Genomic DNA, 230,686 nt, shown 5'->3' with positions numbered 1-230,686 from the left:
GTTAGCTACCGTGATGGAAAAGCGAAACAAAATGCGTTTATTGATGACTATGCAAACTATTTATGGGCATTAAATGAATTATATTTAGCAACAGGAAATAAAGAATACATTGACCGTGCAGAACAATTAACAAATGAAATAGTCGATCAATTTCACGATACCGAAAATGGTGGTTTTTTCTTAACCAATCATACTGCAGAGACATTAATCGTTCGTGAAAAAACAGCACTAGACAATGCCTATCCAGCAGGTAACAGTACAGCTGCAATGCAACTTTGGAGACTTGGGAAATTAACTGAAAATGAAGATTATATAAAATTAGCTGATGAAATTCTTGGTGCTTTTTCAGCAGATATTAATCGCTATCCTTCTGCAACATTATGGCTATTACAACTGATGTTGGCTCATCAAACAGAGTCGAGCGAAATTCATCTGACAAACCCAACAGATGAAATTCGTAGTGCACTTTACTCACAATATCGTCCATTTGATGTTTGGCACATAGAAGAGCAGGGTACTTTTGAATTGCAACTATGTCAAAATTATAGCTGCCAATTGGGTATAACAAATCCAACTGAAGCACTCAAAACATTGCGAAAATAATAATGATTAAAAGCAATGTGAGAATCATTCTTCAAAGTAACGCGAACATTAAATGGACTATTGTTTTATGACATATCTATTAGACAGTGTCTATGAAGTGGAGGATGGCGAGTCCTCGAAAATGCATTCGTATTTCCTTCGTGCGATGTTAATTCAGAGAGGTCCATTCATAGTCTTGAGAGAAAGTGAGTAGCGCACTGAAAAGTGAAAAATATGTAAATTTATGGTGAAAATCCAGTATAGTTATTTTCATTGAAGTGGAATTAGCGGAGACTCCTGTGGGAAAACGAGCTAGACGAGACCCCGGAGCGAGATTTTCTCTGCGACGAAGCTAGCGAAGCTATGCAGGAGCACAAGCGAGGAGGCTCGTCAGTTCGCCCAGGGAAAGCGGAGCTAATTCCACTTCAAGATAGTGCTATGAGAATTAATAAAACAATATATTTTAATTGCCTTCGATTTTTCTTGAGGCAGTTTTTTTTTGTGAAAATCTAAGACATGTGTGAGAATAGAGAAGAGAATCCTATTTAAAGGGGAAGAAAAAATGAAATCGAACTTACATATGAGAGAAATCAAGCAAACTGAGATATCACAGTCAATTGAACTATTGAATTACGTGTTTCAAGTTAACTTATCCATTAACAAAGATCGTTTATTCGTGACCGCAAAATCCACACAATTTGATGAGGGAGTAGCACTCGGCTGGTTTGACGGAGATCAACTAGTAGCACAAATTTTGAATTTGCCTTTTGAAGTAAATATTCATAATCGAATTTATAAGATGGGTGGAATCACTGCTGTTGGTACCTATCCGGAATATTCAAAGCACGGTTTAATGCATAAATTGATCTATGCAAGTCTTGAGCAAATGAAAAAAGATGGCTATCATCTTTCTTATTTGTTTCCATATTCAATTCCTTATTATCGTAAAAAAGGGTTTGAAATTATGAGTGATATTGTGGAGTATCAAATTAGAGATACCCAGATCCCACATTATGATGATATTCCAGGACAAGTACGAAGATTATCGATTACTCATGATGACATAAAAGATGTATACCATCAATTTGCTATGCGTACTCATGGTGCAATGATTAGAAATGACATCTCTTGGAATGAAAAATATCAAGAAGATTATTGGGAAGAAAAGTTTATCGATAGTGATGCCAATTTACAGGCGGCAGTTTACTACGATGAAGATGGCAATGCACTCGGTTATATGTTTTACCGTATCATGGAAGAAAACTTCTATATTGATGAGTTGATCACTATAAAGGAAGTCGCACGTAAAGCACTTTGGAATTTTGTTTACGCACATCAATCAATGGTATATAAAGTATTTGGCAAGACAACTGGAAATGAAGCCGTTGCTTTTTTGATGCAGGATAGTGAAATTAAGCAAAGTCTGTCTCCTTATTTTATGGCTCGTATCGTCGATTTGAAGGGATTCGTAGAACAATTCCCATTCTTGAGAGAAGATTTTCATATGCACTGGGCCGTGAACGATTCGTTGGCAGAATGGAATAATGGCACTTTCGAAATCATTTCAAACAAAGGTGTCATTCAAGTTCAAAAAATAAGTGATAAATTTGAAGAAAATGCAGTGCAGATGACAGTACAAACGTTAATTACGATGTTGCTTGGGTACTTGAGACCAACATACCTTCATAATATCGAAAGACTAAAAGGAGATGCAACCTCCATTGCGTTATTAGAAAATATTATTCCAACAGGTGTACCAACTTTTGTAGATTATTTCTAATAAAGTGAAACTTCCATCTGTGGGGGCTTCATCCCCACTAAAAAAGAGCTCAGTTTAATTTCGCCACGTCCTGTGGCAACAACTGAGTGTCCAACATCTTGTTGGAACGAACCAATCGGTCTTTTGCAGTTATTCTCTACGATTCTTTTCGCTTCTCTCTCAATCTTAGGGGTCTTATTGCCTATTAATGCGGGATGGAAAAAGGGAAATATAAGAATGTCATCTATATCAATAAAATACCAAAATATTTTTGCCTAAAATTAAAAAAATTAACCAACTCCTCTTCTTTTTTCATGTATACTAATGATTAAGGAGTATAAAGGAGAATTAGCGCGAATGGAAAAAGACCTAACAACGATTGACGATTTAAAAGAAGAATTACCTATTCGTTGGGCACAAGAAGAACCTGCAGAATTTTTGCAAAAATTTGTTGCGAAGCTGCAGTATTTAAATCAATTGCTTTCACAAAACTCATATGTTAGAGGTACATCAAAAGTATTAAATTACATCATAAAGGATGCAACGAGTAACACAATGGTTTTACTTGCAGGAATGACTGGAACTGGTAAAACACATTTGATCAATGCATTACTAAGAAGACCTATTATGAGTCCTAAAATCGAAGTAACGACAGCTGTCAATTCCATTATTTGTTATGGTGAAAAAGAGGAAGTTCGTGCTCATTTTTTGGATGGTCAAATCGCATCATTTGATATCTATAAAGTAGAATTGTTTACATCTTTGAATACATCGAGTGCAAAAATTTTGCGTGAAGGTCTTGATTTTATAGAAATATTTGTTCGAAACGATCTCTTGAAAATGGTCACATTAATAGATACAACTCCTCTACAGCTTTCTGGAAATGAAACAGCTTATATAAAAGAGACCATTCTTAATCGAGCAGATGATGTATTTTGGATATTTAAATATGGGCAAGAAATAGTGCCAGAAGAGATAAAATTGATTGAAAAATTAAATGGTAAAAACGTCATTCCTCTTGGCGTATTAAATGGTATTGATTTAAGCGATGTTAATGAAAACAATCCGATAATTGAATATGAGGAGCAATTATCCAAGCATGTTCGAGAAATAATCGGGGTATCTGCAAAAGATGCACTTGAATCTTTACAAGATCATGATGATGAAAAATGGCAAAAGAGCCAAATGGATTTACTTTTAAAAGAATTGGAAAAAACGGCTAATAATCATGCGAAACGTTTAGCCTATATTACAGAACGGTTCATTCACTGGCTAAAAAGATTTCAAACAGAACTTGAAATTATACAAGAAAGAGAACCTTATTATACTTCTTATTTAAACCTAAAAGAATATGTAGAAAATTTAGATGGTATGGAGCTAAGAGAAGCAGCACAAAACAAACATCTTATTGAACTGACAACACTCTATAAAAGACAAAGTATCGTCTTTAAACAAGTTAGTACGTTATATCAGCTAATCCAAGTAATCGAAGCGAAGCCTTTTAGTGAGAACCAAGATATCGTTTCTTTTAAAAACCAAGCAAAACAATATCTTTCTTCAGTAAGAGAATATCGAAAACTGTATCAAGAATATAATAATCTATATCAATTAGTTGATAAAAAGCATCAAAAAATAAATGGCATGGTTTTATTAAAACATATCTTTGGGAAACATGATGGAAATGAATATTTTAAAGAACAAATAGAAAAGTTAAATGAACAGCAACAACATATAGAAAAAAAATATCATGTACTTAAATCAGAAGAACAAGAATTATTAAATTCTTTCAAGGACGTAAAAAAAAGATTAAACCAACTCGTCCTAAATCAATTAGCATCTATTTCAAAAGACTTCTCTACAATTGAATTTCAAAGACATTCACAGAATTCAAAGATTCAAAATGCAATTATAAAACTTGAAAGTTTTGATAACATTGTAGAGGCTCAAGCATTCATCATAAAATTTGTAAATGACTATGTTTTAAAAGAAGAGTTCATTTTGACAAAAGACGAAAAGAACCAATTAGAACATACATTGCAAGTAATCAAAAATGTGAATTTTGATTATCAAACATATATCAACCAATGCCAACAAGTGAAACCATTAAGTAATGGTGAAATTCAATCGATGGTTGAAGAAAAAAATCCATTCTGTCCACTTGAAATGACTGAAGATGACGTCCGAACACAGTTTGAAGAACCACCAAAGTTAGTGGAAGTTAACAATAAGTAAGAAGATATCCATTTAAAAGCTGAACTAATGCATAAATTAGTTCAGCTTTTCTTTATCATTTAAAATATGACAGAGTTGATTAAGTATGAAAAATCTCTTAGTTTGTTATTCAACTAACATATAATCTTCTAATTATACAGTTTTTATATGTTTGCATTGCCATATTGGTGTATTCTCACATGTATAATGTTATTGTTAGGTAAAAATAAAGTTCTTTGAATTACAATAAAATTGTTTAAAATATAATAAGTTATTAATAAACATTAGTCATGTTATTCCAGTGTAATGGATCATACTGAAATAAATCTAATTTATATGAAGGAGACTTATAGTTTTGAATGCAAAATGTATTAAATTCTACGAATTTGGTAGCCCTAAAGATGTGCTAAAAGTTGAATCGAAAAGCATTGAGCTACCAAAAGATAATGAGGTCCTTGTTCGAATGCTAGCTCGTCCTATTAATCCTTCTGACTTAATACCAATAAGAGGATCATATTCTCATCGGATTTCCTTACCGAATATTCCTGGTTATGAAGGAGTTGGTATAGTCGAAGATGTGGGTCCGCTAGTTTCTAAACATCTTATCGGTAAGTGTGTTTTACCTTTGCGCGGGGAAGGTACATGGCAAGAGTTTGTTAAGACATCAGCAGAATTTGCAGTTCCTATACCGGATTCTATTGATAATTTTACAGCAGCACAAATGTATATCAATCCAATTACAGCATGGGTGGTTTGTACGGAAGTTTTAAAATTAAAACCAAATGATGTTTTATTGGTTAATGCATGTGGTTCTTCTATTGGACGCATTTTTGCTCAATTATCGAAAGTTTTAGGGTTTCGATTGATTGCAGTTACAAGAAATAATAAGTATACCGAGGATTTACTTCGTCTGGGTGCTTCTTATGTGATTGATACATCTAAAAGTCGTCTAAATGAAACGGTTATGGAACTAACGAATGGAATAGGTGCTGATGCTGCTATTGACTCTGTTGGTGGTTCTGATGGTAATGAATTAGCTTTTTGTTTACATCCTAATGGCAATTTTCTAACGATTGGTCTTTTATCTGGGATACAAGTAAATTGGAAGGATATTGTAACTAACGCTAAAGTGAATGCTAATATGTTTCATTTACGGCATTGGAACAAAAATGTTTCAGCAGATAAATGGCAAGAGACTTTTAATTGTCTGACAAAGTTGATAAATGATAAAAAATTAAGTTTGATGACGGCAGATTTTCAATACGACTTATTAAATGTAAAAAAGGCTATTGATGTTATTGAATCATCTAAAATAACAGAAGGAAAAGTGTTTTTAACAAGCCATTAAGTGAATTCTTATTGAATTAAAAGATAGCATTAGTTTCACTTAGAATTAAACAACTTTATTATCAAAAGAGATACTACAATTTAATAGTGTCTCCTTTATTTATTATAAGTAATGTACATCTTTTTATTTGTAACATTATATCTCAAATGTTTTTTAATAAGACTTATGTACAATTTCTTGTACTTAATCTTACAGAGTAGGCATCTTTTTTAGATTAAAAAGTTACAGAAAAATTATAAATTTTTACCATAAATGCGATAAATATCTCTTATGTATTTAAATGGGCAATTTCTATATAATATGGATGTAATAATAATTTAATAGAATCAATATAATAATGCAAAATTCATATAAAATATACGAACATTTAATGATATCCAATTTTGTTCATTGCAATACTTTCGAAGGTAAGTCCTTGAAAATGCATTCGCATTTCTTTAGTGCGATGTTAATTCCGTGAAGTTTATTCAGAGTCCTACATGAAAAGCTTAGATGAAAGCCTTGCACGAAAATAGTGAAGGCAGAAAAATAGATGGAAATTTATAATGAAAATCTTATATAGCTTATTTATTGATGTGGAATTAGCGAAGACTCCTGCAGGAAAGCGAGACAGGTGAGACCCCGCAACGAACGAAGTGAGCGAGGAGGCTCATCGCTCGCCTGCGGAAAGCGAAGCTAATTCCACATCATGCAGAAATCAGATAAAAAACGAAAATGGATATATGAAATTGATTCAATAGTATTGAAATTCCCATGAAATAAGAGGGTGTAAGAATGGAACATCCAACATGTACATTACATAAAGTAAACTCAGCTAAGGTGGTTTTAGATCAAAAGATTATTGTTTTTTGTCCAGAATGTGCAAAAAATAATATGGACAAAATTGTAACTTTCGAAAATCAGCAATCATTTTCGAAAGAATTTACGAAGTTAGAATTGGAGAAAAAGGTAGCCTTTTCAGAGTTTTGGAAAGGAATAGTGGTAAGTTTCTATTTAATGATAATCCCACTTGTTATTGCGATGTTTTATCCGTTCTCTTACAGTAATCAGTATATTGATCGTGTAGCCTTCATATATCAAACATACTATTTACATCCTATTAGTTATTTAGTGATTGCTTTTTTCTTTATTCTTGGACTGTTTTATATCGTGAAAGCAATAAAAAATATTTCCTTGATCCAACAGAAAAAGCAGGATCTTATTGAATCTACTAAAGAATTAACATACATTCTCAATCAATTTTTGTCGCCTAAAAGAATTGAAATCTTAAATGATTTTATCCAAGGTCTACGAAATCGATTTGACCGTGCATACTTACAGCAAACGCCAATGTCTGAAATGTCGGTTCGTGAATTACAGGTTTTTGCTATAAAATCCTTAAAGAAATTAGGGTATAAAAACATTCAAATTAATAATCATTTCGATTCATTTGGCATCCACTTTTTTGCAGAGAATAACCAGGTGAAACATGCGATTAGTGTGGTAAAAGATGAATTAATGATTACGATGGATGATGTTCATAAAATTGCTATTGGTAGGGCGTATTTTGACTGTAGCCAATGTATACTTATCACTGCATCGAAATTGACAGAAGATGCAAAACAGTTAGCAGATGAACTATATGTTGATGTTTGGAATCAAGAGAAAATGGATGAACTATCAAATAATAACATCACAGCCGAGTGGAACGAATACTTGGGAAATTACTATGACTATACTGATAGCAATTTAAGTCACTACACAAAATATGAATTACAAAGATTAAGCAAATCTTCATAGGGGAATATTAGGGAAAGGAGACGCTGTTTGGGCGCTCCTTTTTAATTTTTTGAAAATCTTTTAAATAACTGTGGCATGAAATACGCAACAATAACAGAAAACATAGCAAGAATTAAGGTTGGAATAAAAGTAGAATTTCCAAAGCTGATTGCTTTTGGTAAATGTCCACTTGTCATCCATGCTTCAGAAAGATTTGGGGTGTATAGGGTGGTAAGAAGCATGCCAGATAAGAATTGGGTTACTGTAAACAATACGACAAAACTAATGATGAATACGATAAAATTTTTCATAATATCACCTCACTTGCTTGATTATATTTACGGTTGGTTTCTTATAAGGTTTCAGAAATTTCGGTATTTAATTGAATCAATTTTATATTTCAAAGAATTGATAATAAACACGAATATTAAATGGACCATTGTCAATCAAGCGGAAGATGGCGACTCCTGCGGGAAGCGAGACAGGTAAGACCCGCAGTGAAGCACGGTACGGGCTTCCGAGGAGGCTCAACGCTCGCCCGCCGGAAAGAGCCATCTGGAGCGGGCTACTAAGTAAATACTAGAAATGAAATATTAACCAAATTATTGAACTTACGTAATTCCATTTATTTCAATGGAATATCCAAATTAATTTTTCCATCTAAATAATTGGGATAGCTCCAAAATGAACTGACCCAATAAAGTTAGACAAATAGTTTAGGACAGTTGCCCTTACGGGACATACTCTGCGTAATGTGGTGTTCTTGTAGGGTCTTCTGATACTTCTTCATTTGGTAATGCCATCCTTGATCGGAATGTAGAATTACTTGATCTCCTGGTTGAAGACGATTAATAGCTTGATCTAACATCTCTCCAACAAGTCGATAAACAGGACGGCTCATCACTTTATACGCAATGATTTCACCATTACACAAATCTAACACAGGTGATAAATAACGTTTCTCTCCGAATAGATGAAATTCCGTAACGTCTGTTACCCATTTTTCATTCATTTTCTTTGCCTTAAAATCACGTTGTAATAGATTTGGTGCGATTCGACCAACGGTCCCTTTGTAAGAACGATATTTCTTTATACGTACAAGACATTTTAAGCCCATCTGATTCATTAGACTATTAATTGTTTTAGGATCGTGAGTATAACCATATTTCTTTAATTCTTTAGCTATACGACGGTAACCATAACGACCTTTATGTTCGTGGTAAATCATTTTAATTGCTTCTTTTACTTGTCCGTATTTATCAGTTTGATCTAATCGATTTTCCCAATAATAATACGTACTACGGGGAATGCCAGCGACTTTAACCAACTCCACAACGTCATATTTATGCTTTAGTTCAACTATTACTTGCGCTTTGATTTTGTTTGTAATTTTTCTTGCATTTGAACTAAAGTATTTAACTTTTTTAAGTAGGCGTTCTCCATTTCTAAACGCTTTATCTTTGCTTGTAAAGCCTCTAGCGAGCCTTCATCTGATACTACAACTTTTGATTGCATCTTATTCGATTCTTTTTTCATTGGAGGGCGCCCCTTTTTCTTTGGTTCTAGCGCATCCAGCCCCTGTGTTTTTAATAACCATTCCCATTTATAAACTGTACTTGGAGAAGAAATATTAAAATTACTCGCTGTTTCTCGAAGAGAAGCGCCTGTTTCGTTCATAAAATTAAGTACGTCTAGTTTAAACTGAACAGAGTAAGCTGTATAGTCTTTTTCAAAACCATTCATTCCTTGGGCCTCAAATAATTTTACCCAGTTGATAACTTGAGATTTGGTTGAACCAATACTTTCTGCAATCTTTTTATAACTTTCAGTTCCATTTAAATAACGTTTCACTGCGTTTAATTTTGTCTCCATTGTAAATTTAGTCATAAAAACACCCCGTAAATGTTAGTTAGTGTCTAACATTTACGGGGCAGTTCAAAAATAAATTTGAACCGGATTTTTCATTTTATTTGTATCAAATGTATAGGTAGTTTTTATATAATCTTCATTAGAAGAACTCGTACTACGTCCAATAGTAAATGTTTTATTGTTACGATCAACTGCATGAGAAAAGAATTCGTTTATGGCACTTGTATTTTTTGTTTGATAGTTTACAGCAATCGTATCTGGTGGATACAGTGTATAATCCAAATAATTGACCAAATTTGGTTTTTGGATAATTTCTTTTTTCTTGAAATCCACTACTATATATTCTTCGCCTTTTGGCAAGGCTTCAATTTTATCCATTATTAATGTTAATTTCTTTGGTCTTCTAAAATAGTTGCTTTGTATAAATAGGCTAGCATTGCCGTCAGAAAATGAACCAAATCCAGTAATACCATTCATTTTATTGCCCCATATTTCGTCATTTTCATCTATCAATTTAATAGAATTAATTCTTAAAATTTGCTGTGTATTGTTTTTATCGGAAGCTAATTGAATCTCTGCTCTTAGTGGTGAAATTTTCAACGTTTTTAAATGAATGATTTGACCATCAACGGTTACATTTTTATTTAAATTATATGTTTTAGTTGATTGAATTTTTTTCTTTAACGTAAATGGAATTGAAAACGTTGTTTGTTTTGCATCTTCAAATGAAATATGGAGTTCGAAGTTTGGGTGTTCATATGATAACGAATCCTTTGATACGATTTCTATTTTGTTTTTAATGATTTTTGTTTTAGGTCCATCTTGCCATCCGTATTCCATAGAGGCTTTTATAGGTTTCCCATTTTGTAATACTTTCACTTCTTTTGTTGTTAATTTTGAAATATCGTAGGGAGCTTCCACTTGATAGAAAAGAATCATTCCACTTTCATCCGCAACAGTACCTAGAAGCGTGAGGGTAATATTATTTTTTGTTTTGGTAATATTTAAAGTTTCAAAGTAATCTTCGCTAACTATATCTTTGACACCTTTATCATAACCAATCATTTCGACTATGGGTGCAAAGCCAGGGATCTTCTCAATTGCTTGAGCAAAAGTAGGGGATACACGAATACATGTAATAAAAAGCAACGTCAAGACGAAAACTACACTTGCTGCTGTAAAGTAATTCCGTTTTTTCCGTTTTACTAGTCGAAATTGTTGCGCTCCTTTTTTCCGAGCAACGTGTAATGCATCCCTTGGTACATCTATCTGATCGAGCTCTTGAATAAGTTTTTTCATTTGTTGGTCATTAAAATCCTTCATTTAGATTTCCTCCTTTCCAATAATCGTTCGCAATTTTTTTAAAGTCGAATGCAATCTGGATTTTACCGTACCTTCAGGAATATTCTGAAGGTGTGCGATTTCTTGATTCTTTAAGTCTTGAAAATATTTAAGATAAATTAATTCTTGCTGATCTTTTGGAAGCTGTTCGATTAAATTTGCGATTTCAAATTGCTTGTCGTCTGGTGCACTTGGTAATTCGATTGGGTCTTTGAATATAAGTTTTTCTTGTTTCTTTTTCATATCGAGACAAATATTGATAAGGATACGAACTAGCCAAGTATTGATGTAAGCAGGATTTTTTACTGTATGTATTTTTTTAAATGTACGATATGTCAATTCTTGAATGGCTTCAATTGCATCATGTTCATTTCGTAAATAAGCAAATGCCGTACGATAAAGTATTTCTTCATTTTCTTTTAATAATTCTAATATAGCTTCTTCATTGCCTGCGATTGCTCTTTTTGCAAGTTCAATTCTTATCACACTTCCACCTCCTTGTTACTTATTAGACAACTCAAATGCAGAAATCGTTCAAATTATTTTTATATTTTATATTCTATATGATTAATTTCCAAAATCTAGATGATAATGTGGGTTAAAAATAGACAAAGCAATAAACCGGATTCAAAAGGCAAATAACTACGCCATGACTTTAAATGAATGACTAAATATGAAAAAATAAGTTCTTTCTGTTTCTAGAGAATTTCCCGAGAAATAATTAACGGAATGTTCAGGTAATTAATAGGGGTTAAAAGAAAAAAGTTCTGAAGAAAATAAACTTTTCTTCAGAACTTTCAAAGTCTCTTATTAATAAAAAACTTTATCTGTATTGTACTTTGCGCGTAATGTGTTAATAGCGTATGTTTCGTAAATTTCACGTTCCATAGGATCTTCAACGATAAATGCTTCAATTTTATGAACTTCATCGCGGTGGTTTTTTAATGGAGAAACATTATCTTCGAAGTGCTTTTTTAAACGTGGGCGCATTTTACGTGCTTTACCAACGTATAGTAGTTCATTTTCTTTATTAAAGAAAAGAATAAGACCACCTTTATCACGTGGAACTTTATGGAAATCAATAAATCCGTAAATTGAAGGAATGATTGCTTCTCCTTCTTTTGGTTGTTGTTCGCGTTGGCGAATTACTACATCTGGTTTTGGCATTTCAATTTTAATCAAAAAAATTCACGTCCTCATATTCATATAGATTCCATGCTAACATAAATCTAGCAGAAAAGCCAGTATAGCTATATTATATGAAATAGAGCAGTTGTGCTAAAAGGGGAGGGTGCTTCAATGAACGAATGGCCAAAAGGTGTCGCTAAGCCAGGGATACGTGCTTTAAATTCTGCAGGATTATATTCGATTGCTGATTTATCCCGCATTAACGGGCAGTAAGACCCCCACCACAAGATTGAAAGAGAAGCGAAAAGAATGATGGGGGATAACTGCCCGTAAAAGCCCGATCAGTTCGGGCCAACAAGATGTTGGTCACTCAGGTGTTGCCACAGGACGTGGCGTTTTTAACCTGAGTTCCTATATTTCAGTGGAGATGAAGAAAACCCCACTGACGGAAGTTTCACTTTATCCAAAATCGAGGGAAAAGAATTAATGGCATTACACAGCATGGGGAAGAGGACATTAAAAGTATTGAAGAGAGTAATGGAAGAACAGGGGATTCAATTTAAATATAGCTAGAACGAAAAAAAGGAGCAGAGAATGCTCCTTTTGTTGGTTTGCATAGATCAAGAATTCGAAAGCTGCGTTTCAACTTGATGTCCAATTCACATTAAAATATTACTGTCTATAACGTAATTCTATTTTTTTAATTTCATTATAAAGTAATTTTATGGTGTCGCTTGGATCTTCAATTGTTTCTTCATCTAACTCAGCTTCTTTTAATAGCGTTACTTCGTTGTTTAACTTTTCCATTTTTTGATCCAGATGAGCAGCAACTTCTGCGGCTTCTTTTAGCTCATCCGTTAAGTGGCTAGGAACTTTTTTATTGTATTTATAGTAGATTTTATGCTCTAAACTAGCCCAGAAATCCATAGCAATTGTACGAATTTGCATTTCAACAAAGACGTATTCCTCACCGTAAGTCATAAATACAGGGATTTTAATAATGATATGAAGGCTTTGATACCCATTTGGTTTAGGATTTTCAATATAATCTTTTACTTCAATCACATCGATATCTTCTTGTGATTGAATCATATCTGCAATACGATAGATATCCGATACAAAAGAACAAATGATACGAATTCCAGAGATGTCATGAATATTTTCTTGAATGGATGGAATCGATAGGGGAAGCTTTTTCTTTTGAACTTTTTTTAGAATACTCTCTGGTGATTTCACACGTGTATTCACATGTTCGATTGGATTGTATTCATGAATAAGTTGAAATTCTTCCTGTAAAATATTAACCTTCGTTGTGATTTCAGCTAGCGCAAATTTATAAAGTAACATGCAACGAGTAACTTCTTTTCGGAACTTTTTCAATTGCACACTGTCTATCTTTTGATTGTTTTGCATCTATTTCACCCTGCCTTAATGTAATCGTTCTAAGTGCATTTTCTCAAATTTAAGAGGATATCGCATGTGAATTAATGAAAGAAATTAAAAGTATTATCTTGTACTGTTTTAATAATAGATGATCATTAAAAAATAATAAACGATAACTCGCTTCTTGACAACTTTCTCAAATCAGCTATGTTTTATATAGAAAGGAAGTTTTAAAGATGAATTTAAAAATATTTGTCCTAAGAATTATTGCCATTATTATTTTTATCATAGGAATTTATATGGTACAAGTGAAAAATGGTGCAAGTTACTATTATCTATTATCACTAGTAGCGTTTGCAGCTTTTTTCTACATCGACGATTACGCAAAAAAACAAAAGAAAAATCTTTAAAAAGCTATTCGATTGGATAGCTTTTTTTAATGAATATACGAAGAAAAAAGCTTGAGTGAACTAAAAATAACCAAGAATCAATCAGAAGTTGCCGATTATTAATTAATAATCTCCAGGACAATAAAAATACATATCGAATCATCTCAAAAAATTCAAACTAAAACCACATCTCTCTCTCCTAGAAATCGAAGCCAACAATATAATTTTTCGCCCATTACCTATTAATAACCATAAATATGGCTATTTTGTTTCAATTCAATATTTTTTTGATAATTTTAGAAAAAATAGCATTGAACGAAGGAAAGAAATACATATAATAGAGAAAGTGGAGGCGAAAAATATGGAATTGAAATTTTTGGTAGAAGATGGAGATATATTAAGATCCCCGTATTATAATGACTTTTTCTTTGAAAAAATAAAAATATTCGTAAAAACGGTGAAGTATGAAAAAAACGAGCTTTTCCATTCAGCAGTACATGGCAGCTTTTTATTGAATTTGGGCGATGCGATTATTGAACTGTTGAAAACTGGTAAAGAGCAAAGTATAAAATCTATTGGTGAACCCCATTTATATAAAATTTCCCTACAATCCGATGAAATTATTATAAAAAGTATAGAAAAACAAGAGGTCATACAGCAGTTTAATTTCTCAAGAGAAGATTTTTTAAATGCTTTAGCAATTGAAAGCAAACACTATTTGCAAAGTATAAAAAAGGTTAATCCTCGAATCGTTTTAGAAGATCAATATCAATTATTAGCAAGTTGTTATGTATATTTTGATAGTTCGCCAATAATTGAATTTAATAGTTAGATTCTTTGACCTTATCCCTATGAAATTATATAATGACAACATGAATCATAAGGAGTGGGTCTTTTGGAGAAAGAATGGACATTTATGATTGATGGAACTGAACATTTTCGTAAAACAATGGAAGAAACATGCACTCAACTACCAATTGAAAATAAAGACGGCGAAGAATACGTAACAATAAAATACAAAGATTTTAAAAAGCTTGTTGAATTTTACATGAAAGAACATTCTACAGATTTCCCATTTTAAAAGTAAACTTTGAAAAACTCATCAAACAGATGGGTTTTTAGTTTATTTACATGTCCCAATAGAAAGGAAGTTTTACTTGAAATACCAAATCCCCGATATTCTAGCAATGTCAAATGCTGAACGTAAACTATTAATAGAAGAGGATGCATCTCCTATTTTGCAAGAAATGCTAATACATATAGGACACACGGATGAAACAATTCGTGATCATCAAAATTTACGATTATTTTTGGAATTCATACAGTACGATTTATTGTCCTTATCAGATAAACAGTATTTAGTTTCGCAATTAACACAAACCTCATACTTTTACTTTAATATTGGAGAAAAGGACACAGATTCGATTTTCCAACGTGCTTTGACTGCTTTGTGGCTTACTTACTTAATCAGAAGTGATGCCGGACAAGCATTCTTAACGAAAAACCAATTTGATGAAATATTGGGGCTTTCCACTCGCTATTTATCAAAAGAGAAGGATACAAGAGGTTATATTGAAGGAAAAGGGTGGGCATATGGCATTGCTAATGGGGCAGATCTAGAACTTGCACTGATTCAAAATCCTAAATTTGATATACATGACGCTGCACCGATTTTGCAAAGCATTCGAGATTGTTTCTGGAAAGGAACAGTTTATGTTGATGATGAAGAAGAGCGATTTGTGGAGATCATTGAAGCACTTATTCGCAAAGGAATAGATGAAAAGCTACTTATTGAATGGGTGGAACAAGTCTTTGACTCCTTAGAATATAGTAAGCAAAGTAGCGGCTACAGTCCGTTATTTTTAAAAGCGAGAACCCAAACTCTTCATTTTATGAAAACCTTTTATTTCGCATTGAAATTCAGACAAATAATGCCAGAGTTACAAGGTGTTGTTTCACATTTCATCGGGCAATGGATGAAAATTAGATAATAAAAAAAGAAAGTTTTAAACAAAACTTTCTTTTTTTATGCAACAATTTAATAATTGGTTCGTCTACCTAATTATGGATGTGATAAGATGAAATTTGGAAAAATAGATGCAAATATTGTGGGTCTTATCCTTTTATTTGCAATTATTAGTTGTTTATTTATATACTCGAGCAGCTCTGTATTCAATCAATATTCTGGAGCATTTATATGGAAACAATTAATATTTTATTTAATAGGTATTGCATTGATGTATTTGATTTCGCGAATGGATCTCAGTCAACTAAAGAAGATTGCTTGGCCATTTTATTGGGTTGTCATTTTTTTATTAGTTGTCTTAATATTTGCTCCCGAAAGTATTGCGAGACCAATAAATGAAGCAAAGTGTTGGTATCAAATTCCGTTTATAGGAACATTTCAACCTTCCGAGTTTTTAAAATTCGCATTGATCCTAGTTGTCAGTTTGTCGATTACAGAGCATCATAGAAAATGGCAATCTCAAACTATTGGTTCAGATTTGTGGCTGTTATTGAAGATTGCAGGAATTACGTTACCTCCAATGCTTATTGTTTATAAACAACCCGATACAGGTATGATCATGTTGTATGCTGCATTACTGATTGCTATGATATTATTTTCCGGTATACATAAGAGCATTCTGTTCATTTTAACCATTATTCCTTCAGTAATGGTGACAGCATTAATTATTATCTACATTAATTACCAAAGATTTTTCAATAATCAAATATTAGGTAAACTATCATCGCATCAAATTTCTCGAATCAATGGGTGGTTAAAGCCTTTTGAATATGGTGATTCATCGTTTCAAACGAGAAAAGGCATATTAGCAATTGGATCAGGGTTAAAGACGGGAAAAGGTTATCTCGGTAATGATGTTTATATCCCAGAAAAACACACGGATTTTATCTTTGCTGCAATTGCTGAAGAAATGGGTTTTGTTGGAGGTGCAGCGATAGTAATACTTTTCTTTTTACTAATTTATCGTATTGTCATGATTACTATACATGCAGATCAACATCTAACAACATTAATGGGAGTAGGAATTATTGGTTTATTGGCATTCCAAATTTTCCAAAATATCGGTATGACAATGGGATTGTTACCAGTTACAGGCGTTACATTACCATTCTTAAGCTACGGGGGAAGCTCATTATTATCGAATTTTATGTTATTAGGAATCGTGTTAGTTATTAAAAACTCTTATGATGGATATATGTTCAAAACTAGATATGGAGAAGATAGCTATGAATTCAAAAATTAATAGTAGAATGCGTTTCTTATTTATTATTTTTACGATTTTGTTAGTTATTTTAATGGTAAGATTAGGCACACTCATGTTATAAAAAGAGTAGTTCATTTAAATTGATATTGATTTTATAATTCAGGTATTTAATAAAATACACAACATTAAATGGGATATTGTTTTATGCCATATCTATTAGAACTTTGTCTAAGAAGCGGAAGATGGCGAGTCCTCGAAAATGCATTCGCATTTCCTTCGTGCGATGTTAACTCAGGGAGGTACATTCAAAGTCCTGCGGGAAAGCGAGACAGGTGAGACCCCACAGTGAAGTACGGTACGTACTTCCGAGGAGGCTCAACGCTCGCCCACGGAAAGCGCCATCTGGAGCGGCTTACTAAGTATGTTCGTATTTTTTAGCTAGAAAAGCATTTATGAAATTGACTCATTTGATTAAATAAAGAAAGAAGTTGAAGATATGATTGAAAAGTTATTTAAAGAATCTATTTTGCAACGTTTTACTGAAGTAAAAAAACAAGGGGATGGTACAATTTCACAATTATCAATTGAAGAAATGCAATGGATTCCAAATTCAGAATCGAATAGTATTGCCATTCTAGTGAAACATATTTGTGGAAATATCAATTCAAGAAGTACAGATTTCCTTACAACTGATGGTGAGAAGATTTCAAGAAATAGAGATGATGAATTTGTAGATGACTCCGATTCAAAAGAAGACCTTATAGCGTCTTGGGAAAAATCATGGAATTTGTTATTTCAAACGATTGATCAGTTATCACCTGCAGATTTCGAAAAAAATGTGCGATTAAAAGGGAAAGAAATATCAGTTGTTGAGGCATTGCATAGACAATTAGCACATTATTCAACACATGTAGGGCAAGTGATGTATATTGGTAAACTGATTAAAAAAGAACAATGGAAAACCTTAAGTATACCGAAAAAGGCATAAAGAAAAGCTCGTTTCAAGTTATTGAAACGAGCTTTTACCTTTAGTGAGTTGCATGTGCTTGTTTGGCAGCATGTTGGTCTTTTTTGGTGATACATATTTTTAATAATGGTGGTGTTACAACCGTTGTAAAGACAACCGCGATGATCATTGGAGTGTAATATTCTTGAGAGAATAATCCATGAGTGAAACCAATAGAAGAAGTAATTAATGCAACTTCGCCTCGAGATACCATTGCTGTACCAATTAATGTGGAAGATAGCATATTAAATCCTGTAATTTTCGCACCAAATCCTGCGCCAATAACTTTCGTAAGAACAGACACTACACATAAAATGATAATCAGCCAAATATGATCTCCGATTCCATTAAATGTAACGGATAGACCAATACTTGTAAAGAATACTGGAATGAAGATTACACTAACTGAAGGTAATAGTTTGTCTTCGAATTGTTCGCGATGTTTGTCATTTGCAAGAGATAGACCCGCAAAGAATGCACCGATAATATTACTGATTCCCATAAACTCAGCAAAATAAGCATATGAAAAGCAAAGAACTACAGCAAATACCATTGAAAGATCAGGGATTTTAAATTTATCAATTGTTTTTGAAATAGCAGGGACAACCTTCCAGTTACAAATAACGATGGCTGCAAAGAAAGCCACTTGTTTCAACAACACTATTGGTATCGAAGTATCCCCACCTACAGTAATACTCATAACAATCGCAAGTAAGATTAAACCAATAATATCATCCGCAATTGCAGCTCCAAGGACAGTTGCGCTTTCCCGAGTATTCATCTGACCAAGTTCGCGGAATGTTTGAACAGAAATACTAACAGAAGTAGCTGTTAAAACGATCCCTAAAAACAATGAATGTGATGGATCCATTCCAAATCCAATCCCAACTAAATATCCTCCAATAAGAGGAAGAACCACACCAAATGAGGCAACAGTTAAGGCTGACTTTAAATTCAATGTTAAATCTTTAAGATTAGTTTCAAGACCTGCAAAGAACATAAGGAAGATTACCCCAAGTTCACTAAAGGTATGTATTAAATCATCTTTACCGTTACTCTCTACAAGCCCCAAAATAGCAGGACCGATTATAATCCCTACTATAATTTCACCTAGAACACTAGGTTGTCCAAATTTTGTAGCTATATATCCGGCAATTTTAGTTGCTAAGATGATAATAACTAGCTGAATAAGTAACTCCATAAGTACGCCCTCCAATAGCACAAAAGAAAAGAATTTTAAACATTCTAACAATTCAGAACCCTGCAATACCATTCATTATATATATAATTATGGACACTAACCCTTTTCTCTAAACAGTATGTCTCTATGATAACACATTTTTAAGTGATAGTTATATAAAACTACTAAATATTATAGTAATAGATGTTTTTTTACAAAAAATCTTTTAAATAATTCATATTAAATATACGAACAATTATGATATCCAATTTTTAAATTGTGGAGAGAAAGACGGAGAGTCCTCTACATGCATTCGCATTTCCTTCGTGCGATGTTAATTCAGTGAAGTTCATTCAATGTTCTGTGGAAAAACGAGCTAGACGAGACCCCGGAGCGAGATATTCTCTGCGACGAAGCTAGCGAAGCGATGCAGGAGCAAAATCTTTTCTGCGACGAGTAACCGCAGGAGCACAAGCGAGGAGGCTCGTTAGTTCGCCCACGGAAAACGGAGCTATTTCCACTTCATTCAATAGCATATATATACTATTTGTGAAATTGACTCATGGATATTGAATTTTGGAATATTTTTTAGTTTAGATATAAAAAGAAAACAATTTATAGAATAATCTGCATACAATACATGGAAAACCATTTCAAATCATTTTCTCAATTATTCTTCTGTCCAGATGTACAGGGGGGGGCTAGATGAAGTTTGGAAATAAGAAACAAATTCAAAAGCTTTATCGAGAACAAATTCGTAATAAAAGAGAGAAAGAAATAAGCTTCATTGAAATGATTTTCATGATTCTTATGGTTGCTATTCTGATCTTTATAAACCACTCTTACATGGGATAAGAGATAAAAGGGGCTAATTCAAAAGTTTTACCACTTAAGAACTAGCCCCTCTTCTATGAAAAAAATTTATGCTTAGAGTATCAACTCAGATGAGTACTTTCTCAAGCCTTCTTATAAAAGATACCGAATAGCAGCCATTGAAATGACACCTACCACTACAGTAGTTGATAAGCTTTTGGTCCATATTGCAACAATTAGAGTCGGTATAAATGCAGCAAAAACTGGCCAATCGAGTGTGACAAATGATTGATCTGTATTCAGTAAATTTTCAACAACTAAAGCACTTAAAATACAAATAGGTATAAATGACAACCATTTTAGTACGATATCCGGCAATTTTACGTTACGGACAAAGATAAACGGAATGATTCTTGGTAACCATGTCACAAGTGCACAACCGACAATAATCCAAATAATCGTATTCGTGCTCATCGATCAATCACCACCCCAATTGTAGCTACAACAACTGTTGAAATAAGTACTGCTAAATGTGAGGGCATAAAGTAAGAAAAGATATACATACATAAAGCAATTAATCCGATTAGCAATAAATTCTTTGCAAGCTTTGATTTACCAACACTTTGAAGTTGTAGTACAAGCAATGCAACAAACATTGCTGTCAGTGCAAAGTCGAGACCCCATTTTTCAGGATTTGCAACCCATTGGCCTAAAAAAGCTCCAGCAATACATGAAGTAATCCAGACTAAATAAGCAGTTAAGTTTAATCCATCCATCCATTTACCACTTAACTTTTTCGTTTGCATTAATTTTGTCACCGCTACCCCAAATGTCTCATCAGTAAGTAACGTACCGAAACCAATATTTCTCAATAAAGAATACTTTGTGAAGTGTGGTGCTAGCGTTAAACTCATCAAAAAATGGCGCAGATTCACTATGAATATCGTTAATATGATTGCTGAAGGAGGGCTATTCGTAATGATTAAAGCACAAAAAATAAACTGAGCAGAACCTGCATAAACTAGCACTGTTAAAAGAGCGATTTCAAACAAGCTTAATCCAGATGCTGAACCAACAACGCCAAATGCTAATCCTATACTTATGTATCCTAATAATGTCGGTATACAATCTTTAATACCTTGAAGGAATGAATCATCCTCATGAAATCTAACTTTATCGACCGTTTCCGTAGGCGTATTCAAATAAATCACCTCGTGCAAAATTATATTCTAATAAGAATACACTAATATTAATGGAATTTACAGTACTTTCAGATAAATCGAGATAAAACTAATATTTTTTGAGGTTTACTTACAGGCTAAATAAAATTTTTCAAATCATCTATCGATAATTGACTAACATAATATATTTTACATTCTTTTAGGAGAGATATTTGAAAACTTAATAAATACATGTAGAAGGAGAATTAAAAATTCATGATTAAAAAATTTTTTATTAACGAAAAATGAAATAACAAAAATCAAATCCTTTGATAAAACCAATACACAATTTAATCCAAGTCATGTGATTTAAAACTCTTATTAAGTTGGAAGGTGGACAGATGGCGTTAAAAAGAAAAATAAAGATCCTAATAGCTATTGTCCTATTAATCGTTATCGCAACTCCAATTTATTTTCATTATGAAAAAATAGAAAAATACGAAGATACATTAGATTATTTAATGAACGATCGAGAGTATTACGAAAGTGATATGGAAAGTATTACTGTTAAACACACACTCTCTGGAATTTGGTTACCCTATAAGAATGAATGGGCAGTACAAGTGGTGTTTAATGATGAGCCGGAAGCCAAATATTTCTACAATGTAATTGATGGAAGAGTCATTCAAATAGGTTGGTCAGGCAGTACCGAAAATAATATTTATATGCATTCTGAAAGTGTGGAATGTATCCCGCAATAATAATTTTTATAAGGAAGGTAACAACCTTTAGAGGGATGTTGCCTTCCTTTTTTAAGCTATTTGTAAGAGATTTACGAATTTAAATGAATACGAATGTTATCATCTGTGCATGTAATCTTTTCATCTAAATCTCATTTTTTCTCTTTAATATCGAAGTATACCATATATTGTAAAGTATATTATTTATGAGTTGAAGGTTCTATTATGCATTATAAAGAATAGATAATATATTAAGTTTGAATTCAATCTATTAAGGGGTGTTCTTATTAAAAAAATAGTCTTCATCAGCATAATAATTATTGTGATATTTTCTATCAGGATTATTAGTGAAATTGAAAATGAGAAGATTCCGAGCATTTCAATGAATAGTCATAAAAAAGAGGAGTTTATACCAAAAAGTAAAGCTGCTGGTAGTGAAGCAAAATATAAAATTAGCTTGGAGATGGACAAGAAAGGAAAATTCAGGATTAATTCAACTACCCTAATTAAAAATATATCGACTGATGATTGGAAAGAACTGGTATTTTATTTTATACCTAATATCTTTACGAAATCGAATTCTCCACAATTAGCTACTCCATCATATGTAAGTATCAAAAGTATTAAAGTTGATGGAAAGAAAGCGAAATTTAGCTTAGACAAGGATACATTGAAAATAAAATTGAGTAATGAATTGCAGCCAAATCATGAAGTAATAATTAACGTTCAATATGATTTCACTCTTCCGAAAAGAGGTTTGCGATTTACGGCAAATGAAAATAATTATTTTTTAGCACAATGGTATCCAATGATTGCAACCTATAGAGATCATAAGTGGAATAAGGAAGATTACAGAATGAGAGGCGAAACGTATCATACAGCATTTAGTGATTTTGAAATTCAATACAAACTATCCAATAATTTAACGATCATTTCGTCAAGTGATGATGATACGTATCCAAGTGAAAAATCAGGCATATTAATTGGGAACGACATAAAGGATTTTTATATAGCCTTATTGAAGGATCCAAATGTTATTGAAAAAAAGATTGGTGATATTACGATAAGAGTATTTGGTGTTGATGATAGAAAAGATTTTCATAATGACATTTTGGAAGTGGCAAGTGATGCTCTTAAATACTTTCAAAATACAATAGGACCTTATCCGAATAAGCAATTAGATATTATATTAGATGAATTAGGAATGGAATATCCTGGCGTTGTAACGGCAAACTCTATATATGGGAGTGCTCCTGTGAATGAAGATTCTCTAAAGAGCATGGTTGTTCATGAAATTGCTCATCAATGGTTTTATGGTGTAATTAGTAACGATCCTTATCATGATGCTTGGTTAGATGAAGGGATAGCGAGCTTTGCATCGAGGTTGTTTTATGCACAGTACCAGGGAAAAGAAATTACTGTAAACGAGGAGTTATATAAAGACTTTACATTGCCCGTCAACCTCTCATTAGATGAGTACTCGCCTAAAGAACAAAGTACTTATATTTATGGAAAATCTCAAGAAATGTTATTCAAGGTTTTTCAAGAAAATAAAGCAGAACAACAAGCGGAAGATTTTCTAGGGGAATACTATGAAAATTATAAATATAAGGAAATCGATACGAATGAATTTATTAGATTTTTGAAAGATTATCTAAATTTAAATAACGATGCTGAATTCAAAGGGTGGATTAAAATGGATAAGGGATAAGTAATATGGTGGACTAATGCCTTTAATAAACGAACTGAAAGGAAACGGCAACTCCTAATGAACTAACCAGTGTTTTGAATAAACAGTGTGAAGATAAATAAAAAATAGGCTAGAATCCACTAAAGCAGGGACCTAGCCAATTTTTTAAACCTACCAGCATTTCGTCTTGCCAGATACATTCTAAAAGTATTGAACGTGTGTATTGGAACAAAAACCCAGTAGAGTATATCTACTGGGTTTTTTGTCTGAATGGTCTGCTTTTATGTAGCTATGCTTGTTATCGATATTAGAGGCAGAATTTGAGATAGGGAAGAAGGCACATGGGGAGGTACTCCTCTATTTGTATCGCAAAATCTTTGTAGCTCTAAGGCTGCGGTTGATAAGATTGGCTCATATACATATGAATTTCAGAATTTGTTTAGTGTGAACTGGTAGAATGTTACTAAGTCTTTTGTAATTGGAAATAGTTGTGATTTTGCCAATTAATACGATAGCATTGGCTGTTTTATATTTTGAGATTTTAAAGGAGAAGAGTATCCAATGATTAAACAAGATAAAAATCGTATAATGCTTATACTATCCTTAGGGGTTGTTGGCTTATCAATATTGATTCATTTACTACATAGGTCGTTCCATCTATTTAGCGATTATTTAATTTTAAATAACATCAATGCATTACCGGATAACTTGCATTTAGTGTTAAATGTAATATTAATTGTTCCAATATTATTAGGACTGGTTTCTGTTTTTATATGGCTGAAAGGAGAAGCATTAAATAAATACCTTCCAATTCTTAATACATTAACCTTAACGTTTGGCAGTATTTCCATTATTGCTGGTGGAAATGGTATGGTCGAATATCATTTTTCTATCTTTATGGTTATAGCAATAATAGCCTTTTATGAATCTGTTAATCTTATCTTAGTTAGTACGGTTATTTTTGCTATACAGCATTTTGTTGGCTATTTCGTTGCCCCAGAATTACTTTGTGGGATGCACAATTATGAATTTGGACTTTTATTGATTCATGCCATTTTTCTAATTTTTGCAAGTGGGGCAACAATAATACAAATTCTTGCAAAAAAGGCATACACAATGAAGCTAGAAAAAGAAAATGAAATGCAGGAGAAAGAATTAAAGCAAATTTTATCTAATTTAGCTGGTACATCAAAAGAAGTTGTTAATACTTCGAAAATTTTAGCAGAAAACGTAGATCAGACAATAATCGAAAGCAATCATATTACTGAAACAATGCAACAAGTTGCAGAAGGTACACAGCAACAGTCAGTAACGACAAAAGAAAGTTCAGATGCAATGAATGAGATGTCTACAGGTATTCAAAGAGTAGCTGAATCAGCAAATGTAATTTCAGAACAATCTCAATCGTCAGTTCAAGTAGCAAAAGAAGGCGAAGAAACAGTTGAATTGGCTGTGGAACAAATGAAATTTATAAGTAAATCTGTAAAACAGCTTTCAGATACAATAATGATGTTAGGAAAAAGAACGCAACGGATCGATGACATTGTACACGCTATTACTGCAATTTCTGAGCAAACAAATCTTCTAGCTTTAAATGCAGCGATAGAGGCGGCGAGAGCAGGGGAACATGGAAAAGGTTTTGCGGTAGTTGCCGATGAGGTGAGAAACTTAGCTGAACAGTCGCAAAGTTCTGCTAAAGAAATAACTCAGCTTATTAGTGAGATACATTTCGATACAAATGCGGCAGTTGAAGCTATGAATGTAGGTATCAAGGATGTTAGTGTTGGACTCGGAGTTGTACAGAAAGCAGGTGAATCCTTCACTAATATCGTGAAAGCTTCAGAAATCATTGCTGTTCAAATTGAAGAGATGTCTTCTGTTGCAGAGCAAATGTCTGCAAGTAGTCAACAAGTATCTGCTTCTGTTGAAGAAGTTTCCCAAATTGCTGATACTACTGCATCCAATACGAAAACTGCGGCCCATTCAACTGAAGAACAGTTAAAGGTAATTAAAGGAATATCAGATGTTTCAAATACTTTAAATGGGTTGGCTGAGGAGCTACAACAATTGATTATTAAGTTCTCGCATCAAGAGCAGTGATGTTAGTATAATTCGTACAATTATTTTTTCATTGATTTAGAAATAGTATTAATAAACTTTTTGTAAGAACAAATGTTTGGTATGGTATATTAGATAGCTGATACTCAAGGGTGGTTGGCTCCTAAGAAAAAGGAGCGCATACTAAATTCACCGCGTCCTGCGGTAACGTCTGCATGACCCACATCGTGTGGGCCCTGGGGTGATGCCATGGCAGTATTTGAAGCATTAATGTTTGCAATCGCGTTTGCAACGTTAGTCATAGTAATTCTGTCATTTAATCATAAAAAATAACCCATCCTTGAGTTAGGCCTCTGTGTGATGGGGTATTTTAACCAATATAGAGCAAATCCCCTTAAAGGAATCAACTATCGATATGACCGTTCGATGCACCAACATCGGCGGTCTTTTTAATTTATGCTTTTAATAACTTTAGGTACGTTGGGGATGAGCTATTTTCAGGTTAAACATATTTGTGGATATTGTGATAGTAGGTATCCAAATACAATTATGATCTATAAATATTAAGAACAATCTATTTTGGGTTTCGATGTGTAGTTTTGTAAATGACGCTTGATTTAATATAACTTCATCTGTTCAGAATTAGAGCCTTTCATACTATTATTAAACATGATTTTTAGTTTTCGATTAACCAATTCAAGTATTGATACATTAAAAGATAGACTAATGAAATGACATCAAATATTAAATAAAATTGAATCAAAAATACTTAAAATCTATTAGTAAATGACACTTTTATCTAAGATTATTTTTCTCTTTAAAGGGCTTGAAATTATACTAAATATTTGTGGCTCTTTGCCGATTAGTTGACATAATACAACTAAACTATATATACTTAGAGTGTAAAAATTTTTACTCCACATTAAAAACCTCAGGTATTCAATACGTCGACAACAAAATAATTTGGGCTTTTAAAAGATTAAATTGTTGTTTTTTCCGCTATTTTATTATCCAACAATGTTTTTCAAATCTTTTGCAGTCCTCGAAAATAGCAAACCATTAAAGGAGCTGTTCTAGAGTATGCAACAAAACAATTTAGAAATTGAACCTCAAGATATTAATATAGTAAGTTCAAAGAAAGCACGAAAGGCTGTCGTCGCCACAAGTATCGGTAATGCAATGGAATGGTTTGACTTTGGTCTTTATGCATATTTAGCTGTTATTTTAAGTCAGCAATTCTTTGCTGGCGTCGATAACAGTGGACTTCAACTAGTCTTTACATTCGGTACATTTGCTGCCGCCTTCTTAGTACGACCTCTTGGCGGTATATTCTTTGCTAAAATCGGTGATAAACACGGTCGAAAAATAGTGTTAAGTACAACGATTATTTTGATGGCTGTTTCGACTTTATTAATCGGTTTACTTCCAACGTACCAACAAATTGGCGTTTGGGCACCAATTCTATTATTGGCTGCTCGTATGATTCAAGGTTTCTCAACAGGTGGTGAATATTCAGGTGCGATGGTTTATATCGCTGAATCTTCTCCAGACAAGAAACGCGGTACACTTGGTAGTGGATTAGAAATTGGTACATTAGCTGGTTTCATAGCCGCTTCTGCTTTAGTAACGATTTTAACTTTTGCATTATCAGATGCACAAATGCACGCTTGGGGCTGGCGTATTCCATTCCTAATCGCTGCACCAATCGGTCTTGTCGGCCTATATTTACGTCGCCATTTAGATGAATCACCTGTTTTTGAAGAAATGGAACAGGCGCAACAAGAAGGTGAGGAAGAACCACTTACATTTAAAGAAATCTTAAAACATTATAAAAAAGATTTAATTTTAAGTGTTGTGATCGTCGCGTTCTTTAATATTACAAACTATATGGTATTGTCGTATATGCCATCTTACTTAACAGAAGTATTAGGTGTAGATGATACAACAAGCTTAATTATTCTACTAATTGTTATGGCACTAATGATCCCATTAGCGTTGTTTGCTGGTCGACTTTCTGACAAACATGGTAACAAGCGGATCGTTCAAATAGGCTTAATTGGTTTAACATTCTTATCAATTCCAGCCTTTATGTTAATTGGGAATGGACATGTTGGTTTTATTTTTGCTGGTGTCTTCTTACTTGGTTTCTTATTAAGTTTCTATGAAGGGACACTTCCTTCTCTATTACCAAGTCTGTTCTTTTCAGACGTTCGTTATCGTGCCTTAGCTTTAACATTTAACGTTTCTGTTTCGATTTTCGGTGGTACAACACCACTTGTAGCATCATATTTAGTACACGTCACAGGTGATCCACTAGCACCAGCATATTACTTAGCTGCTATAAGTGTTATCGGCTTAATCGTCTTCAGTCTACTATTCGTTCAAACTTCAGGTCGTGCTTTAAAAGGTTCGTACCCTACAGTCGAAACGAAAAAAGAAGTTCGTGAAGTCATGAAACAGGATCCAGAAGAAGCTCTTTGGTGGCACGAAGAGTTACCGATTTTAAAAGAATCTTCTCAAACAAAAGAATCAATGTGATTTTTTCATATAAATAGATAGTTAAAAAAAGATTTTCTTTTTACTAGTTTGAAAATAAATTAGATAGAGTGAAATAGAAAGAGCGCTCCTTTGCCTTTGAATTTGGTTTGATAGCCATTTTTTATAAAAGCGAAAGGAGCGCTTTACTTATATTGCAAAAAATTAATATTCGTATATGTCTAATTCTATAGTTATAGATTACATATTTCTTTCATAAACTTTGTATTATAGAATGCCAATGATGTGGAATATTCACAGTGTAAAATGCGCTTGTAATGACATATAATTTTTGTTACAAAGGTTGTGTAAAATATGATAATTAATAAAAAATGTTATATATAGCAATTATTCTTTATGTTTCAGTATTAATATTGAACTTGCCTTTTCCAAACGAAAATCCTTTAGGGGAGACGATTGCGTCAAAATTGAATCTACCAGTTCGCGCTGCCAATGGACTCTTATATGTGGGAATTATTTCATTGTTCTTATTGTTAGCAAGTTTATTTCTCCTTAGCAATTCGATCAGTAAATATCACGTTCGTACAACATTGATTGCAATTATGGCCGTCATTTTTGCACCATCAATGATAGTCAGTTCATATCAAAAAACATTTGCAACAGGTATTTACGCAGTATCCTATGAAAGAAAATTAAGTAGTTGTAATTTCAATATGATCAATAAAAAAACTTTACATGGAGAATGTAAGCTTCCTTTTAAAAATTATAGTAGCAATGATGTCAAATTCAGTATTGAGTTTTATGAAAAATATGATGATGACGTACATACGGTAACACTTATGAACAACAATGGTCCTTATGAAGTAGAGTTAAAAGGGAATCAGAGAAAATCTGAGTATATTGAGACGAATATAGATGTATCAAAGATAAAGAATCACATAGAAGGTGGTAGTGAGATGGGGGTAAATATTATCCTGAAATCAGAAAGTAAAATGCGAAAATTATAATTTTGTGATGTTAGATAGATAAAATCCGAGATAATGAAAATGATTAGTAGTAAAAAGGGCTGTATAAAAGGTCTTATTCCATTTTACAAATCAAGATTAAACAACTATGGTTGGATTGGAGTGGAAGGTGACGATTCCTACTGGTTAAGCGTGAGCCTTGAGTTCGCGGACGTAGAAAAGTGAAGGAGGAAGCTCAAGCACGCTCACGGAAAGCGTTCACCTGAAATGGAAAACTATTTGCAAACATCAAAAAAAGTACAATTCAATTTTTGAATTGTACTTTTTTCTTTTAGGATAACCCCTTTTATTTATAGTAGTTCTCTTAAACTGCTATTTTTATTTAAACTATTAGGTGAAGAATAAGCATTTTAGAAGAAAATTTTTCAAAAGTTGTATACTTTTTACATTAGAATTGTTATATAGATGAGTGATCACTATTTACAAAAACGGATATTCAAAAGTTGTTGAAGTTTTGAAATATGAATGGGAACAATTACTTCTTGAACATGCAAAAATTATTTTTAAATATTTGATTAAAATAGGGGCTGCTAAAGAAGATGCAGAAGATATTACGCAAGAAACGATTATAAAAGCAATTGAATGTCTCCAACAAATTAAAGCAGATAAAATGAGGGCTTGGATGTTTAAGGTGGCGATTCATCGTTATTATTCTCTTTATAACAAAAGTAAATTAGTTGTTAAGTTAGAAGATGATGATTTAGAACTTTTAATGCCTATTCTTGATCATGTAGAAAGTGATTTATTGACTAAAGAGAAAGCAAATGAATTGGCTGAAGTACTACAGGAACTTCAGCAGACCTATCAGCAACTACTCATTTTAAAGTATTATATGGAACTTTCGTATAAAGAAATCGGTGAGATTCTTAGTGTCAAAGAAACGCATGTAAAGACGTATTTACAACGTGCTCGCAAAAATTTCAAAAAGATTTGGGAGGATAAAGGATATGAGCAAAGATAAGATAGATGATATTTTTGATGTAACGAAAATGGAAAAAACGATAAAAAAAGCAAAGCGACGTGCCAATTGGAAGAACGTATTAATTACGCTTATAGTTCTAATTGTCGTCATAGGCGTAGGTTTAATTGGAAATAGGGAAATTAACTATTGGTTAGAAACGCCAGTACTGATATCTTCTGATGACTTTCATGAAATATCAGCACCAGATGAATTTATTGGAAAACTTGAACGTTATCAAGGAATATTAGGCGGGGAAAATCATTATACAACATATAAAATGATTGAAGGGAAAGTCGTTTATACAGGACAAGAGAAGTATGGATTTGGATTATTTCGTGATGAATACTTAAATCGAATATCGATGGAGTCTCCCAGCATACTTGGTGATAGTTATACTGAAGATGAATTACAAAAACAGCACTATAACGAACTAGGACAACTTGAAATGGTTTTTTTCTATCCTTTTTTACAATATAAGACATATCGTAATGATTTAGCATTGCTTGATCATATTGGGAAAGACAAGGTAATGGAAATCGCCCTATCTTTTGACCGAGGATATACATTTAAAGAGGTACAGTCATTAATACCTAGTAAAATGACACTTACTTGGCTTTGGGTGGATGATGTCAATGAAGATAAAGATAACTTTAAATTTAAAAAGTTTGATGAAAAAAATGATAAAGTAATCGAATCAGAAAATGCTCTTCGTTCGGAAAAGACCGTCTATGGGATATCCTTACTCAATGAAAATGGCGATACAAAAGAAGAACCTGTGCAAAGTTTTATTAGTGCAATAGAATCAGGGGAACAATATAAAACAAGATGGCAAGGGGAATTTAAACGCTTAGATGAGACGTTAAGTGGGAAAGACGGTCAGTTAACAAAAGATGATTTACGCTACTACGGTGCGGTTGTAACAGGAGACGCTAAAATTTTAGCCCGACTAAAAGGTCTACCATTTATAAAAGCAACATCAATAGGAGTTATTACAGATAGATACTAATAAAAAGCAAATGAAGCTAACGTATTTGGCATAGACTTGGGTTTGGAAAATATATGGAATACCATTTGGAAATAAGTATATACAAAGAAAGAGTGCCCTAGAATAAGCTATACATTACAACCTAATATTCTTCATTTTATAAATAAAATGCTTAGAGAAATTCAACTCTAAGCCTTTTAATTATTGTAGTTCTTTTTCAAAGATTAGTTGTATTTTTAATGCTTGTCCACCAGCTAAAAAAGGTAGTGGTTGGAAAGTATGTAGACGCCATCCTTCTAATGCGTGTTCTCTAATAATCGCTTGATAATCTTCTTTTGGTTTACCAGTAAATGAACCCACGTGCACTTCAACAAACTTATAGTCGTACATAGTAAGACCTCCAATTTTAAAGTTTTGATTGTACATATGTCTATACGAATTGGAATTATATGAGTTTCATCCTTAGAATATAAAAATTTTTTTTTTGCGACTTGTCCCTGTTTGTCCCTTTACTTTCTATTTAATTAATAAAAGAGTAGAAAGCAGGGAGATTATGGCGCGTTTTGACTATTTAGCACCTCATGTAACATTTGAATCTGTACAAGAAATGGATGAGCATGTGGAATGTCACATTCGAAAACATTTTTACAATTTAACAGAGTCAGATAAAGTAGTTTTATATAAAATCGCATCACATGCACTTGATTATCCTGGGGCATGTCATTTGAAAGCGAAAACCATTGCCGAGGTTTTGGATATTTCGCTAAGAACCGTTTTTCGAAGTTTAAAACATCTAGAAGAACTTCAAATCATAAAACGTATTCACACGAAAAAGATGAATGGTATTAAAGGGGCTAACATCATTTCTATTTTAACTAGTCATGACACATCGAGCGTGTCATATCAAGAAAAAGCTGAAAACGATTGTGAGAGTAGGGAAGAAGCAACAAAAATTCAAAAGGAACCATCTTATTCTCTTAATCAAAAACATCAATATGTAAAACATACATATCCGGTCCTAAATTCATCATTAAGAAATCGTATATTCCATCATCTTGCAGCAACTACTGGTAATACAAAAGAGACTAAGATGTTCGTAGATGTGATCCAAAAGCAACTAAACCCTTTACTAGAATGGGATGTTTGGAAATCTCACAAAAAGCAACTAGAAGACATTGGTTTTATTACCTTTAAAGAAATCATTCAAAAAACAAAAAGATACCCTATTAGAAATCCATTTGGCTTTTTGTACAGCAAGCTAAAGCGAAAATTGGATGAGTTTATGTTGGAAATGATTGATTTTTACGCGAATGAAACCGGGAAGAGTGGAATGTTGTAAAAATGCAATTTACACAATTAATTAATTAGTTTTTGACAAAGATCTCCTCATGGAATTTGAATGGCGTAGCTTAAGTGAGAAGAATATCGATAAGAAGTCGTCAAAAACAAAGGTGTCAGTCCCCAAATAATGATCCAAGGATGATAACAGTGATTATGAAGTAATTCATTACTAATATATTTAAGGTAACTGATAACTAAAAGTAATAGTAAAGATTTTGATACATGTTTGCTCTTTATTTTTGTAATTTTACAAAATAAGAGGTTTTTATTTTACTATTTTTACAAAAATATCATATAATTAATATAATATTCCATTTATTTGAATATTCAATAAAATAAGGAAGGGGAATTTTATGAAATTAGCGAGACGTATCTTAATAGCACTGATTCTGGGGGCAATCGTGGGTCTTGTGATGAATTTTACAATACCGAGTATTTTCCCGTATATTGACAAATACTTCTTTTCACCACTAGGATCGATCTTCATTAACTTGATCAAAATGCTCGTTGTGCCACTTGTATTCTTTTCCATCGTTTTAGGTACTGCTAATATTGGTGATCCTAAAAAACTTGGTAAAATTGGTGTGAGGTCAGTTGCATTCTTCTTATTAACGACAGCAATCGCTATTACAATTGCTATTGTGCTTGCTTCTATTATCAAACCTGGTATGGTCGGTACATTTAATACTGAAGGGTTGAGCTATGAATCTCAAAAAGCACCTGCAGTTACAGATACTTTGTTAGGTATTATTCCGACAAATCCTGTCGCTGCATTTGTTGAGGCAAATATGTTGCAAATTATTTTCTTCTCTGTATTTATCGGTATTGCCTTGGCATTTTTAGGAGAGAGAGTAAAGACAGTCTTAAAGGCAGTTGATGAGGGTAACGAAATAATGATGTATTTAGTTACTTTAGTTATGAAGTTTGCGCCATATGGTACTTTTGGTTTGATCGCTTCAGCAATTGGTAAACAAGGATTCGATGCAATTAAAGCAATGGGACTTTATATGATTGTCGTGATTTTAGCATTAATCGTTCATTTTATCTTGGTTTACGGTGGAGCACTTAAATTTATGGCGAAAAAAGATCCTATTCAATTTGTCAAAGATTTCTTCCCTGCTATGACAGTGGCATTCAGTACTTCAAGTAGTGGTGCTACATTACCTGTATCAATGGATATTGCACAGAAAAAAATGGGTGTCCCTAAATCCATCAGTAGTTTTGTACAGCCACTCGGAGCGACGGTGAATATGGATGGTACAGCTATTATGCAAGGTGTTGCGACTGTATTCATCGCACAAGTATACGATGTCAATCTAACATTAACTCAACTTGCGATTGTTGTTATCATAGCAGTTTTAGCAAGTATTGGTACAGCAGCTGTGCCTGGAGCAGGTTTAATTATGTTAGCGATGGTATTAAATGCAGTCTCATTACCAGTTGAAGGGATTGCTTTAATTATTGGGATTGATCGAATCTTAGATATGGCACGAACTGCAGTGAATGTCTCAGGAGATGCAGTTTGTGCAGTGTATGTCACACATGTCGAAAAAATAAAAGAGGAAGAACGTATTGAAAACGATCAATCATTACCTCAAGCTCAATAATTCTATGAACAGATAATGGTTAAATAAATCAACAAGCCAAATTAGCATTTATGTACAACTTAACCTGTTGAATAATATATGAACTAATTCAATTTGTATTTGGGACAGGTAATGTAAAGTTTTAACCGTGATTCCAATAAAATTGAAAAAAGCGATACGACTTAATCAAAATTATGTGTCATTCTCACATAGTTCCAGTTAAGTCGTATTTTTGATTTTACAATTTTGCTAATTCGTGATTATTGCTAAGTAGTATTAATTTTTTACTTGAATTATATTTTTATATTGATTAAAAAAGAATATAGTCGTAATATAAGTATATTCTTATATATAAATTTATAGAGGTGAATTATGGATATTCAATACTTAGAAAAACAATTAAAAGCAGTTGCTGATGCAAATCGTTTAACACTTTTAAGTTGTTTGAAGTCTGGTGAAGTATGTGTTTGTGATTTAGTTGATGTACTAGGATTATCACAGCCTGCAGTAAGCCAGCAATTAAAAAAATTAGAGGAAGCTGGCATAATTACAGCTCGAAAAGTCGGTACGTGGAAGCATTATCGACTGGTTGAAGAGCAATCACCTATCATTCAAAAAGTTCTTGAAGAATTAGATGATAAACCAACTTGCCAATGTGGAACTTGTGGGGTTGAAGCATGAACAAACAATCATTAACAAACCAACTTTCTTTTTTAGATCGATATTTAACTCTCTGGATTTTTGTCGCAATGGCAATTGGGATTGCAATTAGTTTACTAATTCCCAATTTTAAAGATGTATTAGATGCTGCGAGCGTTGGTACAACAAGTATTCCGATTGCGATTGGATTAATCATTATGCTATATCCACCACTTGCTAAAGTAAAATATGAAGAAATGTGGCGAGTCTTCAAGGATGTAAAAGTTTTAGCACTTTCCTTATTCCAAAACTGGATACTGGGTCCATTTTTAATGTTCTTCTTAGCCATCATTTTCTTACATAATTATCCTGAATATATGGCGGGATTAATCATGATTGGCTTGGCGCGTTGTATTGCGATGGTTATTGTTTGGAATGACTTGGCAAAAGGTGACCCTGAGTACGTGGCTGGCTTAGTTGCATTTAATTCCATCTTTCAAATTATCATGTATCCCGTATTTGCATGGCTATTTTTAAATGTAATGCCAGGGTGGTTCGGACTCGATACATTCAATGTGTCGATTTCTATTTGGGAAATTACAAAAAGTGTATTGATTTATCTGGGTATTCCGTTTGTAGCTGGTATACTTACTCGTTTGATTGGTATCAAAATAATGGGTAAGGATGCTTATGAGAAAAAATTCTTACCAAAGATTTCACCATTAACCCTTATTGCATTATTGTTTACGATTGTAATGATGTTTGCACTAAAAGGCGATAAAATCGTGGAATTGCCAATGGATGCACTTCTCATTGCGGTACCATTATTCATTTACTTCATTATTATGTTTGTTGTGTCTTTCTTTGCATCTAGAAAAGCAGGGGCAGGTTATCCAGTAACAGCAGCTCTTTCTTTCACAGCTGCAAGTAATAACTTTGAATTAGCCATTGCTGTCGCGATTGCGGTATTTGGTTTACATTCAGGAGCAGCTTTTGCAGCTGTCATAGGGCCTCTTGTAGAAGTGCCAGTACTTATTGGTCTTGTAAGTGTTGCCCTTAGATGGCAGAAAAAATATTTTAAGACTATTAAGTTATAAGGAGTTTTCTAATGTCAAAAATACTTTATTTCCTTTGTACAGGTAATTCATGCCGTAGCCAAATGGCAGAAGGCTGGGGAAGAAAATTGCTTCCTGATGATTGGATTGTCAAAAGCGCAGGAATTGAAGCACATGGTGTTAATCCCAATGCGATTAAAGCAATGAAAGAAGTAGGGATCGATATTTCGAACCACACATCTGATGTAATTGATATTGAAACATTAAATAATGCGACGCTTGTTGTCACACTTTGCGGTGACGCATCGGATAAATGTCCGATGACCCCTCCACAAGTTCGTCGTGAACATTGGGGATTTGAAGATCCAGCCAAAGCTAAAGGTACAGAACAAGAAAAGTGGCAAGTATTTCAGGAAGTACGAGATGCAATCGGAGCTCGTATTGAACAATTTGTAGAGGAGCTAGACTAATGGAAATTTCAACTGAAGGAAAAAATTATTTAAAACAGGTGATAGAAGATTCAGAAGTGAAAACACTTCGATTTTATGGCATCCCTGGTTGCTGCAGTGTGAATTTGGGTGTTGGATTAGAAGAGGAGAAACAAACAGATGAAGTAGTAATAATTGATGGTATCAAAGTAGCCATCGATCCAATTGTAAAAGCTCAACTAGAAGGTGTAACGATTCATGCAGAGGAAGAAAATGGTGAAATAGGGTTACTATTAGTTGGCTATACACCTACAAGCTGTTAAAAAGCTTAAATTTTTTTAGGTGTCTTATTAAGTAAAATACAAATAAATATGTAGCCTCGAGCTACTTATTTATTTGTTGAATATATAAGTGAATTCTTATTTATGGAGGGAACTTTTATGAAAACATTTAAAATTTTAAACCAACCTACTTGTTGCGATCCTTCAACTGGTTGCTGTACGCCTGAATCTAGATTGCCTATAGCAATTATCGGTGCAGGTCCCGTTGGATTGGCTGCAGCTGCACAACTAATATCGAGACATCAATCTTTTTTACTCTTTGAAAAAGGAAAAGAAATTGGGGCAAACATTCGAACATGGGGGCATGTCACATTGTTTTCACCATGGCAATATAACATTGATTCAACAGCGAAAGAGTTATTACAAAAAACAAATTGGCAAGTACCAAAAGGTGAAGATATTCCAACAGGTAACGAATTAATTGACCTTTATTTAAAGCCTTTAGCAGAACTAGAAGCTATGAAGTCTTCCATTTATACGAATCATCAAGTGATTGCGATTACACGTCAAAATAATGACAAGATGAAATCAAAAGACCGCAATCAACAAACATTTGTCCTATATGTAGAGGAAGATGGTGAAACAAAAACATTTGAAGCACGTGCTGTCATCGATGCAACTGGTACTTGGGGCAATCCAAATCCTGCACAAGGAAATGGTGTTTGGCTTCCAGCTGAAAAAGCACTACAGCAACGAATTGACTACCATATCCCGGATGTGGAAGCGAACCCTTCCCTTTACGCGAATCAAAAGATTGCTGTTATTGGTGGAGGACATTCGGCTATTAATTCACTATTGAATTTAGCTAAACTAAAAGAAAATAATCTTGCTACAGACATTACATGGATTTTACGTAAAGAAAATGTTGAAATGGCTTATGGTGGGGAGCAAAATGATGAGCTTGCCGCGCGTGGAGCACTAGGTACACGTATTCGTCAACTTGTCAAAGAGGGAAAAATTACAGTTGTCACACCATTCATTATTTCATCTTTAAAAGGCACTAAGAAAATCTCTCTAATTGGTAAACATCATGGCGAGGATAGAGTATTAGAAGGCTTTGATCGTTTAATTGTCAACACAGGTAGTCGCCCTGATTTTACAATGAACAGAGAACTTCGTTTGAATATTGATGCCACGACAGAAAGTGTACCAGCTTTAGCCCCTCTAATAGATCCAAATGAGCATAGTTGCGGAACCGTAGAGGCTCATGGAGAGGCTGTTTTACGCCAGACAGAACAAGGTTTCTATATTGTAGGTGCGAAAAGCTATGGACGTGCCCCAACGTTTTTAATGGCAACAGGGTATGAGCAAGTTCGTTCTATTGCAGCCTTCTTAGCAGGCGATGTCGAAAGCGCAAAACGTGTGGAATTAAGCTTGCCTGAAACAGGTGTGTGCAATAGTGGTGCAGGTGGCTGCTGTTAAATAATAGATCCTTTGATATAGTTTGTCGCTCTCTTTCTAAAAGAAGGGTTAACGCTTTTTTTGTTGAACATATAGTGCTAATAAGATAGAGGTTACCCCTAATTTTAAAGGAGGAACTATTTGTTGCAAGCGAATAGAAAAAAAAATTGCTAAATGTTTTGTCGTGCATTGTCACTTTAGTGGTCATTAATATCATAGTTGCTATATTTGAACATCCTTTTCCCTTTGAGTCACTCATTAGTAGCGCTATTCTCTTTTGGGGAGTTATCGAATACAATCGTGGCATTATAAAAAAAGAAACTAATAATGCACTCATTGAAGAATATAACAACATTCAAAATAGGAAAAAATCCAACCGAGTTTTTTGGGCTAATATTATTGTATTGATGATTCTAGCCATCCTTTTTTTACTTGTAACGAAATCGATTTCAATAGAAAACATTATTTTAGCATTTTGTATAATTTTACTCGGGGGTTTTCACTCAAAGGTTACCTTTCAAGGAAATAGTAACTGTTTAGCTATCTTATTCAACTGAAGTACCCGTTACTTCAATAAGAAGGGTTCTACACCATCATCCACTATTAATAGTAAAAGAAAAAAACTGTAGACAATCTCGAACTTCATCGCGTTAGTCTACAGTATGACTCAGTAACGATTAGGTTACTGAGTTTTTGTATTGAGTATATATTTGAATCAATTTAATAATGCAAAATGCATATAAAATATACGAACAATTATGATATCCAACTTTGTACATTGTGGAGCGAAAGACGGCGAGTCCTCGAAAATGCTTCGCATTTCCTTCGTGCGAGGCTAATTCAGTGAGGTTCATTCAAAGTCCTACGGGAAAAGCTTGAGCTGAAAGCCCCGCAGGAAGAAATTCTTTTGTTAAAAAGAATTTCTTGCGACGAAGCTAGCGAAGCGATGCAGGAGCACATCTTTTAAGGAACAAAGCCTAAGAACGCCACGTCCTGTGGCAACGGCTTCGTGACCAACATCGTGTTGGCCCGAGGAGATTGAAGCCAAGCCCGTGGAAAGCGCCGTCTGTAGCGGAACATCCAAAACTGAATAGCGAAAAGTTAATGTGTTGAAATGTTCGTATTTAAAGCAAGCCGAAAGTGTATTTATTACATTGACTCATATTGAGGCTGAATAAATCACTTTAGCTTTGCATTAAGACTGATTTTGTAATCGCACATAGCGATATTTGTCTTTAATAAATTTTTTAAAATAACTTCCTGGTGAGTCAGCTTCCATTAAACCGTTATAATATAATTCGGGGACACCATAGTATTCGTAAACACCGTCTTTAATAAATTGGATTCGCAAAATTAGAGCGTTTGGTTGATAGCCAACAGAAGCTAATTTAGAAGAAGTAACCGCTTTCATTTCCATAGTGAACCGCCTCCATTTTTTTCTAAGTGATAGGTGTAATAATAAAGATAGCAGATTTTAGTAAATAATGAAAGCGTTTACTTTTAAGAATTTGTTAATATTTGAAAATCTAGTTTTATTGCTTTGATAATAAGTATAATAATAGGTAAGGGGGTTATTATGTCGAAAATCAAACAGCTCATTGCCTTTTTAATTATTTCAAATTTATTGACACTTTGTTTTCTTGCATATTCATTTATTAACAAAGATTTTCAACAAAATAATTACTTTATAGAAGAGATTCAAGAGCCTCTTGTTGAGTTACAAGGTATGATTCATGATCAACAAGAGAGTAATTGGAAACATCCAGAATTAGTATCGTTTCAAGCCTATAAAATTCAAAAAGCCATTAAAGATGTCTTACAGGAGCGTCATTTTGCACATTCAAAATTAAAAGAGGAAGAAAAATCGAATTTACGCGAAATAAATCAAGCACTTCAAAGTTTACCTCAAAATACAAGTAAGACTATAGCTAAATGGAAGAAAAAAGATAAACAAAATGCGCTAACTTTTGAAAAGGCATTAGTTCTTGCCAAAATGGATACAAATGAAGCAGATTATAAAAAATTTATGAATAAGTGCAAAATTGTTGCAAGTGAAACTGCAAAAATCAATGACATAAGCAAATGAAAAAAGTCCATTCCAATTAAGATTACAATTTGGAATGGACTTTTTAATTTATTTATAGAGCAGATTATGAAAGTTTGTGATCCTTTTCAATGACAGCATTGACTGCATCATAGATGGTGCTAGCAAAGTGGTCATTTTGCAAGGAAGTAACGCCTTCAATTGTTGTACCACCTGGTGAGCAAACTTGATCGACAAGTTCCCATGGATGTTCATTGCTTTCAATTACCATTTTCGCACTTCCAAATACAGCGCTAGAAGCGATTTCAAGTGCTCGTTTTTTATCCATTCCAGCACGTACCCCAGCTCGAGCCAATGAGTCAATATAAAGAAAGCTAAAGGCAGGAGAAGCGCCAGCAATCGCAGAAAATACCGTAAATTGTTCCTCTGGTAATTCAATCATAGAACCGATTGTTTCAAATAGAGTTTGTACCATTTTCTTGTCTTCATCTGTTGCATTTGAAGAGGCAGTATAGCAAGTAGTTGATGCGCCTACAATAGCATTGATGTTCGGCATCACTCGAATAATAGATGTTGCTTTAGGTAAAACAGATTCCAAATACTCAATGGATTTTCCAGCCGCAATCGAGATCACTACTTGTTTTTCAGATAATAACTCATTTACTTTTGGGAGTAAGTCCGGAAAAGTTTGCGGTTGAACTCCAAGAATGATGACATCAGCTGTCATTACTTCTTGCAATGTTGAGCATCCAGTTATTTGATAATCATTAACCAATTTGTCTGTTTTGTTTGGAGATCTATTAAATCCTAAAATATCATTCGCATTAAATTGTTGACTTTGAATCATTCCTTTTATAATAGCTGTGGCCATATTGCCAAGCCCGATAAAACCATACGTCAATTTATTTGACACTCCTTACGAATTACAATAATCAAGCATAGTTTAGTATAAGATGAAAAGTTCGTTTTGTGTAATATTTCATCTTATTATGGTAAAAGAGAATGAATTATTAAGAACTAATTTTTAGAAATGTTTGCATAGAATCATGTCATTATTGTGAATTCGTATGTAATGATATATATTTCGCTAAAATTTTGGTATGATTGAATTATTGTTTGCTATTTTAAAAGATAAAACAAATTGAAACCTCAACTATGAAATTTTATTAATTAGTTGTTATAATATAGTGGCGCTCTTGCTATGAAAAGGAATGAAAAATAAATAATGGGTAGTGACACAAAACGAGATCAGGCATCACAAGATACAGCTGTCACTGTATCGAAGCAATCTAATTCAAAAATTTTAGCTCAAACGGTCAAAACAGGTATTATAAAATCAAATCTTATTCCAATGGTGGCCGGGTTAACTCTTGCGCTTTATACGTATGAAATAAACCCTTTTGATAAAATACTTGAAATTATTTGTGCGATTATTGGTTCAGCATTAGTTATAGCTGCTGCTGGGGCTTTTAATAATTTATATGACAGAGATATAGACGCAGTTATGCAGCGAACGAAAGTACGTCCAACCGTAACAGGTGAGATCAAAATAAAATATGTATGGGGAATTGGAATCGGTTCAGCTATAGTTGGGCTTGCGGCTCTTTATATCGCTACACCTTTAGCTGCATTACTTGGCTTTACAGGTCTTTTCTTCTACGTTTTTCCGTATACAATGTGGTCAAAACGATATACAGTGTACAACACGGAAGTCGGTAGTATTTCGGGTGCAATGCCTACGCTAATTGGCTGGGCGGCAATTCATCCAAATATTCTGCACCCTGCAATTTTAGGACTGTTTGTTATTATGCTTATATGGCAAATGCCACACTTTTATGCAATTGCTATACGTAAACAAGACGATTACAGTGCAGCAAATGTTCCAATGCTACCAGTTGCAAAAGGGATGAAACGTACTTATATCACAACAAATATCTATCTAATCCTTTTGATTGCTAGCTGTTTTTTACTTGGAACATTAAGTAAAGGTTTAATGTTAGTTGCGTTATTATTAAGCATAGCATGGCTTGCGATGAATATTTATGGCTATCATAAAAAGGATCCGAAGAAATGGGCAACATTGCTATTTGTCTATTCGTTGTTCTATATGACCATCCTTTTTTCAACGATTATTATTTATTCAATCGTTGGTCTATTTTTAAAATTACGTTAAAATAAATGCTCGACATTTTCTTAAAGAAAATGTCGAGTTTTTTTGTTGTGAATTTTTTAATATAGATTTAGCTGATAAGTGAATCGATTTTATTAATCCATATTCGGTATATAAATACGAACATTTCAACATATTAACTTTTCAGTATTCAGATGAATTTGGGTGTTCCGCTTCAGACGGCGCTTTCCACGGGCTTGGCCTCAATTTCCTCGTCACTACGTTGAGGGTACTGAAGAAGTTAAATACATGGATATTAATTATAAAATTTTGTGATGCAATTTTTATTGAAGTGGAATCAGCGAAGACTCCTGCGGGAAAGCGAGCCAGAGAGACCCCGGAGCTTAGCGAGGAGGCTCGTCGGTTCGCCCGCGGAAAGAGAAGCTGATTCCACTTCATGCTATAGCAGATATTGCAATGAACAAATTGGATATCATTAAATGTTTATTTATTTTTTTGAATTTTGCATGATGAAGTATATTAAGGTATATAAGTAATTCTTATGGAAATGGTTAAAATAATTAAAATTTAATTATACTTTTATTTCAATTACTATTGAAGGTGAAAGGGGATTGTTAAATGACTATTTTTGATGCGCATTTTCATATTATCGATGATGCTTATCCAATTTACGAGAATAACGGGTATATACCTCCTATTTTTACAGTGGATGATTATCTGAAAGCTACAAAAGATTTTCATATTAAAGGTGGGGCAATCGTTTCTGGCTCCTTTCAAAAATTTTATCAAGGTTATTTAGAACATGCTCTTAAAAAACTTGGACCAAATTTCGTAGGTGTTACACAATTACCGTTTGATACAAAAAATGAAGAAATTTTACGGTTAGACAAAATTGGAGTACGTGCTTTACGTTTTAATGTGAAAAGGGGTGGTTCAGAGGAGATATCAAGGCTTGAAACTTTGGCAAAGCGTGTATTTGAGTTAGCAGGATGGCATACAGAATTGTATATAGATGCAAAGGAAATAGGGGAGTTGGAGCAGGTTATTGCTAAATTGCCTAAAGTATCGATTGATCATCTTGGCTTATCTCAGGAGGGGGTACCTACTTTACTAAGGTTAGTAGAGAAAGGAATAAAAGTGAAAGCAACAGGCTTTGGGCGGGTTCATCTTGAAGTGATCGATACAATGAAGAAAATCATTGATATCAATTCAGAGGCTTTAATGTTTGGTACCGATTTACCCTCAACACGAGCTAAGAGACCATTTCACGCGAATGATATTGAATTAGTAAAACAAAGTTTTGAGCAGGATATTGTAGAAAAAATCCTTTATAAAAACGGGTGTGCATGGTATGGAATCGGAACGGAAAATGTTGTACGATAAATAGATAGAATTTTCGTTTATTGAGGAACGCGACCTTATTCAATAAGATTAATTTTCGCATTATAAAGACGTTAGTTTATACAACTAACGTCTTATTTTAGTATTAACAGATTTATATAGTAAGAAACTAGAATGGTGTATAGAAATTAATTGTATAATAAGGCACATTTTTTGTATCAAATGCCACACCTACGCCTACATGTGTTAATTCGGGATTAAGAATATTTTCTCGATGACCAAGACTGTTCATAAGTGCTTCATGTGCATAGATACTACTAAATTGCCCAGATGCTATGTTTTCAGCATAAAGATGTTCGTTATAACCAGCTGCTTTCATTCGGCTTTGAGGTTGGCTGCCATCACTGCCACTATGCGAAAAGTAGTGATGGTCAATCATATCTTGGCTATGATTTCTAGCTTGTGCAGTTAACCCATGGTCATAGGTTAGTGGTTTTAAGCCAAATTCAACGCGACTTTCATTGATTAATTCAACCATAAGCTTCTCATATCCTACTTTTAATTTGGCAGTACCTTGTCCGTAATAGCCATTTTTCTGCATCTCTACATCTTTTTTTATATATTGCACTGAACGAAGTTTGTTATGATTGTGATTATCGATAAAGAATGTTACATAATAACCATCGATATTATATAGTAATTGTTCCTTGTCTTTACTACTAGAAAGTTGGTAGATGACGTTTCCTTTTTCAATTTGTGATAAAGGTGTGCCTAGTTTTTGTTTTATTTCGTTATAGGTTGTTTTGCCAATGGTAGCATCAAATATTGTACGACCATTTCCTGCTACATATCCGCCGCTTTTATCTGAGAAAGTTAATGTGAAGTTTTTAAAATGATTCTCATACACATACCAATCTTTATTATACTCACTTGCTACGGTCATTTTAGGAGCACTAGTTATTTTAGGAATTCCTAAATTATCAACTTTTATTTCTTTTTGTTGTTCTTTAGAAGCTTCTTCCTTCACTTGGAGATTTTCAATTTTTTGTAACGTTTCTTTTTTTATTTCTTTTTCGACAGTGACAATTTTTTCGGTCAATTGTGTGTGATCGATATGTTTGAATCCATAAACACAACCGCCTATAACGATTGCAGTAATCAACAAGTCCTTAATTAGTTTTTTCATCTTTTCTTCTCCCATTAATCATCTTCTTTGCATTATATAATTTAAATTATATGTATGTCTTTATTTAAATAATATTCGATAATAAAGGTGTGAATCAAAGATGAAATTTTGGTGAAAATGGAAAAAGAAGTGGGAGAGAAATTGAGTTTACATAAAATGAAGAAGAATATTTTATTCCTAACCACATAGAAGGAAGAGAAGAAGACTTTTAGATGATGAAGGAGATAATTTAATTACTTATATTGAAGCAATCGCTCCAGATGGCGCTTTCCGCGGGCGAGCGGTGAGCCTCCTCGTTCAAAAACCCTTTGCTCCTGCATCGCTTCGCTAGCTTCGTCGCAGAAAATCCCTTTTGCAGCGCAAAAAGAATTTTCGCTACCTGCAGGGGTCTCACCTGTCTCGCTTTCCCGCAGGACTTTGAATGTACCTCCCTGAATTAACATCGCACGAAGGAAATGCGAATGCATTTTCGAGGACTCGCCATCTTCCGCTTCATAGACAATGTTCCAATTGATATGACCTATAACAATGGCTAATTTAATGTTCGTGTTTTTTATTAAACCTTTAAATTATGAAATTGATTCCACTAAAAGCTTACTGAAACAAACAGGCACTGAATTTACACGATTATTGAGTATATTTTTTATTTAACAAAAGAATTCGCTCCTTTTCTGCGGGGTGTCTATACTTGCTTTCCCGTAAGATTTTCGCGAATTCTTTTTGACTCAAATATTTTATTCATTTCATCAATTTTATCTATTTTTAATGGATTACTCCTTTTAAGACAGCAACTATTTAATGAATTGTTAATAGCAACTTTTAAAAAGTCACCCAACTTAAACCTGTCGTGCCTTCACCTGCATGGACGCCAACAGCTGCACTCAAAGGTAATACTAAAATATTTAAGTTTGGAAATTCTTCTTGTAAATCAACTTTCCAGCATGTGGCTTCTTTTTCATTGTTACAATGAATGATAGCTACTTCTTTCATCGGATTCTTTTGCATTTCTTGACGGAATTGATCTGTTACGTATTTTTTTGCTTTACAAAACGTGCGTACTTTTTCTTTCATTTCAACTTTTCCATTATCAAAAGAAATGACTAGTTTGATACATAATAGATTGCTTAGTAATGCTTGAGTACCAGTGACGCGGCCACTTTTATGAAGCTGAGAAAGATTTGAAGGGATAAAAGATAATGCAGTTTGATCTGTAGCATCTTGTATTTTTTCTACGACTGATTCCACATCTTGACCTTCTTTTATAAGCTTTTGTCCGTACTCAATCATTTTCATTATAGGGTATGAGCCGATTTTTGAATCAATCGAATATACTTTAAAATTGGCCATTTCACCAGCTGCAATCGATGACTGATATGTTCCTGATAGCTGGCTAGAGGTATGTATTGCGATTGCGCAATCAAATTCATCTTCTTTTAATTTTTCGTATAAACTTACCATTTCGCCGATTGCAGGCTGCGATGTTTTTGGATGCGCTTTTGTTTTTCGTAATTTGTCATAAAATTCATCTTGGGTCATATCTACCGTTTCTCTAAGTGAGCCATCCTCAAACACCACACTTAATGGTAGAACGTGAATGTTATGCTCTTTGATAAAAACCTCATCTAATAATGCTGCTGTATCTGTGACCCAAGCAATTTTCTTTGTCATAGTATAAGTTTTCCCTTCGAAACATTTCTATAAAAATAAATATTATATTTATTTTATTGTAAACGCTTTCTATTTTCGTTAAGCCTACAATAGAGGGAGAATGAGAGATAGTGATATTTGTCATATAAGTAACTGATTTTATCTATAAGTCAAACTATTGACACAAAGGTGGAAATACTAAGATAATTAGGAAATATATTTATAATTGGATTGATACATTGCATATGATACGGATGAACGGAGTATTCGAACATTTGCGGTGGAAAGCTGTTTCACCCAACAATTGAAATAAACACGATCACCTTGCTCGTATTTAAGAAGTCGACAGAAAGGAGTGGCAACAATTGAAAAAGTTATTGTTTTTATTACTGTTAACATTGTCTATTTTATCTGCTTGTAATTCATCTACTTTAAGCTTTAGTGAAATATCTAATGTACCAAGTGAAGTACAAAATAAAATAGATTCAAATAATGTAGTCCAATTAATTAATGATGGAGAAGATAACTCGTATATTGTTTTCTTTTCAAAAGGAGCAGTCACTACCGATCTCGAAGCACAAGGGGACACTATTAAAGTAAAATTGGAAGAGTCTACTCCGTTTGATAATGTTACAAGTTTATAAACCGAGTAGCGATTATTACTTATTTTATAAAAATAAATCCATATGAAATATACGAACATTTAATTGTATGCATTTTTGTTCATTGCAACGCATTCGACGACGAGTCCTCGAAAATGCATTCGCATTTTCTTTGTGCGACGAAGCTAGCGAATCGATGCAGGAGCACATCATTTAAGGAACAAAGCCTAAGAACGCCACGTCCTGTGGCAACGGCTTCGTGACCAACACATTTCTATAACATCAATTTCTCCTAATCTATACCTTTTCCAGTTCAACTAACGCATGATTTAGTTACTTAAGAATTAAGGAATTACGAATCACATCAAAGTGTTTGGTAAAAGAATGGAAAATATACTTCTTGAATCAGTTCGTGTTACCTAACAATCCACTCCCTCAAAAAACTTTCATCTCCAATTTGTCACAGAATCATCCACTCATCCGTTATATTAGTAAATAATCGAAAGGGATGATGAAAATGACAAAATATGAAGTGGCTATTGTAGGCGGGGGAATAGCAGGATTAACGGCTGCGATCTATGCAGCAAAAGGAGGAAAACGAACCATTGTATTGGAACTGCAAAAGCAATTGGGAGGCAGAGCCATCACAAATAAAAAACAGGGTATATATTTTAATTTGGGTGGGCATGCACTGTATAAAGGGGAGGCGTATGAAGCATTCCGCGAACTCGGACTTCGACTTGAGGGAAGCACACCGTCTATTGATGCTTACGGGATGTGGAAAGAACAAATGATGCCCATACCAACGAACTTAACTTCCTTCTTTCAATCGCCTCTCCTAAGTTGGGGAGGAAAGCTCGAATTGGCAAAATGGTTCATTAAATTAGGAAAAATGGACACAAGCGTTTGGAACCATATCAGTATCCGCGATTGGATTGAAACTCAATTGCATGACCCAATGCTGCGCAACGTGTTCTATGCACTGCTTCGAACATCCACTTATGTGTTTGCACCTGAATTACATGCTGCTGGTCCTGCCTTAAAGCAGGTGCAGCGTTCACTAAAAGGGGTCTTGTATCTCGATAGAGGTTGGGGGACAGTCGTAGAAGAACTGCGTGAACTTGCTGTCCAACAAGGAGTGGAGCTAATCACCGGTTGTAAAGTGGTTGCAGTCGAACATCAAGATCAAAAAGTACAATCAATTTTATGTGAGGGTGGCACTAGAATAGAAGCATCGAATGTTATACTAACTACACCACCTTCCATTTCTCACAAACTAGTTCCCCATGCAGACCAAACAGCACTCGACAGATGGAACAAGCAAGCTATTCCTGTTACAGTTGCCTGTCTAGATGTAGGATTACGACAGTTGCCTAATCCAAAGCACCAATTTATCTATGGATTGGATCAACCATTTTTCTTTACGCACCAATCACGGGAGGGAAAACCAAGACCAGCTATATTGAGTGATAATGGGACACAAGTAATATCGCTTTTTAAATATCAGGGTCAACATACAGATGCAGCGAAGGATGAGGATGAGTTGGAGCAGGTATTAGATGTAGCTCAACCCGGCTGGCAGAATGAATTAGTTGCAAGACAGTTCCTGCCTAAAATGACGGTTGTCCATGATTTTCCTCATATGAAAAGAATGGAGAATCCAGGCCCTTCTGTTCCTGAAATTGAGGGACTATATGTTGCTGGTGACTGGGTCTCACATGGGGAGCTGCTCGTTGATGCATCAGTAGCTAGCGCTAATCGAGCCGTTTCACAACTACTAAAGACTAGAGAGGAAATCAAAATTTGAGTATAGAAAGACTTTATCAAAACTATCAATCTCTGCTTTTTTCTTTAGCCTACCGTATGTTAGGGAGCGTCATGGATTCAGAGGATATTGTCCAAGAAGCGTTTATAACCTTTAATCAGCTTCCTAACTACGAACAAATTGAAAACAAAAAAGCGTATCTATGTAAGATCGTCACCAATCGCTGTCTAGATTTGATACGGTCATACTCAAAAAAACGTGAGGTATATGTCGGACCGTGGCTTCCAGAACCATTACTTAAATTAGAGAATTCACCTAACGATCCTTCACAAGCCTTTTATCAACAAGAATCCATCTCCACCGCATATTTGCTATTATTACAACAGTTAAATGCGATAGAACGAGCAGTCTTTTTGCTTCGTGAAGTCTTCCAATACTCTTATGTCGAAATAGCTGAAATTCTTGGGAAAAGTAATGATAACTGCCGGCAAATTTTTCACCGTGCGAAAAAAAGTATGAAATATGATCCTAATAAACAACCTTCGATATCAATGGCTGAATCTAAAGTAAAAGAGTTTGTACAGTCCATCTTAAATGGAAACGTAAATCAATTATTGGACCTTGTCAGCGAAGATGTGGCAATGTACTCTGATGGCGGTGGCAAAGTAAAAGCCGCACAAATACCTATTTTCGGTGCTACCAAAGTAGTTCAATTGCTTCAAAGCCTAATGAAAATGTATGCAGGCAAGTTCACCATCAAATATACATCTGTTAACGGTCTACCAGGACTGATTTTAACAACTGATGAACACTTACAATATGTGTTCTCCTTCGATTTTAGTGGCAATCGAATTCAGACGATCTACTCGGTTGCTAATCCCGATAAACTACGACATTTGCAATAGAAGACTTCAAACGATCAATAAATCGCCTTTCTGGCTCTATTAATCAGACACAAAAAACAGCAGGCCTATCCATCTAAGCCAGCTGTTTTTTTACTATTTTTCGATCATTCAGTTAGCATGTTTGATTCCTCGCTAAAGTATTCCTCTAATTGGAATTTTTCTAATTATTTACTATTTGGAATATTACGTTAGTTTGGTATAATAAAGGAAAAACATTATTTTAAACATAGGGGAGGGGAAAGTAATTCGTAAAAAAAGTTTAATCATTATGATTGTAGCATTTACTATAGAAGCAATTATTACGTATTTTATTGCCTCATTATTTTCCATAAGGTTTATTGAGATAATGTTTTTTGCTGGTCTAAGTTTTGCTTTGGGTATTCTTTTCTTTACAAGTAGTGGTGGATCAATTTCAGGATTCCAATCTTCTCAAGTTAGCGCTCAAACAGGATTCATTCAAAAAAGAGAGTCTTTCGTTTTTAAAAGGGGACCCATATTTAATGCTTCTGTGGTTTTCTGTTTAATTGGGTTAGTGTTTTTTATACTGCTTATTTACGGTGTAATCCCACCTGTGAAAAATTAAATTAACTAAAGACCGTAAAGAGCCTGGTAATTTACCAAGCTCTTTTTTTATTGACTATTTTGATGAAAGCAACTAGCTATACTAAAAGAGCTTTTGTAAAAGAGAGATGTGGTATAGAAAAAAGTGATGTTACATTTGGTTTTTGAAAAATATAAAATCAACAGAAAAGTTAAATGGAGCATATGTTGGGATGTATTCACTACAAAATATTTGATAAGTGTATAATACGGTCTATTTTTCACACATTAAATAATGGACTAATCTTAGAAAAAACTAGTTATATTTGAATTGAAATATGACTTTTAAATGGAGTGAGTTAAATGAAAGATCATCCTTTTTATCGCCTCGTTAAAGAGAAAAAGATGAAAAAAGTAAAAGATAAACTCAATCCTTCTAAAATTCTTGTATTAGGTTTTGCAATTGTCATTCTAATAGGTACTTTTTTATTAAGGCTTCCTATTGCAACTGAAGACGGAAAGGGACTTACATTCTTAAATGCTTTGTTTACTGCTACATCTGCAACCTGTGTTACCGGACTTATTGTAGTAGATACAGCTGATACATTTTCAACGTTTGGTGAGGTGGTCATATTAATACTAATTCAAGTAGGTGGCTTGGGATTTATGACATTCGGAACCTTTTTATTTATGTTATTAGGTAAAAAAATAACACTTAAAGAAAGGTTGTTATTAAAAGAATCAATTAACGTTACCACTCTTGAAGAGACGGGAATACTCGTAAAAAGAATATTACTTTTCACTGCAATAGCTGAGATCTTAGGTGGGATTATTCTATCCATTCGATTTTCTTTTGATATGACAGTTGGTAAAGCCATCTATTATGGCTTTTTTCACGCGATTTCCAATTTTAATAATGCTGGTTTCGATTTAATGGGGAATTTTCGAAGTTTGACTTCCTATGAAAACGATCCAATTGTCGTTTTAACTATTTGTTTTCTTATAACAATAGGGGGACTAGGTTTTATTGTAATCAATGAACTGTATGAATATCATCAAACACACCGATTGACAATGCATACGAAAGTGGTATTAACGACAACTGTTATTTTAACAGTAGGTGCAACTCTTCTAATTATGCTATTTGAATATGGTAATGAGAAAACACTAGATCCCTTATCTTTACAGGGGAAAGGGTTAGGTGCAATTTTTCAGGCGATTACTCCAAGAACGGCAGGCGCTAATACATTACCACTAAACGAATTAACACACGCTACTTTATTTTTGACCATTTTCCTTATGTATATTGGAGCCGGTTCAGGTTCAACTGCTGGTGGCATTAAAATTACAACATTTGCTGTTTTAGTAGCAACAGTTTGGTCTCAAATGAAAGGGAAGGAAGATGTTGAATTATTTAAACGCCGAATAGTAGTGGAGACAATCTTAAAAGCACTAAGTGTTGCAATGAGTGGATTAGCAATCGTTGTATTCGTTACTTTTATACTTAGTATTACAGAAAAGAAACACGACTTTATTGTCTATCTATTCGAAGCAACCTCCGCTTTTGGAACTGTAGGACTTTCTATGGGGTTAACTCCAGAACTTTCTACTATCGGTCGAATAATTATTATTGTAACAATGTTTGCAGGGAGATTAGGTCCTTTAACGATTGGTTTTGCTATTTCCAAGAAGCGAAAACAGCAAGCTTACCAACATCCAAAAGGAAATATAATGATAGGTTAACAAAAGTAAAGGAGTGTCCTCATTGGGTCAATATGCTGTGATTGGATTAGGGAGATTTGGGATAAGTTTAGCGAGAAGATTATTCGAGGCTGGTCAAGAAGTTCTTGGAATAGATATCGATGAAGAGATGGTAGAGGAAGCAGAATTATTCGTAACGCATGCTGTTGTGGCGGATGCAACAGAAGAGAAAGCACTAACCTCCCTTGGAATTAGTAATTTTGATTGTGTAATTTTAGCTATAGGTAATGATTTGCATGCAAATATATTAACTGCAATGCTTCTGAAAGATCTTGGCGTAAAAAAATTGATTGCAAAAGCTTTAGAAAAGCGTCATGGAGATCTCTTAGATAAAATAGGTGCTGATTGGATAATATTTCCTGAACGGGATATGGGGGAAAGAGTTGCAAATCAACTCCTATCACCAAATATGTTGAATTATATTGAGCTGTCCAAAGAATATAATATAGAGGAAATTATGATTCCTCCAAAAATGGCTGAAAAAACGCTCAAAGAACTAGATATTCGAGCTCAATATAATGTGACTGCAATCGCCCTGATTAGAGAGGGGGATATTATCATATCTCCTTCTCCAGATGAGGTTATTCACAAAGAAGATATTTTGGTTATGATCGGAAAAAGTGAGGATTTAGCCAGTTTTTCAAATATAAAATAACATTTGGTTAACTGAAATTTTGGCAATGTATTGATCAACCCTAATTTTTTACGAATATAATTTTTATAGGCGTAACTGTGAAAAAATCATCCAGCCCAATATTATCACCACAAGTTAAAAAATCTGATATTGATTTTATATTCATAAATAGGCATAATTATACTATTGATACTTGAAGAAAAAGGAAGATGCTAATGGATATTTATTTAAAATACCTACTGGTTGGACTTGCGATTGCACTACCTGTAGGTGCAATAACAGTGGAAATGACGAAGCAAGGTTTAAAGAATGGGTTTTTCCATGGATGGGCTGTTGGTTTAGGAGGAATGACGATTGATGGATTTCTAATTTTAGCCTTATATTTTGGACTTGCTGCTATTTTATCTTTGCCTTACGTGCAAATGCCGTTATGGATTATAGGCGCAATTTTCCTCGTTATGTTAGGATATGATTCTATCAAAAATGCCGATAAAGACATAACATTAGCAGGTGAAAAACCAACGAAATCCTTTTGGAGTACATATAAGAATGGTATACTTGTAGCCATTTCTCCTGGAAATTTAGTGTTTTGGGTTTCTGTATTCGGTACGGTATTGACACAATCGTACAATACAACACATTCTGGGAGCTTTGTAGTTGCTGCAATTGGGATTATATCAGGTATCGTAGTTCATGATATTGGGTTACTGTTAATCGTTGCAACATCAAGAAAAGTTATGAGTAGAAATATGATTAAATGGAGCTCTATTATTGCAGGGGGATTATTATTTTTCTTTGCGGGATATTTTATCTATCAGTTTGTGAATAATTTAGTAGAGTTTATCTGACACACTGTATTTTATTTCTAGTGGTTACTAAGTATGCCGCTCCAGATGGCGCTTTCCGCGGGCGAGCGTTGAGCCTCCTCGGAAGCCCGTACCGTGCTTCACTGCGGGGTCTCACCTGTCTCGCTATCCCGCAGGAGTCGCCATCTTCCGCTTCATAGACAATGTCCTAATAGATATGACATATAACAATGCCCCATTTAAAGTTCGTGTTTTTTATCAAATCTTTGAATTATGAAATTGATTCACTTGAATAAATTTATAATTCTAATAAAGTTTGATTAAAATCATCTCTCCTCTAAATGTTTCTTAGTTGTGAGATGATTTTTTTATGGATATGTTAATATCAAATAAAGTTTGTGAAGAAATGTACTTAATAACGGTGCAGGTTAGCTCAATAAGAAAATTATGATTAAAATCATTCCATAAAGAAAAGAGTGTTTATTATGATTATTTGGATAAATGGGGCATTTGGTTCTGGGAAAACTCAGACTTCATACGAATTAAACAGAAGGATTCCTAATTCCTTTGTCTATGATCCAGAAAATATGGGTTTTTTTATTAACAAAAATATACCCAAAGAAATTAGTAAAGGAGATTTCCAAGATTATAGAATCTGGCGAGAGTTAAATTACACTATTTTAAAATCCATAGATAGTGAATATGACGGAGTTATTATTGTTCCAATGACCATAGTTAACCCACAATATTTTGAAGAAATTGTAGGAAAACTAAGAGATGATGGAGTGATAGTCAATCATTTTGTACTTTGGGCCTCTAAAGAAACATTACAAAAGAGGTTACGAAGCAGGGGGGAGGGCAAAAATTCATGGGGTGCAAAACAAATAGAGCGATGTATTCAAGGGTTGTCAAATGATACATTTAAACATCGACTAGAAACCGATACTATGACAGTTGAAACTGTAGCGGAAACAATTGCATCCATGTTAGACATTCATTTATTCGAAGATAACAGAAATAAATTCAGGAAAAGATTGGACAGAATTAAAACACAAATAAAACAGATGCGATTTATCAATTAATTAGGTTACTTCCTTCAACTAACTGGGTAATTTATCCTTAATTACTCAATAAATACAATAAATGGTAGTTTGGAATTTTTATTTATTATATAATATATTTACATGCGTACAATAATATAAAATTGGAGGAGATGATGTGAAAAGTAGGAGTGTATCTATTATTGGTTTAATTTTTTGAAATTTCGTATTCAAAAAACGAGAATTTATTCATTTAAGATTTTAATTAAAGTTTCAAATTATGTTTCAAAAGGGGGATATTATTGAATATTCGAATTTCTGAAATTAAGAGAGAATCTTTACAATCGTTAAAAGGAAATTGGGGACTATCTGTATTACTTACTTTTATAATGTCTATATTGTTTTATGTCATACTCTTTATGATTAGCCTCCTTAACCTTGTTTTAACAAGTGGACTTTATGTATGGTTTAACCATGATGAAATAACCAATGTAATGGTGGTTTTATATCTAATTATTGATATTTCACTAATTCCTTTATTAATTGGAGTATATTGGTTCTATTTATCTTTAGTACGGGAAAACAAACCTCAGATTTCTACTGTATTATCAGTCTATCATAACGGAAAAACCCCAATAAAATTAATTGTAGCAGATATATTGCAGAAAATTTTTGTGATTTTATGGTCATTGTTATTAATTATTCCAGGAATAATAAAAACCATTGCTTACTCACAAACATTTTACATATTACGTGATCATCCTGAATATACTATTCTTGAAGCAATATCAGAGAGTAGAAGAAGAATGAATGGGTTTAAATGGAATTATTTTTTATTGCAACTTAGCTTTATTGGTTGGGGTATACTCTGTTTATTTTCTTTAGGAATAGGATTTTTGTGGCTAGTACCGTATGTCTCAACATCAAATGCTACGTTTTATAATCGAGTGATTTATAATCAAGACGCCGATACAAGTGATAATGCAATTATCATTGAAAAGCTAGGATAAATTCAAAACTATTATAAAAATATTTAAAAATGTATTGGAAGCTTGCCCACTCGAACAATTTGCCGACAATCTGAAACGCCCGTTCAATGATTTGAACGGGCGTTTTTTTATGACGATGATAAATTTGTTTTGTATATAATGCAAAACATCCAAATTTAAATGTAAGTTAGTATTATCTGTACAAGAAAAGCTTTAAAATTAGAGGATTTTTCTAATTCTAAAGAACTCATTAAATAAAACGGCAGATTGAGTAAATGGTAAACCGAGTTGCCATGATCCAATACCTCTTAAACGTTGGTCAACAATAAGTTGGAGCTTTTTAGAGAGTGCACGAGCGTCTTCAAACCAAACAATATGTCTTCTACCTGTTGTATCGTAATAATAGAAGAAAGGTTGTTGATATTGTGCAGAATATTGAATGGGTACATTATGGCTCATCGCTGTTTTATAAGCATCTGCGACAGAAATTGCTTTAGCGGTTATCACATCGCCGCTATCCGTTAATGTCCAATCATAGCCATATCGAGGAACTCCAAGAAGTATTTTGTTTCGTCCCATTTTTCCAATTGCATAATTTACTGTCTTCATTACTTCACCAATTGGCGCTACTGGACCAGGTTCACTACTCAACTCATGCCAGTCGTATGCCATAAGGAAAACAAAATCAACTGCTGCACCGATGCCACCGTAATCGTAGCCCCTATTGTAAGGAGGCTCATTATCACCTGTTTTGTATGGTACTGCTACCGAAGTAGATAATCCTTCAGGTCTTAAACGACTACTCAATGCCCGCAAGAAGCTTGTAAAATTATCTCTTTCTTCAACAGGGACTAGTTCAAAGTCAATATTAACCCCTGCATAGTTTTTACTTTTCACCAGATTATAGATATTATCGATTAGTTGTTGCCTTAGTGCTGGTGAAGATAAAACTTGTTTCACGATTTGGGAGCTAAAACCACTAGCAGTTAAATTAGTAATAACTGCAATTGGAGCTACAAAATATTGTCTAGACATTCTAACGATTTGTTGATCATCCAAGTCACTTAAACTGCCATCAGCACTAATATGATGTTCGAAAATACCATAATAAGTATTGTATGGTGAATAATTCTGTACGAGAAGTTGATCGTTTTCTGGGGTAGTAACAGTTATATATCCAAAACTATAAGCACTATATTTTTTACGAGGTGGAAGATAAAGCCGCATTCCTACAGTCAGATTTGTAGAGTGAAGACCGTTATAAGCTTGAATTGTTTGAACAGGAACCATAGCCATTTGAGAAATTGAATATAATGAATCACCGGGTTGGACAATATATTGATCTGTAGGTATCAGTAAATCTTGACCAGGTACAATCGAATCGGAAGATAAACCATTCATTATTCTAATACTATCCATCGTAACCCGAAACTTATTGGCAATAGAAAAGATTGAATCGCCATACTTTACGACATAAATAAACAAAGAACCGCCACCTTCAAATTAGTCGTCAATTTCAGTATATGCTAAGAATTCTAGATTGATATTTATCTAGCTGAATCAATTTCATAATTCAAAGATTTTATAAAAAACCGGAATATTAAATGGGCAATTGTTATATGTAATATCTATTAGAACATTGTCTTTAAAGCGGAAGATGGCAAGTCCTCGAAAATGCATCCGCATTTCCTTCGCGCGAGGAATTCAGTGAGGTCCATTCAGAGTCCTGCGACGAAGCTAGCGAAGCGATGCAGGAGCATAGTGTTTTAGCTTCCGAGGAGGCTCACCGCTCGCCCGCGGAAAGCGCCATCTGGAGTGGCACACTAAGTAAATGCTTGAAATGAAATATCATCATTTTTTTATAGAAAGCTTTATTAGTCAGTATTCTTTTAGTATAAAAAATGCTTTATCCAAATGATGTGGGAATATTACTTAGAGTGTTTTACAATAAATTCAAGGGAATAATTAGTAATTATAGAAAGTTTATATTGTTGGAGAACTATAAAAAATGAAAATGTAAACATAAATGATTAAAGTAGGTGCTTTATTGGAGAATTTTTATTACTTGTTGTTTTGTTACTTCATTGGGACCTTTATGTCTGCTTGGTTCGTGGGTAAATGGTACGGTATATCATTGCAACAGAAAAACAGCGGAAACCTAGGGGCGCGAAATGCAGGACGGACCCTAGGAAAATGGGCATTTGTTATTACACTATTGTTTGATGGTTTAAAAGGTGCAATTGTTGTTTATATAGGAAGATTTTTTGAGTTTGATGAGATCATGGTCTCTTTTGGAGTTGTAATTTGTATTTTAGGGCATCTTTTTCCATTTTGGTTACGTCTAAAGGGTGGAAAAGGAGTAGCTACAATGATTGGTGGATTATTAAGTTTAAACCCTTCGCTCTTTTTAATGCTAATTTGCGGAACAGTAGTGACCTTGCCATTTACAAAGAGTTTGACATCCAGTATGGTGTTTGGTTACCTTACATACAGTTTTTGTATTTATCTTCTTCATCTACCAATGTATAGCCCAATAATTATTAGCTTTTTGTTTATAACTTGGAAACATCGTGAAAACTTAATGAAAGAAGTGATTTGAATATGTATTGGTGTAAAATTGCCAGGACCGATAAGGAATTTGATGAAATTGCTAAATTAAATTATGAAACATTTGTAGAGGAAATACCACAGCATCGACCAAATGAAAAGAAAAGATTAATAGATCGCTTCCATTCTGAAAATACATATTTGCTTGTATACAAAGGAACAGAGATGGTAGGTATGCTTGCATTTCGAGATAAGCGTCCATTTTCGTTAGATGAGAAAATTGGAAATGTGGAGTTGTTGTTGGCGAAAGAAGTTTGCCATAAACTCTGTGAAATACGACTTTTAGCTGTCAAAAAAGAATTTCGAAATGGACGGGTATTTAGTCAACTAGCTAAAGGTATCTATTCTTATGTGTATGATAGAGGCTATACGGCTGCTGTTATTTCGGGTATTACGAGAGAGAAAAAACTTTATAATCAATTAGGTTTTCAGCAATTTGCTGAAGAAGTTGGGACAGAAGATGCGAAATTTATGCCTATGATATTAACACGGAAAAACGGATCCAAAATGAGTGAACGTATAAGATTAACTCAAAATACTTTTTTTCCGGGACCCGTTGAACAAGAACAACCACTTACACATACAGGAACTTCACATCGATCTTCAGAGTTTTTATCTCTATATAATGAGATGAGAGTGAAGCTTCTGGAATTATCAAACGCAAAACATGTTACAACACTTGTCGGAACAGGTACCTTGGCAAACGATGTAATGCTTGGTCAAATGAAAGCAGATTTTAAAGAAACAAAAGGGTTAATAATCTCAAATGGAGAATTTGGTGAACGACTAATACGACAAGGGAAGAAATGGCATTTAAACTTTGATCTTTGTACGTATAAATGGGGAGAATCGTTTAATTTATTGGAGATTGAACAGAATTTATGGACAGGAAACTATCATTGGATTTGCTTTGTACACGGTGAGACTTCTATAGGTATTTGCAACGATTTTGAACCGATACTCAAGTTAGCCCAAAAATATAATGTTAAAGTTTGTGCAGACTGTATTAGCTCATTTGGCTCTTTTTCATTTTCAATGGAACAATTACATATAGCAACCGCTGTGAGCGGAAAGTCACTCGGTGCAATGAGTGGATTAGCATTTATATTTACAAATGGAAAACTACAAAAAAATGATGCACCTCTCTATATGAACTTAGTACATTATTTTAATCATCCGCTGCCATTTACAATCCCTGCATTCTTAGTGGCAAATACACTTTTAGCATTACAAGAATATCCCGAGCGATTTGACCTACTTCAAATAAGAATGGAACAAATATTCAAATCGCCATTCTTACAATATTGTATAGTTCAAAAATCTTTATATCCAATGATTGTATCGATGAAATTACCATTGGAACTTGAATATTTTAGTGATGATGCAAAACTGAATGGTTTACTTTTGCATGATGAAAGTATGTATTTGAAAAAACATCGATTAACTCAAATTTCAGTAATCTCATTAGATTTTGAAGCTGCGTTTGAAAAACTGAAAGCTCTCTATATGAATTATACAAAAGTAATTTAGGCCAACTAAAAGTTCAAAGATAATAAGGATGTATAAATTTAATTTTAGTGTACAAAATAACACTAAAAGGTGTTATAATAAATGTAACACTAAAAGGTGTTACATTTAACTGCGGAGGTTATACATTAATGGCAAATACATTACCAGAAATACGTAAAACAATTATTCTTAATGCACCTATAGAGAAAGCATGGAAAGCTATTTCAACATCTGAAGGAATTGGTGCATGGTGGATGCCCAATACTTTTGAAGCTGAATTAGGACGTGACTTCATCCTACATGCTGCTCAATTTGGTGATTCTCCATGTAAAGTAACAGAACTTGATCCACCTTACAAAGTAGGATTTGACTGGGGTAAAGATTGGCATTTGACAATGGAATTAAAAGAATTAGAAGCAGGAAAAACAGAATTCACATTAATTCACTCTGGTTGGGATGAAGAAAAAAATACCGAGTTTGGACAACCGCATACAATGATTCGCGGAATAATGGATGGTGGCTGGGAAAAAATAGTCAACGTCAGCTTACCAAAGTACATCGAGGCATAAAATGGCTTCATCGGAAGCTCGACATGACGTTTTTCAAGCAATTGCAGATCCTACTCGTCGCAAATTGTTAAAATTACTTGCAAACAATGAACTGCCTATTAGTGAGATTACAAAACATTTTCCAATAAGTCGGACAGCTGTAAATAAACATTTACAAGTTCTTTTAGATGCTGGACTTGTAAGTAATCAAAGAGTTGGGCGAGAAAATCGTTATAAGCTAAACCCACAACCATTAACAGATATTAAAGATTGGCTAATCTTTTTTGAACAATATTGGGATGAAAAGTTACTCTCACTTAAAGAATTTGTCGAGAAAAATCATGATAACTAGCAATGGATTGTCGTATACGAAATATAATAACCAAAAGAAACCATTTTGAATTGATTTTCAAAGTGGTTTTTTTATTTAAAACAAGTTTCTGGTAGATGTTCGTAAAATAATGATTGATATTGAAAGTAAAAGCAAGTTGCCTTAGGTAAAAATGAACAGTTTAATGAAACTTAAAAGGATTTATATACGTAAATAGAATAAAATTCCATTGGAGGTCATGAAATGTTATTTATTAGCATCGTATTTTCGATTCCGATTTACTTGTTTGGTATTTGGAGTTTCTATGACCCAGAAGAAAGTTATTTCTATTTTGATAAATGGAGATACAAAGAAACTCCAGAGCTATCAGAAATTCAAATCAAATTAATTAAAATTGGTAGTGTATTTGCAATGATAATGTGGACTATTTTTCTTATCGTAGTTGCAATTGATACTTTTACTCCTGATCCACCATTGCCTAGAATGCATTACTAAAAGCTAAATGTTATTTAGGTCGTGATCTTTTGTCATTCGTGATTCGAATTTGATTTTAGAATAAGCTTATTATTTTGAAGAAAAACAACAATTAAGTTAAACAGATCCTTTATTTAATATAGACAATTTTTAAAGGGAATTTTCTGACAAATTGTTGCATTAATAAATGGTAAATAGTACTATTAGTTATATAGAACGTTTGTTCTTAAATTACTAAATTAAGAAATAAGGGGATGTGGCAATTGTTTAAGAAATTAGAATGTGTTTGTATTCATACTAAGGATATCGAAAAATCAGTTTCATTTTATACTTCGATGGGGTTAACGGAAAATTGGAAGATTGAAAGAAACTTGGAAAATGGGGCTACTTGGACTTTGATTGGCTTAAAATTTCCTCAAAAAGACAGTTCAGAATTTGTTCTAAGTAATCATCCAGAAAACAATTTCTTAGAACTTGAAATACTTGTTGAAGATGTGCAACAAGTATATGCCGAACTGAGCATTAACGAAGAAATCCAATGGATTAGAACTCCATTTGCAACTGAATCTGGACATGTTGCTGTAATGGAGGCACCTGATGAAAATGTCTTTGTTTTAGTTGGAAAGTAAGACAAGAGGGAAAAAATAGTATAAATATTTTCAAAGTTCTCCTTAGGTATGTTTTTTATTGCTCTATTTTTGAGTGAAACAAATACTTGGGAAATGGTGTATTTGCCATATTATTAAACACTTTATTGAAATATTCTAAAGACTATAAATGATGGTTAGAAAATTTCAGTAAAATTTCGTATATAAAGCGGGCCATTGTGGAGGGCAAACATCTATTTCTTCATATATTACGTTATGAAGAAAGGAGGATTTCAATTGACTTCACCACAATTTCCAGGAGGACAGAATATACCACCAATGGGACCACCACCAGGATTCCCATCAGGTCCACCATCCTTTGGACCTCCGATGGGACCACCATCAGGATTCCCATCAGGCCCACCATCATTTGGACCGCCATCAGGAGGCCCACCAGGAGGTCAAATGCCAACATCAGCACCACCAGAATTTGTACCATTTATGCCTACATGGCAACAAGGGTCTAGTGGCATACACTCTTGCCTATTCACTAATACGTATATTTGGACATTCGATGGAGCTAATTTTTGGTTTTTCCCAATTGCAGTAACAAGGGATCAAATATTTGGTTATCGCTGGAGTAGCCGAAATAGAAGATGGAGTTTCCGTGTAGTAAATAGACGTAATATAATACATTATCAGTGTTTTAGATAATATAAAAAAAGTGCCTTCTTTTCTAAAATTTAAAAGGAGGCATTTTTTGATAATTGGAAAGAATTAAGCTTTTTCCATCTTACTTTGTACAAGCTCCGATTCTTGTTCGCGGAAAGCAACTGTCTGTAGCAAAAAAAGGATTCAATAATAAATACTTTCTATTTTACATACATTTATATCTTTTAATGGTAAAATGTACAAAATCATACTTTGTCGATTAGTGAATGGAATTGGAATAATAAAAAAGGAGGGCTTTTAATGGAAAAAGTACAACTACACTCATTTTGTTTGACTCTGCTTGGGGCAACACATGATTATCAAGTAGATTGGCAAGCAGATCGTTATCATGTTGGTGGAAAGATGTTTGCGATGATGGGAGGAGATTCTGAAGGAAAACCTATTATAACTTTAAAATGTGAACCTACTCAAGCTGAAGAGTTAAGAGAGGTTTATGAAAGTATTGTCCCTGGCTATTATATGAACAAAACACACTGGAACTCTATCTATATTGATTCAAGTTTACCCACTGATTTAATAGAAAATTTAATTCTACATTCATATAATTTAGTTTTTGAAAAGTTAACAAAAAAAGCCCAAAAACAAATTATTTCCGAGAGACACAACGAGGCTTAGACATTTAAGATGAGGCGTGGCGAATATAAATAGAGACTTCTTTATATTAATTTTTTGGAAATGGTGGTTGTGTGTTTGTCAATGTTAAGTGAAATGAAGGAATATTGGAGTTTTTTATTATAGTGAAGGGGGAAAATCTATGAAAATGATGATTCAAGAGGCAAAAATAGAAGATGCTAAGGAAATTGCAAAAGTTCATGTTCGTAGCTGGCAAACGACTTATAAGGGGATTATGAGTGATAATTTCTTGCAAAATCTATCAGTTGAACAAAGGACAGACCTATGGATAAGCAATATGCAACGTGTTGAAGATATAGTGATTGTTGCAATTGTAGATGACAAAATTATTGGCTTTGCAAGTGGAGCAAAAGTGAAAGAGGGGGAGTACCCTTCATATGATGGTGATATTACATCCATTTATTTTTATGAAGAATATCAGGGAAAAGGATATGGTAAGGAATTGCTTGGTTATTTGATTGAGAAATTTAAACAAAAGGGTTTCAAAAACGCCATTGTTAAAGTACTGGAAGAAAATAAAAGTCGTTACTTTTATGAAAAATTAGGAGCAAAGCTGATTGATCAATGCACCATCCAAATAGCAGGGGGACAAGCCAATTTATTAACATATGCATGGGATGAAATTTAGATGAAAACTAAGCATCAAGTATTCTCAAAATATTAAATGTATTTTATGTGTGGGGGACAGATGAGGGCTGTTGATTCAGCTACATTATTCTGCATTGTATTTATTTGTTTGGAATACGCAGATTCGTTCTTTTAACTAGAGAGAAAGGGTGTGTAAAAGTGGACACAATTATAGAATTACAGAATGTAACCAAATCATTTAAAAACAAATCGGTCTTGGAAGGGGTGTCCATTTCGATTCCTTCCAGCCAGGTTACAGCCATTGTCGGAAAAAACGGATCGGGAAAAAGTACGTTATTGAAAATGATTGGTGGGTTAACGAAGCCTGATAGCGGGCAGATTTTTTATCGGAACGGAGAGCCTGTCCGGATTGGATACGTACCAGAGGTGACCCCGGTGGTGATTCCCTTTACGCCGGCAGAGTATCTGACACATATGGGGATGATCCGGGGACTGCAGAAAGAGTGGCTGCAGCAGCGAATTAACACCTTGCTGAAAATATTTCATATGGAAGACGATCGAAACAACAGGATTGTTCATTTTTCAAAAGGGATGAAACAAAAAGTAACTATCATGCAGGCGATGCTGGAAGAAACAGATCTGCTGATCATGGATGAGCCGCTTTCCGGTCTTGATCTAAAGGCACAAATCGAATTGGAAGAACTGTTAATCTCCTTAAAGGAAAGGAACATTAGTGTTATTTTAACCTGTCACGAGACTAAGCTACTCGAAAAGGTTGCGGACCAAATACTCGTCATCCATCAACGCAAAATCATCCAGACGGGCAGCCAGCAGCCACAGGGTGAGCTCATGAACAAGGTTGTGTTTGAACTCTCGAACACCGTATCAATTGTTCCATTATTAGAAAAAGTAATCATTGTGAAAGATATGGAAATCAGTTCCGGACGAAGGTTGTTCGAAGTAAATATCAGTCAAGAACAAACCAATAAGATTGTAAGAGAATTTCTGGACCGTGGGGCCTCAATTAAACTTTTAACACCTTTACATAAGAAAGAAACAGAATTTTTGAAACAGTTTTAAAGAAGGAGGAGAAACGCAACAATGAAAGGTTTGATTCACTACCAATTCGCGAATTATTTTCGAACACACAAATACATCCCTCCGGTTTCTGTCTTTATCATGATGCTCGTCATCAATTACACTTATGTACCTAATCCAATCTTGGACAGTTACTCATTTACTTCACTCGTACTGTTTTTTATAATGGGCTGGGTCACAATCACCATTTTACATGCAGAGGACGAAGGGCAAAAACAAATTACCCTTATGCATGCCAAAAATAAAAGAGGATATTACCTTGCCCTCGTGATCAATTGTGCAGTGGTTGGTCTGCTACTTAGCATTGTAGCCGTAGCTTATCCTGTTGTTATTCAAGCCTTTACCCCTGGGTACCATACCATTCATCTTGTGATTGGGTTATTGGCGCATTTTAGTTTTGCCGTTCTTTCGATTGCGCTTTCCTTATTTTTTACAAGGGACCTTGTAAAAAGCAGTGTAAATTCATGGTGGGGAGTAATCAGTATTCTGATTGTTTCCTTGATTCTAGCAGTGGCGAAAGCTGATATTCTAAAAATAAAAGCATTAAACTGGCTTTTTCCGCCTCTGCGTCATCCCCTTGAAAACATGAGTGTAGGTGATAAAATTACCTCTTTACATGCAGAGTATTACTGGCAGTTTGGCTGGATTTTCATCTACAGCCTGATTTTAATTGCGCTTTTTATAGTCGTCGTCCAGAAAAGGCAGAAACTCTAAAAGGGGAACGATAATGACACCATTTAAAAGAGAATTAGGCATCTAAGACAGTATGTATTTTTTGTTCGCCTTTTTTAATAAATAGATAAATATTCTAGTATTAGAAGGAGATTAAAAGCGAAATGGATGAAAGATTACAAAAAGCGATTAAATTAAGAGAAAAAGGTATGTTAAAGGAATCGAATGAAAGTTTATTAGATTTAATTCGTATGTCTCCGAATAATCCTCAATTGAATTACCAATGTGCATGGAGCTATGATGCATTAGGGGAGGAAGCGAAAGCAGCTCCTTATTATGAAAAAGCTATACAACTTGGCTTATCTGATGAAGATCTTGAACGTGCGTTACTAGGATTAGGAAGTACATATAGAACGCTTGGTCAATATGAAAATTCGCAAAAGACACTTCAAAAAGCAATAGAACACTTTCCAAACAATAAGGCCCTTCAAGTGTTTTATGCAATGACATTATATAATCTAAAACAACATCATGAAGCAATGGAACTTCTCTTACGATGTATTGCTGAGACATCACAAGATCACAATATTTTAGATTATAAGAAAGCAATTGAATTTTATGCAAATAAATTAGATGAAACTTGGAAATAACTTGATTTAAAGATTTTGTTTTAACTCTATACGCGGTGTTTGTTTTATTTTAAAATAATACGAAGTTAAGAATAAAAAATATAATTTTTGAGTAACAAATTAAGGAAGTGTACCATCATGAATTTACAACAATTGCAGCAACAACTTACTGAAAATGGAAATGTTACAGCTGCAAATTTTATTCCATTAATTGAGACTGGAAATGATGTGATATCAAACATTTCTCGAGTGTTTGAATCTTGTCATACTTCAACAATCGACTTTTCTGATGATATAGGTATCCTCTATACACAAGTGAAAAATATCTCCACGTATGAACAAAAATATCATGACATTTTACTTCGTGACTTGCAAACAATCTTACAAGAAATCATCAAACCAGCTGATGAATTAGTAACCATTTTCATGGAAGCTGATGAATTACAAGAAGCGAAAAAAATTTATCAAAAAGCCATGAACTGTAATTCTGATGCTCAGTTAGAACTTGGGGAATTTTATAAATTCATAGGACATGATGATTGGGCATTTGTTTGGTATGAAGCAGCAGCCAATCAAGGGAAAATCGATGCAATCTACTGGCTCGGTAATTACTATTATGATGGGACGGTTGTGGAAGAAAATTGGGAGAAGACCTTTGAGTGCTATAAGGAAGCTGCGTTAAAAGGGCATGCGGATGCGATGAATAATTACGCAGATATGTATTTTCGCGGTGAGTATGTAGAAAAGGATGACAAACGTGCATACGAACTGTTTTCCATTGCTGCAGAACGAGGTGTAGCAGAATCCATGTATACACTAGGGTATATGTACGAAAATGGAGTTGGCACCGAAAAAGATCTAGAAAAATCAAAACATTGGTTTACACAATCAGCATTAGCAGGCGATGTATTTGCTGCCAATCGTCTTGGCCATGAAGCCTTCCAAAATGATCGGGGTGAAGAGGCGATTCGTTGGTATCAAATGGCTGCTGACAAACAAGATGTTGACGGAGAATTCAATCTTGGCTTCTGCTATGAATCAGGAACCGGAACCCCCATCAATATGAAAAAAGCAAAGTATTGGTATCAAAGAGCTGCTTTGCAGGGGGATGAAGAAGCGAAACGGAAATTGAAAGAACTGTAATAAGCGAACTTACTTTCATATTATTAGAGTGGTGAGTAAATCAACATCACCACTCTAACTTACTCAGTTTAATTTTATCGTTATATTCATTGCCGCTACTGTCTTCCCATATAATTTGAATCTGATATGAAAGACCTTCTTTAGGAGCATCTCCTAAATATAAATCAGGATATGAAAAGGGATGTAGGGAGTATTCTGTTCCATCAACATTATCTCTTCCTTCATAAAACTCTGTTCTCTCTACTAATACTTTATCTTCTTCTAAAAATATGAGTTTTTTTACAGTAACCGTCTCATTGTTTTTTTGTTTAATGGACGCTAACCACCCTATTGGGGTACCGCCGATTCTTTGTTCTTTATACATTGCTTTCCACATTCCATTTTCAGAGCTTCCCTTCATTGTACTTTCTGTATAATCCCAATAAACTATACCACCAATAACCATAGCTACCATAAAAACTAAAGCAGAATAAAATTTCATCATGATTATTGCCTCCTTTCCTTTTCAAGATTAAGAGCAATTTGTTTTCCATGATTATTACTACCTCAACCTCTAAAGCTGAATAATCTTTGAAATAATATAAGAAGCACTAAATTTTTATCAATACTTCTCAACGTTGAAATAGGATAATAACATTTCTCGATCTTCTGGATAATCTTGTTGGATATTTTTAAAATCATCAAACGATTTCCAAGCAATTTCTTCAATAATTTCATCTGGATCGTGGTATGTAATTTGCCCATCAATCACGTTGCAAAGAAAATAAGATGTCGTGACATGATAATTTCCGATCAATGCTTTTTTGATATGTAACAATTTATTTATGTCTACTCCATAACCAGTTTCTTCCCATACTTCTCTTACACATGCTTTTTCTGCAGTTTCGCCAGCTTCAATGCCTCCTGAAGGAATACTCCAGCTTGAAGTACCTTTGCCTCTAACCATCAGTAATTTGTTATCTGACATAATAATGGCAGCTGCACCGTTCCAAAATTTTTGTGCTTCATTCAATAACATCACTCCTTTGAAAATACATAACTGTTGAACTATTTTTCTATATTCTTATATCGAATTAATTTCATTATACTGTATATGATTGAAATAAATATAATTTTATATAATAAATGTAATTATATGTTAAAGTTAAATGTAAAGAAATATGTTTAAGGGGGATGGAGTTGAATTCTAAGACTAAATTAGTTGCATTGTTATTGTTATGTTTATTTGTTGTGAGTGGATGCAATTCGGCAAAGAAACAAGATGAACAAAGTACAAATAATGTGAGTTTGCCTCAAGATGTACCGAAATTTGTAACGGAAAAGGATTTTGAAAAAATAAATTGGGACAAAAAAATTACCCAATTCGATACAGTATCAAGAAGCGATATGGTTGGAAATAAAGATAAAATCGGATTCATAGGACCAGAATTAAAGGCCAATCAAGTGGAAAAGTGGTTATGGCATTTTTGGGGAATTGATAAAGGGGAAATAACAGTCATTGGTTATAACAAGGATACTACAAAAATAAGTACAGTTTTTAGTGATGCTGTTTGGACAAAAAAGGGGATCATGGGCGGTAAAATAAACGGTGCTGATGCTAGTATGCCTTCAAATGTTGTTTTGCCAGAAGCGGGAAAATGGGCACTGTTAGTTTATATTGATCATCATTTGTTTGATACGTTAGTAATGGATATAAATGAATAGATTTTAGAATTCATTATTTTAAAAGTAAGTGAGCTCTAAATGCAGCCATATGATTTATTCAGTATTGGCTTATTCTCATTAATGAAATAAGTAGGTTTCTATGTGAAATGATAGCTAACTATAATGAAAGTAAAAGAACCAATTCAAAACAATTGGCTTATAGACCACTAAATCTGAATAAAAAAGGAGTTGTCTTCAGTTGAAAGAAAATAAACTATTTACAATTGATTGTGGTGAATTTTACTTAAGAGAGTTTTGTGAAGAAGATGTGGATGCAATTGTTGAAATAACATCACAACCTGAAGTGGCTGAATTTCTACCTGATTGGAAATCTACTAGAGAACAGCGTTTAGATTGGACTATAAACGAAGATATTCCTGATAATAAAGCGTTTTTTGCTGCTGTTCCGAATCTCAATCAGGAAATTATAAGACTTGGGATAATCTTAAAAGAATCAGATGAATTTATTGGTTTTTGTACTTCAGGGATAAAGGAAGAATTAAGTGGCTCAAACCGAGAAGTAGCATATGCGATTTCAAAGCATTACCGAAACAAGGGCTATACAACAAAAGCTGTGAAGGGATTAATCCAATATTTATTTCAGCATACAAATGTGAAACTCATTAATGCGGTTGTTCTCCCATATAATGGTGGCTCTAATAAAGTTATTCAAAAAATCGGATTTCATCTGAATGGAAATGCAGCAATAGACGGAGAGCAGTTCAACCATTATGTTTTAAAGAAAGAAGACTGGAAAAGTATACAGTCTGAAGAAGTTTGTTAGTTAACAAAAGAAACGCACCAATGGGAATAGAACTTGCTGAATCCGTAAAGGATGAAATTACTGGAGATATGCTTTTAGCTATACATTCCTCTCTTGAAAAACATGGTTGTCGACAAATCCCAAAAAAGAGAACTGCCGATAGCCTTTTGTGTTACTGTGAATTATAAGTATAGTAAATTTTTGGCTTCATTATTTCGTAAACCTCATACAAATGAGCATTTTAGGACTTTAACTTTCCAGTGGATGCTTGCAATCGTATTTGCGACTTAGTCAAATAAAAGAGATCGCGTTAAAGTAAATTCGTGTTTTGGATATTGACATCCTATCGCTTGAGTAGTAAAGTGATGACAAGAACAAAGAAAGGAGGACAACAAATTGAAAAAGAATACACTTGAATCACTTACTTGGATGCGTATGACACGCTTCGTAACAGAGAGTAATCATTTATCAAATGAGTTTTTAAAACGATTTGATTTAACAGTAGCGCAGTTTGATGTACTGATTCAAATTCAAACCTATCAGCCGATTACACAATCCAAACTTGCTGAAAAAGTAACGGTTACACAAGGTGGAATTTCACGAATGTTAGCTCGACTTGAGAAAGACGGCTTGATTGAGCGTAAACAGGAATGGAAGATTAAAAAGATTTCATTGACCGAAAAAGGTGAAGACATCTTAAAAATTGCAACGCCAGAGCAAGTGGCATTCCAGTCCTCCTTCTTCAATGAAGCATTAACAGAAGAAGAGCTAAAGCTAATATATGAATTAACAACAAAGTTACAAAAGCACACACATGAAAAAAGTTTACAACCAGAGTAAATTTTTTTGAGAAATCACTTGATTAATCAACTGAAAAGGGAGCGATTTATATGAAAGGTCATCACCATATTTCAATGCTAACAAAAAACGGAAAGAAGAATAATCATTTTTATCAAAATATTCTAGGATTACGACGCGTGAAAAAAACAGTAAACCAAGATGATCCATCGATGTATCATCTCTTTTACGGTGACGAAGTAGGAAGCCCTGGATTAGATCTTACTTTCTTTGAAATGCCAATTGCAGGGAGTACAAAGCGTGGCACGAATGCTATCACACAAATCGGCTTATTAGTACCAAGTTATGAAAGCTTAGAATATTGGGAAAAACGCTTTGAACAACTTGATGTAAAACATAGTGGAATTACAAACTATATGGGGCAGGATGCATTGTTCTTTGAGGATCATGAGGATTTACGTATGGTGCTTTTAAATAATAATGGAGCTAGAATTCCAACAACATGGCAACCAGTCATCTCTTCAGAAGTACCAAATGAGCATCAAATTTTCGCTCAAGGCACAATTGACATTACAGTTCGTTATTTAGCTAAAACAGCTAATTTGTTGAAAGATTTGTTTGGCTTTACTGTAGTTGAAAAAGAAGATGGTTTTGTTCGACTTCAATTAGTGCAAGGTGAACGTACAGGTGAAATTGTCGTGAGAGAGCTTGAGGCAACTAATGAAAAGCCAGGGCGAGGTAGTATTCATCATTTAGCTCTTCGTGTTGAAAATAAAGAGGAACTTGAAATGTGGAATCAAAAATTAATTGATTATGGTCTTCATACATCTGGGATTGTAGACCGTTTCTACTTCCAAAGTTTATATGTACGTGATAGAAATGGAATATTATTCGAATTGGCAACAGATGGACCAGGATTTACAGCAGATTCAACAGTAGAAGAACTAGGACAAAAATTAGATTTACCGCCATTTTTAGAAGACGAACGTGAACTAATCGAAGCAAAACTAGAACCGCTTGATTAAAAGGAGTGAGTAAAATGATGGAACAATATCGTATCGATCCTTCAAAAGGCATGGAATTTGGTTTATATACATTAGGGGATCACGTGATGAATCCCTTAAACGGTGAACATCTTAGTGCAGAACAACGTATTCAAGAAATCATTGAAGCTAGCAAATTAGCAGACCAAGCAGGTATCGATGTATTTGCAGTAGGCGAGAGTCATCAAAAATATTTTGCTTCACAAGGTCATACTGTTATTTTAGGGGCAATTGCTCAAGCAACAAAAAATATTAAAATTGCTAGTTCTGCCTCTGTCATAAGTGTAGCAGACCCCGTTCGCACATATGAAGACTTTTCAACAATTGATTTGATTTCACATGGCCGAGCTGAAATAGTTGCAGGTCGTGGTTCTCGAGTTGGAGCATATGACTTGCTTGGATACGATTTAAATAACTATGAAGAATTATTTGAAGAAAAACTTGATTTGCTAATACAGTTAAATAAAGATCACCATATTACGTGGGAAGGCAAATTTCGTCCTTCACTACAAAATGCAGAAATACTGCCTCAACCAAAAACAGGGTCACTTCCGATTTGGAGAGCAGTAGGGGGGCCACCAGGAAGTGCAATCAAAGCAGGTTATGCCGGTATTCCAATGATGTTAACTACTTTAGGTGGCCCAGCTGAGACATTTAAGGTTTCAGTTGATGCTTATCGAGAAGCAGCTGAACGTAGTGGATATGACCCATCTGAATTGCCAATTGCAACGGCATCATTATTTTACACAGCTGAGAATTCACAAGACGCTGTAGAAGAAATGTATCCGCATCTAAATGCTGGAATGCAGTTTATTCGCGGAACTGGCTATCCGAAATGGCAAGTGGAAGAAGGACCGGATCGTCACCAAGCATTAATGGTAGGTAGTCCACAACAAATTATTGAAAAAATGCTATATCAGTATGAATTATATGGTCACCAACGTTTTATGGCTCAAATTGATTTTGGAGGCGTACCGTTTGATAAAATTATGAAGAATATCGAATTAATTGCTACAGAGATTATGCCTGCTATTAAAAAGTATACTAAATCATAGCCTTAGGGATATTTGATAGAGGAATTCCAAAAAAAATGAACAAACACAGTACCTGCCAAAAATGTGAAAATTTTGGCAGGTCTTTTTATTAGAAATATAAAATTAAATATTATTCTAGAGAAAAACAATAACAACCGCTTAAAGAATCTTAGAGCAGTGCGAATTTTCATGTTATGACAATAATTCTATAAAAAGGTATAAATTAAAAGAAATTTTCTCATGCTAAAAGAATCAATCAATATTCTCCTAATTAGCAAAGTAATAAATAAAATTATATATAAATACGCAAAAAATATAAAGTAAATGTGAGGTAGTCTATGGGATTTTTCAGAAAGAAAAGTAATTCTAAAATGCATTCCAATTCTATTTCAACTGACCAAATAATGACGACAAGTTCAACAAACGAATTAAAATCAAATCTTCAAGAAAATATACAGATAATAAAAGATTCACTTGGAAAAAGCTCGGATATTATCATTCGAGAAATTCGAATTGGAAAAGAAGAAAGTATTAAAGCCGGTATTATCTTTACAGATGGATTAACCGATACAGCCTCATTACAAGATTTCATTTTAGAAACGCTCATGCTAGATATCAAAGGGACCGAATTACAGGAAAAGCTGCCTTCTGATCAAAATCTTATTAGCGTATTAAAAGATTCTGCCATGACAGTAGGAGAAATTGAAGAACTAACTAATTTTGAAGTACTTTTTACTGGACTTTTATCGGGGGATACGATTTTTTTAATCGATGGATATGCCCAAGGTTTAATCATTTCCAATAGGCATTGGGTTGAGCGTGGAGTAACGGAAGCAACAGCCCAAGTGGTAGTAAGAGGACCTCGCGAAGGGTTCTCCGAAAATTTGCGTGTAAATACCGCTTTAGTTCGTAGAAGACTGAAAGACTCAAATCTTTGGATGGAATCAAAAGTTATTGGGAAACGCACGAAAACGAATGTTGCCATAATGTATATCAACGGAATTGCAAATGACAAAATAGTGAAAGAAGTCCGTTTGCGTTTGGATAGCATAGATATTGATGGAATTCTTGAAAGTGGAAATATCGAGGAATTGATTCAGGATGCACCATATTCACCTTTTCCAACGATAGCTAATACGGAACGTTCGGATGTAGTAGCTGCAGCATTATTGGAAGGACGCATAGCCATTTTTGTAGATGGAACACCATTTGTCCTAATGGTACCGGCATTATTCATTCAATTTTTTCAAGCATCGGAAGACTACTATCAACGTGCAGATATTGCGAGCCTTATTCGACTCCTTCGGTTTTTTTCATTCGCAATTGCATTGCTTGCCCCTGCTGTATTTATTGCGGTCACAACTTTTAATCAAGTAATGCTACCTCCTGCACTCCTTATTAGTCTGGCATCTCAACGGGAAGGTGTTCCATTTCCTGCATTTGTTGAAGGAATCATAATGGAAGTCACCTTTGAAATCTTGCGTGAAGCAGGCTTAAGAATGCCACGAAGCATCGGTTCAGCCATGTCTATTGTAGGGGCATTTGTAATTGGTACAGCAGCGGTTGAAGCAGGCATAATCTCTGCTGCGATGGTAATTGTGGTTTCAATAACCGCCATTGCTAGTTTCGTTTCTCCAACTTACGACTTAGCTATCTCTGCCAGGATACTACGCTTTGGATTTATGGCAATAGCTGCTTCTTTTGGTTTAATAGGAATAATGATTGGATTAATTGCTCTACTTCTGCATTTATGCAGTTTGCGTTCTTTTGGCGTGCCTTATATGTCTTCTTTAGCTCCTTTTAATCTTTCCGACCAAAGGGATACGTTTATTCGGTTGCCAATATGGAAAATGTTTACTCGACCTCGTTTAATCAATCAACAAAATATGGTTAGGCAACAAGAATCAGCCTCTGCAAAACCAGAACCATCAAAAAATAAGGAGAATGAAGGGGATTAAACGATGAAAAAGTGTATGTTTGTTCTCCTGATTCTTAGCCTCTTTCTTACGGGGTGTTGGGACCGGAGGGAATTAAATGAGCTAGGCATTACGATGGCAATAGGGATCGATAAAGTAGAAGATGAATACCAAATAACTACTCAAGTGGTAGTACCTTCGGAAATATCCGCGAAAACAAGTACTGGGCGTTCACCAGTCACCCTGTTTCAGGCGAAGGGAAAAACGGTATATGAAGCCTTGCGAAAAATTTCAAAGATCTCGCCTCGAAAAATATATGCTGGACATCTTCGAATGCTTGTACTTGGTGAGGATTTAGCTAAAGAAGGTGTAGCCAAATCCTTAGATTTACTGTCAAGAAATTGGGAACTTCGATCTGATTTCTTTGTTGTTGTTGCTAAGGATATGACCGCAGGGGAACTACTGGATGTTACAACAACGATTGAAAATATTCCTGCCAATAAAATGTTTAGTACGCTTAAAATGTCAGAAGAAACCTGGGCTGCAACGCAAGGCTTTACATTAGATGAGTTGATAGCCAATCTTATAAGTGATGGAAAGCAAGCCGTATTAACAGGGATTCAAGTAATAGGGAAACAAGAAATGGGATCAAGCAAACAGAATGTGGAATCGATTACTCCACCTGCGCGAGTTAAATATGATGGGTTAGCGGTGTTTAAAAAAGATAAACTAGTGGGCTGGTTAACTGAACGAGAAAGCAGAGGTTATAATGACATCGTCAACAAAGTGAAAAATTCTGTAACTAATATATCTTGTCCTAAAGAGGGGAAAGCCACTATAGAGATTGTTCATTTGGATTCTAAAATGAAAGGCAAAATAAATAAAGGTAAGCCTGAAGTGGATATCAATATTAAAGTAAAAGGAAATGTTGGGGAAGTAGAGTGTCGAATGGATCTTAATGACCAAGAAACAATGGTTAAGCTAGAGAAGAATACTGAAAAAAATATGAAAGAAACCATTAATCTGGCCATTGAAAAGGCACAAAAACAATATAATTCAGACATATTTGGATTTGGTGAAGCCATTCATCGATCAAATCCGAAAGAATGGAAAAAGCTTAAAAAGCATTGGGATGAGGAATTCCCTGAGATGAAGGCGAATGTTAAAGTAGATGTAAAACTTGAGCATACAGAAACAGAAGGTAATTCCTTCTTAAAAGAGGTTAAATAATCATGATAAAAAGTATAGGAATACTCCTAATTTCAGCAGCCATGCTGTGGATTGAAGTTCCACCTCTCTTGGAAAAAAAACACAAAAAAGAGCTGCTTGTGTTTTCAATTCTTCTTGTAATCGGGGTAGGTCTAAGTATTACACTTTTTGGATTCGATAAACCTATTCCAAATCCATTTGACTTCCTCACTTTTATCTTTAAACCGCTTAATGACGTTATTTCTCTTTTGTTGAAATAAAAGTACAGTGTAGAGGAGAAGGTATGATATGAAATGATGAAAGACGTTAAAATAAATTCGTACCAATTTCTAGTTTTAGTTATTTTATTTACGATTGGTACGAGTATCTTAACTGTACCATCAGCACTCTCAACCGGTGCGAAGCAAGACGCCTGGATTGCCGCTATAATTGGTACGGGAATCGGGTTTTTGATCATATGGCTATTCGTCACTATAGCTCTTTGGTTCCCTGACCTCACCTATGTCCAAATCCTTGAAAAACTTCTTGGGAAATGGGTAGGTAAAGCCTTTTCTGTTTTGTTTGTACTCATGTCTCTTCTATATGCTTCAGAACTTTTGTATTATTTTGGGCTATTCCTAAACATCCATATTATGCCAGATACTCCAATGGTAGCCCTTAATATTCTTATGGCGGGGATTGTGGTGATGGGAGTCCGTCTTGGATTGGAAACCTTCGCTCGTACTGCAGAAATCCTAATTGTCGTGTTCTTCTTCATTTTTTTCATTTTAGTGGTGTCTATTTCACCTGACATGAAGTTTGAAAACTTACAGCCTATATACGAGATGGGTACAAAAAAGATCGTTCAATCATCCATTTTTTATGTGATTGTATCCTCAGTAGATGCCGTTGTTCTCTTAATGATTTTTCCTTCTTTTGTTAATAAAATAAAACAAGGTAAAAAATCTTTTTTAATTGGAAACTTAATAGGCGGCATCGTCATCATCGTTATTACTTTTCTGAGTATTTCGGTATTAGGTAATGAGAAAACTACAGGAGAGATTTATCCAAGTTATGAATTGACCAAAAGGATAAATATTGGAAACTTTTTACAACGAATTGAGGGATTAATGGCTTCTCTTTGGGTTATCACCCTCTATTTTAAGTCGACCCTTTATTTTTACGCTTCGGTTTTAGGGATGGCACAAATTCTGAATTTGAAAGATTACCGCCCTTTAACATTACCGTTAGGCATGATTGCCGTTGTCCTTTCTCTCGTGATTTATCCTAATATCATCTACCAAAAACATTTTGATGATACAACGGGTAATTCCTTAACATTATCAATCGGACTTTTTTTACCTCTTTTGTTGGTAGTTGTATATGCAATAAGAAAAAGAACGAAAAAGAACGAAATAGAAATAAACGAATAGAAGATTATTTTGAAAAATCTATAGATAAGCATTTAATGTAGCTAAAAACGTAGATAGTAACTCTATAATACATAGAGAATATAGATTAAAAAAATATGCAGTATTCAATTGGAATGGAACACAGAAAGGACGAATTTCAGGTTCTTATTGTACTAACAGGTGCGTTAGAGCAACAAGAGTTTCAAAAATAATCAAACTTTTTTATTAAGAATTTACCCTGCCATATTAAATGAAAATATGTTTTAAACAATCTTTTTTCAAAACCTGCTCTTTAGATTTGTTCTCATATCAATGTTGATATCGTTAATTTAATCAAACTTTATTACAAAGCTACATTTGGAATTGCTTCTCAATAAAAAACACACTTAAAATATTGTAGTTGATACTACTAACTCAATAGTTTTAAATAGAACCATTAATTGGTATAATATGTATAAGATAGTTGGTACTCAAGGGTGGTTGGCATACTCCAAATCTAGGTTCGCAGACTTAATTCGCCGTGTACTGCGGCAACGTTTGCATAACCCACATTGTGTGGGCCCGGGGGGTGATGCCGTGACAGTATTTGAAGCGTTAATGTTCGCAATTGCGTTTGCAACGTTAGTCATAACAATTCTGTCATTTAATCATAAAAAATAACCCATCCTTGAGTTGAGCGCTCTGCGGGATGGGTTATCTTATCCTTTATAGCCAATCCCCTTTTGGGAACCAACTATCTATTTGGCCGTTTGATGCACTAACATCGGCGGTCTTTTTTTAATTTATGTTGCTATTTATTTTAGTATACGTTGATATAATTATTTTTTCAATGTTAGTCACTTATAATATCCTGTTTAATCAGTAAAGTTTTGTTGAAATATAAAAAGCTGAGTAGCAGTTTAATTGCCACCCAGCTTTCTTCATTTCATATGCTTATGCTTCTAAATCTTTAACACCTTTATAAATCAATTCGAATAATTCTTCAATACTTTCTTCTTCGATACAAGAGAAGGCTACACGTAGATCCGTGTTGCTTAGTGCGATTGTACCAACGCCATATTCGTCTAAAAGGTGAAGACGTAATTTGTCAGCATCAACAGTTTTTAGTTTTAAACACATAAAGTATCCTGAGTTAAATGGATAGTAATCCCAAACATTTTCGAATTCAGCGTTTTCAAGAACCGCTTTTACTTTGTTTGCACGGCCTTTCATGATGTTGAATTTTTCTAGTTTTTGTGCTTCAAATTCAGGACTTTGAAGTGCATGTAGTAAGAATGTTTGTGATGGATGTGGTCCACTTGAGATTGTTGCACGGATAATACCTGTTGTTTTTTCTTCAAGAGCAGCTAACAAGGCTTCACTTGTATTACCAAAAGTGATGAAACCAACACGGAATCCCCAAACATATTCTTCTTTCGTTGCTCCATCGACTTTCACTGCAAGTACACGTTCGTGAACATTACTTAATGCACCAAATAATGATTCATGTAAAGAATCTTCAAAGAACAATGAGTAGTATGCATCATCAGTAATGGCCACCACATTGATACCAGCATTAGCAGCATCAGTAATCGCATTTACGATTGCTGCACCTTCTTCAGCACCTGGTGTGTAACCAGTTGGATTATTCGGGAAGTTTAATAATACAATTGCTTTTCCTTTGTCTTTTTGACTAAGGATAGCTTGACGAAGACCTTCTGCATTAAATTTGTTATCAGCATTATAAAGTGGATATGTTACAGTATGCGCATGGCGACGGATACCGAAGACCATGTCGTAGTTTTCCCAGTTTTTATCAGGAATAATTAATGCGTCACCTTCATCTGCAAACAAATCAGCAGCAATACTTAAACCATGAGTTAAAGCATTTGTAACGATTGGATTACTAAAAGTTTTTCCTTTTAATGAAGGACTTTCAGCAAGCATTTTTTTACGCCATTCTTTACGTAATGCAGGTTTACCTGCTGGTGGCGCATAAAGGTAAAGATCAGATGGCTCATACGCAGATAAAGTGTCTTGAATTACTTTTAAGTGCATTGGTTTACCATTTTCTAAAGCTGTGCCGATTGTAGCGTTGTACTTGTTCGCTTTTTTACCAGCTTCTGCAGATTGGCTTAAAATTCCCTCTTTCGGGAAATACATTTCTTTTGCTAAACCAGATAGCATGTCATATACATAAGGATTTTCTTGTTGAATAGTTTCATTTAATTCTTTTGCTAAACTATGCATGTTGTCATTCGCCTCATTTCGATATACTACGAGTAATTATACATGATTATTAAGAGAATTGAATTTATTTCGTAACAATTTTATTAAGTTTTTTTATTATTTTTTTCTCTCGAATATAAAAATTGACAAATAGGATTCTCCTTTATTTGGATGTGGATTTTCGTATAATTAAAGGATAGAGTAATCCAAATAAAAGCAAGTGAAAGTAAACTATTTTAAATAGTAGGGAGTGTTGTTTATGAATGTAATAGTTAAAACGCAGGAGCCACCGTACTATGCGGTTATTTTTACTTCACAGCGTACAGAAGCAGACAATGGATACGCTGAAATGGCGAAAAGAATGGAAGAACTGGCAACAAAACAAGAAGGGTTCTTAGGTATTGAAAGCGCAAGGGATAATGAATTAGGAATTACCGTCTCCTATTGGAATTCACTAGAAGCAATTAAGAATTGGAAGAACAATGCATCACATCAAATCGCTCAAAAAAGGGGAAAGGAAGAATGGTATCAGAATTATCATGTCAGAATCTCCAAAGTTGAACGAGATTATTTTATAGATTAGTTAGTTGAATCAATTTCATAATTTAAAGATTCGATAATAAACACGAACATTAAATATGCCATTGCTATATGCCATATTTATTAGAGCTTTATCTAAGAAGCGCCATCTGGAGCGGCATACTATTTGAAATCAAAAATAATCTTAATCATCTAGACAATATCAATTAAGATTTATACACTATGGATATATGAGAAAATGAAAGGAGATTAAATGAGTACTACAATTGCGATAGAAAAAAAGACTACTTTTTGGGTTGTGATCATTTTAGGTTCATTAACTGCCTTTGGTCCACTCTGTATGGATTTATATTTACCCGCTTTACCTATGGTTGCTAATGACTTACATACATCAACATCAGTTACTCAATTTAGCATGACCGCTTGCTTTATCGGGCTTGCAATTGGTCAATTATTTTTCGGTCCACTGAGTGATCTTTCGGGACGAAAAAAACCTTTAATTAGTGCACTTATTTTGTTTGCGCTTGCGTCATTTCTTTGTGGCTTGACCAGTTCAATTGTTATCCATCTTATTTTACGATTTATGCAAGGTTTCACAGGTGCTGCTGGAATTGTGATTGCAAAAGCTGCTGCGCGTGATCTGTACAGTGGCAAAGAGCTGACGAAATTTATGACAATCCTTGGTTTAGTGAATGGTATTGCACCGATTGCTGCTCCACTTTTGGGTGGATTCTTATTGGCAGTAGGGGATTGGCATTTTGTTTTCTATACACTTTCACTTGGAGGTACCCTTTTGCTGATTGGTGTACTTTGGCAACTTCCTGAAACATTACATCTTCAGGAGCGTACCGGTGGAAGCTTTTTTACACCATTTAAAGCATTTCCTATCATTATTAAAGATAAAGAATTCATGGGGTATTCATTAACCCAATCTTTTATTTTAACGTGTATGTTCGGATACATTGCTGCTTCACCATTTGTCTTACAAAAGATGTATGGCTTATCGCCACAATGGTTTTCTGCATCATTTGCACTAAATGGCATTGGTATCGTACTGATGACACAACTAACAGGACGCTTAGTTGGGAAATATGATGAACGAACGATATTAAAATTTGGAGTTTGGCAAGCAACGATTGGATGCCTACTGTTGCTCTTAGTTGCAGTCTTCAAATGGCCACTAATTATGATTTTGTTAGGTTTCTTTATCACTGTCTCTAGTGTTGGTCTTGTAGGACCAACAGGTTTTTCACTCGGAATGCAAAACCAAGGTCAACATGCAGGAAGTGCTTCTGCAATGCTAGGTTTACTGCCATTCGTGGGTGGTTCAATTGTTTCTCCATTAGTTGGGATTGCAGGGGAACTTACTGCAGTACCAATGGCAATTGTTATGTTTGTATGTGCTTTAATGGCTCTTGTGATTAATAGCACGATGATTAAAAGTGAATCAAACAAAAAGAAGAATACGGCTGCAGCGTAAAAAAGGTTCAGTGTTGGAAGAGAAAACAAAGAATAGTAATACAAATAGGATGCTAAATTATATATGATTTAGCATCTTTATTTTTGTTGTCGTATCAATGATATTTCTCGGTGATTGTGGAGCGAAAGACGGCGACTCCTACGGGAAAAGCTTGAGCTGAAAGCCCCGCAGGAAGAAATTCTTTTGTTAAAAAGAATTTCTTGCGACGAAGCTAGCGAAGCGATGCAGGAGCACATCTTTTAAGGAACAAAGCCTAAGAGCGCCACGTCCTGTGGCAACGGCTTCGTGACCAACATCGTGTTGGCCTGAGGAGATTGAAGCCAAGCCCGTGGAAAGCGCCGTCTGCAGCGGAACATCCAAATCTGAATATGGACAGCTAATGTATTGAATTGTTCGAATATAAAAATCGAAAATGGATATATGAAATTGGTTCAATAAATTTCAAAAAAATAAAAATCAAATTCATCATCCAAATATATACATAAGAATATATGTTCGTGTTATAATTTATTAAAGTTACTAAATTAGGGGGACCATATGATATTAAAAAATATAAACATGATCGAGCGTATGAAGCATTATAGTGTACCAGGTTTAAGTATTACCTTAATTGATAATGGTGAAATCAGTGTTACAGAAAATTACGGTTTGCTAGAGGTGGGAAGCGATAAAAAAGTTAACAGAAATTCTATTTTCAGTGCTTGTTCAATCAGCAAATTCCTAACAGGAATGCTCGTTATGAAGTTAACAGAACAAGGACTTCTTGATTTAGATGAGGATGTAAACAAAAAACTTGTATCCTGGAAAGTTCCTGATAATGATTTAACTAAAAATAAAAGAGTTACATTACGAAACTTGCTTAGTCATCAATCTGGAATCGTAGATCCAGAAGATAGTTTTGCTGAGCTTAATTCGAATATAGGGATACCTTCAATGGTTAAACTATTAGAGGGGAAAACCACTTATTGTAAAGAACCAATTGATGTGAAGTATGAGCCTGAGATTGAATTCCACTATTCAGATGCTGGCTTTTGTATTATCCAACAATTAATAGAAGATGTGACAGAAAAACCTTATCAGCAAATAATGAACGAACTAATATTTAAACCCTTAAAAATGGAAAAAAGCATATTCTGCACGGAAATATCAGTAACAAATAGAGAAGAATTTTCTTGTGGTCATAACAAGAACGGTGAATTAGTAAATGGAGGATATCCTATGTACCCTTACCCAGCAGCTTCTGGACTATGGACAACTACTTCAGAACTAGCCCAATTGGTCTTTGAATTAATGAATGCTTTAAAAGGGGAAAGTAAGGTTGGAATTTCTGCAAGTATCGCAAAAGAAATGATTACTTCACAGTTAGGAAAGAACGGGATCGGACTAGGCGTATTTTTAAGTGGTTCAGCAAAAGAACTTGAAATTACATCACTTGGTTGGGGAGTAGGTTTTCAATGTATGATGGTGGCGTTTCCGTATTTAGAGAAAGGTGCGGTCATCATGACGAATGCAGAATTGGGTGTTCATCAAATGGAAGGGATTATAGGAGAAATTTATAATTCTCTTATGTCATAAGAAATGATATTTTTTTACTAATGGGAGTGAGAAAGTTGCAGATAGCATTAGCTGAAATACCCCATACACCTCAAGTCTTGTCTTTCTTTAAACATAATTTAGATCGTAATAACATTGGGGTTTATTCTGAAGAGTTTTTATGCCCTCTAGGAATTAAAGCAGCTATAAGAAGAAAACAAATGATAGTGGCGATAGTGGATGGTCAAGTAGTAGGAGCTTTTCGATTTTACAGAAAAAAAACATCAAAAACCATCTCACTATATCAATTTGCTATAAGCGAGAATTATCGTCGGCAGGGGTTGTTAACGAAGATGTTAAAAACTATAAATGACTTACCAATCCTTGCGTTATGCCCGATTGAATCAGAATTCAATGAATACTTCTACAAGTCAGGTTGGCAACTTCAAGAACAAAATGCACAGTTTAATGAATGGGTTTTTAATTGTTAATTTCAACGTTAGTTCAATTATAAGAACTTTACTATATAAATCCTGCATCTATATTCTGAATTTTCGAAACTGAAGTTAAATCTAAAATGTTTACTTGAAAGAAAGGTGGAATTGATATGAAACAAGCATTAATTTTTGATATGGATGGTACATTATTTCAAACAAATTCAATTTTAGAACCAGCATTAATAGGAACATTTGATGTACTAAGAAAAAATAATCTATGGTATGAGGATACACCAATCGATACGTATCGAGAAATAATGGGTGTACCTTTACAAGTAGTTTGGAAAACATTATGTCCAAGTCATTCATTAGAGATTCGCGAAAAGAGTAACTCGATATTTCAAGAGAAATTAGTTGAATTAATAAAAAATAAAAGAGGCTCTTTGTATCCAGATGTGGAATCTGTATTGGAAAAACTAGGTTCGGATCATGAATTATACATAGCAAGTAATGGACAAATAGAGTATCTTAAGGCGATTGTAGATACATATTCCTTAGAGCGATTTATAAAAAAGGTATATAGCATCCAATCGATTCCTTCAGGACAAAAATCGGATTTAGTTAAGATGATAATCAGTGAAAATAAAATTACTACAGGAGCTGTTATTGGGGATCGATTATCAGATATCATGGCAGCAAAAGAAAATGGTTTAACAGCAATAGGTGTCAATTTTGACTTTGCGCAGATGGAAGAATTAAAGCAAGCTGATAAAGTCATAGATCATTTTATCGAATTGTTATGAATATAGATCGTAAAGAAAGATAAAGCTTTTGAAAAAATTGATCATTTAATATAAAGATTGATCATTTTAATGAAGGTATGAAATTTTATAATAAAGTTTGATAAAAATCACCTCTTTATTTTTTCTTATAGGTGATTTTTTTTATTGGATATTTATGATGAAATCGGTAAAAAATTATGAAGAAATGTACTTAAACTTACAGGGCAGATTGCTTAAGAAGCATCTAATGAACCTACACTTACAATAAATAAAAAGAAATCATTTTGAAAAAAAGTTTGATCAAAATGATTTCCCAAATACTTCTACATCTGAATCCACCGTATTAAACAACCTTCCTAACCCTGATTAATGAATTACATTTTGATTTTTGTAATTTACTCGATTGATTTCAGATGCATACATATCCGCAACAATTTGTGCACCAGCACTGTTCAGGTGTATTCCATCTAACGTGAGATGAAGACCGCGATTTTTTGATAAAGAATCAATTCTTGAAGACTTCTTATAAAAGAGAACATCCTTCATAACTCTTAATACTTTTGTATTGATGTAATCTGAACTGTTTACTTTTGAAAGGTGGTCTGTAAATACGGATTGGAGATCTACAAAACTGACATCTGTATGTTTATGAGTGATGGATTGAATAATATCATTCAAATCTTTAATTTCCCTATTGGATGCATTTTGCGTATTTTCACCAACTAATGCGGGTGTAACTACTACTACCTCTTTCGGAACTATTCAATAATTAATCATACACCACAAAAAAGCATGCAAATTCAAAGGCTTACAAGTCTGTATTAAGAAGGATTAATTAATTACTATATCGAATTAGAGATAAAATAATAAAGAGATTCATAAATTTAGAGTTCAAAGATGTTTTATAGAAAATAACGGAAAGTTTATTGATCTGATAAAGGGTCAGTTTAATTGAACAAGGGAATGGTTGTATTGGAATGTTTTGTGATGAGATTAAACTGGAGGGAATAGAAAATGGATGTAAAGACACTTTTGTTACAACAATGGGCAAGCTGCTTAGATGAAGAAGACTGGTTTCCGCCACTTGAAAAAGTGCTAGAGTGTATTACTTTTGAACAGGCAATTTGGAAACCAGTTGAGGGGGCAATGAATTCCATTTGGGAATTAGTTTGTCATTTACTTTTCTATAAAAAGAGACTTCTGATGCGATTTCTTGGTGATACAGCGAATGAACCCCAGGCAGAAGATAATGAATCTACATTTCGATTACCAACTGAGACATTTCAAAATTGGGTGGAAACAAAACAAGAATACTTTTATGTTCATCGTGAACTTGAAAAAATACTAGCAAAATCAGAACATGAAGATTTGTATAGACAGATCCGTGGAGAAAGAACATTAGTGCTTGAAATGAAGAGTTTAGCATTGCACGATGCATATCATATTGGGCAAATTGTATCCCTAAGTAAAATGCAAGGAGCTTGGGGAGGGAAATGAAGCTTTTAAAAAAACTTCATTTGCTTCACAGTTCTTCCATTATAGGGGGCTTTAATGGAAGAAGAGCGGGACCGTCCAAATATATCATTATGCAGGGTGAACCGTATCATAAGTAAATGAGGTTATAATATATCCTTTTAAGGACTAGTGGAACTTAACTGCTAGTCTTTTTTAATCGCGGTTAATCCAATTTTGTTTTTTTCGAATAAAAAAACAATGTCCCCAAACAATCGGCAGAGTTTCCCTCAAAGAAATCTCACTTTGAACATAAGGGTACATTGATGATTAAATTATATTTTAATTAATCTAATTAAAGAAGCTCACTTACTAGCATGTAGTCTATTAAAATTATCACTATAAAAGTTAAAGCATTACAGAAACAATCGGGCCATTTAATGGAGTAACACTTAAAAAGGTAATTGGTATACAGAGAAGATTGTGAAGAAATGTACTTAAGCTAACGGCGCAGGATAGCTTAACAAAGGGTAATCAAATTTTGAAACTTATTCATAAATTTTCCGTATTACTAGTATTTAGTAATGCAGGAAAGGAGGAAGAAGGGTGAAGCTTTGGTGGGGTGCAAATGTTTTTTGGTTAGTAATTTTTTCTTTACTTGCTATCATTATCGGAACAAGACAAGTAGATGGAGCAGGGATTGTACAAACTCCTGAAATAAGAATTATTACATTTATTATTTTAGGTGTTGTTTTTATGTTTATACTTATAGTACAACTAATTTGGTTTTATTTTGTTCGTAAAAGAATACGACTGTCATAGACACCTTTTTACTCTAATGAAAAACAGAGTTAATACTCAATAGTTTGTGAATAAATGTACTAAACTATTGGGTGCGTTAGTTGAAGAAGAATTAAGTGATATTATGAGTGAAGTTAGATTTTAGTTATTCAATTAAAGGACGCGTTAGTTTAATAATAAATATCAATTTGCAAAGAATAAGAAATAAATAAAAAGCACCTAGAGGTGAATTATGATGGTTAAGCAATACTTTGCCCTATTAGGATTTGTATTTCTTGTTCTTATTCCTACGCAAATTGTAAAATCTGAAGTTAATTCAGAAGTAGAAGGTATGTATGTCACAACAGAGGATATTATTTCAGACATTATATTCCCAATTATTGATAAAAGAGTAATCAAAGAGTATGGAGGTGATAATCTTTTTTACTGGCAATGGAAAAGGATTGTTGGCATTACTTACAATGACAATCATTCCTATGATGTTACGGTAAGAATTGAGATCCCTCCGAAAAACTTTAATGATGATGTTAAAGAAGATTTAGTTAAGGTAAGAATTTTCCTATCCTGTGATAGTGAAAAGATTAATAAGAAGATATGTAATCACAAGTTCAAAATTGAAATATTGGATTACAAACATTTATCTCCATAAGTACTATTCCCATTAACTTAACTTTAGCAAAATAACTAAAGTATTTTGCAACATTTATTTTTCAATATTCCACAATCGGGCGCGTGTAGTAGTTCTCATTATAGTTTTTCCACTTAAAAATGAACTAGTTTCACCATTAATTGGACTTGCAGATGTCTAATTCGATTCTAAGCGCTTCAATCTCTTCATAGTGAGTATCATAAAACTTATGTGTATCACTGTAGTAAATCATTTCTGAAACGATTCCAGATATACAGCCATGCTCAAAAGCGCAAAAAAAAGCTATGGAAATGGGCAGTATGTATGGTTTTGATTCGCCTTCAGCTAATCCAGATAATTATGATGCATACGGAAAATGGATTGGTAAAAGATAAAAAGGAGGGTTATTCCCTTCTAAAGATTTGTAACAACAAAAATTATTTTAAAGGAGAACTGTTATGTTTACTATTGGTGAAAGAGTAATGGTATCAAGGGATAATGATAATGAAAAATATGATTCATTCCGAAACAAAGTATTGGTAGTAACTCATATTGCTACTAATAAACAGGAACATAAGGGCTATGATGGAAATTTAGAAGCGCCTTTATACGATCTTGAATTGGAAAATGGTGAAGCTATTAATTGCTCGTTATATGAATATGAATTGGAATATGCCGATTAAAAATGATTAAAAATGGAGGGGTTTTCCCTCCTAAATAACAAATAGGGCTGAACTTTTTACATAAAAGCAAGGAGGAAACAAAATGGAAAAACGGTGAACAGGGTAAAATCACGATTAAAGTCTTTACCAAAGACGTAGACGTTGTAAATTGAAAAATGTTATATCATCAAAACTATACCCCTTTGCTTTTTAATTTATTCGTAATCTCATTTCTTCCATTTTCAGAAACTCTTTTTCTAAATCCGAAAGGGCTTCATCTGTTTCTCCTCTTTCTATAGCTGGGACCTCTTTTGTATTTAAATTCTCTCTAATTTTAAAGCGCAAACTTTTTACCGATCTTCCCTTCTTTATTTCCACAAAAGAAATAAAAACATCGTTGGAGTGGAATAAAGTTTGTTCAAAAGGATGCTGCAAACATAGATTTTTACTATAAAAGAACCCCCACGCATTTTGAAAAGATTGATCAAAATGCGTGGGGATCAGTTCGGGCTGATTTTACTTTTTATAAAAAAGTTTGATATTTCGTAATGTTGTTGCTCCATAATCGCGCCCGCTTGATGTATCATTATTCTTTATACAATGTGTAACATTATAATAAGTTATTTTAAAGCTGAACTAATTTTTGTATTAGTTTAGCTTTTATTTGTGTTTAAAGATATAACTTATATTCAACAATCGGGCCATTTAATTGAATAACGCCTTTTGATAAAATTAATGAATTTATGTTAAAATTTAGGTTAAATTATAAACTGATGTACATAAACTAATGACGCAATTTAGTGGAGGAGGGATTATATGTATGAGTGAAATATCTTTTAATGAGTTAGAGAAGAAAGTGAAGAAGATTAAAATTGAAGGTTTTGTTATTTATAAAGGAAATACACGGATCTTTGAATATTTAAAGAATAAAAAAGTCGTAGAAAAACCGACAAAGGTTTATTCCATTACAAAGAGTATTGTGTCTATATTAATTGGAATTATGGTCGATAAAGGGCTAATAAAAAACATTCATGAACCTATTTATAACTACTTTCCGGAAATATTAGAGTTCAATGACCCAATGAAGGAGGAAATCACATTATTTCATTTGCTGACTATGACTTCGGGGTTACAAGTAGGAAAATTCCAAAGTTCAAAAAACTGGGTTAAATTCATACTAGAACAACCAGTTATACATAGACCAGGTTCAACCTTTGAATATAATAGTGGAAACTCTCATTTACTAAGCGCGATCATCCAAAAAGTTTCTGGAGGTTCTACCGCCTCATTTGCTGAAGAATTTCTATTCCATCCATTAGGGATAAAAAAATACATATGGGTAAAGGACCCGCAAGGAATTCACGAGGGTGGCTTTAGTATTTCATTAAATTTAGAGGACATGGTGAAGTTTGGATTTTTATTACTAAACGAAGGACAATTTAAATCAAATCAAGTGGTTTCATCTAACTGGATCCACGAGGCAAAAAAACCATATAAACAATTTGAAGCAGAAGAAGATAGAACAGCTGGATATGGTTATCAGCTATGGACTTGTGAAATTACTAATAGTAACATCAAAATTGAATATTACTATGCGAATGGCTTATACGGACAATATATATTTATTGTTCCGAAGTTAAATATTATGGCTGTGGCAAAAAGCTATCTACAAGATGACCAGTCCTCTGCGCCGAAACTCTTTTTCGAAGAACTTTTGCGTAGTTGGAAGGATGAATGAGACATTTAAACAAATGAAAAGGGGTTCTTCTCCTCTTCCGAGATCATAAAAGTATCTTGTAAAAAGGAGAAATCACTATCTTGATATTCAACAATCGGGCCATTTTGCTGAACAAGGATTAGAAATCACAGGGGAAAAAGAGTTAGCATTGGTGAATATTTTATGTACCCGATTTTGAGAATTATGGAAATGATATTTGGAAAGTTTCAGGACATGTGTGGAAGTAGCTTGTCTTAGGAGAGGAGATAAAAAAATGATTGAATTACGAAAGATAACCGGGGATAACATAGATGAAGTAATAGCACTTGAAGTTGGAGAAAACCAGAAAGACTTTATAGAAACTACTAACCTCAGAAGTTTTGCAGACGCTCATATGTTGAACGCAGACGGGATACCAGCGACTCCCATTGCCATTTATGCCGATGGAGTTGCTGTTGGATTCTTGATGTATATTTATGATACGTTGGATCATGAATCATTTGAAAATGAAGTTTTTTACGGGAAGAAGAGTTATTTTATTTGGCATATTATGATTGGAAAGGGTTACCAGGGGAAGGGATATGGCAAACTTGCTTTTGAAAAAATGTTGATGGATATTGAAACTACTCCAGATGGAGAAGCAGAATATGTAGCCCTCTTTTATCGAACAAGTAATGACATTGCTAAAACACTATACGCTTCATTTGGTTTCGTAGATACAGGAATCATTCAGGATAATTCGATGTTGGCGATTAAAAATCTAGATGGGAAAATAACAGAATCCTTAGTAGAATAGGATCTCTCGTAAAGAAATGTAAGCTATCAACGTCTCGACCCATAATAAACACAAATAAACAGAAGAAAAAAACGATTTTGTTAACTCTGTCTTAGCAAAAATATAATATTTATACCGCAATCGGGCACTAGTCTTGAAAAAAGAATTGTGCCTTCTTTAGCTAAAGGGTCAAAGTATGGGGTATACTACACAAAAAAATAATATTAATGGTAAAATAAAGTTTGATTTATTAGAATATTTGATTAAATAGATAGAGCAGAGCAGTTTAATCAATATTTTTATAGAAGTCATTTAATATAGGTGAGTAAAAAGAACATTTTATTAAAGAAAATATCAGAAAAAGAATTTACAATTTATTCCGAAGATGAGGAACGGATTTGAAATAGCGGGAATCAATATGCTCAAAACTATTAACTAATATTTAGTGAACTAGAGAGGGCATTAGTTGAATCACAATCTTCCAATCGGAGGCCATTCACGAACAAGACTTAGCGCCCTTAGTATATATGGACCTATGATTGCAGTATAAGCTTATAAAACCAATTCGTAAGGAGTGGCTGCAGATGAGTGATGAAAAAGATAAAATATACCCCGACTGCCCAACTATTGTTAGAACGGTCGAGGTTGGCGGCCATACAAAATCGCAACTTCTTCAGAAATTGCAACAAAACTCTATTTTGATGAACAAGTTTGGAGAGAGGCTAATCACTGATGAAAAATTTAACACCACAAATAAGATATACAGTGTGAGGACTGTTGAGCTCAAAGTTCGCAATCTTGGATTTCCGGAAGGAGCTACTATACCCCAGGTTTATAAAAAAGCGAACCAGGTTGGCTTGAAATTATGTCCGCTTGAGTTAGGTCCATACTTAAGATTGAAGTACCTGGATCAACCGGAGGGGTATTTAGGGAAGCCTTCTTGGCGACATCGATCTCCGTATGGCGCCGTTAAAATAGCATCGGAGATACTATCCGAAGACGTCGACTTCCCGAAAGGCTTCTATCTAAGAAAAATTGAGGGTGTGCTGTGGTTGCGCGGATATATCGCCGATGATCTCCACGTTTTGGATCCAGATGATCACATTATCTTTTGTCAAAACTAAACTTCGAAGTAAAAAGTTTTTTCAATCAATAGGCGCAGCTGTTGGAAAAATGGTATCGGAGGGATTTTATTGAATGATAAAAGAGTTGGAATAGTATTCTCCTTTATATTTGGTAGTTTAACCCTTTTAACTGTATTGATATTATTGATTTTTTCGCTTTTTGGCGAAGAAATAATAGAGTTTCTTAAAAATGGATTTTCTGAACACTACTAGTCTATATCTCGTTTAATGAATACGATAAATTTATGTGATTATTAAATAAAATTTATTTTTAAGCTAACGGGGTACTTTAGTGAAAGTAGAATTAAGTGATTTTCTTTATTTAATTATTGGGCGCAATTCTGCAGTAAGAATTATGCTCTTTCTTTATGTTAATGGCAATTGAATTGAGGAAGTGAGTGGAGTGAGAAAGGCTGTTGAATGTTATTAAAACAGGGGCTAAAAATAAAACACCCCTCTAAAAAGAGGAGTGTCCCATCAATCTCACGAAGCATCCGCACCTTCGAACTGACTATTATAAAGCGAAGCATAGAAACCATCAGCTTTTAATAACTCTTTATGATTACCTTGTTCTACAATATCCCCATCTTTCATGACAAGGATTAAATCTGCATCACGTATTGTTGATAATCTATGAGCGATAATAAAGCTTGTTCTACCTTCCATAAGGTTTTTCATCGCTTTTTGAATCAGCACTTCTGTACGAGTGTCAATGGAGCTTGTTGCTTCATCGAGTATTAATATTTTCGGATCCGCTAGTAGGGCGCGGGCAATTGTTAGTAGTTGCTTCTGCCCTTGGGATACGTTGCTTGCTTCTTCGTTTAGTTCCATTTGATATTTATTTGGTAATGTTTTTACGAAGTTGTGAACGTGAGCTGCTTTCGCTGCTTCAATTACTTCTTCGTCTGTAGCATCCAGTCTACCGTAACGTATATTTTCCATGATGGAACCGTTAAATAGCCAAGTGTCTTGAAGTACCATACCAAACATGTTGCGCAGGTCTTCTCGCGTGAAGTCTTTTATATCGTGACCGTCGATACATATTGCACCGCTGTTTACGTCATAGAAACGCATTAATAGTTTTACGATCGTTGTTTTACCAGCTCCGGTTGGTCCGACTATCGCTACTTTTTGTCCAGGCTTAATGTTAGCTGAGAAATTATTGATGATGATCTTATCTGGATTGTATCCAAATTGAACATCTTTGAAGGTAACTTCTCCTTGAACTTTTTGCAGCTTCACTGGATATTCTGATTCTGGCACTTCCTCTTCTTCATCCAAAAATTCGAAGACTCTTTCAGCAGCAGCTGCAGTGGATTGAAGTACGTTTGCGATTTGCGCTACTTGAGCGATTGGTTGCGTAAAGCTTCTAACATATTGCACAAAGGCTAAAATGTCTCCAACTGCGATGGTTCTCTTAACAGCAAGCCATCCGCCTAAAATAGACACAGCGACATAACCAATATTACCGATAAATGTCATAATGGGCATCATCATTCCAGATAAAAATTGAGATTTCCATGCGGAGTGGTAAAGGGTATCATTTAACTCTTCGAATTTTTTTACTTCTTCTTCTTCTTTGTTAAAAGCTTTTACGATATTGTGACCACTATAAATTTCTTCGACCTGTCCGTTTACGTGTCCTAAATATTCTTGCTGAGATTTGAAGTATTTTTGTGATCTCTTTACGACTCCCATGATAAGAATCATGGATACTGGCAATATTAATAGCGCAACTAATGTCATTTGCCAGCTGATTGATAACATCATAATAAGTACACCGATGATTGTAATAACGGATGTGATGATTTGCGACATACTTTGGTTTAAAGTTTGACTCACCGTATCTACGTCATTCGTAATTCTTGATAATACTTCTCCGTGCGTTGTTTTATCAAAGTACTTAAGCGGCATCCGGTTAATTTTTTCATCGATTTCTTTTCTGAAGTTATAAGATACTTTTTGGGCTACTCCAGAAATAATGTACCCCTGGATAATACCAAATGCAGCGCTCAGTATATATAATCCAAGGAGTAAAATGACAATGTTTCCGATATAGGTAAAGTCAATGGCCGCACCTGCTGCTCCTGATACTTTGCTTACAAGTCCTTCGAAAAGTTTTGTTGTCGCTTTTCCTAAAATTTTTGGACCAACAATTGTAAAGGCTGCACTACCGATTGCGAAAAGGATAACGACTAAGATTGATAATTTATAGGGCTTCAAGTATTGAAGGAGTTTATTCATCGTTCCTTTGAAGTTTTTTGCCTTCTCAATCTTTCTCATGCCACCGCCCATATGACCACCGCCACCAGGACCAGGGCCGCTTTGTCTTCTATTTTCTATTTTTCTATCACTCATGATGACAACTCCTCTCTTGAAAGTTGTGATATAGCAATTTGCTTATAAACTTCACAGTTTTCCATAAGCTCTTCATGAGTACCAGTTCCAACTATTTTTCCTTCGTCAAGTACAATGATCTTATCGGCATTCATGATTGTACTGATTCTTTGGGCGATAAGTAAAAGAGTACTTCCTGCAATCTCATTGTTTAAAGCTTTGCGAAGTAGCGCGTCTGTTTTAAAGTCAAGGGCTGAGAAACTATCATCGAATATGAAGATTTCCGATTTTTTCGTAAGAGCACGCGCAATAGAAAGTCTTTGTTTTTGACCACCGGAAACGTTCGTACCACCTTGAGATATTTCTGTACGGAAGCTTTCAGGTTTCGCCTTAATAAACTCCATAGCTTGCGCGATTTCTGCCGCTTTTGCTAATTCTTCTTCAGTTGCTTCTTTCTTACCGTATTTCAAATTACTTTCGATTGTACCGGAGAATAGAACTCCTTTTTGCGGTACATAACCAATTTTCTCTCTTAATTCCTTCTGAGATACCTCTCTAATATCCGTGCCATCTATTAATATTTGGCCGCTTGTAACATCGTAAAAGCGTGGAATTAAGTTGATTAATGTTGATTTACCACTACCTGTACTTCCAATGAAAGCAGTCGTTTCACCAGGTTTTGCAGTAAAGGTGATATTGGAAAGCACATCTTCTTCTGCACCTGGATATCTAAAGCTAACATTTTTAAATTCAACGTAACCTTTCTTGTCTGAAGCAAATGTTTTCGGCTCTTTTACATCACTAATGGAAACGTCAGTATCTAGAACTTCTGCGATTCTTTGTGCGGAAACTGAAGCACGTGGAACCATAATAGATACCATTGAAATCATTAAGAAGGCCATAATGATTTGCATTGTATATTGCATAAATGCCATCAAATCACCAACTTGCATATGTCCCATATCCACTTGGTGTGATCCAACCCAAATAATCAGTACAGTAACGGCATTCATGATAAACATCATCATTGGCATCATAAATGACATTAAACGGCTTACAACTAAATTTGTTTTTGTTAAATTTTGATTTCCTTTTTCAAATTTCTTTTCTTCATGTTTTTGATTATTAAAAGCACGAATAACGAGCATACCTGTTAAAGATTCACGAGTGATTAAGTTAATTTTATCTACTAACTTTTGGATACTCTTAAACTTAGGAATCGCGATGCTAAATAAACCAATAACTAAGCTTAAAATCGCGATTACCGCAACTGCGATAATCCATCCCATTGAAACGTCTGTAGTAAGTACTTTAATAATGCCACCGATACCTAAAATTGGTGCATAGAATACAATGCGAAGCATCATAACCATAAGTGTTTGCACTTGCTGGATATCATTTGTACTTCTTGTGATTAGGGATGCAGTGGAAAACTTATCAAACTCCGCATTCGAGAAGCTTGTAACTTTCCGGAATACTTTCTTTCTAAGATCTCGGCCGAGACCTGCAGCTACTTTTGCAGCAAGCAAACTTACAATAACGGTAGCTGCCATACTTACTAAGGATAGAAGCAGCATTTTCCCGCCGGAAGTAAGAATATAATTGGATTGAAGCTTATCTGTATTGATGCCAATCTTTTTATACTCATTCTCAATGAATGAAACGGCTGACTGTGTTACCATGCTGCCTGGCATATTCTTAAACTTTTCATCTGCTTTTTCTTTCATTGCATCGATTTGATTTTGAGGCAGTTTCGCAATTACTGCAAAAGGATCTGTATTCGGCGGAAGCTTCGCTGGTGCTTTGTTATCACCTGGAGTAGCAGTAGGGAAAGCAGATGAGCCACCTTTTTCAATTCCTTGTGTAATTAACATTGGTTTCCCGAAGATATTGTTAAGTTCGTTAATTATATTTTTATCTTCGGTATGTAGCTTATAAAGTGGTTCTTTATCAAGCTGCGGATAATCTTTTAAGTCATTATTTAGTTCACTTTGAGAGAGGTTGTTCTTATCTAAAAGCACATAGTTGTCAGCTACTTTTTTCTTCTCTTTTTCATTCATAAAGAGTGTAAGTTTATCCAGTTCACTTTTACGAATAACCTCAGGTACTGCATTTTCTACACCTTTTTGTTGAATCCCTACATTGACAATGTTAGACATATAGTCTGGCAGTGATAAATCGCATACTGCCTGCACAGTTAAAAGACATACAACTGCAATGATGGAAGCAACAAATGGTTTTAAATGTTTAATTATCTTTAACAATTAATTCATCTCTCCATATTCCTTGTCTAATTTTTTAGTTTTTACTCCGTTTCTCTCCTTTATTATTCGTATTCTAAGTAATTCATTCCTGCAGCTCTTAACGTATTTTCGACCACAGATTAATTTTTTTGACTAAATAGGGTACCGCCAGCGAATCGGAAATTAACCACCCTTAGGATTTTTGAGTCGTTTTAGCACTAATTTAAATTGTGTTGTATGCGAAAATAGATTTTTTAAGTAAATTGTGTTACATTAACGACTATTTTCATTATTGTTCTTAGGTTCTAACGCAATACAAATGTGTTATGTTGCATCGAAATACTCTTGCTGGGACGAAATTCACATCATTTTATCTTTTTTCCAAAATGCTGGCGGTACCCGCAATTAGAGAGAGGTGTTCAGAGGGCTCAGGCTGAATAAAATTCAAATGTTTCATTCGGTTAATGACAGATAATACTTCATTAATTCTTGGTAATTCAAGCCATCTTTCGAAACCAGGGAAAAAGGAAGAAAATACAATATCCACTCCTTCTCTCTCCATATCTTCGAGAGCTTTTTTGATCTTTTCATGAAGTAAGATGTGGGGATCCTGATTACTTATAGCTATTTTTCGAATTAAAAAAGCAATAGCTGCTAGCTGGGCGTGTGATGTGATATTGTAAAGCCCTCTTATATCAATTTGTTCATCACCGATCATCATGTATCCCATGGTTGAAACCATTAGCTTTTCTGTACCACTGCCCTGTGGATAGCTAGAAAAGTGATCGGTGTTTATTTTTCTTTCTATCTCCCATTTTGTAAGGGGGATACGTTCGCGTGGTTTGTCGTGTTCACATAAATTTTTTGCTTCCTCGGTTACGTTTTTTGGCACAAAATTGTCCATCAAGATGACTTGATCGGCAACGGATAAAAATTCACCGCTACCTCCAATAACAAGAACGGAAGATACGCCAACAGCCTCATAAAGCTCCCTGACGCGTTCCGTAAAAGGTGTAATGGGTTCATGCTTGATTAATGAACGCATTTTGATGTCTTGAATCATAAAATTCGTCGCACTTCTGTCTTCATCAATAAGAAGAAGTTTACACCCGAAGTTGATTGCCTCCATAATATTTGCGGCTTGAGATGTGGAACCTGAGGCGTAGTCAGTCGAAAACTGTTCAGCTGAACTATTGGGTGTCCATTTTATGAAAGGCGTAATATTGATATTTTTTATGGAACGGCCTTCCTCTGCAGATATTTCCATTGCACTTTGATTTGTTATCACAAATTCTCGTCCGTCGCCTATGATGTGATTGTAAATCCCCGAATTTAGTGCATCCAGCAATGTGCTTTTACCAGAATAACCACCGCCGGTGATGACCGTCACACCATGTTTTATTCCCATTCCTCGCAAACCACAAATTTCAACTTCAACATCTTCCGGGGATGTAAAAGGCAAGGCACCCTCAAGTGGTCCGCTGTTGTCTTTATTTCTTGGCAAAATGCTGCCATTCCCAATAAACGCACAATAACCATTGGATTTTAGCCATTCGCGAATCATATTTTGTTTTTTTACCAATTCAAAGGCAGCATTTAATTTGATCAAATCAAACTTGGCTATAAACTTCTTCACCTCTTTTGGAAGCATTTTGCAGAGCATGCGCATAGCTTTATTATTATTCTTGAATGGAAGTTGAACTGTAATCATTAAGCATAAACACCATTTTTCCGAGATGACTTCGACAAAGGATGCATTACGATGCAACAACACATTGGTTGGACGAAAACAATAAAAAGCACCATTTTCTTTTTCAGAACGTGACCGGTTATAAATCACTTCATTTAATGCCTCAATATGATCAACGAATTCTCTTAATGCAAAATCTGAGAGAACAACTTGATCCATATTTTCATCTAAGCCTAGACGGTCAAAAGGTATTTTTATGGTGATACATGGTTTATCCTGTGTGAGTTTATGTGTCCTTTCAATGTAATAGGCAACATCATTGTTCCAATAGATTGGGTCTTCATAAATCATACTGTAAGATGACTGTCCGGATTGTAATGAGCGAAAATATTGAGCGAGTCTTTTAATAAAGCATCATCCTTTCATATTTGGAAAGCTGTGAATAACGGGAAACGATATCTCAAGAAGGGGGCCCCTTATCCTTTGGCACAAAGTAACGCCGAAAAGGATCGACCCCTAATCTCCTGGTATGAGCCTGCTCAAACATAAACCGGCACTGTTTGAAATTTTCCGCGAAAAATGAATTCCATCTTAAGAAATTCAAATTCAATACATATTCCCCCTAATAGAGTTCAGATCAATTTGTAAGACAAACGATTAAATCTTAAATATTTTCAAAATAAAACCACTATTGTTGCCTTGACCAACTTTTTGTCCAAAAAAATAACAGCCACTCCGTAAGTGGCTGTCATAGATCGGCAAAAAAAGCTTATACGTTACTTCTGCCTAAATATAAAAAAGCCCTGAGAGTGAATCCTACCCTCAGAGCATTATGTATTCGTAAAAAAATAATTAAAAAGCAATATGAGGATAAGACGTATATTTTTCTGATTTCATTGTCCTCACCTCGTTACGATTTATTTTTACAGTAAAAGAATCTTAACATTAAGGTCATGGATTGTCAACACAAAATTGTACAACTTTTAGTAGGGCATGCTTCTAGCCTCGGCCAGAGTAAGATAGCCGAGTGTTCCATGAATTCAGTGATGATTAAACCAGTGGACATAATGATGGAGCTCAAGGTTGAGCCGCTCATCGGTTAGAAAATGAGTTTGATTAGCTTATTTTCATTAAAGGCCAGATTGTTAAATAACATTTTAATTGTTTCGTGAAGTTTGTGTAGAAATCTACTTAAACTAACGAAGCAGGATAGTTGAAGAAACTATGATAAGATGAACCTTATTGAAGTTTTAATAAGAGTAACTAATACAATTAGTTTGGAGGACTTATGAATATAAGTGTAGAGTTAGTTGGAAATTTAATTTCAGAGCAATTTCCTCAATGGAAAGATTTAAAAATTGAGCCAGTCAAGAATAGCGGACATGATAATCGTACATTTCATTTGGGTGAAAAAATGACTGTAAGATTGCCCAGTGGAAAATCATATGAACCTCAAGTACAAAAAGAAGCAAAATGGTTACCCATATTAGCAAAGAACTTAGCCCTTCCAATTACTGAACCTGTGGCAAAAGGGCAGCCAACTGCCGAATATCCTTTTGTTTGGTCAATTAATAAATGGTTAACAGGGGATGCAGTTAATAAAAATAATATTAATTTTTCAAACGTAAGTAATGTAAAAGATTTAACCTAGGAGGCGTAATTATGAGGCAGCTTTATATAAAGCAGAAGGTATTCAGTCTTAGTGGGAAATATACAGTAAAGGATCATCAGGAGAAGGATATATATTATGTAGAGGGAAGTTTTATGCAAGTCCCAAAGACTTTCTCCATTATGAATACAGCAGGAGATGAAGTGGCACTCATTACGAAAAAAGTGTTCAGCTTTTTACCAAAGTTTTTGGTTGATGTGAATGGTCGAGAGGTATTAACAATAAAGAAGGAATTTTCTTTCTTAAAAGCACGATATTCAATTGATGCGGCAGGTATTGAAGTACAGGGTAATTGGTGGGATATGGATTTCCAAGTTTTACATCATGGTAAAATCGTAGGTAAGGTGAGCAAAGAGTGGTTCACTTGGGGTGATAGCTACAAGGTTCAAATAATAGATGAAGAGATAGAAACCATTATTATTGCACTCGTTGTTGCAATTGATTGTGTGAAGGCTGATCATGCAGTTGCTTCCTCTTCAGCGTCGATTTAAAGTAGAAGTGTAAAATTTAAAGGCTAACAGTTTTTTTAAATTTCGGCTTGAATAGGTGCGATGAACGTTATCATTAATAAATGACAAGGCCAATAGTGCGCTATCCTTGAAAAAGGATAAGCGCTCATTTTTTCATTTAAGGGCCAGATTGTTGAACAACACTTTTAAAGAAAATGGATTAAGAAGAAGGGATAGGCTAATTAAGTGTAGAACATTTCACCGTGGAGCGATTCTATGGATGGCAATAAGCAAGTTTAATTAAGTGGTTGAAAAAAATAACAACTTAAAAAGTGGTGATATTGTGGATTATAAAGCGAAGAATGGAAAATTTGATAACTTTGAACAATTGATTAGTTCAATTGATTTAATTCCAAAAAAGCAATCAACCTTGTTAATTGGAGTAGACGGTTGTGGGGGGCAGGAAAAAGTACATTAGCAAATAAATTAAAAGATAAATGTTCTAACGTAACCGTTATCCATATGGATGATTTCTATTTACCGTCCTCACAAATTATAAAGTTAAGTCCAGAGAAAAAGCCAATTGGTGCAGACTTTGATTGGAAACGTGTATTAAATCAAGTTCTTAAACCAATCAGTCAAAATCAAGAAGGACAATATCAGCGATATGATTGGGAGAAGGATGCTTTAGAAGAATGGCATACAGTTCCCATTGGGGGAATTGTTATAGTTGAAGGTATTTATTCTATTCGAGAGGAATTAGTAAATAAATACGATTTTACAATATGGGTTAATTGCCCACGAGAAACAAGGCTTTTGCGGGGGCTTGAAAGAGATGGAGAAGTATCTCGTGATATGTGGGAAAATAACTGGATGATTTCAGAAGATATTTATGTTAACGAACATAAACCTTATGGAAGAGCAAATCTCGTAGTTAATGGAACTAAATAATTATCTTTTTAAACAGACAGGTAGCGTTAATTATGATATTCCACAATCGGAAGCTTTTCTGTAACAAGGAACAGCTTTTATTTTCATTAAAGGGCCATTTAACGGAATAAATCTAACCATTTCCTTAAGAAACGGTTAGATTTACGAGAGTAATTTTATTCACTCGTATTTTCTTAAAACTAAAGCTGCATTATGACCTCCGAAGCCAAACGAATTAGAAAGTCCTGTCTTTATGTTCGCTTGACGAGAAACAGCTGGTACATAATCTAAATCACATAATGGATCAGGGTTATCTAAATTAATTGTTGGAGGAATTATTCCTTCCTTTAAACTCATTGCTAAAGCAATTGTTTCAACACCACCAGCAGCACCTAACATATGACCAAGCATAGATTTATTAGCTGTTATTGGAATCTGATAAGCTTGTTTTCCAAATAGCTTCTTAATAGCCATGGTTTCAGATATATCTCCCACTTTTGTACTTGTTGCATGGGCACTAATAACGTCAATTTCTTCAATAGATAGATTAGCATTTTTTAAAGCGGATCTCATTGCAAGATAGGCCCCATTACCTTCTGGATGAGTAGCTACAATATGGTATGCATCTGAGCTTGCACCATAACCAATGACTTCAGCATAAATCTTTGCTTTTCTAAGTAAAGCATGTGATAAAGATTCTAAGATTAGAATGCCAGCTCCTTCTGACATGACAAATCCATCTCGATTTTCATCAAAAGGGCGACTGGCTTTAGTTGGATCATCATTTCTTGTTGATAATGCTGTAGCATTACTGAAGCTTGCTATTGATAAGTCAGTTATAGCTGCCTCTGTTCCACCTGCAAACATAACGTCAACTTCTCCAGAGCGAATTATTCTAACGGCTTCTCCAATAGCTGAATTTCCAATTGCACATGCAGAAACAGGAGACATAGAAGGTCCCATTGCGTTCCATTTAATACTTATTTGTGCGGCAGCAGCATTAGACATCATAGCTGGTACTAGAGTTGGACTCACTCTTCTTGGCCCCTTCTGTCTAAGCGCATCAATATTTTCAATTAAAGTATTAATTCCGCCGATACCTGAACCTACGTAAACCCCTAACCTTTCTACATCAATACATTCAAGGTCTAATTTAGAATCTGTCCAAGCTTGTTCAGCAGCAGCTAAAGCAAATTGTGAAAAGCGATCTAAACGTCTTGCTTCTTTCTTTCCTAAAATTTCATCTGCATCAAAATCTTGTATGATACCTGCGATTGTTGTCTTATGATTAGTAACATCAAATGTATCAATAGTGGATATACCAGATTCTCCTCTAATCAAATTATTCCAAAATGTTTTGATGTTGTTTCCTATAGGGGAGACTACTCCCATTCCAGTAATCACAACTCTTTCCACTTTTCATCACTCCCAATCAATAATATACTTGTATTTTACAGTCTGTTTATCCTATTACAAGAGATTGCTTATCCTGGTATAAATAATGATAGGTTAAATTGGTATGAAGAGGAGTTTTAAAAATGAATGATAAAACTAGGCTTGAAGCTTTGTCAACGTTCTTAAAAGCTAAACGTGCACAAATTAAACCGGAGACTGTTGGATTACCTGCGGGAACCAGGAGAAGGACACCTGGATTACGAAGAGAAGAGGTCGCACAATTAGCAGGTGTAAGTACCACTTGGTATACATGGTTAGAACAAGGAAGAGATATAAAAGTTTCTTCTATCGTACTTGATTGTATTTCTACAGCTTTGCAATTGAATAATGATGAAAGAGACTACTTATATGACCTAGCATTAGAAGCAAAATTAGAAATTACACATCAAAAAAAGGATCAATCAGAACTAAGCCCTTCTTTAAAACGAATACTAGCAGAATTAACATACTGTCCGACTATCATTACAGATCGACATTGCCATATAGTGGGCTGGAACCCTGCAGCTGCTCATGTTTTTTTAGATTTTGAACAAATACCGAACGATCAAAGAAATTTGATTCGTTTAGTGTTTACTAGAAAAGAATTTAAAGCATTGGCTGTCAATTGGGAACATTTTGCTAAAGGTTTTCTTGCTATTTTCCGTACCTATTATGGACGCTATTTAGGCGATGAATGGTACAACCAATTTATTAAAGAAATGAGTTATTCACATTCAGAATTTCAGGATTTATGGCAAGAAAGTCAAGTAAGTAAGGCTCCAGAAATGATAATCGAATTCAGACATGCTAAAGCAGGCAAAATGTTGTTTAATTTAACTTCTCTTCAGGTTCAAGGTGATATGGATTTACGGTGCAGTATCTATACACCAATAGAGGAAACGGATACAGAAAATAAATTAAAGCGATTAATGAAAAGGGTTTCGGTTAAAAATTAAATAAAGTAATTTCGTTATTCCATTAAAGGGCGCTTTTCTGTAACAAGGAACAGCGCTTATTTTCATTAAAGGGCAATGATTGTTGAATAACATCTAATGCAAGTAAGGTCAATCTAGTAAATAGAAAAATCGATTATCGCTCAATGTTTTTCTTTTTCTACTTTCTCTAGTCAGTGTACTTTTTAATATCCCCCGTAACCTCTATCAATGTGAGTATGATACTTAATCAAACAGAACAGAAGAGTTAATTTCTAAGAAAATCCTCCTTTTTCTTGAAAAAAAAATAATTATTGTTATAATTAGTACCAGGTATTAATACTAACTTATAATAAATAGGGGTGGGGAAAATGTTAGGAGCAAGAATAACTGCTATAGGGACATATGTACCCGAAAGAAGATTAACAAATGCTGACCTTGAGCAAATGGTTGATACAAATAATGAGTGGATTATTCAAAGAACCGGAATTCACGAACGCAGAATAACCCGATCTGATGAATTTACCAGTGATTTGTGTGTCTCAGCTGTAAAAGATTTAATGCAAAGATATGATAAAACAGTCGAGGATGTAGATATGATTATTGTGGCAACAAGCACACCTGATTTTCCATTTCCGTCGGTCTCAAGTATCATACAGGACCGTTTGAAAATATCCCAAACGGGCGCAATAGATTTAAGTGCAGCATGTGCAGGATTTGTTTATGCATTGCATACAGCACACAGTTTAATCTCTTCCGGTCTCCATAAAAAGGTATTAGTTATTGGAGCAGATACAATCTCAAAAATTACAGATTATACTGATAGAAGTACATGTATTTTATTTGGTGATGGTGCCGGAGCTGTATTAGTTGAAAAGGATGAAAAATCAAATAGTTTCATTGGGTTTCACCTAGGAAGTGATGGAAGAGGCGCACAACATGTATATCGTTCTGGACTATCAAAAAAGGTCAATGGGATTGAGTTAATCGATACTCAATATCTTGTACAAAATGGTAGAGAAGTTTTTCGATGGGTTGTAAGGAATGTTCCCGATAGTATAAGACAGATTTTAGAAAAAACTCAAATGAGTTTAGATCAAGTTGATTGGTTAATACCTCATAGTGCTAATCTAAGGTTGATAGAGCCAATTTGTAAAAAATTAGAGTACCCAATGGAAAAAACCCTTTATAGTTTAGTCAACTTTGGAAATACTTCTGCTGCTACAATTCCTTTAGCACTTGATCTTGGAATCCGTGAGGGAAAAGTTAAAAATGGAGATCGAGTTCTTATGTATGGTTTTGGTTCTGGTATGGTCCATGCTGGACATATTTTACAAATAAATTTTGATCAACAATTCTCAGCACCAACACCATTGTGAAGCCTTTTGACTATTACCTAAAATAATGATGACACAATGGAGGTTTTAAAGTTGTTTGATACTCAAAAAATTAAAGAAATTATTAAACATCGTTATCCTTTTCTTTTAGTAGATAGAATTCTGGAATTAGAGGTGGGAAAAAGAGCAGTTGGTATTAAAAATGTGACAGCAAATGAGGATTTTTTTAATGGACACTTTCCCGATTATCCAGTAATGCCAGGCGTACTAATTGTAGAAGCATTAGCCCAAGTTAGCGCAGTCGTGATGTTAACAAAGGAAGGAAATCATGGACGATTAGGGCTTTTAGCTGGAATAGATAAATGCCGTTTTAGGCGTCAAGTAAAACCTGGAGACCAACTCCGTCTTGAGGTTGAAATCACGCGATTAAAAGGTCCTATTGGAAAAGGTAAAGGCATTGCAACTGTTGAGGGAGAAATAGTTTGTGAAATGGAATTAATATTTGCATTTGGCGACTAATTTTATAATTTTTCTTGTACAGAGGATCTAAGTTGAAAATTAGAAGTGAAAGTGTAAAAAGAAATAAATCTTCTTGCTCAACAAAAGGCTGTTTTAGTGAAAGAAGAATTAAGTGATTTTATGATTGAAATTATATTTTAGTTATTCCATTATAAGGCGCTATCCTTGAAATGAAGTGACCCCAAAAAGTTAGACATTATATTAAGTTAAGCAGCTATAGTGGATTGAATTCGGTATTGTACCGGACTCAATCCTTTTAATTTTCCTTTAATACGTTTGTGGTTGTAGTATTCGATATACAGTTCAAGCTCACGCTTGAAGTGAACCATATTCTCAAATTCTTGTATAAATAATAATTCAGATTTTAATAGTCCAAAGAAATTTTCAATTACTGCATTATCTAAACAGTTACCTTTACGAGACATACTTTGGGTAATACCATTTTGTTTTAATGCATAAGAGTATTGTTTCATTTGATAATGCCACCCCTGATCCGAATGTAAGACAGGGGCATCTCCTTCGGATAAGCAAATAAAAGCTTTGTCTAACATGTTTGAAACAAGTTCATATGTAGGACGGCTTTGAATATTATAGGCGATAATCTCACCATTAAATAAATCTAGTACAGGGGAAAGATATAATTTCTCACCAAATAAATGAAATTCTGTTACGTCCGTTACCCACTTTTCATTTGGTTTTGTCGCAACGAAATCACGTTTAAGAATGTTTGGTGCGATTTTACCTACATTTCCTTTGTAAGAACGATATTTTTTCAAGCGTACAAGAGATTTTAAACCCAATTCCTTCATAAGCCGTTGAACGGTTTTATGATTGATCTGGAAGCCTTGATTACGTAATTCTAGCGTTATTCGACGATAACCATATCTTCCCTTATGGTCGTGATATATAGTAGAAATCATCGATTTCATTTCGGCATATTTATCAGGTCGGTCAAAGCGACTTGTCCAGTAATAATAAGTGCTACGTTTGATTCCTGCTAGCTTTCTTAACTCTTTCACACTAAATTGATTCCTTAGTTCATAGACTACTTGCGCCTTGTCTTTCGTTTTAATGTTTCCTTTTCTTGAACTAAGGCATTCAACTTTTTTAGAAATGCATTCTCCATACGTAAACGTTCATTCTCTGCTTGTAATGCCTCTATAGAACCTTCTTCGAAGATCTGTTTCTTAGCTTCTTTTTGGTTATCTTTCTTCAACTTTGTATGCCCCTTTTTCTTAAGAACTAGGGAGTCTATACTTTCATTTCCAAGACTAATTCGCCATTTTCTAATTGTTCCTGGAGTAGGTAAATTAAACTGTACTGCAGTCTCTAAAGAAGACAACCCGTTCTCGTTCATATAATTGAGTATGTATAGTTTATCTTCAAAAGTATAACGTGTATAGCTCTTTTTAAGAGATTCTGGTCCATGAAATTGATATTTTTCAATCCAAAAATGAAGGGTTTCAGTATTAGTTAAATTGAGTGATTTAGCAATAGAAGTAAGGCTTCCTTCTCCGTTTTCATAACGAAAAATCGCATCTAATTTTTGTTCGAGAGTAATTCTTGCCATAAAAAAGGCACCTCCAAGTGTTAGATTCGTGTCTAACATTTGGGGTGCAGTTCAGAAAAAAGGAAAAGCGCTTTTTTTCATTTAAGGGTCAATTATTGAATAACGCCTAGATATCTAGGTGAAAGTTTAGACGAGCTTGTGAAACTTTGTATTTAAAGTTACGGGGCAGTTTAGTTCAATAATAAAAAATAGATTTTTGATATTTTGAAATGGAAAATTAATTTAAAATTGGAACTTCATCTTGTTTCAAGCGTATTAAAGTAAATGGACAGAATAGTAAACTAAGGTCTCAAATTTTTAGTAGGAGGATTTGTAATTGAAAAAAATAGACAAGCCATTATTTGAGCTGGTGGATAGAGGGTTGGGGCTCAATATTTGTGGAAAAGAAATTAGATGATGGGTGAGTGAACAAATGATGAGAGGGATGGGAAAATGAGTGGTACAAGGACCAAATTGATGCTGGATTTACAAAGAATTGAGAAGGATGAGTATCAGTTACACGAAGGTGAGCAGCATCAAGATTTCTTACCTTTGTTACTTCAATATATTGGCGATCCTCAGCCAGAATTACGGGATAACCTGATTTATCCGATGTTTTATATGTGGATTAAGGAAGAGAATAGGTTCAGTGGAGAGGAGTTGCGTAGCCTATTAACTGTTCTGACTGATGAGAACCATTTGTTCTATAATATTGGCAGCGAGGATGATCAGTCAGTTTTTACAAGGACGTTCTCTGCCTTACCTATCGCTTTAATTGTGCAACGTCACAGACAGAATCCATTTTTCAATCAAGCGGAAATTGAGCAATTAATGCATGCAATGCTCCGTTATTATAAAGAGGAGAAGGATCTGCGAGGTTACCTTTCAGTAGGAGGCTGGGCTCACAGCGCGTCTCACGGTGCGGATGTTTTTGTTGAGCTGGTACAGTGTGAGGAGAGCAGCGTCACAATGCTGCGTAAGGTTCTTGTCGCTATTTCTGGCATGCTTCATAATGGTAGACACATTTTTAGCGATGAGGATGATGAGCGGTTGGTCAACATCGTGGATACGATGATTGACAAAGAGTTACTTCCACATCAAGAAATCGCGGATTGGATTAGCGGCTTAGCGCAATGCTGCAATTTGCCGAGAAATCGCAGTCAGGTGATTGCTCGAGTGAACAGCAAGAATTTTTTACGCAGTCTTTATTTCAGAAGGGGACAAGATAGCCGAGGGAATGAGCTTAACACTATCATGCTTGGTACTGAGGCAAAATTAAACAGGTTTTCTATCAGTTAAAGGATTGGAGGGGCTTTACTTAAAGCCATGGAAAATTGGCTGATAATCCAGATTTCTTATGCAGCTGCCAAGCTTTTTCAGAAGCTTGAAACATTGATTTATCAACAATTTATATTTAACTGCATAATCGTTAACTAAATTTGTATAAAGGATTCATTCGAAGCCGTGGGATATTGTTCACTAATAAGGCAGAAAAGTAATATAAAATGAGGAGAGATTGCTATGACCATGGATACTGATACATTTCCCATACTTGAGACTAAAAGATTAACATTAAGAAAAGTTACAAAAGAGGATGCGAACAGCATCTTGAAGTATCTGTCTAATGAAGAAGTAATGAAAAATTATGGATTAGAACCTTTTAAATCAATAAAAGATGCCTTGGATGAGATTGCCTGGTATCAATCAATACAAAATAACAAAACAGGTATAAGATGGGGAATCACTTTAAAAGAGCAAGGAGTTGTGATTGGTAGTTGCGGTTTTCATAACATTGTTTCTCATCACTTCCGTACTGAAATTGGCTTTGAATTGAGTAAAGAGCAGTGGGGAAAAGGTATAGCTGCTGAGGCAGTTGAAGCTATATTAAGCTACGGCTTTCAACATATGAATTTCCAACGGATAGAAGCATTAATAGAGCCACCTAATCTATCGTCACAAAAGTTAGTAGAAAAGTTGGGTTTTATTAAAGAAGGATTATTAAGGAATTATGAGTTTACATGTGGTAAATTTGATGATTTATATATGTATTCTTTGTTGAAGCAAGACTTTGATAAAGTTAAAAAGAGTTAGACGAAAAATTATATTCAATGGTAGATTGTGAAGTTTTCCACTTAAAATAACTGGTGGCTTTTCTTTAATAAGATTAAATAAATGATCTTCAACAATTGGGCGAGTTTCCTAAATGGGACATGCACTTTTATAAATGTTTAGGGCCATATTGTTGAAAAAGGATATTTTCTTTTTTAGCGAATTAGAATTACAAACAAACTTATCAAGAATGCAGAATATTGCAAAATAATAGGGGCAAGGAGGTAAAGATATGAAGATCCATAGAATAGATCATGTAGGTATAATCGTAAATGATCTCTCTGCTGCTAAAGAGTTTTTTCTCGATTTAGGACTTGAAATGCTAGGGGAAACAGAAGTGAAAGGAGATTGGGTGGAACGGATAATTGGTCTTAATGACGTTAGAGAGACAGTTGTATGGTTAGGGATGCCAGACGGCCAGGCAACTTTGGAGCTGGTCAAATTCCATACGCCGGCAGATGAAAAAGGTATTCAGCAAACTTTTGCAAATACCTTGGGTATCCAGCATATTGCATTTGCTGTTGAAGATATTGAATCCGTTGTTGCCAAATTGAAAAAGAAAGGTACGGAACTTTTTGGTGAGATACAAAACTATGAAAATACTTATAAGTTATGCTACGTCCGTGGGCCAGAAGGGATTATTTTAGAGTTGGCGGAGAAAATCCAATAAATATTATGGGAATTTGAATTGATTTCGTTCGCCTGCTTGGTATTCAAACCTGTTCTGACAGTGATAAACAACTTTGTTACATTGAACATCGATTATATTGTCTGTATCCATTTAAATTACGTTACAGACTTATGCAATCTGGCGCTATCCTTGAATATAAGGATAAGCGCTTATTTTCACTCAAGGGTCAGATTGTTGAATAACACCTAGATATCTAGGTGAAAGTTTAGGTGAGTTTGTGTAACTTTGTTCTTAAAGTAACAGGGCAGGTTATTGGAATAGGCAGGTATTTTCAGACGGTTGTAGAAGTATATAAAATATGAGGAGCATTTAAGTAACGGACTACATTTTAAGGAGTTGAAAGTGTGATAAAGAAATACGATTTATTTTACATATTTGGTATTGTAATCGGGTTATTTATAATGAATGGAATATTTAAATGGTTAAATATCCTAACATATGACCAATTACTTGAAATGATATTAGGGAAACCGACTATTTTAAATGGAGTTATAGCAATAACAATTTCAGGCGCATTAATTTATTTAACCATTAAAGGCGTACCTAAACTAAAAAAGTCTTTATAAGTGGTGTAGATTTAATAAGTAGGCAGCTCCTATTTTCTTATAGCACTATATGGGTGCGTTAGTTTAACAAGAGAAAGTAGTTAAGATCTTCAACAATCGGGCGCGTTTCCAAAGTAAAGGATCTACGTTTTTTACATAAAATGAACATATTGTTTAATAACAATAATTCACAACTTTTATTACTTTCATTTGTAAACAGCTAAAGATTTACTTAAAAAGGGGGAGTTAAGTGGCTAGCTTTTTCTTAATACTTATGGGCTTCTTTATCGTTGTTGCAAATATTATTGGGTTTATAATCTACATAAAAAAGAGAAATCTATATTTTTCAGCCTTTACAATATTACTACTAGCAGTTTTATTTGGTGTGATCGGTGGCGCATTAGCAATATTTATTATTCGTGATCCTTTTGCAATGTTTTATGGCATGCAAGTCGGATATTATTTAATGATGAATAGTGCGATTGTTTTTATTATTGCGGTTTTGGCAACTGTAGTAAAAAAATATAGCAGCGGAAAAATGTAATTCAGTTTTTAAGTTTGAGATCATATTTTAGTTCTACCATTTTCGGGCGCAATCCTTGAACAAAGAGATTGCGCTCAAGTTCATTATAGGGCCAGATTGTTGAACAAGACATTTAGAGAAATTTGGTAAGGGTGAAGAGATTGTTAAGATTTTCACTTAAACTAACTGGCATTGATTGCTGAAGAAGAAAATTGATGGAAAATGAAGGATTTAATAAATGAAAAGAGGTGAAAACTCGTGGAAAAACTGCTTCAACATTTACAAAGAGTTGGCGTACATTACCTAAAAAGTGATAGTGTAATTATTTTAGAAATTTTAGAGGATAGACTTCATCTTGCTTCTGAAATAGATGTGCTTATAAATGAACTTTTAAATAAATTACAAAGTAGTAGACTGAAAAAAATTAGGTTTGAGTGTCCTAAAAGTCTTTTAGATAGCTTAAATTGTACTAGGACTAGAATGGGAATTATTGGTGAAAGGGTTATATATAAGAGATCTTTAATGAGCCCATTAAATGTTCCAATACCAGATTATGAAGTATGGTCATTTTCTGAGAATAACTCTATCTCTTTTTTATCCGAAGTGATGGGTACAAGTTTTATTGATGCAGAGAAGTTTTTAACTGGAATGAGGACCGAACTACCGTCACAAGTAAAGGAAATGTTTACAGTGTATCTAGTTAACAATAAACCTGTTGGTGTAGTTTTACCCCATATAGAACCAGATACAGAAAATGAAGGACGCATTTTTTGGATAGGCATTCATCCTAATTTTCTGGGGACAGGATTGGGAAAGAACTTACATTCAATAGGATTATACAGATTGAAATATGAATTTAAAGCTAAGTCTTATTTAGGAATGACTCAAGTTGACAATATTCCAATGAGAAAAATAATGGTTTCAAACGGATGCATTCAAAATGAAAATACAGTAATTTCTTTACAATATTCTATTTAGGAATGGGGTTATTCGTTATGTAAAATATGTAAGGGATATTCGTGTATTATTGTTACGATGTTAGATTTTTTATATTCAGGAGTTGTTGTTGAAGTAACGGGTCATTACTTCAACAGCAATCTTCCACAATCAGGCGCTTTCCAATATAAAAATTTAGATTTAAAAGACTTTATTGTTATATTTTTAGTGCATTAACTAAGGCACATAAAAAGTTAAACAACTTTATTTTCCCCCTGTTCTTTATATTTAAACAGGGGATATGTATTTTGGTATTAAAATTAAATAACTATATTGAAACAGCTCAAATTAGTTAAGAAGTAATTATAATTTTTTTTTTGATTCTTTGTGACGACAATTGCTATCTTTGTCTAGGCATCGTTTGCTCATTCTTTTTTACTGTTTCTCCTTTAAGCCTTTAACTGCATATTATAAGAATATAACTCATTAGTTGAGGTGAAATATGAATTTCAATCATTTACGTTATCTTGCGATAGGCGATTCCCTTACTGTGGGTATCGGTGTTCCGTTTATGGACCCTGGCTTTGTTGAACATTACAGATGTCTAAGCCAGCAAATTTTAAAAAAGCCTATTTCTTATCAAAAATATGCAAGGTCAGGAGCTACAACAGAGGATGTATTAACTATGCTAAATGCCCCGACTGTTAAGGAAGCTGTAAATTGTGCAAATATCATTACTATAACAGCTGGAGGGGATGATTTAATAAACGCTGCTAAAAAATTTTTAATAAATAAAAACGAAGAAAGTATATCTCATGCTATTAAACAATCAGGGAATAACATCTCAAAAATATTAGAAAAAATTCACCATCTAGACAAACAAGATAAATATATTTTACGGTTAATGAATTTATACAATCCATTTACCGATATTCCCATAGCAGATGCGGCGATTAGAGCGTTTAATTCATTGATTAACAGTTTTGGTCGGGAATTGAATGTTAAAGTAGCTGATATCTATAGTGTATTTAAGGGGAATGAAAAAGTTTTATTATCATCAGGAGGAGTTCATCCTAATGGAAGAGGATACTATCAAATGGCATTAGCTTTTAGTAGGCTCGGATATTCCCCGTTATAGGGTTAAGGTCTGATCCTTTTTGTTTTATCAGCTATTACTTATCATTTTTCTAGCAAGAATCTGAGAATAATTGTCATCCTTTTGCTAGAAAAATGAAAAAGTATCTTGTGCTTAGATGCTCCTCGGTGAACCGTATAATATATGGATAAAGTTATTCAACAATCAGGCGTGTTTCCAAAGTAAAGTATCTACGCTTTTTTACATAAAAACGACCAGATTGTTAAGTTACATTTTTAATTGTTCTGTGAAGTTTGTGAAGAAATCTACTTAAGCTAACGGGGAAGTTTAGTGAAATAAGAAAATTTAATAAATGAATAGTTAGATAAGTCAGTTTTAATGTTATAATTTATCTAAAAAACTCTGTAAAGAGTACCATTATATTAAATTGTGGTGTAAGGCTTTATGTTTTACCAAGAAAGAAAGGTTAATAAAATGATTCAATCTGTTATACATATTGCTTTGGTTGTTCAAGATTATGATGAAGCCTTTGAGTTTTACACAAAAAAACTCTTTGTAGCGAGTTTTTAACGTTAGCAGAAACTAGGTATTTCAATAATAAGAATGGTAAGATGTATATAATGGATAGATATTTGAGGAGCAATACACCCCTCTTTTTTTATCGTTTCCTTTCTTTCAGAGCCATTCAAAAAAGAGAAAGAGAAAAAGAATTAAATCCTTTAGAATTGAGGGGAAAAATGGATCACTTGAAAGCTTTTTTTAAAGAAGAAGTAGTAAAAAAGATATTCGCATTGATGTTGTTGGTCTTTATATTGTGGAGTATCAGAGGATTGTTAAATTTGTTGTTATTGACTTTTATTTTCTCTTATCTCTTGAACAGCCTACAACAAGTTCTGTATAAATCCTTATCGAAATTGATTCCGATAAAAGAGAAGATAGTCACAATTGGAATGTATGCCGTGATTCTATTTGCTATTGTTCTCGGATTAGCGACCTATATCAACCGTTCGGCAAAGGAATTAACAGGAATCGCCCATAAACTCATTTCATTTAATCTAGAAACATATACGAATCAAATCAATCCAAATGTAGAAGGGTTCTTGAAAGGGCTACATTTAGAGTCCTACACAAAAGGAGCTGTTACCACGATATTCCATGCTATCCCGCATGTCAGTGAATTTAGTATCCAGTTGATAATGGCGTTTATTTTAAGCTTTTTCTTATTAATCGGGAAAAAAGAAATCTCGGATTTTCTCAAGAAGCTAGAGAAGAGCAGAATCAGTTTTCTATATTCGTACTACAAATACTTAGGAACCAATTTTGCCAATACCTTTGGTAAGATACTGCAACTTCAAATATTAATTTCGTTGATTAATGCTGTTTTATCTATGATTTTCCTTGCAATACTTGGGTTCCATCAAGTAGTTGGTCTTGGTCTTATGATGTTCATCTTCGGTCTCATTCCTGTATTAGGAGCGATAATCTCTTTCATTCCATTAGCTATTATTGCGTTTACGATGGGCGGAATACCTAAAGTCCTATGGATTGTGGCTATGGTATTGGGGCTTCATGCCATGGAAAGCTATGTACTCAATCCAAGATTGACTGCACACGCAACAAAATTGCCTATCTTTCTGACTTTTTTAACCTTGATTATCTCTGAGTTTTTCTTGGGAACATGGGGTCTGTTGTTGGGGATTCCGTTATTAATGTTCCTGTTAGATTTGTTTAATATCCGAACAAAAGAAAAAACTGCCTGAGAAATCATATATTGTAGATTTTATATAGAGGCACTCTGTTTAATGGCGCTTTTCTGTAACAAGGAATAGCGCTTATTTTCATTAAAGGTCATGTAGTTGAACAAGTATTGACTAAAATATTCATTTAAGCTAATATATTTTTAAAATATACTGAATATTCAGCTGTGAAGAGAAGAGTAATTTTGATTCATTATTTCTAGAGAGCTTCGGATGGTGGAAAGGAGCAATAATGATCTAAATGAAAAAAGGCTCGGAGCTTTTGCACGGATCTAAGATATACTTAGTGATACTGCGACGGGGTCTCCCGTTATAGAGATAGGGTATAATCAATTATTAAAAATTGCCGTACCCGAAGAGGTTGGTATGGTGACATATCAATAAACTGAGGTGGTACCACGGAGATATAAACTCTCGTCCTCAAGATGAATAATCTTGGGGGTGAGAGTTTTTTTGTTGTTTAGAAATATTAACGCGAATTTAAAAACAAAGATAAACTAATAAAAATTGGAGCGGATAAGAATGAATAATGAACAAACTACTCTTAGAATAGAGAAATTAGAGACTTTGAGATCACAAGTGGTTCCAGTATATCCTGACAGATTTCCGACAAATTATGAACTTTACGAATCATCTTTACTTGAGGATGGAACATCAGAGGTTCGAGTAGCAGGAAGAATCATGGGGATTCGTCAGTTTAGTAAATTTAGTTTCATCACAATCTCAGACATACAAGGTCATTTACAACTTCTTCTGAAAAAAGACGAGGTTGGGGAGAAAGCTTATAATGATTTCATAAACTTTTTCGATATAGGAGATTTTATCGGTGTTGAAGGAAATATGTATACAACCAAAACAAATGAAAAAACGCTTCGTATCGAAAATTATATTTTGCTAGGAAAAGCATTACACACACTACCAGATAAATGGCATGGATTAAGCAATAAAGACACACGTTATAGACAACGTTATTTAGATTTAATGATGACAAAAGAAACACAAATTCGTATGTTAATGCGAACAAAGTTAGTGCGTGCTGTTCGTAGATTCTTAGAAGAAAAAGACTTTTTAGAGGTGGAAACACCTGTGTTACAACATACTTCCTCTGGTGCTTTAGCACGCCCATTTAGAACGTATCATAACTCATTAGAAACGGAATTAAACTTACGAATTGCACCAGAGACTTACTTGAAAAGACTAATTGTAGGAGGCTTTACAAAAGTATTTGAATTTGCAAAGTGTTTTAGAAATGAAGGAATCAGTCCTCAACACCTTCAAGAATTTACAATGGTTGAAGGCTATGCAGCTTATTGGAACTACGAAGATACAATGGTACTCATGCGTGAAATGATTTTATATGTTCTTAAACAAACTTTTAATACAACAGTTATTAATATACAAGGGCAAACAATTGATTTTTCATTAGAGTGGAACGTTGTTTCATTTAGAGATTTAATTCTAAAAGATACGGGCATTGATATTGATTTGTATCCAGATGTAAAAGACTTACATGAAGAAACAAAGCGGAAAAATATTTATTTAGAACAAGAGAATATCGAGACTTTAGGTAGAGGAAACTTTATTGACCTTCTATATAAAAAAATGTGTCGCCCACAATTAATAGAACCAATATTTTTAATCAAACACCCTATTGATTTATCACCATTAGCTAGAGCAAATGATGACAATCCAGCAATTACAGATCGATTCCAATTAGTAGTCAATGGTGCTGAGATTATCAATGCTTATTCAGAATTAGTGGACCCTATTGAACAGAGAAAACGATTAGAGGCACAAGCCGTTCTGAAAAGTGGTGGCGATTTAGAAGCAATGGAAATGGATGAAGACTACTTATTGGCTATGGAATATGGGATGCCTCCGATTTCTGGTTGGGGATTCGGGATTGAACGATTATTAATGGTACTAACGGATAGTGATACGATTAAAGATTGTGTTTTATTTCCATTAACTAAAAAATAACTTTAGTAGGATTCCCAATAACAGTGTTCCATGTTTAAACAAAGGTGATGGACTGTAACACCGGTTATCACCTAAATATTGAACTATAAAGTTATAAGGTACTGTTTCATATCTAACTAAGGGGCGCAATTCTAGAGTAGAAATTGTGCTCTTTCTTTATGTATTGGGGCCAAATTGTATATGTGACTCTTTCATGAAATAATAAAATTTCTTTTAGTAGAGTATCTAAGATTAAAAAGAAGTGAACGTACAATTCAAAAAAATATTATTTCCGTAAAAGCTGGTTCATTCATATAACTAACTTTTTTTGGATTTTTTACAAAAATACTTGAAAGTTACGTTACGTCATCTTTTATAATAAATATGAAAGGGTGATAGGAATGATCTCGATTCAAGAACTTACAAAGGAAACGGGGGTCACGGTAAGGACGCTTCGTTATTATGATCAAATTGATTTGCTAAGACCGAGTGGAAAAACAGAAGGTGGACATCGTTTGTATAGTGAAACTGATGTCATTCGCTTGCAGCAAATTTTATTTTTAAAAGAAATGGGTTTCTCATTAAAAGTGATTACGAATATGTTAGTAACAGATGAATTAAGCTTGAAAGAATCACTGCAAAGGCAACTGAATTTTGTGCAAGAAGAGCAGAAGAAGTTCAATAGAATGGAACGAATTCTACAAGCTGTTGTGTATTCAGCTGAGATAGAGGGAGAGTTAGATTGGAAAATCATGTTTGAGCTCATTCAATTGTCGAAGCAGTCTTCTCGTATACGCGAAATGTTTCAAAAACAGGTATTTTCGGATGAGGAGCAAAAGCTTCTTCATAATTTACCTAATATGAGTGAGGAAGATGAGAACGTTCGAGAATGGGTTTATTTGTTAAAACAGTTGCGTAGCTTTATGAATAAAGGCAAGGATGCATCGCATGATGAAGTACAAGAAGCTACGAGAAAACTGATGGAAAAGTGTCTGGAAATGGCAAACGGGGATGAAACGTTTCTCGATAAATTGTGGGAAGTAAGGAAATCGAAAGAGGATTCACAGAAGATGAGTATGTATCCAATTGAAGAGGAGCTTTTAGTGTATATGGATGAGGCTTTTCGTATCTATGATGAAAGGGAGAGGAAGAAATGAGTATAATTACAGAATATAAGTGGTATTTCTTAATTGGGGCAGAAATTGTATTTTGGGTATCAGCAATCGGCTTCTTTATACTACGCTATGGTTTTCGATTACGGAAAGCGAGTTTCATTGCAGGGATTGTATTACTCTTAAATGAAGTATTTATTTTAGCGTTAGGTTCCATTGATTACTATCAAACGGGTCAATTTTCTAACTTCCAGATTATTACAGTAATCATCTTATTTTATGCGCTTTTATATGGAAAAAAGGATTTGAAAAAATTAGATGTATGGGTACAAAAACGTCTTGCAATATGGCGAAATGAGCCAATGCCTATTATAGACGAGTCTTTGGAAGTTACCGGCTGGGCTTATACGAAACAAGAGCTTGGACAATGGAGCTTACACCTTGTTTTATTTATTGTGATTCATATTATATTTTTCTTTGTGTATGGGCTTGTGCCATTTGAACAGTGGGAAAATTGGCTTGAAACAGGTATTGTTTTAAATGAGGCTGCTAGTCGTGTGAGTCAAGTGTGGGGTGTTGTATTTCTAATCGATACGATTATTACTTTTTCATATGTGTTTTTTCCGAAGAAGGAGAAAGGAAAAGAAAATGGATTTTTTATTTGATAAAAGGTTGTTTTACCTGAACTATACAGGAAATCTGCTTTTTCTATGTGAAAAATCACTTAGCGTACGAAATTCGCGTTTTGTTGGTGCTACCCCATCGCCATCAAGCTAACCAGACTAGGTTGCTCGACTTGGACTAGCAATTGTACCTGCCGAACCGCTAAAAACTACTGATAATTAAAAAATTTTTCAAAGAGTATTCCATTTAAGACTGATAGACCACATACATATTATAATTCGGGGGATAAGTTAACTCGTCTAGTATTACAATATATTACCCAGACTAATATGCATTTGGGATATTTATACAATGTAAAAAATAGTATTATGTAGTGCTATACTTTTCTTACTTCAAGTAACGGGCAACGTTAGTTGAAGTAAAATTAAGTGAATTTTAGGATTGAGATCATATTTTAGTTCTTCCATTAAAGGCGTATTGTTGAATAAAACTTAGATTTTTAACGACTTTATTGTTTTATTATTAAGTACAGTGAAATATCTTATATCGAAAATAAAACAAGCATAACCCCGTCCTAAATTTAGAACGGGGTTATGCTTGTTTTAGGTTTTAAAATTAAATAACTTACTATTCCCAACATTACTTGTTACTTCATGCTTATTTTTATCCCTCCTGTAACTGTTGTTTTTAAAAAAATTGGAAGTAAATGTAATCTTCGGGTATTTTCACGATTAAAGTTTTGGCGGAAACACTAAATTCATCGATTTGCGGTGAACCAAATGAAGTTTAAAACGTTATTATTAGTTGTTCTTTATTTTTTTTGGCCACTACCTTTCATTATTATAAAAATTATGACAGTCCAAAAATGCTACAAGCTCTTGGAGGCATTGACAACATTGCTCTTACTATTATCACCGAAACAACTTAAATTCATTTTTTTGATATCTTAATTTTTAAGTTTATCGATTATGATATATCCCAAAAGGTACATCATATAAATATGATTGCCATTTATAGAGCACCGTGTCATCATATTAATGGATGTATTTCAAAAAAATATAAAAATTATAGTCTCTTTTTCATGTTCTGTTGGGCGTTTTATGTAAAAATGGTGATTTATAGATTATGGCATAACAATAAGGTTAACATGGTTGATGTAGTGGAAGAGTCTGATACCAACTCAAACTTCACTTTTCTGACAGTGAAAAAGTAAGTATAAAAGCTATTAAATGAACAATTTCATAATTCGTTGTTTAACCTAAAAACACGAACATCTGATTTAAGTGAACTCTGTTTAACTCCATTTCCTATGGCACATTTTGATGGAGCGAAAGACAGCGACTTCTAAGGGAAAAGCAAATTAATCATGACCCCGTACGACTGAGGAGGAGGTTTCATGCTTGCCTCGGAATGCGTTCGTCTGAAGAGGAAACGAAGATCATATTATTTATTCAAATCAAAAGTGTAATGTTCGTAATTTTCAATTAGAAAAGCATTTATGAAATTGATTCAAATGTAAATTATTAGGAGATGAATTAGTATGTATGAAAAACAACAGAAAAGCGTTTTGATTCTATCTGCAAATGCCTATGGGGATGGACATAAACAAGTCGCTAATGCAATAAGTGAAGCGGTTCATCTTGAGATACCGAATATCAACCCAATCATTGTGGATATTATGCAGTTAATTCATCCACATACGAACACATTGAGCAGCTACTTTTACAAAAATAGTGTAAAAAAATTCCCTGCAATGTATGGTTTTTTATATAGAAAAACCCGATTGAGAAGCTCATTTTCAGAAACAATAGGTACCATTTTGTCATTTGGTATGCGGTCATTGCAAAAGATCATTGAAACAACTCAGCCAGTAGTTATTGTCAGCACATACCCATTTGCTGCGAGCATTGTTTCTAAATTAAAGGAACATGGTCTGATTGACATCCCAGCAATCACCATTATTACAGATTATACGAATCATTCATTTTGGCTCTATCCATATACTGATAAGTATGTCGTAGCATCGAAGCAAATTCGTCAACAGTTAGTGGAACTGGGAGTAGAGGACTATAAAATAAAAGATACGGGAATTCCTATTCGGAAAAGCTTTGATGAACATCAATCAAGGGAAGCACTCTCATTAAAATACGGAATAGACACACAAAAGTTTACCTTATTAATCATGGGAGGAGGAGATGGATTTATTGGTAAGGGAATAGAAGATTTCCTTGCGATGTCTAATAATATGCAAATCATTATTGTGTGTGGACGAAACGATAAATTGAAAAAACGATTAACTGCTAAGTTTGAGTCAAAAAATGATGAAATTATCGTCATGGGTTTTTGTGAAAAAATGCAAGAAGTGATGGCTATTTCGGATTTAATGATTAGTAAACCGGGCGGTGTAACAGTGTCAGAAGCGATGGTCATGCAACTACCTCTCCTTATTTATAAGCCATTACCTGGCCAAGAGGAAGATAATACTCAATACTTATTGGATTCTGGACTAGCCTTTTTTGCGGAAAATGAACAAGACCTATTTAGGCAAATTAATCAAATTATCGCAAATCCAAACGAATTAATGAGCATCAAAGAAAAATATAAAAGCGGGCATTCTAAATCTTCTACAATGGGAGTGATAGATGTCATTAAACGTGAAATGGATCCAAGTAAAGACATGCAAATTTATAGTCCTTATAATTGTTTCAAATATAGTTAAAGTAAGAATGGAGGAAGTAAAATGGTCAGTCGAATATTGAGGATCTTCCTTACTGTTCTATTAATGTACACTGTATTGCCATACATTTTGACCTCTGTATTAGGTTTAGGGGTGACAAAAAAACGAAAAAGTAGTGGGAAAATAGCCATTACTTTTGATGATGGTCCCAATCCAATATATACACCAGTGGTATTAGATGTTTTAAAAAAGTATGATGTACAGGCAACATTTTTTGTACATGGCTCTAAAGCGGCAATGCATCCGGAACTATTATTAAGAATGCAACGAGAAGGACATCTTATAGGCATACATAATTATGTACACCGTGCCAATTGGCTAATGAGCCCTTGGGGAGTGAAAAAACAACTAGACCAGAGTTCAAAGATTATTGAAGGGATAACTGGTACAAAACCAATTTACTATCGACCGCCATGGGGGCTAGTTAATCTCTTTTATCCAACTCTTTTAAAAGACTATAAAATCATTTTATGGTCCGTTATGGCAAGGGATTGGAAAAGTGTTGGTGGTAGTGAAAGAATAAAAAACGAACTTCTCACCAAAATAAAAAAAGGTGATATCATCCTATTGCATGACAATGGTGAGACATTTGGTGCAGATTTAGATGCCCCCAAAAACACCATTCAAGCTTTAGATGAGGTTCTTCAAGAATTGGTTCCTAAAGGCTATCAATTTTGTAGGGTAGATGAATAACTGCAAAGTCCATGTGATTTTAAAATGAACGACTGTTATCTAATGGTTAAACACACCAACATCATATATTGCCACATACATTCCGCAAATTGTGAAGCAGTGGCGTGGATGGAGTTAGTTTAAGAAATTATTCTAGAACGGATTCTTTTAAAAGGAATTCGTTCTTTTTTATTGAAATTAAACTAATACATAGATTTTATAAAGGAGGAATAATAATTCACGATTGTTTCAAATAGGGGAATACTATAGTACATAGTTCAAACATTGCACCATCAAGTAAATTAATAAGCCCTCGTCCAATATTGAAAGATAATTTCGAGAAAGTTTATCCTTATTATACACGCTGGAAAAATGGTGAATAAGGTATCAGCAAGGAAAATACTGCTATTACGGTAAATTCAGTTTTATCATGGCAGCATAACAACAGTTGCATTAATTGGTGCTAGGCTATTTAGCTATAATGAAAAACAAGCATATATTAGGGAGAGAAGTTTATTGAATATTTCTCAAATCAAAGAAGCATTATTTAAACAAGCTACAATCTTTCAAACAGGTGGAATCCAACCAACAGAGGAATTAGGAGAAAGTTGGATTGGTAAGGTTTTATGGGGAAAGGAAGGAGAAACGATACCATTCAATTTTGATCCTATTTGCACAATATTTTTAAATAAATTACCCTATGTACCTAAGGAATTAATAAGCTATCAATTATTAACAATTTATATGGATTTCAATGTATTTAATAATCTAAATTTAGAAAATTTGGTTTCGTTTTTTAAGATAAATTGTTATTCAAATTTAGATGGATTACAAAAAATAAATAAACAATCTACAAGTTTAAAACCTTTTCCATTAACTCCTTCATTTATTGATAATGATACACCTTCTTGGCAAGATTCTGATAGCATTGATTCTGAAATAGAAGATATAATATTACAACTTGAAACAGAGTGTGAAATAGAATATTACGAAGATATTGTAGAAAAAATATATTCGACTCATAAAGTTGGGGGGTATCCTTCTTTTACGCAAATGGAGTCTCTTTTGGAGAAGATTACCCATTTGTATTTCAAATAAGTTCTGATTTTAAGGCTCAATTCAATATAGTAGATAGTGGCAGTTTCTATTTTTTCTATAATCCAGAAAAGCAAGATTGGATTGTGTACTGTGATTTTTATTAGTTAAAGTTATTAGGGTTAATAACTTTAAAAAGGGAATTATTTATAGGACAGTAATAGCTGAAAGTGTATTTAGTCATACATATGAACTGTACTCCTTTTTATTGAGTTAAAAGGGCGTAGTTCCAAAAGAGATTAATACCCTTTTTGTTGAAGTAATAGAAATAAACAGGGGTATAGGTAGATAAGGGAAAGAAAGCCATACTCGAGTGGTAAAAATAAGATGAACTTTAATTTGAGGGAGGTAGTAAGTACAGTGGTTATTAAAAACCTTACAACCAATGAATATTTCGAATTAGAAGGCGAAACATACTTAGAATTATTTGATCAAGATATTAAAGTATATATAAATCAAGAATCAGATATCGAATACGCAGAACTATGTTTAACTTTCTTAAATACTTTAAGTGAAGGTCTTATAGATGAAATTTGTAAAGCATCTATTAGATACTGTAATGAATTTCTTGATGATATTGGAGAAGATATTATAGAGTTTTCTAAACCGACAGATGTTTTATCTCATATTACACCAAATACTATAAGTATTCCGAAATCTAAAAATAAAACTGAACCTGTCATTGATTTAGAATTAAATTGTAAATGGGAAGAAGAACATGGTATGCAATGCATTATTCGCAACGGGAAAGCTACGTATGTTGGTCCGTATTATGGATTAAATCCATATGGAGATTGTGATAGAGAAGAAGATTGGAATTATGTTTAATATATGATTTGATTCATTATACATTAATATTGTGTTTAAAGAACATTATTAATAAGTTCGGATTTTTAATTACAACACGTTTTATTTATAAAGATGTATTGGGGTTAAGTGATAACTAAATAGTAATATAAGTAAAAGAGTAGCTATAGCTACTCTTTTTAGAATTATTTATTCTATTTCTTTAATGCGGTCGATAAAAGGTTTTTCATAAATTATCCCATTGTTAAATAATTCATCCGAAGTTTTAAATGCTTGGGTAAAAGAATCTCTTGAACGTGTGAGAAGAAAGCTTTTTTCTTCAGGTACTCTACTGATCCACCATTCTTCATCTTTATAATCGAATGCTAATTCTTGCCCTTCCTCAATGGCTTCTTTAAATTCTTTCCATACCTTTTCATCCATATAAATGCCTCCTAATACCATTCTGTTTTCATTAACGGATTGAGTTGATCGAAGAAGGTTAAAATAACTTAAATGAATCAATTTCATAATGCAAAATTCATATAAAATTTACGAACATTATGATAGTCAATTTTGTTCATTGTGGAGCAAAAGACGGCGAGTCCTCGAAAATGCATTCGCATTTTCTTCGTGCGGTGCTAATTCAAGGAAGCTAATTCAATGTCCTACGGGAAAAGCTTGAGCTGAAAGCCCCGCAGGAAGAAATTCTTTTGTTAAAAAGAATTTCTTGCGACGAAGCTTGCGAAGCGATGCAGGAGCACATCTTTTAAGGAACAAAGCCTAAGAACGCCACGTCCTGTGGCAACGGCTTCGTGACCAACATCGTGTTGGCCCGAGGAGATTGAAGCCAAGCCCCGTGGAAAGCGCTGTCTGAAGCGGAACATCCAAATCTGAATATGGTAACTATCGCAAATCTATAAAAGAATCCTTTTTGTATTATTTTTACGAAAAGGATTCTTTTAATTTGCAAAAAAGTTAAAAATAAAATTCTCATAGTAAATGTAATCTAAAAATTATCATTAGAATTATAAACCTCGCCAGTCTAGATAAAAAATAAAATTCTGGCTTTTAAGGAATTTTAAGAAATGGCTTTTTTATTAAAAACTCGAACAGAAAGCAACAACATTAAAACAATTAATCCAATCGCAATTGTGTAGATCCATGTATATTCATCAGTCTCTACAAGACCTTGTAATAGATTATTACTATCTGAAGCTAGTCGTAGAATGTTGAAATCAGCAGCTTTCGGAAAAATAGATACAACAAACCAAACTATTACAAAGAATGCTGTCCAAAGTAAGTTTGCATAAATAGATTTGAATAACACGTTTCCAAGTAAAATAACAGAGATCAATACTAGACCAAATAACCATAAATTACCGACAGCAAGACCTAAATGTTCGACGTGGTCATTTTTCCAATAATACCATGTGTAAAAATATGTCACTGCAAACGAAAACCAGTACATAACAGTCCATATCAGCATAGCAAAAATGGTCTTCGCCAATACAACTGTACTCCTACTTAACCCCTTAGTAAGTAAAATGATCAGTGTACCTTCAGTACGTTCATGAATTAAAGTGCCAGCAAATAATAAGGCAACAACGAATAGTCCAATTTGAGAGAAGTTTTTGAAAAACTGTGCCCATGAATCGAGTGCAGTAGCATCAGGAAAACTCTCCGCAACTTCTTTTGGCAAAAATTGAGCCATTATATCTGGCATAAACTTTGCTGTTAAAGGACTTAGTATGGAAAGAATTAAAAACACAGTGACAATGATTAGAAATTTATAAGTTTTACTGAATTCCATTGTTTCCTTTTTAAATAATGCGATAAAAGAATTCATCTGCTCACCTCCAAGAAAATTTCATCAAGGGATGGTTGAACAACCTCAATGGATGTTGGATATAGATTCAGGGAATTACATTGAGCGAATAATTGCTGTTGCGTTTGAGCAAGATTCTTTACTTCAATTAACAAGATATTTGAATGCGATGTGATTTTTTCGTTTAAATCACTTTCTTCAATAAATTGTTTCGCTTGCTCTTCATTATCAAATAATACGCGGATTTGCTTTTTACTGTATGTTTTCATAAGCTCTGATACGCTACCTGAAACTACAAATTTTCCATTATGTAGCATAGCTACTTCATCACAGATTTGCTGAGCATCATGCAAAATATGAGTAGATAATATGACAGTTGTTTCATGTTTGATTGATTGCAAGATATCTAAAATCTCTTTTCTACCTATTGGATCAAGCGCAGAAGTAGGTTCATCGATAATAAGTAGTTTAGGCTGATGAATGAGCGCTTGAGCAATTCCAAGACGCTGTTTCATACCACGTGAGAATTGTTGGATTTTCTTTTTGTTATTTGTAAGGCCAACAAGCTGTAAATATTTCGTCGCTCGTTCTTTTCGTAAAGCCTTAGGCATTCCTGTAATTTCTCCATAAAGCATTAAATATTCAAAAGCAGTCATGTAAGCATAGTAAGCTTGTACATCTGGTAAATAACCAACATAACGATTTGTCGGGGTATCTCCGTAAATAACTTCTTCATCAAATATGCGAATCTTACCACTTGAAATAGGGAGGAGTCCTAAAATCATTTTCATTAATGTTGTTTTACCTGCACCATTTTGACCTAGCAAACCAAAGATTTTTCCTTCTTCTAAAGTGAAGCTAATATTGTCAATTACTGTGTGTGTGCCAAACGATTTTGACAGATGATCTAGTGTTAAAATACTCATGCTTCGCTCCCTCTTCCAAATATAAAGTATACGATAGGGCCAATTAGCTGAAGGAATAGTACGATGACAACCCACATCGCTTTATTGCCAAATCGATAATTCGGGTGTTTTAATACATGAACCAATGCAACAATTGCAAGCGTAAATTCCAAAATAATTAAAGGGATAATAAGGGGTAATGCTTCTTGTAACGTCATATTAATCACATCCTAACTTATGTTTTAAATTTGTAAGCATCGCATTGACATCAGCACGTTCAAGTAAGGTCTTGAAATGTGGATTATTAGTTATACTCGTAATCATGCTTGTTTTGATTGTATGTTCATCACGAGGTGCATTGGGACCAAGATCAAGTTCTCTTGCAAGCCATTCATCTATTAAGTCAAAAAATCCATCACCATGTAATGTGAAAGGAAATTCAATCATGTTACACAATTGAACATATTTTTGTATCATCTCAGCAGCTTTGTCCTCATTTTGTTGCATCATATATCCTTGAGCTGCGGATAAATAGAAAATTAAAGCAGCATTGTAATGCAAATTTTTAACATCAAATGCATTGATAATTTTTTCCATTCGATTAACAATTTCATCAAACTGATTTGAATCATGAATATGCATCATTAAATAATTAGGTGCAATTGATAAAATGCCAATTACATATTGATACATACTTACTTGCAAAGTTTCTTTTGCTTTTTGAGGATTTTGTAGCAATTGAAATGCAGTTGCTACAATAATTTCATTTCCCGTATAAAGTTCAACATCATCACCGAGCAATTCTAAAACACGTTCAGGTTGTTTCAACATTAGCTGACAATGTGCTTCAATTGTTCTTGCTTGACGAATATGTCGTAGATCATCAGAATTTTGTTCAATCCGATGACATAGCCTAATCGCTTTATTAATTACATCTTGCTGTTTTTCACCTGCCATTGACTGATAGTTCAGTAGTAATATAGCGATTTGCATTAGTAAGGGAAAACAAGAATAGTATTCATCGATAATGGATTGAATACGGGAGTATACCTCATCAAATGGTTTTGTAGCAAATTCTTGAGATAATTCAATATACAACTTCTGAATATCTTCTTTTGTCATTTGTGGTTTATAGCCAAGTAATTCATCAATCGATAAATTATAATAGGTTGCAAGTTTTGGTAACAATAAGATATCAGGATAACTCAGGCCGGTTTCCCATTTCGATACAGCAGCCTTTGAGACACCTACATATGAAGCTAATTGATCTTGTGTAATCCCTTTTTGCTTGCGTAAAGCAGAAATGGTATTTGCAAACTGTAATTCTTTCATTTTCATCAACTCCCTCATATGTTCAGTATATCCATGAAACAAGGATAAGGCGATGGAATCATAGTAGAATTTAGTTGAAAAAATCAACTGATGGGATACTGTATATAAAATTGAGACTATGTTCATTATAATTACTTTTAAAATTTACAGTTATTAATTATTTTAACGTATGATAGACTTAAATTATAATTTTTTCCAATTTAATCATAGATTTATCCAAATAAAGAAAAGAAGGTAATTCTATTAAATTAAGCAGAGGTGATATTTTTGAAAATTGATCATTTAGTAGTCAATGTAGATAAAGAAGTACAAGAAGATCAAGACATGGTCACTAAAATTCATTCAATGGGGCTTCCTTATAAACCTAAATGGGGAAAGGGAACAAAGGGATTTAAGGTATCAAATATTTGGATTGGGAATGAGTATTTTGAGCTTGTTCGTATTAAAACAAAAGATGGCGGAGGTTGGATTAGTAATTGGACGACAAAATATCTCAACGGACATCGAGGCCTAATTGGGTTCGCACTCGAAGTAGATAATATTGACGAGACCTATCAACAACTTCGAAATCTCAACATAAACGTTACTACTCCATAACCTTTAAAGTTTCGCTGGTTTTTCAACCTTTTAAGCAAGACAATGCCTTGGCGGAACTCCTATTTACCTGAATTCAAAGGGTTGCCATTTCAATTTTTTCTTCAACAATTGAACGACGAAAAATCAAAGAACTTTATGGAACAATATATGGTTCCTAATAGTCGTGAAAATGATATTAAAGGCATTGTAGAAGTAATCATATACGGAGAGCTACTTAAGGAAGATAAAAAAATATTATTTGCTTTGTTTAATGACTATGAGGAAAAAGAGGATTCAATAATCATTTATTTAGGAACACAAATTATCCGTTTTATTAATTCCAATACTTATAATGTGGAAATAATTTTGGATTGCTGTAATCAAGAGTTTAGTAATAGTAAATTAGAATTTAATAACATTAGCATTCTAAGTAGATCTTATGATGTTAGTAATTTGAGTATCCATGCTAAAAGAAATATTAACGAAATAACGAAGTGATATTTTCTAATCGGAGGTAAGATCAGTGAAGAATTTAAAAAGGCTGAATGCAGTCGAAGCAGCCCATCATTTTATAGATAAACATTTTCCAAATTGCCAAGGCTCAGTATTAGCTGGAAGTGTAGTTCGCGGTGAGGAAACAGAAACATCTGATCTCGATATTGTTATTTTTGATCAAAATATTCGTTCATCCTATAGGGAGTCTTTAATTGAATTTGGTTGGGCTATTGAAGTCTTTGTACATAATCTATTCTCGTATAAGCCCTATTTTGAAAATGATGTTAAAAGAGCGAGGCCTTCTTTACCTAATATGGTTTCAGAAGGGATTATTCTAAAAGATGAGGGTGTAATGAGCTCAATCAAAAAAGAAGCGAATGAATTATTAGAGAAGGGCCCAGAGGAATGGACAGAGGAAACGATAAAAATAAAACGCTATTTTATAACAGATACACTGGATGATTTTATCGGTTGTTCCAATAGAGCAGAACAATTATTTATTGCAAATACACTTGCTGAAATGGTAAGTGAATTCATTTTAAGAACAAATCGTAAATGGATTGGTACATCAAAATGGGTAGTACGTTCATTAAAAAATTATGATGAAGAATTCACCCATGATTTTGTCTATGCTTTTGATGTTTTTTATAAAACAGGTGACAAAAGTATAGTAATCGAATTGACAGAAAAAGTTTTGAAACCTTTTGGTGGGAAATTATTTGAAGGTTTTGCACTGGGAAAAGGATCGCTATAGCTTTGAAAATAAAAACAAATTTAATAATGCTGGATTATGAGTAGTTATCAAACCAATAGATAGAAATGGTTATTATTTAAATTAAATATAGTAGCCATTTTTGTTTAGATAATAAATCAAGAAGCTTGAGCTGAAAGCCCCAGAGGAACCAAGTGATGACATTGTAAAAGTAAAATAATGAAAATTTATTATAAAAATCCTATATAGCTATCTTTGTAGATGTGGAATTAGCGAAAACTCCTGCGGGAAAGCGAGACAGGTGAGACCCCGCAGGGAACGAAGTGAGCGAGGAGGCTCAACGCTCGCCCGCGGAAAGCGAAGCTAATTCCACATCCTGCAGATGCAAATTAATACTATTAATCATCGCATTTAACACTTTACAGTACCCTGATTGTAGTGACAAGGAGATTGAAGCCAAGCCCGTGGAAAGCGCCGTCTGTAGCGGAACATCCAAATCTGAATATTGAAAAGTAAATGTGTTGAAATGTTCGTACTTATAATCCAAAAATGGATTTATGAATATATTAAATAAAAAAATACTAATTATTATTCGTTTTTATTCTCAATATTAAAAAATACCTTATAAGCGATTAATTTTCAGGAATAATGGTAACTGCAATCGTATGTGTAGGAACATCAGGATTGTGATTATTTCTTTTGTAGTATTTAATCATTAAATCATTTAACTCCTGTTGGAAATTCTCAAAATCCTGCTCCCCGAGTTTCAATTCCACAAGAGAAAAGGTTGAACGATCTTCTGTACATTTTTTTTGTTTTAGTGTTGAAAGATAATTTTGATACTGTGTTAAGAGAGTAAGTTGGTAATTAGATACGTAACTCAATTTTTCTTCATCTGTAGATTTTTTCAACTCCTCCGAGCTAAGTCGAGCTGCTTCTTCGTTTAGCGTATAGTATTTTTCAGAGACGGATCTAACTTTTTTTTCTTTGATAATTTTAATAACCCCAGCATCATGTAAAACTTGAATATGTCGATATAATGTTGCCTGAGGAACATCTTTTATGATTTTTACCATTTCAAGTGGAGTCAAACCTTTTTCTTTGTTTCTCATTAGGGCTTGGGCTATTTTTAATCTGACAGGATGCATTAAGATCTCAGCTTTATTCGTCATTTTTTACTCCTTTTGTAAATAGTAAGATTTTATTTTTTTTAAGAAATTATATTATCATTATTAATAATAAAAAATATTATCATAAAATTTGGTGAAAAAACAACTGCAAATGAGAAGTCTTTGTGTTATATTATCATTATCAATAATGATAATGAAATAACGGAAGGAGAAATGAAATGAAGCTACATTATGGGTTTGAAGACTTGGAAGGTTTCGATTGGATGGCCATTTTGCCAATTGTTTTGCCAATTATGATTGTTGGTTTAATTTTGATACTTATAGCTTTGATCGATTTATATCGGCATCGAGAGATAAGGGAAAATGTTTTATTATGGACTATTGTAATTTTGTTTGTTAACACAATAGGTCCAATTTTATACTTTACAATCGGTCGCAAGGGAGGTAGAGCATAAATGAAATTACAAATAAAGAATGTGACAAAAAAGTTTAAGGATAAGGTGGCAGTTAATAATTTTTCATTGGAATTTGAAACAGGACAATGTATTGGGTTAATAGGTCCAAATGGTGCAGGGAAATCTACACTCATTAAAATTATCGCAGATATTCTAATCGCTGATCAGGGAGAAGTTCTTCTTGATGGAAAGAAAATTTCAGATATGAAGCGAGAGATTGGCTATCTTCCACAATATCCTGATTTCTTCTCATGGATGACAGCTAAAGAAATACTACTTTTTATGGGTGGCTTATCAGGTATACCGAAAAAGGTATTAGTTAAAGATATACCAGTAATTTTGGATAAAGTAGGACTTTCTAAAGAACACAATAAAAAAGTTCAAACCTTTTCAGGGGGGATGAAGCAAAGGCTGGGTATTGCTCAAGCACTTCTTCATAAACCATCTCTTATAGTCATGGATGAGCCAGTTTCTGCATTGGATCCCATAGGTCGTAGAGAGGTATTAAATTTAATTCAAGAAATTAAACATGAAGCGACTATTTTATTATCCACTCATATATTAAGTGATGCAGAAGAAATATGTGAACGATTTGTCATCATGAAAGAAGGAGTGAAAATAGAAGATACAACATTGGCAGAATTATTAAATAGAGATTATGAAACGGTCATTCATCTTGAAATTACGGCTAAAGATATAAGTTGGGTTCAGTTAATTAGAAAGTTTCATTATGTAAAGGAAGTGGAATTAATAGGGACTAGAGTAAAAATTACAATGGATAATATTCAGAAAAATAAAAATTTATTAATTCTTAATGCATTGGAAAACAATGTAGATCTAATAAAATTTGAGGTTGGTAGCACTGATTCACTCGAAGAAATATTTTTGAAAATGGTGGTGAACTCATGAATCAACAATTCTATATTTTAATGAAAAAAGAACGTGTACAACTATTTCGTGATTTTAGAATTGTCTGGATGCCACTCGTATTTATTTTTTTAGGTGCTTCGCAGCCTATTATCACATATTTTCTACCTTCGATATTAGGATCACTTGGGGGAAACCAGGGGATTACTATTGATCCTAATATGATTCAACAAGACGGAGGACAGGTGCTTGCTTCAACCATTGGTTCTCAATTTGACCAACTTGGTATTATCATTATTGTTGTTTCTATGATGGGAATTATTCAGTCTGATAAGGCTAACGGCATGCTTGATTTTGTTTTAACAAGGCCAGTAACAGTAGGCACATACATCGGAGGAAAGACGCTTTCAAGCTTTTTGTTTGTAGCTACAAGCATTACAATAGGTTATTTTATTTCGTACTTTTATGTAAGTTATTTATTTAACAGCGTTCCTTTGTCACGCATGTTAATGGCATTGGTCTTCTACCTTGTATGGGCTCTTTTTATGATTTCATTTACCACTATGATTAGTACGATATTTAATGGACAGGGAATTATTGCTATGATAAGTATTGTATTTCTCCTTATTATTCGATTAATTTGTGGTTTACATTCAATAAATGGTTTACTAACCCCTGCAGGAATGAGTCAACATGCCACTGAGTTATTAATAACAGGATCAGTTAATTCGAATCTTTACGGAAATATTTTTATTACTCTTATATGGATTTTGTTAACATTAAAGATCTCTCATTATTGGATTTCTCAAAAGAAATATCATACAAACTAACCGAAATGTTCCCAATGAAGACAGTATTGAAATAAAACTAAGAGCCTTGCAACCAATAAAATTAGTTAGGCTCTTAGTAATTGATTGTATTATTTAGATTGCTCAATCTTTTTCTTCAGCACTCTTTTTTATCATTGTAATAAATTCTGCAAAATCAGAGTTAAACCGATTTTCACAGACAAACCCAAGTTTTTCATATAAATGGATAGCTCGTTTGTTAAATGTAGCAACAGTTAGTCGAATAGGTAACTCTCCAAACCGATTCTTAATAAAATCAATAATAGAAGTACAAAATTCAAAGCCATATCCTTTACCAACAAGATGGGGATTCATTCCTAAACCCATATCGATCCAATCCTCTTTATAGACACCAAATTTGTAGCCAGCTGGTACCTTAGCTGATTCTCCAACACAAAAAAATCCAACTAATCGATTATGTTCATCAACAAGCGCATTATAAGTACCGGTAAGCATTTCTATTATATCTTCATCTGTGCAGTCATTGTTGTAGAAGTCATATGGTGGATCGTATTGCCAGTCAAGAATTTCTTTTGCAAGTGTTTCGTTCATCTCTTTTATATGTACTATCAATTTAATCCCTCACTTTTCCTCTTTTTTAACCGCGTCCTTATTCAATTTAGTACAAGTAGGTAAAGCATCAACAATGTTTTACTATTATTACTGTGCTATTATTATAGATAGAGTAATTATATATTTTTTTACTTTACATGGCATCTATTTTAGAAAGGTCGTAATATCAATGGATTCAACAAATACAACAGTAGAATTGTTAGTACAACAAGCTGAGAATGTGCTAACAAGCTTGAAAGAATTAAAACGCAGTCTTAAGAAAAAAGGCAAAGCACGTTTTGATATATATGAAAGATTTTGTGCAAATCAACATTCATTTGATGTATATACATTTATGGATCCTGAAATTCAAGAATCAGCAGAAGTTACTGCTTTCCAAAAACAATTAGAGTTATTTAGAGAAGACTTTACCATAGTACGTACAGAGCTTGATGCTGTCGTAGACATCAAACGTGCAGAAGTAGCTTATGAAGAAGTATTCACTACATATAATGTGATGGTCAATGCGCTCGGTTTCCCTGATCGAGAATTAAATGCAAAAAAATTCTAATTAGAATTTAGATCCACATACTAAGCATATTAGTATGTGGAATTTTTTTAGGTAAAACTAGGCAATAGAAAATGGAGGTTAATATCATGACGAAACGATGTATTCATCATATTTGTATTCAAACAAATCATTACAAGAAATCAATCGAATTTTATACGAAAGCATTAGGCTTCACATTAGCTCAAGAAACAAAGGATTTTCACGATCGGGCTTATAATTCATGGTTGCAACTAGGGGATTTCTATATTGAGCTACAAACTGCAAAAAAACATGAAGTGCTAAAAACGTATGATAAGCATCAAGAGGGAATTGTTCACTTTTGTTTATGGGTCGATGATTTAGAAGGGGAAGTCAAACGTTTACGCGAATTAGGGGTTTCATTTCAACAGAAAAATGGTGAAGATATTTATTTTGTTGAAAGTGGTAGTTTATGCAAAGTACAAGCACCGGAAGGAACAATTGTTGAATTACGTGATCAAAAGGGATTGTAGGTGATTGAGATGAATGACAATATTCAAAATATATTACCTCCGATTGTAAATGAATCGACATATGTACTTATTTTGGGTTCTATGCCAAGTAAACTTTCACTTGATAAACAACAGTATTACGGCAATCCACGCAATCATTTTTGGTCAATAATTGGAGAAATTTTACAAGTGGAAGTGCCTGATGACTATACAAAACGAATGGAATTACTAAAGAAACATCATATCGGTCTATGGGATACGATTCAATCTTGTGAACGCCAAGGAAGTTTAGATTCTAATATCCGTAACATTGTACCGAATAATTTTAAGCAACTTTTTATAACATTTCCCAATATTCGCTTGCTCTTGTTTAATGGTGGGAAAGCCTATTCTGTGTTCAAAAAATATATGGGTCTTCAACTATTACAAAAAATAGATTATGCAAAAATGCCATCAACAAGTCCAATACCAGGAAAGAATATTAAATCATTTGATGAAAAGGTAGAGGAATGGAGTGTGATGAAGAGATATTTATAAGGAAGATAAATGATCTTTTCATGAATGGTTTTGCCAGAAGCGAATTTAAAACAGTAACTGCAAACATTTCTGAAATTTAATATATACAAAAAAAAGCCGAGCTGCAGTTTGCTCGGCTTTTCGTATGTGCTGACAAATTCAATTTTTTAGGTGTGAATTATCTTATTACATTATTTTGAGTTTGCGCCAACTCTTCTTTCTCATCCAATAATATAAAGGAAAACATAGCAGTATTAATTACTCCAATTAATCCATAACACCATAATGGTAGATGAATCACTTCATACCAAATTATATTGATTAGGTACATACCGATAACTATAAGCAATGTATTAATTATAAAAGTAAATAAGACTTTTTTAGATACAAAGAAAGCGTTTAACTTCCAAATAGCAACAATTAAAGAAGCAATGCTCGCCATCGTTAGAGACATAATTGCAATTGATCGTAAACTTTGTGCTTGATGAAGAGCTTCAGGTATAGAAATGAAATTATTAATTATATTTGTAATAAAATAAAAACCAGATAAATAAATGGAAATTACTAAAAATGAGATAGGAATCCATTTTAAATAGATAATAGCCCACTTTTTACTTCCAATTGATTTCTTTCTTATTTCTTGTATAGATTCAGCAAGAGGCATAATAACCATGATCAAGCCAAGTAAATATAAATCAGATTGAGGCAAATGTCCTCTATAGATGTCCAATAAGAAAAGGAAAGCATCTTTTATTTCAGATAACATTAAATCTGTTCATCCCTTCGTTATGTATTACCTGTATATACGTAAAAAATTCCAATTAGTTTCAAAAAATATAATAATATTTATCTAAAGAATCAATTTCATATTTCAAAGATTTTATAAAATACACGAACATTAAATCATTTGATGAAAAAGTAGAGGAATGGCGTTTAATGGAGAAGTATTTATAACATTGAACAAAATTTAGGCAGATATCATCCATTAGTAGAACAATTAATGCAATGTGTTAATTTTATGAGGTGCTTGGTAACGGAAAGACTAATTTTAATATTATTGGAAAGCGAAAACTGACAAACAATAAGTTTGTCAGTTTTTTTGTTCAGTTAACCGAATCTCAACGACATGAACCTTGATATGATGACAAATCAAAAAAATCATGTTTTGAAAGAAATGTTCAAAACATGATTTTATATTTATTGATTTACTTCACTTGTATCGGCGTCCTGGCTATTGATTACTTGTTTATAGAACGTAGCCATTGATGTTGAAATATAAGGAGTTAGCCATAATAAGCCTATTCCTAAAGTAAACAAACATAGAATACCCCAACCAATAAAACTAAGTCCTAGTAAAAAGTATTTCCATTTATACCCGACCATTTTTCTTCTACTCTCTGATATGGCTTCAAGAATTGTATATTCAGGGTGATCACGTAAAATGTAAAATGTTTGTGAGTAAGATATGCTTTTTATTATTCCTGGAATAATTAATAACAATGACCATAAAAATACGAAAATACCTTGTAATATACTTGCTCCAATTACTTTTATTGAAGTTTTACCATTAGAATAGATTGAAAATACACTAGAAATCTTTGGATTGTCATCGCGAACTAAGGATAGATAGAACCAACATACTCCAATTGAAAGAGGAATTTGTAGTATAGTAATGAAAATATCTACAATATCTTGTGTAGTTGTTGTATCTTCTTGGTTATGCCATTCATTATACCCACCACTTAAAATAATGTTGACAATGTTTGGGAAAATAAAATACATGATAAACATGATGAAAGAAAGTAATACAACTAGTCCCCAATTTCCTTTTAAAGATTGTAAAGATTGCCTCTTAATTTCAGAAATTTTCACAAATAATCTCCTTTTGTAATATATTAAAAGCTTTCTAAATAAGTAATTATATTTAAATAAAAGCTTTCCTCATAATAATATTATACTAAAAAACTATTGTTGTATACCGGATTTTATTATTTTTGAAGTTCCTAAATATCTAAACACTATTATTTCCACAAATCTATTTACATAAGAAAATAAAATATTCTGAAAAGTTGTTGAATTTAAAATATAAAAGTGGTATTGTTAAATACATCAAAAATGAAGCTTATACTTCACATGATTAAAAATATACAGCATACACTGCATTAGGGAGATAAGATATTGTATCAAAAAAAAATACAAGAACATTTTCAGGAGCTATCGAAAGGGCAAAAAAAGGTAGCAAGTTACATCTTAGAATTTCCACATGATGTAGCTTTAAAATCTGCACAAGAAATTGGCGAGTTAGTTGGCGTGAGTGAAACTACAGTTATTCGTTTTTGCTATGCAATCGAAATGTCAGGATATAGCGAATTACAATTGAATATTCGAAATTCATTAATTCATAAGAAAAGTTCTCTAGGTAATTATTTAGCTTCGAAAGCTGAAATAGAAGCAGATGATATTTTTCATGAAAAGGTAATGAAAAATGATGCAAATAAAATTCAAGCTGTATCTGAAAGGTTAAACCTAGAAGATTTTCAAATGAGTTGTCATTGTTTACATGAAGCAAAGAAAATATATGTACTCGGTTTACGTTCCTCGTTTGCAGCAGCACAGTGGCTTGGATTTACTTTAAACATACTACGTTCAAATATTCATATGATTGAACCACAGTCTCAGGACATAATTCAACTTCTCAGTCATATGCAAGAAGGGGAAGTGTTAGTTGTTTTATCGTTCCACCGTTATTACAAGGAAACAATTGATTTAACACGAATGATCAAGAAAAAAGGTGTAACGATTATAGGGATTTCAGATGCACAGATTGCTCCGATTTATCGATATTCTGATTATTATTTTCCTCTTGCAACAGCGGAAACATCGACGATTGATTTAATGCCTACCGTAATTTCGTTTTTGAATACACTAGTTTCTGGAATGACTGTACAAGCGCCAGAACAATACGATGCTTATAAAGCACAGTACGATAGCGTTGACAGTAGCTTTTTATTTTTAGATGGAGATGATTTGGAATGAAACAACTATTAGAGGAGATTACTCCTAAGCTAAAGGAGGTTTTTTCGTATTTACATAACCACCCTGAAATTAGTTGGCATGAATATAACACGACAGCTTATTTACAGCGATTATTAGAATCATACGGTTTTGAACCGCATTTGTTAGTAGAATCTACAGGGTTATACGTAGAAATAGGATCAGGTAAACCCGTGATTGGCCTTCGAACAGATATTGATGCTTTATGGCAAGAAGTTGATGGCAAATTTCAAGCAAATCATTCATGTGGACACGATGGCCATATGACAATGGCTATTGGCACTTTACTATTACTGCAAAAATTATATACCCCAGAAGATGCTATGATTCGTGTATTATTCCAGCCAGCAGAAGAAAAAGGTCAAGGAGCGTTACATTTCATAGAACAAGGATTAGTCGACGATATAGATTATTTATTTGGTGTTCATGTTCGACCTATTCAAGAATTACAAGATGGTACATTTAGTCCAGCAATCTACCATGGAGCAGCAAGATTAATAACAGGAACAATTTATGGTAGGGAAGCGCATGGTGCCCGTCCCCATCTTGGAAAAAATGCTATAGAAATTGGAGCATCATTAGTGAATGCTTTACAAAGTATTCATATTGATCCGTTGATTCCATCTTCAATTAAATTAACGAAGTTCCAAGCAGGTTCTGCAGCAAATGTTATTCCAGGGAAAGCGGAATTTTCTATAGATGTGCGTTCTCAAAAGAATGAAGGAATTAATGCTTTGATGAATGCGTTTCAAAATGCCATCCGCGGTGTTGAATCACAATATAATATTGAAATAGACTATCAAATTGAAGCCAACATTGCTGCCGCTGAGGTTGATGAAGATGCAATGCAACTTATGCGTCAAGCCATTGTAGATACAGTTGGTGAAGCAAATACGAAACCTCCCATTGTAACACCTGGAGGAGAGGATTTTCATTTTTACACTTTAAAATGTCCGAATATTAAAGCAACTATGCTTGGATTAGGATGTGGATTGCAACCAGGTTTACACCATCCGAAAATGACATTTAATAGAGAAGCATTAATTACAGGAGTTGAAATTTTAACACGAACTGTACTAAATGCAGTGGCGTATGCAAAGAAAGAAGTGACATGTAATGATAACGTATAAAGTATTAAAGACAAATGATGAGATGGATCTAGTCCAAAAAGTAGAACAAGTCGTTTGGGGTACATCTCCGATTCCAACTCATCAAACACTAACAGCAGTGAAACATGGTGGTACCGTCATAGGTGCTTTTGATGGTGACAAAATAGTCGGCTTTTGCTATGGCTTTGCAGGATTTGAAAATGGCCAAGTTTCGCTTTGCTCTCATATGCTTGGTATTTTACCGGAATACCGTGAAGGTGGTGTTGGTGAAGAGCTGAAACGACAACAAAAACAACTTGCTACCACAATTGGTTACGAAAGAATGACTTGGACATATGATCCTTTGCAAACACGAAATGCCTATTTGAACTTAACAAAATTACATGGTGTCTGTGACACATATATAGAAGATTGCTATGGCAAAATGGAAGACGGTCTGAATGGTGGTCTCCCTTCTGATCGGTTCCAAATCGATTGGTGGATTACAAGTGATTATGTCAATCAATTTGTAAAAAAGGGATACGACAACCCAAAAGAGCTAGCAGCATGGTTATACAATGATCAACATTTACCAAACTGTGAAGATTTTGATTCCGAAGGCTTAACTGTTTTGAAAGATGTAGCTTATCTAGTACCTGTACCAGCAGACATTACTTCATTGAAAGAGCATGACTTGAATTTAGCAATCGAATGGCGTTTGAAAACACGTCAAATGTTTAAAGCATTATTCCAAGCAGGCTATGTAGCAATCGAGTTAGTCAAATCAAATGATGAACCGGTTCATCACTATTTAGTTGTGAAAAAGAATACAGTCAACATTCCACAATAGGGAGGATTTTATAAATGAAAATTCAAGAAATTACAATTCGTCAAATGAAAATGAAAATGAAAGCACCTTTTTCAACAAGCTTCGGTACATTCTATAATAAAGAGTTTCTTCTATTAGAAATAACCGATGAATGTGGGAATAAAGGATGGGGAGAATCAGTAGCATTCGACGCCCCTTGGTACAACGAAGAAACATATAAAACAAATTGGATTATGCTAGAAGACTTCCTTATTCCACTTGTAAAAGGAAAAGACATTGAGCATCCGGATGAGATCAATGAATTATTTGCATCAATTCGGAAAAATAATATGGCTAAATCGGCACTTGAAGGAGCTGTTTGGGACCTTTATGCCAAACGTACAAACCAAACTTTAGCTTCTGCACTTGGTGGCGATAATGAGAAAATTGAAGTTGGTATTAGTATCGGTATTCAAAATTCAATTGATGAATTGCTAGGATTAATAGATGAATATGTAAATGAAGGGTATAAACGCATTAAAGTAAAAATTAAACCAGGTTGGGACGTTGATGTCATCCGGGCGATTCGTGAGCGTTTCCCTGATGTACCTTTAATGGCAGATGCCAATTCAGCTTATAGCTTAGAGGATGCAGATTTATTAAAACAACTGGATGAATTTAATTTAACCATGATTGAACAACCTCTTGCTTCAGACGATATCATCGATCATGCGACATTACAAAAACAATTGAAGACACCAATTTGTTTAGATGAAAGTATCCATTCTTTAGAGGATGCACGCAAAGCTATTGAACTAGGAAGTTGTGGAATTATTAATATTAAAATTGGTCGCGTGGGCGGTTTAACAGAATCGAAGAAAATTCATGATTACTGTGAATCAAAAGGGATACCTGTATGGTGTGGTGGTATGTTAGAGTCTGGCATTGGCCGTGCACATAATGTAGCTCTTACGACATTATCAAACTTTATCATGCCAGGTGATACTGCAGGTTCAGATCGTTATTGGGATCAAGATATTATTAATCCAGAAGTAACAGTAGAAAATGGTTATATTACAGTACCAAGTGAATTAGGAATTGGTTATGAACCGAATCAAGATTTAATCGAAAACTTCACGGTAAAGAAAAAAGTATATCATTTAACAAGTCAAGAGGTGATTCGATGAAAAAAAGTATTGAAATGGCTGGTGCATTTATCGGTGTTATTGTTGGTGCAGGCTTTGCGTCAGGACAAGAAATTTTGCAATTTTTCACTAGCTTCGGTTGGTGGGGGATTGCAGGTACTGCGATTGCAACTGTATTATTTGCCTTTTTAGGAATGAATTTAACAACCTTAGGGAGTCGTTTAAAAGCGACTTCCCATAAAGAAGTGGTCTACCAAATTTGCGGAAAGTATTTAGGGGCTGCTGTTGATTTTGTTATCACCTTCTTCCTATTTGGTGTAGCAGTAGTTATGTTTGCCGGTGCAGGTTCAATATTTGAAAATCAGTTTGGTATTCCTGCAATGTATGGTAGTTTAGCAATGTTAGTTGTGACTATTTTGACATTGATGTTTAATGTTCAAAAAATTATAGTGTTGATCAGTGCCATAACTCCCTTCTTAATGTTATTAGTAGTGATCATTGCAGGTTATTCCATTTTCACAACGGATTTAACTGCTGCTCAGATGGATCATTTGGCAAAACAACAAAATTCAGGAGCTTCAAATTGGATTTTGGGAGGACTACTATATGTATCCTATAATATTGCAGCAGGAGCATCGATGCTAACAGTTATGGGCGGACTTGAAAAAGATGAAAAAGTAGCGAAACGTGGTGGGATTCTAGGTGGTATAGGCTTAGGCCTTCTTATTTTGCTTATAAATGTCGCAATATTCACAAAAATTAGTCAAGTTGGTGGCGCAGATATGCCAATGCTTCTATTAGCAACAAAAATATCACCAATTCTAGGTATATTGATGTCGATTGCTTTACTAGGTATGATTTACAATACAGCGGTGGGGATGCTTTATGCGTTTACAGTTCGTATTGTGCCAGCAGGGAGTAAACATTTCAATTGGGTAGTATGGGTAATAGGGGCAGTTGGATTTGCCTTAAGTTTTGTTGGCTTTATCCAGCTTGTAAGTGCCGTATATCCAGCAATGGGTTACTTAGGATTTGCTTTAATCATCTCTATTATTGTAGCATGGGCAATTAATGTGAAACGTTCAAAGGTGAAGTCACTTGTTGCGAAAGAAGCATAATCAAAACTTTGGTGTTTGAAAAATAATATCATGACCTGTAAAAAGACATAAAAATAAGAGGGTGATACACATTAGTCATGTCTAATGTGTATCACCCTCTTACTTATTGTTCAACAAACGCACATCGTTTAAAACTTATCGCCAAATACAAAAATCAATAAACTGATTGTAAATAATAAATATGCTATTTGAATGATTATGTACATTGTAAATTCAAAGGTTGAAAGTTTATTTTGCTTTTTAGTTTTTTCTAAATGCCTTAAATAGAAACCAGAACTAATAATAAGTATTACGTAAGAAATTGTACGAATGACTTCTGCAAAAAATATCAAGCTTATCTACTCCTTATGCTGAACTGTATGACTATTATCAATTTAATCCAAGCATACCCTAAATTTCTTAATATTCGTTCTTCTTCAGTTCAACTTTAACACATTTCATTCCGCTATGGCCCTTTTATGTAAAAAAAAGTAAATCCTTTAATTTGGAAATAAGCTCTATTCTGATGTAACTGGTTATTTTCACCAAGAGGAATGTATACAATTTCAGCTATTATGGTAAATATAACGATTGAATGAATAATGAAAACGGATAATCAATAATTTTAAACATCAAATTAATATTATTGATTTTTTTGGTTAAAAAATTTAATTTTATATTTTACATAATTAATTCTTTGTTATATAATCAAATCAATAAAAGGAAGGGATTTCATTATGGCTTATAAAGTAATCACAAATTGTCCTGTCTGCAGTAAAACATTGAAAATTACAAAGTTGCAGTGCTCTCATTGTCACACTACGATTGAAAATGAGTTTGAATTATCTAAGCTGGCATCCTTATCAAAGGATCAGCTTCATTTTGTGGAAGTATTTTTAACATGCAGAGGGAATATCAAAGAAGTTGAAAAGGAACTGGGGGTTTCGTATCCAACGGTTCGAGGCAAACTAACTGACATCATCTCATCCCTTGGCTATGTGCAGAAGAAGAAAAATGAAGTAGACGAGAAAAAAGTTGTCACCATGTTGGAAAATGGCGAAATTACACCAGAAGAAGCCATTAAGCTCTTAAAAGAGGAATAAGGAGGAATTTATCATGAATGAGGAAATTACAAGAGTATTAACAATGGTTCAAGAGGGGAAGATCGATGCAGATAAGGGATCTGAACTGATTCAAGTATTAAAAGAAAAAGAAGAAACAGGTAATGAGCAAAAATCGACTAAATATTTAGATAAAACATTAAAGATTCGTGTTGTCTCAGCCGAAAATGATAACGTCACGGTCAATTTGCCTATAAAACTTGTCAAGGTCGTATTATTGGCTGGACACAGCATCGCAGCGAGTGTTCCACAAGCGGAAAAATACGTTAAAGATATAGACATAGGCCTTATAATTGAAGCAATCGAAAACGAATTAGATGGCCAAATTGTTGATATTAGATCAGCAAACGGGGATACCGTTTCGGTCATCATTGATTAGTGATTTACTTATGATGTATGTAAAAGTGAAAGCAAAAGACGTTCGGTTTGCCATCCCAATTCCATATGCTATTTTAAACATTGCTGTTTCAATTTTGTCTTCAAAATTTTTTCAGCAAAATATAAACAAATGGACAAAAGAGCACTTCGAAAGAAAAAAACTGGACTTTACCTTTCCACTAATAGACAAAAAAACGCTAAAGCCTATCGTCAAGGAACTGAAGAATTATAAGGGAATCGTGCTAGTAGATGTCAAAGCTAAGGACGGTACTGAAGTTAAGGTTCGACTATAATTTATAATAGTATACACCGACACCAACCACTGACTGGCATTTTGAAGAAAAAGCCTAATTTCTCGCTTACAATACCGAGGAAATTGTAAAAAGACAATACAATAAAGCTCAAACAAGCATAACCCCGTTCTAAATTTAGGACGGGGTTAAACATATAGTTGTTTAATTTTTGATGTAAGATACTTCACTATCTAAAAAATATATCAATAAAATCGTTTGAAAATCTAAGTTATATTCAACAATAGCGCCCTATAATGGAATAACTAACACATGATCTCAATCTTAAAATCAATTAATTCTTCTTTCACTAAGGCACCCATTTAATTGAATTACACTTTTTCATATATATGATAATATACACTACAGGCCCATGATATTTGATTGCCTAGGGGCGATCAATCATTAGTTTTTCACTTATTGTTTTCTTCCACATTTATGACGACATTTCCTTTCTTGTGCCCTTTCTCCACATACCGATGAGCTTCCACGATCTCTTCAAACGCGTAGGACCTATCAATTACCACTTTTAACTCTCCCTTTTCAACAAGTTCTTTAAGGAAGTTTAATGCTTCGGGAGTTTCAGGGGCATTTTTACTCAAAAGCAGTTTCTTGCTACCTGTCAATTTAGTCCATAGCATTCGAATATCGGGTAACACTTCAGTGATATTTATATAGGTACCGCTCTTTCTTAAGGACTTCATACAAGCTGAGAACAAACTTTTGTTTACTGCTTCAAAAATCACATCATAAGTTTCTCCTGTACTTGAAAAATCTTCTACAGTGTAATCAATTACCTTATCGGCTCCTAGAGATTTTACCATTTCTAAATTTGAGGTACTGCATACCCCTGTAACATTTGCTCCTAGGAACTTTGCAATCTGTACTGCATAACTTCCTACACTTCCTGAAGCACCATAAACAAGGACCTTTTGTCCGCTCTGAATGTTAGCTTTTCTAAGAAAAAACAAGGCTGTACGTGCACCAATTGGAATGGCTGCAGCTTCCTCAAAAGTTATATTGTTAGGTTTAAGAGATACTGGGCCATCTTCTGGCAGACACTTATATTCGGCATAAGCACCAAACCCCATCAGAGATGCTGCGAAAACCGGATCACCTTCCTTAAATTTTTTTACCTTTGTCCCTACTGCTTCAACTTCTCCAGCTAACTCCATCCCTAAAATCTCTTTTTTGGGTTTTTTGAAACCAAGTGTGATTCGGGCAGGCAGCCAAAAAGCAGGAGGAACTGTAAAACTTCGTGACCGAATATCTGCTACTGTTACAGTCGTCGCTTTTACTTTTATCAAAATTTCATTTTCCTTGGGAACAGGTTTTGCAACTTCTTTCATTTGAAGAACATCGGGGGGACCGTATTTTGTGTATACAATTGCTTTCATATAAAATCCTCCGATTCGTATAATTCTTAATATCATATGAACTATACGAATAAAAAGAACATTTCACTATTCTAAAAACTGTACTTATTGCACGAACCTGCTTCTATAGTTTAAGTGTAAACCTTCACAATAACCATTTCGTATTTGATTTAGCTGGAGGGTTTATCATTTAGAAGTAATTACCTTTATGGATAATTCCTATTTAAAATTGAAATTATTAGTAATTTGTTGTATTGTATATCTAAAAGATATATATCTTTTAGATAGGATGAATCTAGTGAAAAATTATAATAATACGACATATGCAATTCTTGGAATACTAACTACTGACTGCAAATCTGGCTATTCAATCAAGCAATTAATTGATCAAAGTTTAAATCATTTCTGGAAAATAAGTTATGGTCAGATATATCCCACGTTAAAAATAATTGTTGAGGATGGATTAGCAACAGTAGAAACTTCATCACATGAGTCTAAACCAAATAGAAATGAGTATTACCTCACTTCTAAAGGGCAAGAAACTCTAAAGAATTGGTTAGAAAAACCAATTGAACAAATACCAATTGAGCGAAATGAAATTTTGCTCAAATTATTTTTTGGGAGTTCTCAATCCAATGAGGCTACAGTATTACAACTAACGTATTACAAACAGAAATTAGAAGCTCGTTATCAGACATATCTTAGCATTGAACAGGCTATTTCTATCAACAAAGATAACGATAAGGACGCAAGGTATTGGTTATTTACTTTAGATTACGGAAAACGAATAACTAAGGCTGCTATTGAGTGGTGTGAATCCACCCTTGAACAACTTTAAAATTGGGGGAATAGAATTGAATAAAAAGATTTATTCAGGGCGTTATACAACAGAGAATACTAATAATATTGTAGTTTTCATTATTGGTATGCGAATTAACAATCGACTTGCAATTCACAAATGGCTTCCTGTATTTAATGCAATGCCGGGAATGATTAAAGAACTTTATACTAACAAAGATGAATTAGGTTTTTTGTCCATGGAAAACTATTTTGGACTCAGAACAACAGTTATGATTCAATATTGGAGATCAACTGAAGACCTGCTAGCGTATGCTAAGAATGAGAAGCATTTATCTGCATGGAAAAATTTCAATAAAAAAGTAGGGAACAATGATGCAGTAGGAATTTATCACGAAACTTATGAAATAAAAATGGGGAATTATGAATCAGTTTATGGGAATATGCCACTATATGGCTTAGGAAAAGCTCTGAAACATATCCCGATTACTTCAGATCGTATCTCTGCTCGAAAACGACTTAATAACTCTAATATAAAAACAGTTAATCGTTCTAATAACTAATTAAAAAACTCAATAGATACTGTATTCACTTAATTATCAAATTCATATTTAAAAAAATCATTTTCGAACCGTTTATCGTAAACAACAGACGGAAATAGTTCAACTTCATACTTCATTAATCTGAGCAAATGAGAGGTATTTTATATAACGTTTTTAACAGCTCCTTCCTGTTCCTTTGAAACATTTATTAGATTAAGTGATCTTTTCAATTAGCATTGATGAATTAATTAAAGAAGATTCGTTGAAAGTTAAAATCATCAAAGAAGGAAAGATGGGGGAATAAAAAATGACAGATCAGTTCAAATGGTTATATGTAGTGAGTTCAATTTTAGTAGTATTTTGGCTTTTTGTACTTCCCTGGTCCAATCCATCAGCTCTTACATCAAGTATAATTAATCTCATAGCTGTTATTTACTTTGGAATTGTCATTAGCTACGTTAAAAATAACAAGAAAAAATTTTTAAATTAAAGTTTAAAACTAAAGATGACAGTAATTGGGTTGCTCAACAATATCTGATTGCTTTCGTCTTTTGTTTATTCCTAATTAATCACTATTTTGGATACTTAAATCTTTTTCAATTAAATGCCCCTTTAATGGAATAACGTAAATGAAATAGGGTTGCAAATTAGCTTATTTTCTTGAACTAATGATCTCTGTTCGTTGAGCTGTATAACCTAGAAAGTTGGCTTGTTTGTTAAAGTTAAAAAGACTTGGCAAGACGGAATCCAAGGTCATCTATACAAAATGACGGATGGCTACGACGACTACACGAAGCTCCACAACCTCTGGCCTCTTCAGCCCAGCTACCACCTCGAAAAATTCGATAGGAGCCGTACACTTGTTCATCATATAAATCCCAACACCACTCCCAAACATTTCCTAACATATCATACAGACCCCATACATTCGGTTCCTTTCTTCCTACTTCATGGATTTTGCCTCCGGAATTTTCATTATACCAAGCAATTTTATCAAGCTCTCCGTATCTATAACCAGTAGTCCCTGCTTTACATGCATATTGCCACTCTGCTTCTGAAGGAAGTCGATAGCCGTCTGATTCCCAATCACAAACAATGTTTTCACCATCATTACTTATCGAATAACATTCTTTCAGCCCTGCTTTCTGTGAAAGTAGATTACAAAAAGTAATTGCATCATTCCAAGAAATATTCACAACCGGTTTTAGATCTCTGTCAAAAGAATTAGGTGATTTATTTGTAATAGCATTGTATAGACCCATTGTGACAGAATATCTGGCAAGAAGAAACGGTCTTATTTCAGCTTTCCATTTGTTTTTTATTCTATCGTCTCTTAATTCTATTTCTCCTCCTGGAATTTTTACCATTGGATAGTCAATGTAACTCTTTGTTTCATTTGACACTCAACTTTCCTCCTATTGAATTTGATATTACAAATCTCGCCTATCAAGTCTATTTTCTATTTCTATCAAAATTCTGATAATTCAATAAAAACACATCTATAGTAACTGTTCATGTAAATTCTGAATTGTTAAACTATTAATAACTTCCAAGAATACACTTGAAACTAATTCTTTCAGGAGGGATACAGATGGAGCAAAAGTTACATTTAATTCCGTATGAAGTGAATGCAGTTGTCGAATCAGTGTCTGAGGTGCCAAAAGGGATTGAGCTTATTGCAGCTCCAAAAATTTGGGAGAAATCAAAAGGGAAGGGAATCACTGTTGCGATATTGGACACAGGTTGTGATGTCACCCATCCTGATTTGAGTGAGCGTATTATCGGCGGACGGAATTTCACTGGTGATGATAAAGGAAATCCTGATGTTTACACCGATTATAATGGCCATGGAACCCATGTGGCTGGCACAATTGCTGCCACTCATAATGGTACAGGAGTAGTTGGTGTTGCACCTGAGGCAAGTTTATTGATTTTAAAGGTGCTTGATAGAAATGGATCAGGGCAATACGACTGGATTATAAATGGAATTAACTATGCAGTTGAACAAAAGGTGGATATCATATCAATGAGCCTAGGCGGTTCTAAGGATGTATTTGAGTTGCACCAAGCTATTCAAAATGCAATCGCTAAGCAAATTCTAGTAGTTTGTGCTGCTGGAAATGAGGGAGATGGACAGAGTACTTCAGATGAATTATCCTATCCTGCCTGCTACAATGAAGTCATCAGTGTCGGATCAGTTAATCTGCAACACCTTTCTTCTAGATTTTCAAATTCGAATAATGAAATCGACTTAGTAGCCCCTGGTGAAGAAATACTTTCAACGTATTTAAAAGGAAATTATGCAAAACTAAGCGGTACTTCGATGGCAACACCGCATATATCCGGTGCACTTGCACTCATAAAAGATATTGCCACCAAAAACTTTGAGCGAAATCTGACAGAGGATGAACTATATGCACAATTAATAAAGAAGACGATTCCTTTAGGAAACTCGCCAAAACTCGAAGGCAACGGTTTGCTGTACTTACCATTAGAGGATTACTTATCGGAAGTGTTCGACCAAATATTATCTGCACAGGCGTTGGAAATATAATGGAACGGCTAGAATTGCTAAATTATGAATGGGAATCGGCCAAATTAGACTTTTTATACTATAAGGAAAATAGACCCTATTATGACGAAAAGAAAGATAAGGAAGTCAGGAATCAATACTATCAGAGCATTTCATTCACGGATGCTAATATTTCAGACAGCCTTCACTCATTACTTGAAAAAACACATACAGATCAGTTAAAATACAGCCCGCACCGTTATGTGTACCCTTGGGTTGATTTGCAGGGAAACGGTTCATTAAAAAGCCTTTATTCTGGAAATGGAATGGATCCACTTTCTGTCATAGAGGAGGACGTTCGGCTTCATGAAATGCAGGCAAAAGGGTTAATCAGCATCTCTTCGGATGATCTATTTAACTGTGAACATGTAGTGCCTCAATCATGGTTCGATAAAAAAGAACCGATGAGAGGAGACTTACATCATCTATTTGCCTGCGAACCCACCTGTAATAGCAGTCGCAGCAACTATCCTTACTACGACTTCCACGATTATGTCCCTGAAGGATGGATTTTAGGAATCAAAGATAGCTGCGGCAAGGCTGAAGAAAGTAAGTTCGAACCAGAGTATGGCAAAGGTATCGTTGCCAGAGCAACACTCTATTTCCTAATTCGCTATCCAAACACAATAAAAAAAGAACTAGAGAATGTCTCCTTATTGCTAAATTGGCATCAAACATTTCCGGTATCCATCTATGAAAAGCATCGCAACCTAGCTATCCATGAACTTCAAGGCAATCGGAACCCATTTATTGATTTTCCAGAGATGGCAGAAAGTATCGTAACCATGTAAACTGAAACTTCCATCAGTGGGGGTTTTCTTCATTCTCACTGATGGATATTCTTCAATTGAAATGATAAAGATACCTGGAATAATGTGTGTGAATACAATAAGGCTTTACATTTCTCTTTTTTGTTTTAAATCACGGGATATCTTTTTTGGTTGATTAAAGGGTACCCACCAGTTGAGATTTCCTAATAAATGCATAGAGGCAGGAACAATGATAGTTCTTACAATTAGTGCATCAATAAAAATTGCTATGGCTAACCCCACTCCGATCTCTTGTACAAATCGAAAGTCTGCAAATATAAACACCCCGAACACAACGATCATTATGGAAGCGGCTCCGTTAATCATGCCCATGGTAGATATAACCCCATTTATGATAGATGATTGGTTATTTTGTGTTTTTTCATACTCTTCTTTAATTCTGGATACGATAATTACCTCATAATCAATACTTAATCCAAATAAAATAGCAAATAATAATACTGGAGTTCCAACATTAAGTGCTTGAGCATTAGTATTAACCCAATTGCCCGACTGGTACATATAAACTAATATACCTAATGTGCTTAAAGTAACCAATCCATTTAATAAAACAGCTTTTATTGGTAGAATGATTGAACGAAATGCAAAGAATAATACTATTAACGTCATTATCACAATAATTGAAATGATAGACGGTATACTTTTTATAATTTGTTGGTCAAAATCTAAGCCAGTAGCAGTTTCACCGGTCACTTTTGCAGTAAAAGGTTTTTCTAAATTATGATGAATGATGGAACGGATTTGTTTTACAAGGTCTCTAGTTTTTTCGGAACTAGGTCCGTCCTTAGGAATAACATATAATATAGTTTGTTGTTTGTCTCTACTCAAAAAGCTTTGAACTTGTTGCTGAATCTCCAGAGGTAGATTGTCACTTTCTAAAGAAATCATGTTGCCTTGAGTTTTATTTATGAGAGACTCTAAACTTAATACTTCCTGAACATTTTCATGCTTTTCGATTTTATTAGCTAATTCATTAATTTGATTGAGTGATTTTGTATCTAATATAGAATTTGTCTTATTAGTAAGTAATATTTTTATGGGGAAAATTTTACCTGAACCTAAATGGTCACTTAATATTTCCATTCCAATCCGCGAGTCGCTGTCTTCTGGTAATTCTTCAAAAGCTGCTACAGGGAGATGCATCTGTAGTTTTAGTGCAGGAAAGGAGACAGCAATAAGAATTAATAGAAAGGTTCCAATTAATAAAATTGGTTTTTTCAAAATTATTTGAATGACTGAATGCCAAAAACGATTTATTTTATTACTTTTAATAATAGCAGGAATTTTAAATGAATTAACTCTATGTCCAAGTAGTACTAACAGTGCAGGTAGTAAGGTCATAGCAGATAAGATGGACACAAACAAGACAATAAGTCCGCCAAGCGAAATTGATGTGAAAAATGTCGTATTGGTTGAAAATAAAGACGCTAGTGAGACCATTACCGTTAGACCTGCAAAAAATACTGACCTTCCCGCTGATTTCATACTGTGAATGATTGCTTCTTTAATATCATTGGTAGTCTGTAATTCTTCACGAAACCTTTGAGTAATGAATAATGCATAATCTATGGAAACACCTAACCCTAACATAGTAACTATGTTAGTTAGAAACATAGAGAGATTGAATTGTAACGATATGAAAAAAATGATACTCATTGTAATCATGATTGAAAATACACCAATCAAAATAGGTAAGAAGGAGGCAATCAATGAGCGAAAGACAAATAGTAATAGTATAAACACGATAGGAAGGCCAATGATTTCAACCATTTGAACATTTTTTTTGCTCACTTCATTCATATCGTTTAAAATAGCTGCTCCACCTGTGATATGAATATTAACCCCTTTTTTTATTGAATTTTCATTTGAGAGATCTGTTTTTAAAGTCCGAACATATTCTTCAGCTTCTTTTGATGAGGCGTTCATATATATATTGATGAACATACGTTTATTTTTCTTGTCTACCAAATTTGGATCTGCAGAATTTAAAATGCTTGTAGTTTTCTCTACCATTTTATTTTGTTTGATTTGCTGTTCAACTTTCTTTACTTCACTTACAAATTCTGGATCAGATGTATTTTTATTGGGATAATCTAAAACAACGATTATGTTTTGCGAATAATTACCATCGAAATTTGTTTTAATTTGATTATTTGCCATGATCGATTCACTATTTGGTGATGCTAGGGTTTCGCCACTAAGATGATTATTTAGTTGTGGACCAAAACAGAGAGAGAGTAAAAATAAAACAATCCATGTAAATAGTATTGCTTTGGGGTATGAAACTGCTAATCTACCTAATTTCTCGAACATAATTATTCCCCTAACTTCATATGATTTTTATTGATTTAAAACTGTATCAAATACATCATCTTGAATGAAAGGTTAATTGATGAGTTGAGTTTGGTCTTAGTCCCAATAGCTGATGGTTCATCTAATTCTTTGAGACTTTTTGAAACCGAATCTCAACTACAAAAGACGAAATCAGTAAATTTCATCTTAAAAGCAAACAAAAAACTGAACGATGGTGAGTTATGAATAAATTATGTTACAAAAAATGAATAATCATTTTTAAAGTTAATAGCAGGAATCAACTGATAAAAGACATTCTGTTCGTACACTTAGCACTTATACCAGTAAAAGATTAGTTAGAATCTGTCGAAAAGGAGTAATGTAAGGGAGAGAAGCGAAAAACTGCTTACTTCTTTTTTAAGCACTAAAAGTTTATGATGAACGTAGCGACATAAGAACAAGGGCAATTAGAAAGGAAGTTTTAAAATGGTCCCATCATTATTCATAGGACACGGTTCACCATACTTAGCAGTTACTCAAAATGATTATTCAGAATTTCTGAAAGAATTAGGTAAACGTATTAGACCTAAAGCAATTGTAATTTTTAGTGCTCACTGGGAGAGTCAAACATTATCGTTAACTTATACAGATGATATTTTAGATACAGTGTATGACTACTATGGCTTCCCTGAGGAAATGTACCAAATCAAATATCCTGCAAAAGGATCGAAAGTTGTAGCAGAAATATTGGAAGATCGCTTTAAAAAAGCGGAAATACCATCTCAACGTGAAGAAGTCCGAGGTTTAGATCACGGTGTATGGGTCGCACTAAAGCATATGTATCCAGAAGCAGATATTCCAGTAGTTGAGCTATCAGTCAATCCATTCTTGTCACCCAAAGAGCAATTTAAAATTGGAGAAGCATTAAAAGGACTTGGTGAGGAAGATATTTTAGTAATTGGTAGTGGTACAACTGTACACAACTTCAGTTGGTTCTTCCCAAATGCTACAAGCCCAGTGAAAGAAGCAGTAGATTTTGATAATTGGATATTTGAACATGTACAAAAAGGGGAAATAGATACGTTAGATCAATATCGTTCACTTGCTCCAAACGCAACTCTTGCAGTGCCTAGACCTGAACATTTTGTTCCATTATTTATCGCAATGGGTAGTGCAAGTGACAAAGCAACAAATCCAAAAAAGATTAACCAAACCTATGAATTTGGAACAATGAGTAATATGTGTATCGAGTGGTAACAGTAGGAATAATCACATAATAGGGTGATTTGTAATATTATTATTTTTTAATTAGTACATTACTTATAAATAGTGGTGTACTTTTTTGTTTTATAAGAAAGAAATTATAGGACCTGAAAGTGAATTAAATAATAAGAAATGTCTTTTCAACTAAAAGGTGTTTTAAAGAAGGATAAAAAATAATTCGGTTAAGAACTTTTTAGCAAAATAATAATAGGGGGGATTTTTAATTTAAGATTTTGATTTGAGTTTTCGAGCTTAAGTGGATTTTTATTACTAGAATTATTTTTCTATTTTTTTATGGATTGTACTGTTCAGTGAAATGAATAAAGGGGGTATATTTTGAATATGAAAATTTCTGAAATTAAGAGACAATCTTTAGAATCGTTAAAAGGAAGTTGGGGGCTAGGTGTATTACTTTCTTTCATCATGTTTATAATTTATTATATTTTCCCCTCTATTGTTGAAATTATTTTAAGTGGTGGGTTTAACCAAGGTGAAAAATCAACAGGAGTAAAGGTTGTAAATTTAATCATTTCTATTTTACAAATTCCTTTTTCTATTGGAGTATATTGGTTCTATTTATCCTTAGTACGGAAAAACAATCCTCAGATTTCTAATGTATTTTCAGTCTATAAAGATGGAAAAACGTCAATAAAATTAATTGGAGCAAGTATATTACAAGGGATTTTTATTTTTTTATGGTCTTTGTTATTAATTATTCCGGGAATAATAAAAAGCATAGCTTACTCACAAACATTTTACTTATTACGTGATCATCCTGAATATACTATTCTTGAAGCAATAACAGAGAGTAGAAGAAGAATGGATGGGCTTAAATGGAAATATTTTTTGCTGGGACTTAGTTTTATTGGGTGGGGTATTCTTTGTGTATTTACTTTAGGAATAGGACTTTTGTGGCTAGTTCCTTATGTCTCAACAGCAATGGCTACATTTTATAATGAAGTGATTTATAGTCAGGACGCCGATACAAGTGATAAAGCAACTATTATAAAATAGTTTTTCTTCTTACATTAAAACTGTAAGTATTAAAAGCTAAGCATTCTTATTTTATAAACAATGATATCAATTTAGCCTTTTTTTCATACTATATATTTGAGGTGAAAAAATGCCAAGAGCAAATTACCGAAGTTCAGACGTTGACTTAATGGCCAGGATGATGAGAGCAGAAGCAGAAGGTGAAGGCAACATGGGAATGTTGTTTGTTGGAAATGTAATTGTTAATCGTCTAGTAGCAAATTGTTTAGACTTTGTAGATTTAAGAACAATTGAAGATGTCATCTTTCAGGTACAAGGAGGAAATTATTCTTTTGAAGCTGTTCAAAAAGGGAATTCATTTTATCAGAGGGCGAGAGAGAATGAAAGAAAATTAGCAAAACAAAACTTGAATTATTGGAGACAACACCCAGCAAAATATGCACTTTGGTATTTCAATCCATATGCTCCATGCCCTCCAACATGGTACGGTCAACCATTTACTGGTCAATTTAAAAACCATTGTTTTTATGAGCCAGCACCTGATACATGTGACGGAGTTTATGCGTAGCTAACAATAATTATTCGATGCAATTCTTGTAGGGATATTCCTTTATTTTGCCTTATGCTTTTCTATTACTATTAGCGATGGGAATTGATGAACAATAAAATCTTTTGATGGCTAAAAGGGGCGTTGATCTAAGGAGGATTAACGTTCTTTTTGTTGAACTTATTGTATTAACGTATCAAGTTAGTTGAATAAATGTATTACCAAAAAATTAGAGAATACTGTATTCATAAGGGGTGTTTGATTTGAATGATCGACAAGAAACTCCAGAAGAAAAAAGAGAGAGATTAAGACAAAAGGAAATTAAAAAAAATCCAACAGGTGCATTAAAAGAGGAATTTAATAGAGTTGGAAATGGTAATTTTGCAGACCTTGGTGATTTGGGGTGGAAAGAAACAGGAATACTAATTATTTTTTTAATAGTTGGATATGTTGTATATAAACTGTTTTTCTAAAGAATTTTTATTTCTTAATTGATTGTATCGTCTTGCTGATACCACACAAATACATAAAAAGAATAGCTTTTATTCTTTCATCTTCTTGTACTAATATTTTTAAGTCAAATTTACATCTAACAACGCATATTTTAATGTAAATATTTTCTCTTTAAACAAAAAAATAACTTTTAAATGACAAAAATATCTGAATATTGTAAAATATATCTAATTCCATTTTGCTAAGGGGTGTTTAGGGATGAATGTACCATTAATACTTACAGATTTTTTAGACAGAGCTGTAGAATTATATGGAGACAAAAAAGCTATTTTTGATGAAAAGAGAGCATTTACATATGGTGAAATAAACGGACGTGTAAATCAGCTGTCTCGGGGTCTACAATCCTTTGGAGTGAAAAAAGAGGATAAAGTAGCTTACTTGGCATCAAATACGATTGAGATGTATGAAGGATTTTACGGCATTTATCAATTAGGAGCTATAATGGTTCCTCTTAATATTCGCTTAAAGCCAGAAGATTACTTATTTATCTTAAATCATAGTGAATCTAAGATTTTACTAGTAGATCAAGATTTATATCATTTAATCGTACCAATAAAAGAGAAATTAGAAACAGTTGAACAAATTATTATCCATTATAAAGATGATACAACACCAGAATTAGGCTATGATGACTGGCTTGCAACTTTTGATAATAGTGAGTTTAATCGAGTTGAATTAGAAGAAGATGAAATATGTAGCCTATTGTATACAAGTGGCACAACAGGTGATCCAAAAGGTGTTATGTTAACACACCGAAACAATTATCTTCACGCATTAACTTCTATGCATCACTTACGTGTAACAGATGAAGATGTTCTTTTACATGTTTTACCTATGTTCCATGTAAACGGTTGGGGTTCACCATTTTACTATACTGCAAATGGTTCAACACAAGTTTTCTTAAGAAAAGCTACACCAGAAGCCATATTCCAAGCAATTCATAAGCACAATGTCAGTATAGTTCATATGGCACCAACTGTTCTGAATTCATTGATTCAATATTATGATGAGCAAATACCAGCGCTATCAGATGGACTCCGTGTAGTCATTGCTGGATCAGCGCCACCACAAGCATTTATCGAAAAAGTAGAAACAGAGATTGGTTGGGAGTTTGTACAAGTATACGGAATGACGGAATCATCACCACTAAGTACGATTTCACGTATTCGTCCACAATATCAAGATTTACCTGATCAAGAAAAATATCGCTTAAAAGCAAAAGCGGGCAATGCAATGATTGGAACGAAAGTGAAAATTGTGGATGAATTAGGCGATGAAGTACCACATGATGGGGTATCAGTTGGTGAAGTCATCGTCAGAGGTAACGGTGTGATGAAAGGCTATTGGAAAAACGAACAAGCAACAATGGCTGCGATAAAAGATGGATGGCTACACACAGGGGATGTAGGGTCGATTGATGAAAAAGGATATTTAGCGATTACAGACCGTAAAAAAGACATCATTATCAGTGGTGGAGAAAATATTTCTTCTATTGAAGTAGAAGGGGTATTATACGAACATCCAGATATTTTAGAAGCAGCTGTTATTGCTGTCCCGCACGAAAAATGGGGAGAAACACCTCATGCATATGTTGTATTACGTGAAAATGCAACATTGACGGAGCAAGAAGTGATTGATTTCTCTCGTTCGAAGTTAGCTCATTTTAAAGCAATTACAGGTGTTACTTTTATCGATGAATTACCAAAAACGGCTTCTGGGAAAATCCAAAAAGTGCATTTAAGAAAAGACTACGTGGAAAGTGTATAAAATATATTTGATAATGAGAGCTTTCTCAAAAAAGATCAGCGAATAAATTTCGTTGGTCTTTTTTTATCCAATTGAACAAATGATTTATATAATTTGCTATATCATTTCACAACGCGATTTTGTAAAAAATGGGGTAAAACAAACATCATTATGCGAAATAGTTGCTATGAGGAAAACAAATTTTTTTGTTCAGAGCTGATAGTTTGTGGTATAACATTAAAAAGCATATGGAAGGGGTAAAAGAATGGATAACACTATAGCAAGTAAAAAAGAGAGAATTTTAAGCTCACAACATAAAAGAAAAGCAGATTTTATATTGAGAAACGCACAAATTGCAGATGTTTTTAATCTTCAATGGAGAAAAGCAGATATTATCGTAACTGGTGGTATGATTGTTGCGATTGATGAAGATGGGATTTTTGAAGCAGAGCATGAGGAAGATGCAAACGGAGGTTATGTCATTCCTGGTTTAATAGATGGGCATATTCATATCGAATCCTCTATGTTACCTCCCTCTGAGTTTAGTAAAATTTTATTGCCTCATGGTATTACAACAGTAGTTACAGATCCACATGAAATAGCAAATGTAGCAGGTACTGAAGGCATTCAATTTATGCTAAAAGATGCGAAGAATGCTGAAATGGATATCCATGTCATGTTACCTTCAAGTGTTCCAGCCACATCTTTTGAAAATGCCGGTGCCACACTTAAGGCCCATGATTTAGCCCCTCTATTAACTGATTCCAATGTCTTAGGATTAGCAGAAGTAATGGACTTTCCTTCAGTGTTAAATGGTGAATCTGATATGCTCATGAAAATTGCTCAAACTGAAGTGAATAAAAGTGTTATTGATGGGCATGGTGCAGGTTTAACTGCTAGTCAAATCCGTGGATATAGAGTTGCAGGTATTGAAACAGATCATGAATGTGTCACAGCGGATGAAGCAAGAATTCGGATACAGCAAGGGATGTATGTCCTTATTCGTGAAGGATCAGCTGCAAAAAATTTACGTGACGTATTACCAGCAGTGAATTCTGCCAATGCAAGACGATTTTTATTCTGCACAGATGACAAACATTTGGATGAATTAATTGAGGAGGGGAGTATAAATCATTCAATCGCCTTAGCTGTAGAAGAGGGAATGGAACCACTTCAAGCAATCCAACTGGCTACACTTAATGCTGCAGAATGTTATCGATTGAATCAAAAAGGTGCCCTTGCAGAAGGCTATATGGCAGATTTTATATTACTTGATGATGTAACAACTTGTAACCCTCAAGCTGTTTGGAAGAATGGGAAAAAAGTTGTCGACAATGGTCAATTGCTTCAAAGTAAACTAGAAACTGTGCCTGTACCTTCTTCTATTTTACAATCAGTTCATATTCCAAAGCTGACATCACAGGATTTGGGTATTGCATTTAAAAACGGTAATCTAGCAAATATCATCGAAATCGAACCCAATCAACTAATTACTCATAAAAAGGTAGCAAAAGTCCAAGTAGAAAATGAAATGTTTGTTCCTTCAATAAAAGATGATTATTTAAAATTAGCTGTCATCGAACGACATCACAATCTTGGTAATATAGGACTTGGTATTGTACATGGCTTTGGCCTTCAAAAAGGAGCGGTCGCAACAACTGTAGCACACGATTCTCATAATGCTCTAGTTTGCGGAACAAATGATGAGGATATGCTCCTAGCTCTTGATACTTTACAAAAGATGCAAGGGGGCTATGTAGTAGTCGCGGATGGGGAAGTACTAAGTGCATTACCTCTAACTATTGCAGGACTCATGACAAATATAAAAGCGGAAGAAGCAGCTAAACAATTGCATGGTTTACATAGTGCTTTGTTACAACTAAATCCGGATCTAAACTTCCATCTTTTCTTAACATTATCATTTATTGCACTACCTGTGATTCCACACATCAAGCTGACAGATACGGGATTGTTTGATGTTACAAACTTTAAACATATTCCAATTGAAGCAGATGAAAGTGAATGACCGGTTCTTTAGATAGAGAGTATATTTATTAAAATAAATTTTTTTCAATATGAATTTAAAGCTGAACTCTGTGTTTTATGGGGTTCAGCTTTTAAATATTCAGATTTATTTTTGTTCTAATTATGGAATTTTTTAGAAAAATGTTTTAATATTGATAATTATCAGATAAATATAGCGGGGATATATAAAAGGAGATAACGATGAATGTTAAAATAATATTTTTTGATCTAGATGGTACTCTTATAAATTATGAAGATGGAAGTATTTCTCCAAGTTCAAAAAAAGCTATACAAATATTAAAAAGTAATGGAATAAGATTAGTAGCAGCTACTGGTAGACCCTTATCGATGTGTCAAGAACTAAAAGAATTAGGGATAGATACATTCATTACCGTAAATGGAGCTTATGTAAAACATAAAGACCGAGTGATACATAAAATTCCGGTGACAAAAGATGTTGTACAAGCGGTAAAGGATTTTGCTGATGAGAATAAACAAAGTCTATTATTCTTTACAGAGGAACTATCTATGAATAGGATTCAAAATTCAACTACATTCCTAGCAATGAATGAAACACTTTCTTTACATGAATTTCCGAACTTCATTGAAGAAGATGTGACTCAAGAAATATATCTTATGTGCTTATATGCAGATGAAACAACAGCTGAAAAATACACTCTTAAATTTCCTGATTTAATTTTTAGAAGGTGGCACCCATTTATAGTGAATGTGTTGCAACAAGATGTATCGAAATCGATTGCGGTAAAAAAAGTTTTAGATCACTTCAACATAAAACCATCTGAAGCGATTGCATTTGGGGATGGAGAAAATGATATAGACATGCTAGAACAAGTTGGCTATGGCATTGCAATGGGAAATGCTCATGAGACATTAAAAAATGTCGCAGATTTTGTAACCAAAAAGTCAAATGAAGATGGAATTGAATTTGCGTTACAGAAGCTTCAACTTATTTAAGTATACATAGAAAGAAGGTATGGTATGTACGAATTATTTAAGTATAATTGGCAAATTAGAGAAGATTGGTTTAAGTGGTGTGAGGATCTTTCAAATGATGAACTTATAAAGAAACGAACTGGTGGAATGGGCAGTATTCTCCGTAATATATTTCACGTTATCGATTGTGAACAACTTTGGATTAATCAAATGAAAGGAAAGCCTGTTTTTCAAAAAGACATAAGCACAATTGCAAGTTTGAATGAAATAAAAAAACTTTCAACTTTAACAAAAACTGTGACTGATCAATTTATTTTAGATTATATTGAAAGAAATGATAAGAAAATACTTGAATTTCAAAAGCAAAATGGAGAAGAACTGCATTTTTCGTATGAGAAAATCCTTCATCACATCATAACTCATGAAATTCATCATATGGGACAATTATCGGTTTGGGCTAGAGAAATTGGAAAAAAGCCTGTACCATCTGATTTGATGTTGAAAGATCTATTTTGAAAATCTACGAATAAATATAAGCTGAAAGAGCTTTTGTTTTGATAAGGTAACAGAGCTCTTTAAATTTGCATGTTTCTAAAAGATTGTTGTTTTTCGCACAATACTATTCGTTGTAGGTTTTGAATTTTTGTTAAAATGCAAAAACTGAAAATGATAGGGGATGAGTAGAATGAATGTAGAGTATTTTATTGGAATTGTCCTGCCAGAAGATTATTTAGAACGAATTAAGCATTTTCAAGGAAGATGGGTTAACTATTTAGGTGTAGAACCACATATAACTATTAAAGCACAAGGTGGATTAACTCCAGATAAAAAGTGGATAGACCAAGTACGAAAAGTGTGCAAGAATTTCAAACCATTTCAAGTGGCATTAGATAAACCAATGTATTTTGGAGATAACATTTTATATTTAAGCGTTAACTCAAATAATTTACACAATTTACATCAAAAAATAGTGAAAGAAATTTCACCATCAGAGGACTTAATAAAGGGTTATTTTGAACTTGATGCCTTTGTACCCCACTTAACATTGGGGAAAGAAAAGTACGGTGGAAATATTTCTACTGGACTATCAAAAAAAGAACTAAAAGATATGGAAGAATTAGTGGATAAAGAATTAGCACCTTATCCTAATTTTGAAGTGAGTTTTATTAGAATTTATGAACTGAATATTGAAAAGCAAAGATATGATAAATATTTAGATATCTCTTTAAGCAATTGACCTCACAAAACGGAGGTCTTTTCTTATGCACTTCTAAATATTTCAACATTTGTATAATTAAACTTTTGACACGTTGAATTTTCATTTGCTCTACAAGTTTATCAGAGCTTAATCCTTTTCTTATTCAAGCCGACGGAACCAATAGAGATACATATCTGCCATGGGGCTAAACCGAAAGTACTTTCTATTTTTTTGTTAACTTGCTCCAAGCAATTTGTAGAATTACACTAACTCAACTAAAAGAAATTTATTTATTGTTTACTTTTCATCCTAATAATCACCATTATCCCTATAATGATGAGTAAACAATAGATTATTCCCATAGTGTTTCCAAACCAGTATAGGAAATATGGTAAAAGTATCGTTACTATACCTGATATGATAAGAACAATCCCCGTACCTTTTGCCAATTTTTCTTTATCTCCTTCAAAAATTGCTTCATTGTAACCTGCGATTAAAAAAAGCATCTTTATACCAAATTAAATATCCTAAGACAATACAAATTAATCCAACTATTGAAGTTATAATAAGCCCATCACTATCCATATTCATCCATCAGTCCTTTACAATTTAATCTGTCAAATGAAACTATTGAATAACTAACCTAATTTTATCTTATAATGGATTAAAAAACCTACAGTCTAAATTAGATACTTTTTCAGGTAGTTCGGCTAATAATTCTTTTAAAGAATGGCTCTGTTAAATTTTAATGTTGATAATTAAACATAATAAAAGGAAACCCTTTTTTCTCTTGAGTTTCCTGCTGTGAATAAACCAACATACTACGTTGACTTATGAATATGATTTGTTTACTTTTCTCCAAATTAATGTTGCAACCAGTAGAATAATGCCTAAAGTAGCTCCGATGATCTGGTCTAATAAAAGTTCACCTGTTCTGAAATAGCGAATAGTAAAAGTACCACCAAAAATGACTATTATTGAAATTGCTAATTGAATAAGATACGAGTTAGTTTTCAATACCTTCCCTCCCTAATAATATTTTACTATAAATAACCAATTATCGTTAGTAAAGGCTTTGTTGCAACGTTTTCAACGATAGCGTTGACGACCGTTGTTTTTCCAAATCAAACAACTTGTTCTGATGAACAGTGAGGACACTCGAAACTTTCTTTGAAGCGAGTTTCTCTCATTTCGTTGATTAAACGACCACCAGCAGATGAAGAAGGTTCAACATAGCGTTTAACCCATTGATAGACTAGTTTTTTTTTAGTATGGGTAATTTGTCGACATACGTTAACGAGTTGCTAATCGCTTTGCTCACCTTTGTAACCTCCTGAACTTTTATATCAACACCATTCTTTAACAGAGCCTAAAGAATAAATATATTATTTGAAACAAAACATGCTAAATGATTACTTCATAATAATGTGATTGTGTGAGTTCACTTTGTGTTAATATTTCCATAGACGTTTTCATAATTGAATCAATTTCATAATGCAAAATTAATATAAAATATACGAACATTTAATGATATCCCATTTTATTAATTGTGTAGCGAAAGACGGCGACTCCTACGGGAAAAGCTTGAGCTGAAAGCCCCGCAGGAACGAAGTGACGAGGAGATTGAAGCCAAGCCCGTGGAAAGCGCCGTCTGTAGCGGAGCATACAAATCTAAATATTGAAAAGTAAATGTGTTAAAATGTTCGTATTTAAAAGCTAAAAATGGATTTATGAAATTGATTCAATTGTTTAAATATGTGAGGAGAGAAACATGAAGCGAATAATTGGGAATCCATGGATTCTATTTTTTCTAGTTTTAATCATAGCGTGTGTAATAGTGTTCAATATTCCCATCGAGAAACGAAAATATGGACTAACTCAATCTGGACTGACGACAGATTATACAGGGCTATTACCAGAGCATGTTGATCAAGTGATAAAAGCGACTAATCGAAGCGATTTACAAAAAATTGTGAAGCAAGCCAATGTAGAAGGTAAACATATATCGATAGCAGGTCTCCAACATTCTCAAGGGGGACATACATATTATAAAGATGGCATCGTATTAGATATGAGAACATTCAACAAAGTATTAGAGGTGAATAAAGAAGCAAAAACTGTACGTGTTGAAGCGGGGGCTACCTGGGAGGATGTTCAAGAAGCGATTCAACCATATGGATTAGCTCTTAAGGTAACACAATCACAATCGATTTTCACGATTGGTGGTTCTCTTTCAGTCAATGCACATGGTAGAGACATTCGGTTTGGACCCATGGCAGATATGGTAAAGGAAATAACACTGTTGACCCCAACAGGTGAAATTAAAACCATATCAAATAAGGATGCAGATAATATGATGCAGTATGTGCTAGGTGGTTATGGGCTATTTGGTGTGATATTGGATGTAACACTCGAGTTAACTGATAATGAAGTGTATACCATTCATACGAAAAAAATTAAAACAAACGAATATGAATCATATTTTTCGAAAGTACTTAATAATCCTGATATTGCTATGCATTATGCTAGGGTGAGTGTTGCACCGAGCTCATTTTTAGACAACATGTATGTGATTGATTATCACAAGACGGGCAAATCGGATCATGTAACAAAGTTGAAAGGTGAAGATTTTGTACATCTAACAAAGTATTCACTTGAATTAGGGAGACATGGTGGCTTTTTAGAGGATGTTTTTTGGACAACACAAAATCTCTACTTGAATCAGATTGATAATTCAAAAATCACACGTAATAATGTCATGCGTTCTGAGTCTACATTTATGGAATTTACGAAACCAGAAAAAGTAGAAGTGTTGCAGGAGTTTTTTGTTCCTATTCATGAATTTGATGAGTATATGAAAGAGTTAAAGAAATTACTTCCTGCGAATGATTCTGATGAAGATTTTAAAATTCATAATATTACAATTCGCTATGCAGCAGAAGACAAAACGACATCTCTAAATTATGCAAAAGAAGATATGCTAGGTTTAGTGATTCTAATTCAGCATGGTCTTCAAGAAAAGGATATTGAAAATGCGAAAGAAATGATTCAAAAGTGGACAGATATCACTCTAAAACATGGTGGCACATATTATCTTCCTTATTATCCTTATCAAACTAAGAAACAATTTAAAGAATCATATCCAAATTGGAAAGAATTTAAAGAAGAGAAACGTATTCAAGATCCAAATGAAGTGTTTGTTAACAATTTTTATGTAAATTATTTGAAGTAAAGAGGTAATGTATGATTAGTAAAAGTAACCGCATAATTCCACTGGTGATTACGGTTGGACAGGTAGCTGTTTTTCCGTACTATATAATATGGTTAAAAGGCATATCACTTACGTTTACGCTATTTGCTTGGTTTTTTGCCATACATTCCTTTGCTGCAGCATGGGGCTATCGAGTATTCCAAGTAAAAAAGAACAAGAAAAAATCGAACATCACACTTATTTACTTAGGAATGGGATGTGCATATTTATTCGTAGGACAGATTAAATCAGAGTTTGAACTCCTACCTTACATAGCGCTACTCTTACAAATTCTTTTAGGGTTTCTTCAAGGTTATTTTCGAGCATGGCATGTTGAACAGGATACCTACCATCTCCATGCTGTGAATCACTATATCATAGTTGGGATGGTTATGATTTCTCTTTCCTTTGTGAAAATCATTTCTCCAGTTGCCATAATTACATTATTTGGATGGTTATTATGTGGATGTAGTTTGTGGATGCTGATCAAGAATAGAACAAAGGTGAAAGTAAAATAATGATGCTGTGCCTAAGCAAATAAGAAGATTTAAAACACCACTTGTTAATTTTATTTAAAGTCAAGATTTTAAGTAACATTTAGAAAAGCTTTGATGAAATGTACTTAAAGTAACGAAGTAGAATAGTGAGATAAGAAAGGAGGTCCTTGTGTGGGATCTCCTTTTTAATTTTTTAAATTTAATTTTATACTGCGCTGCAAGATCTCCAATTAGATGCTTGCATACCTTTATCTTATTAAGGGGTGAAGGATTAATGTTAAATATAACATTCCACTGGAAACTTTCTCAGATACCAGAACGAGATTTAAAGAAGCACTGCAAAATGTGTGGCAAATTATCGGCTTTTACGGATACCAATGTGCGAAGGCATAACGCAAACGGAAAAAGCATATACAAATATGCGATTTATAAATGCGAAAAAAATCATACTTGGAACAAAAAGTTAGCTATTTATAAAACGTTCTCAGAGCATGTTGCTGAAATTGAGGAGCAGAAAGTAGAATCTTCAATTATGACAGCCATTCCAATAACCAGCTTAGCAGAACAAGGAGTAAAGATGATACACATTGTACTAGATGAAGTGATAGGAAAACATCGAATTGATAAAGTGCTTGCAAACCAAATTGAGGATTGGAGTCGATCACAGATCATAGAAAAGATTGAAAAAGGAACGATTCAATTAAATGAACAAGTCATTAGACCTAGTTCAAGATTGTCAAAGGGAGAACGTATTTCCATTTTCATTTGATGAAAAACATTTAGCAACCGAACTAAACTTTAAAATTAGTGAATAGGATATTTTAAGTTCTTCAACTAACGCTCCAGGTTAGTGAAGAAGCAATTTTCACATTTTCACTTGAATATATCTATAAAAAGATAGATGGAGGGCTATTTATGGAATTAATTTCAATTTATATTTTTGGTAGGCTAAACTAGCCCTATGTCCACCCTACCTCTCGTGAATTTTATCAAGTGAATATTATAGATCCAATTTGATTTAATTACCACATCATTCATTCTTGTTTGTTTCAAGTCACAGTTACAGAGATAAAAATTGTTTCATTTAAAGGGAGAGATTTTGTATGAACGAAAAGGAGAACTCTTCAGAAGATAAAAATAAAAAGGATATAAAATTTTCAATTGTAATACCAGCCCATAATGAAGAAAAGTATATTGGAAAATGCTTAGAATCTATTTTAAAAGCCTCAAAATTATATGAAAATCAAGTTGAAATCATTGTTGTGTTAAATCGATGTACAGACAGAACGGAAGAAATTGCAAAATCGTATAAATGTATCATTATAAAGAATAACGATAAAAACCTTTCTAAGATTAGGAACGCAGGTGTTGAAGTAGCTAGAGGTGAAATCATCGTGACAATTGATGCAGATACACAGATGAACGAACATGTGTTGTCTAAGGCAGAGGAGAACTTAATCACTGGAAAGTACATTGGTGGCGGAGTTACAGGGAAATTTGAAAGAATGTCTTTAGGGATTTTTGTTTCCGCTTTGTTATTAATTGGGCCACTATTCTTTAAATATGGAGCAATTTCTGTGGGAATCTTTTGGTGCTACAAAAAGGATTTTAAATCGATCAAGGGATTTAATGAAGATATGCTTATGGCAGAAGATGCAGATTTCGCTAAACGATTAAAAGAGTGGGGAAAAAAGAAGGGAAAAAAATACGGGACGATTCAAAATGGGATGATAACTTCAAGCAGAAAGTTTGATAAACATGGAGACTGGGTTTTAGTTAAACGTCCGAAAATGATCCTAGCCTATCTTAAAGGAACAGACCAGAAATATGCGGATGAAGCATATTATGAAAATCAAGATAGATAAAAATAGAAGTACCATTTGATTGTTCATGGGTTAAATTAAAGCTAGGTTTAAAGTTGAGAGATGAAAAATAAAGAAAAGGGAAAAAGTTTGTAAAAAAATGTACTTAAATAAACAGTGACGTTAATCGAAGAAGGATTAACAAGAAATGTATTTTTTTATGTACTTTCAGGTAGATGCAGAACATACCTTCTAATGGGAGGGTTTATATGTTAAAAAGGATATTGATTATTGTTGGGATACTAATAGTCGGAATAGCATCATTAAGCCTGTTATTTAAATCTTTAGAAGCTGATACTGCTGTTGCAAATAAAGAGGAAAAACCTTTATTTACTAAAAAAGAAGAACTAAATATTCCTACATTGAACAGAGTAACTGAAAAAATTCATGATAAATATAAGGGTTTGAAATTTGTTGTAGGTTCAGATTCAAAGAAAGAATTGAATATACAAATTCAAGAAAATGAAGAATATTTTAATTCAGTAAAAAAGGATATTGAGTCCATTGCAAAAAGTGTAATAAAATCTTCTACATTAAAAAACTATACAGTTGTTGCAAAGAGACTTGATTTATCTTTCATTACTGAAGAACAAAAAAATAAACATAAAGAACTTATACTTTTAACAAATACATTAGCGGAGAATCTAAAAGAAGATTACAAAGTAATAGGAAATATAAATACTGCTTTTCAAGGATCCATTACCATTCATACATCAATAAAAAATTCCAATAAAGATGCACATAAGTTAGCAATAGAAATTGAAGAAACAGTAAATAAAATCTTACATTCTAAAGAACTAAACTCAGTATCTCATATTGACTCTTATGAAATAAAAATATTGAATGCCAAAGGTAAAGTAGTGAATTAGTCGATACATCATGCAAATCAATATCACTTGATATTAGGATAACGAGATCGTTAGTTACAGAAGAAAATTAAGTTAGCCTTGTTAAATATAATTTGACAAGGCTATTTTGTATCTCATTAACTATCTATTTAAACTGCACAAAATGATTAGCAACCAAACTCCTTTGATTCTCTGCTATATATTACTCTACAGCTTTAGTTAAAAATCATAACAGTATAAAAATACATTCAGTTTATCTTTCGTTGAACTAAAATAAACTTCTTTTGCATTTATACGTTCAAAGTTTTGACTGTCATAAAATCCATAGTTACATTTGTTATCTGTATATAGATATAAAGATTTCACATCCATACTTATCATATAATTAATCAAATGATTCATTAGAGCTTTCCCAACTCCAAGACCTCTGGATTCCCCCGATACAATGAATAGTTGTATACAACCTTGAAAATCATCTTCTTTACCGTGTATAAGTTCTTTGTATGCATCTTGAACCTTTGCAAATTCTTTCATGAATTTTTTATTTTCTTTTTTAGTCATGATTACTTTAAGCATGGAATAGGCAAAACTTAAAGTATTTTGAGCTTTCTTTAAATGATTTTTGTCTTTTTTTGCATCTCCCAAAATAACACCAATAATCTTATTGTTTTTTTCTGCTACTTTGCTAAATGAACTTTCTAAAATACAACCTTGTAGATAGATGTTTAATACTGTATCTAAAAATTTCTTATCTTTAATAAATTCATTGAATCCAAATGCTTCACCAATCAATGTTTTAACCGCTTCATAATCTTCTTTAACTAGACTTCTGTATACTACTTTATCCATTTTTATAAACTCCCTGTTATATGAATCAAATTTCATAATGCTTAATTTATACAAAATATACGAACATTTAAGGATATCCAATTTTGTTCAATGTGGAGTGAAAGACGGCGACTCCTACGGGAAAAGCTTGAGCTGAAAGCCCCGCAGGAAGAAATTCTTTTGCTAAAAAGAATTTCTTGCGACGAAGCTAGCGAAGCGATGCAGGAGCACATCTTTTAAGGAACAAAGCCTAAGAACGCCACGTCCTGTGGCAACGGCTTCGTGACCAACATCGTGTTGGCCCGAGGAGATTGAAGCCAAGCCCGTGGAAAGCGCCGGCTGTAGCGGAACATCCAAATCTGGATATTGAAAAGTTAAAATGTTCGTATTTATAAACAGAAAAAGGACTATGAAATTGAATAATATAATTAAATTTTAATTTAGGTCTTTAAATACCTTATAATGATAATAATGTCTCCCCTAAGAGGAGAGTCAACAGTTATGTAAGAAAAAATATCAAGGAAGTGATAAGGATGAAAAATTTATTTTCAATTGGGGAAGTTGCAAAAATGAAAGATATTACAGTAAAAGCGTTAAGATATTATCATAAAATGGGAATTCTTATTCCAAAATATATTGATGAAACAACAGGTTATAGATATTATTCTATAGATCAATTTATTCATATAGATATCATTAAAAGCTGTAGAGAGTTAAATACAAGTATAGAAGAACTTCAAGAAATTTTTAAGAACTGTGATACTGACGAATTACTAACATTTTTACAATTAAAAAAATATGAAGCAGAAGAAAAAATAAAGAAAATGCAAGAAGTAATCAACACTATTGATAGCTTAAATAGGAAGGTAGAGACTTCCAAGGATATATTAATTAATGATGAGGTATCTATTAAGTTCTTTGAAGAGCGTTACGTAGTTGTAGCACCGTGTAAAGAGGTGGGAAGTTTACAGGAGTTACTTTACTATTCAGACTTAGAGAAAATTATTCAAGATAAAGGTGGAAAAATGTCACTGGAAAGAGGGATTATATATATCTTTAATTCAGAGGGTAAAGCAGAACCAAAATATGTTTTTAGTAGAGTTCAAGGGAATTCTAATATAGAAGTTGAACAAAATCTTAAAATATTGCCTAAGGGAAAGTATATAACTTTAGCCTATAGTAAAGAGAATGAGGAGGAACGTAGAAATAAAATGATTAAATATGTAAAAGAAAATAATTTAAAAGTTAAAAGCTTCATTGAAGTGGAGCTATTTAACGATTTTTTTAATACAGAATCCTATAGTTGTCAAATTCAAATGTTTATAGAAAATGATGAGGCTGTTGATTGTTAAGATCGTTACGGTGATCCATACCACAAGTAAATGAGGTTTTATAAAAGGCGATTGCTACTAATCTATAGCAATCGCCTTCATCTACCATTAGCGACTGTCTTAACTCGCTTTTTGTCGAATGTTTTTCTAACACCTATTAGTGCGTTATGACACCATCCTTGCTATGATAATGGAAAAGGATGGTGGGAACATGAAAATCAAAGTGCTGGTTGCTGATGATAATTCCTTTATTCGTGAAGGAATGAAAATAATTTTAAATACATACGAAGAATTCGAAGTGATAGCTGCGGTAAATGACGGGCAAGAGGCGGTGGATTACTGTAAACAGCATGAAATTGATGTGGTCTTATTAGATGTGCGGATGCCGAATATGAATGGTGTGGAAGCAACTAAGTTAATTAGTGAACAAACAAAGACAAAGCCGTTGATTATTACTACTTTTGATGATGACGAGTATATTTTGGATGCCATTAAGAATGGCGCCAAAGGCTATTTATTGAAAAATAATGACCCGGAACGAATTCGTGAAGCGATTACTAGTGTGTATAATGGCAATACCATCATGCAGGACGTTGTGTTGGAGAAAATAAAATCCAATTTGATGGAAAATAAGCAGAAAAGTAAAGTAGATACGAGCCTGTTTAGTGAGCGGGAATTGGATATTATGGCTTTGATTGCAAAGGGGCTTTCAAATAAGGAGATTTCCAAACAACTTTATATTTCAGAAGGAACTATTGCCAACTATATTACCTCTATTCTTAGTAAAACGGGGTTGAGTCATCGCACGCAAATCGCGATTTACTTTTTAACGGGAAGAATTCACTAACATGGAATTCTTCATCATTATTAGTAAACTCATATTATTGGGATATTTGTCGCTCTGGTTTATTCATGGCACATTGCCGGACCCGAATATCCCCTGGATTATTTTTTCCTTACTACTTTATTTGAGCATCAATATTGTGCTCTATATCGTGAAGCGGCAAAGGATAAAGAAGGTTGTTCTATTCATCTCACTGGTCCAAATTCTCTTTTCCTATTATAAGGTACAGCCGTTTTTTATCTTGCTGCTGCCGTTAAATCTATGCGAATTTTCTCCTTTTAATCAGGAAAAACGGTTTATGATGCTAATCTTGGTATTTCTGCCGCTTATTTGGCTTCAAGATGATTTAAGTTTTCAATATGGACTGGTGGCAGCTCTAAGTTGTCTCATTTATATGATGCTTCTGCAGTTTGTTACACGGCTGCAAAGGCAAGAGGATCGATTGGATATGATGAGGAAAAATCTACAGAAGATAACGAAAAGCTTGAATGAAAATAATGAATTCATCAGTCAATCTGAATATACGTTTAAATTGGAGGAGAGGAATCGCCTTGCTCAAGTATTTCATGATAAAATTGGCCACTCGATGACCGGCGCTCTCATTCAAATGGAGGCGGCCAAGCGATTGGTGGGATCTGATCAGGTGAAAGCTTTAGAATTGCTGCAAAATGCTATTAATATTTCAAAACTGGGTATCGAAAGTATCCGCATGACCCTGAAAAATTTGAAGCCGCCTACAGAACAAATGGGCATTAATCGGGTTAAATTTTTCATAGAAGAGTTTTCTGCCAAACATTCGATGGATATGCCTTTTGTTTATAAGGGAAATATGGAACGGATCACCCCGATTCAGTGGAAAATTATTCAGGAAAATTTGACAGAGGCCTTAACTAACTCCCTTAAATATTCGGAAGCGACGACGGTTTCCATTGCAATTCACGTCCTCAACACGATGATCAAAGTGGAAGTGAAGGATAATGGAGTTGGAATCAAAAAGGTAAAAAAAGGAATTGGATTGATTGGAATGGAGGAGCGGACTGCATCAATCAACGGAAAGATTATTGTGGACGGTACCGATGGCTTTTCAGTCACGATGTTAATTCCAATCCAATAAACAATATAATTGTGAAAAATACAAATGGTTCCTGAACTACTGTTCCAATGAAAAAGGTAACTATAAAAATATGAAATTTCTCATGTGAAAAGGATGAATTGTTGCACTTATGCGGCTTCATCTTTTTTTTTATAATGAAGACAGAAAGTTAACGAGAGGTGGAAATCATTTGAAGGTACTTGAAGTGAAAAATTTAACGAAAAAGTTTGATGATTTTCTTGCTGTTGATAATATATCATTTTCCATAAGCGAAGGTGAAATTTTGGGGCTTTTAGGACCCAATGGTGCTGGAAAAAGTACCACTATTAATCTGATTGCCGGTCTCCTGCGCTGCGAAGAGGGTGAAATTAATATTCTTGGGAAAAACAGTAGGAAATACAGCCGCTTTGCAAAGATGAATATCGGGATTGTGCCACAGGATTTGGCGATCTATGAGAATCTCACTTCTTTTGAAAATGTGAAATTTTTTGCCGGATTATATGGGATAAGAGGGACGGAATTAACGGAGATGGCTCAAAAGGCGTTAGAATTTGTTGGCCTACTTGATAAGCAGAAGGAGTATCCGAAGAATTTCTCCGGAGGGATGAAAAGACGGTTGAACATTGCTTGTGCCATTGCCCATCGTCCGAAGTTGATTATTATGGATGAACCAACGGTCGGAATTGATCCGCATTCGCGGAATTATATCCTACAATCGATTCACAAGTTAAATGAGATGGGATGCACGATTATTTATACAAGCCACTATATGGAGGAGGTGGAGGAAATCTGTACACGGATTTCCATTATGGATCACGGCAAGGTGATTGCAGAAGGCACGAAGGAGCAATTAATCGCAATTATTACCAATACAAAGGATATTTGGATTGAGGTAAAATCGATTGAACAAATCGATTTAGAGGAAATCAAGGAAATCAACGGGGTGAAATCCGTCCTTTTGGAAGAAAACCTGATCAAAATCAATTCGGAAATAGACGTAAATAATTTAAATAATATTCTTTTGCATTTAATGAATCAAAGGATTGAAATTAGTTCACTGGAGGAAAAGGAACCGAATCTGGAAACCGTATTTCTTACACTTACTGGAAGGAATTTAAGAGACTAGAAAGGAGGGTATTTCTTTGAATGTACTTAGCATTATTTGGAAGGAACTTAAAGTGAGTTTCCGGGATTACCATACATTTATCTTCATGCTGGCCATTCCCATTGTCATGATGTTGATTCTTGGTTCTGCCTTATCAAAAGATTTTGATCAAAAAATAAAAGTCGACAATGTTCATGTCTTATATAAAACTACTGCTAGTTCAGAGATTTCCTCCTATTTTCAAGCGTTTATCAAGGAAGCTAAAGATACCGGCATTAATTTTAAGAAGGCAGCTGACGGGATGAACGGGCAAAAGGAGGTAGAAGAAAATCACTACACTGCCTTTGTTGAGGTGACCAATAAAGGAGTCAAATTATATGGCAGTAGCCAAAATAGCATCGAGGTGAGTATTCTCCAAGGGATGCTGACCGCATTTGCCGATAAATATAATCTTACTGCTGCGGTAGCAAGTGTTGATCCAGCAAAAATCAGTACCGTTTTAGCAAGCCCGGCCAAGCATGATTTTATAGCAGAATCTTCACTGCAGTCAACGAAGAAGCCCGGTTCAATGGACTATTATGCGATTGCAATGACGACGATGATTGCCTTTTATTCGGCGATGTATGGAATGGGACTTCTTCGCGATGAAAGAGTCAATCATACTTCGATTCGATTATTGGCTGCCCCAATTCGAAAAGGTGAGATTTTTCTCGGAAAAATTATTGGCTGTGTTCTTGTTAACATGATCTGTATTATTGTAATTATTATCTTTAGCCACTATGTGTACAAAGCGGACTGGGGAAGTCATATTGGGTGGATTCTTCTTATCCTAATATCGGAAGTATTCCTGGCGGTCAGTTTAGGCCTTGGTGTTAGCTATTTGATTAAAACACATGAGGCTTCAAGAACAATCATCACCCTAGTGATTCAGCTTGCGTCATTCTTTGGTGGCGCCTATTTCAAAATTGAAGGTGCCACGGGGGCATTTAAATTTATAACGGATTTATCCCCACTTACATGGTCCAACCAGGGGATTACGAAAATCATCTATGCCAATGACCTATCGGCTGCGATGGTGCCAATCACCTTAAATCTTGGGATTTCGCTTCTATTTTTAACGGTTGCCATCATTTCATTCCAAAGACGGGAGGGATTATGATGAAAGATATAATCTGGCTGATGAAGAAAATTCTTAGTGTGACTTTTAGAAAAAAAGGAAATATCCTTCTATACTTTGGTGTACCGCTAATCGGAATTGTCATTGCCTTTCTGGCTTATGGAGGAAGCAGCCAACAAGCACTGAAAGTTGGGGTGATTAATCATGACTCGGGACAGATTGCGGGAGATACAGTAAATTTTCTAAAACATTTGAAAAATATGAGTTTGGTCAAGGTCAATGAATTTTCTATGAAGGATCAAATTGCTACGGGGAAATTAGATTGTGCGATTATTTTGGACGAAGGATTCTCGGAAAGTATTCAAACCGGAAACCCAGAGCATATACAGCTTGTCTCGATTAAAGGAGCACAAGTTACCGGCTTTGTAAAATCATATCTTTACCAGTATCTTGATAATGTTATGGCCTTAAATAAGGCAGCAAATGGTGATCAAGATGCGTATCAAAAAATGTCTGCCCGCTATCAACAGGCTGATTTCAATTTTCATGTAGAGACACTGCAAGATACCTCAAAAGGTAAAAATATGACAAATGGGACCATCGGCTTTTTGTTAATGATTATGCTATTATCAGCAGGAAACTTTGCGGAAATCATTTTGAAGGAAAAAGAAAATCGTACCTATTTCCGTCTGTTATCAACACCGATTAACGCCAGGAAGTATGTGCTTGCGAATATAGCGGTCAGTATGCTGGTAATGGTTGTCCAAATCATCTTTACGCTACTGGTTGTAACGAATGTCTTCCATATTGAGATGCATGTGCCCATTTGGCAAATGTCTATCATTTTAATCTTGTTTGCTTTAGTGGCAGCAGGTTTATCGCTAATGCTTGTTTCCTTTTCTAACAGTTCCGGGGCAGCAAGTGCGCTACAAAATTTAGTCTTGGCACCATCGTGTCTCTTGGCAGGTTGTTTTTTCCCCTTTGAAATTATGCCGAAGACTGTTCAGAAAATTGCTAACTTTACGCCGCAGCGATGGGTACTTGATACCATAAGCCAACTACAGCAGGGACATCATTTTGGCAGTCTTTACCTTAATTTTATGATTCTACTAGCGTTTGCCGCCGTATTTTTTCTAGTCTCGGTTTATAGATTTGGCCGAAATAACGATGTTCGAAATTTTGCATAACTAGAACTTAAATAGGTGCAGTGAACCGTATCATAAATAGAGTCGGTTTTAAAAACATACCTAGAGGTGAAACAAATTAATGTATCACCTTCTCAGATTGTTTACTTTCTAAGAGGAAATATTTATATAGGTGTTGCTGAAGGACAGCACAAGAGCGATTCACAATTAAATCCCAAATAGCAAACTTGCTTTATTCCAAGGTAGGATCCAGCCGCATTAATATTTAAACAAACAAAGGGAAATACACCGTGAAATGAAAAATAAGCAATCCTTTCTGTAGAATTATAAGAAAGGACGGAGAAACATACTCCAATCAAAAGTGAAAAGTTTAGATTTTGATGTTAAACATCGAAATATGAAGTTGATTTATTCATCAAATATAAAAAGAGTTGACCTTACAGAGGAAGGTACAACTCTTTTCAGCAATTAAGATATCTTAATGAAAAAGATTATTTTTATTAAATTCAATTACATACTTTACGACTTTATATTCTTGAATACATTCACAATGAACAGTACAACAGAAAGTGATACTGCAATTCCACCGCCAGAAACACAGATCTCCATCATGTAACGGGGTACATCTAAATAAATCAATATAATTCCAAGTAGAAAGAATGGTAAGCCAATTTGATATAACCAGAATTGTGCTTTAGCTAAAGAAGTTTCTCCAGCTTCCTTATAATAAGAATAAATTAATCCAATAACACCACTCGTCACCCAACCCATCAAATTAATATGAGCATGAACTGCTGCCCACTTTAACTCGACTGTGTAATGCATAAAAAGGCCGTAAGCGATTCCAAACGCAAAATAAACAACCGCAATTTTAATCCATTTTGCCCCCATACGAATCAGCTCCTTTTCATTTGTTGGTATTAACATATGCATGGCAATTTGTCAAAATTACTCAAATAACAACAGAGATGATCGAAATATTAAAATTTGTGGGATCAAATGAATTCTGTGATAAAAGAACTGGATTTTACTAAATCTACTAATTTTTGAAATTGATTATAATTTTCCGTATAATACAGAAAGTTACAAATATTTTACTGGGAGATGAATTCTATGGTGCAAAAATTGTTAGAAGCAATCCAAAAAGATAACCTAGAAGAAGTGAAAGAGATGATTCGTGAAAAACCTGAATTACTGAATTTACGAAATCAAACAGGTCAATCGCCAGTTCTTACAGCTATCTATAATGGTGCTAGTCATTCTTTAGAATTTTTGTTAGAAAAAAAGATTCCTCTCGATATATTCGAAGCTGCAGCAGCTGGAAAACTGTCACGAGTAAAAGAGCTGGTAGAGTTAAATCCTTCGTTCGTTTTAGAATACGCAAATGATGGCTTTACTGCTCTTGGTCTTGCTTCCTACCTAGGTCATAAAGATATCGTAGAGTATCTAATAGAAAACGGGGCAGATATCAATAGTACATCTAAAAATAGTATGAAAGTGATGCCTTTACATTCTGCAGTAGCTACAAAAAAAGTGGACATTGCGGAATTGCTCTTAAAGAATGGGGCTCAAGTAAATGCTAAGCAAGATTCAGGTTGGACTCCACTACATGAAGCGGCAATGAACGGACAACTAGAAATGCTTCAATTATTAATTAGATATGGAGCGAATACCACGCTAAAGAAGGATGATGGCGAGACTGCTCTGGATGTAGCTCTTCGACAAGATCATATAGAAGTAGCTGAATTGTTAAGAGTTTAATTCAATGTCTATTCATCTTTTCTGGTAAAAAAAGAGTAGTATTTTTAACGGAGGAATACAATGGATAAACCTTATAAAATAGCTATCATTGGGGGAACGGGGAAGGTAGGGCGTCATATTGCAAGTACTGCAATAAAGAAAGGATTTCAGGTTCGTATGCTCGTCAGGAATCCAGAAAAGCTAATGTACAGAGATGATAATATTGAGATCGTAGAGGGGCAAATTCAAGATATTGATACGATTCGTAAACTACTTAATGGATGTAAAATTGTTATTAATACATTTGGTCAACCAGTCAAAGAAGTACCTATGTATAGCAATGTAACCAAAAATATTTTTGGAATAATGAATGATTTAAATATCACTCGATATATTGGTGTTTCTGGTGGTTCTCTAACGATAAAAAGTGATAAAAAGAGCTTTATAAATCGATTTGGCTCAAAAATGTTTGAAATTTTCTTTACAAAGATGATGGAGGATAAAAAACTGGAATGGGAGGTTTTGAACAATACTAAACAGATCGAATGGACACTAATTAGACTACCTTTTGTGAAAGATAGTTCAAAAACAAAGTTAATAAAGGAAAATCTTTCAAATATGCCTGGTACAAAAATTAGTAATCAAGATATAGCCAGTTTTATTATTGATCATCTGGATAACCCAAAATATGTACATAAAGCGCCATTTATCTCACATTAAAATAAAGATATAGGGGGTGAATAAATTGAATATTGAATTAACAAGATTTCGTGTAAAAGAAGGGAAGTCTGAAAAGGTTACGGAATGGCTAGATTTTTTAAATAAGAATATGGAAGATGTGCTTGTTACACTTGAAGGCGAAAAAATGTACGTTGAAACAATATTCCGTGAAGTATTAGATGGACATGAATATCTATATTGGTATTCAGTACAAGGAACTGGTGGTGTTCAAGTAGAAGAATCAGAACACTGGATTGATAAAAAACATCTTGAATATTGGGATGAGTGTATTGATCCTAATTTTAAACCTAAAGATTTAAATACGGAGGTAGTAATGATCTCCAACAAAATTATTGATGTGATGGATTGAGAACTGAAAACTGTTAATTAAGAAAAGAGCACTTCCTAATTTTATGGCAGAATAGGGGATGTAAATGAATCTTAATATTACTAAAGAATTAAATAAAAAGAATAAACAATATATTAACGATGAACTTTATAAGTTTAATTTAAAGCACTTCCGAAATGATTTAGCGGGGAAATACGAAGAAATCTGTTTATTTCTTAAAGATGAAAAAGACACCGTTCGCGGTGGAATCCTCAGTGAAATATGTTGGAATTGGTTAGAGATTCATACTTTTATGATAGATGAGGATATAAGAAAATCGGGATTTGGAACTAAATTATTATTAGAGCTTGAGAAGATTGCTGTAGAAAAAGAATGTGATTTCATTAAAGTAGATACATTGAGTTTTCAAGCATTAGGTTTTTACGAAAAGAATGGTTATCAAGTGTTTGGTAGTATAGACAATGTAGGGAGAGATCATCAGCATTTCTATTTAAAAAAAGATTTAAGGCATTAGGGTTGAGGGGCTCTCAAATTAATAACGGAAGTAAGTAATCTGTTACTCCCTCTGAATTCGATGAACTAACTTTAAGGATGATTTTCATAAGCATCGTTATAAAGAAGTACATGAAGCTTAATAAATAGATTAATAGCAGTAGTACAAAATGTTGCCGAAAATCAAAAGCGATTGCTAATTAATCAATTTGAGCAATTCAAATAATAAAGGAATAGAGTTGTACCAACACTTTACAACTCTATTCCTTTATTTGAATTACGAATAATTAAACTTTGTCTCTAAATCTACAATCATATTTAAAGTTTCTCAAGTACTTTATCGACGGAATGCCATTCATATATTGATTCATTTAATACTTTTCCGCCAATTTTAATCTGAACATTTTTTACAAATTTCGCACCATAATATTCATAAAAATATTTCGTTTTATTATCTTCTAAGACATCGACAAAAATCTTTGAATAACCCATTTTTTTGAAATGAATGAATAATTCTCTCATTAAGGCTTTTCCAATCCCTGTTCCTTGATATTCCTCTAACAAATAAATTGAAGTTAAATCACAAGTGTTTTCTTCATTGTTTGTTTCTCTTTTCCACGCGTCAGCAAAACCGATAATTTTTCCTTGTTCATTTTCAGCTATAATTACATAATTGTCTTCTCTAATTATGTTTTGCTTCCAAAGTTCTGTTCTATCTTCATAAGATAAACCCTTTAAAAAATTATCTGGAATTATTCCTTTATAAGTCGTTTTCCAACTATCAACGTGTACTATAGCAATACCATTTGCATCCTCAATATTTGCTCTCCTAATCTCCACTTAATACACACCCTAACCTTAATATTTTTTATTATTGTCCTATTCTTAATAATACGTATTTAATATTATAAAACAATCAGAAAATTCTAACTGCAAATTGGCGACTTCAAGTAAAAAGACTGAATCAACATCAATTTGTGATTCTGTCTCAAAAATAAATTTGATTGAAAGTAGATAATTAGCGAAAGTTATTATTTTTTATATCCAATAAAAGAGCTTCTATTGAAATCATTTTATTTGAAATGAACGATACTTATGATAGCTTAAGCTTATCAAAATTCAAAGTTTAGACCTTATTGAACTATCGGAGCAGGTTAGCTCGTGTTATAATGAAAAACTGAGCTTAGGATAATTACGAATTTTGCTCATAATTGAACGGATGCCAAGAAAAGCCTCCGCCTAGCGATAAAATATGGAGGTGTAAGTGAATGAATAAACGATGGACGATCGGTAAAATTAAAGAATTTGTTGAGAACAATTCTGAAAGTAAATTGCTAACGACTGAATATCACGGTTTTTCTCAAAAGTTACTATTTAAATGTGCATGCGGTAGCAACTTTGAAAAAACATTTACGAAATTTAAAAATAATAACCAACGTAAATGTGACGTATGTCAACCGCCAAAAGCGTCACGCTAAACGTATAGCGAATAAACGAAGTGCCGATTTCTATTAAATAGAAGTTGGCGCTATTTTTATTTTATAGGAGCAATATGATGGATGATGAGTTAGTGAATTGTTTAACTAAAGTGGTATGGAAAATTAATTAAATTGAACAAGCTATTTCAAAATAAAGATAGAGTATTCTCTAGTCTTTTCAATCACAAAATACCTAAAACATCACTATTTGATTTGAAGAATCAAAATAAGATAAAGGTTTATGTTAAATAGGCAATTTAACATAAAGAGTAAAAGATATTTTAGAAGAAAATAAAAAAACACTCAAATTAATGAGCGTTCCCTTCTTACAATGCTATCTATATTTTTTTAGCTTTTCTAAATCTCTTCTAAAATCACTTTTATAAGTGTAATCTGAAATATAATCTAGAAAATCCGCAAACTCATTTCCTTTTTCATAAAATGCTTCAATAAATTCTTTAGTATCGCTAACTAATAGCTGTTCATCTACTGATAAGAGTAAATTACTTTTATTTTTCTTTTCAAACTTAATTTCGATAGGTGTATTAGGGAAATAAATTTCACCTTCTCCATTTTCTAAGAAATTTTCTAATGCATTTTTATAAAAATACCATAATGAATCAATATCATCAAATGCTTCAAAATCTTCAATTTTTCCATGAACACCGTTTTCAAATACAATAACACCATCTAAATTTAATAACCCATCTTCAAAAACATCTTTTTTTAAAGCAATAATTTCTTTTATTTCTTCTTTTTTCTTAATATTTATAAACTTATCTTCTTCTCGGATATATATATAAGTTTTGATTTTCATTTAATAATTCTCCTATCCAAAATTATAAAAATATAAACACATTATAAATAATAACGTACCATAAGAAATGTGAGAATTTTTTTAATTAATAATGGAGAAAGCTAATAGGTAAGGTCGAATATCAGTTCAATTAAACTTGAAGAACCACCTGTATGATTATTAAAACCTTTTTTCTTTCCAAATATAGCAAATCACATAACAGCTAATCCCATTATTGAGAATATCGTAAAAACAACTTTTATCAATATTTTAGCAACTCCTAATGATGTATGCCTTCATATTAAACTAAACATAACACTAAAGAAAACTATAACTTTGGCTAGATATAGCGATGGCTGCATTTATTCCCTCTGTCTTCATACGAGATCATTAAAACCATGATTTTCAATAATGCCTATACTAAACTCTCCTAAAATGATTAATGGTGTTATTTTTTCCTTCGAATGGGTGAGATTGTTCAATTCGAGCAATTGCTTCTTGTGCTATCAGAGCAGGACCGTTGAAGAATGGTATTTTATATATACTTTCTTGTCATTTAAAATATTTGCTATTTCAAAATATAACTGTTATTCTTATGGAGAATTATTTTTGTTTTATTTCAGATTGAGAATAACATTTTGTTATTCGTCTAAGGTATTTGAGCAAGGATAGTAACATATTGTGTGGATATCCACACTAGGAGGTAACAATTATGGAACAAGGTAAAGTTAAATGGTTTAATGCAGAAAAAGGTTTTGGATTCATCGAGCGTGAAGCAGGAGAAGACGTATTCGTACATTTCTCAGCAATCCAAGGCGAAGGTTTCAAATCTTTAGACGAAGGTCAAAGTGTAACTTTTGAAATTGAAAATGGACAACGTGGCCCACAAGCTACAAACGTTCAAAAAGCTTAATAATAGCTTTAGCAGACCCTACTTGTAGGGTCTGCTTTTTTTTGCTTAAATTACGGATCTATACTATTTGAAATGTAGGTATAGTGGAGGTGAATGCTACGACACTCCTGTACCTTACGCTATCGCTTTCGGTACAAATAAGATTGGATCATTTAGAAAAAGTGTGGACGAAATTCGGGATTGTAGTAATAGTCACAACCTGTAATTCCTTAAAAAATCGAGAACATGAAGAAGAAAAAAGAGTTAGTGAAAAACAACAGTTTTTTCACCAACTCTTTTTTGAATTCGTAGAAGTAGGCCTATTTTTTAACAATTTCTTTAACGATTTCTTTTTCCTCTTTAACCTCTTTTTTTACTTGATCGATTTCATCTACTGCATCATCTGTAAGTTCTTTTGCCGATTTTTTAAACTCATTCAACGTTTGTCCAACTGCTCTACCAATTTCAGGGAGCTTTTTAGGGCCGAATATAATTAAAGCCAGCACGAGAATAATGATCAATCCAGGTATACCTATATTTGAAAACATATTAAAACACTCCTAAAGTTATAATTTATGAAAAATCTTCATTTACTTGAGTTACTTTTTCTTTTCTTTGCTTTCGCTTATAGACGAATTTAGATAATGAAATACTGATTTCATATAAAACTAACAAAGGAATTGAAACGACGAAATCAGACATAAATTCTGGTGGTGTAATGACAATCGCAATAACGATTAAAACAAAATAAGCATATTTTCGAATTTTAACCAGCACATAAGGGTTTATAATTCCTAATGATGTTAGGAACATCATAACAATTGGTAGTTCGAAAAGTACTCCAAAAGGCAAAGAAATATTAATAATAAATTTAAAATATCGGTCAGCAGTAAAGGAAATATCCATTACACCTTCCCCAAGCTTTACCAAAAATCTAATCACAATTGGAAAGATAACAAAATATCCAAATGCTAACCCCCCTATGAATAAAAGAAATAAAGCTGGAATGTACGATAAAGCCATTTTTTGTTCCTGTTTTTTTAAAGCTGGTTTCACAAATAACCAAATTTCTAAAGCTAAAACTGGAATGGTGAAGGCAATTGCGACTATGCAAGCAATAGTGAAATAAATCCATATAATATCGCTTGGACCTAACGCCATTAATTTGCTATCTAAATTTCTTGTGAAAAATAGATAAATGTCCTTTACGAAAAAGAAAGAAGCGCTGAGAAAGATTAGAAAAGCTACAGCTGTAATGATGAGCCGCTTTCTTAATTCATCTAGGTGTTCAAGTAGATTCATATCTTGATTTTCCAAGGAGTTACGCCCCCTCACTAATGTTGGAAAAGGTGTAAGGTACGGATTACACCTATAGAATATTTCCAACTTACGTCTTTTCAAAAGTCTGGAAACCTGTTGAAAGTAGTTAAATTAGAAAAATATTCTAAATGCACATATTATTCTACCAAAGTTATAAATCAAACAGTATGTCTATTTTGTTACGTTTTATAATCAAGTGAGTCGTAATGAAAAAATAACTAAGAATGAAATTATTATAGATTTTTTCAAAGATTTCGTTTGTGAATCGGGTTGGGTGATAAGCGTCCGACTATAGAAAAATCGTTGATATATCAACGTTTCTATTCAAATAAGACAACCGCAATAATTAGTTTTTTGAGTAGGTATTAATAAGTCCGTGAGATGAATTGTGTTTCCTTATTCATAAAAAAAAGAGGTTATATCAAGTGGATAAGGTGTAACAAAAATCACAGCAAGCACCATTTTATTTTGTTACTATAAAATCGATTGTCTTGGTGCTGCTAAATTTTTGATATTGGTATTTAAAGAAAATAGCAATTGAGCCCTTGTTTTGCGCGGAAATGAACCGTGTATTTATCCATCGTTTTATCACTATAGGTACGGGCTCTGTAGTAAAAAATATCAGTAGCATTCTTTAACATAGACATGCATATAAAAAATAATTTAATATTTTGTTTTTTGAAATAAGGGAGGCTTCGATAAAATGAAGAAGCAGAAAACAATTTATGAATCAGCCCTAGATCAAGGAATCTCTAGACGGAGTTTTTTAAAAATGTGTACCGCATTAGCGGCGACAATGGGTCTTGATTTTAGTCAAACTAACGATGTAGTAGCAGCGATGGAAACTAAAAAACGAGTACCGGTATTATGGTTACAACTACAAGATTGCACAGGATGTTCAGAGTCATTTATCAGATCTACTCATCCGAAAACAGAGAGTGTTTTATTTGACATGATTTCACTTGAATATACAGAAGTATTATCAGCGGCTTCAGGTGTGCAAGTAGAATCTAATCTAGATGCCGTTATTGAAAACTATAAAGGTGAATATATTTTAGCCGTTGAAGGAAGTGTTCCTGAAAATGCCGGTTATTTAATGATTGGTGGTAAAAGTGCAAAGGATACATTTATCCGAGCGGCAGAAAATGCTAAGGCCATTATTTCCTATGGTAGTTGTGCATCATGGGGAGGAATTCCTGCAGCATATCCGAACCCAACTAAAGCAAAACCAATTACAAAGCTCATAAAAAATACACCAACTATTCTGGTTCCTGGTTGTCCGCCAATAGCTGAAGTAATGACTGGCGTAATTGCACACATTATTACATTTGGAGAAATACCAGAGTTAGATGCAGCTGGAAGACCAAAGGCATTTTATCGCCACCGTATCCATGATAAATGTAATAGACGCGCTTATTTCGATGCTGGTCTATTTGTAGAATCGTTTGATGATGAGGGTGCAAAACAAGGTTATTGTTTATACAAAGTAGGTTGTAAAGGCCCTTCTACATACAACTCATGTGCAGAAATGCGTTGGAATGGCGGTACAAGTTATCCAATACAATCTGGGAATCCTTGTATTGGCTGTTCAGAAAGTAATTTCTGGGATAATGGTCCATTCTTCACAAGACGTGCGAAAGTACCAGGAACGCAAATATCGATTAATCCTGACAAAGTTGGAGTTGCAGCATTAGGTGTTACTGCAGCAGGTATAGCCGTTCATGGTGCTGCTACGATAGCAAAGAAAAAGTATGATGAAAAAAAACGAGGTGAAGAAGAATGACAGAACGTATTGTAGTTGATCCGGTTACTAGAATCGAAGGTCACTTACGTCTTGAAGCTGATATTGATGATAAAGGTGTTATTAAAGATTCTTTCAGCTCAGGAACAGCTGTTAGAGGTATTGAAGTAATTGTAAAAGAGCGTGACCCTCGTGATGTTTGGGCTTTTGTGCAACGAATTTGTGGTGTATGCACGTCTACACATGCTTTAGCATCCATTCGTTCGGTTGAAGATGCTCTTGATATTAAAATTCCAGAAAATGCCCATTTAATTCGCAACATTATGAACGCTGCAGTATTCCTTCATGACCATGTTGTGCATTTTTATCACTTACATGCTCTAGACTGGGTAGATGTAATGAGTGCATTAGATGCAGATCCTAAAGAGACTTCTAAAATTGCCCAATCAATTTCAGATTGGCCAAAATCTTCTCCAGGTTACTTTAAAGAAGTTCAAGATAAAATTAAGAAACTAGTAGATAGCGGTCAACTTGGTATTTTTGCCAACGGTTATTGGGGGCATGAGGCATATAAACTTCCCGCAGAGGTTAATTTAATGGCAGTTGCCCATTATTTAGAAGCGCTTGATTGGCAAAAAGAAATTGTAAAGGTCCAAACGATTCTTGGAGGAAAAAATCCTCATCCTCATTATGTAGTTGGTGGAATGGCAACACCTTTAGATATCAATAGTGATAATGGGATTCATGCGGAAAGACTAGGAAATATTTCGCAACTGATTGATCAAGCAAATACATTTGTAAATCAAGTATATATTCCGGATCTCTTAGCCATCGGTTCTTACTATACTGATTGGACATATGGTGGAGGAATCAACAATTATTTAAGTTACGGTGATTTTGCACCAAAAGATCATTATGATATTTCTAGTTACCGTTTGCCACGAGGTGTTATTCTGAATGGTGATTTGAGTAAGGTCCATGACATTGACTTAAAAGATCCAACACAAGTTCAAGAGTTCATTGATCATTCTTGGTACGAGTACAAAGGTAAAACACAAGATGGAGGCTTACATCCATTTGATGGTGAAACCAATTTAAATTATACAGGTCCTGAAGCACCTTATGATCATTTAGATACAGATAAAGCATATAGCTGGATTAAATCACCACGATATAAAGGACAACCGATGGAAACAGGTCCGCTAGCGCGAATCATGATTAGTTATGCATTGGGTCGTAAAGAAGTGAAAACACTTGTAGATAACACACTTGCAAAATTAAAAATACCTTTATCTGCATTACAATCTGCATTAGGAAGAACCATTGCACGAGGATTAGAATCCGTATTAGTAGCAAAATGGATGCGTGAAGATATGGACCAACTATTAGCGAATATAAAAAATGGCAACCAAGTGACATTTAACGCATCAAAATGGGAACCAGAAACGTGGGAAAAAAGTGCTAAAGGTGTTGGCTGGATTGAGGCTCCACGCGGCGCACTTGGACATTGGATTGTTATTGAAGACGGTAAAACAAAGGATTATCAAGCGGTTGTTCCAACTACTTGGAATGCATCACCAAGAGATCAAAAAGGAAATATTGGCGCATATGAAGCATCTTTAAAAGGTACGCCCGTCGCTAATAAAAAACAGCCACTAGAAATAATTCGTATCATCCATTCATTTGACCCTTGTTTAGCATGTGCGGTTCACTTAACAGACTTAGAATCGGATATTCAAACAGAAATTCGTATTGGTTAGGAGGAGTGACATATGGCAAATCCATATCATTCAGGCGAGAATAGTGAGTCAGTATATAAAAACAATCGCCCTCCCAAAATAGAAAAAGTAAATAATGATACTCTGAAAATTTATGTGTGGGAATTGCCAGTAAGAATATTTCACTGGATTAATGCAGCAGCTATTTTTGCTCTTATGATCACAGGTATTTATATTGGAGATCCATTTTTTGCCTCAATGTTACAAGAAGAAGCATCTAGTTTTCTCATGGGATGGGTTAGATATATCCATTTCTTTTCAGCTTTCTTATTTACAGTGAATTTACTGATTAGATTATATTGGACATTTGTAGGTAATAAGTATGCAACGTCTAATCTAATACGTAAAATTTTCTGGAAAGATACATGGGAAACAGTTAAGTTTTATTTGTTTTTGAAAAATAAAAAACCACATTTTGTTGGACATAACCCGTTAGCTCAATTAAGTTATTGGGCTATCATTGGTGGCGGTTCTATCATTATGATTTTCACTGGATTCTATCTATATGTAGAGCCACAACCAGAGTCTTTCTTAGGTTGGATGTTTACATGGGTACCAGCAATATTTGGTGATAGTTTTGAAATTCGTTCATGGCATCATCTAGTAGCATGGGCATTTATGGCTTTTGTCGTTGTTCATGTCTATTTATCCATCCGGGAAGATTATTTAGTAAAGAACGGAACAATGAGTTCGATTTTTACTGGATACAAAACAGAAACGAAACATTCAAATGAAAAAACGGAAGATGAGAGCATGCCGGGAGAACAAAATGACAAATAATAATCGGAAACAAATTACGATATTAGGAATAGGAAATACGTTATATTCAGATGAAGGTTTAGGCGTATATGCATTATCTCCATTAGAAAAGCTATATGGAAATGATGACCAGGTGGAATTGGTTTATGGGGCGACGGATGGAATGAGCCTTCTAGGCGTGGTAGAAGATACCGATTATTTAATGGTCCTTGATGCAATCAATGCTGGTAAAGAGGGAGGACATATTATTCAATTACAAGGTGATGAGATTCCAGCTTACTATGGTGTTAAAATGTCTATCCATCAACTTGGATTTCAGGAAGTCCTTCTCGCTTCAAAATTGAGAGAACGTTTTCCGAAACATCTCGTGATGATTGGCATGCAACCAACTTCTTTAGAGCTTAGCGTTGGACTTACGACAACAAACGAGTCTAAATTACCAGAGCTTGTGCAATTAGTTGAGAGACAGATAAACAAATGGAAGAATGATCTAGCATGAATCGATTAGAATTTCTTAAAGAAATAAAGCAAAGTCTTGTTGAAACGGTTCAATATGCTTGTGCACCAATTATGGAAGATAAAATTGATAAATGGAATCGCTCATTTGATGTATTGTCTCAATTGCAATGGTGGCATGTGACAAATCAAGTTAGTGAATCAAATAAAATCGAAGAGAAGTATATTGATAGTCAAACCATCATACTCGTACATGAAAATAATAAATTACATGTTTTTAATGGACTTTGCCCTTCTTGTGAACACTTATTAACGGTATTTCAGAAAGATTCAAAATGTAAATGTATGTATTGTGAAAAGGAATATTCTTTTGCAAGCAATGAAGAAAATTGCTTGCAAGAGTATCCTCTAAAAAGTTGTGAAGACGGTTATTATGTAGGTTTAAGAAAAAGAAAGACTGTTTGAAATAGGTGATGTAAATGCATGAAATGGCTCTTATGGGAGATATATTGAACATTATTATTGAAGATGCAGAAAGTAAAGGCATTAAACAATTTAGTAGAGTTGATTTGATTGTTGGTGAGTTAAGCAATGCAATGCCAGATGCGTTGAAGATGGCATTTGAAGTATATAAAGAACAGAATGCACAATTGTTTACAAAGGATGCAAGTCTTCATATTCAACATGAAGAAGCAATGTCAGAGTGTATTTTTTGTAAAACAGTTTACAAACCGGATTTCAAAATTTCAATATGTCCATCGTGTAATATGCCATCGGGTAAATTAATTTCAGGTGAAACATTTCAAGTTTTATCCTATGAAGGGGAGTAATGAATTTGGAAATAAAATTAAATACGAATGTATTAACAAATAATAATATGGCTGCAGAATATAATAGAGACTTATTTAACAAGACGAAAACACTTGTGATTAATTTAATGAGTTCACCAGGTGCAGGGAAAACTACTCTATTAGAAGAAACTGTAAAAAAATTATCAGAGCAATATCGAATTGGTGTTATTGAGGGAGATTTGGCAACTGAAAAAGATGCTAATCGTATTCGGCAAGTTGGAGCAAAAGCAGTTCAAATTAATACACATGGTGGTTGTCATCTAGATGCAAGAATGGTTGTGGCAACATTACCTGAGTTTGAATTAGAAGAAATTGATATATTATTTATCGAAAATGTAGGAAATTTGGTGTGCCCATCTGGATATGACCTTGGTCAAAATCACAAAGTAGCAGTTCTAAGTGTGCCAGAAGGAAATGATAAGATTCCAAAATACCCACAAATGTTTATGCGTACAGAAATGGTCCTTTTAAATAAGGTAGATTTACTACCATACTTAGATTTCGATGTTGATACGGCAAAAGAAGATCTAAAAGCGATTAATCCAGAATCTAAGCTAATACCATTGTCAGCAAAAACGCAAGAAGGTATGGAAAGCTGGTATTCTTGGATTAATGAGGCCTATCAAGCATGCTTAAAACAGTAAAAGTTTCTATTGTTGGTAGAGTTCAGGGTGTAGGATTTCGCCCTTTTATTTTTCAACTTGCAAACGAATACGGCTTAAAGGGTACAGTTCAAAATAATATGGATGGTGTGGAAGTATATATCGAAGGAAATTCAGCTGATGTCCAATTGTTTTTACAAAGTATTAAAGAAAAAGCACCAAGATTAGCTAGAATCGATCAAATGACTGTTTATAATGAAGCTTTTATAGGCTATAAGCAGTTTTCTATTATTAAAAGTAGACGGGAAGGAACATCTCAGCTGGTCATTCCTGTAGATGCAGGAGTATGTGATGAATGCCTGGCAGAAATAAATAACCCTCACAATCATCGATATAATTATCCCTTTACTACATGTACGCAGTGTGGACCCCGGTATACTATCATTGATGAACTTCCCTATGATCGTCCCTATACATCCATGTCTCATTTCGAACTTTGTCCAAACTGTGAGAAGGAATATAATAATCCGATGGACCGGAGACATCATGCGCAACCAATCGCTTGTCCGGAATGTGGTCCTTATGTCACGTTAGTAAGTAATGATGGTAGAATTTTAGCTGAACTTGAAGAGGCTTTACAGGTTGCTGGGAAATTACTTAACGAAGGTAAAATCATGGCAGTGAAAGGAATCGGTGGTTTTCATTTATGTTGTGATGCAAATAATGATCAGGCGGTCTCGCTTTTGAGAAGCAGGAAAAATCGGCCTAATCGCCCATTGGCTGTGATGAGTTTTTCAATTGAACATGCAAATAGTTTTGCAAAAGTTTCATCTGATGAAGAAAAATTGTTGAGAAGCCCAGAAGCACCAATTGTTATTTTGCAAAAGAAAAAAGAATATCATTTATCCGAAAAAGTGGCGCCCAATATGAAGACTATTGGGGTTATGCTTCCTTATTCACCTTTACATTATCTTTTACTAAAAGAAGCAGGTGAGAAAACACTTGTTATGACAAGTGCTAATGTTTCTGGTTTACCGATTGTGTATAAAAATGAAGAATGTAGGCAGTATATCGGAGAAATAGCAGATTTCTACTTGATACATAATCGTGAAATAGTACATCCTGTTGACGATTCTGTTGTTCAAATCGTACAAGATAAAACGGATTTTTTCAGAAAATCTCGTGGCTATGTTCCAGATGCTTTATACAGCAAGATGAATGTTGATGGAATCGTATCATTTGGAGGTCAGCAAAAAACAACTTTTGCTTTAGGAAGAAATCATCAAGTTTTTATAGGGCCCCACATTGGAGATTTAGAAAATCTTTTTACGATTAATCACTATAAAAAAGAACTACAGCATTTGTTGAAATGGATTCAACCACATCAACGAATAGGTGTTATTGATTACCATCCAAACTATCAAACTCGTGAATTAGCAAAAGAGTTTTCATTTGATGAAGTGATGGAAGTTCAACATCACCATGCTCATATGGCAGCTTGTTTAGCAGAGAATGGCATCGATGAACAAACGTTTGCTATCATTTTAGATGGAACAGGATATGGATTGGACGGAAACATATGGGGATTTGAAATATTTTATGGGGATTGCAAGCAGTTTCAGCGATTGGCCCATTTAAAATATACAGCTTTACCAGGAGGAGAGACCTGTATTCGTGAACCATGGCGTAATGCTTGTGGAATGCTCTTAACATTATTAGGCGATGAAGGATTTAATATATGCGAGCAACTCTTCCCTTCACATAAAGAGGCGATATCCGTTTTTCGTGCAATGATTGAAAAAGGATTAAATACAGTGTATGCAGGAACTTGTGGCAGATTATTTGATGCTGTAAGTAGTATGATCGGTATTTGTGAGAAATCTACTTATGATGGAGAGGCAGCAATCCGTTTGTCAGAATTAGCTCAATTAGGTAAACAAGTAGATTCTTATAGTTATGAAATTCAAGAAGATCATAACAAATTAGTATTTGATTTTAGTAGAATGTTACTTGAAATTTCCCGAGATGTGAGTAGCTTGAAAGCGGTAGAAGCAATTAGTACAGCCTTCCATGAAACAATTGTACAGGCTTTAGTTGACGGGATGAACCGTATGAAGGAAAAATTCCCGCAATACAACAATAAGGTCGTTTTATCCGGTGGTAGCTGTCATAATCGATATTTAAAAGAACGATTGACGTCATGTTTAACAGTGGCAGGATTTGAAGTTTATAGTCATAAGCGTATTCCATGCAATGATGGTGGTTTATCATATGGACAATTAATGGTAGCAGCAGCAAAAAGGGAGGAAAAACCATGTGTGTAGGAGTACCAGGGAAAATAATTGAAAAACATGAATATAGTGCAGTAGTCGATGTAATGGGTTCACAAACTGATGTGGGTATTATTTTTGTACCGGAAGTTGAACTAGGAGATTATGTCATTGTACATGCAGGGCAAGCTATGTCAATTGTTGACGAACAATATGCAAAAGAGAGTGTCATAGAATGGAGGAAGTTTGTAGATGCGCGAAATTCTAAACCAGTCCTCTAACCCAGAAATTATTAGACCAATGCTAGAATTGGTTATAGAGAAAGCGGAAATGTTCAAACAAAGTTTTCATAGAAAGCCTGTTTTTATGGAAGTATGCGGTTCACACACACATGCACTAGCGAAATCAGGTGTTAAACAAGCATTAAAAGAGCATATACGCCTTATTTCTGGTCCTGGCTGTCCTGTCTGTGTAACAGATCAGCAATCAATTGACGCGATGATTGAATTATCACAAGGGGAGAATCGAATTATTTGTACGTTTGGTGATATGATGCGTGTTCCTGGTTCAAAATACTCCTTGATGGAAGAAAGAACAAAAGGAAAAGATGTGCGCGTATTATACGCACCAACTGATGCCATTAAAATTGCAGAGGAAAATCCTGAACAGGAAATTATCTTCCTTGGCATAGGATTTGAAACAACTATTCCGATTTTAGCTTTATTGATGCAAGAAGCAGAGAAGAAACAGTTAACAAATTTCTCAATTTGGATGACAACAAAGCTTGTAAGACCGGTATTAGAATATTTACTTCAATCAGGGGAAGTTGCTTTAGATGGATTCCTTTTACCAGGACATGTATCCATCGTTTTAGGAGAAGAAAATTACAATTTCTTAGTAGATGATTATCAGATTTCGGGTGTGATTGCTGGCTTTGAACCAGCTGAACTGTTAAGTAGTATACAAAAGCTCGTTCAAATAGCTTATGATGGCGATGCGAAAATTATTAACGACTACCGATCTGTTGTCACAACAAAAGGAAATATAACTGCTCGTAATCTGATGAATCGATATTTTGAAGAATGTGATGAGGCATGGCGTGGCATAGGTACGATTGCTAAAAGTGGTTTGGATATTAAACCAGAGTATAGTCAATTTAATGCAAAGCTTAAATTTAATATTGAGCAACAAGAGCCAAGAAAAACAAAATGCCGTTGTGGTGAGATTATTGTAGGGAAAATTGACCCAGAGGAATGTCCTTTATTTGGTAAAGCATGTACACCTCGCAAACCAATTGGTCCTTGCATGGTGTCAGATGAAGGTAGCTGTTCTGCAGCCTACCAATTTATGAGGGGGCTTAGCTAAATGTCACAAACAATTAATTTGGCACATGGTGATGGTGGTGAATTAAGCCATCAATTAATACAAGATGTTTTTGTAAAAGCTTTTGGGAATAATGAAGAATCTAAATTTGATGCGGCAATCATTCCTGTGCAACAAGGTAAAATAGCTGTCACAACAGATTCTTTTGTCGTTAAGCCGTTATTCTTCCCAGGTGGTTCGATCGGAAAGCTTGCTGTATCAGGAACTGTAAACGATTTAGCCGTAAGTGGCGCAAAACCTTTGTATTTAACTTGTGGCTTTGTCATTGAAGAAGGTTTCGCATTGAAAGATTTAAAAATCATTGTACAAGATATGGCAGACGAAGCGAATAAGGCTGGCGTTACACTAGTTGCTGGTGATACAAAAGTTGTAGAACGTGGTGGCTGTGATGGTGTATTTATAAATACAACAGGTATTGGTGTATTTAATGAAGAAATGGAAACGGTTCCTTCTTTTGAAGTTGGTGATGATGTTATCATCTCAGGAACATTAGGAGATCACGGAATTGCGATTTTAACTTCTAGAGGAGATCTTGGTATAAAAAGCTCCGTACAAAGTGACTGCGCTACATTGAATACGATGCTTGAAAAGGCTACGACTGTCTCAAAACAAGTGCGTATAATGCGTGATCCAACAAGGGGGGGATTAACGACTACTCTTGTTGAAATTGCAGAGGACTTTGGTGTAACAATTACATTGGAAGAAAGTACCATTCCAATTAAAGACGAAGTACGTGGTGCTTGTGACCTATTAGGTTATGATCCACTCTATTTAGCAAATGAAGGAAAAGCTATTATTATCGTTGCACATGATGATGTAGATAAAGTACTGGAAGTAATTCGTCAGTTACCAGAGGGTCAAGATGCTGAATGTATAGGTAAAATAACGGATACATCGAAAGGTCAATTGTTAATCGAAACACCTCTTGGGGTAAAAAGAACGTTGCATCGTTTATCTGGTGTAATGTTACCTCGTATTTGCTAGGTTTTAAGGTTGAATAGAAAATCCATCTTGTTCATCTTAAAAATGTCCAAGATGGATTTTTTTCATAATAGAAAAAACTAGACTAAATGCTTAAGTGAGTAGAAGAAAGGAATTTAAAATGAAAAAAAGCAAAAAAATAATTAGTATAGTACTCGTTTTGTGTTTGACCGTGGTAATTACAGCATGTAATTCATCAAGCGAAGGTGTAGGTGGCAATTCCTCAAAAGAATTTTCAACTAAAGGAACAACACTTATGTATGGTAGTAATGATTACACCCGGATTAACCCAGCAATTGATGAACATGGTGAAATCAACGCACTGCTTTTTGATGGATTGACTGATCACGACAAAGATAATCATATTGTTCCAGGTCTTGCAACTTCATGGGATTACGATAAGTCAACATATACATACATATTTCATTTAAGAAAAGGTGTTAAATGGCATGATGGTAAGGATTTCACTGCTGAAGATGTGAAATTCACGATTGAAAAAATAATGGATCCTAAAAATGAATCCGAAATCAGATCTAACTATGAGGATATCAAGAAGATTAAAGTAATTGATGACTATACGATTTCATTTACTCTTAAAAATACAAATGTTGCCTTTCTAGAGTATATGACAATTGGTATTCTTCCAAAACATCTGTTAGAAAATGAAGATATGCAAAATTCCAATTACTTTAAGTTTCCAATTGGAACGGGCCCTTATAAGATGAAGAAATGGGATAAAGGGCAAAGTATTATTTTAGTCAAAAACAAAGATTACTATAAAGGGCCTCCAAAAATTGATAACGTTGTATTTAAAATTACTGATGATGATCGAGTACAGTCACTACAATTAAAAACAGGTGAACTAGATCTCGCATTAGTAACCCCAACTCTGGCACAGCAGTTTAAAAATAATGACAAATATAAGCTACATACAATGGAAACAGCCGATTATAGAGGAATTATGTACAACTTTAAAAGTCCTTTTTGGCAAAAAAATAGAAATTTAATCAAAGCGTTCAATTATGCTTTTAATCGAGAAGCCATGTTAAAAACAGTTCTTCTGGATGAAGGAGAAGTTGCTTATGGACCCCTTCAAAAAAATAAATACAATGATGAAAATGTTGAAAAATATAATTACAATCCCAAAAAATCAAAACAATTAATTGAAGCAGCTGGATGGACAATGGGAGATGATGGGTATTATCAAAAAGATGGACAACGTTTGAGCTTTGAGCTTTCAACGAACGAAAATGAACAAGAACGTATTGATCTAGCCAATATGGCTGCCCAAAGCTTAAAAGAAGTTGGGGTTGAGTGTAAAGTCAATATTACTTCAAATATTGACTGGGAAAACCAAGATGCATTTCTAATCGGTTGGGGAAGTCCTTTTGATGCGGATGTTCATACTTATAAAGTTTTCGTTACGGATCAAGGTAACAACTACAACTACTTTTCAAATAGTAATGTTGATAAATACCTTACACTTGCAAGACAAACAGCCAACCAATCTGAACGTTCTAGATACTATAAAGATTTTCAAAAAGAATTAGCTAATGATCCTCCATATTCTTTTTTGGTATACCTTGATGCGAATTATGTAGCAAGTACTCATATTTCAGGTATTTCTGAACAGACTGTTTTAGGGCATCATGGTGTTGGTATCTTCTGGAATATTGAAGAATGGAGCATTGAAAAATAATTACTTCCAACTTACTTTAAAATATTAGATTGATTCATATTTACTCATTTGATTATCTTAGCGAATTTTAACAATCGTGTATATTTGAAGAGGAAAAATGGAAGTGAGTAGAATCAGTGATCAACTTTTGACAGTAACTTTTACTGATGTGGGAGATAAATAATGAAACAGAATGTATGGCTTTATATTGGTGAAAAAATAATTATGTTTGTACTATCTATATTCATCCTTTCTTTGATTGTTTTTTATATGGCTAGGCTTGCTCCCGGAGATCCACTTGTTTCTTACTATGGAGATCGTGCTGAAAAAATGTCTACCGAAGAAAAAGCAAGGACAATGGAACGCTTAGGTCTTGATCAGCCAATATATAAGCAATATGGTATTTGGTTTAAGAATGCTTTACAAGGAGAGTTTGGACTTTCCTATAAATATAAAGAAGATGTAATTCAAGTTATTAATAAACGAGCAGAGAATACTATTTGGTTAGGGGGAGTTAGCTTTTTATTGATATTCCTATTTGCTTTAGTACTAGGTAGTTTCTGTGCTTTGAGGGAAAACACTATATTGGATCAAATAATTTGTAAATTGGGCACGATTTCAAGCTGTATACCACCTTTTTGGATGGCTCTACTCCTAATTCTAATATTCAGTGTGAATTTGGGGTTTTTTCCTAGCAGTGGCGCTTATGATATTGGAAAAGCTAACAGTTTCAAAAGCCGTGTCTCCCATCTAATATTGCCCTTAACGGTAATGGTTGTTTCACACGTTTGGTATTATGCTTATATGATTCGAAATAAGTGCTTAGAAGAAATACGACAAGATTATATTTTACTTGCAAAAGCAAAAGGTTTGTATGTGCATGAAATCATGTGGAAGTATTGTTTAAAAAATATTATGCCCACATACATTAGCGCTATGGCTATTTCTGTTCCCCATATATTAGGTGGAACCTATATTATAGAAATGGTTTTTTCATACCCAGGATTAGGAACCTTATCATTTGAGAGTGCAAAATATCATGATTATAATTTACTAATGATCCTTTGTCTAATTACAGGAATAATCGTAATTTCTTGTAACACATTGGGGCAAATAATAAATGAAAGAATTGATCCTCGTATTCAAGTTTCGGAGGTTTCTAGGTATGGTAAATAGAGATAATAAATTTCAAATTGTCGGTTGTCAATACAAAGAAGAAGAACCGGTAATTTACCAAAAAAAGAAAATACTTCATAAGCCTCCAATTTTATCTATTATTATACTTGCAATAATCGTCATTGGTTGTTTAGGTGCCAAATTATTTATAACACAAGTTCCTTCACATATGTATTTGGATCATATTTCTAATGCGCCTAACAGGCAGTTTTTCTTTGGAACCGATAATTTGGGGAGAGATATTTTTTCGATGATTTGGTATGGGGGGCGTATCTCTCTATTTATCGGAATTATAGCGACTACAATTTCGACAATTATTGCAATCGTATATGGAACAATTAGTGGAACAACAGTAACTTGGATTGACAATATGATGATGCGATTGACAGAAATATTATTAAGTCTACCAAATATTTTAATGATTATTTTTGTTCAAGCAATCATGGGAAAACAAACGGTCATGTCGATTGCCTTAACAATTGGAATAACAAGTTGGATGAGTATGGCCAAAATCATTCGTACAGAAGTAAGACAAATACGAAACAGTGGGTATGTTATGGCTTCTAGATGTATGGGAGGAAGTTTTTTATATATTCTTCGAAAGCACTTAGCGCCAAATTTTATTGCTGCCATCATGTTTATGATCGTCATGAATATTAGCATGGCAATTGCAGCAGAATCTACTTTAAGTTTTTTAGGCTTAGGACTTCCAACAGATATCATTTCTTGGGGAAGTTTGTTATCACTTGCACCGAACGCACTCCTTACAAAAGAGTGGTGGATTATTTTAATACCAGGTCTATTTCTCATTGTAACCCTATTGTGTATTACAAATATAGGGAATTATATCCGAAGTGAAGCAAATAAAAAACAAAGCAATTTATAAAATTATCAGTCTATCTTGCTTCGATTTCAACTAGTTATTATTATTTTCGAAAAAGTGGGGAAGGGGAAGTAAATGCAGTCTATGGTATTTTACCTTTTTCATAGGATTCCTGCAGATTCTTGCCGGTTAAAATCGAAAACATTTTCACTAATTTGGGCCTTAACCAAACATATCAGCTTTGTTTTCCCTTTGGTGAATTCTAGAAAGCGAAGTTTTGTTTATCACTAGGATCAAAAAAATACTCCTATCTTTAAGGTGAAAAGATAGGAGTACGATGAATTTTCTATTTAGTAACTTGTTACTTCATGAAAAGCATCATTTTGTTGTGGGATATTTGGTGTATTCTCACGTAATACAAGACGTCCATCTTGCATTTCATAGATTTTATCGCAGTAGTGAAGAACAGATTCATCATGTGTTACCATCACTGCAGCTTTGTTTTTGTCATGAACTTCTTTTGCAATAAGTTCAACGATTTCGCTACTTCTAGAAGAATCAAGAGCAGCGGTTGGTTCGTCTGCTAAAATAATATCTGGTTCATTCATAAAAGCTCGTGCGATGGCTACACGTTGTTTTTCACCACCAGATAAATGCTGTACGAATTTGTTGGCACGATTTGATAATCCAACAGATTCTAAAAGATCATCTGCACGTTTTTTTGCCTCATCGTTCCAATTACCCGCTAATTCTGTTACAAGTTTTAATTGATCTTTTACCTTTAAGTAAGGTACTAAATTGGAAGCTTGGAAAATGTATCCGATAGAGCGTAAACGAACATCGGCCTTTTGCTTTTCATTATAGTTAGCTATATTTTCACCATTGATTAATACTTCTCCGCCGTCTGGACTTTGAAGTGCACCTGCTATTGATAAAACTGTACTTTTACCAGAACCCGATGGCCCAACAACGGCAACGAATTCACCACTCTCAACTGTGAAATCTACATTGTGTAAGATTTCAATTTCTTTATCCCCATCTTTGAAATTCTTTGTAATTGATTTTAGTTGTAAAGGTATTGTAGTCATTATTCAACTCTCCCCATTGCTTGTAGTGGATCGGCTTTCACAATACTTGTGCTAGAGAATAGGGCACCAAGTAATGAAACGGCTAATAATACGCCACCGAATTTCATGATTAACGCAAAGTCAAAGACAAATGGAATTCCATTTGGCATAATGCTTTGTAAAATATACGCAAAGCCAATTGCAAGACTAATACTAATGATTGAAAGTACAAGCACTTGGAGCATAGTAGAGCCAATTAAGAAGCCGTTCTTTGCACCGATTGCTTTTAAAATACCAAATTGGTTTACTTTTTGAATTGTCATAATGTAGAAGAATGCTGCTAGTACGAACACTGCAATTACGATTAAAAATGCAAGCATCATAAATAATGAGCTTTGTTCAGCATCGTATCCTGGAATTTTTTTCACAACATCGTCTTTAGCAATCCATTTACCATCAGCGACATGTTTTTCAACATCTGATTTTGTATTGCTAGAAGAGTTGTTTACTGCAATAGCGTTATAAGCAGCGCGATCTTTCCCGCCAAAAAATGCATTCCATGTTTTGTTATTCATAAAGACAACAGGTGTATGACTGTACGTTTGATTTTCTGTAAAACCGACTACTGTAAATGTTGTTTTTGTATTTTCTTCATAAAGTTTGTCCCCAATTTTAACACCTTGCTTTTGGAGTGTTTTGTCAGCAACAACTGTGTTTTTTGTAGTCGTATTTAAGTGTTTACCTTCTGTTACAGTGGGCATAATGAACTTCTCTGGGTTTAGACCCATTAAGGTTACATCAACTTTTTTCTTTGAATTTGTATCTTTAAGTGACATCATTTGTAATCCAAAAGCTTGTGCGTGATCATTGTTCATTTTTGCAACATCATTTGCTGAAAAATGAGAACGATCTAATCTATTTTCCGAATCCTTTGCTAAATAGTAGGAAGTAGCTTGCATATTTTTCATAGCTGAGGCATTATCATTTGCTAGCCCGTTTGCCAGTCCGCTAATGATAAATACGAGTGACGATATAAAAAATAATATAAAGCCAATTAATACATAACGTAGTTTAAAAAATTGAATTTCTTTCAATGATAATGAAAACATCTTTCATCATCCTCCTGTTTTGTTGATACCCTTACTATACAAGGGGATTATGAATGGAATATGAATAAAAAATGTAAAAAAAATCCAGCATCTAAATTAGCTACTGGATTTTGAGTATTCCTTCGGCAATGTAATCGTAAAAGTAGTTCCCTGGTTTAGTGCACTATCAACTGTAATACTGCCATGATGCATTGTAATTATAGACTTTACGATTGAAAGTCCAAGTCCTGTTCCTGGAGTTGACTTTGTACGGGAAGTATCGGCTCTATAAAAACGGTCAAAAATACGAAGTTGTTGTTCTTTAGTCATTCCGATACCCGTATCACTAAATGAAATTATGATATTATTTGCATGCTCCTCTAACGAAATATCCATTCGACCACCATCACGATTATATTTCATCGCATTTGTGAGTAAATTATCGAACACATTGTTCAGTAAAACTGGATCACCTTCAATACTAATTTCAGGCAAATTATAGCTAAGCATAATCCCTTTTTCACCAATAGCCCACTGATATTGGCGAACTAATTCTTTGATCATGCGTGATAATTCAATGCGTTCAGGTTTGACTAGATTATTTGTTTGATCCAATGAAGTTAATAATAATAGTTGCTGTGTTAGCAATGATAAACGATTAATTTCACCATTAATCACTTTAATGTACTGTGATTTTTGTGAAGAACTTAAATTTTCTTTTTCCAATAAATTTGTATAGCCTTTAATATTTGATAATGGTGATTGAATATCATGTGAGACGTTTGAGATAAACTCTTTTCTTATATCTTCGGTTTGTTCAAGTTGTTGTGCCATATGGGAGAAGCTGTTAGCAAGCCTACCGATTTCATCTTTTCGATCAATATCAAGCTGTACATTAAAGTTTCCCGCTGCAAGATCATGTGTTGCATTTGTTAAATGTGTAATAGGCTTAACTAAATATTTGGTACTAATCAAGATAAACACTATGATTAATACAAAGGTTAACGCGAAAAGAATACCGAACAGTATATGCATTTCATTAAATAATAGCTTAATATCTGGTCGTAAAAATAGAGCGTATTCATGGCCATTATGTTTTAGTGGAACCCCAATTGTATTTCGTAATTCGTTGGCAAAGAAGCCTGTAACAAAAGTTTCTTGTGGGAAATGCAATATCCCATGGTAGACATGTCCTTGTAATACATACGAAACGGATTTTTTAGGTAAATCCTTTACTCGATAATCTGCTCCAAAGTATTGCTCATTTCCAGTATCATCGACTAAATAGAGTTGATAGCCAACTGAAGCTATGTTGTTTAAGTAATCTTTTAGGTTAACATTAGGATGTGAATCGGTGAACTTTGCAATATCAAGAGCAATTTTCGTATTTTTTTCATCGTTGTATGGCTTTAGTTTTTGTTGATAATACGTATTTGAAATCATAAAAGCAATAACACCACTCATAAACATGATGGCGATTGAGATGATAACAAATTTTGAATAAAGAGATTTCATTAAAATTCCTCCAACATATAGCCGACACCGCGTATTGTCTTAATATGTACATGTTCGGTAATGTCTTTAAAATGTTCGCGTAATCGTTTTATATGAACATCAACCGTGCGATCATCTCCAATAAAATCCATTCCCCAAACTTGCTCAATGAGTTGTTCTCGGCTAAATGTCTGTTTTTGATGTGCCATTAAGAAGCAAAGTAACTCGAATTCCTTCGGTGGTAGGAATAGTGAACGATCCTCTACTTGGACCTCATAACGATCCTTCTGAATAATAATGTTGCCAGCTTTCAATACATTATCATCTTCTACAACATCATAGCGGCGGAGTAATGCTTTAACCCTGAATAGTAACTCCTCAGGTTCAAATGGTTTAACCAGATAATCATCGGTACCAGCTTCATAACCTTGTTTCTTATCAGATATTTGGCTTTTTGCCGTTAATAAAATGATGGGAATATCATAGTTTTTACGAATTTCTTTTGTAAGAGAAAATCCATCCATAAATGGCATCATAACATCAACAATAGCTAAATCACAGGCTTGCTGTTTTAGTTTCTGTAAGGCGATCGTACCATCTTTTGCTTGTGTAACATTGTATCCTTCCTCACGTAAATGTGTTGCCACTAGTTCTAAAATATTCATATCATCGTCTACGATTAATATAGTCGTCATTCTTCATGCTCCTTTAAATGTACCTCTGTTACACAATGATAGCGATATTATTAAAAAAAAAGAAGTATTTTTATTTTAAAGTGTTTGAATCAATTTCATAAATATATTTCTATTTAAAAATGCGAATATTTTCTAAAAACACAACTCTATAATTCGGATAACATTTCATTTCCAGTATTTACTTAATATGCCGCTCCAGATGGCGCTTTCCGCGGGCGAGCGGTGAGCCTCCTCGGAAGCCCGTACCGTGCTTCACTGCGGGGTCTCACCTGTCTCGCTTTCCCGCAGGAGTCGCCATCTTCCGCTTCATAGCCAATTTTCTAATAGATATGGCATATAACAATCGCCCATTTAATGTTCGTGTTTTTTATTAAATCTTTGAATCATTTTCATAACTCCATTTTCGGTTTTTAAATACGAACATTTCAACGCATACTTTTCACTATTCAGATTTGGATGCGCTCATTATAATGTTGTTTTAGTGTTTGCTGATAAGAATATATGATTAATTCTTTTTTCATTATTAACGAAAACTCCAATATTTTTTTAGAAACGGTTCATCTAAAGTTAGGTTATCTTAACCAGAAGAAAGGGGTCTCAACATGGAGTAAAGCTATTTTGTAATCTTATTATAGAATCTTTTATTGAGTTATTAGTTCATTACTTCTTAGTCATATCAAGTAGCTGTAGCTTTGTAAAAAAGATTGATTATATATGATAAAGATTTATAAAAATGTAAAAGGGTAGAAGTTTAATATGATAAAATATAAAGGTCGTAAATTTATTTTTATTGAAAATACAGTGAATGAAGAAGTTACTATACAGACTTTATTTGAATATAGACAAGAAAGAAATATCATCTCTGTATCGTATAGTGATGGAGAAATGATACAAGGGATACTAAGCGCAATTTAAAATAGGACAGCAGCTTAGAGTGTTAGATATAACCTTGTAAATGTAAAAAATAAAATGAATGGCTTGTTTCCGTCAAAAACTGCAGTGCAGTTCAATTTTTTTTCTCCTTTCATGAGAAGTTTTAGGAACGATGATATAGACAGTGAAGATAGGGGGATAAAAGTATGAGAGCAGTAATGGATCAAAGGAAATGGCATTGGCTGGACTATTTTCTATTACTCATGCGTACGGTATGGTTTACTTATAATGGCTACGCGATATTCGTTGGTACGATTGGATCAGTAAAGTGGATTTTACTAATATGGGCTAGTTGTTCTTACATATTTCCCTATCAATTTTACAGGCCTGGGCGTATTAAGTTCCAATATTATTTAATCGCCGAAGTGCTGTTAACGGGTTCTTTGTTTATTTACTTATCGAGTCAGTATGAAATATCAGTGACTTACAGTTTTCTACTCTTACCTATCCTTACTGTTGCTTATGCTTGTCAAGTTAAGCCGTTAATTTGGATAGGACCTTTCGTATTAGCTGGTACATGGGCCAGCATTCTCTTTACTAATTATGATTTCTTTGCACTTTTTATTGACACAACTATTTTTTATGGTATTGGCTTTTGTTTAGGTAGGATGACGATTGTCAATAACGCTAACAAAGAGTTAATTGCTTCTATTGAGGAAAAAAACAAGGATTTGGAATATTATTCAAAAAAGATTGAGGAACTGACGATAAAAGAAGAACGAAATAGAGTTTCACAAGATTTGCATGATACAGTTGGCCATATTTTCACCTCGGTCATAACAAGTTTAGATGCCCTTCCTTTTTTATATCAGGCAGATAAAAAAGAAGCAGAAAAAAGTATAAAAGAGATCTCAGATTTAGCGCGAAATGGATTGAATGATGTGAGAAAAACAATTCACCATATGTCGCCAACGAATCACCAAACCCTAGTTGAATCGGTGAAAGAATTGATTGCTGATTTTACCAAACATACATCAACAGATATAAAACTGAATGTCGAAGGGGATGTGACCGAAGTGGGTGAAAGAATAAAGTTTGCCATTATTCGTTGTATACAAGAAGGACTTACAAATGCGAAAAAACATGGTCAGGCAACTTTCATTAAAATACATATTTCGTTTAAACAAGAAGAATTGATTGTTGTTATTGAAGATAATGGAAATGGTTGTAATGAATTAAATTTAGGGTTTGGCTTACGCTCAATGAAAGATCGAATAGCGGCAGTAGCGGGAACAGTTAACTTTTATTCTAAATTGAATTACGGTATGAGGATAACATGTAACATACCTATGGCAAAGGAAGTTTAATTATAATGATTAAAGCGGCAATAGTTGAAGATCAAGAGATTTTAAGAAAAAGCTTAAAAATTGTAATTGAAAGTATTTCAGACATTGAGATAGTTGGAACTGCGGAAAATGGAGACCAGGCAATTGCTTTATGCGAAAAGGAAACCCTTGATATTGTTTTAATGGATATTCAAATGCCGGTGATGGATGGTGTAAAGGCGACAGATGAAATTAAAAAACGTTGGCCCAATATAAAAGTTATCATCCTTACTACTTTTCAAGATGTTACACACGTTTTGAATGCCTTAAATGCTGGTGCGGAAGGTTATATATTAAAAGCTGTTGATCCTGAATATTTAGTTCAGGGAATTAATATGGTGTATTACGGAGGTTCCCTCATTCCTCAACAATTAGCAAAAGAGGTATTAGGTCAGATACATTTAAATAATAACGTACACTCAGAACAACTTGACCATAATTCTATAAATCATCCATATGATTTAAATAATCAAGAATTAAAAGTTTTAAAATGTTTAACTCAAGGATTATCCAATAAAGCAATTTCAGAAAAGATGTTTCTTTCAATTGGAACTGTGAAAAATTATATTTCCGCCATTTATTCGAAGTTAAATGTAAAAAACAGATCTGCTGCTATTATTAAAGCAATGGAAGAGAGTCTAGTAGAAGATAAGAAACATTGAAGTAAAAGAATGTAGACAAAGTTAAATGACTTTGTCTACATTCTTTTTTTATTGTGATGAACTGGAACGTTTTCTTGAATTTGTTTACCATGGGCAATTCCTTCATTTACAGTCTCACAGTGGATCGTCTTTAGAGAACATCAATAACTTTTCAATAGCTACTTTTTTAAAGGAATAATATATATTAGCCAATGGTCATAAGTTTTCGTTTAATAGATATTACTTATTAATGGCTTACCGGCACTACAGTATATTACTTTTCATTTGTAGAGTAAAAGTATGAAATGAAATATAAAAAGGAGGTAAAAAAGTGCATGCTTAAATCCATTGCAACTTGTAACTGTTTATTTTAATGAAGTTGGAAAAGACGTAAATAAAGATAGAATAAAGTTCATTTTATAGAATTTGGGGGAGACGATGAAAAGTTTTAAAATATCAAAAATCGGAAAATTTATACTAATCATTCTTCTGTTTTTTATTACATCATTAGATGAGAGGGCTTTGGCAGCTGAAAATCATAATGATTTAGATGTTTCTAAAATTGATGAATACATGAACAATGAACTTAAGAGACAAAAAATTCCTGGTGCTTCAATAGCAATAGTGAAAGATGATAAAGTACAATATATTAAAGGTTATGGAATATCCGGTCCTAATGGAAATAAAATGACACCACAGACGCCAGTTGTCCTTGGCTCTGTTAGTAAATCATTTACTGCACTAGCCATCATGCAATTAGTAGTTCAAGGTAAGATTCAATTGGATAATCCTGTTCAACAATATATACCTTGGTTTAGAGTTGCAGATGAGGAAGCATCAAAAGCAATTACCATCCGGCATTTATTAAATCATACCAGTGGAATCTCTGAATATGATGGGCAACGCGCTATTTCCGAAGGTGATCAATCATTAAAAAAGCTTGTAGAAAGTTTAAAAGGACTGCACCTAGAAAAAGGAGTTGGTGAATCCTACCAATATTCCAATCTGAATTACGCTATTTTAGGTTTAGTCATTGAAGAAGTCACAAAGACTCCCTATGATGAATATATAAAAAGAAATATTTATAAACCGCTTCAAATGGTGAATAGTTATACAGACCCAAAAGAAGATAAAAACAATACGATAGCTACTGGCTATGAAACGATGTTTGGATTTAAACTACCAACAGAACAATTAAATCATGAAGGAAACGTTCCCTTTGGTTATCTCATTTCAAGTGCTGAAGATATGGCAAATTATATGATTACCATATTAAATAAAGGCCAATTTAAAGGTGAAAGAGTTTTAACAAAACAAAGTATGGATGAAATGCATCAACCATCATCTCTTATTGAGGATCATACCTATTATGCAATGGGGTGGGAAGTAGATAATGATGTGATATCGCATAATGGTTGGACGGAAAATACATATACAAGGGTCCTTTTTGATAATGAGTATGGAATTACCTTACTAATCAATTCATTCGATTATTTAAATAGTAACCAATATGATCAGATGGTGACGAATCTATACAATTTTGTTAAACACAATGAACCTCTGAAAAGCGAAGAGAATCCTTTTATGATTTATATCATATTTGATTTAATAATTGTTGTGGCAATAGCATTCGTGGCTTTTTCAATTTATAAAATATTCAAAGGACAAAAACGAAATGTAAAGCCTTTCAGGGGAATAGTTAACGTAGTGTCTTTGTTTATTTTTAACTTCTTACTACCATTATTAATATTGTATGAATTTACTTTTGTGGCACCATTATCAACCGTAACATTATTTGTTCCAGGTATTGGGCATGCTTTATTCATCATCTCATTATTCCTAATTATTATTGGCATAATTAAGATTGGTAAACTAATACGTATTAAGCTGAACGCAGATAAAAGCTCAAAAGAAAATAGGAGAGTAACTGAATTCGATGAAACTAATCATAAGATAGTATGATAAATTCATTAATTGAGAATTAAAAAGTTGAATTTTATAGTAACCATAATAGGGAGGGCGTTGATCCAAAGGATTAACGCTCTTTCTGTTGAACTTATTGTACTAACAGAGGAGGCTTTCAGAGACAATCTACCCAATAGGGCATTGTATTGAGTCAATTTCATAAATACTTTTCTTGTTAAAAGATACGAATATTTTTTAAATAAACAACGCATTTCAGTATTTACTTAGTATGCCACTCCAGATGGCGCTTTCCGCGGGCGAGCGTTGAGCCTCCTCGGAAGCACGTACCGTACTTCACTGCGGGGTCTCATCTGTCTCGCTTTCCCGCAGGAGTCGCCATCTTCCGCTCATAGTCAATATTCTAATACATATGACATATAACAATGGCCTATTTAATGTATATGTATTTTATTAAATCTTTGAATTATGAAATTGATTCTATTAAGTGAAAATAAATTGATTGAGAGTAGTCCATATTAAATCTTCCCAACCATCGCCCCTTTATAAGATAAGAAGGAATACCCTAACATAGCAGTAAGATTATTTCGAAGTATTCTTGTTTTAAGATTTATTTGGAAGCAAAGAGTACACGTTCGTATCATATGGGACATTATTTTGATACATATAATTTCTAAGAATGCCTTCTTTTTCAAATCCTAGTCTTTCTAATAACATATTAGAGGCTGTATTTTCTGTAAAAACAATTGCTCCAATACGAGTTAAATCAAGTTCATTAAATCCATATGATATAACTTTTAAAACAGCTTCACTAGCATACCCCTTTCCCCAGTACTCAGGTAAGAGTGCATAAGCTACTTCAGCCCTCTTATGTTCTGATGACCAATCTTGAAATCCAATAGTTCCAATAATCCCGTTTGTTTCTTTTAATTCAATTCCCCATTTAATTCCTCGTTTTTCCTTGAAGTTATTTGAAAAATTCTTAATTATATTTTTAACCTGTTCTTTATCAGTTAATGGTTTTTGCCCATAGTAACGTAGTACATCCTCATTCGAAAAACAATTTAATATCCCCTGTGCATCATCTTCTAATAGTTCTCTCAATACTAATCTTTCTGATTCTAACATTGGAAACATTCAACCACTCCTTTATATATAAATTTTATATTTCATTGCAATGTACAAGAAATGTTCATTACAATTCATACAGTATTTTAGAATTGTAATGATTATTTCAAATCCCTATTTTTTTCGTAATTTGAGGGAGTGTTACTATATTATGCGAATTTTGAAATTAACTTGTGTAGTGTTCCACGTAGTGTAGGAATATCATGTTGATCTATTGTGAAGCGTACATAAGATTCATCCATTTCTAATGCTTCAGATAAAAGCCCGCTTAATCCACGTGCTTTTCGATCAACTTGCATTAGTATTTCTACGGAGTCTTTTGCTTGAGCAGTAAAAATAATTTCAAGCTCATCTAATTGACCTTGGAAACTACCAACAGTAGGGACAAATTCAAATTCTTGTATAAAAGGATAAGGATTACGTAGTTTGTTGGATGCTTTCTCACATTCTACTTCACGAAGTCTGAAACCAAGGTTAGTAATTTCATCTAGAATATCCGAAACTAGGGGAGTAGGGTGAACTTCTATATAATCCTTATCCTTAGGATCAATAGCATTTGATATAGCTAAGCTAGTTTTAATCCATACTTTTGTATTTCCCATAGTGACAGGACAATCGATGGGAAGAGTAAATGAAAATGGCATAACTCTTTCTTCACTTGCTTGAATTGTAAATGGTTCATTCACCTGAACTTGTGTAATAGATGCATTTTCAATGTGCTTTAAATCATTAGACTCGTGTATATAAGAGGTATAGACAGTTAAAAAAATCGCATCTATATGTTGGTTAACATTTCCACCGTGAATTTGAACTTCACCATGAACGATTTCTCCAGCTGTAAAAACAGATTGTTCTAATTTTGTATCAACTTTTGCTGCTCCTATTCCAAAGCTTGCTAGTGCCTTATGTAGTAATGACATATGTTTCCTCCATTTAATCTATTTACATAATATACGTAAAACTTAATAGATGGTTTCAAAATAATATGTGCCATTGTTATATGCCATATCAATAAGAACATTGTCTATGAAGCGGAAGATGGCGACTCCTGCGGGAAAGCGAGACAGGTGAGACCCCGCAGTGAAGCACGATACGTGCTTCCGAGGAGGCTCAACGCTCGCCCGCGGAAAGCGCCATCTGGAGCGGCATACTAAGTAAATACTGGAAATGAAATATTATCCGAATAATAGAGTTGTTTATTTAGAAACTATTCGTATTTTTTAACTAGAAAAGCATTTATGAAATTGACTTATTAACGTAAAAAAAACATTAACAATTCAACTTTGTATTTCAATTAAAACATGTTCTGTTCTATTATTTCATAACATGGAATATGTGTTGTCCTTAGAGGGGGTTTATATGTATTTCCTAAAGAAAGGCTCAATAATAATAATTGGAAGTGTTTTTTTATCACTTGGAATAAACTTATTTTTAACACCTTATAAAATACTAGATGGAGGAATTGTAGGATTAGCATTAATTTTAAACTATTTATACAATTTGAAAGTCGGCCTAATGATTATTATTTTGAGTATGCCGATTTTTATTGTTGCTTGGTTTAGATATAGAACTTATTTTTACAATAGTTTGCATGGATTACTTTTGTCTTCTTTTACCATTGATTTGTTCAAACCCTTTCGCTCCTTAATTGATATTAGTGCAGTTTTTAGCTCGATATTAGGAGGAATCTTTGTTGGTACTGGCATCGGATTAATGTTACGACACCGTACAAGTACTGGAGGGACTGATCTAGTTGCTCAATTCGTAAGTGTTAAAACAGGAGTAAACGTTGGAATTGTTATTTTCGTGATTGATATCACAGTTATTATATTAGGGGGAGTATTAATATCCGCACATACGCTTTTACTATCAATTATTACTTTACTAGTAGTGGGGATAACAACAAGTCTTATTACAAGGAAAATTGTTCATACCTAGTTGAAGGTGGAACGATGAATAGATAACTTACACAGACAAGCTTTGAATATTAGAATCAGCAAAGCATGGCGAATGCCATGCTTTTTTGCCTGTTATACATTTATCGAAATTTAATTGTCACCCTTGGCTTCTTTTTTAGGATCAGACAGCTTAATTTTCTTCATAAAGAATGATAAAATGGCACCCAATATTACAAATATTAAGCCTACAAGGAATACGCTATGCAATGCATCAACTAATGTAGATTTTAGAATAGGGATCATCATGTTTTGAATTGAAGTAGGTATTTTTTCTAATGTTTCTGGACTAAGCAACATCGAATAGACCCCTTGAGGCGACTCTTTAATCATACCTTCAAATTGTTGTACTAACGCACCTGCTTCTGGTGGAAGCTTCTCTAGCGTAGGAACTAATTTTTCTGTTAACAAATTGGTTGAACGGTAATTCATAATCGCTCCCAAAATGGTCATTCCAAATGTTCCACCGATTTGACGGAAAAATTGACTGGATGATGTAACAACACCTAATTCTGACTTTGGAAAACTCTCTTGTAAGGCAAGGGTTAATATTGGCATGACTAATCCCATACCTAAGCCAAGTGTTGCCATAAAGCTCATTGCTACTAATTTTGTAGTGTCAATCCCCATTGTTGATAATAACCAAAAACCTAATCCCATGATAATCATACCAGTAATAATTTGTGGTTTAACTCCAATTTTTCTAACTATCTGACCTCCAAAAATACTTGCAACCATCATGGATACCATCATTGGAATCATCATTGTTCCAGATTGTGAAGGGCTCATTCCTATAATCCCTTGCATAAAAAGAGGAACAAACATAATGGCACCAAACATTCCCACAGACATAAGGAATCCAATACCATTTAAAATGGAAAAGGTCTTATTTTTAAATAAATGCATAGGTAAAATTGCTTCGCTTGATTTAGATTCAACTATTACAAAACTTGTGAGAAACACTGCAGAAATGGCAAAGAGCGAGACAATCTGCCATGAGCCCCAAGGATAATCCTTACCACCAAATGTCAAAGCAAGAAGTAAACTAACAACGCCAACAATCATCGTAAAGATTCCAGCAAAGTCTATTTTAATTGGTCCTTCTAGTTTTCTATTTTTAAGCCCTAAACTAATTAAAATGGCTGCAAGAATACCAACAGGCATATTAATGTAAAATACCCATCTCCAGTTGGCCGCATCTACAATCCAGCCTCCAATTTGGGGACCTATAACGGATGAGAGACCGAAAATAGCACCGAAAACACCTTGCCATTTTGCTCTTTGGGCACCCGTAAAAATATCACCAATAATAATCATTGCCATGGGCATCATTACGCCTCCGCCTAACCCTTGAATCCCGCGAAAAATGATTAATTGGGTCATGGAGTTTGCCATTCCGCAAAGAGCAGAGCCAATCAAGAATATAATAATCCCCGTAACATACACGGATTTGCGCCCAATCATATCTGCCAATTTACCTGCAACTGGTACAACGGTAGTGGATGTTAGCATGTAGGCTGTTGTAAGCCATGTCATGACACCTAATCCTCCAAGTTCCCCTACAATTCTTGGCATAGCGGTTCCAACAATTGTATTATCAAGTGCAGCAAAAAGCATAGCAACTAATAAACCGACGATCAATAGCCCCCGATGTTTGGTACTCTCATCTTCAAAAGCTACTGCTTTCTGATTATCCATTTAAACCAACTCCTATAAAATATAAACTCATATATAACTTTGTATTTACACCTTGATATTTATTTTTCATAATCAACTTTTTCTTCATATATAGCCTACTCGTGAATTGGATTAAACATTTAATTTAATTTTTTACATCGTTGTAAATATTCATCATTTTTTAAGACATCAAATTTGCAGTTTAAGCTGATTTTCTAGCTTCGCCATTAAACTTTCGGAACTCTTAATTCTTGTGTTAATGTGTTCAGTTTGATTATAATCATGCAAATATTTTGTTTCTTCATCCATAATAGTAATTTTTACTTGTTTTACTACCCATCAACTTATCAGAGAGTTGGTGGGTTTTTTGTACCGCCTTTAGTAAAATAAAAGTAATATAAAGGGAATTATTATTTTTACTGGATTTAAATGAACTTTTTGTTTTACTCATTTGTATAGTAAATGAAAAAGAAAAAATTTGAAGGATAGGTGATCATTATGGGAATAGGTTGGATTGTATCGTTAATAGTTAATGGAATAATAGTATCTCTTATTGCAGCAATTATGCCTTCTATGGATCGAAAATATATTGTACGCAATAACAGAAAAATTGACTATAAAAAAACAACGATTTTTTTGCGATGGAATGTTTTTGATACATTAACCCTTATTTTGGCTATTTATACAATGATTTGTGTGCAAGTTTTAAATCTGTTGCTATCATTCAATCAATCAGTTGAAAATCCTTATGTTCAATTTTTTACGAACCAATCGCAAGTATGGGTGCTCGTAACGATTCTTTATTTAATTTCACGTGTTTCAGTCACTTTAAAATCGATTAAAGCTCATTTGGAGGATGAGCTAAATGAAAAGCAATGAAGAGTGGATGGAGTCATATAAACAAGGAGATTTAGAGGCATTCACCTTGTTATATCAACAATTATATGAGCCTCTTTATTGTTTTTTATACCGTTATACATGTGAGGAACAACTAAGTATGGACATTGTTCATGATACGTTTGAAAAATTGCAAAAAGTAAAATATGATTATGATAGCCAAAAAGGATCCGTGAAATCTTATGTCTTTCAAATCGCATATCGTTTACTAATCAATAAATTAAATAGGCGAAAAAAATGGCGAACTTTATTGCCATTTTTAGTACCAATTGCAGTTACATATTTTTCACCAGATGAAAAGTTAGCTGTTCAACAGGCGATTGCTAATTTACCTGAAAAGCAAAAAGCGGTCATTTTATTGGCGTATTATCATGATTTAACGCAAGAAGAAATTGCTCGGATTTTATCCATTCCAATTGGTACTGTAAAGTCAAGATTGCATAACGCGATCAAATCTTTAAAAGAGGAACTAGGGGAGGTTTGTTATGCTGAAAGAAGAGTTCAATAAAGAAAAAACGTTGAAAAATCGACTCGATGAATATGAAGTGAAAATACCGAACGAACTAAGCCAATTTAAACTGAATAGATGGCAACGTTTTATTGGATACTTAGCATCTCCTACGCAAGATCCATTAGAAGAAATACATTCTTCATTAACCGGTTTTAAAGTATTAAGAATTTCTCCGATTGTTGGTGCAATATGTATTACAATTTATCAGCTATTTATGTTGTATTAATCTAAGTATACAATGACAAGAGAATTGAAATTTATTGACAATTCGAATAATTACGCTAAAATAGATATCAAGATTTGCATAACAAAGAATTGTTTATAACAATTTGGAGTATAAGAGTAAAAGCGTTGAAGAGAACGAGTAATTTTAATGGAACTTACAGAAAGTAGCCGGTAGATGAGAGGCGCGAAGGAAAATTAAAATGAATACATCTTGGAGCTGCGTACCGAAATTTAGTAGGCTACGACGGGTTTGCATCCGTAATCAATGCAAAGGTATCGCAATTTAGCCGTACCTATTGAGAAGGGTTATGTGAATAACTCTTAAATTAAGGTGGTAACACGTTCATACACGTCCTTTAGGTTAATTCCTAAAGGGCGTTTTTATTTTGCTCTTATAGAACTTGCAATATTAATTCAAATTTAAGGAGTTGTATTGTATGTTTTTAAAACCAGAGGAACAATTAGAGATTATTCAAAAGGGTGTAGACAAGATAGTTAATGAAGAAGAGTTATTAGCAAAATTGGAACATTCTTTTAAAGAACAAAAACCTTTAACGATTAAGCTTGGTTTAGATCCTTCTGCCCCAGACATTCATTTAGGGCATGCTGTAGTTCTACGAAAAATTAAACAAATGCAAGATTTAGGACATCGCGTTGTCATTATTATTGGTGATTTTACAGGTCGTATAGGAGACCCAACAGGAAAAGTAAAAGGTCGCGTCGCATTAAGTGATGAAATTGTAAAGGAAAATGCTAAAACCTATTATAAGCAAATTTTTAAAATATTAGATGAAGAAAAAACAACTATACGTTTTAATAGTGAGTGGTTATCAAGATTAACATTTGAAGAAGTCATCAAATTAGCAGCAACAACTTCTGTTGCGCGTATTTTAGAACGTGATGATTTCCAAAAACGATATAACAATCAAGTACCAATTGGTATCCATGAATTCTTCTATCCATTAATGCAAGCGTATGATTCAGTCGAAATTTCTGCTGATATTGAATTAGGAGGTACAGACCAAACGTTTAATATATTAATGGGACGTACATTACAAAAGCATTTAGGGCTCGAAAAACAAATCGCCATTTTCATGCCGTTATTAGAAGGTTTAGACGGTATCGAAAAAATGAGTAAAAGCTTAGGAAATTATATTGGAGTAAATGAAGCACCAGAGGTAATGTTCAAAAAAGTAATGGAAGTGCCTGATGCATTAATTATTAAATACTTTGAACTTGCAACAGATGAGCATCCTAAAGTGATTAAGAAATTGAATAATAGATTATCAAAAGGTGAAAATCCACGAGATATAAAACTAGAATTGGCAGAAATTATTCCTACTTTATACCATGGGGAAGAGGCTATGAGGAGGGCAAAGCAATATTTTGAAACAGCATTTCAAAAGAAACAAATCCCTGATAACATTCCCTCCATTTTAATTGAAATAGGAAAAGAATCTGTACTTGATATTATTCCTTCTTTAATTGCTAAAGACTATATTAAAAGTAAAAGTGAATTTACGCGATTAATTAAACAAAATGGCGTTTCTTTAAATGGTGAAAAAATTACAGAAGATGAAACTGACAAAATTTTAATGAATGACGATTTTTTACAAATTGGGAAGAAACGATTCATAAAATTTATTAAATAAAGGTCTAAGATGGAATATTTGTTTTCTAAAACTATATCGCTAAGAGGCGAGAGTTTTTTTATTATAATCTCATTTTGTAAAAATTAGGAATATAAGTTAGAATAAACGAAGTATATATAGTGAAAAAATATAATTAATTTCAAAATTGCAGTTACAATCTTTATTTAAAAAATAACTATTATGAATTTCAGTTCATAGTATTAAATTATGGAATATTAGTTCCTTAGTTTTTGAGAAAGGAGGTTGCTTTCCGGGGAGGAGTTAGGCTTTCTAGATGTTGCTCAGCCCATGGCTCCTTTCGCTCTTGCTTTGAGGTCGCTAAAAAAGTAAAAAAAGCTTAATTTTTATAATGAAAATCTTGTATGCCCATCTTGGTTGAAGTGGAATTAGCAGAGACTCCTGTGGGAAAACGAGCTAGACGAGACCCCGGAGCGAAGCGAGGAGGCTCGTCAGTTCGCCCACGGAAAGCGGAGCTAATTCCACTTCATTCAAAAGCAGATATAAAAATTTGCGGCCTCTCTTGCTTTCCCACATTTACTCAAACAGAGCTTTAAAAAAGGTAGCATGTTCGAACTTTTTGCAAGACTTAGAATATGAAATTGATTGAAAGTGTATCTAAACAGTTTTATTATTTGTACTTTAAATAACCATTAAGTAAAGCAAGAGGTGCCTTATATTGAAATATACATACTATCTTTTATCTCTTATTCCAGTAGCATTTTTATTTCATTTTTATGAATATGGGCAACACGTTAAAGGGGAAGAAGCGAAATATTTATTTTTAACTTGGATTTTTTATATCCTCATAACTGGTATTTTGTCTGTACATACGAAAAAGCGTAATGTAATAGTATCCCAAATAGCTTCTTGTGTAATTTCTATTATATTAGCGAAACTATGGATAAAAGAAGATTATTGGTTTGCGCCATTTGGAAGAGATATTGCTGTAGTTTGGATTGCCGGAATTACTTGTATTGGACAACTGATCATAAGGGCTTTCGTAAATTTTTCAAAAAAAGGTAACCCATAATCTCCCGTTATTTCAAAAATTCAAGCGATATGTATGACAATTTTTCAATTATTAGTGCAGTAATATATGGTCAACAATGTTAATATTCCGCAATAAAATTATAGGGGGAAGCATATGAGAATTAAATTTAACGATTTTTTTAAAGAAGAATTAACTGTTTATGAAATCCAATCTGCTCTAGAAAAAGGTGAAATAACATCGAAAGAGTTAGTTATGTATTATCTTTCAAGAATTGCCAAGTATGATCAGAGTGGGTCGAAATTAAATTCTATTCTGGAAATTAATCCTGATGCAATATTTATTGCAGAAGCACTAGATCATGAAAGAAAAACAAAGGGCATAAGAGGGCCTTTACATGGCATACCGATTCTTTTGAAAGACAATATTGAAACTAATGATTCCATGCATACGAGTGCTGGAACACTTGCACTAGAAAATTATCTTAGTAATCGCGACGCATTTCTTGTGGAAAAACTACGTCAATCAGGTGCAGTAATAATGGGTAAAACAAATATGACAGAACTAGCTAATGGAATGGCAACTAAAATGTGGGCAGGCTATAGTGCAAGGGGAGGGCAAGTATTAAATCCCTATGGTGATGCAGACCTTTTTGTTGGGGGATCGAGCACAGGATCTGCAGTTGCAGTTGCTGCAAATCTCACAGTGTTATCTGTTGGTACGGAAACAGATGCTTCTATTCTTAGTCCAGCGATTCAAAATTCAGTAGTTGGCATTAAGCCCACAGTTGGTCTAATCAGTAGAACAGGAATTATTCCATTTACTTATTCACAAGATACTGCGGGACCTTTTGCAAGAACAGTTACTGACGCAGCTATTTTATTAAGTGCTTTAACAGGTGTTGATAAACTTGATGCAGCTACATATAAAAGTGATGGAATTGCTAGTCATGATTATACCTCCTTCTTAGATTCTAAAGGATTAAAAGGAGCAAGAATTGGTGTATTCAATAAAGCTTCTAATGAATATTATAACTCTGGAGAATACAATGAAAATTTATTTGAAAATGTGATTCAAATTTTAAAAAATGAAGGAACAGAAGTTATTGAAGATATCGAAATTCCTTCTTTCTATAGTGATTGGAGTTGGGGTGTAAATAAATATGAACTAAAACATAGCTTAGAAAATTATTTATCTAGATTACCTTCCTACATTCCAGTACATTCTATTAAAGAATTAATAGAATTTAACAAGAAACATGAAGGACAAGCATTAAAATATGGTCAAGATAAATTGGAGGAAAGACAATTTTTAACAAACACTTTAAGAGATCCTGAATATTTGAATGCGAAATTAGATGATCTGTATCTGTCTCAAGAAATGGGCATTGATTATGCACTTAAAGAATATAATCTAGATGCAATATTATTTCCATCTTATATTGGTTCCACTATAAGTGCTAAGGCAGGGTATCCATCTATAGCAGTACCTGCAGGCTATATGAAGAATGGAAGACCTTTTGGTATTACTTTTGCAAGTACAGCTTTTAGTGAAGGAACATTAATTAAGCTTGCATTTGCTTTTGAACAAGCAACAAAAAGCAGAAAAGCACCGGAATTATAAGACACTAAATCTTAGTATCATATCCGAGAGAGAAAAAACATTATATCGGAATTTTTAAGAATAAGGCCCGTTTAGCTTAATTGATGATTTTCTTCAAGTAAATAATGTTAAGTAACAATAAAGTTCTATATTATACAAAAAAGATGTATACTGTTTTAAATCGTATTTAAAAGGATTTTTCCTCTTAAATACGATTTTTTGTGTAGCTTTGACTCGTTCAAAAATTATAATGTTTTAACTTGCTCAATTTTTAATCCGAAAATTTGAGGTGGTTCAATTTTATTCATTTGTAAATATGTAGAGATTTGTCCACGATGATGGATTTCATGTTCAGGAATTGCCATAAGTATTCTCCACACACTAACTTCATGACCATGCAGGGTCATAACCTTTTTTGTCAACACATCGTTTCCAACTTTTAATAAACCCTCTGTTAGTTTAATCTGACATTCTTCTAAATAATTGGAAATATCCTTAATAGATGCCCCTTTATCAGTATCATGTCCAGTGTATGTCCACGAACCATATTCAAATATACCAAGAAACATCAATCGAGATGATGCGATATGTCGCAATAAATCACCTGTAGAAAATTTATCATCAGAAGGCTTCCAATCTAGGAGTTCATTAGGTATTACTTTCACATATTGCATCGTTCGTTTATGGATCCCATCTAAATATTTTACATATTCCTTTATATCATGAATCATGTCGTCACTCTCCAGTTTTCTGACTTTTATTACTATATATTCTTTATCCTGTGGAAATAATCCTTTAACGGCAACATTTATTTCTGCATCCCGGTTAAAAGGTCATATTTCCAATACCAACTTTTTATGATGGTATGGCTTAAAGTGAGTAAAGATACAAAAAAATTTTAAGCTAAAAGGAGAGTAAAGCTCATTAATAAGAATATTATTGACAAAGTCAGTAAAGAAGTATAAGATTATAAATCGTAACCATTACTATTTGATGAATGGGATTTATATGTTTTTAGATTGCTTTTAATCAGGAGATATAAAATTCATTCTACAAAAATTAACGAAGAATAATCTTTTTGATACAGAGTACTCGAATGCAAGAAAGAACATTATATTTTTTTGATTTTTTTAAATCGTAACAATTACTATTTAGGAGGATGAGATTTTTGAATAGAAAAATTCCAGTTACTGTTTTAAGTGGTTATTTGGGTGCAGGGAAGACAACCATTTTAAATCATGTATTACAAAATGAACAAAATTTACGTGTTGCGGTTATTGTGAATGACATGAGTGAAATCAATATCGATGCTTCACTTGTAGAAAAAGGAAGCGGTATTTCAAGAACAGAAGAAAAATTTGTTGAGCTATCAAATGGTTGTATTTGTTGTACATTGCGAGAGGATTTGCTGATTGAAGTTCAAAAACTTGCTGAGCGAGGAAATATTGACTACATAGTTATTGAGTCAACAGGTATTAGCGAACCAATTCCTGTTGCTCAGACATTTTCATATATCGATGAAGAATTGGGTATTGATTTAACAGCGAGTTGCTCGTTAGATACGATGGTAACAGTCGTTGATGCAAATCGATTTTGGACTGATTTTCAATCCGGCGAAAGTTTGTTGGATCGAAAAGAAGCTGCTGGTGAATTAGATGAACGAGATGTTGCAGATTTACTAATTGACCAAATTGAATTTTGTGATGTTCTTATTTTGAATAAATGCGATTTAGTAACAGAGGAGCAGCTAGAACGTCTTGAAAGGGTCTTACGAACATTGCAGCCGGAAGCTAAATTTATTCGTATAACTCATGGTGAAATTGATCCACATGAAATTTTAAACACAAAACGATTTAACTTCGATCGTGTAGCCAATTCTGCAGGGTGGTTAAGAGAACTTGAAATAGGTCATGAAAACCATACGCCAGAAACAGAAGAATATGGTATTAGTGCTTTTAACTATACAAGAACAATGCCATTCCATCCAAAACGATTTAAAGACTGGGCGGAGAATATGCCCCTTGAAATTGTTCGTTCAAAGGGAATCATCTGGAGTGCTTCTCATAATGATATCGCTATTCTCTTCTCACAAGCTGGTTCTGCTATTAATATTTCACCGATATCTTACTGGGTTGCTGCATTGCCGAAGGAGCAGCAAGAAAAAATTATTATCCAAAATCCCGAAGTAATGGATGAATGGGATCCGGAATTTGGAGATCGTAATACGCAATTAGTCATTATAGGTATGGATCTACCAAAAGATGAAATTACAAAACAATTAGATAAATGTCTTTTAACAGAAGAAGAGTTCAATAGTAATTGGCGTACATTGGAAAATCCTTTTAGTTGGGAAATGAGATAACAGACCACAGAAACAAACACACTATAATAGGCTTTTTAGGAAAATTATTAACATTACTCTATAAAAAATCAAAAGAATTATTATTTAAAAGAATTGGAGAATAGTATGAATAAAATACCAGTAACTGTACTTAGTGGCTATCTAGGTGCAGGCAAAACAACAATATTAAACCATTTATTAGAAAATCGCGAAGGAAGAAAACTAGCTGTTATTGTTAATGACATGAGTGAAGTAAATATTGATATGCAGCTTGTTGAAAATCAAGGCTTTTCAAGAACGACTGAAAAACTAGTAGAACTATCAAATGGCTGTATTTGCTGTACATTGCGTGAAGACTTATTGATTGAAGTGGAAAAATTAGTAGAACAAGGTGACATTGATGGCATTGTCATCGAATCGACAGGAATCAGTGAACCGATTCCAGTTGCACAAACTTTCTCGTATATTGATGAAGAAACCGGAATTGATTTAACGTCACATTGTTATCTGGATACGATGATCACAGTCGTTGATGCTAATCGTTTCTGGCATGACTATGAAAGTGGCGAAACATTATTAGAGCGTCATCAAACTGATGACCCTTATGACCAACGTGACGTTTCTGATTTACTAATTGATCAAATCGAATTTGCGAATATTTTATGTATTACGAAATCGGATTTAGTGACACCGGATTATTTAGAAATGTTCCAAGCTTTTATAAAAAAAATGAATCCAACAGCCGAGCAACATATTGTTCGGAATGGATTGATTTCACTAAATGTACTACTAAATCGTCATTTGTTTGATTTCGATGAAGCGAGTCAAGGAGCTGGTTGGATTAAAGAGTTAAACGAAGAACATACTCCTGAAACAGAGGAATATGGTATTTCATCATTTGTTTATCGAAGAAAACGGCCATTCCATCCCCAAAGATGGTTTGAATGGCTAGATAATCTACCTTCTGAAATTGTCCGATCAAAAGGATTCTTTTGGTTGGCAACACGAAATATGCCAGGAATGATTTCACAAGCTGGAGTATCTATTCAATTTCAAGGAGCTGGGCAATGGATCGCCGATTTATCTCCTGAAGAACAAGAGATAGAACTACGTGAAGAACCCATCCTAAAAGAAAAATGGGATCCAGTATATGGAGATCGACAAACAGAAATTGTTTGGATTGGAGTAGAAATAAATCGACATCAAATTGAAGAAGAATTAGACCAATGCTTATTAACTGATATAGAAATGACACAAGATTGGTCTCAATTGAATGATCCACTTCCTAAATTTATCGTTCATCAAGACTGATAGTTCATCAACTGAGTGCAAACTCCACTGCACTCAGTTTTTTTCTATTTATAAATTTAAGTTGATTTTAGTTAATCAGCTGAAGGATATGATATTAGAAAAGGTGAGTCTTTATGGCAAAACTATGTTTTCTGAATCCAAAGATTATTAAATAATATGAAATTATGGTGTGCTTCTATTGGGGTCTACATTTGTTAGTGAAATTAAGTTTGGATTATTAAATCAGAGGAATAATCGAAATAGTCAATAAGAACAATGGGGTAATTGGCTGGTGTGAATAGGGTATTGAACCGGACGCATACCTGCCAATCTTTGGTTCTGTGTTGGATAGCTATTATTCTATGATGGAATTGATAAAATATATGAAGGAATTTCGCGATAATTATTAAATAGAATGATAGAATCGAGCAATAAATCTTGATTTTCGGTTGAATAACCCCAAAATATTGATAATTTTTTATCAAATATTCTGGGGTTACATTTGTTTATAATACTCTTTTGGAGTTAGTCAATACAGTAGCTAATAAGTGTGTTTTAAGGACTTATAAGAATATCAATTGGATATATATAAGGTTTCTTAGGCTCTTTAATTTTCTTCCAACTAGCAACCTTAATAATTGGCAAACTAGCATCATTGTATGTGGTTATATCGATTGTTCCAATTGCTTCAATCCATGTATCTTCATCTAAATTATAAGCTTCAGGAAATTCAGAAAGAAATCCTAAAATACTTGCATCTGCTATGCAGTGTGTAATCAAGAATCTAGAGATTACCAACTGATTCTGCTTAAAATCATCTTCTTTTAATACAAAGCCTTTTAATTTAATTGTTTTCCCTTTATATTTTGATGGATTATCAATTATATCATCGTAATAAATAGTATAAAAATTATCAGTCATATTAATAATAGAGCCTTCTGAAAGTTTCTTTTTTAGTCGGTTATATTTTTTTCTGGAATCTCTTGTCTTTCAACTATTAGGCTAGGATCTACAGTATGTTCATTTCCATAAAGATTTTCGCCAATAGATTCATTAGATGTGACTGATTCTGCATATTCTTTTAATTTCGTATTTTGCGTTTTTTTTGAGATTATCATAACCCCACCTTTTTTCTCGGCTATAGAAGCATCAAGAGTTTTTGCGGGTATTAGAAAACCAGTAAGCAAAGGAACGGTAATGATAAAATATGAGAATAGTTTTTTTGAATTGGATTGTAATTTGTTATGAGAATGATGAACACAACAATTATGTGAATGAAGGTGATCTTTGTGTGATAACGAGAAAATTCTAGTAAATTGAACAACAAACAAAAAAAGAAATAAAATAGCCACAATTTTACTTAAACCATTATATTTTGGATTGGTGAATTTTTCTATTTCTCCGGTTAAATGTAGGTTGAAAATCATGGCAGAAAAAGCTAGTAAAATAACGGCTCTAATAGCTTGCTGAAAGTGAAATTTCATATGTTCCCTCCGATAAATCCTGAGAGTATAAATAAAATAGAATAGATTATGGAAATTATTGCAATTAATAAGCCTATTACAAATTTAAAACGAAAAACTCCTAGTAACATAATCGTATTCTTTAGATCAATCATTGGCCCCAAAATCAAAAATGCCAGTATAGACGTAGTAGGGAAAATAGAACTAAATGATGCGCCGATAAATGCATCAGCTGAAGAGCATAAGGAAAGAATAAATGCTAAAAACATCATCACGAATAATGAAGAAGCTAAATCATTTCCTATTTCAACTAGTGCCTTTGTAGATACATATGTTTGTACAAAAGCAGCTAAAAATGCACCAATTATCAAGTATTTTCCCATGTCAAAGAATTCATCAATTGAATGTTTTAACATATTAAAGAACTTTTTAGCGAAAGGTTGTTGTTCAATTTTTTTTAGTGTCTTATCATTATTAATTTTTGCTTTGAATTGTGAACCTTTAAAGAGTAGGCAGATTATCAAAGATACTATAATAGCAATCAGAAATCCTAATATCATCCGCAAAACAGCTATTTTTAAATTGTTTCCGAATGCCATATAAGTAGAAAAAATTACAATTGGATTAATAAGAGGGCCTGTTAACATAAAACCTATTGCAGCGTGTAGGGGGACGCCTTTAAAAATTAATCTCCTAACAATAGGAACGATTCCACATTCACAAGCAGGAAATAATGCCCCAATGGCACAACCCATTATGGCAGCCATAAATTTATTTTTAGGAATCCACTTTTGAATAAGCTCTTCTGTTAAAAAGATTTGGATAAACCCTGCAATAAGAACACCTATTAATACAAAAGGTAGAGCCTCAATTAGAATACTTAAAAATATAGTATTAAGGTTCATAAGTGAAGAATTAGAAATTAGCTGTGTATTGTAGCTTAAGAAAAATAATGGGATTAAAAATAGAACTAGAATAAACCAAATATTAATTAAGTATTTATCCACGTTTTTATCCATATTAACCTCCTAAATGAATCTAGTATAGATGTCGTCATTTTGTAAAGCGTAATGATTACTTATTAGAATAAAATATGTTAATAAACATTTGGTTATTACTAAAAATAATTAGGGTAACAAGTAATGTAAATTAGCATGGCTTCTAAATAACTTGACCATTATTTGAGTTGGTTTCAATTTTTGGATATTATCAAGCACCGAGATGACGATACCACTGTTAGAGACTTAGAATGTTAAGTTATATTAAATAAAAGGAGGAGAAATACAATGCGGGAGAAAAAAGTTCGAGGAATTAAACGGAAATCTAATAATTTGATTAAACGAATTGAAGAAAATACGTTTGAGTTTCCAACAGAATTTTACAATGCTTATTGGCACCTGCATCTACCAGTTGCCCAAGATTTTATAAGTTCCTACAAAACGCCCAAAAAAATCAAACAACTCTGCATTCAAACACTATTGGATAGAGCTGTACATCTAATTGGATTGAAGCCAAATGATGATGAACAATTTCGAGTAGTGGTCGCAGTTGATTTACCTGATTTATGGGGTTCGCAAATTATTGTATTTAAAGGTGATTCCTATTTTAAAGATTTTTTCGATAGGAATGACGAATATCAAAAGTGGCTTCAGTTATCTAATAATAGAAACATTCAAACTGAATGGGGATTATCTGTTCATAATGATTTGCAAATATCAGGCTTTAAAGAAGTAATTACTGATGAGGATGGATACCACTATGAAGGTGAAATTTGGTTTATAGGGGAGATAAACTAAACTTAAAGGGAAATCTTTTATGTCCCTTTTTTAGCCAGAAAAACAACAATAATGAAGAGGGATGTTAAAAAAGCTATATTTATATGATTCAATAGCAGATATATACTATAAATGTTTGTGTAATTACACTTTCCATTCAATATGAATATTGATTATTTCGTTCCATTCCACTTTTCAGTTAATTGAGTTTACTTAATAAAGCTACCGCTACAATTTATAGCTTTATTAAATATCTAAGAAACAAGCGAAGCGAGAAATGATAAAAAGAGGTATAATTAAATAGGAAGAAACTCAGTAAAAAGAAGGTTGGATTTCAATAATGAACGAGCAATTAGAAGATTGGATTACGCGTTTTCAAAAGGAGAGAGATATCGAAGCTCTCGCAAGTTTAAAAGACTATTGTTACGATATGATTGAACCTTTAATAGTGGAATTTACGGAGAAATATGGTGAAGATGCAGGAGAATTATTACGTTTAAAATGGGATAAAAGATTTTATTTTATTTTTACAAAGTATCAATTGAATGTTGGCTTGCCTTTAGACACCTTTGTCAGAAATACATATCGCTTTTATTTTATGCAGGTTTTAAAAAAGGCTGGTTATTAAAATAGATAGTAGGGCAGTGTTAGTGAAACACTAAATATAGAAAAAACCTGGCTCGATTAAGAACGAGTCAGGTTTTTTGTATGTTATTGATAAATAATATCTTTTGCTAGATGGGTAAATACTTCACCTAAAATTGAGTTTTCGTCAAAACCAAAAGAACCTGTCTTTTCATCAGGCTGAGCAAATGGTATTTGAGCAATGACATTTGTATGAAGTGCATCTGCTAATTTTTCGGCATCACCTTGACCGAATAAATAATTCTTTTCACCATTTAAATTTTCAAAGTAAGCCATGTTTTCAACAACACCAAGAATTGTATGTTTGGTATGTTGAGCCATTAGATCTGCACGAGATGCAACATGAGAAGCAGCATTCTGAGGTGTTGTTACAATTATTTCTTGTGCTTGTGGAATCATTGCTACCACATCAATGGTGGCATCACCTGTACCGGGTGGTAAATCTAGTAGGAGATAATCTAATTCTCCCCACACTGTGTTGACAAGGAAATTGCGAATCCATTTGTTGAGCATTGAGCTACTCCAAATGACAGGTTGGTTATATTTTGTAAAAAAGCCCGTTGACATAATTTTTATATCATCACTCTCATCAGCAATAGCTGTTTGATCAAATATTGTTGGTTTATGATCGGTATTCATCATGGTACGAAAACTAAAGCCATAATTGTCTGCATCTAAAATACCAACTCTTTTTCCAAGACGGGCAAGGGCTACAGCTAAACTATTCGTGACTGTCGATTTACCGACACCGCTTTTATCACTGGTAACTGCAATAAATTTGACGCTAGAATTAAGTAGAAACGTTTTAGGTATATCTTTATCTAACGCACTTTTTGAATTTAAAGAAGATGTTGAACTGTGACGTTCATTTTGTGTCATTGAATCAAATTTAATCGAGATACTTGAAGCACCAATTTCTTTTAAAGTCTGTTCAATATCTTGTTGAATTTTTGTCTTTAGTGAACAACCTTGAATGGTTAAAATAATGTCAAGTGAGATATGCGTACCATCAACCTGAATATTACGAACCATATTCAAGTTGAAGATGCTTTTATGACGTTCAGGGTCATCAATTTTCTTCAGTGCATTTAAAATGTTGTCGTTTGTTAGCATATAAAAGAAATCACCTTCCTATTTTAAACCTTTACCAAGCCCTTTTAAGAAGTGAATGCCAAAGTTTAGAGCACGATTGATATCAGGATCTTTTAACAGTTTTACCAATTTGAAGACGCTAACTTTTTCATCAGACTCTACGGCTTTGTTTGCTTCATCTAAGCCAGTATTTAAACTCTCAACAAGTTTTGTTGTCGTTTCTGGGTTCATTTCAGTTAATACTCCAGCAACTCCCATTAAGTTGTTGATGATATTAGTAACAGGCTCACGAGTCAATTGACCAAGTGCAATATGAGCTACTTCTTCTTTTGCTTCAATTAGTTTTGTAGCTGCTTCAAGTGCTCCGATATCATTTAACTCTGCCATGATAGTAAAGACTTGATTAACAGTTTCTTCATTCTCAGAAAGTAGTTGTTTTAAATTCTCTAGCTTTTGTTCCTTATGTTGTTCTTCTGTTAATTGTTGTTTATTTATTGTTGTAATTGGTGTAGCCATTTTATCACTCCCCTTCGTTATTGGTTGTTAAGTGAACGTAGGCAGGACGATTCCATTTACGTTGTACTTCAACACCATTTTGTGGATGACGTTTTTTATAACGTGGGTTAGTTCTAGGAAGTGGATTTTTTCCTTTTCGTTTCAACACTTCAACACGTACTTTTGTTTGTTTGTATGCCGGTGTAGATGTACGGATGTCTGCAGCCGGACCTGTTAAGAAGTTAATCGCTGAATCTTTGCTAACAGAGTTCATTGGTATGAATAGTTCATTTCCTTGTACACGATCAGTTACTAGGGCATTTAATTTTAATGCGCCGTATGGAGAAACTAAACGAAGAAGTGACCCATCTTCTATGCTGCGTTCTTTTGCTAATTCTGGTGATACTTCAACGAAAACCTCAGGTACTTTCGATTGAATACCTTGTGATTTATTTGTCATGTTTCCTTCGTGGAAGTGTTCAAGTACACGACCGTTGTTAATATGACAGTCATATTGTGCTTCAAATTCTGCAGGTTTTACCCAATCATATAAAGCAAAACGAGCCTTTTTGTCAGGGAAGTTAAAACCATCTTCATATAATAAAGGTGTATCTTTACCATCAAGGCTACCCCAACAGAAGCTACCCCAATTTTCTAAAACATCATAGTTTGCTTGAGCAAAGATTGGAGAAAGACTAGCCATCTCAGCAAAGATTTCACTTGGGTGGCTGTAATTCCAATCTGCACCTAGACGACGAGCTACTTCTCTAAGAATTTCCCAATCAGCTTTGGATTCTCCAAGCGTTGGTAACACTTGATATAGACGTTGAACACGACGTTCTGTGTTTGTGAATGTACCTTCTTTTTCAAGAGATGGTGCTGCAGGTAAAATAACATCTGCGTATTGAGCTGTACGTGATAGGAAACAGTCTTGTACAACAAAGAAATCTAATTGTGATAGAACTTCATCTATATGGTTTGCATTACAGTCTACAAGCGCCATATCTTCTCCAACTAAATACATAGCTTTCATTTTACCTTCCATAATCGCATCTAACATTTCCATATTATTACGACCAGGTTGTGGTTGGATTTTGACACCATAGGCTTTTTCAAATTTTGCACGTTCTTTATCGTTTGTTACTTTTTGATAACCAGGTAATAGGTTTGGAAGTGTACCCATGTCACAAGCACCTTGCACGTTGTTATGACCACGAAGAGGGTAGGCACCTGCACCTGGACGACGATAGTTACCAGTAGCTAAAAGGAGATTTGAAATAGCAGCTGATGTATCTGAACCACCTGTATTTTGTGTAACACCCATACCCCAAAGAATACATGTACCGTCTGCATCACGAATCATTTCAGCAACGTTAATCAGTGTTTCTTTTGAAATACCCGTTTTTTCTACTGCATAATCCAGTGTGTATTTTTCAAGCACAATTTTGAAGTCATCGAAGAAATTCACATTCTCTTTGATGAAGGTTTTGTCATGCCAACCTTGATCAATCAAATATTTTGTAACGGCCATTAACCACACTTGATCTGTACCTTGTTTTGGATGCATAAAGATGTCGGAACGTTCAGCCATTTCATGTTTACGAACATCGGAAACTATTAATTTTTGACCATGTAATTTATGAGCACGTTTTACTCGAGTAGCTAAAACAGGGTGACCTTCTGTAGGGTTTGCACCAACAATTATGACAAGACCAGCTTTTGCTATATCTTTGATTGTTCCTGCATCACCACCCAAACCAACTGTACGTAATAAACCGTCTGTAGCTGGTGATTGGCAATAACGGGAACAGTTATCGATGTCGTTTGTTTCGAACAATTGACGTGCCATTTTTTGAATTAAATAGCTTTCTTCATTCGTAATTTTGGAAGAAGAGATAAAACCAACAGAACCCGGACCATATTCTTTTTGAATACCACCAAGTTTAGAAGCAATCAAGTCAAGTGCTTCGTCCCATGATGATTCAACAAATTCATCATTTTTACGAATTAATGGTTTTGTAATACGTTCTTCAGAGTTGACGAAGTCCCAACCGAATTTACCTTTTACACAAGTAGAAATGGCATTTACAGGGCCTTCAGAAGGTTGAACTTTTAAGATTTTGCGACCTTTTGTCCAAACTTCGAACGAACAACCTACACCACAGAAAGTACAGACTGTTTTTGTTTTTCTAGTACGTTTACTACGCATTGATGCTTCGATTTCAGAAATGGCGAAGATACCGCTATACCCTGGTTCAACGTCTTTAATTAAACCGATCATCGGTTCTAACATATCCTGTTTAAGCCCAGTCATAAAACCAGCTTCTCCAAGCATTGATTTTTCCATTAATGCGTTACAAGGACAAACTGTTACACATTGTCCACAACTTACACATGAAGAATCGTTAATATTAACACCTTCATCCCAAATAACTCGTGGTCTTTCTGCTTCCCAATCTAGGGATAATGTTTCGTTAACTTGTAAGTTTTGACAAACTTCTACACATTGCCCACATGCGATACATTGGTTTGGATCATAACGATAAAATGGATGTGACATGTCTACTTCATGTGGATCAACTTTTGGTTCATAAGGATATTTTTGATGTTCAATTTCCATCAATTCTGCTGTGTTGTGTAAAGTACAGTTACCGTTGTTATTATCGCAAACTGTACAGTACAGCAAGTGATTTTCTAGAAGACGATCCATTGCTTCTGTTTGTGCAGCTTTCGCTCTATCAGAAGTAAGTTGGACGTCCATTCCATCTACTGCTTTTGTTGAACAAGATCGAAGCAATTGACCATCAACTTCAACGATACATGTATCGCAAGTTTCGATAGGATCAACAGATGGTACATGACAGATTTGTGGATGGGCGATATCATTTTGATTAATGATATCAAGGATAGTAGCTCCTTCTGCTACATCATACGGAACGCCGTTAATTTTAATTTTAGACAAGGTAATATCCTCCTTTAGTTCTTTGTCACTTATAAGACAACAGGTTAATACTTATGGTAAAGCAGGGAAGTATATCGAGTTGGTTGCTCTGATTAAGATTGTCTAGTTATAATTTCAATTCTCGATTTATCGTGTTGCTATACCAAAGTGGATTAAGAAACGTTCATTAACGAGTTATCATATTGTTGACATTGCTCTAAAAATAAAAAAATCCACCATGAAACGGCACGATCTACACGTGCTGATTATTCATGGTGGATAAAATTCTTAGCAGGACTTGCTAAAAACTCAATCTACTTTATTTTTTTAGTATAACAATAGAATTCAAATATAGATCAACTTAATTCGTATAAAACTACGAAATAAGAATCAAAATATCTCAATTCCATTTGTAATATCACTTATTATAGCCCCATCATTCAAAATGGACAAGAATAATTATAAATATTTATAAATGGGTATAATTGTAAATAAATATTTTCTCTTTAATTTTTTTTCAAGTTGCTATATCATTAACAAACTGTAAGGGTGGTCTCACGATAACAAGACATAAAAAAAGTTTAATTACGTTGGGAGAATCGTCAAGATGTCAAAAAAAGTGCATGAATTTAACGACATTATTCGAAAACTACGCAAAGATATATTTGGAAAAGGACCAGAGCGTATGCATACTGTTTTCGTTGAGAACATGGCTATTTCAACTTTGTATGGCAATATAACACCAACAGAAAAGTTTATTGCGAGTACACCAGAAGGGTTAAAAATGGTCCATGCTGCACGTACTAGTATGATTCAAGATTTATATCCTAAATCACCCCCAGAAGGTATGGAAGAATTGATGGGCACTAAGTTACTCCATTTATTTTCAGATATTAAAATTGAAGAAGATGTTGCTATTTCTGTATTTGTTTTTGAGGATAATATTAGTGAATAACGGGGTGTCTTATGAAAAGGGCAGAATCACGAGAGATTTTACGCGTTAGAAATTGTTCTGTACGCACAAAGAGCGTAATCAATTACTCACAAATGAACAATCGACTAAAATGAAGGGAAGAGATTAAAATTAACACTCTACAAGACCAACTACACAGACCGCTAAGAGATTTAAGGATTTCAGTAACAGATCGTTGTAATTTTCGTTGTCAATATTGCATGCCAGCAGAAGTGTTTGGTCCAGATTACGCTTTTTTACCGTCAGATAAAATATTGAGTTTTGAAGAAATCGAACGATTAGTAAAGATTTTTGTCTCATTAGGTGTGAAAAAAGTGCGTATTACCGGTGGTGAGCCTTTACTACGTCGAGATCTACCAAAATTAATTGAACGCATTCATCGTATAGGTGGAGTAGAAGATATTGCTTTAACCACAAATGGTACTTTATTGAAAAAATATGCAAATGATTTGGCAAAAGCAGGATTATCGCGAGTTGCTGTTAGCCTAGATTCGCTAGACGAAGACCGTTTTTTCGAGATGAATGGTCATCGGGGAAAAGTGAAAACGGTATTAGAAGGTATTGAAAAAGCTGCAGAAGCAGGCTTACAAGTGAAAATTAATATGGTTGTTAAAAAAGGAAAAAATGAACAAGATATCGTTTCGATGGCAGAATTTTTTAAAGACAAACAGCATATTCTTCGTTTTGTAGAATATATGGACGTAGGTAACACAAATGGTTGGCGACTAGATGATGTTGTGTCGAAGAAAGAAATCGTTGAACAAGTTCATCAATTTTCCCCTTTGAACCATGTTGATCCTAATTATAAAGGGGAAGTAGCTACGCGTTATCAATATCAAGATGATCAGGGCGAAATTGGCGTAATATCATCTGTTACAGATTCATTCTGTTCAACTTGTACGCGTGCCCGTATTTCGGCAGAAGGAAAATTATATACTTGTTTATTTGCAACAGATGGAACTGATCTACGAGAATTGTTAAGAACTGGGGAAGATGATGCATCAATCATCGAATGCATTTCGGATGTTTGGGAAAATCGAAATGACCGCTATTCCGATGAACGAAATGAACAAACGATGGAAAAAAGAAAAAAATCAAAAATCGAAATGTCACATATCGGTGGATAGTCAAAATAGATTATCAAAAATAGAATAGTAGCTTTCGATAAAGGTAAAGTAACAATGTTTTCGATTGGAAACTAACAG

228 protein-coding genes, 5 pseudogenes and 2 other annotated features (1 of these 235 cut by a window edge) are annotated in these 230,686 nt (G+C 33.8%); of the genes and pseudogenes, 172 read left to right on the top strand and 61 right to left on the bottom strand.

Features of this window, described 5'->3' with window-relative positions; genetic code table 11:
• From Q8X41_RS04210 to Q8X41_RS04190, 5 genes are all read left to right on the top strand, one after another.
• Positions 1-603, top strand: the final stretch of a protein-coding gene (locus tag Q8X41_RS04210; protein ID WP_397539011.1) for a thioredoxin domain-containing protein. The gene continues 1,179 nt to the left of window position 1, outside the view; 603 of the gene's 1,782 nt are visible here — the last part of the coding sequence; its start codon lies off the left edge, out of view; its stop codon occupies positions 601-603.
• 541 nt (positions 604-1,144) lie between these two features.
• A complete protein-coding gene (gene eis / locus Q8X41_RS04205; protein ID WP_397539010.1) occupies positions 1,145-2,362 on the top strand; it encodes an enhanced intracellular survival protein Eis in 1,218 nt (405 codons plus the stop codon).
• A 336-nt stretch (positions 2,363-2,698) separates the two neighbouring features.
• Positions 2,699-4,573, top strand: coding sequence for a dynamin family protein (locus Q8X41_RS04200; RefSeq protein WP_397539009.1), 1,875 nt, complete (start codon positions 2,699-2,701; stop codon positions 4,571-4,573).
• Between the two features lie 334 nt (positions 4,574-4,907).
• Positions 4,908-5,900 (top strand): zinc-dependent alcohol dehydrogenase family protein, encoded by a 993-nt coding sequence (locus Q8X41_RS04195; protein WP_397539008.1) that lies wholly within the window; start codon positions 4,908-4,910, stop codon positions 5,898-5,900.
• A gap of 774 nt (positions 5,901-6,674) precedes the next feature.
• Complete coding sequence (locus Q8X41_RS04190; protein WP_397539007.1) at positions 6,675-7,679, top strand: restriction endonuclease; 1,005 nt, start codon at positions 6,675-6,677, stop codon at positions 7,677-7,679.
• A 41-nt stretch (positions 7,680-7,720) separates the two neighbouring features.
• Here Q8X41_RS04190 and Q8X41_RS04185 read toward each other — a convergent pair whose 3' ends face one another.
• From Q8X41_RS04185 to Q8X41_RS04155, 7 genes are all read right to left on the bottom strand, one after another.
• Complete coding sequence (locus Q8X41_RS04185; protein WP_397539006.1) at positions 7,721-7,969, bottom strand: hypothetical protein; 249 nt, start codon at positions 7,967-7,969, stop codon at positions 7,721-7,723.
• 392 nt (positions 7,970-8,361) lie between these two features.
• Positions 8,362-9,036 (bottom strand): IS3 family transposase, encoded by a 675-nt coding sequence (locus tag Q8X41_RS04180; protein ID WP_397540197.1) that lies wholly within the window; start codon positions 9,034-9,036, stop codon positions 8,362-8,364.
• The gene (locus tag Q8X41_RS04175) at positions 9,021-9,545 is read right to left on the bottom strand and encodes a helix-turn-helix domain-containing protein (protein ID WP_397539005.1); all 525 of its coding nucleotides are present in this window, start codon (positions 9,543-9,545) and stop codon (positions 9,021-9,023) included. Before Q8X41_RS04175 ends, Q8X41_RS04180 begins: the two co-directional genes overlap by 16 nt.
• A 48-nt stretch (positions 9,546-9,593) precedes the next feature.
• The gene (locus Q8X41_RS04170) at positions 9,594-10,850 is read right to left on the bottom strand and encodes a DUF4179 domain-containing protein (RefSeq protein ID WP_397539004.1); all 1,257 of its coding nucleotides are present in this window, start codon (positions 10,848-10,850) and stop codon (positions 9,594-9,596) included.
• On the bottom strand, positions 10,851-11,354 hold the full coding sequence (locus Q8X41_RS04165; RefSeq protein ID WP_397539003.1) for a sigma-70 family RNA polymerase sigma factor: 504 nt from the start codon (positions 11,352-11,354) through the stop codon (positions 10,851-10,853).
• Between the two features lie 324 nt (positions 11,355-11,678).
• The gene (locus Q8X41_RS04160; protein ID WP_397539002.1) at positions 11,679-12,050 is read right to left on the bottom strand and encodes a nucleotide excision repair endonuclease; all 372 of its coding nucleotides are present in this window, start codon (positions 12,048-12,050) and stop codon (positions 11,679-11,681) included.
• A gap of 618 nt (positions 12,051-12,668) precedes the next feature.
• Complete coding sequence (locus Q8X41_RS04155) at positions 12,669-13,409, bottom strand: GTP pyrophosphokinase family protein (RefSeq protein ID WP_397539001.1); 741 nt, start codon at positions 13,407-13,409, stop codon at positions 12,669-12,671.
• Between the two features lie 206 nt (positions 13,410-13,615).
• Between Q8X41_RS04155 and Q8X41_RS04150 the strand changes: the two genes are divergently transcribed.
• The 6 genes from Q8X41_RS04150 (at position 13,616) to Q8X41_RS04125 (ending at position 17,986) form a co-directional block, all read left to right on the top strand.
• Positions 13,616-13,789: a hypothetical protein gene (locus Q8X41_RS04150; protein WP_397539000.1), complete on the top strand. Its 174-nt coding sequence runs from the start codon at positions 13,616-13,618 to the stop codon at positions 13,787-13,789.
• 340 nt (positions 13,790-14,129) lie between these two features.
• Positions 14,130-14,600: a hypothetical protein gene (locus Q8X41_RS04145; RefSeq protein WP_397538999.1), complete on the top strand. Its 471-nt coding sequence runs from the start codon at positions 14,130-14,132 to the stop codon at positions 14,598-14,600.
• Between the two features lie 63 nt (positions 14,601-14,663).
• Positions 14,664-14,849, top strand: a complete 186-nt coding sequence (locus Q8X41_RS04140; protein WP_397538998.1) for a hypothetical protein — start codon at positions 14,664-14,666, stop codon at positions 14,847-14,849.
• 76 nt (positions 14,850-14,925) lie between these two features.
• Positions 14,926-15,759: a DUF2785 domain-containing protein gene (locus Q8X41_RS04135; protein ID WP_397538997.1), complete on the top strand. Its 834-nt coding sequence runs from the start codon at positions 14,926-14,928 to the stop codon at positions 15,757-15,759.
• An 87-nt stretch (positions 15,760-15,846) separates the two neighbouring features.
• Positions 15,847-17,037 carry an FtsW/RodA/SpoVE family cell cycle protein gene (locus Q8X41_RS04130; RefSeq protein ID WP_397538996.1) on the top strand — a complete coding sequence of 397 codons (1,191 nt, stop codon included), beginning with the start codon at positions 15,847-15,849 and terminating at the stop codon, positions 17,035-17,037.
• A gap of 457 nt (positions 17,038-17,494) precedes the next feature.
• The gene (locus tag Q8X41_RS04125; protein WP_397538995.1) at positions 17,495-17,986 is read left to right on the top strand and encodes a DUF1572 family protein; all 492 of its coding nucleotides are present in this window, start codon (positions 17,495-17,497) and stop codon (positions 17,984-17,986) included.
• 40 nt (positions 17,987-18,026) lie between these two features.
• On the opposite strand, the gene Q8X41_RS04120 is transcribed toward Q8X41_RS04125, so the two are convergent.
• Complete coding sequence (locus Q8X41_RS04120) at positions 18,027-19,205, bottom strand: cation:proton antiporter (protein ID WP_397538994.1); 1,179 nt, start codon at positions 19,203-19,205, stop codon at positions 18,027-18,029.
• A gap of 684 nt (positions 19,206-19,889) precedes the next feature.
• Between Q8X41_RS04120 and Q8X41_RS04115 the strand changes: the two genes are divergently transcribed.
• Positions 19,890-20,039 carry a hypothetical protein gene (locus Q8X41_RS04115; protein ID WP_397538993.1) on the top strand — a complete coding sequence of 50 codons (150 nt, stop codon included), beginning with the start codon at positions 19,890-19,892 and terminating at the stop codon, positions 20,037-20,039.
• A 111-nt stretch (positions 20,040-20,150) separates the two neighbouring features.
• Here the strand turns inward: Q8X41_RS04115 and Q8X41_RS04110 are convergent, their stop codons facing one another.
• Positions 20,151-20,471, bottom strand: coding sequence for an AzlD domain-containing protein (locus tag Q8X41_RS04110; RefSeq protein WP_397538991.1), 321 nt, complete (start codon positions 20,469-20,471; stop codon positions 20,151-20,153).
• Positions 20,468-21,199, bottom strand: coding sequence for an AzlC family ABC transporter permease (locus Q8X41_RS04105; RefSeq protein WP_397538990.1), 732 nt, complete (start codon positions 21,197-21,199; stop codon positions 20,468-20,470). The genes Q8X41_RS04110 and Q8X41_RS04105 overlap by 4 nt, the downstream gene beginning before the upstream one ends.
• 359 nt (positions 21,200-21,558) lie before the next feature.
• Here Q8X41_RS04105 and Q8X41_RS04100 point away from each other — a divergent pair, with 359 nt between their 5' ends.
• From Q8X41_RS04100 to Q8X41_RS04070, 7 genes are all read left to right on the top strand, one after another.
• A complete protein-coding gene (locus Q8X41_RS04100; protein WP_397538989.1) occupies positions 21,559-21,918 on the top strand; it encodes a DUF3139 domain-containing protein in 360 nt (119 codons plus the stop codon).
• 361 nt (positions 21,919-22,279) lie between these two features.
• A complete protein-coding gene (locus Q8X41_RS04095; RefSeq protein ID WP_397538988.1) occupies positions 22,280-23,608 on the top strand; it encodes a M1 family metallopeptidase in 1,329 nt (442 codons plus the stop codon).
• A 540-nt stretch (positions 23,609-24,148) separates the two neighbouring features.
• Positions 24,149-25,687, top strand: coding sequence for a methyl-accepting chemotaxis protein (locus Q8X41_RS04090; RefSeq protein ID WP_397538987.1), 1,539 nt, complete (start codon positions 24,149-24,151; stop codon positions 25,685-25,687).
• Between the two features lie 1,038 nt (positions 25,688-26,725).
• A complete protein-coding gene (locus Q8X41_RS04085; protein ID WP_397538986.1) occupies positions 26,726-28,183 on the top strand; it encodes an MFS transporter in 1,458 nt (485 codons plus the stop codon).
• A 329-nt stretch (positions 28,184-28,512) separates the two neighbouring features.
• The gene (locus tag Q8X41_RS04080; RefSeq protein ID WP_397538985.1) at positions 28,513-29,148 is read left to right on the top strand and encodes a hypothetical protein; all 636 of its coding nucleotides are present in this window, start codon (positions 28,513-28,515) and stop codon (positions 29,146-29,148) included.
• Between the two features lie 472 nt (positions 29,149-29,620).
• Positions 29,621-30,127 (top strand): RNA polymerase sigma factor, encoded by a 507-nt coding sequence (locus Q8X41_RS04075; RefSeq protein WP_397538984.1) that lies wholly within the window; start codon positions 29,621-29,623, stop codon positions 30,125-30,127.
• Complete coding sequence (locus Q8X41_RS04070; RefSeq protein WP_397538983.1) at positions 30,114-31,133, top strand: anti sigma factor C-terminal domain-containing protein; 1,020 nt, start codon at positions 30,114-30,116, stop codon at positions 31,131-31,133. The genes Q8X41_RS04075 and Q8X41_RS04070 overlap by 14 nt, the downstream gene beginning before the upstream one ends.
• A 180-nt stretch (positions 31,134-31,313) precedes the next feature.
• Here the strand turns inward: Q8X41_RS04070 and Q8X41_RS04065 are convergent, their stop codons facing one another.
• Positions 31,314-31,502: a DUF4177 domain-containing protein gene (locus tag Q8X41_RS04065; protein ID WP_397538982.1), complete on the bottom strand. Its 189-nt coding sequence runs from the start codon at positions 31,500-31,502 to the stop codon at positions 31,314-31,316.
• Positions 31,503-31,665: 163 nt separating this feature from the next.
• Between Q8X41_RS04065 and Q8X41_RS04060 the strand changes: the two genes are divergently transcribed.
• The 7 genes from Q8X41_RS04060 (at position 31,666) to Q8X41_RS04030 (ending at position 37,924) form a co-directional block, all read left to right on the top strand.
• Positions 31,666-32,451: a helix-turn-helix domain-containing protein gene (locus tag Q8X41_RS04060; RefSeq protein ID WP_397538981.1), complete on the top strand. Its 786-nt coding sequence runs from the start codon at positions 31,666-31,668 to the stop codon at positions 32,449-32,451.
• 355 nt (positions 32,452-32,806) lie between these two features.
• Positions 32,807-34,060 carry a dicarboxylate/amino acid:cation symporter gene (locus Q8X41_RS04055; protein ID WP_397538980.1) on the top strand — a complete coding sequence of 418 codons (1,254 nt, stop codon included), beginning with the start codon at positions 32,807-32,809 and terminating at the stop codon, positions 34,058-34,060.
• Positions 34,061-34,411: 351 nt separating this feature from the next.
• Positions 34,412-34,720, top strand: a complete 309-nt coding sequence (locus Q8X41_RS04050) for an ArsR/SmtB family transcription factor (protein ID WP_397538979.1) — start codon at positions 34,412-34,414, stop codon at positions 34,718-34,720.
• On the top strand, positions 34,717-35,775 hold the full coding sequence (arsB, locus tag Q8X41_RS04045; protein ID WP_397538978.1) for an ACR3 family arsenite efflux transporter: 1,059 nt from the start codon (positions 34,717-34,719) through the stop codon (positions 35,773-35,775). Before Q8X41_RS04050 ends, arsB begins: the two co-directional genes overlap by 4 nt.
• An 11-nt stretch (positions 35,776-35,786) precedes the next feature.
• Positions 35,787-36,203: an arsenate reductase (thioredoxin) gene (arsC, locus tag Q8X41_RS04040; protein ID WP_397538977.1), complete on the top strand. Its 417-nt coding sequence runs from the start codon at positions 35,787-35,789 to the stop codon at positions 36,201-36,203.
• Complete coding sequence (locus Q8X41_RS04035; protein WP_397538976.1) at positions 36,203-36,484, top strand: Fe-S cluster assembly protein HesB; 282 nt, start codon at positions 36,203-36,205, stop codon at positions 36,482-36,484. The genes arsC and Q8X41_RS04035 overlap by 1 nt, the downstream gene beginning before the upstream one ends.
• Positions 36,485-36,601: 117 nt before the next feature.
• A complete protein-coding gene (locus tag Q8X41_RS04030) occupies positions 36,602-37,924 on the top strand; it encodes an NAD(P)-binding domain-containing protein (RefSeq protein ID WP_397538975.1) in 1,323 nt (440 codons plus the stop codon).
• Positions 37,925-39,098: 1,174 nt separating this feature from the next.
• Here the strand turns inward: Q8X41_RS04030 and Q8X41_RS04025 are convergent.
• Positions 39,099-39,320, bottom strand: a complete 222-nt coding sequence (locus tag Q8X41_RS04025) for a KTSC domain-containing protein (RefSeq protein WP_397538974.1) — start codon at positions 39,318-39,320, stop codon at positions 39,099-39,101.
• Positions 39,321-39,479: 159 nt separating this feature from the next.
• On the opposite strand from Q8X41_RS04025, the gene Q8X41_RS04020 reads away from it, so the two are divergent.
• Positions 39,480-39,989: a hypothetical protein gene (locus tag Q8X41_RS04020; protein WP_397538973.1), complete on the top strand. Its 510-nt coding sequence runs from the start codon at positions 39,480-39,482 to the stop codon at positions 39,987-39,989.
• A gap of 64 nt (positions 39,990-40,053) precedes the next feature.
• On the opposite strand, the gene proC is transcribed toward Q8X41_RS04020, so the two are convergent.
• The gene (gene proC / locus Q8X41_RS04015; protein WP_397538972.1) at positions 40,054-40,848 is read right to left on the bottom strand and encodes a pyrroline-5-carboxylate reductase; all 795 of its coding nucleotides are present in this window, start codon (positions 40,846-40,848) and stop codon (positions 40,054-40,056) included.
• Positions 40,849-41,172: 324 nt separating this feature from the next.
• Here proC and cyoE point away from each other — a divergent pair, with 324 nt between their 5' ends.
• Positions 41,173-42,120: a heme o synthase gene (cyoE, locus tag Q8X41_RS04010; protein ID WP_397538971.1), complete on the top strand. Its 948-nt coding sequence runs from the start codon at positions 41,173-41,175 to the stop codon at positions 42,118-42,120.
• A 576-nt stretch (positions 42,121-42,696) separates the two neighbouring features.
• Positions 42,697-43,461, top strand: a complete 765-nt coding sequence (locus Q8X41_RS04005; RefSeq protein WP_397538970.1) for an amidohydrolase family protein — start codon at positions 42,697-42,699, stop codon at positions 43,459-43,461.
• 127 nt (positions 43,462-43,588) lie between these two features.
• On the opposite strand, the gene Q8X41_RS04000 is transcribed toward Q8X41_RS04005, so the two are convergent.
• Together Q8X41_RS04000 and Q8X41_RS03995 are read right to left on the bottom strand one after the other, a co-directional pair.
• The gene (locus Q8X41_RS04000) at positions 43,589-44,605 is read right to left on the bottom strand and encodes a CAP domain-containing protein (RefSeq protein WP_397538969.1); all 1,017 of its coding nucleotides are present in this window, start codon (positions 44,603-44,605) and stop codon (positions 43,589-43,591) included.
• Between the two features lie 819 nt (positions 44,606-45,424).
• A complete protein-coding gene (locus Q8X41_RS03995; protein WP_397538968.1) occupies positions 45,425-46,273 on the bottom strand; it encodes a DegV family protein in 849 nt (282 codons plus the stop codon).
• A 344-nt stretch (positions 46,274-46,617) separates the two neighbouring features.
• Here Q8X41_RS03995 and Q8X41_RS03990 point away from each other — a divergent pair, with 344 nt between their 5' ends.
• The 9 genes from Q8X41_RS03990 to Q8X41_RS03950 all read left to right on the top strand — a co-directional run bounded on the left by Q8X41_RS03990 (position 46,618) and on the right by Q8X41_RS03950 (position 55,315).
• Positions 46,618-46,896 carry a hypothetical protein gene (locus tag Q8X41_RS03990; RefSeq protein WP_397538967.1) on the top strand — a complete coding sequence of 93 codons (279 nt, stop codon included), beginning with the start codon at positions 46,618-46,620 and terminating at the stop codon, positions 46,894-46,896.
• Positions 46,897-47,362: 466 nt separating this feature from the next.
• Positions 47,363-48,661 (top strand): phytoene desaturase family protein, encoded by a 1,299-nt coding sequence (locus Q8X41_RS03985; protein ID WP_397538966.1) that lies wholly within the window; start codon positions 47,363-47,365, stop codon positions 48,659-48,661.
• Complete coding sequence (locus Q8X41_RS03980; RefSeq protein WP_397538965.1) at positions 48,658-49,524, top strand: RNA polymerase sigma-70 factor; 867 nt, start codon at positions 48,658-48,660, stop codon at positions 49,522-49,524. Before Q8X41_RS03985 ends, Q8X41_RS03980 begins: the two co-directional genes overlap by 4 nt.
• A gap of 268 nt (positions 49,525-49,792) precedes the next feature.
• Positions 49,793-50,107: a hypothetical protein gene (locus Q8X41_RS03975; protein ID WP_397538964.1), complete on the top strand. Its 315-nt coding sequence runs from the start codon at positions 49,793-49,795 to the stop codon at positions 50,105-50,107.
• 362 nt (positions 50,108-50,469) lie between these two features.
• Positions 50,470-51,807, top strand: a complete 1,338-nt coding sequence (locus Q8X41_RS03970) for a TrkH family potassium uptake protein (protein WP_397540196.1) — start codon at positions 50,470-50,472, stop codon at positions 51,805-51,807.
• Between the two features lie 13 nt (positions 51,808-51,820).
• A complete protein-coding gene (locus tag Q8X41_RS03965; protein ID WP_397538963.1) occupies positions 51,821-52,480 on the top strand; it encodes a potassium channel family protein in 660 nt (219 codons plus the stop codon).
• Between the two features lie 194 nt (positions 52,481-52,674).
• Positions 52,675-53,307, top strand: coding sequence for a LysE family translocator (locus Q8X41_RS03960; protein WP_397538962.1), 633 nt, complete (start codon positions 52,675-52,677; stop codon positions 53,305-53,307).
• 443 nt (positions 53,308-53,750) lie between these two features.
• Positions 53,751-54,347, top strand: coding sequence for an AAA family ATPase (locus Q8X41_RS03955; RefSeq protein ID WP_397538961.1), 597 nt, complete (start codon positions 53,751-53,753; stop codon positions 54,345-54,347).
• Positions 54,348-54,607: 260 nt separating this feature from the next.
• On the top strand, positions 54,608-55,315 hold the full coding sequence (locus Q8X41_RS03950) for a DUF975 family protein (protein WP_397538960.1): 708 nt from the start codon (positions 54,608-54,610) through the stop codon (positions 55,313-55,315).
• Positions 55,316-55,513: 198 nt separating this feature from the next.
• Here the strand turns inward: Q8X41_RS03950 and Q8X41_RS03945 are convergent, their stop codons facing one another.
• Positions 55,514-56,779: a glycosyl hydrolase family 18 protein gene (locus Q8X41_RS03945; RefSeq protein ID WP_397538959.1), complete on the bottom strand. Its 1,266-nt coding sequence runs from the start codon at positions 56,777-56,779 to the stop codon at positions 55,514-55,516.
• 541 nt (positions 56,780-57,320) lie between these two features.
• On the opposite strand from Q8X41_RS03945, the gene Q8X41_RS03940 reads away from it, so the two are divergent.
• The 13 genes from Q8X41_RS03940 (at position 57,321) to Q8X41_RS03880 (ending at position 66,845) form a co-directional block, all read left to right on the top strand.
• Positions 57,321-57,893, top strand: coding sequence for a glycerol-3-phosphate acyltransferase (locus tag Q8X41_RS03940; protein WP_397538958.1), 573 nt, complete (start codon positions 57,321-57,323; stop codon positions 57,891-57,893).
• A gap of 2 nt (positions 57,894-57,895) precedes the next feature.
• A complete protein-coding gene (locus tag Q8X41_RS03935) occupies positions 57,896-59,431 on the top strand; it encodes an aminotransferase class V-fold PLP-dependent enzyme (RefSeq protein WP_397538957.1) in 1,536 nt (511 codons plus the stop codon).
• Between the two features lie 128 nt (positions 59,432-59,559).
• Complete coding sequence (locus Q8X41_RS03930; RefSeq protein ID WP_397538956.1) at positions 59,560-59,979, top strand: SRPBCC domain-containing protein; 420 nt, start codon at positions 59,560-59,562, stop codon at positions 59,977-59,979.
• Position 59,980: 1 nt separating this feature from the next.
• Positions 59,981-60,310, top strand: coding sequence for an ArsR/SmtB family transcription factor (locus Q8X41_RS03925; protein ID WP_397538955.1), 330 nt, complete (start codon positions 59,981-59,983; stop codon positions 60,308-60,310).
• Positions 60,311-60,532: 222 nt separating this feature from the next.
• Positions 60,533-60,784, top strand: coding sequence for a hypothetical protein (locus tag Q8X41_RS03920; protein ID WP_397538954.1), 252 nt, complete (start codon positions 60,533-60,535; stop codon positions 60,782-60,784).
• Between the two features lie 242 nt (positions 60,785-61,026).
• Positions 61,027-61,392 carry a VOC family protein gene (locus Q8X41_RS03915; RefSeq protein WP_397538953.1) on the top strand — a complete coding sequence of 122 codons (366 nt, stop codon included), beginning with the start codon at positions 61,027-61,029 and terminating at the stop codon, positions 61,390-61,392.
• A gap of 255 nt (positions 61,393-61,647) precedes the next feature.
• Entirely contained in the window at positions 61,648-62,064 is a 417-nt protein-coding gene (locus Q8X41_RS03910) for a collagen-like protein (RefSeq protein WP_397538952.1), read from the top strand.
• A gap of 258 nt (positions 62,065-62,322) precedes the next feature.
• The gene (locus Q8X41_RS03905) at positions 62,323-62,697 is read left to right on the top strand and encodes an MmcQ/YjbR family DNA-binding protein (RefSeq protein WP_397538951.1); all 375 of its coding nucleotides are present in this window, start codon (positions 62,323-62,325) and stop codon (positions 62,695-62,697) included.
• A gap of 139 nt (positions 62,698-62,836) precedes the next feature.
• Complete coding sequence (locus Q8X41_RS03900; protein WP_397538950.1) at positions 62,837-63,343, top strand: GNAT family N-acetyltransferase; 507 nt, start codon at positions 62,837-62,839, stop codon at positions 63,341-63,343.
• Between the two features lie 158 nt (positions 63,344-63,501).
• Positions 63,502-64,383: an ABC transporter ATP-binding protein gene (locus Q8X41_RS03895; RefSeq protein WP_397538949.1), complete on the top strand. Its 882-nt coding sequence runs from the start codon at positions 63,502-63,504 to the stop codon at positions 64,381-64,383.
• A gap of 21 nt (positions 64,384-64,404) precedes the next feature.
• Positions 64,405-65,115: an ABC transporter permease gene (locus Q8X41_RS03890; protein WP_397538948.1), complete on the top strand. Its 711-nt coding sequence runs from the start codon at positions 64,405-64,407 to the stop codon at positions 65,113-65,115.
• A 122-nt stretch (positions 65,116-65,237) separates the two neighbouring features.
• Positions 65,238-65,723 (top strand): tetratricopeptide repeat protein, encoded by a 486-nt coding sequence (locus Q8X41_RS03885; protein WP_397538947.1) that lies wholly within the window; start codon positions 65,238-65,240, stop codon positions 65,721-65,723.
• Positions 65,724-65,840: 117 nt separating this feature from the next.
• Complete coding sequence (locus tag Q8X41_RS03880; RefSeq protein ID WP_397538946.1) at positions 65,841-66,845, top strand: tetratricopeptide repeat protein; 1,005 nt, start codon at positions 65,841-65,843, stop codon at positions 66,843-66,845.
• A gap of 46 nt (positions 66,846-66,891) precedes the next feature.
• On the opposite strand, the gene Q8X41_RS03875 is transcribed toward Q8X41_RS03880, so the two are convergent.
• A complete protein-coding gene (locus Q8X41_RS03875; protein ID WP_397538945.1) occupies positions 66,892-67,329 on the bottom strand; it encodes a hypothetical protein in 438 nt (145 codons plus the stop codon).
• Positions 67,330-67,446: 117 nt separating this feature from the next.
• On the bottom strand, positions 67,447-67,857 hold the full coding sequence (locus tag Q8X41_RS03870; protein ID WP_397538944.1) for an NUDIX hydrolase: 411 nt from the start codon (positions 67,855-67,857) through the stop codon (positions 67,447-67,449).
• Between the two features lie 167 nt (positions 67,858-68,024).
• Here Q8X41_RS03870 and Q8X41_RS03865 point away from each other — a divergent pair, with 167 nt between their 5' ends.
• The 9 genes from Q8X41_RS03865 (at position 68,025) to Q8X41_RS03825 (ending at position 76,724) form a co-directional block, all read left to right on the top strand.
• On the top strand, positions 68,025-68,549 hold the full coding sequence (locus Q8X41_RS03865) for a hypothetical protein (protein WP_397538943.1): 525 nt from the start codon (positions 68,025-68,027) through the stop codon (positions 68,547-68,549).
• A gap of 199 nt (positions 68,550-68,748) precedes the next feature.
• Complete coding sequence (locus Q8X41_RS03860) at positions 68,749-69,333, top strand: GNAT family N-acetyltransferase (RefSeq protein ID WP_397538942.1); 585 nt, start codon at positions 68,749-68,751, stop codon at positions 69,331-69,333.
• 375 nt (positions 69,334-69,708) lie between these two features.
• On the top strand, positions 69,709-70,152 hold the full coding sequence (locus Q8X41_RS03855; protein WP_397538941.1) for a MarR family winged helix-turn-helix transcriptional regulator: 444 nt from the start codon (positions 69,709-69,711) through the stop codon (positions 70,150-70,152).
• A gap of 50 nt (positions 70,153-70,202) precedes the next feature.
• Positions 70,203-71,135, top strand: coding sequence for a ring-cleaving dioxygenase (locus Q8X41_RS03850; RefSeq protein WP_397538940.1), 933 nt, complete (start codon positions 70,203-70,205; stop codon positions 71,133-71,135).
• A 17-nt stretch (positions 71,136-71,152) separates the two neighbouring features.
• Entirely contained in the window at positions 71,153-72,208 is a 1,056-nt protein-coding gene (locus tag Q8X41_RS03845; RefSeq protein ID WP_397540195.1) for an LLM class flavin-dependent oxidoreductase, read from the top strand.
• 317 nt (positions 72,209-72,525) lie between these two features.
• Positions 72,526-74,145 carry a spore germination protein gene (locus Q8X41_RS03840; RefSeq protein WP_397538939.1) on the top strand — a complete coding sequence of 540 codons (1,620 nt, stop codon included), beginning with the start codon at positions 72,526-72,528 and terminating at the stop codon, positions 74,143-74,145.
• 3 nt (positions 74,146-74,148) lie between these two features.
• On the top strand, positions 74,149-75,333 hold the full coding sequence (locus Q8X41_RS03835; protein ID WP_397538938.1) for a Ger(x)C family spore germination protein: 1,185 nt from the start codon (positions 74,149-74,151) through the stop codon (positions 75,331-75,333).
• A gap of 2 nt (positions 75,334-75,335) precedes the next feature.
• A complete protein-coding gene (locus Q8X41_RS03830; protein ID WP_397538937.1) occupies positions 75,336-75,572 on the top strand; it encodes a hypothetical protein in 237 nt (78 codons plus the stop codon).
• Positions 75,573-75,605: 33 nt separating this feature from the next.
• A complete protein-coding gene (locus Q8X41_RS03825; protein ID WP_397538936.1) occupies positions 75,606-76,724 on the top strand; it encodes an endospore germination permease in 1,119 nt (372 codons plus the stop codon).
• A gap of 912 nt (positions 76,725-77,636) precedes the next feature.
• On the opposite strand, the gene Q8X41_RS03820 is transcribed toward Q8X41_RS03825, so the two are convergent.
• Positions 77,637-78,932, bottom strand: a complete 1,296-nt coding sequence (locus Q8X41_RS03820) for an aminotransferase class I/II-fold pyridoxal phosphate-dependent enzyme (protein ID WP_397538935.1) — start codon at positions 78,930-78,932, stop codon at positions 77,637-77,639.
• A 238-nt stretch (positions 78,933-79,170) separates the two neighbouring features.
• Here Q8X41_RS03820 and Q8X41_RS03815 point away from each other — a divergent pair, with 238 nt between their 5' ends.
• The 5 genes from Q8X41_RS03815 to Q8X41_RS03795 all read left to right on the top strand — a co-directional run bounded on the left by Q8X41_RS03815 (position 79,171) and on the right by Q8X41_RS03795 (position 83,704).
• Positions 79,171-79,494, top strand: a complete 324-nt coding sequence (locus Q8X41_RS03815) for an antibiotic biosynthesis monooxygenase family protein (protein ID WP_397538934.1) — start codon at positions 79,171-79,173, stop codon at positions 79,492-79,494.
• 210 nt (positions 79,495-79,704) lie between these two features.
• The gene (locus tag Q8X41_RS03810) at positions 79,705-80,931 is read left to right on the top strand and encodes a multidrug effflux MFS transporter (protein ID WP_397538933.1); all 1,227 of its coding nucleotides are present in this window, start codon (positions 79,705-79,707) and stop codon (positions 80,929-80,931) included.
• A 537-nt stretch (positions 80,932-81,468) separates the two neighbouring features.
• A complete protein-coding gene (locus Q8X41_RS03805) occupies positions 81,469-82,506 on the top strand; it encodes a serine hydrolase domain-containing protein (RefSeq protein ID WP_397538932.1) in 1,038 nt (345 codons plus the stop codon).
• Positions 82,507-82,541: 35 nt separating this feature from the next.
• Complete coding sequence (locus Q8X41_RS03800) at positions 82,542-82,955, top strand: GNAT family N-acetyltransferase (RefSeq protein ID WP_397538931.1); 414 nt, start codon at positions 82,542-82,544, stop codon at positions 82,953-82,955.
• 116 nt (positions 82,956-83,071) lie between these two features.
• Positions 83,072-83,704 (top strand): HAD hydrolase-like protein, encoded by a 633-nt coding sequence (locus tag Q8X41_RS03795; protein WP_397538930.1) that lies wholly within the window; start codon positions 83,072-83,074, stop codon positions 83,702-83,704.
• A gap of 345 nt (positions 83,705-84,049) precedes the next feature.
• Here Q8X41_RS03795 and Q8X41_RS03790 read toward each other — a convergent pair whose 3' ends face one another.
• Positions 84,050-84,361, bottom strand: coding sequence for a hypothetical protein (locus Q8X41_RS03790; protein WP_397538929.1), 312 nt, complete (start codon positions 84,359-84,361; stop codon positions 84,050-84,052).
• A gap of 336 nt (positions 84,362-84,697) precedes the next feature.
• On the opposite strand from Q8X41_RS03790, the gene Q8X41_RS03785 reads away from it, so the two are divergent.
• The 7 genes from Q8X41_RS03785 to Q8X41_RS03755 all read left to right on the top strand — a co-directional run bounded on the left by Q8X41_RS03785 (position 84,698) and on the right by Q8X41_RS03755 (position 90,842).
• Positions 84,698-85,180, top strand: coding sequence for a DinB family protein (locus Q8X41_RS03785; protein WP_397538928.1), 483 nt, complete (start codon positions 84,698-84,700; stop codon positions 85,178-85,180).
• A gap of 561 nt (positions 85,181-85,741) precedes the next feature.
• A complete protein-coding gene (locus Q8X41_RS03780) occupies positions 85,742-85,957 on the top strand; it encodes a DUF3923 family protein (protein WP_397538927.1) in 216 nt (71 codons plus the stop codon).
• Between the two features lie 211 nt (positions 85,958-86,168).
• The gene (locus Q8X41_RS03775; protein ID WP_397538926.1) at positions 86,169-86,585 is read left to right on the top strand and encodes a hypothetical protein; all 417 of its coding nucleotides are present in this window, start codon (positions 86,169-86,171) and stop codon (positions 86,583-86,585) included.
• Between the two features lie 437 nt (positions 86,586-87,022).
• Positions 87,023-87,247 (top strand): hypothetical protein, encoded by a 225-nt coding sequence (locus Q8X41_RS03770; protein WP_102691684.1) that lies wholly within the window; start codon positions 87,023-87,025, stop codon positions 87,245-87,247.
• Between the two features lie 799 nt (positions 87,248-88,046).
• Positions 88,047-88,964: a serine hydrolase domain-containing protein gene (locus Q8X41_RS03765; protein WP_397538925.1), complete on the top strand. Its 918-nt coding sequence runs from the start codon at positions 88,047-88,049 to the stop codon at positions 88,962-88,964.
• A gap of 253 nt (positions 88,965-89,217) precedes the next feature.
• The gene (locus tag Q8X41_RS03760; RefSeq protein WP_397538924.1) at positions 89,218-89,739 is read left to right on the top strand and encodes a GNAT family N-acetyltransferase; all 522 of its coding nucleotides are present in this window, start codon (positions 89,218-89,220) and stop codon (positions 89,737-89,739) included.
• Positions 89,740-90,302: 563 nt separating this feature from the next.
• Positions 90,303-90,842 (top strand): helicase, encoded by a 540-nt coding sequence (locus Q8X41_RS03755; protein WP_397538923.1) that lies wholly within the window; start codon positions 90,303-90,305, stop codon positions 90,840-90,842.
• Between the two features lie 483 nt (positions 90,843-91,325).
• On the opposite strand, the gene Q8X41_RS03750 is transcribed toward Q8X41_RS03755, so the two are convergent.
• From Q8X41_RS03750 to Q8X41_RS03735, 4 genes and pseudogenes are all read right to left on the bottom strand, one after another.
• A complete protein-coding gene (locus tag Q8X41_RS03750) occupies positions 91,326-93,200 on the bottom strand; it encodes an ABC transporter ATP-binding protein (protein ID WP_397538922.1) in 1,875 nt (624 codons plus the stop codon).
• Entirely contained in the window at positions 93,197-95,443 is a 2,247-nt protein-coding gene (locus tag Q8X41_RS03745) for an ABC transporter ATP-binding protein (protein WP_397538921.1), read from the bottom strand. The genes Q8X41_RS03750 and Q8X41_RS03745 overlap by 4 nt, the downstream gene beginning before the upstream one ends.
• A gap of 349 nt (positions 95,444-95,792) precedes the next feature.
• Positions 95,793-97,463 (bottom strand): P-loop domain-containing protein, encoded by a 1,671-nt coding sequence (locus Q8X41_RS03740; RefSeq protein ID WP_397538920.1) that lies wholly within the window; start codon positions 97,461-97,463, stop codon positions 95,793-95,795.
• A 689-nt stretch (positions 97,464-98,152) separates the two neighbouring features.
• Positions 98,153-98,221 (bottom strand): annotated as a pseudogene (locus Q8X41_RS03735) (hypothetical protein); the annotation flags it as partial.
• A 179-nt stretch (positions 98,222-98,400) separates the two neighbouring features.
• On the opposite strand from Q8X41_RS03735, the pseudogene Q8X41_RS03730 reads away from it, so the two are divergent.
• The 3 genes and pseudogenes from Q8X41_RS03730 to Q8X41_RS03720 form a co-directional block, all read left to right on the top strand.
• Positions 98,401-98,724: pseudogene (locus Q8X41_RS03730) on the top strand (phosphotransferase); the annotation flags it as partial.
• Positions 98,725-98,774: 50 nt separating this feature from the next.
• Positions 98,775-99,272, top strand: a complete 498-nt coding sequence (locus Q8X41_RS03725) for an LURP-one-related/scramblase family protein (protein WP_397538919.1) — start codon at positions 98,775-98,777, stop codon at positions 99,270-99,272.
• 346 nt (positions 99,273-99,618) lie between these two features.
• Positions 99,619-100,181: pseudogene (locus Q8X41_RS03720) on the top strand (uridine kinase).
• A 159-nt stretch (positions 100,182-100,340) separates the two neighbouring features.
• Here the strand turns inward: Q8X41_RS03720 and fabF are convergent.
• Positions 100,341-101,576: a beta-ketoacyl-ACP synthase II gene (gene fabF, locus Q8X41_RS03715; RefSeq protein ID WP_397538918.1), complete on the bottom strand. Its 1,236-nt coding sequence runs from the start codon at positions 101,574-101,576 to the stop codon at positions 100,341-100,343.
• 122 nt (positions 101,577-101,698) lie between these two features.
• Here fabF and Q8X41_RS03710 point away from each other — a divergent pair, with 122 nt between their 5' ends.
• The 3 genes from Q8X41_RS03710 (at position 101,699) to fabZ (ending at position 104,382) form a co-directional block, all read left to right on the top strand.
• The gene (locus Q8X41_RS03710; RefSeq protein WP_397538917.1) at positions 101,699-102,550 is read left to right on the top strand and encodes a helix-turn-helix transcriptional regulator; all 852 of its coding nucleotides are present in this window, start codon (positions 101,699-101,701) and stop codon (positions 102,548-102,550) included.
• A gap of 347 nt (positions 102,551-102,897) precedes the next feature.
• Positions 102,898-103,905: a ketoacyl-ACP synthase III gene (locus Q8X41_RS03705; RefSeq protein WP_397538916.1), complete on the top strand. Its 1,008-nt coding sequence runs from the start codon at positions 102,898-102,900 to the stop codon at positions 103,903-103,905.
• 51 nt (positions 103,906-103,956) lie between these two features.
• Complete coding sequence (gene fabZ, locus Q8X41_RS03700) at positions 103,957-104,382, top strand: 3-hydroxyacyl-ACP dehydratase FabZ (RefSeq protein ID WP_397538915.1); 426 nt, start codon at positions 103,957-103,959, stop codon at positions 104,380-104,382.
• Positions 104,383-104,588: 206 nt separating this feature from the next.
• Here fabZ and Q8X41_RS03695 read toward each other — a convergent pair.
• Positions 104,589-105,952, bottom strand: a protein-coding gene (locus Q8X41_RS03695; protein WP_397538234.1) for an IS3 family transposase whose coding sequence is annotated in 2 segments (ribosomal slippage) — positions 104,589-105,493 and positions 105,493-105,952 — 1,365 coding nt in all. Because the reading frame shifts where the segments join, the coding sequence is not laid out codon by codon here.
• 432 nt (positions 105,953-106,384) lie between these two features.
• Between Q8X41_RS03695 and Q8X41_RS03690 the strand changes: the two genes are divergently transcribed.
• From Q8X41_RS03690 to Q8X41_RS03615, 16 genes and pseudogenes are all read left to right on the top strand, one after another.
• Positions 106,385-107,230 (top strand): DUF2785 domain-containing protein, encoded by an 846-nt coding sequence (locus tag Q8X41_RS03690; protein ID WP_397538914.1) that lies wholly within the window; start codon positions 106,385-106,387, stop codon positions 107,228-107,230.
• A gap of 222 nt (positions 107,231-107,452) precedes the next feature.
• Positions 107,453-108,022, top strand: a complete 570-nt coding sequence (locus Q8X41_RS03685) for a GNAT family N-acetyltransferase (RefSeq protein WP_397538913.1) — start codon at positions 107,453-107,455, stop codon at positions 108,020-108,022.
• 250 nt (positions 108,023-108,272) lie between these two features.
• A complete protein-coding gene (locus tag Q8X41_RS03680) occupies positions 108,273-108,710 on the top strand; it encodes a VOC family protein (RefSeq protein ID WP_397538912.1) in 438 nt (145 codons plus the stop codon).
• Between the two features lie 365 nt (positions 108,711-109,075).
• The gene (locus tag Q8X41_RS03675) at positions 109,076-109,297 is read left to right on the top strand and encodes a hypothetical protein (protein ID WP_397538911.1); all 222 of its coding nucleotides are present in this window, start codon (positions 109,076-109,078) and stop codon (positions 109,295-109,297) included.
• A gap of 229 nt (positions 109,298-109,526) precedes the next feature.
• Positions 109,527-109,820 carry a 3-isopropylmalate dehydrogenase gene (locus Q8X41_RS03670; protein WP_397538910.1) on the top strand — a complete coding sequence of 98 codons (294 nt, stop codon included), beginning with the start codon at positions 109,527-109,529 and terminating at the stop codon, positions 109,818-109,820.
• 237 nt (positions 109,821-110,057) lie between these two features.
• Positions 110,058-110,777: a GNAT family N-acetyltransferase gene (locus Q8X41_RS03665; RefSeq protein WP_397538909.1), complete on the top strand. Its 720-nt coding sequence runs from the start codon at positions 110,058-110,060 to the stop codon at positions 110,775-110,777.
• Between the two features lie 460 nt (positions 110,778-111,237).
• On the top strand, positions 111,238-111,873 hold the full coding sequence (locus Q8X41_RS03660; RefSeq protein ID WP_397538908.1) for a GDSL-type esterase/lipase family protein: 636 nt from the start codon (positions 111,238-111,240) through the stop codon (positions 111,871-111,873).
• Positions 111,874-112,305: 432 nt separating this feature from the next.
• Positions 112,306-112,383, top strand: a pseudogene (locus Q8X41_RS03655) (VOC family protein); the annotation flags it as partial.
• A gap of 68 nt (positions 112,384-112,451) precedes the next feature.
• Positions 112,452-113,591, top strand: a complete 1,140-nt coding sequence (locus Q8X41_RS03650) for an AI-2E family transporter (RefSeq protein ID WP_397538907.1) — start codon at positions 112,452-112,454, stop codon at positions 113,589-113,591.
• A 155-nt stretch (positions 113,592-113,746) separates the two neighbouring features.
• Positions 113,747-114,013: a binding site (T-box leader), on the top strand.
• A 97-nt stretch (positions 114,014-114,110) separates the two neighbouring features.
• Complete coding sequence (lysS, locus tag Q8X41_RS03645; protein ID WP_397538906.1) at positions 114,111-115,568, top strand: lysine--tRNA ligase; 1,458 nt, start codon at positions 114,111-114,113, stop codon at positions 115,566-115,568.
• 380 nt (positions 115,569-115,948) lie between these two features.
• Positions 115,949-116,704, top strand: coding sequence for a MerR family transcriptional regulator (locus Q8X41_RS03640; RefSeq protein WP_397538905.1), 756 nt, complete (start codon positions 115,949-115,951; stop codon positions 116,702-116,704).
• The gene (locus tag Q8X41_RS03635; RefSeq protein ID WP_397538904.1) at positions 116,701-117,324 is read left to right on the top strand and encodes a hypothetical protein; all 624 of its coding nucleotides are present in this window, start codon (positions 116,701-116,703) and stop codon (positions 117,322-117,324) included. The genes Q8X41_RS03640 and Q8X41_RS03635 overlap by 4 nt, the downstream gene beginning before the upstream one ends.
• 1,499 nt (positions 117,325-118,823) lie before the next feature.
• Positions 118,824-120,002, top strand: coding sequence for a glycosyltransferase (locus Q8X41_RS03630; protein WP_397538903.1), 1,179 nt, complete (start codon positions 118,824-118,826; stop codon positions 120,000-120,002).
• 21 nt (positions 120,003-120,023) lie between these two features.
• The gene (locus Q8X41_RS03625; protein ID WP_397538902.1) at positions 120,024-120,713 is read left to right on the top strand and encodes a polysaccharide deacetylase family protein; all 690 of its coding nucleotides are present in this window, start codon (positions 120,024-120,026) and stop codon (positions 120,711-120,713) included.
• A gap of 495 nt (positions 120,714-121,208) precedes the next feature.
• On the top strand, positions 121,209-121,790 hold the full coding sequence (locus tag Q8X41_RS03620; protein WP_397538901.1) for a hypothetical protein: 582 nt from the start codon (positions 121,209-121,211) through the stop codon (positions 121,788-121,790).
• A gap of 336 nt (positions 121,791-122,126) precedes the next feature.
• Positions 122,127-122,615: a DUF6985 domain-containing protein gene (locus Q8X41_RS03615; protein WP_397538900.1), complete on the top strand. Its 489-nt coding sequence runs from the start codon at positions 122,127-122,129 to the stop codon at positions 122,613-122,615.
• Between the two features lie 168 nt (positions 122,616-122,783).
• Here Q8X41_RS03615 and Q8X41_RS03610 read toward each other — a convergent pair whose 3' ends face one another.
• The 5 genes from Q8X41_RS03610 to Q8X41_RS03590 form a co-directional block, all read right to left on the bottom strand.
• Positions 122,784-123,017 (bottom strand): hypothetical protein, encoded by a 234-nt coding sequence (locus Q8X41_RS03610; RefSeq protein WP_397538899.1) that lies wholly within the window; start codon positions 123,015-123,017, stop codon positions 122,784-122,786.
• 637 nt (positions 123,018-123,654) lie between these two features.
• On the bottom strand, positions 123,655-124,422 hold the full coding sequence (locus tag Q8X41_RS03605) for an ABC transporter permease subunit (RefSeq protein ID WP_397538898.1): 768 nt from the start codon (positions 124,420-124,422) through the stop codon (positions 123,655-123,657).
• Positions 124,419-125,327: an ATP-binding cassette domain-containing protein gene (locus tag Q8X41_RS03600; RefSeq protein ID WP_397538897.1), complete on the bottom strand. Its 909-nt coding sequence runs from the start codon at positions 125,325-125,327 to the stop codon at positions 124,419-124,421. The genes Q8X41_RS03605 and Q8X41_RS03600 overlap by 4 nt, the downstream gene beginning before the upstream one ends.
• The gene (locus Q8X41_RS03595) at positions 125,324-125,524 is read right to left on the bottom strand and encodes a PLD nuclease N-terminal domain-containing protein (RefSeq protein ID WP_397538896.1); all 201 of its coding nucleotides are present in this window, start codon (positions 125,522-125,524) and stop codon (positions 125,324-125,326) included. The genes Q8X41_RS03600 and Q8X41_RS03595 overlap by 4 nt, the downstream gene beginning before the upstream one ends.
• A 1-nt stretch (position 125,525) precedes the next feature.
• Complete coding sequence (locus Q8X41_RS03590) at positions 125,526-126,638, bottom strand: helix-turn-helix domain-containing protein (protein WP_397538895.1); 1,113 nt, start codon at positions 126,636-126,638, stop codon at positions 125,526-125,528.
• Positions 126,639-126,905: 267 nt separating this feature from the next.
• Between Q8X41_RS03590 and Q8X41_RS03585 the strand changes: the two genes are divergently transcribed.
• From Q8X41_RS03585 to Q8X41_RS03575, 3 genes are all read left to right on the top strand, one after another.
• The gene (locus Q8X41_RS03585) at positions 126,906-127,235 is read left to right on the top strand and encodes a VOC family protein (protein ID WP_397538894.1); all 330 of its coding nucleotides are present in this window, start codon (positions 126,906-126,908) and stop codon (positions 127,233-127,235) included.
• Between the two features lie 135 nt (positions 127,236-127,370).
• A complete protein-coding gene (locus Q8X41_RS03580; protein ID WP_397538893.1) occupies positions 127,371-127,712 on the top strand; it encodes a hypothetical protein in 342 nt (113 codons plus the stop codon).
• A 25-nt stretch (positions 127,713-127,737) separates the two neighbouring features.
• Positions 127,738-128,463, top strand: coding sequence for a nucleotidyltransferase domain-containing protein (locus Q8X41_RS03575; protein ID WP_397538891.1), 726 nt, complete (start codon positions 127,738-127,740; stop codon positions 128,461-128,463).
• Between the two features lie 590 nt (positions 128,464-129,053).
• On the opposite strand, the gene Q8X41_RS03570 is transcribed toward Q8X41_RS03575, so the two are convergent.
• Positions 129,054-129,593 carry a helix-turn-helix domain-containing protein gene (locus Q8X41_RS03570; RefSeq protein ID WP_397538890.1) on the bottom strand — a complete coding sequence of 180 codons (540 nt, stop codon included), beginning with the start codon at positions 129,591-129,593 and terminating at the stop codon, positions 129,054-129,056.
• A 176-nt stretch (positions 129,594-129,769) separates the two neighbouring features.
• Between Q8X41_RS03570 and Q8X41_RS03565 the strand changes: the two genes are divergently transcribed.
• The 3 genes from Q8X41_RS03565 to Q8X41_RS03555 are packed head-to-tail and all read left to right on the top strand — an operon-like array spanning position 129,770 to position 131,703.
• Complete coding sequence (locus Q8X41_RS03565; protein WP_397538889.1) at positions 129,770-130,006, top strand: PLD nuclease N-terminal domain-containing protein; 237 nt, start codon at positions 129,770-129,772, stop codon at positions 130,004-130,006.
• Positions 130,007-130,915: an ATP-binding cassette domain-containing protein gene (locus Q8X41_RS03560; protein WP_397538888.1), complete on the top strand. Its 909-nt coding sequence runs from the start codon at positions 130,007-130,009 to the stop codon at positions 130,913-130,915.
• Positions 130,912-131,703 (top strand): ABC transporter permease, encoded by a 792-nt coding sequence (locus Q8X41_RS03555; RefSeq protein ID WP_397538887.1) that lies wholly within the window; start codon positions 130,912-130,914, stop codon positions 131,701-131,703. The genes Q8X41_RS03560 and Q8X41_RS03555 overlap by 4 nt, the downstream gene beginning before the upstream one ends.
• A 102-nt stretch (positions 131,704-131,805) precedes the next feature.
• Here Q8X41_RS03555 and Q8X41_RS03550 read toward each other — a convergent pair whose 3' ends face one another.
• Positions 131,806-132,294, bottom strand: a complete 489-nt coding sequence (locus Q8X41_RS03550) for a GNAT family N-acetyltransferase (RefSeq protein ID WP_397538886.1) — start codon at positions 132,292-132,294, stop codon at positions 131,806-131,808.
• 169 nt (positions 132,295-132,463) lie between these two features.
• On the opposite strand from Q8X41_RS03550, the gene Q8X41_RS03545 reads away from it, so the two are divergent.
• The 3 genes from Q8X41_RS03545 (at position 132,464) to Q8X41_RS03535 (ending at position 133,851) form a co-directional block, all read left to right on the top strand.
• Complete coding sequence (locus Q8X41_RS03545) at positions 132,464-132,844, top strand: hypothetical protein (protein ID WP_397538885.1); 381 nt, start codon at positions 132,464-132,466, stop codon at positions 132,842-132,844.
• An 86-nt stretch (positions 132,845-132,930) separates the two neighbouring features.
• On the top strand, positions 132,931-133,335 hold the full coding sequence (locus tag Q8X41_RS03540) for a VOC family protein (RefSeq protein ID WP_397538884.1): 405 nt from the start codon (positions 132,931-132,933) through the stop codon (positions 133,333-133,335).
• A gap of 9 nt (positions 133,336-133,344) precedes the next feature.
• The gene (locus Q8X41_RS03535) at positions 133,345-133,851 is read left to right on the top strand and encodes a DNA-deoxyinosine glycosylase (RefSeq protein ID WP_397538883.1); all 507 of its coding nucleotides are present in this window, start codon (positions 133,345-133,347) and stop codon (positions 133,849-133,851) included.
• Between the two features lie 157 nt (positions 133,852-134,008).
• On the opposite strand, the gene Q8X41_RS03530 is transcribed toward Q8X41_RS03535, so the two are convergent.
• Both Q8X41_RS03530 and Q8X41_RS03525 read right to left on the bottom strand, forming a co-directional pair.
• Positions 134,009-134,596 (bottom strand): hypothetical protein, encoded by a 588-nt coding sequence (locus Q8X41_RS03530; protein ID WP_397538882.1) that lies wholly within the window; start codon positions 134,594-134,596, stop codon positions 134,009-134,011.
• Between the two features lie 431 nt (positions 134,597-135,027).
• On the bottom strand, positions 135,028-135,702 hold the full coding sequence (locus Q8X41_RS03525) for a DUF975 family protein (RefSeq protein WP_397538881.1): 675 nt from the start codon (positions 135,700-135,702) through the stop codon (positions 135,028-135,030).
• A 306-nt stretch (positions 135,703-136,008) separates the two neighbouring features.
• Here Q8X41_RS03525 and Q8X41_RS03520 point away from each other — a divergent pair, with 306 nt between their 5' ends.
• From Q8X41_RS03520 to Q8X41_RS03485, 8 genes are all read left to right on the top strand, one after another.
• Complete coding sequence (locus tag Q8X41_RS03520) at positions 136,009-136,866, top strand: MurR/RpiR family transcriptional regulator (protein WP_397538880.1); 858 nt, start codon at positions 136,009-136,011, stop codon at positions 136,864-136,866.
• Complete coding sequence (locus Q8X41_RS03515; RefSeq protein WP_397538879.1) at positions 136,863-138,014, top strand: M20 peptidase aminoacylase family protein; 1,152 nt, start codon at positions 136,863-136,865, stop codon at positions 138,012-138,014. Before Q8X41_RS03520 ends, Q8X41_RS03515 begins: the two co-directional genes overlap by 4 nt.
• Positions 138,001-138,822 (top strand): GNAT family N-acetyltransferase, encoded by an 822-nt coding sequence (locus tag Q8X41_RS03510; protein ID WP_397538878.1) that lies wholly within the window; start codon positions 138,001-138,003, stop codon positions 138,820-138,822. Before Q8X41_RS03515 ends, Q8X41_RS03510 begins: the two co-directional genes overlap by 14 nt.
• Before the next feature lie 14 nt (positions 138,823-138,836).
• Positions 138,837-139,967 carry an o-succinylbenzoate synthase gene (gene menC / locus Q8X41_RS03505; RefSeq protein ID WP_397538877.1) on the top strand — a complete coding sequence of 377 codons (1,131 nt, stop codon included), beginning with the start codon at positions 138,837-138,839 and terminating at the stop codon, positions 139,965-139,967.
• Positions 139,964-141,043, top strand: coding sequence for a hypothetical protein (locus Q8X41_RS03500; protein ID WP_397538876.1), 1,080 nt, complete (start codon positions 139,964-139,966; stop codon positions 141,041-141,043). The genes menC and Q8X41_RS03500 overlap by 4 nt, the downstream gene beginning before the upstream one ends.
• 716 nt (positions 141,044-141,759) lie before the next feature.
• A complete protein-coding gene (locus Q8X41_RS03495) occupies positions 141,760-142,125 on the top strand; it encodes a DUF2089 domain-containing protein (RefSeq protein ID WP_397538875.1) in 366 nt (121 codons plus the stop codon).
• Positions 142,126-142,138: 13 nt separating this feature from the next.
• Positions 142,139-142,522 carry an SHOCT-like domain-containing protein gene (locus Q8X41_RS03490; RefSeq protein ID WP_397538874.1) on the top strand — a complete coding sequence of 128 codons (384 nt, stop codon included), beginning with the start codon at positions 142,139-142,141 and terminating at the stop codon, positions 142,520-142,522.
• Between the two features lie 10 nt (positions 142,523-142,532).
• The gene (locus Q8X41_RS03485) at positions 142,533-142,814 is read left to right on the top strand and encodes a hypothetical protein (RefSeq protein WP_397538873.1); all 282 of its coding nucleotides are present in this window, start codon (positions 142,533-142,535) and stop codon (positions 142,812-142,814) included.
• Positions 142,815-143,224: 410 nt separating this feature from the next.
• Here Q8X41_RS03485 and Q8X41_RS03480 read toward each other — a convergent pair whose 3' ends face one another.
• The gene (locus Q8X41_RS03480; protein ID WP_397538872.1) at positions 143,225-144,208 is read right to left on the bottom strand and encodes an NAD(P)-dependent alcohol dehydrogenase; all 984 of its coding nucleotides are present in this window, start codon (positions 144,206-144,208) and stop codon (positions 143,225-143,227) included.
• Positions 144,209-144,485: 277 nt separating this feature from the next.
• Here Q8X41_RS03480 and Q8X41_RS03475 point away from each other — a divergent pair, with 277 nt between their 5' ends.
• The 3 genes from Q8X41_RS03475 (at position 144,486) to Q8X41_RS03465 (ending at position 146,017) form a co-directional block, all read left to right on the top strand.
• A complete protein-coding gene (locus Q8X41_RS03475) occupies positions 144,486-145,025 on the top strand; it encodes a PadR family transcriptional regulator (protein ID WP_397538871.1) in 540 nt (179 codons plus the stop codon).
• 16 nt (positions 145,026-145,041) lie between these two features.
• Complete coding sequence (locus tag Q8X41_RS03470) at positions 145,042-145,548, top strand: DUF4188 domain-containing protein (protein ID WP_397538870.1); 507 nt, start codon at positions 145,042-145,044, stop codon at positions 145,546-145,548.
• Between the two features lie 286 nt (positions 145,549-145,834).
• Complete coding sequence (locus Q8X41_RS03465) at positions 145,835-146,017, top strand: hypothetical protein (protein ID WP_397538869.1); 183 nt, start codon at positions 145,835-145,837, stop codon at positions 146,015-146,017.
• A 232-nt stretch (positions 146,018-146,249) separates the two neighbouring features.
• On the opposite strand, the gene Q8X41_RS03460 is transcribed toward Q8X41_RS03465, so the two are convergent.
• A complete protein-coding gene (locus Q8X41_RS03460) occupies positions 146,250-146,894 on the bottom strand; it encodes a formylglycine-generating enzyme family protein (RefSeq protein WP_397540194.1) in 645 nt (214 codons plus the stop codon).
• Between the two features lie 224 nt (positions 146,895-147,118).
• Between Q8X41_RS03460 and Q8X41_RS03455 the strand changes: the two genes are divergently transcribed.
• Positions 147,119-148,081 carry a S8 family peptidase gene (locus Q8X41_RS03455; RefSeq protein WP_397538868.1) on the top strand — a complete coding sequence of 321 codons (963 nt, stop codon included), beginning with the start codon at positions 147,119-147,121 and terminating at the stop codon, positions 148,079-148,081.
• A complete protein-coding gene (locus tag Q8X41_RS03450; protein ID WP_397538867.1) occupies positions 148,081-148,890 on the top strand; it encodes an endonuclease I family protein in 810 nt (269 codons plus the stop codon). Before Q8X41_RS03455 ends, Q8X41_RS03450 begins: the two co-directional genes overlap by 1 nt.
• Before the next feature lie 105 nt (positions 148,891-148,995).
• On the opposite strand, the gene Q8X41_RS03445 is transcribed toward Q8X41_RS03450, so the two are convergent.
• Positions 148,996-151,242, bottom strand: coding sequence for an MMPL family transporter (locus tag Q8X41_RS03445; protein WP_397538866.1), 2,247 nt, complete (start codon positions 151,240-151,242; stop codon positions 148,996-148,998).
• A 465-nt stretch (positions 151,243-151,707) separates the two neighbouring features.
• On the opposite strand from Q8X41_RS03445, the gene Q8X41_RS03440 reads away from it, so the two are divergent.
• The 9 genes from Q8X41_RS03440 to Q8X41_RS03400 all read left to right on the top strand — a co-directional run bounded on the left by Q8X41_RS03440 (position 151,708) and on the right by Q8X41_RS03400 (position 160,499).
• Positions 151,708-152,478: a DODA-type extradiol aromatic ring-opening family dioxygenase gene (locus tag Q8X41_RS03440; protein WP_397538865.1), complete on the top strand. Its 771-nt coding sequence runs from the start codon at positions 151,708-151,710 to the stop codon at positions 152,476-152,478.
• Between the two features lie 348 nt (positions 152,479-152,826).
• Positions 152,827-153,498 (top strand): DUF975 family protein, encoded by a 672-nt coding sequence (locus tag Q8X41_RS03435; RefSeq protein ID WP_397540193.1) that lies wholly within the window; start codon positions 152,827-152,829, stop codon positions 153,496-153,498.
• Positions 153,499-153,607: 109 nt separating this feature from the next.
• A complete protein-coding gene (locus Q8X41_RS03430; protein WP_397538864.1) occupies positions 153,608-154,045 on the top strand; it encodes a cell wall hydrolase in 438 nt (145 codons plus the stop codon).
• Positions 154,046-154,287: 242 nt separating this feature from the next.
• A complete protein-coding gene (locus Q8X41_RS03425; protein ID WP_397538863.1) occupies positions 154,288-154,497 on the top strand; it encodes a DUF6366 family protein in 210 nt (69 codons plus the stop codon).
• Between the two features lie 238 nt (positions 154,498-154,735).
• Positions 154,736-156,304, top strand: a complete 1,569-nt coding sequence (locus Q8X41_RS03420) for a long-chain-fatty-acid--CoA ligase (RefSeq protein WP_397538862.1) — start codon at positions 154,736-154,738, stop codon at positions 156,302-156,304.
• Between the two features lie 244 nt (positions 156,305-156,548).
• Complete coding sequence (ade, locus tag Q8X41_RS03415; protein ID WP_397538861.1) at positions 156,549-158,309, top strand: adenine deaminase; 1,761 nt, start codon at positions 156,549-156,551, stop codon at positions 158,307-158,309.
• 200 nt (positions 158,310-158,509) lie between these two features.
• Positions 158,510-159,283: a Cof-type HAD-IIB family hydrolase gene (locus Q8X41_RS03410; RefSeq protein WP_397538860.1), complete on the top strand. Its 774-nt coding sequence runs from the start codon at positions 158,510-158,512 to the stop codon at positions 159,281-159,283.
• A gap of 24 nt (positions 159,284-159,307) precedes the next feature.
• Complete coding sequence (locus Q8X41_RS03405) at positions 159,308-159,778, top strand: DinB family protein (protein WP_397538859.1); 471 nt, start codon at positions 159,308-159,310, stop codon at positions 159,776-159,778.
• Between the two features lie 169 nt (positions 159,779-159,947).
• The gene (locus tag Q8X41_RS03400; protein ID WP_397538858.1) at positions 159,948-160,499 is read left to right on the top strand and encodes a 2'-5' RNA ligase family protein; all 552 of its coding nucleotides are present in this window, start codon (positions 159,948-159,950) and stop codon (positions 160,497-160,499) included.
• 251 nt (positions 160,500-160,750) lie between these two features.
• On the opposite strand, the gene Q8X41_RS03395 is transcribed toward Q8X41_RS03400, so the two are convergent.
• The 3 genes and pseudogenes from Q8X41_RS03395 to Q8X41_RS03385 all read right to left on the bottom strand — a co-directional run.
• Positions 160,751-160,966 carry a DUF3784 domain-containing protein gene (locus tag Q8X41_RS03395; protein WP_397538857.1) on the bottom strand — a complete coding sequence of 72 codons (216 nt, stop codon included), beginning with the start codon at positions 160,964-160,966 and terminating at the stop codon, positions 160,751-160,753.
• Between the two features lie 325 nt (positions 160,967-161,291).
• Positions 161,292-161,477 carry a hypothetical protein gene (locus tag Q8X41_RS03390; RefSeq protein WP_397538856.1) on the bottom strand — a complete coding sequence of 62 codons (186 nt, stop codon included), beginning with the start codon at positions 161,475-161,477 and terminating at the stop codon, positions 161,292-161,294.
• A 75-nt stretch (positions 161,478-161,552) separates the two neighbouring features.
• Positions 161,553-161,781: pseudogene (locus Q8X41_RS03385) on the bottom strand (IS1595 family transposase); the annotation flags it as partial.
• Between the two features lie 450 nt (positions 161,782-162,231).
• Here Q8X41_RS03385 and Q8X41_RS03380 point away from each other — a divergent pair.
• The 5 genes from Q8X41_RS03380 (at position 162,232) to Q8X41_RS03360 (ending at position 166,938) form a co-directional block, all read left to right on the top strand.
• Positions 162,232-163,692 (top strand): FAD-binding protein, encoded by a 1,461-nt coding sequence (locus tag Q8X41_RS03380; RefSeq protein ID WP_397538855.1) that lies wholly within the window; start codon positions 162,232-162,234, stop codon positions 163,690-163,692.
• An 11-nt stretch (positions 163,693-163,703) separates the two neighbouring features.
• Positions 163,704-164,228: a hypothetical protein gene (locus Q8X41_RS03375; protein ID WP_397538854.1), complete on the top strand. Its 525-nt coding sequence runs from the start codon at positions 163,704-163,706 to the stop codon at positions 164,226-164,228.
• A gap of 253 nt (positions 164,229-164,481) precedes the next feature.
• Positions 164,482-164,976: a S4 domain-containing protein gene (locus Q8X41_RS03370; RefSeq protein WP_397538853.1), complete on the top strand. Its 495-nt coding sequence runs from the start codon at positions 164,482-164,484 to the stop codon at positions 164,974-164,976.
• Positions 164,977-165,310: 334 nt separating this feature from the next.
• Positions 165,311-166,072 carry a glycosyltransferase gene (locus tag Q8X41_RS03365; RefSeq protein ID WP_397538852.1) on the top strand — a complete coding sequence of 254 codons (762 nt, stop codon included), beginning with the start codon at positions 165,311-165,313 and terminating at the stop codon, positions 166,070-166,072.
• A gap of 206 nt (positions 166,073-166,278) precedes the next feature.
• Positions 166,279-166,938, top strand: coding sequence for a hypothetical protein (locus Q8X41_RS03360; protein ID WP_397538851.1), 660 nt, complete (start codon positions 166,279-166,281; stop codon positions 166,936-166,938).
• Positions 166,939-167,136: 198 nt separating this feature from the next.
• On the opposite strand, the gene Q8X41_RS03355 is transcribed toward Q8X41_RS03360, so the two are convergent.
• Positions 167,137-167,766: a GNAT family N-acetyltransferase gene (locus Q8X41_RS03355; RefSeq protein ID WP_397538850.1), complete on the bottom strand. Its 630-nt coding sequence runs from the start codon at positions 167,764-167,766 to the stop codon at positions 167,137-167,139.
• Between the two features lie 512 nt (positions 167,767-168,278).
• Here Q8X41_RS03355 and Q8X41_RS03350 point away from each other — a divergent pair.
• From Q8X41_RS03350 to Q8X41_RS03325, 6 genes are all read left to right on the top strand, one after another.
• Positions 168,279-169,097 (top strand): helix-turn-helix domain-containing protein, encoded by an 819-nt coding sequence (locus Q8X41_RS03350; protein WP_397538849.1) that lies wholly within the window; start codon positions 168,279-168,281, stop codon positions 169,095-169,097.
• Between the two features lie 190 nt (positions 169,098-169,287).
• Positions 169,288-169,923: a response regulator gene (locus Q8X41_RS03345; protein ID WP_397538848.1), complete on the top strand. Its 636-nt coding sequence runs from the start codon at positions 169,288-169,290 to the stop codon at positions 169,921-169,923.
• Between the two features lies 1 nt (position 169,924).
• The gene (locus Q8X41_RS03340) at positions 169,925-171,034 is read left to right on the top strand and encodes a sensor histidine kinase (RefSeq protein ID WP_397538847.1); all 1,110 of its coding nucleotides are present in this window, start codon (positions 169,925-169,927) and stop codon (positions 171,032-171,034) included.
• A gap of 169 nt (positions 171,035-171,203) precedes the next feature.
• Positions 171,204-172,139 (top strand): ABC transporter ATP-binding protein, encoded by a 936-nt coding sequence (locus tag Q8X41_RS03335; RefSeq protein ID WP_397538846.1) that lies wholly within the window; start codon positions 171,204-171,206, stop codon positions 172,137-172,139.
• A 16-nt stretch (positions 172,140-172,155) separates the two neighbouring features.
• Positions 172,156-173,277, top strand: a complete 1,122-nt coding sequence (locus tag Q8X41_RS03330; protein WP_397538845.1) for an ABC transporter permease — start codon at positions 172,156-172,158, stop codon at positions 173,275-173,277.
• Positions 173,277-174,422 carry an ABC transporter permease gene (locus tag Q8X41_RS03325; RefSeq protein ID WP_397538844.1) on the top strand — a complete coding sequence of 382 codons (1,146 nt, stop codon included), beginning with the start codon at positions 173,277-173,279 and terminating at the stop codon, positions 174,420-174,422. Before Q8X41_RS03330 ends, Q8X41_RS03325 begins: the two co-directional genes overlap by 1 nt.
• Before the next feature lie 477 nt (positions 174,423-174,899).
• Here Q8X41_RS03325 and Q8X41_RS03320 read toward each other — a convergent pair whose 3' ends face one another.
• Entirely contained in the window at positions 174,900-175,271 is a 372-nt protein-coding gene (locus Q8X41_RS03320; protein WP_397538843.1) for a hypothetical protein, read from the bottom strand.
• 222 nt (positions 175,272-175,493) lie between these two features.
• Here Q8X41_RS03320 and Q8X41_RS03315 point away from each other — a divergent pair, with 222 nt between their 5' ends.
• The 4 genes from Q8X41_RS03315 (at position 175,494) to Q8X41_RS03300 (ending at position 177,703) form a co-directional block, all read left to right on the top strand.
• The gene (locus Q8X41_RS03315; RefSeq protein WP_397538842.1) at positions 175,494-176,141 is read left to right on the top strand and encodes an ankyrin repeat domain-containing protein; all 648 of its coding nucleotides are present in this window, start codon (positions 175,494-175,496) and stop codon (positions 176,139-176,141) included.
• A gap of 60 nt (positions 176,142-176,201) precedes the next feature.
• Positions 176,202-176,840 carry an NAD(P)-dependent oxidoreductase gene (locus tag Q8X41_RS03310; RefSeq protein WP_397538841.1) on the top strand — a complete coding sequence of 213 codons (639 nt, stop codon included), beginning with the start codon at positions 176,202-176,204 and terminating at the stop codon, positions 176,838-176,840.
• 25 nt (positions 176,841-176,865) lie between these two features.
• Complete coding sequence (locus Q8X41_RS03305) at positions 176,866-177,210, top strand: DUF6176 family protein (RefSeq protein WP_397538840.1); 345 nt, start codon at positions 176,866-176,868, stop codon at positions 177,208-177,210.
• Positions 177,211-177,274: 64 nt separating this feature from the next.
• Positions 177,275-177,703 carry a GNAT family N-acetyltransferase gene (locus tag Q8X41_RS03300; RefSeq protein WP_397538839.1) on the top strand — a complete coding sequence of 143 codons (429 nt, stop codon included), beginning with the start codon at positions 177,275-177,277 and terminating at the stop codon, positions 177,701-177,703.
• Between the two features lie 296 nt (positions 177,704-177,999).
• Here Q8X41_RS03300 and Q8X41_RS03295 read toward each other — a convergent pair whose 3' ends face one another.
• Positions 178,000-178,521 (bottom strand): GNAT family N-acetyltransferase, encoded by a 522-nt coding sequence (locus Q8X41_RS03295; protein ID WP_397538838.1) that lies wholly within the window; start codon positions 178,519-178,521, stop codon positions 178,000-178,002.
• Positions 178,522-178,949: 428 nt separating this feature from the next.
• Between Q8X41_RS03295 and Q8X41_RS03290 the strand changes: the two genes are divergently transcribed.
• Positions 178,950-179,159: a hypothetical protein gene (locus tag Q8X41_RS03290; protein WP_028395991.1), complete on the top strand. Its 210-nt coding sequence runs from the start codon at positions 178,950-178,952 to the stop codon at positions 179,157-179,159.
• A 334-nt stretch (positions 179,160-179,493) separates the two neighbouring features.
• On the opposite strand, the gene Q8X41_RS03285 is transcribed toward Q8X41_RS03290, so the two are convergent.
• On the bottom strand, positions 179,494-179,976 hold the full coding sequence (locus tag Q8X41_RS03285) for a hypothetical protein (RefSeq protein WP_397538837.1): 483 nt from the start codon (positions 179,974-179,976) through the stop codon (positions 179,494-179,496).
• A 691-nt stretch (positions 179,977-180,667) separates the two neighbouring features.
• Between Q8X41_RS03285 and Q8X41_RS03280 the strand changes: the two genes are divergently transcribed.
• On the top strand, positions 180,668-180,868 hold the full coding sequence (locus Q8X41_RS03280; protein ID WP_397538836.1) for a cold-shock protein: 201 nt from the start codon (positions 180,668-180,670) through the stop codon (positions 180,866-180,868).
• A gap of 299 nt (positions 180,869-181,167) precedes the next feature.
• On the opposite strand, the gene tatA is transcribed toward Q8X41_RS03280, so the two are convergent.
• The gene (gene tatA, locus Q8X41_RS03275) at positions 181,168-181,395 is read right to left on the bottom strand and encodes a twin-arginine translocase TatA/TatE family subunit (RefSeq protein WP_397538835.1); all 228 of its coding nucleotides are present in this window, start codon (positions 181,393-181,395) and stop codon (positions 181,168-181,170) included.
• Between the two features lie 25 nt (positions 181,396-181,420).
• Complete coding sequence (tatC, locus tag Q8X41_RS03270; protein WP_397538834.1) at positions 181,421-182,164, bottom strand: twin-arginine translocase subunit TatC; 744 nt, start codon at positions 182,162-182,164, stop codon at positions 181,421-181,423.
• 706 nt (positions 182,165-182,870) lie between these two features.
• Here tatC and Q8X41_RS03265 point away from each other — a divergent pair.
• The 14 genes from Q8X41_RS03265 (at position 182,871) to Q8X41_RS03200 (ending at position 196,728) form a co-directional block, all read left to right on the top strand.
• Positions 182,871-183,950: a hydrogenase small subunit gene (locus Q8X41_RS03265; RefSeq protein WP_397538833.1), complete on the top strand. Its 1,080-nt coding sequence runs from the start codon at positions 182,871-182,873 to the stop codon at positions 183,948-183,950.
• The gene (locus tag Q8X41_RS03260) at positions 183,947-185,668 is read left to right on the top strand and encodes a nickel-dependent hydrogenase large subunit (protein ID WP_397538832.1); all 1,722 of its coding nucleotides are present in this window, start codon (positions 183,947-183,949) and stop codon (positions 185,666-185,668) included. The genes Q8X41_RS03265 and Q8X41_RS03260 overlap by 4 nt, the downstream gene beginning before the upstream one ends.
• Positions 185,669-185,680: 12 nt before the next feature.
• On the top strand, positions 185,681-186,466 hold the full coding sequence (gene cybH / locus Q8X41_RS03255) for a Ni/Fe-hydrogenase, b-type cytochrome subunit (RefSeq protein ID WP_397538831.1): 786 nt from the start codon (positions 185,681-185,683) through the stop codon (positions 186,464-186,466).
• Entirely contained in the window at positions 186,456-186,944 is a 489-nt protein-coding gene (locus Q8X41_RS03250; protein ID WP_397538830.1) for a HyaD/HybD family hydrogenase maturation endopeptidase, read from the top strand. Before cybH ends, Q8X41_RS03250 begins: the two co-directional genes overlap by 11 nt.
• Entirely contained in the window at positions 186,941-187,366 is a 426-nt protein-coding gene (locus Q8X41_RS03245) for a hypothetical protein (RefSeq protein ID WP_397538829.1), read from the top strand. Before Q8X41_RS03250 ends, Q8X41_RS03245 begins: the two co-directional genes overlap by 4 nt.
• Positions 187,367-187,380: 14 nt before the next feature.
• A complete protein-coding gene (locus Q8X41_RS03240) occupies positions 187,381-187,731 on the top strand; it encodes a hydrogenase maturation nickel metallochaperone HypA (protein WP_397538828.1) in 351 nt (116 codons plus the stop codon).
• Positions 187,731-188,396, top strand: a complete 666-nt coding sequence (hypB, locus tag Q8X41_RS03235) for a hydrogenase nickel incorporation protein HypB (RefSeq protein ID WP_397538827.1) — start codon at positions 187,731-187,733, stop codon at positions 188,394-188,396. The genes Q8X41_RS03240 and hypB overlap by 1 nt, the downstream gene beginning before the upstream one ends.
• Positions 188,381-190,678 (top strand): carbamoyltransferase HypF, encoded by a 2,298-nt coding sequence (hypF, locus tag Q8X41_RS03230; protein WP_397538826.1) that lies wholly within the window; start codon positions 188,381-188,383, stop codon positions 190,676-190,678. Before hypB ends, hypF begins: the two co-directional genes overlap by 16 nt.
• The gene (locus tag Q8X41_RS03225; protein ID WP_397538825.1) at positions 190,669-190,905 is read left to right on the top strand and encodes a HypC/HybG/HupF family hydrogenase formation chaperone; all 237 of its coding nucleotides are present in this window, start codon (positions 190,669-190,671) and stop codon (positions 190,903-190,905) included. Before hypF ends, Q8X41_RS03225 begins: the two co-directional genes overlap by 10 nt.
• Positions 190,877-191,989, top strand: a complete 1,113-nt coding sequence (hypD, locus tag Q8X41_RS03220) for a hydrogenase formation protein HypD (RefSeq protein WP_397538824.1) — start codon at positions 190,877-190,879, stop codon at positions 191,987-191,989. Before Q8X41_RS03225 ends, hypD begins: the two co-directional genes overlap by 29 nt.
• Positions 191,990-192,991 (top strand): hydrogenase expression/formation protein HypE, encoded by a 1,002-nt coding sequence (hypE, locus tag Q8X41_RS03215; RefSeq protein WP_397538823.1) that lies wholly within the window; start codon positions 191,990-191,992, stop codon positions 192,989-192,991.
• 118 nt (positions 192,992-193,109) lie between these two features.
• On the top strand, positions 193,110-194,687 hold the full coding sequence (locus Q8X41_RS03210) for an ABC transporter substrate-binding protein (RefSeq protein WP_397538822.1): 1,578 nt from the start codon (positions 193,110-193,112) through the stop codon (positions 194,685-194,687).
• A gap of 162 nt (positions 194,688-194,849) precedes the next feature.
• Positions 194,850-195,842 (top strand): ABC transporter permease, encoded by a 993-nt coding sequence (locus Q8X41_RS03205; RefSeq protein ID WP_397538821.1) that lies wholly within the window; start codon positions 194,850-194,852, stop codon positions 195,840-195,842.
• A complete protein-coding gene (locus tag Q8X41_RS03200) occupies positions 195,832-196,728 on the top strand; it encodes an ABC transporter permease (protein WP_397538820.1) in 897 nt (298 codons plus the stop codon). Before Q8X41_RS03205 ends, Q8X41_RS03200 begins: the two co-directional genes overlap by 11 nt.
• A 287-nt stretch (positions 196,729-197,015) precedes the next feature.
• Here Q8X41_RS03200 and Q8X41_RS03195 read toward each other — a convergent pair whose 3' ends face one another.
• The 4 genes from Q8X41_RS03195 to Q8X41_RS03180 all read right to left on the bottom strand — a co-directional run bounded on the left by Q8X41_RS03195 (position 197,016) and on the right by Q8X41_RS03180 (position 201,009).
• The gene (locus tag Q8X41_RS03195; RefSeq protein ID WP_397540192.1) at positions 197,016-197,744 is read right to left on the bottom strand and encodes an ABC transporter ATP-binding protein; all 729 of its coding nucleotides are present in this window, start codon (positions 197,742-197,744) and stop codon (positions 197,016-197,018) included.
• An 8-nt stretch (positions 197,745-197,752) separates the two neighbouring features.
• On the bottom strand, positions 197,753-198,841 hold the full coding sequence (locus tag Q8X41_RS03190; protein ID WP_397538819.1) for an ABC transporter permease: 1,089 nt from the start codon (positions 198,839-198,841) through the stop codon (positions 197,753-197,755).
• Between the two features lie 96 nt (positions 198,842-198,937).
• Positions 198,938-200,335 carry a sensor histidine kinase gene (locus Q8X41_RS03185; RefSeq protein ID WP_397538818.1) on the bottom strand — a complete coding sequence of 466 codons (1,398 nt, stop codon included), beginning with the start codon at positions 200,333-200,335 and terminating at the stop codon, positions 198,938-198,940.
• A complete protein-coding gene (locus Q8X41_RS03180; RefSeq protein WP_397538817.1) occupies positions 200,335-201,009 on the bottom strand; it encodes a response regulator transcription factor in 675 nt (224 codons plus the stop codon). The genes Q8X41_RS03185 and Q8X41_RS03180 overlap by 1 nt, the downstream gene beginning before the upstream one ends.
• Before the next feature lie 1,079 nt (positions 201,010-202,088).
• On the opposite strand from Q8X41_RS03180, the gene Q8X41_RS03175 reads away from it, so the two are divergent.
• The 3 genes from Q8X41_RS03175 to Q8X41_RS03165 all read left to right on the top strand — a co-directional run bounded on the left by Q8X41_RS03175 (position 202,089) and on the right by Q8X41_RS03165 (position 205,870).
• Positions 202,089-203,249: a sensor histidine kinase gene (locus Q8X41_RS03175; protein ID WP_397538816.1), complete on the top strand. Its 1,161-nt coding sequence runs from the start codon at positions 202,089-202,091 to the stop codon at positions 203,247-203,249.
• A 5-nt stretch (positions 203,250-203,254) separates the two neighbouring features.
• Positions 203,255-203,929 (top strand): response regulator, encoded by a 675-nt coding sequence (locus Q8X41_RS03170; protein WP_397538815.1) that lies wholly within the window; start codon positions 203,255-203,257, stop codon positions 203,927-203,929.
• Between the two features lie 417 nt (positions 203,930-204,346).
• A complete protein-coding gene (locus Q8X41_RS03165) occupies positions 204,347-205,870 on the top strand; it encodes a serine hydrolase domain-containing protein (RefSeq protein WP_397538814.1) in 1,524 nt (507 codons plus the stop codon).
• 564 nt (positions 205,871-206,434) lie between these two features.
• Here Q8X41_RS03165 and Q8X41_RS03160 read toward each other — a convergent pair.
• On the bottom strand, positions 206,435-206,968 hold the full coding sequence (locus Q8X41_RS03160; protein ID WP_397538813.1) for a GNAT family N-acetyltransferase: 534 nt from the start codon (positions 206,966-206,968) through the stop codon (positions 206,435-206,437).
• A gap of 140 nt (positions 206,969-207,108) precedes the next feature.
• Complete coding sequence (locus tag Q8X41_RS03155; protein WP_397538812.1) at positions 207,109-207,879, bottom strand: sporulation protein; 771 nt, start codon at positions 207,877-207,879, stop codon at positions 207,109-207,111.
• Between the two features lie 439 nt (positions 207,880-208,318).
• Between Q8X41_RS03155 and Q8X41_RS03150 the strand changes: the two genes are divergently transcribed.
• On the top strand, positions 208,319-208,897 hold the full coding sequence (locus Q8X41_RS03150; protein WP_397538811.1) for a YitT family protein: 579 nt from the start codon (positions 208,319-208,321) through the stop codon (positions 208,895-208,897).
• A gap of 110 nt (positions 208,898-209,007) precedes the next feature.
• Here Q8X41_RS03150 and Q8X41_RS03145 read toward each other — a convergent pair whose 3' ends face one another.
• Positions 209,008-210,612 carry an MDR family MFS transporter gene (locus tag Q8X41_RS03145; protein WP_397538810.1) on the bottom strand — a complete coding sequence of 535 codons (1,605 nt, stop codon included), beginning with the start codon at positions 210,610-210,612 and terminating at the stop codon, positions 209,008-209,010.
• 477 nt (positions 210,613-211,089) lie between these two features.
• Between Q8X41_RS03145 and Q8X41_RS03140 the strand changes: the two genes are divergently transcribed.
• The 6 genes from Q8X41_RS03140 to Q8X41_RS03115 all read left to right on the top strand — a co-directional run bounded on the left by Q8X41_RS03140 (position 211,090) and on the right by Q8X41_RS03115 (position 216,487).
• Positions 211,090-211,470 carry a group-specific protein gene (locus Q8X41_RS03140; RefSeq protein ID WP_397538809.1) on the top strand — a complete coding sequence of 127 codons (381 nt, stop codon included), beginning with the start codon at positions 211,090-211,092 and terminating at the stop codon, positions 211,468-211,470.
• 7 nt (positions 211,471-211,477) lie between these two features.
• Positions 211,478-211,996, top strand: a complete 519-nt coding sequence (locus Q8X41_RS03135) for an RNA polymerase sigma factor (RefSeq protein ID WP_397540191.1) — start codon at positions 211,478-211,480, stop codon at positions 211,994-211,996.
• Positions 211,974-212,225: a hypothetical protein gene (locus Q8X41_RS03130; protein WP_397538808.1), complete on the top strand. Its 252-nt coding sequence runs from the start codon at positions 211,974-211,976 to the stop codon at positions 212,223-212,225. The genes Q8X41_RS03135 and Q8X41_RS03130 overlap by 23 nt, the downstream gene beginning before the upstream one ends.
• 116 nt (positions 212,226-212,341) lie before the next feature.
• Positions 212,342-212,584 (top strand) — a binding site (T-box leader).
• A gap of 77 nt (positions 212,585-212,661) precedes the next feature.
• The gene (gene tyrS / locus Q8X41_RS03125) at positions 212,662-213,876 is read left to right on the top strand and encodes a tyrosine--tRNA ligase (RefSeq protein ID WP_397538807.1); all 1,215 of its coding nucleotides are present in this window, start codon (positions 212,662-212,664) and stop codon (positions 213,874-213,876) included.
• 676 nt (positions 213,877-214,552) lie between these two features.
• Positions 214,553-214,906, top strand: a complete 354-nt coding sequence (locus Q8X41_RS03120) for a hypothetical protein (protein ID WP_397538806.1) — start codon at positions 214,553-214,555, stop codon at positions 214,904-214,906.
• Positions 214,907-215,020: 114 nt separating this feature from the next.
• Positions 215,021-216,487 (top strand): amidase family protein, encoded by a 1,467-nt coding sequence (locus Q8X41_RS03115; protein WP_397538805.1) that lies wholly within the window; start codon positions 215,021-215,023, stop codon positions 216,485-216,487.
• Between the two features lie 224 nt (positions 216,488-216,711).
• Here Q8X41_RS03115 and Q8X41_RS03110 read toward each other — a convergent pair whose 3' ends face one another.
• Positions 216,712-217,197 (bottom strand): DinB family protein, encoded by a 486-nt coding sequence (locus Q8X41_RS03110; protein WP_397538804.1) that lies wholly within the window; start codon positions 217,195-217,197, stop codon positions 216,712-216,714.
• Between the two features lie 428 nt (positions 217,198-217,625).
• Between Q8X41_RS03110 and Q8X41_RS03105 the strand changes: the two genes are divergently transcribed.
• Positions 217,626-218,828 carry a GTP-binding protein gene (locus Q8X41_RS03105; protein WP_397538803.1) on the top strand — a complete coding sequence of 401 codons (1,203 nt, stop codon included), beginning with the start codon at positions 217,626-217,628 and terminating at the stop codon, positions 218,826-218,828.
• A gap of 105 nt (positions 218,829-218,933) precedes the next feature.
• Positions 218,934-220,118 (top strand): GTP-binding protein, encoded by a 1,185-nt coding sequence (locus tag Q8X41_RS03100; protein WP_397538802.1) that lies wholly within the window; start codon positions 218,934-218,936, stop codon positions 220,116-220,118.
• Positions 220,119-220,652: 534 nt separating this feature from the next.
• Here the strand turns inward: Q8X41_RS03100 and Q8X41_RS03095 are convergent.
• Genes Q8X41_RS03095 through Q8X41_RS03085 form a run of 3 tightly spaced genes read right to left on the bottom strand, consistent with a single transcriptional unit; the run spans position 220,653 to position 222,579 of the window.
• Complete coding sequence (locus Q8X41_RS03095) at positions 220,653-221,018, bottom strand: TIGR03943 family putative permease subunit (RefSeq protein ID WP_397538801.1); 366 nt, start codon at positions 221,016-221,018, stop codon at positions 220,653-220,655.
• Positions 221,019-221,050: 32 nt separating this feature from the next.
• Positions 221,051-221,581: a DUF1980 domain-containing protein gene (locus tag Q8X41_RS03090; protein WP_397538800.1), complete on the bottom strand. Its 531-nt coding sequence runs from the start codon at positions 221,579-221,581 to the stop codon at positions 221,051-221,053.
• Positions 221,578-222,579: a permease gene (locus tag Q8X41_RS03085; RefSeq protein WP_397538799.1), complete on the bottom strand. Its 1,002-nt coding sequence runs from the start codon at positions 222,577-222,579 to the stop codon at positions 221,578-221,580. Before Q8X41_RS03085 ends, Q8X41_RS03090 begins: the two co-directional genes overlap by 4 nt.
• Positions 222,580-222,846: 267 nt before the next feature.
• On the opposite strand from Q8X41_RS03085, the gene Q8X41_RS03080 reads away from it, so the two are divergent.
• Together Q8X41_RS03080 and Q8X41_RS03075 are read left to right on the top strand one after the other, a co-directional pair.
• Complete coding sequence (locus Q8X41_RS03080) at positions 222,847-223,356, top strand: DUF3916 domain-containing protein (protein ID WP_397538798.1); 510 nt, start codon at positions 222,847-222,849, stop codon at positions 223,354-223,356.
• A 319-nt stretch (positions 223,357-223,675) separates the two neighbouring features.
• Positions 223,676-223,963 (top strand): hypothetical protein, encoded by a 288-nt coding sequence (locus Q8X41_RS03075; protein ID WP_397538797.1) that lies wholly within the window; start codon positions 223,676-223,678, stop codon positions 223,961-223,963.
• Positions 223,964-224,046: 83 nt separating this feature from the next.
• Here the strand turns inward: Q8X41_RS03075 and Q8X41_RS03070 are convergent, their stop codons facing one another.
• Genes Q8X41_RS03070 through fdhF form a run of 3 tightly spaced genes read right to left on the bottom strand, consistent with a single transcriptional unit; the run spans position 224,047 to position 228,529 of the window.
• Complete coding sequence (locus Q8X41_RS03070) at positions 224,047-225,093, bottom strand: P-loop NTPase (RefSeq protein ID WP_397538796.1); 1,047 nt, start codon at positions 225,091-225,093, stop codon at positions 224,047-224,049.
• Between the two features lie 18 nt (positions 225,094-225,111).
• Positions 225,112-225,588, bottom strand: a complete 477-nt coding sequence (locus tag Q8X41_RS03065; RefSeq protein ID WP_397538795.1) for a DUF1641 domain-containing protein — start codon at positions 225,586-225,588, stop codon at positions 225,112-225,114.
• Between the two features lie 4 nt (positions 225,589-225,592).
• Positions 225,593-228,529 carry a formate dehydrogenase subunit alpha gene (gene fdhF, locus Q8X41_RS03060; protein WP_397538793.1) on the bottom strand — a complete coding sequence of 979 codons (2,937 nt, stop codon included), beginning with the start codon at positions 228,527-228,529 and terminating at the stop codon, positions 225,593-225,595.
• A 586-nt stretch (positions 228,530-229,115) separates the two neighbouring features.
• Between fdhF and Q8X41_RS03055 the strand changes: the two genes are divergently transcribed.
• Entirely contained in the window at positions 229,116-229,463 is a 348-nt protein-coding gene (locus Q8X41_RS03055) for a DUF2294 domain-containing protein (RefSeq protein WP_397538792.1), read from the top strand.
• A gap of 122 nt (positions 229,464-229,585) precedes the next feature.
• Positions 229,586-230,608 carry a GTP 3',8-cyclase MoaA gene (gene moaA / locus Q8X41_RS03050; RefSeq protein ID WP_397540190.1) on the top strand — a complete coding sequence of 341 codons (1,023 nt, stop codon included), beginning with the start codon at positions 229,586-229,588 and terminating at the stop codon, positions 230,606-230,608.
• Positions 230,609-230,686 lie beyond the last annotated feature (78 nt).

The sequence above is a fragment of the Rummeliibacillus pycnus genome (assembly GCF_044359855.1).
Classification (GTDB): domain Bacteria; phylum Bacillota; class Bacilli; order Bacillales_A; family Planococcaceae; genus Rummeliibacillus; species Rummeliibacillus pycnus_A.
The sequence above is the reverse complement of the archived record's forward strand: the minus strand, read 5'-3'. Positions and strand labels throughout refer to the sequence as shown.

Coding starts and splice junctions, on each gene's coding strand:
- eis (WP_397539010.1), top strand. CDS start 1,145: ATGAAATCGAACTTACATATGAGAGAAATCAAGCAAACTGAGATATCA.
- Q8X41_RS04200 (WP_397539009.1), top strand. CDS start 2,699: ATGGAAAAAGACCTAACAACGATTGACGATTTAAAAGAAGAATTACCT.
- Q8X41_RS04190 (WP_397539007.1), top strand. CDS start 6,675: ATGGAACATCCAACATGTACATTACATAAAGTAAACTCAGCTAAGGTG.
- Q8X41_RS04185 (WP_397539006.1), bottom strand. CDS start 7,969: ATGAAAAATTTTATCGTATTCATCATTAGTTTTGTCGTATTGTTTACA.
- Q8X41_RS04175 (WP_397539005.1), bottom strand. CDS start 9,545: ATGACTAAATTTACAATGGAGACAAAATTAAACGCAGTGAAACGTTAT.
- Q8X41_RS04170 (WP_397539004.1), bottom strand. CDS start 10,850: ATGAAGGATTTTAATGACCAACAAATGAAAAAACTTATTCAAGAGCTC.
- Q8X41_RS04155 (WP_397539001.1), bottom strand. CDS start 13,409: ATGCAAAACAATCAAAAGATAGACAGTGTGCAATTGAAAAAGTTCCGA.
- Q8X41_RS04150 (WP_397539000.1), top strand. CDS start 13,616: ATGAATTTAAAAATATTTGTCCTAAGAATTATTGCCATTATTATTTTT.
- Q8X41_RS04145 (WP_397538999.1), top strand. CDS start 14,130: ATGGAATTGAAATTTTTGGTAGAAGATGGAGATATATTAAGATCCCCG.
- Q8X41_RS04130 (WP_397538996.1), top strand. CDS start 15,847: ATGAAATTTGGAAAAATAGATGCAAATATTGTGGGTCTTATCCTTTTA.
- Q8X41_RS04125 (WP_397538995.1), top strand. CDS start 17,495: ATGATTGAAAAGTTATTTAAAGAATCTATTTTGCAACGTTTTACTGAA.
- Q8X41_RS04120 (WP_397538994.1), bottom strand. CDS start 19,205: ATGGAGTTACTTATTCAGCTAGTTATTATCATCTTAGCAACTAAAATT.
- Q8X41_RS04115 (WP_397538993.1), top strand. CDS start 19,890: ATGAAGTTTGGAAATAAGAAACAAATTCAAAAGCTTTATCGAGAACAA.
- Q8X41_RS04110 (WP_397538991.1), bottom strand. CDS start 20,471: ATGAGCACGAATACGATTATTTGGATTATTGTCGGTTGTGCACTTGTG.
- Q8X41_RS04100 (WP_397538989.1), top strand. CDS start 21,559: ATGGCGTTAAAAAGAAAAATAAAGATCCTAATAGCTATTGTCCTATTA.
- Q8X41_RS04095 (WP_397538988.1), top strand. CDS start 22,280: ATGAATAGTCATAAAAAAGAGGAGTTTATACCAAAAAGTAAAGCTGCT.
- Q8X41_RS04090 (WP_397538987.1), top strand. CDS start 24,149: ATGATTAAACAAGATAAAAATCGTATAATGCTTATACTATCCTTAGGG.
- Q8X41_RS04085 (WP_397538986.1), top strand. CDS start 26,726: ATGCAACAAAACAATTTAGAAATTGAACCTCAAGATATTAATATAGTA.
- Q8X41_RS04080 (WP_397538985.1), top strand. CDS start 28,513: ATGTTATATATAGCAATTATTCTTTATGTTTCAGTATTAATATTGAAC.
- Q8X41_RS04070 (WP_397538983.1), top strand. CDS start 30,114: ATGAGCAAAGATAAGATAGATGATATTTTTGATGTAACGAAAATGGAA.
- Q8X41_RS04065 (WP_397538982.1), bottom strand. CDS start 31,502: ATGTACGACTATAAGTTTGTTGAAGTGCACGTGGGTTCATTTACTGGT.
- Q8X41_RS04060 (WP_397538981.1), top strand. CDS start 31,666: ATGGCGCGTTTTGACTATTTAGCACCTCATGTAACATTTGAATCTGTA.
- Q8X41_RS04055 (WP_397538980.1), top strand. CDS start 32,807: ATGAAATTAGCGAGACGTATCTTAATAGCACTGATTCTGGGGGCAATC.
- Q8X41_RS04050 (WP_397538979.1), top strand. CDS start 34,412: ATGGATATTCAATACTTAGAAAAACAATTAAAAGCAGTTGCTGATGCA.
- arsB (WP_397538978.1), top strand. CDS start 34,717: ATGAACAAACAATCATTAACAAACCAACTTTCTTTTTTAGATCGATAT.
- arsC (WP_397538977.1), top strand. CDS start 35,787: ATGTCAAAAATACTTTATTTCCTTTGTACAGGTAATTCATGCCGTAGC.
- Q8X41_RS04035 (WP_397538976.1), top strand. CDS start 36,203: ATGGAAATTTCAACTGAAGGAAAAAATTATTTAAAACAGGTGATAGAA.
- Q8X41_RS04030 (WP_397538975.1), top strand. CDS start 36,602: ATGAAAACATTTAAAATTTTAAACCAACCTACTTGTTGCGATCCTTCA.
- Q8X41_RS04025 (WP_397538974.1), bottom strand. CDS start 39,320: ATGGAAATGAAAGCGGTTACTTCTTCTAAATTAGCTTCTGTTGGCTAT.
- Q8X41_RS04020 (WP_397538973.1), top strand. CDS start 39,480: ATGTCGAAAATCAAACAGCTCATTGCCTTTTTAATTATTTCAAATTTA.
- cyoE (WP_397538971.1), top strand. CDS start 41,173: ATGGGTAGTGACACAAAACGAGATCAGGCATCACAAGATACAGCTGTC.
- Q8X41_RS04005 (WP_397538970.1), top strand. CDS start 42,697: ATGACTATTTTTGATGCGCATTTTCATATTATCGATGATGCTTATCCA.
- Q8X41_RS04000 (WP_397538969.1), bottom strand. CDS start 44,605: ATGAAAAAACTAATTAAGGACTTGTTGATTACTGCAATCGTTATAGGC.
- Q8X41_RS03995 (WP_397538968.1), bottom strand. CDS start 46,273: ATGACAAAGAAAATTGCTTGGGTCACAGATACAGCAGCATTATTAGAT.
- Q8X41_RS03985 (WP_397538966.1), top strand. CDS start 47,363: ATGATGAAAATGACAAAATATGAAGTGGCTATTGTAGGCGGGGGAATA.
- Q8X41_RS03975 (WP_397538964.1), top strand. CDS start 49,793: ATGATTGTAGCATTTACTATAGAAGCAATTATTACGTATTTTATTGCC.
- Q8X41_RS03970 (WP_397540196.1), top strand. CDS start 50,470: ATGAAAAAAGTAAAAGATAAACTCAATCCTTCTAAAATTCTTGTATTA.
- Q8X41_RS03960 (WP_397538962.1), top strand. CDS start 52,675: ATGGATATTTATTTAAAATACCTACTGGTTGGACTTGCGATTGCACTA.
- Q8X41_RS03955 (WP_397538961.1), top strand. CDS start 53,751: ATGATTATTTGGATAAATGGGGCATTTGGTTCTGGGAAAACTCAGACT.
- Q8X41_RS03940 (WP_397538958.1), top strand. CDS start 57,321: ATGATTAAAGTAGGTGCTTTATTGGAGAATTTTTATTACTTGTTGTTT.
- Q8X41_RS03935 (WP_397538957.1), top strand. CDS start 57,896: ATGTATTGGTGTAAAATTGCCAGGACCGATAAGGAATTTGATGAAATT.
- Q8X41_RS03930 (WP_397538956.1), top strand. CDS start 59,560: ATGGCAAATACATTACCAGAAATACGTAAAACAATTATTCTTAATGCA.
- Q8X41_RS03925 (WP_397538955.1), top strand. CDS start 59,981: ATGGCTTCATCGGAAGCTCGACATGACGTTTTTCAAGCAATTGCAGAT.
- Q8X41_RS03920 (WP_397538954.1), top strand. CDS start 60,533: ATGTTATTTATTAGCATCGTATTTTCGATTCCGATTTACTTGTTTGGT.
- Q8X41_RS03905 (WP_397538951.1), top strand. CDS start 62,323: ATGGAAAAAGTACAACTACACTCATTTTGTTTGACTCTGCTTGGGGCA.
- Q8X41_RS03900 (WP_397538950.1), top strand. CDS start 62,837: ATGAAAATGATGATTCAAGAGGCAAAAATAGAAGATGCTAAGGAAATT.
- Q8X41_RS03890 (WP_397538948.1), top strand. CDS start 64,405: ATGAAAGGTTTGATTCACTACCAATTCGCGAATTATTTTCGAACACAC.
- Q8X41_RS03885 (WP_397538947.1), top strand. CDS start 65,238: ATGGATGAAAGATTACAAAAAGCGATTAAATTAAGAGAAAAAGGTATG.
- Q8X41_RS03880 (WP_397538946.1), top strand. CDS start 65,841: ATGAATTTACAACAATTGCAGCAACAACTTACTGAAAATGGAAATGTT.
- Q8X41_RS03875 (WP_397538945.1), bottom strand. CDS start 67,329: ATGATGAAATTTTATTCTGCTTTAGTTTTTATGGTAGCTATGGTTATT.
- Q8X41_RS03850 (WP_397538940.1), top strand. CDS start 70,203: ATGAAAGGTCATCACCATATTTCAATGCTAACAAAAAACGGAAAGAAG.
- Q8X41_RS03845 (WP_397540195.1), top strand. CDS start 71,153: ATGGAACAATATCGTATCGATCCTTCAAAAGGCATGGAATTTGGTTTA.
- Q8X41_RS03840 (WP_397538939.1), top strand. CDS start 72,526: ATGGGATTTTTCAGAAAGAAAAGTAATTCTAAAATGCATTCCAATTCT.
- Q8X41_RS03835 (WP_397538938.1), top strand. CDS start 74,149: ATGAAAAAGTGTATGTTTGTTCTCCTGATTCTTAGCCTCTTTCTTACG.
- Q8X41_RS03830 (WP_397538937.1), top strand. CDS start 75,336: ATGATAAAAAGTATAGGAATACTCCTAATTTCAGCAGCCATGCTGTGG.
- Q8X41_RS03825 (WP_397538936.1), top strand. CDS start 75,606: ATGATGAAAGACGTTAAAATAAATTCGTACCAATTTCTAGTTTTAGTT.
- Q8X41_RS03820 (WP_397538935.1), bottom strand. CDS start 78,932: ATGCATAGTTTAGCAAAAGAATTAAATGAAACTATTCAACAAGAAAAT.
- Q8X41_RS03815 (WP_397538934.1), top strand. CDS start 79,171: ATGAATGTAATAGTTAAAACGCAGGAGCCACCGTACTATGCGGTTATT.
- Q8X41_RS03810 (WP_397538933.1), top strand. CDS start 79,705: ATGAGTACTACAATTGCGATAGAAAAAAAGACTACTTTTTGGGTTGTG.
- Q8X41_RS03805 (WP_397538932.1), top strand. CDS start 81,469: ATGATATTAAAAAATATAAACATGATCGAGCGTATGAAGCATTATAGT.
- Q8X41_RS03795 (WP_397538930.1), top strand. CDS start 83,072: ATGAAACAAGCATTAATTTTTGATATGGATGGTACATTATTTCAAACA.
- Q8X41_RS03785 (WP_397538928.1), top strand. CDS start 84,698: ATGGATGTAAAGACACTTTTGTTACAACAATGGGCAAGCTGCTTAGAT.
- Q8X41_RS03775 (WP_397538926.1), top strand. CDS start 86,169: ATGATGGTTAAGCAATACTTTGCCCTATTAGGATTTGTATTTCTTGTT.
- Q8X41_RS03770 (WP_102691684.1), top strand. CDS start 87,023: ATGTTTACTATTGGTGAAAGAGTAATGGTATCAAGGGATAATGATAAT.
- Q8X41_RS03765 (WP_397538925.1), top strand. CDS start 88,047: ATGAGTGAAATATCTTTTAATGAGTTAGAGAAGAAAGTGAAGAAGATT.
- Q8X41_RS03760 (WP_397538924.1), top strand. CDS start 89,218: ATGATTGAATTACGAAAGATAACCGGGGATAACATAGATGAAGTAATA.
- Q8X41_RS03755 (WP_397538923.1), top strand. CDS start 90,303: ATGAGTGATGAAAAAGATAAAATATACCCCGACTGCCCAACTATTGTT.
- Q8X41_RS03750 (WP_397538922.1), bottom strand. CDS start 93,200: ATGAGTGATAGAAAAATAGAAAATAGAAGACAAAGCGGCCCTGGTCCT.
- Q8X41_RS03740 (WP_397538920.1), bottom strand. CDS start 97,463: ATGATTTATGAAGACCCAATCTATTGGAACAATGATGTTGCCTATTAC.
- Q8X41_RS03725 (WP_397538919.1), top strand. CDS start 98,775: ATGAGGCAGCTTTATATAAAGCAGAAGGTATTCAGTCTTAGTGGGAAA.
- Q8X41_RS03710 (WP_397538917.1), top strand. CDS start 101,699: ATGAATGATAAAACTAGGCTTGAAGCTTTGTCAACGTTCTTAAAAGCT.
- Q8X41_RS03705 (WP_397538916.1), top strand. CDS start 102,898: ATGTTAGGAGCAAGAATAACTGCTATAGGGACATATGTACCCGAAAGA.
- Q8X41_RS03690 (WP_397538914.1), top strand. CDS start 106,385: ATGAGTGGTACAAGGACCAAATTGATGCTGGATTTACAAAGAATTGAG.
- Q8X41_RS03685 (WP_397538913.1), top strand. CDS start 107,453: ATGACCATGGATACTGATACATTTCCCATACTTGAGACTAAAAGATTA.
- Q8X41_RS03680 (WP_397538912.1), top strand. CDS start 108,273: ATGAAGATCCATAGAATAGATCATGTAGGTATAATCGTAAATGATCTC.
- Q8X41_RS03660 (WP_397538908.1), top strand. CDS start 111,238: ATGAATTTCAATCATTTACGTTATCTTGCGATAGGCGATTCCCTTACT.
- Q8X41_RS03650 (WP_397538907.1), top strand. CDS start 112,452: ATGGATAGATATTTGAGGAGCAATACACCCCTCTTTTTTTATCGTTTC.
- lysS (WP_397538906.1), top strand. CDS start 114,111: ATGAATAATGAACAAACTACTCTTAGAATAGAGAAATTAGAGACTTTG.
- Q8X41_RS03640 (WP_397538905.1), top strand. CDS start 115,949: ATGATCTCGATTCAAGAACTTACAAAGGAAACGGGGGTCACGGTAAGG.
- Q8X41_RS03635 (WP_397538904.1), top strand. CDS start 116,701: ATGAGTATAATTACAGAATATAAGTGGTATTTCTTAATTGGGGCAGAA.
- Q8X41_RS03630 (WP_397538903.1), top strand. CDS start 118,824: ATGTATGAAAAACAACAGAAAAGCGTTTTGATTCTATCTGCAAATGCC.
- Q8X41_RS03625 (WP_397538902.1), top strand. CDS start 120,024: ATGGTCAGTCGAATATTGAGGATCTTCCTTACTGTTCTATTAATGTAC.
- Q8X41_RS03610 (WP_397538899.1), bottom strand. CDS start 123,017: ATGGATGAAAAGGTATGGAAAGAATTTAAAGAAGCCATTGAGGAAGGG.
- Q8X41_RS03605 (WP_397538898.1), bottom strand. CDS start 124,422: ATGAATTCTTTTATCGCATTATTTAAAAAGGAAACAATGGAATTCAGT.
- Q8X41_RS03600 (WP_397538897.1), bottom strand. CDS start 125,327: ATGAGTATTTTAACACTAGATCATCTGTCAAAATCGTTTGGCACACAC.
- Q8X41_RS03595 (WP_397538896.1), bottom strand. CDS start 125,524: ATGACGTTACAAGAAGCATTACCCCTTATTATCCCTTTAATTATTTTG.
- Q8X41_RS03590 (WP_397538895.1), bottom strand. CDS start 126,638: ATGAAAGAATTACAGTTTGCAAATACCATTTCTGCTTTACGCAAGCAA.
- Q8X41_RS03580 (WP_397538893.1), top strand. CDS start 127,371: ATGGAACAATATATGGTTCCTAATAGTCGTGAAAATGATATTAAAGGC.
- Q8X41_RS03570 (WP_397538890.1), bottom strand. CDS start 129,593: ATGACGAATAAAGCTGAGATCTTAATGCATCCTGTCAGATTAAAAATA.
- Q8X41_RS03565 (WP_397538889.1), top strand. CDS start 129,770: ATGAAGCTACATTATGGGTTTGAAGACTTGGAAGGTTTCGATTGGATG.
- Q8X41_RS03560 (WP_397538888.1), top strand. CDS start 130,007: ATGAAATTACAAATAAAGAATGTGACAAAAAAGTTTAAGGATAAGGTG.
- Q8X41_RS03555 (WP_397538887.1), top strand. CDS start 130,912: ATGAATCAACAATTCTATATTTTAATGAAAAAAGAACGTGTACAACTA.
- Q8X41_RS03545 (WP_397538885.1), top strand. CDS start 132,464: ATGGATTCAACAAATACAACAGTAGAATTGTTAGTACAACAAGCTGAG.
- Q8X41_RS03540 (WP_397538884.1), top strand. CDS start 132,931: ATGACGAAACGATGTATTCATCATATTTGTATTCAAACAAATCATTAC.
- Q8X41_RS03535 (WP_397538883.1), top strand. CDS start 133,345: ATGAATGACAATATTCAAAATATATTACCTCCGATTGTAAATGAATCG.
- Q8X41_RS03530 (WP_397538882.1), bottom strand. CDS start 134,596: ATGTTATCTGAAATAAAAGATGCTTTCCTTTTCTTATTGGACATCTAT.
- Q8X41_RS03515 (WP_397538879.1), top strand. CDS start 136,863: ATGAAACAACTATTAGAGGAGATTACTCCTAAGCTAAAGGAGGTTTTT.
- Q8X41_RS03510 (WP_397538878.1), top strand. CDS start 138,001: ATGATAACGTATAAAGTATTAAAGACAAATGATGAGATGGATCTAGTC.
- menC (WP_397538877.1), top strand. CDS start 138,837: ATGAAAATTCAAGAAATTACAATTCGTCAAATGAAAATGAAAATGAAA.
- Q8X41_RS03500 (WP_397538876.1), top strand. CDS start 139,964: ATGAAAAAAAGTATTGAAATGGCTGGTGCATTTATCGGTGTTATTGTT.
- Q8X41_RS03495 (WP_397538875.1), top strand. CDS start 141,760: ATGGCTTATAAAGTAATCACAAATTGTCCTGTCTGCAGTAAAACATTG.
- Q8X41_RS03490 (WP_397538874.1), top strand. CDS start 142,139: ATGAATGAGGAAATTACAAGAGTATTAACAATGGTTCAAGAGGGGAAG.
- Q8X41_RS03485 (WP_397538873.1), top strand. CDS start 142,533: ATGATGTATGTAAAAGTGAAAGCAAAAGACGTTCGGTTTGCCATCCCA.
- Q8X41_RS03480 (WP_397538872.1), bottom strand. CDS start 144,208: ATGAAAGCAATTGTATACACAAAATACGGTCCCCCCGATGTTCTTCAA.
- Q8X41_RS03465 (WP_397538869.1), top strand. CDS start 145,835: ATGACAGATCAGTTCAAATGGTTATATGTAGTGAGTTCAATTTTAGTA.
- Q8X41_RS03460 (WP_397540194.1), bottom strand. CDS start 146,894: ATGGTAAAAATTCCAGGAGGAGAAATAGAATTAAGAGACGATAGAATA.
- Q8X41_RS03455 (WP_397538868.1), top strand. CDS start 147,119: ATGGAGCAAAAGTTACATTTAATTCCGTATGAAGTGAATGCAGTTGTC.
- Q8X41_RS03450 (WP_397538867.1), top strand. CDS start 148,081: ATGGAACGGCTAGAATTGCTAAATTATGAATGGGAATCGGCCAAATTA.
- Q8X41_RS03445 (WP_397538866.1), bottom strand. CDS start 151,242: ATGTTCGAGAAATTAGGTAGATTAGCAGTTTCATACCCCAAAGCAATA.
- Q8X41_RS03440 (WP_397538865.1), top strand. CDS start 151,708: ATGGTCCCATCATTATTCATAGGACACGGTTCACCATACTTAGCAGTT.
- Q8X41_RS03435 (WP_397540193.1), top strand. CDS start 152,827: ATGAAAATTTCTGAAATTAAGAGACAATCTTTAGAATCGTTAAAAGGA.
- Q8X41_RS03430 (WP_397538864.1), top strand. CDS start 153,608: ATGCCAAGAGCAAATTACCGAAGTTCAGACGTTGACTTAATGGCCAGG.
- Q8X41_RS03420 (WP_397538862.1), top strand. CDS start 154,736: ATGAATGTACCATTAATACTTACAGATTTTTTAGACAGAGCTGTAGAA.
- ade (WP_397538861.1), top strand. CDS start 156,549: ATGGATAACACTATAGCAAGTAAAAAAGAGAGAATTTTAAGCTCACAA.
- Q8X41_RS03410 (WP_397538860.1), top strand. CDS start 158,510: ATGAATGTTAAAATAATATTTTTTGATCTAGATGGTACTCTTATAAAT.
- Q8X41_RS03405 (WP_397538859.1), top strand. CDS start 159,308: ATGTACGAATTATTTAAGTATAATTGGCAAATTAGAGAAGATTGGTTT.
- Q8X41_RS03400 (WP_397538858.1), top strand. CDS start 159,948: ATGAATGTAGAGTATTTTATTGGAATTGTCCTGCCAGAAGATTATTTA.
- Q8X41_RS03395 (WP_397538857.1), bottom strand. CDS start 160,966: ATGCTTTTTTTAATCGCAGGTTACAATGAAGCAATTTTTGAAGGAGAT.
- Q8X41_RS03380 (WP_397538855.1), top strand. CDS start 162,232: ATGAAGCGAATAATTGGGAATCCATGGATTCTATTTTTTCTAGTTTTA.
- Q8X41_RS03375 (WP_397538854.1), top strand. CDS start 163,704: ATGATTAGTAAAAGTAACCGCATAATTCCACTGGTGATTACGGTTGGA.
- Q8X41_RS03370 (WP_397538853.1), top strand. CDS start 164,482: ATGTTAAATATAACATTCCACTGGAAACTTTCTCAGATACCAGAACGA.
- Q8X41_RS03365 (WP_397538852.1), top strand. CDS start 165,311: ATGAACGAAAAGGAGAACTCTTCAGAAGATAAAAATAAAAAGGATATA.
- Q8X41_RS03360 (WP_397538851.1), top strand. CDS start 166,279: ATGTTAAAAAGGATATTGATTATTGTTGGGATACTAATAGTCGGAATA.
- Q8X41_RS03355 (WP_397538850.1), bottom strand. CDS start 167,766: ATGGATAAAGTAGTATACAGAAGTCTAGTTAAAGAAGATTATGAAGCG.
- Q8X41_RS03350 (WP_397538849.1), top strand. CDS start 168,279: ATGAAAAATTTATTTTCAATTGGGGAAGTTGCAAAAATGAAAGATATT.
- Q8X41_RS03345 (WP_397538848.1), top strand. CDS start 169,288: ATGAAAATCAAAGTGCTGGTTGCTGATGATAATTCCTTTATTCGTGAA.
- Q8X41_RS03340 (WP_397538847.1), top strand. CDS start 169,925: ATGGAATTCTTCATCATTATTAGTAAACTCATATTATTGGGATATTTG.
- Q8X41_RS03325 (WP_397538844.1), top strand. CDS start 173,277: ATGAAAGATATAATCTGGCTGATGAAGAAAATTCTTAGTGTGACTTTT.
- Q8X41_RS03320 (WP_397538843.1), bottom strand. CDS start 175,271: ATGGGGGCAAAATGGATTAAAATTGCGGTTGTTTATTTTGCGTTTGGA.
- Q8X41_RS03315 (WP_397538842.1), top strand. CDS start 175,494: ATGGTGCAAAAATTGTTAGAAGCAATCCAAAAAGATAACCTAGAAGAA.
- Q8X41_RS03310 (WP_397538841.1), top strand. CDS start 176,202: ATGGATAAACCTTATAAAATAGCTATCATTGGGGGAACGGGGAAGGTA.
- Q8X41_RS03300 (WP_397538839.1), top strand. CDS start 177,275: ATGAATCTTAATATTACTAAAGAATTAAATAAAAAGAATAAACAATAT.
- Q8X41_RS03290 (WP_028395991.1), top strand. CDS start 178,950: ATGAATAAACGATGGACGATCGGTAAAATTAAAGAATTTGTTGAGAAC.
- Q8X41_RS03285 (WP_397538837.1), bottom strand. CDS start 179,976: ATGAAAATCAAAACTTATATATATATCCGAGAAGAAGATAAGTTTATA.
- Q8X41_RS03280 (WP_397538836.1), top strand. CDS start 180,668: ATGGAACAAGGTAAAGTTAAATGGTTTAATGCAGAAAAAGGTTTTGGA.
- tatA (WP_397538835.1), bottom strand. CDS start 181,395: ATGTTTTCAAATATAGGTATACCTGGATTGATCATTATTCTCGTGCTG.
- Q8X41_RS03265 (WP_397538833.1), top strand. CDS start 182,871: ATGAAGAAGCAGAAAACAATTTATGAATCAGCCCTAGATCAAGGAATC.
- Q8X41_RS03260 (WP_397538832.1), top strand. CDS start 183,947: ATGACAGAACGTATTGTAGTTGATCCGGTTACTAGAATCGAAGGTCAC.
- cybH (WP_397538831.1), top strand. CDS start 185,681: ATGGCAAATCCATATCATTCAGGCGAGAATAGTGAGTCAGTATATAAA.
- Q8X41_RS03250 (WP_397538830.1), top strand. CDS start 186,456: ATGACAAATAATAATCGGAAACAAATTACGATATTAGGAATAGGAAAT.
- Q8X41_RS03245 (WP_397538829.1), top strand. CDS start 186,941: ATGAATCGATTAGAATTTCTTAAAGAAATAAAGCAAAGTCTTGTTGAA.
- Q8X41_RS03240 (WP_397538828.1), top strand. CDS start 187,381: ATGCATGAAATGGCTCTTATGGGAGATATATTGAACATTATTATTGAA.
- hypB (WP_397538827.1), top strand. CDS start 187,731: ATGAATTTGGAAATAAAATTAAATACGAATGTATTAACAAATAATAAT.
- hypF (WP_397538826.1), top strand. CDS start 188,381: ATGCTTAAAACAGTAAAAGTTTCTATTGTTGGTAGAGTTCAGGGTGTA.
- Q8X41_RS03225 (WP_397538825.1), top strand. CDS start 190,669: ATGTGTGTAGGAGTACCAGGGAAAATAATTGAAAAACATGAATATAGT.
- hypD (WP_397538824.1), top strand. CDS start 190,877: ATGCGCGAAATTCTAAACCAGTCCTCTAACCCAGAAATTATTAGACCA.
- hypE (WP_397538823.1), top strand. CDS start 191,990: ATGTCACAAACAATTAATTTGGCACATGGTGATGGTGGTGAATTAAGC.
- Q8X41_RS03210 (WP_397538822.1), top strand. CDS start 193,110: ATGAAAAAAAGCAAAAAAATAATTAGTATAGTACTCGTTTTGTGTTTG.
- Q8X41_RS03205 (WP_397538821.1), top strand. CDS start 194,850: ATGAAACAGAATGTATGGCTTTATATTGGTGAAAAAATAATTATGTTT.
- Q8X41_RS03200 (WP_397538820.1), top strand. CDS start 195,832: ATGGTAAATAGAGATAATAAATTTCAAATTGTCGGTTGTCAATACAAA.
- Q8X41_RS03190 (WP_397538819.1), bottom strand. CDS start 198,841: ATGTTTTCATTATCATTGAAAGAAATTCAATTTTTTAAACTACGTTAT.
- Q8X41_RS03185 (WP_397538818.1), bottom strand. CDS start 200,335: ATGAAATCTCTTTATTCAAAATTTGTTATCATCTCAATCGCCATCATG.
- Q8X41_RS03180 (WP_397538817.1), bottom strand. CDS start 201,009: ATGACGACTATATTAATCGTAGACGATGATATGAATATTTTAGAACTA.
- Q8X41_RS03175 (WP_397538816.1), top strand. CDS start 202,089: ATGAGAGCAGTAATGGATCAAAGGAAATGGCATTGGCTGGACTATTTT.
- Q8X41_RS03170 (WP_397538815.1), top strand. CDS start 203,255: ATGATTAAAGCGGCAATAGTTGAAGATCAAGAGATTTTAAGAAAAAGC.
- Q8X41_RS03165 (WP_397538814.1), top strand. CDS start 204,347: ATGAAAAGTTTTAAAATATCAAAAATCGGAAAATTTATACTAATCATT.
- Q8X41_RS03160 (WP_397538813.1), bottom strand. CDS start 206,968: ATGTTTCCAATGTTAGAATCAGAAAGATTAGTATTGAGAGAACTATTA.
- Q8X41_RS03155 (WP_397538812.1), bottom strand. CDS start 207,879: ATGTCATTACTACATAAGGCACTAGCAAGCTTTGGAATAGGAGCAGCA.
- Q8X41_RS03150 (WP_397538811.1), top strand. CDS start 208,319: ATGTATTTCCTAAAGAAAGGCTCAATAATAATAATTGGAAGTGTTTTT.
- Q8X41_RS03145 (WP_397538810.1), bottom strand. CDS start 210,612: ATGGATAATCAGAAAGCAGTAGCTTTTGAAGATGAGAGTACCAAACAT.
- Q8X41_RS03140 (WP_397538809.1), top strand. CDS start 211,090: ATGGGAATAGGTTGGATTGTATCGTTAATAGTTAATGGAATAATAGTA.
- Q8X41_RS03135 (WP_397540191.1), top strand. CDS start 211,478: ATGGAGTCATATAAACAAGGAGATTTAGAGGCATTCACCTTGTTATAT.
- Q8X41_RS03130 (WP_397538808.1), top strand. CDS start 211,974: ATGCTGAAAGAAGAGTTCAATAAAGAAAAAACGTTGAAAAATCGACTC.
- tyrS (WP_397538807.1), top strand. CDS start 212,662: ATGTTTTTAAAACCAGAGGAACAATTAGAGATTATTCAAAAGGGTGTA.
- Q8X41_RS03115 (WP_397538805.1), top strand. CDS start 215,021: ATGAGAATTAAATTTAACGATTTTTTTAAAGAAGAATTAACTGTTTAT.
- Q8X41_RS03110 (WP_397538804.1), bottom strand. CDS start 217,197: ATGATTCATGATATAAAGGAATATGTAAAATATTTAGATGGGATCCAT.
- Q8X41_RS03105 (WP_397538803.1), top strand. CDS start 217,626: ATGAGATTTTTGAATAGAAAAATTCCAGTTACTGTTTTAAGTGGTTAT.
- Q8X41_RS03100 (WP_397538802.1), top strand. CDS start 218,934: ATGAATAAAATACCAGTAACTGTACTTAGTGGCTATCTAGGTGCAGGC.
- Q8X41_RS03095 (WP_397538801.1), bottom strand. CDS start 221,018: ATGACTGATAATTTTTATACTATTTATTACGATGATATAATTGATAAT.
- Q8X41_RS03090 (WP_397538800.1), bottom strand. CDS start 221,581: ATGAAATTTCACTTTCAGCAAGCTATTAGAGCCGTTATTTTACTAGCT.
- Q8X41_RS03085 (WP_397538799.1), bottom strand. CDS start 222,579: ATGGATAAAAACGTGGATAAATACTTAATTAATATTTGGTTTATTCTA.
- Q8X41_RS03080 (WP_397538798.1), top strand. CDS start 222,847: ATGCGGGAGAAAAAAGTTCGAGGAATTAAACGGAAATCTAATAATTTG.
- Q8X41_RS03075 (WP_397538797.1), top strand. CDS start 223,676: ATGAACGAGCAATTAGAAGATTGGATTACGCGTTTTCAAAAGGAGAGA.
- Q8X41_RS03070 (WP_397538796.1), bottom strand. CDS start 225,093: ATGCTAACAAACGACAACATTTTAAATGCACTGAAGAAAATTGATGAC.
- Q8X41_RS03065 (WP_397538795.1), bottom strand. CDS start 225,588: ATGGCTACACCAATTACAACAATAAATAAACAACAATTAACAGAAGAA.
- Q8X41_RS03055 (WP_397538792.1), top strand. CDS start 229,116: ATGTCAAAAAAAGTGCATGAATTTAACGACATTATTCGAAAACTACGC.